Source organism: uncultured Dokdonia sp., assembly GCF_947492815.1.
Taxonomy (GTDB): Bacteria; Bacteroidota; Bacteroidia; order Flavobacteriales; family Flavobacteriaceae; genus Dokdonia.
On the sequence record NZ_CANLOB010000004.1, the window covers coordinates 1 to 216,858 of the forward strand.

A 216,858-nucleotide genomic window follows, 5' to 3' on the forward strand; every position below is an offset into this window, starting at 1 on the left:
ATGAACTCAGATGATTATTGGTTTAGAGTAAACTTTACAGAACCTGATGGACTAGGAACACAAAGAGAGTTTGTAGGTCACTTTACACTGAAAAGATAAAACACCAATAAAACTTATTGATATAAAAAAGCTCCTAGTCTATACACTAGGAGCTTTTTAGATTTTATTGTTATTATAATTTACGACAAACTAATACTACTTTTTTGTCATCTACTTGTGTAGTGAAAAATAAGTATATATCACCACCATCTTTGATTTTAAATTTCTTTCTAAGATCAATAACAGTTTCTTTAAAATTACGAGTAGTGATATGCGCTTTGGGAATAGTAAGTTCTTTTTTAAGTTGTTTATTATACGGAAGTATTCTCTCTATTTTAAAAGATCTTCCAGGAAACGGAATAGGCGTGTTACAGGTATACAACTGTGTGTGAATATGTAGTTTGTCTACTTGATACTGTTTACTAATCCAATTAAATCCTCCAGACTTTAACAAAGCACTATTAGGTTCGTATAAATAGTTTTTTGGAAGGTTGTAGTTGGCTTCTGCTGTAAAGACCTCTTCATAACTAAAAGAAGTCTGATCTATAGTATTTCCGATAATATTAGCAGTATGAATTATACAATTGTCTTTTACCTCTTGGTCAATACGCCAAAGTAGTTCTTTTACTTCATTTTTTACTGCGATAATATGGATTTCAGATACATTTTTAAGTTCTTTCAATCCAGCAGTAATATCAAGTAATGGCGCTGTTTTAATCCATAAACTTGTACATTTTGAAAGCAAGAGATCTATGTGTTCTGGAACGTTAGGCAAACAGTCTTTAAGCATAAATACCTTGCCTTTAGCATCAGTGCGTCTTCCGGGATCAACATACATGGTATCATATTTTACAGCGCTATTAGCTAAAAAATCAATAGCATTTCCTATGATATGAGTTACATTAGAAACCGCTAGCGTATCTAAGTTTGCTTTCGCGAAAGCGGACAAAGAAGCATTCATTTCAACATGTGTAACCTTGGAGGCTACTTTTGAAAAGTAATATGTATCTATGCCTAAACCGCCAGTTATATCTATTATAGTATCACTTTTTAGTAGACTGGCTTTGTACTTTGCAGTACGTTCAGAAGATGTTTGTTCTAAGTTTATTTTTGGAGGAAAAAGGATACCTTCAGTGGCATGCCAAAGCGGCAGTTTGTTTTTTACACGGCGTTTACCATCTAATTGCTGTGCTAATTCCTGTGGTGTAATATCTTGAAAAGGACTTCCTTTTAAAATAAATTGGGCAATAGGAGTATGCGCATGCGCTGCCAAATATTCTTGAACATCAGATCGTAATAAGGCTACATTCATTATAAGTCTTTCGTAAGCTTTTGTACAATTTTTATGTCAGGAATAAACTCCTTTGCAATCACCTTTAGTGCTGTATATACAGGAATAGCCACAATCATTCCTACTACTCCAAATAAGAGCCCCGCAATGATGATAATTAAAAAAATCTCTAATGGATGTGACTTTACACTGTTGCTAAATATAAAAGGCTGACTAATAAAATTATCAATAAGTTGCGCGACAAGATAACATACCATTACTTTAATAGTCGTAGGAAGTATAACGGTTTGAAAATCTGCTCCCAAATTACTAGACATAGATAACACCATCATGATTACACTACCTATGAGTGGTCCTACATAGGGAATTAAATTTAGTAAAGCACATAGGAAAGCAATGACAATAGCATTTTCAATATTAAATACGAGTAAGATAATTGTATAAAGTACAAATAGCACTAAAATTTGTAATAATAACCCCAAGAAATAACGAGATAATAAGTCTTTGATTTTATTGAAAGATTGCGTAGCACGATATTCATTTTGATCTTTTACAAATGTCATAATTCCTTGATGGAGTAGGGCACTATCTTTTAAGAAAAAAAAGGTGATAAAAATAACTGAAAACAATCCTATACTTAATGATCCTAAAGCCCCTAAAACACTATTTAGTAAATTGGGGATAGCTCCAAAACTAAATGTAGAGCCAAGATCCATGCTTTCTAATGTTTTGAATAAATCGATGTCTCTGTCTGAAAAATAGGTGTTAACTTGATTAAATAAAGATGATAAATCATTTTTTAGGCTGTCTAAATTTAATAGTGATAAGTTTTGACCTTGTTCAGCTATAAGCGGAATAAACATCGCCATAATACCAAATAATACTCCAAAAATAATCAACATTGTAAACCCAACGGCAAGTCCATTTTTAAATTTTAGACGTTTTCGTAAAAAGCGTATTATAGGTCTACCTATAAGTGAGATGACTGCTGCTATAACTATGTATGTCAATACACTACGTATGGCATATAAGAAGTATAACAATAAAAGGATACCTGCTAAAATACCAATAGCCCGTAAGATTCCGTAAGTAATTGTATTTGATTTCATTTCTATAAATATAGCAATTTGATTGATGTTATGAAGGTTTGACGTATCCTAGATTGATTTGTTACGATATGAATTTTCAATTGGTCACATATAATTTTAAATATAGATGCAATACAAACCAATTAGAAGGCTTGTTTTATTTATTTCGTATTGGTACTGACATAGGATTTAATATCCTCAAACATATCTTCTAGGTGGTTTATTATTATGATCGTAATGCATATAATGCAATGGCAGTTGCTTGGGCTACATTCATACTGCTATTATCTCCATACATAGGAATGTGAAGTGTATGATGTACCTTTTCTAAAACTGTAGCTGATACACCATAATTTTCATCACCTATTATAAGTGCAATTTTATGGAGTTTTGAAGTGTCAAATTGCTTTATATCAATACTTTTAGCAGTAATTTCAAGTGCAATACTCGTATAGGATGCTGTATGCAGTTTTTCAAGAGTAATTGCTAAGTTTTCGCTTTCGCGAAAGCGCACCATACGTTGTGTGTTTCTTGCAGTTTTTTTAAGTCGGTTGCTATTGATATCTATCGCTACGCCAGAAAAAATAATTTCTGATACTTGAAAAGCATCGCAAAGTCTAAAAATAGCACCGATATTGGCAGGTCCTTTTAGATGATCACAAATAAGTATAATCTCTGTTGCTACTACCTTAGTTGTATGATTATCGTGTGTAAGTTGATCGTTACCCATCAGAAACCATCACTTTATTGAAAGCACTTGCTTTTTTATCTTCTGCTTTCCAAGCTATAAATGGAATTCCAAAAACTGCTGGAACAGCAAACACAATGATGATTAAAGGTAAAGAGAACGTAATTATAAAAGTGATTACAATACCTATAAGACTGCCTATAATTAATAGCCACTTATTAGGCTTTGCGTGTACTCTATTGATGCGTCGTTTTACGACCGTTCCACAATTTTTACAACGTTCATTAATTTCATTTCCGCGTTCTTTTTGAAGTTCAAAACGATCTTTTGCTTTTGTTTTAAAACTATTTTCTTCTTGACACGAACTACAATAAAAATATAATTTCATCTTTAATTTTCAAAAGCATATTTAACAATATTAGCTCCCATTTGAAGTGCCTTTTGCCTTACAGATTCTGGATCATTATGAACTTCTGTATCTTCCCAACCATCACCTAAATCACTTTCTGTTGTGAATAAGACCACTAATCTATTATCTGAATATAAACCTAGTGCTTGAGGACGCTTACCGTCATGTTCATGTATTTTTGGTAATCCTTGTGGAAATTTAAATGCAGTACTAAAGATAGGGTGTGAGGCAGGAAGCTCTACTAACTCTTGATTTGGAAATATTTTTTTCAGTTCCTTAGGTAAGTACTCAGACATTCCATAATTATCATCTATATGTAAGAAGCCACCACTTTGTAAATAGTTACGTAAATTTTCAACTTCTTCATCTGAAAAAAAGACGTTACCATGACCAGTCATATGAATTAGTGGATATTGAAATACATCAATACTACCAGGATCTACAGTATCTGGTTTATCATTCATAGCAGTATTAATATTCTCATTACAAAAAGCAATCAGATTGGGTAGGGAAGTGGGATTAGAATACCAATCGCCGCCTCCTTTGTATTTTAAAACTGCAAGATTTTGAGCTTCTGTTATGGAGAAAGCAAAACACAGCATTAGAAATAATAAGAAATTCCTCATAGAACATATTTTCACTACTAAAATAGAAATTAGATTTTGATTAATTTAAAATAATACGATTTTTAGTACCCGTTGTGTATTTTGAATAGATTTCTTGATTTTCCCCCTCCCTGAAGGGTGAATCGAAGAAATCTTCATTACTTCCTTTAGGATTTGAGGTAAATAATGAAGATTGATAGGACAATATACTAGTTATTTTATCAAAACACACAACGGGTTTTTAGAATATTTTAATACGATTTATAATGTATATACTTTATCGTTTAGTTCCCTTTAAGGTTATGAATCTCACAAGTACGCTTTATCGCTTTGCTCTCCCGTTGGTCGTGAACCTCACAAGTTCGGTTTCGCGAAAGCGTACTCAGAAAACCTTCAAAACCGAAATACATAATATTTTACTATATTTACAACACCCAAATTATAAGTACCTACATTATGAAAAAAGTTATATTAGTAGTCATAGGCTGTCTAGCGTATGTTTCTGTTCAAGCACAAAGTGTTGCTTCTGCTGAGCAAGTAAAAAAAGTAATCGATACACAAATTCAAACAATTACATCCAAAGTTGAATTCTCTGACACACAGAAAGAGTTCTTAAATACATATGTTTCGTACACTGTAAAATCTAAGACAAGAGGATTTCAGGAAGAAGCATTGGTAGTGGAACTTAAAGATGTAAATATGGATACATTTTTTACAGAAGAGCAACGTACAGTTATTCGAGAGACACTTGCAAGTGTTTTAAATAATAATGTATCATTCAAAACGCCAAGCAATACATTAAGTACTGGAAATCCTAAATCACAGTTTTAAATAAAAAATATTCTTACAAACAAAAATACCTGACAACTGTCAGGTATTTTTGTTTGTAAGAACGTAAGGCATTTATAATTCTTAAGACTCATCTTAAAAAAGAACTATGATGCGTACTTCTCACAAACTCTTACTGCTCTTTACCCTTTTACTTCAAACTGCTTTATACGCTCAGAATATGCCTACTGTGATAGAATTATTTACATCACAAGGCTGCAGTAGTTGCCCTCCAGCAGACGCGTTATTAGAAGAAATCAAAAATGAATACGGAGACAATGTCATCGCACTTTCATACCATGTAGATTATTGGGATTATATAGGCTGGAAAGATCCCTTTGCAACCAAAGGATTTACACAAAAACAATATGCCTATGCAGAAAAATTTAGATCTCGTAGTGTATATACACCACAAGCAGTGATTAATGGACGTTCACATTACACAGGCTCTGATAAATCTGCTATTTACAAGGTACTCAATAGTGATCATAAAATAGCAAAACCTGTGTCGTTAACTATTTCTAAAACGACATTACAAGGAAATCTAATTGCTATAGATTATACTGTTGCAGATACAAATACTGCAAATGAACTCACTTTTGCAATTACAATACGTGAAAAAGTAACTCAAGTAAAACGAGGCGAAAACAGAAATAGAACATTAAAAAACACACATATTGTAGTAGCAGAGCAAACACTGAATCGTTATGCTACCAATGGTAAACTTTTATTACAATTACCTGATTGGATAAAAGAGAAAGACCAACTATCTATTGTTGCTTATGCCACAAAAGCTAATGTTGGTATTATAGATGCTGTAACCACTACGTTATAAGGTTATTTTGTGTATGGAAGGACAATTTTGATACTGACATTATTACGTGATTGCTCATCATACACTTTGATATTGTAATCATGTGTATTTATATGCGCAGTTCCAATTAGGTTATTTTCTTGTATGGTAAAATTCCAAATACAATTTTGAGTGATTCCTTTAATGGTAAGTTGTCCGCTTACGCGAAAACCACTATTGGTAGATGCTATTCGGTTGCTTTTAAAATACAGAAGAGGATGTGCTTTCGCCGAAAAATACTTCTTACTTCGTAAATGTCTATCACGAAACCAATTATCAGTATCCAACGTTTCTGTGGCTGCAGATCCAGATATCACAGCAGCCTCAATGGTATTTAAATCAATAGCACCAGTAAACTTAAAATCACTTAATTCTCCTTCTACATCTTGATCAGGAAAAGTGAAATAGATTTTTGTTTGATCTTCCTGAATCGTAATTTTTTGTGCGGCACTAGCTACAGAAAATAGAAAGGCAAAAGAAAGAAGAAGTAATTTCATATGAGTCATACTATTATTGAAATGATAAATGTACTACATTAGAGGGGTGAAATCATAATATTTAAAAATGAAAAAAATCTTTACGCTACTTTTTATCACAGTCATGATCTCTAGCTGTTCTAATCAAACCAATACAACTTCTATGCCTATTCCTGGTGACTTCGCACATACGGTTTATTTCTGGCTTAATAATCCAACAAATACAGAAGAAAGAAAAGCATTTGAAGCTTCATTAACCAATTTTATAAACCAATCTCCTTATATCACTACAAAACATATAGGTGTTCCAGCGGCTACAGACAGAGATGTTATTGATAATAGTTACACGTATAGTTTATTGCTCACATTTAAAGATAAGGCTGCACAAGATCAATATCAAGATGAACCTGCACACAAACAATTTATAGCAGAATCTTCCCATTTATGGTCTAAAGTATTGGTATATGATAGTGAAAATATGCTAGAATAATGTTGCTCAATGGATAAGCATACTCCAGCATATATTAAACAGTATCGTTATCAAAGCTGGCAAATAGAAATGCTTATTGCTGGAGGTATTTTATATGGTCTTTTTACAAGTGATAAAATACTACAAGCCTTTTTTGTAGATAATTACGCAATAACAGATCTAACTACCAATAAGATTATTTTACTCTTTGGCTCATTTACCATTACTAAGATTTTATTGATAGGATTTGCTGCAAATTTATTTCTCAGAGCTGTATGGTTAGGGTATTTAGGCATTTCCTTTTGGTTTCCCGATGATATTAATTATGACCGTCTTATTGGAACAAAAAATTATAAAGAAACATTAAAGACAAAACCCACAGCATCAGAACGTTTATTAACTCTTGAAAAATGGTGTAATCTCAGCTTTTCATTTGCTGTTTTACTAGGGTTTTTATCCATTAGTTTATTTATTACGGTTTCTGTAATTATATGGACATTAAGTCTGTTTTCAGATGATTATTCCTTCATTGATACGCCTACATTTATTTATATACTTTCATTTGTACTGATTCTTATTCAAATAGGTGTATTGGATAATTTTTTATTACGAAAAAAGAATGATAAATATCTATTCGTAACAAAAATTAAGAAAATCATTATACGCTTCTTTTCTATTATTACGCTATCTTATTTTATACAAAGAGAGTTTCTGGTATTACGTACCAATACAAATAAATGGCTTCTTAGTAGTTTTATTATTGGTTATCTTTCTATAGCTATTATTGCTGCTGCTAGCTCTATTGGGAGCTTTTATAATAGTGATGGAGCTTTTAACTTTTCCCTTTTTGATGATAGAGAAATGTATCATGTAGTGGCAGCTCCTAAAACCGCTTATGATAATTATACGAGTAATCTATCTAGTGGCGATAAGATATTATGGGGAGCTATTCAAAGTGAACTCATTACAGATGATTATCTTAAGCTATTTGTAGTATCCTGGAATGATTTTGATAATTATTTAAAAGATCGTTATGCACATTACGATGTAAAACAAAAGTATCCTTCATTACCGACTACAAAAGCTGTAGATTCTTTCGAATTAGTCAATGCGGCTAATTGGCAAAAATCTATGCGTGATTTATTTAAAGTCAAAATTGATACGGTGACCATCCCTGATCTCGAATGGGCTAGGTATAAACATCCAATAACAAAAGAAGAAGGATATATCACATATATTGATATTTCAGGGCTTCCAAATCAAAAACATGATTTAGAACTTATTATACGTCAAAAGTTTAATAATAATTTTGAACGTGACTGGCAGTGGTTTGATCTCTCTTTTTGGAAACAATAACCCTATAGTATGGAAAAGAAGCGACTTAAAAAACAATGGTGTTTGTATGGAAGCGTAGGTGCTTTGTTTTTGGGAAGCGGACTTTCATTAATTTCTGAAGCAGGGCATTGGAAACACCAAGGTACTAATATATTGTATTGGGTAGGAGGAGGGATACTAGGTTTAGCACTTGCTATAAGTGGTGTCGTATTTTTAATTAATGCAGGGATTCTTAAAGAACGTATTCGAAAGTTATAAACTAGACGTCGTAATACGTTTCTTTCCGTTCATATGTAGCACGGTTATAATTCCTATAGATATCGCTCCAGCTATAGAAAAACCTATAAAAAGTGGGAGGGAAGATGTCTTTACAAAACTCCCTATAAAAATACTTATTGGAACAGCCATCATAGTAGATATAAACCCAGTAATAGCAGCTGCCATACCTGCAATATGTCCTAATGGCTCCATCGCTAGCGCACGTATATTTCCAAATAAAAAACCAATAGCAATAAATTGTGCACAAAAGAAACCTATCAAAATACCCACAGGAGGATTCGCTCCTGATGAAAATAGGATAGTGTATAGCAGTGAAATTAGAAAAAAAGCAACGATGGCAATATTTACCAATCGTTTCATCCCAAACCGAATCACTAAAGTCCCATTAAGATAAATAGAGGTACCAATAGACAAAGCTGTTGCGGCAAATATATATGGGAACTCTTCCTTTAAACCATACTGTAGTTCAAAAATCTGTTGTGAGGCACTTAAATACACTAAAAAAGAACCTACAATACACCCAGATATTAAAGTATATGCCATGGTAGATTTTTGAAATAATACTTCTTTAAAACCATCTACAAATGATTTCTTTGAAAAAAGTACTTTATTGGAAGTTGTAAGCGTTTCTGGCTGTCGACGCCAAAACCAAATGCCGACAATCACACTAAAAATTACTTGCACATAAAAGATTCCTTGCCAATTATACTGTGTCATAATAAGCTTTCCAAGTGCAGGAGCAATTACGGGTACCAGAATAAACACAACGGTAATAAAAGACATAATACGCGCCATATAATCTCCACTATACATATCACGTATAATGGCAATACTAATCGTTCTAGGTGCTGCGAGTCCAATGCCTTGTAATACACGCCCTATCAACATCATCTCTAGACTCTGTGCACTTACACATATAAAACTTGCAACTATAAATAACCCAAACCCCATGTAAACGATAGGTTTACGTCCAATACTATCTGAATAAGGCCCGAAAAAAATCGGACCAACTCCTAGTCCTAAAAAAATGGCAATGACCAATAATTGATTATTGACACTATCTTTAATACCTATCACAGCCCCAATAGTATCTAACGCAGGGAGTAAAGCATCAAGTGCCAATGCCGCAATAGACATGAGTGATGCCATTAAGGTGACAAATTCAAATTGAGATTTCTTTTTCACTCGGCAAAAGTACAGTTATAAATAGTCTCTAAATACTCTTTTACACTCTTTATTTTGTGAAATTCACATAAGAAGAATATATACACTTCAACACGACCAATTATCGTAATAGAGTTCTGTACATGTGTGCTCTTTATTTAGAAGTCTATTATGTTCAATTTGATTTTTTTAAATCTGCTCTCAAAGAGTTTGATACCGCTTTAGAAAACTATACGAAGTAGTTTTTTTGTAGATATATATGCTTTACCGCTTCGCTCTCCCTATGGTTGTGAATCTCGCGAGCTCGATTTCGCGAAAGCGTATAATGAACAATTCAAATAGTGAATGTGACAGTTCAACTTTTTGGTGTAGAGTACCACATAACAAAATAGGTTATTTGTACTTTAGTAAGTAATAATCAATCAAATAATCATGAAATCAATCACACTCAAATTCATCGTAATTCCTATACTATTTTTTATCAGTACTGGAATTCTAAGAAGTCAAGAAGCAATAAGCACGGCACAATGGCAAGAAGACTTAATGTTTTTACAGAAAACAATACATGAGAACTATCCTTTTTTATTTAAAAAAATAGATCAAACTACTTGGGATGCAGCAGTAAAAGAGTTATACGATCAGATTCCTAGTCTAGAAGCTCATGAAATCAAAGTAGGGCTTACAAGAATGGTTTCGCTTTTTGAATATGGACACACACAAATCCCATTCAGTACACTCGCTAAGGAAGCCGTATTACCTATCAACCTGTATCATTTTGAAGACGGTATTTTTGTAGAAGGGATACAAAAAGAACATCAAAGCCTCTTAGGAGCTAAAGTCATAAAAATAGGAGGGATGCCTATTTTAGAAGCCTTAAAAGCAGTACGACCTGTTGTACCTGTAGAAAATGATAGTTATTTTAAAGCCTATGGTCTTCGCTTTCTCACCGTACCATCTATACTTCATTCGCAAGGAGTTGTTGCTACCTATTCAAAAGATATTTCCTTAACATTAGAAAAAGAGGGTAAAACCTTTGAATATACACTTACAGCGGTAACACTTAAAGAGCTTTCTAGAGACTATGGTTTTACAATTCCAACAGAATCATGGGTGAGTATGAGACAACAAGATACCACACCTTTATTTCTCAAAGATTTAAATGAAAAATTGTTCTTTTTTGAATATTTAGCAGATACCAAGACCATGTATGTACGTCAAAGCTCTGTTTTTAATGATGAAAAAGAAACCTTACAAGATTTCTATAAGCGCTTGTTTGCAGCTATTGATGCAAATGATGTAGAAAAACTTGTATATGATGTAAGATTAAACGGAGGCGGTAATAACTATAATAATAAAACCCTTATTAAAGGAATTATGGCGCGTCCAAGCATCAATAAAAAAGGATCATTTTTCTATATCATAGGCCGTAATACCTTTTCTGCTTGTCAGAATTTGACCAATGAAATAGAAAATTACACAGAAGCAATTCTAATAGGAGAGCCTACCGCCGAGAATAAGAATTTTTATGGAGATGCAAGACGTGTCACGTTACCAAATTCACGTATAAATGCCTATTTGTCTTACGCTTGGTGGCAAGATATGCCGCAATGGGAAAATAAAGATTGGACGATACCACATATTGCGGTCACGATGACTTCAAAGGATTATATACATAATGAAGACCCTGTGTTAAATGCAGCTTTAAACTATACAGATACAGGTTTTATTTTAAACCCTACACAACATTTAACACAACTGTTTACAGAAGGAAACATGGAGCAGTTTGAGAAGGATGCGTTAAAAATTGCAAAAGACACATCGTATAAATACGCAGATTTTGAAAAAGAATTCGGAGAAGCTGGCTATCGAATATTCTCACAAGGCGCTACCGATGAAGGATTATATATTATGGAACTTGTGACAAGAGCTTATCCAGAATCTTCAGGAGCTTGGTATAGTCTTGCCAGTGCACAAGAACAAGTAAAACAATTGGATAAAGCTACAGAAAATTATAAAAAGGTGTTAACCCTTGATCCAAGTAGCACCTTAGCGAGTACCGTTAAAAAACGACTGGCGAAATTATCTAAATAATATATTGCTTTTATACGCTTTCGCGAAAGCGTATAATGGAAAATACCCACTAAAAAGAGACGATCTAAACTGAATAGGTCGTCTCTTTTATATATTTTGTCGGTAATTACTATCTTTAATACCAACTCAGTAATGTGATATGAAGTTTTTTAATAAGCAACGTAGAGAATCGTTATCCTTTTAAAAAACAAGTAAATACCTCGCTTATGCAATTGGAGAGGTGATATTGGTAGTGATTGGTATTTTGATTGCTATTGTTTCAATTAGAAAATTTTCAAGAAGTATTTACAGAACATAAAAAAATTAAAAAACATATTTGCAACTAATTAATAAACAGTTAATTATCATATAAATTCTAAATGATGTCAAAACGATTTTACAGTATTATATTATTGTCTTTATTTGTTATAGTCGCTTGTAATGATGATCCAGATGTAACCGTAGGAGCAGAGGAAGAAATGATACCTGAGGTGGCAGCAGAAGATCGATTGCCACAGTTTCAGATACAAACTAATGGCGCAACGATTGTAGATGAACCCAAAATAGATGCCGAACTGGTGATCATAGAAGCAGGTGTAGAGACGCATAGAGGAGCTATAGGTATTGAAATTCGCGGTTCTTCTTCACAGCAATTTCCTAAAAAATCCTTTGGATTTGAAACACGAGACGAAGCCAATGAAGATATAGATGTCTCTTTACTAGAGTTTCCAGAAGAAGAAGATTGGATTTTATATGCACCATATAGTGATAAGTCATTAGTTCGTAATCATTTAATCTATGAATTGTCAAATGATATGGGACGTTATGCAAGTAGATCAAAACTAGCAGAAGTCTATATTAATGGGATTTATAACGGGATGTATGTTTTTATGGAAAAACTAAAACGTGATGACAACCGAATTGATATTAATAAATTAAAAGAAGATGAAAATACCGGAGAAGATCTGACGGGAGGCTACATTCTTAAACTAGATAAAGCCGATGGATTTAATGAAACACTGTATACAGATACCAATTCATTTCCTTCTCAAATAGATCCGCCGAATGCAACATTAGGACAGCAAATACACTTTTTGTATGATGATCCAGATTATGAAGATATAACACCAGAACAAAAAGACTATATTTCAACATATGTAACCAATTTTGAAATGGCTTTAAGTTCAGATACGTTTACAGATCCTGATATAGGCTATGCTGCATATATAGATACCGATAGCTTTATAGATTTCTTTTTATTGAATGAACTTTCTAATAATGTAGATGGATATCGTCTAAGTACTTGGATGACTAAAGATAAAAATGAAAAACTAAAAATGGGACCTATCTGGGATTTCAATTTAGCTTTTGGAAATGCAGATTATTGTGGAGGAGGAGCGACCAATGTTTGGGCATATCGTTTTAACGAACGCTGTTCTAATGATACATGGCAAATTCCATTTTGGTGGGAACGCCTCTTAGAAGATCCCGCTTTTGTAGCGCAGTTACAAGACCGCTGGACTAGTTTACGTACGAGTACATTTTCAGAAGATTATATACTTGGTAAAGTAAATGCATATGTATCAGAATTAGAAAGCAGTGGTGCGAGACAAGCCAATTTTTCCACTTGGCAAGTGATAGGTAGCTATGTATGGCCAAATAACTTTGTAGGAGCATCCTATGAATCTGAAGTCGACTATCTAGAGAATTGGATCAATCAGCGTTTAAGTTGGCTAGACACAGAAATTGGTAATTTGTAATATTTAGTTTTTTGGTTATCAATACTTTAATATGATGTTTTATAAATACGCTACTGCCAGTAGGCAGGCAGGTTCGCGAAATGATATGCTGCGTCTGTCGAAGTAGTAAACGCACAAAACGTTCATAAATTAATAGAAATATCATAGAGAAATCAAACAATTTGAGTTTAATAGTATATGAAAAAAGGAATTAAGAGTTTTTTATTATACGGAATACGAGAGATTGTCTTTGTTGTTATTGGGATATTAATAGCAGTGAGTATTAATAATGCCAATGAATCCAGAAAATCCAAGAAAAACCTAGAAGGCATCCTAACAACCTATACTGAAGATCTTAAAATAGACACCTTAACGATAGGGCAAGTATTGAAAGTCCTAGAGCAAAAAGAAGAACTATTCACACAATTCTTAAGTGATACTGTAACCATAGCTTCATATAAAGAAAAACCAATAGCATATGGATTGGTATTATCATATGCGCCATTTCAATTACAAAAAAAGGGAATCCGATCATTGGAAGGATATGAGAGCTCAAGTAAAAAATCTGATAGTTTAGTGATTCGTATTTTGGCAAACCATAGCATATTTGATCATTTACTCAATGAGACACATAATCGCATTGGGAAAGATATTGATGAGAATATGCAGTATTTAAAACTGAATCAACCTTGGATAGGAGATTTATTAATGGGTAAAATAAATACTCCAGAGATGCTAGAGTATTACATGAGTAAAACTTACAAAGCACGATTAGCGATACATTATAACTTGGTCTATAAAAACCTACAACCATATTTACAGCAATATCAGATAGTCGCTAAGAAAACACTAGAAGATTTGGATAAGCGATTACAGGAGGAATAGTGTAGGATTGTAAATATTCTATTTGACATAATATAAATTATAGTACATTTTGTAACAATTAGCATAATAGCGCTTTTGGGCGATATTTGACATAATTAATGATATAATGCCTTTAGGTTTATATCTAGTAATTATGTCACGCTAATTGTGACATGCTTAAAAACTATGATTATATTACTTATTCCAGCCACATCATCTCGCAGTTATATTAATTCCTCCACTGGAGCAATCAGTATAACTCGTGTAAAATATCCCACAATGTTCGGTCTTTTAAAGAAACTGTATTGCTGGGGTCATTAAACATTTGTATTGGGGTTTTTGCTTCTAAGAAACATTCTGCTAAGAATTTTGTATCTATAATTAGCCGTTATGTAAAATTGCCGCTGCCTATGCGCTCGATTGCTTTTTATAAATTAAACGCTTACTGGCGTTTATTTCTAAACACAATTTCCAACCGCATAGCCACCGCCATAAAAAAGCTAACCTTTTAGATTGATTCAAAATTCGCGTATATGATAATAATCCTGCAAGATTTTTTTCTACGACATTCTCGTTAGGTTTCCGCAAGAGTATAAAATTTCCCCGCCACATCATCCACACAAAAATTTCTATACACTTGCTCAATGTAGAACTCCGATTAAACATTTTTAGATTTGAGAGCTTTAAAAACTTTAGAACTGAATTTGAAAATTACGATTGTCAAGAACTCATAATATTTATCTTTTTTCCTTGATAAAAAAAGAAATCGACTTTAGGAGATTCACGAACTCAAATAAAATATAAACGCGTGAGCTAAACAAAAAAATCAAGGCTTCATAAAACTTTGGAAACACGGACGAGCGTTAAGAAAATGTCTGGGAGACATTTTTAGTGAGTAGCGAGCCTGTGGCGTTGGCATTGTTTGTTCTGCTCACAATTCCAGCCGCACTATCTCGCCGCCAAAAGCAATCATCCACAGGATAATCACTTTTGTCACGTGTTTTAACCAAAGTTTTCTGAGGCCGTTTTAACTACGATTAAACTCTTAGGAAATCTATAATTAAAGTAGACATTAGATATCTTCTTTTAATTTAAGGTCTTTACAGACTTGTTTGAATATTTCACAAGGATCTACGTCAATAGCTAAAGCAATTAGATATAATTCATCAGCTCTAAGCTTTGTACGCTCATTGTTTGCTAGTTCACTAAGTCTAGTTTTACTTATTCCCGTTTTTCTAGAAACATCGGAACGATTGACTGATTTTTTTGATAAGAATAAACCTAATTCGGTCATTATTGTCTGATTTTAAGAACATAAATTTACATAATAAGATAAATTATTCCGATTATGTGAACTTTAAATTTATACTTTATCCGTAATTATGTATATTTGTTCTGATAATCGGAATATTTAATCCTAAAACAAGAATAATGCCAACTCCAAGATATACAAAAGCAGATTTAGAACAGATTGTTTATACACAATTAGAGAACTTAAATGCTATTCACGACCTACTTAGGATTATGAAAATGCAAAATGAACTTATTGAGAATGCTAATAAGAAATTAAAGGATGAAGTATTGGATTTTAAGAAACGGGTTAATTATGGAACAAGGAAATTAAAATAAGTATATTAAGCAGACCCTAACTTGCTACCTTTATAAATAATAACGCATTCCCTAATTAAGTATGCTTCGCAAGAGCCATTGTCCACCATTTTATTTAAAATAAACATAAAATCTAATACTAGATTTTGGTCTTCTTTTATTCTGCTAATATGATTATTAAAAAGCATTTCAATTAATCTAACAGATGATTTAGTATTTAAATATGTTGTGTTTTCTGGGTTATCTTTAATAAATTTTACAATCCATTTTATACCATCTGGTAAAAACATTTTTTCCCCAAAAGTTGAAAAAACATTTATTATGCTTGATAAACTAGAATTGCCAAAATGATTTAACATATCTTCATAAAAAGATTTTTTACCTTCTAAAATCATCCAACTTCCAGATTTCACTGACCATTCTGAATCTAATAAAAGCTGTTTTCTAAAATATTGAGTTTGTGAACTAGTTACTTTTTGATAAAGGTGTTTCCACAATAACCAAAAATGGTTTCTATATTTCTCTTGAATAATTGGATCTTCATTTTCGATTATAACATCTTCAAACCTTGTAATCGTTGTATCAATAACTTTATTTATAAATTCATATAAATCTTTTTCATTATAATTAAACTCAAAATTATCTTCAAAATATAGATTTGTTAATTTATCAATAATTGTTTTTGAAAACTCTATTTCATTGTAAATGAGAACTTCATTTAGGTAGAACCTTAACTCTAACATTTGCCGCATATCAACTTTTCTGCTTTTTTCTGAACTACGGTAAGAAACACCTCTTTCTAGTTTTAAGTCATCTACTATAAGTTCTAACATTCTCAAAATAAAATCTTGATGTAAACTGTCAACACTATTAACAGGTATCATAAATACTGCTCTAACAAGAAAATGAGGCTCATATGTATCAAAAGTTATAGAATCAACTTTAACTTCTATTCTTTTATTTAGTGTTTCTTCTATAAAAGAAAATTCTTTTTCTCTAAATTTTAGTTCTTCTTCTTTACTTCTGTAATGAATTGCTCTATTGGTTTTAATGAATTCAGAATATTTGATTAAGAATAAAAATAGTTTCTTCGATATATTAGGAAGCGATTCACTAAATGTCTTTCTTAAATATTTTAAAAACTCCTTTTGTTCATAATCTGCTAAACCGCTAATCATCAAATATCCAATCATAATTTCAGATTCAAACAAATCATTTTTATCATTTATATTTTCAAATAATAAATGAGATGCCTCAAGAGTTGTTTGTTGTTCAAGACTGTTAAAACCAATTTCTTCTCCAAAATTATATCCTCTAGAGTTTATATGCCTTATTATATTTGATATAGTATTTACTAATGTTACGACGCACCATTCCTTTTGATTCTTTTTTAATTGCTTATTAAAATGTTTAAGGCCAATAGAAGACAAAGTTGCTGGCATATCAAACATTGAATTTTTAATCTCAACCGAAGAAAAATGATTATAAATATCCTCCCATACCTCTAGAGTTAACTCACTCAAATCCCCTTCGTTCGCTTTACTTATTATTCCAGAATACGATAAAGCCATATTTTCATCTTTCCTTTCATAAGTAAATCCCTCAACAGCTTTTTGAATTTCGTCAGTATATTTTACCTCAAGTTGTATAAGCCCCTTTTCTTTATCCAATACAGTTGCTTCATATTTTCTCACATCCATCTCATTAATTGCTTTTTCCCAGAAAAGATCTTCATTACAGGTTTCATAAAAATTATCAAAAATTTTGTGAATTTCCTTATTTAAATCAACATAATTAATTTGATATTGGAAAATTAAATCTCTCAATCCTCTAGCGTATTTATTCCGATGTGGTAGTCTATTAAATTCAGCTCTTTCCTTTTGAGCAAAACTAATTTGATCATCATAAATTGCCAAAGCAGAATGTTCTCTAGAAGCTCTATCTAAATCTAGTTCATAAAATTCTCTAATTTTTAAAATTGGAATTATTGATTTACCTACTGACTTTGGATATGCAATAAAAACACTAACAAGTACGCTAGTAATTGCAGCTGAATTACTATTCGACAAGCAATAATCTATTATATTTTTTAGAAATTTATTATCAAGAACCTCTTGTTTAGCTAAATTTAATAGGTATTTTTCAAGACTAAATAAGATACTTTCTAAAAGGTTATGTGTTACTGTAGTTCCTCTGTAAGCATTCCATAAAAAACCATTTATATATTGTGTGTTTTTTGTACCGTTATTTAGCTCTATGTCAATTATTTTTAAATCTTCTTTTTTACCATGTTTTGAATTAAAATATGATAATGTCATATAATTAGTAAAGTCAATAATAAACTTTATTGCTTTAAATGGATGTTGTGTTAAAAGGCTATAAACAAATGTTTTATATATTCCTGATGGAAAAAAATCAAATCTATATCTTATTATACCCCAAGAATCTTCTCTTTCATTAACAGATGGAATACTTAATCCAAAAGGTCCATTATCTTTAACACTTTCCTTTGGAGGAACATATTTCCAATGCTTATTGGCTAACTCTATTAATAAATCAGGGTGAACTTTTATTAAATTAGAATTTCTTAACCCCCCTAGAGCTTTTTTAACAATTAATTCATTAAAATCTCTCAATCTATTATAGTCATCATCATCACTACTATTACTAGCTCTCTTTAATATATCTTCTATTTCTTCAGTTGAGTATTCAGAAAAACCAAATAACATATTAACCAAGCTTTCTTTATGGTCAGTTTCATAACTCCCAAACCAAAATTCATTTTGGTTTTCCATTTCCTTTATATAGTACAAAACAATAATATTTGCGGCTACAATTTCTTTGTCAGTACAACTGTTTAAATAGAATATATATTTGAATTCCCAGTCTAATAATAATTCAGTAATTGAATTTCTAATAGAGGAAGTGTATTCAATATATAAAGCTATAAAGAATAAAATCTCTTGCCAACCAGATCCAATTGGAAATAAAATATCTTGTGAAGATTCTTTGCTAAAATTATATTCTTTACAAGTTGTTCTTATTATTAATATACATCTATTTAAAAATGAGTTGTTATTTTCAAGAAGTTTTTCTTTGAATTTAATAAAAAAGGGTTCACAATTATTTGATCTGAAAATTGCTGTTAAAATTTCATCAGTCCAATAATTTTCGACATCGTTATTATCCAAGGTTTTCTTAATTAAACCTACTACAGTATCGATATCACTTATTATTAATTCTTCAAGCCACAATCTAAAAGCTCTTCGCATAGATGGTTGATTACCAAGCTTTGCAAATAACTCTTCTTTATTTGTAAGATTTTTCTCAATACTAGAAATATGTCTAATTAGAGCCCAATCTTCAAGAATATCGTGAGAAGGAGAGAATTCATAAATATTTTTGTTTTTAATTATTACATTATCATTCAATAAAGCTTCTATTCCTTCATAATCAATATCGTCATCATTAGGTTCAAAAAAAAGTTGCATTGATTTCGCTCTACCAACAGCAATATGTAAAAAACTCTTTCCTCTTTTTCTGGGCAAACCACTACGAACAACAGTATTGTTTTCTATGATTTGTGACCAAAGTTTATCTTTAAAATCTGTTAAGCTAATCTCTGTACTTGATTTGAAATCATTTGTATCAATCGTATTAAGTCCAAATTCAAGATATTTAGGACTTCGCATAATTTCTTTAATCTCATTATTAGAAAATAATGTAGATAATTGAGGAAATACAACTTGTATTTCCTCTAATTCATCATCACTTAATTTTGGTATTTCAATTAAGTTAATTAACTCTTTTTTAATTCCAAATTTTTGAGTTATTACGTTTACAGCATATGAACGAGATGTTAGAATTAATTTTAAGTCACCTATTTCTTCAACTACTGCTAGTAATTGCTTAAAGGCGTTATCAGGATCACCTTCTAAAAGTTTTTCTGCACTATCGATTATAAGTATTTTGTCTTGAATTAGTGAGATTGTACTAAATAATTCTACTAGATTATAAGTTATATCAATTTCCCCAAAAACTTGAGCTAACGTCGATTTATTGAACTGATCGGCCTTAAAAATAAAAGGAGAAACGTTCTTTAATTCATCAAATAATAATTCCTTAACTATTGCTGACTTACCAACACCAGGAAAACCAGTAATAAAAGTAATAGGATAATTATTTATAGAATTTAAGACTGATGATTTAGTTGAAGTTCTTTCGATATGGTAATCTTGAATACTTGACTTTAAAGGTTTTAATATTAAACTACTATCATCTTTAAGTTTTTTTACAGCTTTATAGGCATCTTGAGTTAAAGCCAAATCAAAGTATTTATATAAGTCTATTGTTTTTAAATCTTTAAAAGTTAAGGTTCCTCCATTTCTATTATATTCACTAGCTTTAATTATAATTGAAGTCCATATTTCGAAAGATGTAGTGTCAATATTTTTAGACTTTGAAATTTTAATTAAATTGAGTGCATTAGTCTCGCTTATACTACTTTCACTAGTAAAATCAAATGCTAGTATTTGTAAGCATTTTAAAAACTTCCATAATTCTGTTTCTGATAAATCAACATTATTATTGGCTCGTTTCAGTAAATTATAAAATACAGTTAGTTTATCTTTCTTAACTTTTATTCTCTCAACTTCACTAAAAAAATCTTTTTCATCTTTATGTGTGGATGCCCAACTTAATAATACAAGTGTTTGATTTTTATCCTCATTTGTTAAGCTAGATTTAATTAAAAATAATTTATCATTCTGTTTATCAAAAATCTTATCATTATTAAAGTCTTTCCAAAATGCATTTATAACATCAAAAAAAGTTTCGTTCTTCTCTGTTATTGATATGTTATATTTTATTTGTGCTATTATTCGATGTTCATTTGTTCCAACTTTTATTTTTAGAAATAAATCATCAGTTTCATAACCTAATCTCTTGCATTGGAAACTTAACTCTCTTATTTTCCCATTAGGAAATACAGGAATACTTCCTTGAAGAATCATTGATAATAAAAAACCACCTTGTACGTAATGTTCATAATCATAACCTCCACCACTCATTTGAAATACACTTGCTTCTCCTGCCATTCTTTAATCGAAAATTTTAAGCTTAAATATACAAGAATTTAACAAGTAAAGATTTACGGAACTCCGTAAATAACTGAAAATTAGAGCGAATAATCCCATTTCATACACATTCCCACTTCGCTCCTATCGTCGCTTCGGGCAAAGCGTATTCCATTACAGTTGTAGAAGAAACTTTTAGAAAGAAAAAAATAAAGAAACTTTGCTTTGGAAAAAAGCTTTTTCCAAAGCAAAGTGACATAACGCAGAACATTATAGTACAAATGTATTGTTTAGTTAATAAGAGTGGTTTATCCATTTGTAAGCTATAATGTAGTATTATGTAAAATATCCCAGAAGCATTCGTTTTCATAAGAATAATTGGAACTTGGGTCATTAAACTAATAAGCGGTTTGCTTCGCAGAGTTTAAAAACATTTGTATCTATAATTAGCCGTTATGTAAAATAGCCGCATGCCAATGTGCTAGATTGCTTTTTAAAAATTTAAATGCCTTATATGGCATTTATTTTTAAACACAATTTCCAACCGCTTTGCCAACGCCAAAAAAAGCTAGCTTTTAGATGTTATTGAAATTTTAGCGTATTTGAATAATTGTGCATAATATTTTTTTCTACGTGATTCTCGTAAACTTGCCATAAGAGCTTAAATTTTAAGAAAAATAAAATTCTAAGCACTTATTCTATTCTCGTTACTATTTAAACTTTTTTTGATTCGAACTATTAACATTATGTAAAATAGAAATTTAAGTTTTGAACTAGTAAAGTTTTCATTATATCTTTTTTTTCTTGATAAAAAAAGAAACAAAAAAATCAAGACTGCATAAACTTTTGGAAACAATTACACTTCGTTACGCTATATTTTAGGAAACATTATAGCATATTAAGATTGCTTTGAAGTTCTTTTTAAAATTGAACTCTTAAGTAACTGTATTACTAGACCCCTAAAATATACACGCTCCACTCACCTATTGTTTTAGCCAAAATTTTATGAGGTCGATTGGCATTATGATTATGTTTTTATTTTTAAGTTTGGATTACCATATAAATGCATTGCTAATCTTCCTTCAGGAACAAAAAATGCATTCGATATATCATCCTTATATATAGCTAATTCTGCATTTGCTAAATGAACAGCAGTAGAAAGTTTGCAACCTTTTTTAAATTCATTAAAAAACACTTCTAGCCAATATGATGGAATAGATATTTCTAATCTCCAGAATGGTGCTATAACTGCTTTGTAACCAAGTTTTAAAATATCATAACATAAAGAAGTCACACTATTGGCAAAAATATCTTCGTTTGTTAAACCTGAATTACAAATAAATAGAATAGCAATTTCTCCTTTTCCAAATAAAGCATCTACATTTAAAATTGCACTTTCAGAACTATGATTAGTATATATTGCCTTGAAATTATTAAATCCAATTTCTCCATGTGCAAGAAAAATATTTATATCTGTATCAATATATTTACTAAGGTTTCTTGACTCAATTATTTTAGTACCATTACTATCTAAAATGGGTTTTAGTTTATTAAAACTAGAATTTATTGGAATATCACCATCTTCAATTGGTATCCAAGCAGTCGAGGAAAAATCTTTTTGTAAATAAAATTCATTCCCATTTTTAATAAGCCATTCAGCTGATATAACATTAGTCAATGGGACTTTAGAACTTATGAAGTCTTTTTTATTAATTATTAAGTTAGATGGAAATTGGGTTAAATCAATACTACTTGAAAACAATATTTCATCATAATCGACTTCAATATCTAAATCACAAAAAGAAAGGGTTTCTAAACTTTTTTGATAATCATCTTCTTGTTCACCAAGATCAAAATACTTTTTTGAATCAAAAAAGAAATTTTCTTTTTGCTTAATCCAAGCTCTCATTTTACTAAAATCCCAATTGGGAATCTCTTTAAAAGTTACTATATTTTCACTCGTTATGATAATTAAGTAAAATACTTCACTATGATAGAAAACCCATACGAAAACCTGATTATCAAGAAGTTTTAAATTCTTAGAAATATACTCATAATAGTTTTCTAATCTTTGTTTAATATCATCGTTAACTTCTATAGTTGCTCTTGCAATAGTATTTGATGAAAAATATTTTTCATCATAAGTCAAGGTGTTGTCATTAAGAACTATACCTGAAAGTAGAATGCTTTCAATATCATTTTGTTTTATTGCTTCTGTAAGCAATAATTTAACTGGTAGTTCTAAATGTTTTATTTCATATTCAAAATCTTTTGATGAATTTGTTTCAAAAACACCATTAAGTAAGTTTATTATATTTTTCTTGTTGTCTAATAAATTTCCAAAGTGTCTTTGCTTAATTGATTTATAACTTTCGGTCTTTAATTCATTTTCAAGGTTTTGTATAAAACCTTCAATTGGCTTATCAAACTCTTTAACTCCAGCGTCTTTATATCTTTTTAAATTATATAAATAATTTAACCAAGGCAAAATACCTGTTTCTTCAAAAGAAATAATTTGAGTTAAATTATTTTTTAAATAATTTAATGACTCATCAATAGTCTCAGGTTTATCATTTAAAGCTTGAAATCTTCCCAAATAGTAACTAAGCTTAAACTTTTGTTCGTCATATTTATTTAGTTTAATTTGAGTTAATATCTCGTTCACTGAGTCCATCATATTAGGCAAATGAAACTCCCTAAAGAATTTTAATGCATTATATAATGATTCCGTAATAACTGAATATTTGAAATCAGTAAACCTTATAAGAGAAGTAAAATATAATGCTCCATATATTACTGCCTCAAAATTATTCTTTTGATAAGTAAAGCACTTAAATAAAATTCCCCACCCATAATGATGTTTTTTCTCTTCTTTAGAGATTACTAAAACTTCTTCACTAAAGTTTCTTGCTCGTTGAAATTTACCATTGAAGTTTAATGAATCTACCATATTATTGCATACTGCAAAGAATTCATTATCTAATCCATATTTTCCCTTAAAAGCTTTGATAATAGCTAATTGCATAAACATACTTTCAAAATCACCATCCTCTAAACTTTTTGGACCAAGAACAGATAAAACACTCAATGCTGATGATATAAGTTTTTTTTCTTCAGTTTTGGTAAAAAGATTTTCGTCTATTTTAAAATCAAATAATCGAATTTCATTATGCCTTCCTTTAAATATTTTGTCTAATAATGGGAAAATTTCATCAAACTCAAAATCGACAAATTTGAATGATTTATCCTTCTTAACTTTTGTGTAGGAGACGTTTGAAAATGCATTGGTTAAGGCATAAATCATATGACTAAAACCTTCGAGTTTTGATTTTTTAATAATTCTATATAATTCGATTTTTGATTTTGATAATTCGTAATCTCCATAAGCTATGGACAAAAGGATATTACTCAATGAATATGAGATAGAATTATCATAAAGCTCATTTTTTCTTTTATCATGATCGTAATAAAATTTATTATTTAGAGCATTATCTAGGACTTTTAATCTGTTATATATATCATCACTATTCTCAATTTGGTCAATGGTATCTACAGTTATTTTTATATTAATGTCATCAGGAGTGACTTGTATCTCTTTCCATACCATTTTTTGAAAAATAGATACAATTGGTATTGGAGATGATAAGAAATTAATGAAATTATTATTAAATTCTTTTTCGTCTTTATAGTATTCAATTTTAGATATTTCTTTTTCTATCTTTTTATCTTTTTTGAATGCTACTTGAACGTTTCTAAATTCCCCTGTAAAAAAATAATTTTTGAATAATTGAAAATCAAAAACTGGTATATTATTAATATGTAGAGAACTAAGAGCATTATGATTTGATACAATCAGTGGAATTATTCCTTTCTCATTTAACTTAGAATCAAGAAATGTTACTTTATCAGCTACATCATAAGTCCTATTACCAATTATTTTTACTACATCATCGATTTCCTTTGGTTCTATTGGATGGTTGTAGCATATCGGTTCTATTAGAATATAATAATCATTTAATTCATAAAGCAAATTATTAGATAGGTCAATTGAATCACTTACAATTTTGTTTAAATCAATTTGGCTAAAAGAATATTTAATTCTTTCTGTGGATAACTCTTTCTCAATAAATGTTTTAAGTAAATTTTCGCTATCATTAGTTGAATAACCAGCATCATAAATCAATTCTTCAACTAATAACGAATAATTTGGAGCATTTAATGTTACTAAACAAAAATATAAGTTATTATCAATTTCATAAAAGGGTTTTCTCCATAAATAAGGTTTTTTGGCAGAAGAAGAAATTGCTGAAACTATTCTTTCTAAAGTTTTTCTTTCATAATCCGTGCATTCAATCAAAAATTTAATTAATTCTTTTTTATTAATTCTAGAAGGAGTATCATAAATAGATAATAAACCATTTCCTGTTTTGCTTAATTTTTCAGATATTAAATTTATAAAGCCTACTATTAAAATTAGGACTTCATTTATATCCATTAAAGTTAGATTGTTAAAGTGTTTTATTTTTTCTCTTTCAAAATGATAAAATCGTACAAATATATTTGCATCAGCAAATAATTTTATTCCAGTCTCTTTTACGACACCTTTAGTAATATTCAAAAAACCATTTTCAACTATTAAATATTCAGCTCCAAGCTTTTCTTTATATACTTCTTTGTAAAAACCACTTAAATAATATAAAGTTTCACTTAGATTACTGTGTGTTCTAATATCGGCTGTTTGCGTTAGTAGTTTGATCCATTTAAGATTAGTAGTAATTTTAAATTCATCAAAACTTGGATTTGATTCAATATCACCATTTTCAAAAATTAAAACTTCATATGACGATTTAATGTTTAATAAGATATTTGTATTATACCATATGTATGTAAAATATTTCCAAAGTTCTTCATCATCTAGATTAATAGATGGAAAAAATAAAATTTTAGAAAACTTCCATTCATTTATTAAAGAAATTAAGAAACTGAGAATATCTCCTCCTATCTCTATAATTTGTTGAACATTTATTTCACTTCCATTTTCTTGTTTGAATTTTGAAAATTCAATATTCCCGATACTAGAATCGTCATTTTCGTTAATATATTGAGATAAAACTTTAGGTTTAATGTCTATAAAATGCTTATTAATAGCTCTATGCAAGAAGTCTATTGTTTCAATTTTCGTTAGATTTAATCGGGTAAAAGAATCAATAATATTCTTTTTAACTTGAACATTATATTGATTACATATTGCTATAAATTTTAAAATTTCCTCCTCTTTATCTGTTACTTCATCACCAAATTCTTCTGCTATTTTTTTTAAATTAAAGCTTTCTGAAAATGGGTTAGAATAATCATTCAGTAAAATTGACATAATTCTATCCGAAATAGGTAATTCTTGCATGTTTATAAAGTAAATTAAGCGACTAAATAGATAATCTTTTAATAATTACAAGGTAAGTATTTTCAGTAATTATTTATTTAGGGAATACCGTAATTAAAAAAATGAGAATTAATAAATCCATTTCACACACATTCCACTTCTCTCCTATCGTTGCTTCGTAAAAAGAGTGTTCCATTAACATTGTAGAAGAAACTTTTTAGAATAAATTTTTTAAAGAAACTGTAGTAATAACTTTCGCTTTTAACCAAAGCTCAAGTTACATAACGCAGAACATTATAGTACATTTTTATAAATAGGTTTATCCTGTGGATGAAGCTATTTATAACAAAGATGGCGCGTTGGAGAAATTACGATGTTTAGTACTACACATTCATTTATAAAAAAAAATGCTAGCTATAATGTAATATTATGTAAAATATCCCAGAAGAATTCGTTTTCATAAGAATAATTGGAACTTGGGTCATTAAACTAATAAGCGGTTTGCTTCGCAGAGTTTTTTAAAACATTATGTATCTATAATTAGCCGTTATGTAAAATTGCCGCTGCCTATGCGCTCGATTGCTTTTTTAAAATAATTATGCTATCGCATTAATTTTCTAAAACACAATTCCCAACCGCATAGCCATCGCCATAAAAAAGCTAACCTTTTAGAGTTATTCAAAATTCTCGTATTTGAGGATGAATAGTTATTACCTAATAATAGTACTAGTACTAAATCAAGTAGCATAAATACTTCAAGATTCATGAAAATAGTACACAATTATTTTTCTGATATATAGATATTTGGATATATTTAGAACCTATAACAACGTTTCAACGTTTAGATACTATTTATTTTAAAAACAGCATGAAAAAAACAGTCATTTTAGTAATAGCTCTTATATCCGTTTTTACAACATTAGCTCAAGAAAGTACTACCGAGAAAAACCCAAGAAATAATATTCGACAAGGATTTGGCACACATAATTCTTTTGATTTAGGATTAGGGTTTGTGAATCCAAATTTTAGGACAGATGGCTCTGCATATTTTTTTGAAGATTGGGATACAGAAGGTGTGATTTATACAAAGGACCACGGAAGTTTTAAGATCAAGAAGATTAATATAAATCTATTTGATAATAAATTGGAAGCTATTTATGATGAAAGTTCGGTATATACATTTGATACTAAAAACTTAATGAAAATAGTCATCAATAATAAAGTCTTTCGAGTTTTTGAAATTGATGATGAATTAAAAATTTTCCAATTGGTTTTTAAAGATTCCTTTTCGGTATATAAATATTATCATGTAATTTTTTCTGAAGGTGCTGTAAATCCAATGCTTAATAGAAGTTCTAATAAGTATATTAAGAATGAAAGATATTTTCTATATCGTGATAAGAATTTAACGAAAATGAAACTTTCAAAAAAAGCATTTTCTAAACTCTTTCAATCTGACAACTTGGAACAACAAACTATTTCTGATTATATTCAAAAAAGTAAGTTATCACTAAAGAAAGAAGAAGATTTAATTAAAGCGTTACAATATATAACGCGATAACTGTTCCTTAGCTGTTTTTATATCTGTATCATTTTGGGATGCAGTGTAAATAGATTTCTAAAAAACAAACGCTAATTTTTATTTCAAAATAGCCTAAAAAACTATATTCGCGCCATGTGGATGTATTTGGGCTTATTAGCGGCACTTTTCTTAGGGTTACATAACTTATGTAAGAAGTATGCAGTACAAGGAAATGAAGTGTTTCCTGTGCTTTTAGGAACCGTTTCTAGTGGTTTTTTATTTATAGCTGTTTTTTATGTCATATCATTGTTTTATCCGAACTATGCGGTAGCTAACGGTTATGATTTTCAAGAAATTTCTTTACAAACGCACGGTTTTATTTTTATAAAATCTGTGATAATGGCAAGTTCTTGGATACTTGCATATCAAGCTTTAAAACATTTACCTATTACGATCGTAACTCCTATTCGCTCAGCAGGTCCTTTTTTTACGTTTATTGGGGCTATCGTTATTTATAAAGAAAGTCCTAACGGATACCAATGGATTGGTTTTTTCTTAATTATACTTTCAGTACTATTATATTCTAGAATTGGAAAAAAAGAAGGCATTCATTTTAAACGTAACAAATGGATATTTGCAATTATAGGGGCTACATTTTTAGGAGCTTCTAGCGGTTTGTATGATAAGTTTTTAATTCAGAGTTTAGCATTAAATCCGCAAACGTTACAATTTTGGTTTTGTCTATATACGATTCTTATCTTATTAATCATCTTAACCTTTACTTGGTTTCCGTATCCCCATAAACGATCAGCGTTTACATTTCGTTGGTCTATTATTGCTGTAGGGGTCTTATTACAGGCCGCAGATTATTTTTACTTTAAAGCTTTACAAGATCCTGAAGCACTTATAATGCTACTATCTGCAATTAAGCGCAGTCAGATTTTAATTGCTGTGGTTGTAGGTGGTTTACTTTTTAAAGAAAAAAATAAGCGAAAAAAACTAGTGCCACTCGCAGGTATTATGATAGGAGTATTTTTGATACTGTACTCATAAATATATTGGATTTGTGTCTTGGTACGCTTTATCATTTCATTCTCCCGTTGGTCGTGAATCTCGCAAGCTCGATTTCGCGAAAGCGAACTCATGAGACCAGTCTGTAGGGAGGCTAGTTCATAATCATTCCATCTTCTCATCTTCGGTTACTAATTCTTTAAAGCCCTTTTATTTGTTGTTTTAAGTAGAACTAAAGTAACAAGATTGGGTTTTTAACGTCTTCATTTTAAAGTATAAATATGGAAATTAAAAGTATACAGAAAATAGGCGGAATTTGTGCAATCCTTGAAGGACTCATCTATATTGTAGCTTTCATTATTTATGGAGGCGTGTTTGTATATCCAGGAACAGGCGCAACTGCCGCTGAAGAATTTAATTTCCTGTCCAATAATTATATGACATTATCTATACTAAACTTTACAAGTTATGTACTGTTTGGTATTTTATTAGCAGTTGTAGTAGTAGCAATACATGAACGCCTCAAAAAGAATGCTCCCAATGTTTCAAAATTGGCATTCATTTTTGGAGTCATTTGGGTAGGATTGGTTATGGCTAGTGGTATGATTAGTAACATCGGTCTTCATACTATTATTGGAAGTGCTGATCCTGAAGAAGCAATGCAAATTTGGTCTAGTGTAAGTATTGTTACTGAAGGTCTTGGAGGTGGAAACGAAATTGTAGGCGGGCTTTGGGTATTATTAATAAGTTGTATTTCGTTACAAGAAAAACTGTTTTCAAAACCTCTTATTTTTCTAGGAATGCTTGTAGGAATAGCAGGAATCTTAACCGTATATCCATTAGATATTTTTACAGAGATTTTTGGGAGTACTCAAATCATTTGGTTTGTATGGATTGGTGCGGTTATGATTCGTAAACCTGAAGTTCCTGTAAAAAACTAAGGAGTAATGCTTAAAAAAAACCATGGACTTTAATAAAGTCCATGGTGACATGTGATTGTTATTCCTTAGTCTGTTGGGCTTCCATACATATTTGAACAGATGTCTTGCCACTCGTTTTGATTATCATCATATTCTGAATCGGCCATGATAGCCCTAATAATACAGTTTTGATACTCAGTACGTGCCCCTCCTACACTCTTTAATAATGTAGCATCATTAATTTGGAATTTCTTAAGTTTTAAAAGATTTGATTTCATAATAAGCTATTTATGTGATTAATATGAATTAAAAGTAGTGGCTCTTATCAAGGGGGTCCGTAAACTCCGACAAGGCTTTCCTTAGTCTATCTTAAGTTTCATGAATTTGGTATTCCGTTAGTGAATTTAGTACGGTTCAAGTGTATTAATGAGTGTGATTGTTTCTAATTACGCTTTCGCGAAAGCGTATAATTAAATGTTTTTTTACTGCTCATTGTTTTTAATCAAATTCGCTAACCAAGCCACACTACGTACTCCAGTCCTTGGAAATGCTGTCTGATGATTTCCTTCAATGATTATAGGGAGTACTGATAACGTCTTATCATTCTTATTTTTTAATAGCGTAATAAATTTTTCTATATGCTCACTTGCCTCTACTTCTAAGTTTCCATAAGAAATAAAGACATTTGCATTCAGATGACTGTTTTTTTGTGCTGTTTTAGATGCTAGTTCTGTAAAATAAGGAATATCACCATTAAGTGCAGCACTACCAAGAATGTAGTTTTTAAAAGTCTCTGGTTGGGTTAACAACACATATGCGCCAAACACACCTCCTAGTGAATACCCAAAATACGTACGATTATTTGGATCGGTTCGATAATGGCTCTCTACATATGCTATCACATCATTGCGAATGAAATCTAGATGATTACTGGCTTGCCCAAATTGATATTTAGCTTTGATGCTCAGCATTACTAGACTTACTAACTGAGTAATCTCTATATCTACTTATGTGAAATCTTCCTGCTTTCTTAAATTCTTCGTCTATATCCTTTTGCCAAGAGATTCCAACCAAAATAGCTTCTTCTAGTATATATTCAGCAGTTCCTGATAATATCTCTACATGCGAACTTAAACGCACCAATTTAATTTAATACACAATTCATCCATAAAAAAGCGCAGTTCAGTACAATCATTTCTTTAAACAATACTGTTTTCATGACATTTGAATAACTGAAAACGGTTATTTATGATTCAAGTACAAAATTTATCTAAATCCTTTCAAGCTATAAAAGCGGTAGATGATATTAGTTTTACCATTAAAAAAGGAGAAATCTTTGGACTGTTAGGGCCTAATGGCGCAGGAAAATCTACTACCCTCAATATGATGAGTGCTATATTAAAAAGTGATGAAGGTACTATTCAAATGGACGGTAATACGATTAAAGGTCACTCAAAAGAATGTAAACACTTGATAGGTGTTGTTCCTCAAGAAATATCTTTATACGAAGATCTTTCTGCCTATAAAAACTTATTATTTTGGGGCAATTTATATGGAATTCCTTCTAAAGAGTTAAAAGATCGAATTCATACAACATTAGAACTGATTGGATTATTAGATCGTAAAAACGATTTAATCAAAACCTATTCTGGAGGAATGAAACGAAGAATCAATATAGCCGCTGCACTGTTACATCAGCCTAAAGTATTGTTTATGGATGAGCCTACAGTGGGTATCGATCCACAAAGTAGAAATCATATTTTTGAAGTTATCGAAACCTTGAATAAACAAGGAATGACCATTGTGTATACCACACATTATATGGAAGAAGTAGAACGTTTGTGTGATCGTATTGCTATTATAGACTCAGGTAAAATTATTGCGCAAGGTACACAAGCACAACTAAAAGAATTAGTCCCTACGAAAGAAAGCATTCAATTTGAATTTAGTTTCCTATCCGAAAGTAATGTAAATCAATTAAGGGAACGACTTCCTTATATCATGACACAAAATAAAAGTAAACTGATAGTACAAAGTACCGTAAAAGAACTTTCTAAAATTATCACAGTTTGTAATGAATTACAGTTAAATATCAAAGATATACAGCTGAATAAAGTAAACTTAGAAGCTATCTTTTTAAGTCTAACAGGAAAACAATTAAGAGATTAATAAACCTCATAGCGTTTCATTTATAAAATCAACTAGTATGATATTTACTATATTAAAAAAAGACCTGAGATTGTACTTCTCAGATAAAAAAGGAATTCTTGTTACCTTTTTATTGCCTATTATCATGATTACGCTATTTGCATTTGCATTTGGAGGTGTCGCAAAAAAGAAAAGTGCTCCCAAACCTTTAGGCGTTTTGGTAGTAGATAAAGATACTACAGTAACTTCCCAAGAGTTGATTGCAAAATTGAATAGTCTTCCAACCATTCGTTTAATTCCTTCAGAGGAAGAGAATGCACTGAATCTTGTTAGAAAAGGAGAAAATGTTGCAGCCTTGATTATTGAAAACGGATTTTCTGAGGCTATCAAAATTGAGGCAGACCTGCCTGTAGAATTAAAATACGATGCTGCTAGAGATTTACAGATGCGAATTGTTCATACCCTTTTAAAAGAAGGTTTTAAGTATCATTTAGGAAAAGGAGATGCCATAAGTGAAGTAAAACTTAAGACGACTTCTCTAATTAAAGAGAGCTTTACCAAGGCACATCCAGGTTTGGTACAAGCTGTTGGTGGCACAGCTATTATGATGTTATTATTTAGTATCGCAGCTATAGGAGGTGGATTGCTTGATGAAAAAGAAGCAGGAACTTTAAAGCGTTTATTAATTGCTCCTGTAAAGCCATTAGATATTTTATTAGCAAAAATGGGTACTGCAATGATCGTATCTATTTTACAATTAACAGTGATGTTTATATTCGCTTGGGTAGCATTTGGATTACCCATTTTTATGGATATCTCCTCATTAATCATATTGATTTTATGTATCTCTTTTGCAGTTTCAAGTTTTGGAGTTTTCTTAGTTTCTACTGTAAAAACGCGTCAGCAATTACAGGGAATGAGTACTATTATTATCATTTTAATGTCAGCCATTGGAGGAAGTATGATTCCTATTAGTATGATGCCAGCTTTTATGCAGGATATTGCAATTATTAGTGTGAATTATTGGGGAATCGAAGGGTTTTTTGATATTTTTTGGAGACAATTGCCTATGATAGATATTCTTCCTAAAATGGGAATCCTATTAGCTATTGGTATAGGAATGACATTGGTTTCTACTGTATTATTTAAAAAGAATATTATAGAGATAGCTTAATTTTATTTCCTTACTCTTTTCGTATTCATTTAATAATTCAAATTACGCTTTCGCGAAAGCGCAAAAACAATCCTAATATACTCATGCTAAATACAGTATATATATACCTGTAAAATTGTGAATATCTATTCTCACTTTGAATTTTTCACTTATATCGAAATCTTATATTTGGCACCTTTAAAACAACATAACTATGAGCGTAACTTGGTACGAGTGCAAAGTAAAATATAGAAAAATGGATGAAGCATCAGGGATGCAAAAGGTAAAGACAGAACCTTTCTTAGTAGATGCGATTTCTTATACAGAAGCTGAGAGTAGAATTACTCAGGAAATGTCTGTGTATTTAAGTGATAGTGACGAAATTAATATCACCAATATTAAAGTAGCTAATTATGCAGAAATACACCCGTTTGAAAATTCGGATAGATGGTTTAAATCTAAGGTTTCTTTAATTGCTTTTGATGAAGAAAGTGGTAAAGAGCGTAAAACAAATCAATATCTATTGGTACAGGCAAATGATGTAAAGGAAGCTTTTGAGAATACCACAAGTGTCATGAAAGATACTATGGGAGAATATACAATACCTGCGATTGCAGAGTCTCCTGTGATGGATGTATTTCCTTACTTTTCTGGAGAAGAAAGCGAGTTGGAACGTCTAGAGAAGTTTACAGCGTTAAAAAATTCAGTACCTGTCACTGACGAAGAGGAATAAACGTATTTATTATATCGCATATATAAAAGAGGCAATATACCTATGTGTATTGCCTCTTTTTTATGAGATAATTTTAGAGCTTCTTTCCATTCTTATATATTGTCATCTCTAACAAATCATAACTAGCTGCTATTTTTTTAGGATCTGAGTTCTCCTCTTTTTTTAAGTGCTTATCAAAAAATGAGCAAATAAGTTCATTAGTTATTTTAATGCCTTCTCTTGCATCAATAGTACCTGTTTGTGCTAGGCTTTTTACAGGTACCATCAAAGGAATATCCATAAAGTTTGGATGTGCCGCGGTCAATAGTTTGCTCTCATAAAAGTAGTCGGTACTTTTATGCTTATAAGTATGTGCATTAATATCATGATGAGCTGCTGGCCAATCAGAAGCTATGTATAAAAAGGGTTTGTGGTAGATCGTATCCATCATTTCTCCCCACTGTATCCCATCTATATTTACAGCGGCTTTTATTCGGTTATCTTTTATGGTGAGTTGCCCTGCTGCACCCCCTCCCCTAGAATGTCCAAATACACCAATTTTACTGAGGTCTAATCTGTTTTTTAGAAATCCATTTTTATTCCAATTGTCTAATTGATCTAAGGTATATATCATATCCTTTGTCCATCTTTTTACCATGTTAGATACATTATACTCTTTGGAGGCTTTTCTAATTATAGCATGTCGCTCATCATATGAATACTCATTTTCAAAGGCTTGCTTTATGGGTGTGATGTGTTGCATAGCATCTGCACCATCTACGGTTTGAAATTCATAATCAAAAAGCTTCTCAGAACCGTCAGGAAACATAGCGCCTAAACTTTCATAGGTGTGATTCATATTAATAATAATATACCCGTGACTCGCAATTTCGGTAAGTAACGCATAATAGCCAGATGCATTAGATCCATACCCATGAGAAAAAAGAAGAACAGGAAACGTATCTTCTACTATAGGTGCTTCCTGATATACATGCGTTTTTACTTGATCTAAATAATCCATAGACGCAGGAGGTAATAGGCCACCTCCATATTTCTGTATAAAACTAGTTCTATTAGTTTTATCTAAATATGGATCTTCTTTCGCGAAAGCGATAGTATTTGAAGGATACCAAACTTTGACCATCAATTCTCTCTTATCAGAAAGGTCTTTTGTAATAGGTTCATCCATAGCAGTTTTTAGATGTATGGAGTGTGTTCCTACTTGATAAACACCTGTAGGTTTAGGTATTGAAAATACTGGAAGTACATGAGGGATTATCCAACTTGGAAATAAAACCATGATGAGCATGACATACCCCAAAACTCTTATGAAAGTAAGTTTTATAGGCAGTATTCCTTTTACTGCATAAATTCTCCAAAGTAATATACATAACAAAATATACCCAGGAATCATTTGCCATCGCCAGCCTTCTATGATGAAATGAAACCCCAAGAGGCTTATGATTGCTATATAAAGGGGTCTCTTATGAATCTTTTTAAGAAGTGGTCGTTTTACAAAAGGCAAAATAGTGACTATAAGCAATAGTATAATTTCTAAAAATCTCATATGTTTATTATTGATGAATTATGATTCCTTCAAACATAGAATTTTAGAAGTGCATTGTCAATGTTAAAACAAGCTCTAAATCGGTTGTTTATAGGGTGAAAAGTGTTGTTCTTTGAAAACAAAAGAAATCATATTGAAATCAGTATGGTTTTATCGTTTTGCTCTCCGGTTGGTCTAGAACCTTACAAGTTCGGTTTTGCGAAAACGTATACAACAAGATTACTAAGAGTATAAAATCTTTATTTGAAATCAATGTATCTCCTAGTACAAAATCCTTTTTTGACACCCCGACATTCAGGCGTCATTTGCCTGCAATTGCTAGGTATACCTTCAAAAATGATATAGTTTTACCCTATCAATTAAATATATAGTATGAAAAAAACACAACGACGTTATGACTTAGATTGGTGGCGAGTCATCTCTATCTTTCTAGTTTTTTTACACCATATAGGTATGCCTTTTAATGGTGATGATTTTCATATTATGAATGGAACATCTAGTAAATTACTCGATGATAGTATGGTCTTTTTTGAACAATTTAGACTTCCTTTATTATTTATTATTTCTGGTGTAGGAACTGTATTTGCATTTTCAAAACGAAGTTGGTTACAATTTATAAAAGAACGTGCTTTGCGTTTACTGATTCCGTTGATTTTTGGTGTATTTATAATTGTACCACCACAAACATATATAGAGCAGATAAACACTTACGCATCCTATAGTACTTTTTACAAAGGAATTTTAGATCATATAGAAGTAAATCACCTTTGGTTTATTGAAAACCTATTTTACTTATCAGTAGCAAGTATTCCTCTTATTTTGTTTATAAGATCTAAATATGCGATACGATTTAAAAATATAATTACTGTTTTTACTTCCAAACCACTAGGAATGTTTTTGTTGGTACTCCCACTTATGATCATAAAAATTGTGTCCAAAAAATACTATCCCGATGATAGTTCTGATATAACCAATTTATCCACTACCCTATTTTATGGTTATTTCTTTATAGTGGGTATTATACTTGCTGGCACTCCTGCTGTTTGGGAATCATTAAAGAAGTATCGAAAAACAAATCTTTTATTAACCGTTATGGCAACCCTAGTGTTTTATGCGTATTATTTTATGCCAAATGATATAGCCAGTTCGTATTGGGAAGTCTCTACACGATGGCGTATTTGGTATGGCGTTAGTGCTTTGGTAAGTTGGACGGTTATTTGTACGTTATTAGGTTATGGTCAATTATGGTTGTCAAAACCTAGTACCTTACTTACAAAATGTAATGAAGCGATCTATCCTTTTTATATACTGCATCAGACCGTGCTTATTGTGATTGGGTATTATGTGATACAACAGTCTTGGAGTATTCCTGTAAAGCTTTTAATACTTGCGCTGAGTTCTTTTTTGATGATTGTTTGTATATATAGATATATTGTATATCCTTTTAAGATCATGCGTTTTCTGTTTGGAATGAAAAAAAAGTAGCGGTGATATGCTTTCGCGAAATCTAACTTGAGAGATTGATTATAACTTATACAGTATTTCCGATGTATTTTGTCATTTTCCATTTTTATTGAGATAACTTTTACATCTGTTGACACTTCTTTTGCATCCTTTTGACATTTTTGTAAATGACTGGGTTTAGTTTTACCTCAAAATTAAAACATTATGCAAAAACTATTCATCACTCTTATGATTCTTACTAGTACTGTAGTTACTAGTCAAGTACAAAACATTTCTGTAACCCATCCCTTAGATCATCAAAAAAGTGTTCTTCACTGGAAAGGTTCTTATACCTTTAATATAAGCGAACACAATGGTGTAGTTTATTTTAAACGAGGCGAACTCACTACAAAGGGCGATCAAATTACGGGAGGTTCTTTTGTGATAGATATGCTATCTATAGATAATGTGCCCAATAGTGATCATAAAGGTCCTATTGAGCATCTAAAAGATTCCGATTTTTTTGATGTCTACAAATTTCCTGTAGCCAAGCTTGTTTTGACTTCTGTTGAGTATTTCCCAAATACCAATACGCATGAAATATTTGCGGATCTCACTATTAAAGGGATTACACAAAATATCAAGTTTTATGCAGATATAGACGGTATTAAAAATACGATGAAAGCCCATTTTAAAATAGATCGTACACGATGGGGAATTACCTATAATAACAAAGCAAAGGATAAAGCAATCTCTGACGCTGTTGAATTTAAGGCAGAGTTATATTTTTAAAGTATTCATAGAAGCTGTTGTCATTTAGAGTTTATTGAATGATTTCTTTCTTTAACGTTAAAAATCAAAGAAAGAAATCATCATTCATTCATCTCTAGTTTATACCCCACTCCATGTACATTGGTAATTTTAATAGAGGTATCGTCTTTAAGTTTTTTACGAAGTTTTGAAATATACGTATCTAAGCTTCTTCCTACAATAACGCCATTATCCTCCCAAACTCTCTTGGTAAGTTCATCTCGTTTAACAACTTGATTCGGTTGGGAAACAAAAATGGCTAGCAATTCGCATTCTTTCTTTGAGAGTCCAATCTCTATAGCTTCTTTCACTAATTTATTTTGTTCTGGATAGAATTTAAAAATCCCAATAGCAGTATGTGTATTATTACTGGTATGATGTTGGTTAGGTACGCTTTCGCGAAAGCGTGTATATAAACGATCCCAATAAGCAAGTCCTATAAAAAGTACAAAGAGTATGCATAATAATAGCAAAACCTGCTGTTTATTTAACATCGGAGGTGGGCCTTGTATAAACTGTGCTTTGATTGTAAAACAATTCTCTGGTAATACTCTATTGCTACATGGTATAATATCTCTCTCTATATCATTTAAAATAGAATAACTATAAGCAACTTCTTGATCTTTGCACTGAATCACTTCTATAAGATATTGCCCAGGTAATGCCGCTCTGTGAAATGATTCCTTTACAATGGACACAATGTTATTTGGAGTTATGGATAAAGGACGCTCAAATGACAATTCATAATTTAGCTCATTAATTTCAATCACAGGAAGCACTAAAGATACCGTATCTTGATTTTCTAATAATAATTGATTACCAACATCTCGCAAAGATATTTTTACGCGTTCAGAGAAATGTACTTCTTTAGTATCTGGAGTAAAAAAAAGCCAAAGTATACTAATTAGTATAGCAAAAGCAATCCCGAGACATACATATTTTCTTCTTGTCATAATAGCTGCAAATAACTTGTAAATTCTTGACTTTATATAGTGATTGACATTTCTTTTACACTTTTTTGACACTTTTTATTTTCAAAAAATGACTGATTTCAAAAAGTACAATTTATAGAGATTTTTTTGTGCTAGTAGATATAACCTATGCTCGCATCTTTGCATTGTATTATTAAGTACTCAAATTATTATTAATAAAAAAACAAAAAAAGACATGAAATTTGTAACCAAAAGAATACACGCATTTTTAGATTATCCAGTGGCTATTGCATTAATAGTATTACCATTTTTATTGAGTTTAGGTAGTTCTAATCCTTTAGCCCTTCAACTTTCTGTAGCAACCGGAATTGCAGCATTCATTTTAACCTTATTAACAGACCACCATTTGGGAGCGTTTAAAGTAGTATCGTATAAGATGCACTTGATTGTAGATTTTGCAGTGGCAGTAGTATTTCTTCTAGCTCCTTTCGTTTTATCATTCGAAGGAATAGATATGTACTACTATTTAATTAATGGGGCAGCTGTACTTATTGTCGTGAGTTTGCATAAACCAGAAGTCGCTACATCTTGATGAGTACCAATATGTAGCAATTACAAAACTGGTTAAAGTATAGCGCTTTAGCCAGTTTTTCTTTTTAATAAACTACCGTAGCGTATGAAACCTTTTGATAGTGTCAATAAAAAAGCAAAGCCTATTTAAAGACTTTGCTTACCCCCGTTTTAGATATCTTATTTAGTTACTAATCAAAATATGAATCAAAATTAAGAGGACAGGGTAAATGTACATATAATATTTATTTCCATATAAACTATATATGACACCTGAACTTATTATGCTATGGTTAGTTATTGACTATTATAATGCATAGATAGACATCAAATTTTTTGACCCCTCCTATTACTTTTACAGTATATAATTAAAAGAGAAATATTCTTTATAAAATATAATAAGACTCATATGGATACCATCAAAGAACAAGAAATAAAAACGGTAATAGAGCATCTTATTAAAGCAGGAACTACGTATGATATAGTACAATTAGAGTTGGTATATCATGATGATTTAGAGGTTTTTATGTTTGCTGAAAATCGTAAAATTCAAACTTTTTCAAAAAAAGATTTTAAACAGTTATTTATCACAAAACGTGCAAATAATGAACCACCATTAAATAATTGGGCTTTGTTTAATGATATACAGGTAAAAGAAGATAAAGCGCATGTTTTAATCACTCGCAAAGTAAAACTACTAGATACTAATCAAAAGATACGATTAAGTATTGATCTTATTTTTGAGGACAATCGTTGGCAAGTCATTAGAGAGGTTATTTTCTCATAAAAGAGTAATCGTTTATTACCATTGTGTTAGTGAAATTCCTAATCCAAACGTAGTTTGTTTATGATTGTAATCTATTAAGTTTTCACCATAACCATGAAACACTTGTGTTTGTAATTGTAAATTATCTAATAATTGGAAAGAGTAATCAAGTTTAATACTTCCTCTATTTCTATTGCCTCCTCGTAAAGAATGGCGCGCAATCATACTTATATTATGTCTTCCTTTTGAAAAAACAGTAAGTACTTCTGTACGACCTACATAATCTTCTATGTCTGGGTTATTATCTTCTATAGCATCTTCTGGTAAGCGCCACCAAGGTCGTAGTATAATACTCCAAGAAGGACGTTCCCATCCAAATTGTAACACAACACGATTCCAACTTCTTGAAAACGGATTTGACCGTCCGTTGCTTTCATGGTTAATTCCAATACCACTTAACACGCCTTCAAACCCTAGTATTTGATATGGTGTATGAAAAACGAGCATGAGTTCAGGTTCGTAATTTGTTTCTCTAAAAGGTCTTGATATATTTGCACTATACAATTGCCAACGTGAAGATTGGGTATATCCAATCCATAAATCGCCTCCTATTTTATCTCCTAAAAGATTTTTTACTGCTCTAGATTTAAAACTCAACTGAAATTTAAGTTCTGTATTAGAAAATTCTGTACGAGATCTCACTGTATTGAGCGGATTATCACTTGCTGGGCTATTATTAATAGCCGTTGTATAATTGGCAAATAGTATATAAACAGGCTTATAGGGTATAATTTTAAAGAGTTTTGTACTATCATTATGAATAAGCCAACGCTCAGAAAGGCTTCCATTATTAGTTTGGAATAAAGACTGCCCTATACTTATACTTGAGCAGCTAAAAAAAAGTAATAAAAAGACAAAAATTCTCATGCGCGGTATTCAGATATCATTTTATGCAAAAATAATGGTATATGTGTTGTATACGCTTTCGCGAAAGCGGAAACTTTCAAAAAACTATTCAAGATTATTTTTGTTATAAAATACTGTTTAATAAATAATTACATTTTATATCTTACATGGGTTATTAACCATTTCAAAAAGACTTTATGAAAAAACATATAGATAATCTTGTAAATAGTGCTCCAGATGATCTTAAAATTATTTCAATAGGAGATCCATTATACCAGTATGCGCGTGTGATTTCTAATACTCGATTTGGTCATATGCCCATCAGTATTGCCTATTGTAGCAAAGCTAGTCATGTACAATTCTGTATTCAATTTTGTCGTGATTTTAAGCTACCATTTAGAGTACGTTCTGGAGGGCATCAACATGAAGGCATGAGTTCTGGTGATGGCGTGATTATTATTGATTTATCAGAAATGGATACTATCGAATATATAGATCATGATCATGCATGGATTCCTGTAGGCAAACAGTTAGGAAAAGTTTATGAGGAGTTAGAAAAACGAGGTCAAATTATACCAGGAGGAGGATGTCAGTCTGTAAATGTAGGCGGATTAACCCAAGGTGGTGGTTGGGGACTTTCTATTAGAAAATATGGAATGACTTGTGATTCAGTAGTAGAATGTGAACTCATACTGCCTGATGGTACGATTGCATATCCATCTCCAGATACGATGCCTGATTTGTTTTGGGCACTTAAAGGTGGTGGTGGTGGAAACTTTGGTGTAGTTACTCGTTTTCGATTTAAGTTATCTTCATTGGGTAATGTAACTACTTCATTTTCATTGTTATGGAAAAATGGTGTAGCTGCTGTCAAAGCTATGAAAATATGGACGGTATTGCATGCCGATCTTACTACATTAGATGCTAATTTATCTACAGCTTGTGGTATGATGGTAGCCGATCCTAAAGATGTTCATCTTCCTGAAGGACATGTAAGTGCAGTTCACGCTCGAATGGGAGGTCTTTTTTATGGTTCTAAAAAAGCATTACTAGCCTTATTACATACTCATTTTGGAGATCTTATTCCTAAAGAAGATGATTTTGTCTCTTTACAGGAAAAGCACCATACCCAACTCACAAAAAGAGCTGTAACTACACAAGAAAAGAATCAAGTATCACTCTCACGACATCAAAGTGTTATTTCTGAGTTTGTAAATCCTACAGTAGCTGTGAATACTGTTACTCACACTACTTGTGGTGATCGAGATTATCGTGTATTGCCTGATGCGCCTTCTTCTACTTGTGATAAACCACATCCTCATAAAGTCACTTCTGGGTTTCCAAAGGCAACGACAGCTACAGAACATCATCAACTTGTAGACGCGATTTATAATTATCTAGGACATACGTGTTTTTATGTAGATGTGAATAGATATATGAGTTTTCATTGTTTAGGAGGTGCCGTTACAAATCATCCAGAACAACGTGTTTTTGCTTTTTCGAATAAACCTTATTTATTACAAATTCAATGTTGGTGGGACGATGCAGGAAATGCGTTTACAAATGTAGCACGTAATGAAGCATATGTACAATGGGTGATAGATTTTAGAAAGAGTCTGTTGCCACATATAGCCCATGCATTTATTAATTTTATAGATAAAACGCTAGTGCCTGATCCTAGCACAACAGAAGGACGTAAGAAACTTCTAGCGATGTATTATGGTGATAATTTTCAACGATTATGTGAGATAAAAACGGCATACGATCCGACAAATCTATTTGATTTTGAAATGAGTATCCCGTTAGTAAAATGATTATATAAACTCTTTATACTTTGAAATCTTCATTGTTTCTCTCATACACAAAAGGAAATAATGAAGATTTCTGCCACTCACATGTATTTTGACAAGACTACTTTTAAAATGGTTATAAATTTTTAGAAAGTACTACAATCTACTTCATATGATAGTGAGATAGTGTCTTGTACTTGTGTGTTTATAATCTCTCTACGCTCGTGATAATTATTCTGAGTATTTGTATCGTTATAATTAAAAATAACGCTCATTTGTGTATGAGGTTTCCCATGTAAATACATTGTTGTAGCTATATTTTCTTCAGAGACTTTATAAGATGGAAATGAAAAGCGTCCCGTAAAATCATTATCATCAATGGTAACAACTCTTAGATCAGGAAATACATTATTAGAAACAGTTGCCTCTACTTTTAAGATTATAGGACGCCAACCTAAAAAGTCAATAGTATTTACTACTCCAGGTTCAATTCTTGGGAGTTCTTCTTCTTGGTCATAATAGGTATGTTGAGATGTACGAGTTACTGTATATCCTTTATCTACATCGTAATTGAACGTGAATTCATAGTTTCCATTACTATCAGTTACTGTTGTTGCAATAAGTTCATAACATTCTCCTGAAGTAAAACCCTGTCCGCAGATATAATTTGCAGATAGTACGATAGTATCATTACTATATACACTATTACGTTCTTGATCAATTGCTTGTCCTTTTACTGTAGTTTGAATAAACTGTGGCGTATCATCTGAAGTTTCACAGCTATAACCTATTGTAAATACAGCTAAAAGGATACTATAATACATTCTATTTTTCATATTTTTCTATTTAATTATAGATTAAATGTAGTGCTGTATTTATGAAAAGAGTCTCAGTTAATACTAGAATGATCTTTATTTTTTTGCAATTTTTACAAAAAATACATTTCTAAATATGGGTTTTATTGTTTTTTGCAATTTTAAAAGATATAAGTAGTTGTATACACTTAACCATTTTATTCTTCCTCTGGTTATATAACCTTTTTTTATACGCTTTCGCGAAAGCGTATACAGGATTCATTCCATTAAAATGTATATGTTATTATAAATACAAAAAATTAAATGTCTAACAATCAGTTTTTTGAAATATATATGACTATAAATATAGTTATACGACTATATTTATAGTCATAAAGTAAAAAAACACATATATTTGCAATATGAAAGAACTTACCAAGGCTGAAGAACAAGTCATGCAATATATATGGAAACTGGAAAAAGCGTTTCTAAAGGATATCGTTGATGCCTTTCCAGAACCTAGACCTGCATATACCACCATTTCTACAGTGGTACGTGTATTGGTCAAAAAAGAATTCCTGGCCTTTGAGACTTTTGGGAAAATTAGACAGTACTCCCCTACACTATCCAAAGATGCTTATTTTAAGAGGCATATCAAAGATGTGATAGGTAGTTTTTTTAGCGGATCTGTAAGCAAGTTTGCCTTATCTTTTACAGAAGGAGAAGATATGAACCTTACCGAATTAGAAAAAATGAAACGTATGATTGAAGAGAAAATAGAACGTTTAAAAGAAAATGATCAATAATTATGGTAGTATATCTTTTTCAAACAACGGTGGTTTTTTCTATACTCTATCTCGTTTATAAAATGATTTTTAGTAGATTAACGTTTCATTTTTTAAACAGATGGTTTTTAGTACTCATCATTCCGATTTCGCTCATACTCCCACTACTTATACAGATACTACCTCCTATAGAACAGCATCCTATCGAGGAAATTCCACAGTTATTTGAACATATAGCTATAGTAACAACTCCTGATTTGGTAACGGATAGTGTTTCTTCAAACGTCGATTATTCTTCATTAGATTATATGACTATCATCACTATTATATATTTAATAGGCATTGGAATTGGTTTGTTTCGTTTTTGCTTAAGTCTATATCGTTTGTATGCTATCAAAAAACAAAGTAGTATTATACAAAAAGATACATATAGTGTTTATGAAGCCCCTGTTGCTGATGTGTTTTCATACCTACATTGGATTTTTATTCCTAAAGGGAAAGTATATGACCCTTTAGTAATTACACATGAAAAAGCACATATTCAATTGAGACATACTTTAGATATCCTTCTTGTTGAAGTGTATATTGTATTTTTTTGGTGGAATCCTTTTGTATATCTGTATAGGAAATCCCTAAAATCTATTCATGAATATCAGGCAGATCATTATGTGCTTTCAAAGAATGTGAAAACTTCAGACTATTTACAATTGATTGCTCACCACTTAACCATCCCAAAGCGAAATCATCTTTATAGTTATTTTCATACGCCTATTCTCAAAAAACGAATTCAAATGATGACTAAAAAAACTTCTCATTATCGACTCAAAATTGTGTATGTACTACTAATTCCCATATGTGTTTTATGTATGGTTGCTTTTACCAAACCCACAACCAAAACCACAATTCTAAATGATGTACTAATGGTAAACACGTTTTCTGAGACTCCTACGGCTTCAGTGAATCCTACTTTTGTATTTCCCATAGAAGGAAGCTCTAAGGAGCAGATTACGGCTTTGTTTGATGTGACTATAAAAGACCCCAAGACAAGAAAAACCAAAGTACATACAGGAATAGATATTAGAGCGTCTATAGGAACGCCTATTATCGCAACAGCAGATGGTACTGTTTTGCTATCTAAAAAAGTAGGTGCATGGGGAAATTTATTAAAGCTCAAGCATGAAAATGGGTATGAAACTTGGTATGCGCATTTAAAAGATTTTGAGGCTCATTATGGACAATCTGTAAAAAAAGGAACTATTATTGGATATGTAGGAATGACAGGTAATACTACAGGCCCACATCTTCACTATGAATTACGATACAATAAAAAGTCATTAAATCCCCTTGACTATTTAAAAGAATAACATAATCTTTATTTATTTACGTTACGTATGTAGTTACGTTAAATAACACATATACCCACATCCCTATTTTAATTATTTTATGAAACGTTTCCTTTTTTTAATTGTTTGTTTAGTTACTTCTCAAGGATTTAGTCAAATTTTAGATGCAAGCATTGCCAGATTAGATGCTATTTCTTTTTCGGAACGACTTGATATAGTTATAAAAAAACATAAAAGTGATAGTCTATCACAAGTATATATGACCGAAAATTGGGATGCCACGACGTTTAATCCTTATAAAGAGTATAGACAAACCTTTCCTTTTCAAATTTCATTTTCAGACAGTGTATACATCTCTCCAATCACTCGTCAAAAAGTAGTGACTTCTCGGTATGGATGGCGTAACCGACGTGCACATAAAGGCATCGATATAGATTTGATTACAGGAGATGATGTACTGGCTATGTTTGATGGTAAAGTGCGTGCCGTACGTACATTTAGAGGTTTGGGGAAAACCGTTGTCATAAGACATAACAATGGTTTAGAGACTGTATATGCACATCTTTCCAAGCAATCAGTGAAGGAAAATGATACGATTACCAAAGGAACCATCATAGGTAAAGGAGGTAATACAGGAAATTCTAGAGGAAGTCATTTACATCTTATTGTAAGTTATAGAGGCATGTATATCAACCCTGAATATTTATTCGAATTTACAGAAGAAAATAAGATTCGTAGTCAAGAACTTTGGGTCACTAGAAGATGGGTAACGCCTTACTTACATAGTTCTAAAAGACAAAGCACTATTCTTATTGCTATTTCAGAAGAAGAAGCACTTCAAAATGAAGAAAAACAACAAAAAGTCTATATCGTCAAAAAAGGAGATACACTTTCTAAAATTGCTAATCGACATCATACGTCTATAACAGCCATTTGTAAAGAGAATTCAATTAAAAAGACGAGTACATTGCGTATAGGCCAACAATTGGTGGTGAATAAGTAATAAAGATGATGAGTATGCATTAACATAGGGTTCTCTTTTTGAGGTATGAATCTCACAAGTACGCTTTACCGTTTTGCTCTCCCTATGGTCGTGAACCTGCCTGTCGTTAGGCAAGTCTCGCAAGTTCAATTTCGCGAAAGCGTACTCCATCATTGTAATTACTCTTTTTGCACAGAAATTATATTATCATCCTCATTTTATCCATGGGTTTATTCATAGGGTCTACTCCTACCATATATGGTTCCTGAGCTACACTAATTTCCAGCGTTGTTTTTGTGTGGTAATTTGATGTTTATTAAGATATAATGATTCATTACTATCTTTTGCATAGACACCTATTTCAATCCAACCATTGATAGGGATTTCATTTTCTTTTCCTTCAGTGTCTTGGCGATACTTTGACGTTTCTATTTCTAAAGAGATTTGATATTGATGATCCGATAATGTATTATATGAAGCACTCACGGTTTTATTTTTATAAAAAGTTACGGTTTCAAATAAATCTGTGATGGTGTATTTTGAGGTATTTACGGTAACTAAAAATCATATAGAAAATATAGAAGGAAATCGTATTATCATACGAGGAACAATTATTCCTATTGGACAAACCTATAAGTCTAATATTCACTGACTATTATCATAAAAATATTTTCTTTATTTTTAACTACTAACTATTAAAACACCCCATTATGGCTACAAAAGATATGATCTTAGGCAAATTGCAAACCTTGATTACAGAAGACTTTAATGATCCAAAAGCAGCATTTTCATTTTTTGATAAGGACGGTGATGGTAAATTAAGTAGAAAAGAAATCGTTCGATTGCTTAAAAAAGCTGAAATATCAGGTTTAATACGTGGTTTTGTAGCTTCTAAACTCATAGATGGTTATAGTAAAGATGGCGATGCACAGGTGAGCTGGGATGAGTTTAAGGCTGCGTTAGATGAGATAAAAGAATAATATTAGCCGTTGTGCATTTTGAATACATTTCTTGATTTCCCCCTCTCAGAAGGGTGAATCAAAGAAATCTTCATTAGTTCCTTTAGGATTTGAAGTAAATAATGAAGATTGACAGGATAATATGCTCGTTGTTTTGTCAAGATGCACAACGGGTTAATATTTAATTTCTATACGGGATATATACGCTTTCGCGAAAGCGTATACAACAAACATTACATGGTATAGTGTCTTGTATAAAATCAAGATGCTATAGAATTAAATTAGTTTGAGATGATGGTCTTCTCGCTGAACGACTTCTTGTTCTGGTTGTTACAGATTCTGGTTGTATATCAATCTCATCTAATATTAATTCTTCAGGCGTATCCTCAATGAATAGCTCTTTTGCTTTTGCAAAACTCAGATTCCCAATATTCTCTATAAAAGATACGTGTACTTGGTACGTTGCAGCATCTTTAAAATTCTGAAAGAGATCTACCGATTCTAAAACGTCTCCTCTAAAACGTGGTTCTACAATATTACGTTGATATAATAGTCGTTTTTGACTTGTTAGAAATCCTGTTCTATACAATTCACCTTCCCGTATATAATAAATGATTTTAAAAAATAATGTAGGAATTTGAATGGTCTCCCCTTTTACTTTTGTGACAAACTTTGGATCTGTATCTAATAAAAGTGGCCCTGTTATTAACGAAATTTTAAGCGATTGTTTTACAACCTCATGATGTAAAATATAGTCTTCTATACGTTTCCAAACACCTCTATTTAAACGATCTACTTGTGGAGTGGCATTGGTGTAATAAAAAGTAGATCTAGCTGCTTTTTTAGCACTTCTTTTGCTTTTGCCCCATTGTACATCTTGTCGTTTTGTAAGGTGTCCCCTATCAAAATCACTACCATCAGCACCGTATAATTCGGCTCCTAATTGAAATTCTCTAGGAATTCGCTTATCCTTTTTCCATTGATCTCCACTAGAGAAAAGATCTTCTCTTTTAATAGCTCTAAATAATTTTCCGTCAATATTAGAAGCCGTATAATAAGGGAATTTCCTAAACGGATTCTGTAATACACTATAATTAGAATACTCTAAATAGAAATCTTCCACTTGAAATGGTTGATTCTTAAATTTTTCTATTTCAGCAGAGGCAATCTTAGGAATAGGTACTACATGTCCTTCAAGAAAATGGGGAACATATGCCATAATTATTTTATTGCTCTTTTAATTTATTGATTTCTTCTTTGATTTGTTTTAATTGCATTAATACCGTCTCATCTTTTGTATAGTGTTCTATAAAACTGATTTGTAAGATCTCTATATGTATATACCTTGGACTATATAATTGTTGGAATACATCTTTAAATTTATTGACAATATCAAGATTTTCATTTGCTACAAAATCATCTTTTAAAAGTGTTAATGCATATCCTAGTTCGGCAATTCCAATACGTACTTCTAAAGCTACATTTGAAGTGTCTTTTGTAAAGATGTCTTTATAAAGAGTTAAAATATGTATTTTGATTTCTTCGTCATCTGTAATTCCTTCAAAGGCTTCACATGTTTTGAGGTGATCAAATAATGTCCCTTCATCATATGACTCTAAGATGCGACCTATAAAAATCATATTGGTTGCAGCATCTAAACAGTCTGAATCATATAAATCATTAGAAATAGAAAAACTTTCTGCAAATCCACTAAACGCTTTACGTAGATAATAAACAGCATCTTTAGGAACTGTTTTTGTTTTTCTTTTGGATTTTGGTTTTACATCTAGTTTCATAGAAGCAAACTTATACGCATTTGCTATGATATTTATCCTTCCTGGATTTCTTCCAATAAGAGATAAAAATTCAATTTCTTGTAACTCTTCTTCTAGTGTTTCTTTTTCAAACTTTCGAGTTTTAATAATACAATATTGTTCTAATGCACCAATAGAGAAAGTTCCTTTGCCATATTTAAAGAGTTCTTTAAACTTTTGACATGCAATATCATATTCATCTAATTCATTATATATCAGCGCTTCTTTTTCTAGAACTAAGGCATCAAGCAGATTTGATTTTTCTGCTTTCTCCATGTATCGGTTTAATTTCTGCAAGGTCTCCTCTCTGTTATTTTTACGATCTCGAATAGCGTTTAACAGATTATCCATATCTGTATGTACCTGTGTCTCTATTACATAGTCTAACAAATCTTCTTTGCTGTATTTTCTATTACTAAATGTATAGAATTGATTTCCATAACATTGGTAAGCCCCCCAAGTATTTGTAGATCGGTGATTTTGAAAGCATGATAATCTTGCTTTTTGTACAGATGTACCAAAATTATATCCATCTAACATATTCTTATAAAAAGTTTCAGAAAAATCTTCTGCTGCAGCATCATCTACAGCCCATCCAGAAATAATAATTGCTTTTACACCCATTTCTATAAGCTGCGTACCTACATTGGCTGCCAGTCGATACCTCTCTCTGCTATAAGATTCATCACTAGCCTTCATAGCGCCAGAGTAACAGCAATTTATAAATACAAATTCAGGTACATATCCAATCTGTCTTAATTTCTGTGGATCAATAAAAATACCATCTCCTATCGCAATACCTACACTACCTTTCTCTATATCGTAGAGTCCATGTCCAGCAAAGTGCATGATTTTATATTGCTCATTATATAATTCGGTTGTAATTTTTAAAGACGATTCGTTGATACAAGTAAAAGTATCATATCCATTAGCACTTAATGTATTTGAAACTGATTCTGCTTCTATTTTTGCTGCAGGAAGTTGTGGCAATGTGTCATCATTATAGATAGGATCGCCTATAATAAGTACATTCTTATTATTATGGGTCACTTGATCAAAACGTTCTATATCTGCTGTAACTAATTGTCTTATAAATGTTGACCCAACAGCAATAGGGGTATCATCTTTCTTTGTGTGATGCAATAATTCCCATGGGATCTGTGCAGATTTTTTATCCACTTTGATAATCAGATTTCCTTGATTTCTAAACACATCTTTGAAGCCATTTGGAATTAGCATTTCAAACAATGTCTTAGACAAGCGTCTATCCCAATTAGAGGTATTTGCTTGTTGTAACAATAAATGTTCTATATCTTTAAAATCAATACCTATAAATTCCTCTTCTACTCTTGCTAATCCATTAGAAGCATAATATTTAAATCCATTTTTCACAATTCCTTGATCACCAGAAACACTCGTTTGTGTTATATGAAGGTTAAACCAAGAAGTGTATGTGTTTGTAGTAAACGTTTGTTTTTTCTTAGCACCTGTTCTACGTACAATACCTTTGTTTAATGTAAATGGAATGCGATGATCATCATATTTGATTTTGCTTAAAGAGAAATAGGCTTCACTCGCAATAGATTCATAATAGTTTATAATTTCAATATGCGTAATAGGTTTTAGACCTTGTTTTGCTCCTGTTTCTTTTAAGTATGCATTAGCCTTTGCAACTCCTAGTAAAATTCCTTTTAAAGACTCTTCGATAGGAAGTTTACCATATCCTATTCCCATTAATATAAAAGAAATTCCAGTTGCATACTTTTTAGCTTGCGGTAGCGTGTAATTATCACGCATAAACATCGCATACTTTAACACAGCATTTTTCACTGTTTTAGAAAGTAAAAATTGCGTCAATGTTTCTGTGGTACCTAAACCACAAATAATAGCTCCTTTAGGTTGTGTCTCTAAGTTAAAAAAGACTTCGCTCTCCCCTATTTTTCCGGGATAGTATCCAATACCCATACGATGTGACAAACGATGCTCTAAATAGCCATCTAATGCTTTTTCAGCACTTAAAATAAGATCCATAAAGAAATGCCCCACCATTACTGGATAATAAGATTCTTTTAAATCTCCATTAACAACGGTTATTTCAAATGTATCTGATGATATTTCTTTTGCTTTTTCAGTACCAAATACAGCATTCAATACAGCATCAGAATCTGCAAGAGGTTCAACATATTCGTGTACATCTGTGATCACCTCTCCACTTCTTGTATTGGAAGGGGGTTGTGTATCTAATTTGTTTGTTTTACCACGTTCTAAAAGCTCCATGACTCCATCAAACATAGATGGATCATTGGCTAATTCTCCATGTGTAGTATTCGTGTAATAGAGGTTATTACTCTTTAATAGCTGTTTTGGAATTCCTGTTTTCCAAGTAACACTACCATCCCCATGTGATGTCGCTTTGTATACTAGTTTTTTATGTTTGGATAAAAAACGATTCTTGTAGTCATAGTCACATACTGTTTTATCTGCCTTACCGCATACATAATAGATTTTATCAAAGAAATCACTTTTTTCCTCAGATTCTAAACTGCTTAAGAACGTAAGAATCTTTTGTCTAAAATCTTCAAATTGTAATAAAGAGTTTGTATAATCAGATGTTGGCGTATATTTCTTTTGCTGTTTTCTACTTTTTACTGCCTTTGCATAGTCATTTAGATCTAGATCAGGCATGCTTTCTAGATTTGCCTTTTTATGAACAGTATCCCAAAAAGAAGCAGTCCAAAACTCTCTTGTCGTAATTTCTTCAACAGGTAGTAATTCAAAAACACCTGGATATTTCCAGAAGATCTCTAGTAACTCTTCACGATCATTCCTAAAATCAATCATAGCGAGTTGTTTTACTCTTCTACTATGACCAGTGAGTACTTCCATGATGAGATATGAGCCTAGCCATGGTGTTCCTAACATCACAAATTTGTTCTTAGTAGGCTTCATAAAATGATCCCAAGTTTCTGGGAAATCAATCATAAACTGTCTTGCAAGTAATCCTCCCATAGAATGGGCTACAATATGTACATTTACATTTGCTTTGAGCATTCTTTTTACGAGTGCATCTAATCCAACAGCAGCTTCAGATACAGACTTTCGCCAGTCAAACTCATAAGAAACGACTTCATATTTGGAGGAAAAATGATCCCCAAATTGTCTGTAGAATTTCTCTACTATACCCGATGCTTTTACATTTTTTGCATCTACAGCAAGTTTATCAACAATAGCTCCCTTGTTAAGAGCACGCATCTGAATCCATTGATCTTTACCACTAGCACTTAATGTAGACCCCATAATTCCGGGGATTAAGATTAAAATATCTTTGGTAATCTTATTTAATTTAGGTTCTTCATACGTAACGCCAGATAATGATAACTTATCTAGAAGTATACCACGCTGTCCGTTTGCGTATACCTCTTTTTTATATAAATTTTGGATAGCTTGATCTGTAGGAGCTAAAACTTGTAGAATTGCATCACAGGAGTTTTTATTTTTAAAATAGTTAAAGTGATTTGTATCACTATCCTTAGATGTATAGGTATAGAACCCACTAGCCCGTTTTACTCCATGCGTCATACTACTGGTATCTACAACAAGATCATTTGCAGCTCTATAGAATAGATTTGCAAGAATCACTTTAATAGAATCAAAACTTACGCCTCCTACTTCTGAATCTCCAATAATGTTATATAAATCACTCTCAACAGTAGTGTCTGCAGCATTCAGCATTTTTTGAAACAACGATCCCGGAATCATACTATTTAACCCAGGTAATACATCTGGATCATCTTTTTGACTCACCAATTCTAATAAAAATGATTTGACAATTCCGTATAAAGGATTTTTAATACCAAATGCTAATGAGATGGTATTTAGCATAAGGTTAAAGAAATGATCAATACGTTGAGATAAAATAGTAGTTCCATTTGCAGGAGCTGCAACACGCACAATTTTGTTTATGGTAATTTGTTTCTGCAGGGCTATGTTATTAATTTTTTCTATAATATCATACTCCTGTGATTCTTCTATTTCCCCTTTAGCCTCTGCTTTTTCCTTTTTCTTTCGGAAAATATCTTGTTCATTTTTACTAAAACCAACGTCATGGTTTTCATTATTGTTATAATCACATTTTGCAAGAATATCAGCAACAAGCCCACCGCGTGAGTGACTCATAATATCTAAGCTACATTTCTCTGGACACGCGTTTAAAAAATCTAACGCATTTTGAAGCGGACTTATCGTTAATGTATAATGGTCAAGTGCCATTACATTATTTTTATACTTCCCTACGATTTTCTTCCAAGCATCGCTATCATTAAGTTGAGAAAATGCATCTATAGAAGTAGATGTTGTTCCATGTATCAATAATAAGTAATGATTATCTTCTTTATTTTCCTTAAAAGGGACTCGCTTAAAGTCATTGTCTATAGCATATAGGCCTGGTTTGGGTTGTACTTTTTGATCATATTTAAGTCCAAGTGCTTTCATCGTAGTAGCGTGTACATCGGCATTGGCACTAAAGACACTAAAAAGTTTTACAACGGCTTGTTTTATAACACCTCTGGTATCACCTGGTGATGATATTTGAGTATCAAAAATATAATCATCATCTGTAGTAGACCTCTTATTGAGAATACGCTCATCATAGATTTCTTGTATATCTTCTGGATGACCTATCCATTCAGTATTATCTGCAAATTGTATAGCAACTAAATCATTTTCTTCAAAATCTACTTTAATTTCTTTACTATCTGATCTTGTGGTAGAAAGTTCTATATGTTTCTTAAGCGTAAAGTTGGAAGTTACCTCTAAGGGTAATGACATACTAATCTCACTTACTTCCCTATTATTTCCATATAGTTTTGCCTTTTTAGTCATAATCTTACCTTTATTTAATATACACTACATAGTGAAAAAAATCAATAGCATACAACCATGAATAGTTTGCACTATGCACCATCAATGATATTTTTAATTATTAGAAAGGGGAATTTGTCTCAAAAGGGGAGTTTAAATATACAAAAAAGTTATATAGGTATATTGCTGTCTTTCAATTTTATACATCTTCTTACCTTTTCTATTCAATAATGTGATTTTCTTGATATCCAAACCATATACTATAATAGGAATGTTTTTAAGCACGCTTTAACGTTTCACTCTCCGTTTTGATTGTAAATCTGCCAGCCGGCAGGCAAGTCTCGAAAACTTAATTTCGCGAAAGCGTACTCAAGAAATAATAGTACATTTATCATATGCCTATTCCTACAGAAACATTATTTGATTTTATAGCCTCTAAAGTGCCCCTCTCTGAAGAAGATAAAGAAGCTATCACTTCAAGACTTTCTATAGAGACCTATGACAAATATGATCTTATTATAAAACAAGAACAAGTATGTACTACGTTACGTTTTGTAGTTTCAGGAGTTTATAGGGTGTATCGTATTGAAGATGGTAAAGAGATTACGAGTTACTTTAATTACGAAGCTAGAAATCCTTTTGTCGCTTCGTTTATAAGCCTTTTAAAAACAAGGCCTAGCAAAGAGATTATCGAGTGTATCATTCCAGGACAATTACTCGCTATTTCATACAAGGATTGGACTTCTTTTTATAGTAAAAGTGCCGCGTTAAATACTTTCGGAAGGCTTATGGCAGAATACAACTATGTACTTGCCATAGAGCGTATAGAATCGTTACAATACAAAACAGCTTCCGATAGGTATATTGCATTTTTAAAATTATATCCTATGCTATTAAATAGGATTCCTCATCACTATATTGCTTCCTACCTAGGGATTACTCCAGAGTCTTTAAGTCGTATACGTAAGCAATTGTAGTAATTGCGTTGAAATCTTATCATACATCAATGCATAGCATAGCTATAGTCAAGATCTTTGGACTATGGAAAATAACACTATATATCAAGAGTGGTTAGAATTAACACAACTCACGGAAACTACTCATACAAAAAACTGTTTTAAGGAAGTAGAAAAGCAGTATACACAAATAACTAGACATTATCATTCTTTAGATCATATACAGCAATTATTTGTGCATATAAAGAATGTTGTATTGTCTGATATAGAAAAAAGTATCCTAGCTCATGTAGCACTATTCCATGATGTGATTTATGAGAGTCATTCTAAGGAAAATGAGATAAAAAGTGCACAAATAGCTGTTACTTGGTTAGATAAACTTGCTATTCCGAATCCCGTACAATTACAAATAAAAGAGATTATTATAGGCACAGCAACACATACTTCTCATGATCCTTTAGCCCAACTTTTTTTTGATATGGACATCTCAATTTTAGGCGCTCCCAAAGAAGCATATATCAACTATTACCACGCTATTAAAAAAGAATATAACACTGTACCTGATCTTATTTATAAAATAGGTAGGAAACAATTTTTAAAACAGCTACTAGATCAAGACACGCTTTTTTACACTAAAAAATACCAAGAGATATACGAGTTACAAGCTCGTATGAATATTCAAGAAGAATTAAATACGTTATAAATGCCTTATTCCCTATCATACATACAAAAGTCTCCTATTGTTGAGATAGATCACTTCCTTACACCTTCTGAATGTGATGAACTTCTAACTTCTAGAATACATAAATTTCAAAAAGCAAAGAGTCATTACCCAGCATACTACAGAAATAACGATCGTTATGTTGAGGACTCCCCTACACTAGCCCAACAACTATTTTTAAAGCTAAAAGGTGTGGGGATTCAATCTAAAAATAAATTCTCAGACATGGTTTCGCTCAATGAATGTATTCGATTTTGTAGGTATCAAAAAGGACAATCTTTTTCTACACATCAGGATGGTGTGTACTATCCTAATACATCACAAGCTTCAAAGTATACTTTTTTAATCTACTTAAATGATACGTTTGATGGAGGTGTTACAGAGTTCTATAACAAAAAATCAGACTTAATTCCTACTCAAACGGTTATTCCTAAAAAGGGAAAACTTCTTGTATTTGCACATAACATTTGGCATAAAGGAAGTACCGTTATTCAAGGATCTAAATATATTTTACGTTCTGATATTATTGTAAATACTTCTTTAAATATTACACATCACCAAGGATATATTTGGAATTTACTACCTATTGATAATAAGCTATTTATGAGTTGTGGTCGTGATGGTTACATTAAGGTTTGGAATACGCATTTAGAATTACAACATGCATTTAAATTACATTCAAAATCAGTGATCAAAATGATTCGAATGGATGAAACACATTTCTTATCCTGTTCTAGAGATTTTAGACTTATAAAATGGACGTTGGATGGCCACGTAGTTGATGCTGTACGCTTTCGCGAAATGATTATTTCGTTACATACAAATGATGATGGTAGTATCATCGCTGGAGGAACTAGTGGAACCTTATATCATCTTTCAAATAGACTAACTGTTATTAATCGTATAGCAGTTCATACAGATTGGATATGGGACGTGATGGTGCTTTCTGACAGACGTATTATAAGTTGTAGTGAAAATGGTACGGTACAGATCACAAATCTATCATCTAAAACATCTTTATGTCTCTATAAACATACCTCTCCACTATTTTGCATGTACCTTCGTGAAAACATGCTGTATGTAGGAACTCAAGACGGTAAAATAGTGCAACTAAACATAGTTTCTAAAATGGCAACAGTACTTAACATACATCAGGACGCAGTAAGGGCTATTAAAGTTTATAATGAAACTCTAATTACATGCGGAGAAGATAATTGTGTTGTCACTACCCCATTAACTTCTATGAAGCCTACTACCCGTTTGAAAGCATCTAATTTTATACAAGATATGTTACCTATAGAAAATACAATGTATGCAGCTGGTTATAACGGAATTATTTATACAATAAAACTTTAATTCGAATCGTTTTAATACTCTAAAAAAAGCATATGAAAAATTTAAAGACAATACAGTTAACATCAATTATTGGAGGCCAAAGCTCAACAAACCGTGCTACAGATTGGGAAAATGTACTACTTAGAGATGCTACTTTAGAAAATGCATTATTAAGTAGCAATACTTTAGAGTAAGTATTTCTCATAAAAAGAACTATTTCTTTATATGCTTTAACGTTTCAGTCTTCCTTTTGGTTTTGAAGCTGCAGGCAGGCAGATCTCACAAGTTCGTTTTCGCGAAAGCGTAATTAATTATACGTTAATTTTCTATTTACTCATATAGAAGAGCGGTATCTTGCAACCCAATGAATACGACCCCAGAAGCTACCTTAGAAGTTGTACGAGCGCACCTCCATCAAATCTCTGAAATCACTGATACAGATTGGAATTCATTTTCTTCTAAACTGACAAGACGTGATATTCCTAAAAAAACAACATTCTTAGCATCTGGTAGTATCGAAAATCACATTTCTTTTATTATATCGGGTATTGTACGTTTATATATTCCAAAACCAGAGCCCTCAAAAGAAATTACATTTGGATTTAGTTTTAAAGAACAATTTATAAGCGCCTATGATTCATTCTTAACACGTAGACCATCACTTTATGAATTACAAACCCTTACGGATACTACGTTGTTAAGTATTACCTATGATGATTTACAAGAGGTATACAACACCACTAAAATAGGTAACCTTATAGGTAGACTTACTGCAGAACGTTTATTTTTAATCAAATCAAAAAGAGAGCAAACATTACTTAATTATACTGCTGAAGAACGTTATCTAGATGTTTTTAAAGCTAGACCTGAGGTTATTAAAGAAATACCTCTCAAATATATTAGCTCTTATATAGGTGTAACACCACAAGCATTAAGCCGCATCAGAAAACGTATTAGTTAACCTAGGTTCATTGTAATAGGCTTCTCTCAACTGTAACTTTGCAGAAAAAAGAGATGGTTATACTTATTTTAGTTGGTGTCTTATGGTATTCAAGTTTATTTTTTCAATCATTTTTTCTACATAGATATGCAGCTCATCAGACCTATACGATGTCTAAAACAACAGAAAAAATCACGTTTATCTTAACATGGATTTGCCAAGGTCCAAGCTATCTGAGTGCTTATGGGTATGGAATCATGCATCGTATGCACCATGCGTATACAGATACTGAGAAAGATCCTCATTCGCCCAAATATGATCATAGTCTTTTTGCTATGATGTGGAAAACAAAAAATATCTATCAAGATATTAATAATAAGCGCATCGCCGTACATCAAAAATTTACTAAAAACATTCCGCAATGGAAACGTTTCGATTCATTTGCTGGTTCAAGAGGTTCTAGAGTTTTTTGGATGGTTGTATATACCGTCTTATTTGCTTTTTTAACAACAGCTTGGTGGCAATGGTTATTATTACCTGTTCTATTTGCTATGGCTCCTATTCATGGAGTAATCATTAATTGGTTTGGACATATTTATGGCTATATTAATTTTAAAACAACAGATACTTCTAAAAATTTATTTCGATTTGATTTTTTAATGATGGGTGAAGGATATCATAACAATCATCACAAGCATAGTACAAGAGCCAACTTTGGAGGTGTACATTGGTATGAAATAGATATCACCTATTTGATCATGCGTATGCTACATAAAATAGGTGTTATTCAGATTAAAAGAAGTGCTTTAAAAGCTTAATTATCAGTTTTGTTAATTTTTAGTTACTATTCGCAATAGTTTTGCTACGTTCTCATCCTTAGGCATGTATGGTGTTTCAGAAGGGAGTATCAAGTTTTCTAATTTATTAGCCAACACGTGTTGGTATTGCTCATTTACATATTCAGAGATATCTTCAATTTCAAGGATATCTTCTTTAGCATATAAAGCAATTTCTTGATTTCTAATACCTATTTGAATCGCTCTTCGTTCCAATTTTGCGCCATACGGATCATGATCAGGATCCCATTGTAAACGTATATCGGAGCTTTTTACAGCTTCTTGCCAGCGCTCTCTAGATGCGTATATATCTTCTTGATAGTTTGAATATACTGCTTTAGATAGATAACGTTCAAATGCATCTCTCTTTAAATGTATTGCAAGCACAATCTCTTGTCCTTCTTTTGTACCCCATCCATTGCGATACATCATCCATAAGAAATTAGGTTTGATCCATGTCATTCTAGTAAGTTTGAAAGGACCTCCAAAAAATTGATTCCTATACGCAAAATTTCCAATGGCTGGTCTATAGGATTGATATACGATTACTTTTTTATCATCGTATTGTGCCATAATATGATGTCCTTCTTGAGGCCATTCTTTTAATTGTTCTTTATATGGTTTTAATCGTAGTTTCATGATTGTATTATTTTAGTAAACCGTGCGATTAAATCTTCAATCTTTTCATAGTTTACTAATTGATGTTTCCATTTTTTTGGGATCTTATGATTTCCATAATATAATCCCGCTAATCCGCCTGTAATTGCGGCAGTAGTATCTGTATCTTGACCAAGGTTTATTGCTGTAAGCACAGCCTCTTTATAGGTTGTTGTGTTTATAAAACACCAAAGAGAAGCTTTCAAAGAATTTACTACATAACCACTCCCAGAAATACGTTCTTTATCTGTTTTGTAAATATCTTCTTGAAGAATAGAATAATAAAAGTTTATTTCTTTAGTATTTATATCAGAGGTTTCTAAGAATTCATTTACGGTCAGTTGCATTGCCTTATATGCTTTTATTTTATCTGTTTTTTTAAGTAATTCTAAACAATACTCTACATATATAAAACAGGCAAGTACAGCTCTTATATGGGCATGTGTTAATGATGAAATATCCTTAGTTATCTGAAAACGCTTTTGTATGTCATTTTCATTTTGCAAATAGAATACAATGGGCAAAATGCGCATTAAGGAACCATTTCCATTAGAATATTCATCCATTCCTCCGCAGATTTCTGGAGTATGACCTTGCTTCATATAGAAAATCGCTTGTCTTGTTGTTACTCCAATATCAAATACATCTCCGTGAGGTGTCCAATAATTGTGATCACACCAATCTATAAATTTATTTGCTATCGTTTTGGTATTATACCCTTCTAATAAGCCTTCCATTAGACAAAACGTAAGCGAACTATCATCAGACCAAGTGCCTAATGGTTGATGATGGCTACCATACCCTACCATATTTGTAGCGGGGTTATCCTGCATCTGCTCTTTAGTTAAGAACTCAAATGGTACTCCCAAAGCATCGCCAACAGCTACTCCTATAATTCCTCCTTTTATTTTATCTGATATGTTCATTTTTTAGGTGATAGTGTCAATTATTTCTGCTATAATTTGATTGTTTGTTCCAGCATACTTTTCTCCTACATATTGTAATCCTTATGTTTTCAACAATATGAGCATTAAAGGTTTATAAATCTTTTAATCCTATTGAACGATATAGTGTTTTAGTTTTCATTTTCTTTTAAATTATCCCAAAATCTTTTTGGCAAACAAATATTTTCAACCTCTTTTGCCCTTGTAAAAAGAGGTGCAACTTCTTTAGGTTTTAATCCAGCTAATCCACAGCCAATCTCAGTTACTAAAAAAATGAATGCTGTGTGTCCTTTTGCAAAATCAATAAATGCATCTACATATATTTTAATCTCATGTATTTTCAATGTTTTTTTAATGCTTTTGTCCTTGGTTGGTATTGCATATGTTTTTCCTTGCAAACCTTCAGCCTGGCCGTAAATTGCTCCCCACTGAAGAGCTGTTCTTGCAGCGCCTTTTCCATGCCTTCCTGATTGATTACTACCAAAAACAAATATTTGGTTATTCTCAAGTTTAGTTATTTTCTCAGGCGTTATTCTCATTTATAAATTTCCTTATAATACGTTTATACTAAATCGTAGATTATCTTACTCCTATCTTTTTCTCAATAGCTTCGCTTAGCGGATATACATTTTCTTTAGGTAAAAATCGTTTAACGTCTTTATACTTTCCTGCTTTTCGTAATGCATTCATTTTTTTTACCAAAGGTGTTATATCAACAATCTCCGTTATCCAATCATTATTATATTCTTCTATTAAAAATCGACTAATGCCTACTTGGATTGTTCTTTCTTGTAACTTCCCTCCTTTTAAAGTTCTTTCTGGATCCCACTGTATATGAACTTTAGCTTCTTTAAATTGTTTTTCCCATGAATGTCCGCTAGCATACACTTCCTTGTCTGGATCAGTTAAAACTCCTAAGGATAAGGCTTTATTCCAACATGCTCTCTTTATCTTAATCTCTAAAATATAGTCTTGATTTGATTTATTTCCCCAATTACTTCGTTCCATTAACCAAAGAAATGAGGGTTTAATCCAAGTCATTCTATTAAATGAAAATGGTTTTTCAAATTTGTTATTTTTAATTGCGGGTAATGCAATATTCTTATTGTAGGCTTGATATACGGTAACTGTTTCCTGATCAAATTTGGCCCTTATTTCTTGATACTTCATTTATTGCCTATTTTGATTTGATAAAACGTGTATCGTGATATCTATTTGAATCTGTTTAAGTTTCATTTTTTAATAATCTTTCATAGCACATATAATCTTCCTTCTCAAAACAAACAAAGATCACTTCTTTTACAATCGCTTGATCCTTATATTTTGAAATGGTATCTATTGCTATGGTTGCAGCAAGTTCTTTAGGAAATCTATAGATCCCAGTGCTAATACATGGAAACGCTATTGTTTCAGATCGATACGTTATGGCAAGCTCCATTGCATTTTGATAACAATTTTGAAGTAAGTTTTCTTTCTCTTTACCGCCAGTATTCCAAACAGGACCTACTGTATGAATCACATAGGTTGCTGGTAGATTTCCTGCAGTGGTAACCACAGCCTCTCCTACTTCACACTTTCCTTGTTTTGCTCTTATTTTCTGACATGCTTCTAAAATAGCTGATCCACCTTTACGGTGAATCGCACCATCTACACCAGAGCCTCCTAACAAAGAAGAATTGGCTGCATTTACAATGATATCTGCACTTACGGTTGTAATATCTGCTTGTATATAGTTAATCTTCATGAGTCTGAATATTGTACATGACATCACTTCGCAATACATATTTTACACCATCTATAATAGGAGTACTTTCATGTTTTTGCTCGTGAATAAAAAATAAAGCCATCCCTTTATGAGGTTGTATTACAGCGTCATTAAAACGGGTTTCACCTCCCATATAGTCATCATTAAGATATATCATAAAGGTAATTCTACTTTCTTCATGTTCATTAGGCTTAAAACGACCGTCTATATGTCTTTTAAAGCGTTGTCCGCTATCATATCTATAAAATCGAAATCGTTCGTTTAATCCTAGAGGAGACATTTCGTCAACAACAAAAGAATTTATTGCTTCTGCAATTGCCCACAAATCCTGACTAAGTTTATGGTCTTCGTAAATTAAGCGATAATTATCTCTGACATTCTTCATCATTTTTGCTCCTGATTTTAAACCTACATCAGCTTCAGAATATCCTTTTTGTTCGCTAAATATGATTAAATCATCACATTCTCTATCCGATAGAAAATTATCTATAGTCCATATTTTATCAGTTATTGTATTTAAATTTCTCATAAAAAGATTTTTGTTTTATTCAAACTCCCTTTGAAAAGCTTCTATAAACTTTTTGTTTTTGGCATAAATAGCAAAGACTACTTTTTCAAATACACCTTCGTATGTAGTGGTGAGTAATTCAAAAAAGAGCTGTGCAATCATTGTTGGATCATTTTGAAACACACCGCATCCCCAAGCACCAAGAATTAAAACATGATGTTTTTGTGAAGCTGATAAGCACAATAGTTTGTCTATACGTTTCTTCATGAGTTCTTTAATTTCAGGAACTTTTTCTATTTCAAAACGCTTTACCACTCCAGTATTAACAGCTGCAGCAGTAATTATTGAACTTACTACAGGAGCGTCTAATACTTCCCCGTTATCTTTTCGAAGAATAGGAACTTTTGGACTGTAAATCATTCCGTCAGTATACACACATGACTTCATGGCTCTATGAGTTTCATAAAACTCAAATGCCGACATCTGACAAGGGTACAAACCTGATGATCTAGCAATACTTTCTTCTTGTGCCTGTGCTCCATTGAAAAAGCCACCTCCGGGATTTTTCGCGGAAGCGAAATTTAAACACATAGGATTTAAATACCCTTCAGATACCGTTCGTAAAATACTTTGTATCGTTGTCTCTTCTATGACCTCAAATTGAGTGGAGAATGTTTTATTTAACTCCGTAGTATCTATGATAGTGTTCAGATCTTCAGTTGTATAAAATCGTGTGCGTTCAACCGCTTGTTGTTGTATTGCTTTTATATCAACTTTTTCTTGATGTTTATTTATATAGAAACCCTGTTCTGTGTATTGTAGCGTTTCTTTTGCTGTTATTTTTCGTAATGACTTTTGCATTGTTATTTTAATTTCTCCCCTTTTCGTCTGGATATAGACTTGGCAGGGCATCACTTTGCCAGAATTCTTTAGTAGCTATATCCATAATGGTAAGTTTACCTTTAAAAGCAGCTCCGGTATCTACATTAAATACATTATGTGCTTTTATAGGGGTGTCTTGTTTATAATTTGTTGTGGGTGTATGCCCAATAAATATTTCTTTATAATGTGTAAAACGCTGTGGGGGTTCTTTTTTAAGAATCTCTGGCGCTATATGTTCTGCTAATAACGCAGCTTCCCACAAGGTTCTATCCCAGTAATAATTAGAATCATATTCTTCTTTTCCAACGCCATGCATAGAGGTAAATCCAGCATGAAGAAACAATCTGTTTTCTGAATCGATATGGTAATCTTCCAGTTTATTATAAAATGCTCGATGACGATCATCTGTCAATAGACCTGTTTGTATATAGCTTGCCATGGTTTCTTTACCGCCGTGTGCTAACCAAACTGGATTTGTAGCTCCTTTATCAAGCCATAAACCGCACCATACATCGTGATTTCCTCGTATAAATATGCATTTATTGGTTTCAGAAAGTTGGATTAATTTCTCTACAGTATGTGCAGATTCACTCCATCCATCTACATAATCTCCTAAAAAGATCAATGTATCGGTTGTTGTTACTGTTGCTCTGTCCAATACTTGAAGCAACGCTTTATATCCGCCGTGTATGTCTCCTATGACTAATGTTCGTTTCATTGTTTATATATTCTAATGATGCCAAATTAACCCATTTTCATTAAGTTCATATTGGAATCGTTGTGCATCTCCAAATTCTTTAAAAATTCGTTTTTTTCCTAAAATGATTTCTTCATAGGCTAAAAACATTTGTTTCGCAGCAATATGATATGGCATTCTTCCACACCCTGTACATAGCCCTGGAATACTCACAGATGCAATTTTAGCATGCTTTTTACAAGCAATTAAGATTGCTTTCATCGCTAAATAAGGGTTTACTGATGTTGCAATATTAAAATTCATAGGCACTCTCATTGTAGGGGCCGAAATTAAATAAGGAACTTCTGAATCTCCTGTCTCTAGAGTAATGGTTTGTCCTACTAGGAGTTCTCCTTCATCAGAATCATAAATTTGCTTTTGAAGATTCTCTTGAAGATGCCACCCAAAACGTTCGGATAATACATAATCTAAACTGCCATCCATAAATCCAAATGAATTTGCAGGACTCACAATAGCGTCACTTTTTTGCAATGTGATATCTCCTTTAATGATTTCTACATCTTTACAATCAGAAAAGTAGGTGTTCCATTCTTTTCCTAAAGTATCTTCTATATATACAAGTTTGACTTTCATTTTATTTGAAATTAATATATTCGACGGGAACATGATCTGTTAACCAAACCTCATTTTCTGATTTGTAAAATTCATGCCCATTTTGATGCATTGCTCCTGATCTGATAACAAGAATGGTTGGAACGCCTCTTCTTGCACCTACACGCATTGCAGTGGTTCTGTCTTCACTTAAATGTACGTGTAGTCTACTCATTTTTAGTAATCCTTTCTGTTGGATATCTCTCATAAACTTAGGAACTGTACCGTGATATAGAAATTTAGGAGGCGTAATTGCCTCATACTTCAAATCAACCGAAATTGAATGCCCTTGACTTGCTCTGATTTTGGTGAGATCTTCATTAAATGCAAATCGTTTTTTATCATTGGTAGCGACCACTTCTTTTAGACGTTCTAAATCTACCTTTTTCCCTTGTCTATTCATGTTCTGGAGCAATATATTTACATCTGTCCATCCTTGTGCGTCGAGTGTAATTCCAATCTTATCAGGATTGTGTCTAAGTACGAGACTTAGAAATTTACTTATATGTTTTGTATTCATTGTTTTATTTTTTAAACACGTTTAGTGTTTCTTTATACGCTTTATCGCTTTGTTCTTCCTATGGTTTTGATTCTCAGAAGTTCGCTTTCGCGAAAGCGAACCTAATCATTTTATATTTTTTTCAAACTCTTATCCAGATCTTTTAAAAAATCTTTTCCATAAGTCCCATTTTCAAGATCATTCATCAAGAAAAAAGGCAAATCATTTTCTATGGTATTATCCAAACTTGAAATAGCAAGTACTAATGATGCGACGGTATCTACATCACCTCCAAATGCAACACTAGCTTTTAACCTTTCTTTTAATGACATATCGGTTTTTAATAAAGACAACACTGCTTCTACAGTACTAATTCCTGACATATCAACTTCTCCTGTCCATTTTCCTGTCCATTCTCCTTTTTGTAAATCATTTATATATTCAATAATTGTATCTTTTTTGCCTTTACCATATATAAAATAATGGCTTATAAGCGCTATTGCATTTGCTGATACAATTGCACTTTTTGTTCCATGGGTACAATCAGCTTGGATACTACACTTTTCTATAACTTCTGATTCATCTGTAAATACGCCTATTACATATGCTCGCATAGCTGCTCCATTTCGATCACTTTTATTTATAATTTTATTTAAAAACTCTTGGCCATTTTTCACTTCTGATAAAAAAGAATAAAATCGTTTTGCATACCCTCTTCTAGAATCTCTCTTAAAAGTATTTACAAATGCATTTGCAATATTGATAGGAGTCCAGTCGTCACCAGAAATTATTAACTCTGCTAATGCAATTGACATCTGTGTGTCATCTGTGTATCTTCCTTTTATTTCAGGAAAAAGCTCATGAGTTTCATAGGTTGTAAGAGAATTGAAACAATCAATTTTATGCTTGTTTGCAAACTCAAATCCTGCTCCGTATGCATCTCCTATAGCTCCTTCAAGTATCATTGTTAGTGTTCTTTTATTAATTCATCTCTTACTTCCATCAATGCAAATCCTAAAAGATTTTCTCCTTTCCAAGTATTTGGATCTTCAATATTGGGTTTGTTTTGCGCTAAACCAATCCCCCAAATAGGATCAAATGGACTTGCTTCTACCAAGATTCTATTTCCTGTGTTTACTAAAAATTCTTTCAAATTAGAATGTTGAGAGAACTTATGATAGTTTCCTTCTTTTACAATCTGGTATTTATGTGCATCCCAAATCTCTGGATCAAAATTAGATACTTTACGACCTAACTTTTTTACTTGATGGGGGTGTGAGGCATTGATTATTTTTTCAAGAATAACAGTATCATTAAATAATTGAGCTTTCCCTGCCATCATCCAGTGTTCTGCAGTTTTATAAATGACTCCATTCACCTCAAAATCAAGTTCCCACCATTGACTAAAACAACTTTTAGTAGTATTTCCATTTTTGGAAGGTGTGTGTCCCCAAAAGAAGACATATTTTAGGAGTTCTTTTTGCGTACTATATTGAATCTTTATGGTTTCTATGGTGTATTTCATTTTACTACTCTTTTGTACGCTCCTACCTACCGGTAGGCAGGTTCACGAAAGCGTATATCGTATTTATACTTTTATATCACATTGTATTGCGTTACAAATGGATCATCTATATCTCTATAACTATTGGTGCAATACACATGATCAATACGTTGTTTTATTTCGTCAAATCCATAATTAAATTGTGCATGGGTAACATATAAAAATACCTTTGAAGCGCCTTGCTTTTTAAGTGCATCTGCCAATAATTTGAAGGTGCGTCCACCATCAGCTATGTCATCTACAATAAGACATTTTTTATCTTTTACATTACCTTGTACATTAATCATTGGATTCCCGTCTATACGTACTTTATTAGAAGGAATTAAATCTGCGTTTAATCGTTCTGCAATACGATGTGTTGTTTTATAAGCACCTGCATCGGGGCTTACCAGAACTGGATTTCCAATCGCATTATACGCTTTTTGAACATACTCAAAATGATCTATTTGTACTGCATTGGTAATCAATGCTAAGGATACATCACTATGTGGATGTAATATCCGTACACAATCAAACTCCATACTATTTATAAAGCCTGTGATGACTTTTAAATCAAAAGATGCGTTCTCATAAAAACGTCTATCTGATCGTTGCCCTATCAAACAATATATGGTAAGAGTAGACGTAACGGTTTTGTCTAAAGTATGATCTGCATCCCAAGCTTCTTTTATAGAAGCTATTGTAAATAGTTCTTCATAAGTATTACCTCTAAATGAAATGTTTAAATCTCCTTTGGTTTGTATACTAGCCGTTACTTGTCCGTCTTTAAATTGTTTTATAGTGTATGACATAGGGAGTCGTTTATATAAATTGGTTAATTCGGTTTCTAATTTCTTCTAAGGTTGTTACTCTTTTAAAAACACCATTTTCATAAATAGTTTTTAATACGCCTTCTTTTTCTTCTTGTTCTGTTACTTGATCTCTTAATTCATAGGTATCCCCTACTTTAATCACTTTTAATAGTCCTTTTGCTGATTTCTTAATACCATTATCGGTAATAGGGTCTTTAAATATCTCTCTGCGTTTTCCTGCTACCACCACCGAAGTAGCTTTCATTGCAAATCCAAAGGTATCTCTGGTTTTAAATTGATATGTAAAAGACCCTATTCCTAGCACCACACTAGTACTTGCAAATCCTTTATCGTGTAAACGTTTACAAATTTTTTCTGCTCTTTCTATCGTAATACTATCACCATAAATAGCTCCTATATGCGGATTTAAAACTTTAAATCCTTGCTTGTTTATGGTTCCGCCAAATACGTCCCAAAGCAATTCAATAACTCCTTTTTTTTGAGGAGTGTTACCCCCTAATTGTATGTTTTCTCCACAAATAATAGTTACGGGGTCCCCACTATCTGGTCGAATTACAAGTTTTCCATCTCTTTCTAAAATCTCATTTTTCAGGATAGGAAGATACTCTGTTACTACCTTCCATAAATCCCAAGTATCACTTACTATAGATAAGATCCCTGTTGGGTATGTGTTCATTAATGCTCTAAAAGTATTTATCTCATCATTTTTTGTTCCCGCACACATTACAGAATGTTCTGTTGCATTTACTGATCCTACTACAAATCCTTCAGCCTTGTAGTACGTTCGTAATTCTTTTATTACAGGCAACGTATCTGATCCTAAAAATACTGATGCATGTCCCATTCCTGATGCTAACGCACTTTGTAATCCTCCCATACCTCTCATCGAAAAATCATGACCTTGAACATCTATAAAATCAACATGTTCTTTATCAGTAAGCAATGCCCAATGTTTGAATATACGTTTATATTGTAATGCAATTGAAGCTGATGTCATAGGTTGCCATAACATCGTAGATATGATAGTTTCTAAAAAATTAGTAATCCAATAAAAATCTTTATGTGTATTTACAATCGTAATCATTGGAATGCGAATAGGCGCCTCTACTCCTTCAGGCAATGATTTTACTCGTATAGGTAAATATTGCAACTCGTGTAATTGTTCAAAATGCGTTACATCATAATCTGTTCCTAGGTATAATGACAGCTCTTCTTTAATTTCTTTGCAAACTTCTGATTTTGGTTTTGAAAAGAAATGATCTTGAAAATAATCATGTATCCATTGGAATACATATTGTTGTCCAAATGAAACAACTTTCTTACATCCATTTGGAGCATATGTATTGCTTCTTGGTGTCCAATTAGAATACACTTCTTCTGTTCCTACAGGATATTGTTGATGATGTCCTGTCTTGTACCCGTCTGTTATTAATATACTATTCATTTTGTTGTTATTTATACATCTATTTGTGTAAATATGACGCAAATATAAAATGAACAAAAAGAGCGTGCAAGTTTTATTTGCGTTATTTTGACACAAACATATTAACTTATTGATTTACAGTAATTAAATTTCAAAAATAATTCCTTCTTTTTTTAATTCGAAATACCGTTTTTGGTTAAATTGGAATAAATTGGCAGGTCTACCTGATCCTTTCGATACTTTTTCATCCAGTTCATCAAGTACATTTAAACTTAAAATTTTCTTTCTGAAATTACGTCTATCGATAGGTCTTCCTAAGAGGGTTGTATATAATTTTTCTAAGTCTGAAAAAGGAAATTTCTTGTCTAATAATTCAAAACCTATAGGTTCATAGGTGATCTTAGCTTGCAATCTAGCAATAGCCATGTCGAGAATCTTTTGATGGTCAAAAGAAAGTTCCGGAAGTTTATCTAGCGTAAACCATTGTACTTCTGCGGCGTCTGTAGAAGCAACTATTTTGAATGTATTTGGTCTGACTAGACCTACATATGCAACTGTTACTACCCTACCTCTAGGATCTCTTTCTACTGCGCCAAAAGTATATAGTTGTTCCAAATAATTAATTTTGACACCTGTTTCTTCTTGTAACTCACGTTCTACAGCAGTTTCAAGAGATTCATCATTTAAAACAAATCCACCAGGAATAGCCCATTTACCTTTAAAAGGATTGTATTTACGCTGAATAAGTAATGCAGAAATCACCCCTTCTTCATATCCAAAAACTACTGCATCTACAGAAAGCTTGATTTTTTGCTCAGTCATATTGTGTAATGTATACACAAATATAGAAATTTCTATGCGAATTATTCTTTATACACTTTACCGCTTCGCTCTCACTGCGTTCGTGAACCTGCCTGCCGGTGGGCAGGAAAGCGTACATAGAAACATAACTATTCTTTCTTGTAAAACGGATCTACATTTCTGTAGATAGACTTTATTTGATCATTTGTTAATAGATACAATTGTGCAATAGGAATTTTATTTTTGTCGTATCCATTTATTTTTGAAGTATTTGTTTTTATCCATTCTTCAGCGACTTCTACAATCATTGTATTTGCCATACCGCTTCCTGTAGTTCCTGTACCTGAAACCATATTTGCTAGTTCTAATTTTGGAGATTCGCTAAATACAATTTGTGACAAACGAGCTCTATATTCAATTGTAGCGGTTCCTAGTGCTGTATAAGCTTCTTGTAATACAATTCTATCTAAAGAGTGCCTACCTTCATGTGCAAACATGGTTGCATTATCTCTGTAGAGATCGTATTGCTCTATAAATTTTAATTGTAATGTAATCCCTGTATATCCTTCTTGAAGGAGTTCCTTATACAATTGGTCTAGAGCATCTAATTCTAATTTACTAGCAAGCCCTGCTAATACTGTATTTTTATCTGAAGATATTGATGACTCTAATAGTGTTTTACGTATTTTATTTTCAGCTTTTTTTCTTTTTACAGCGTCAGTAACACTTTCCCATGCACTAATTCCTAGGTATTTAAACATTTTTTTTACTCTTAGAAAGCCTCCTCGTATCGCAAAACCTCCTGCTCCCCTATCTTCCCAATACCAGCTTGGGTATCCATTAGAGACCATCATATCTAATTCTGTAAAATTAAACGCTGCACTGTGACCGTATTGTTCTACTTCACGAACACGTTCGTTTACAATTTGTCCCATAACCAATCCCATGATATTAGAACTACTTGTTCTTCCTATCATAGCGACTGTACCAAATTTAGATCTGATTAAACTCCTGAAGTTTTGCATGGAAAAAGTATCTTTTACAGTTTCAGTAGCGGTTAGTTTCTCATATAATTCTTCACTAGTATCCGTTATAAATGAAAGATACTTTTCTGTACTTCCTTTATCTAGTGTCATTTTTCTATAGTACTCATTTGTGTACTTTTTAACTTCTTCTAAATGATTTGCATAACCAATAATATGCTGTAAGTCAACATTATTTTTCAGGAACGTATTTCCTTTGCTAGTGAAGTTTATAGCCATCAATCTTGCATATGTATAAAAACGAGATTGCGCTAAAGCTTTTACCAATGCTATTTTATCATCATTATTTAATGCTTCTTTATTCCATTTTAAAAGAATCTTTTCAAGGGTTATTGCGGGTTCTTTTAAATAGTCGTACACACTAGATATGTCTGCAAACCTATAATATGCTAGCCAAGCTTTTAATGCTGTATCACCATCTTCAAGTAATAGTGAAATTCCTACTAAAACATTTGCAGCATTCACATTGGTTGGATTTACTGCTAATACCTCTTGAAGCATCATAGATGCTTCTTTAAGTGCTGTGGTATTAATAGTAGCATTTGCATCGTATTGTGTAATTGCCTGTGTAAGAACTATATTGCTATACTTATATTTTGCATATTGTTTATCTGCATTTGAGGTTGCAATTTGCTCAGATGTTTTTGCAGCATGAAGTGCTTTTTCATATTCTCCTGCTTCTTGCGCAATTCTACTTATTATAATCCACGTTTCAGATCTATAATCTCCAATACTATCTGCTACTATTAATCTTTTATAAGCAGTCTCTTTATCTTTATAAAATTTCCAATCTTGTATTGCCAAAGATCTAAGTGCTTTACATTTCTCTTCTTTTGTGGATTTGTCATTTACACTCACCTTTTCAAAAAGACTTTTTGAAGTTGTTAATTGTAATGATCCTTCTGCCCTGTAGGCCGCTTGTAATTGAGCACTTGGTTGTATTTCTTGTGCTAGTATACAACTAGAAAAAAAATACAATACTCCTAGGATTCCTATTTGTTTTATAAACATTATTTATTAGGCTTTTAATGACTTTAAAACAAATATAACTAAATAATTAGTTTAAACTAATTATTTAGTTGTAAGATGTCTAATAATAGTATTTGGGTAACAATTATAGATTAAATACTCTTCTATATGTAATCTTAAAAAATATATTATGTTAGAACAATTTAAAAACGAAAGAATTGATAACCTAAAAGTTATCTATGGAGGCAAAGACATTGTAATAGAGGATGATGTAGTTGGTAGAGCTATTATTATTGAAGATGAAATAGGTGGTTAAAACGATCCTCACTGAAGTCAATGGACTATATAGGAGATTTATCTTTTTAAACATAAAGATGTTTAAAAACACCTTTATGTTATCATACTGAGCCTGTTGAAATGTTAACCGATCTGAAAATAAAGATTCATTCAACAAGCTCAGGATGACAATAGGTTTATTTTATGGCTACATCTGGAGCTGTAAGTCTACCCCACATTTTTTCCATTGTTTTTATTTTATCTTTTTCACCCATCTGATGCAGAATATTATTTACTGCATTATATGCAGAGTCTAATGCTCCTACAATCCAACCATGGTGAACAGAACAGCACTCCCCTGCTATATTTAAGTGTCCATCAAATTCAGGAGTTAATAAGGTTTGATATAAGTTTGTAAACTGTCCTGGACCAAATAAAGCAAAGGCTCCTCCTCCAGCATGATTATCCCAAAACCATGTTTTAGTCGTTTCTTCTGGTTTGTAGCCTGCAAATGATCCATACACATCTGCCTCTGCTTCTGGATATAAATAGGCAATGCCTTTTAAACATTCATTCACGCGTTCTTCATCAGAAAGTGCTCCCATGCGTTCTGCATCTTGTGCCCAACAATATATTTGTAAAACCCCACCTTCTGCTTCATATCCATATGATGGGTATACAATTTGCCTATTAGATCTATCTGATGTGCCAACTCCAAGACCTTTACCTTGACGTTCTCCAAGTCTTGCCCAGAATTGGTCTTTAAAGGTAATAAATGCTTTAAATGATGGCATATAATTACATTCTCTTATAGCACGTGCTTTAGAGAAAGATAAATTATCAAAGAAGTTTGTTTTCAGTTCTCCACTCAAATATGCTCCGTTTGGAAGTGTACTAATTACATATGGATATTCTTTAGTAAGGGTTTCTTTTTTAGTTCCTTTTGCTGCATTTATTTTTAATCGTACTCCTCCATTGGTATCATATAGTGTTGGATCATATTCAACCTGCACTACTCTATGATTCATAAACACGCGTTGTTTTGGTTGGGATGGTTTTCCAGGAACTGGTTTTGGTGGATCTGCTGGAGGTACTGTTGATGGTGGTTGCGCATCTTCGGTTAAATTGGTAGGCGAATACCCTTTTTGTCCATCTTCTCCTTTCTTCATTCCAATTTCAACCTGAGCTCTATGACCATCTTCAGGAAGCACTCCTTCTTCTAAATTTAATACCGACCTACAGGCATCTGGAAAATGCTGCATCCCTTTATTCATAGTAATCATATAGATATTTGGATCACTGTGATCATAAGGGTTCATACTACCTTCCCAATCATATAAAGCCAATACCATTTCTACAAAAGAGACTGAATACATTCCAGTACCTACATTTAATGTTTCTAAGTAGCTCGCTACATTATATGGCAAATGATCTTTCTTTTTACCCATTTTCGGATCATAATACTCATCGAGGTCTTCTAACTTAAATACATTTGTTAAGTATCCCCACATGGAGTAATTATCAAACTTCATCAATTTTTCAAAAGCCTTGTCAAAATCTTCATCTCTAAAAGCATCCATAAATGGACCATTTACTTTTTCAAGAACCATATTAATAGGTAAATATGGCTCTCCTTTAGAATGTTTTGAAGTGGGTGTTACCCAAACTTCAGAAAGATCACCTCCTTTGTTTTTTCCAAAATTAAGATCATTTAATGCAGCATTTTGTTTAATAATAGGAGCTTCCATATTATTATAGCGTAGTCGTTGTACATCTGAATCATAATAAAACTTACGCCACTCTACCATTTTATCGACTAATTTGTTACGCTTAAGAACGGCATTAAGGGATAATCCTAAATGCTGAACTGGTAACATATCAGGTGAAAACTGCGGAATACGCATTCCTCCTACTTCTCCATATAAGCATGCTGTATCTGGATTTTTTGCATCATATTTTGTAGAATACCAAGTATCTATTCTTCCTCCTACACGGTCAGTACTTTCAAACACTTCACATTCTATTCCTAAAGATTGAAGGATGAGCCCTGAGTATAATCCTGCAAATCCGCCACCAACAATTCCAACTACGGGTGTATCTGTTGTTTTTTGACTGCCGCGTAATTTCGTAAGGCCGCTCTTTGTTTGCAAACGCTGTTTTGATAATTCAGAAGCATAATCATCTCCATGATTTTTGATAAGCCAATCAGAAAATGCTTTACGCATAGATCCCTTTGGTGCTTGACTTCTTTTTCTAGAGACTTCCTGTCTTCTATTTGGGTTATTAAACGATAGATAACTCATTGATATATTAGATTATAGGGTTATTTTAATTGTATGAATGTATGACAAACAATCGGTTATCTAACAAATCTAATTGAGAATTCTATTTTTAGTATAGGTAAAACTACGTATTTTTTAATAAGATTATGGTATATACATATATGGTTGATGTATACGCTTTCGTACTTCGGCAAGCTCAGTATAAACTTCTACGTCGTTTTACTCCTTGAAAGCGTACCTCTTATTTTTTAAATCGTATCGCGTCTTGTACTGTAAGCGTTTTGTCCCAAACAATAGCTACACCTATGCGATCTTTAGTTTCTTTGATATAATCATACATATCAGAAAGTCCTACTGTAGCTCGTAAATGGGATATTTTTTCTAAGTTTTCAATAGGCCAAACTGCACTTTGATTATTGGTATTTTCAAAAGTTTGTGTACCATAGCGTTGTGGTAATCCTGCATTCATTTGTAATCGATCAAACATTGTTGCAGCATCATCAGGATCTAGGTATCCTAAAGTAACCATCTCTTCTACTTTAGGGTAATACATACGCATTAAAGCATCATCACTGTGCTGCAATATGAGATAAATTGATGTGTGGGCTTCTTTACTCAATGCTTTAGGCCAATCACAATTTGTAAAAAGTGTTTTGATATATTCTTGATTGTATTGATCTTGTTGTTGCATTTTAGTGATCATGGCATAACGCTTTAGCTTTTTACTAATATCATTTTCAGGTATAGGATCTGCGAGCATTGGCATCAATTTCATACGAATTTCTTGTCCTTTATTTTTAAGAGTAACTAGTTCTTTGTTTAGTTTCTTAATAGAACAATCTATGACTTTAGGGGTATAAATTGTGGTAGAAAATGTACTAAATAATACAAGCATACGAGGTTTGGATATTTAAGTGTTACTATACAAAAGTGATGTGATTATATGTTTCATTAGTACAACACAATAGCGCATAATGTGGTGCTTTATACGCTATGTATTGTACATTGGTTTTGAGAATAGACATATTGAGTGTTTCTCAAAAAAAGCAGCTATTTAGTATAGTCTTTATAGGGTGCTATTTATAAATATGCTACTAAAAGAATATTTCCATTTCAAATAGTGTGTTATGCTATTTTTTATTTGCTAATTTTTTAAGTCTTTCTGATACAATTTGTGTTTTAAGTGCAATTAAGCCATCTACTGCCAGTGCAATATCTGGGTTATCGGTTTCTCCTTTAAACCATCTGTGAACTGTCGTCCTTTCAGTATCTGCTAGGGCTGCTATCTTTACAATATCACCATAACCAAGTTTGGATTTAAGCTCTTTACGTTCCTTTATTTTACTATCTATGTTATTATTCATTACTTTGTGCAACAGTTTGCTCTAGAGTACTCAAAGATAGAGCATTACTCTAATATTACAAAATAAAATAGAGTATTATTCTATTTTAAATGAGGTGTTTACGTATGAATGTCAATGATAGAGCTAAGTTATTTGTGAAATCTCAAGAGATCACTATGAAGACTTTTGAGAGATCAATTAATGCTTCTAATGGATATATGAATAATATTACAAGGAGTATTAGTCTTGAAAAAATAGCGCTTATCGTACAAAAATATCCCTTACTAAATATTGAATGGTTACTTACTGGCAAAGGCGATATGCTCAAATCACTAATAGATATTAATGAACCTGAATCTCAATATGTCAATGAAGACCTAACTACAAGAGCTTCTATTACTGCAAAAGCATTAGTTAAAATTGATGCTTCTGTCACGCACTTATTAAACGAAGTTTCTGAGATAAAAGAGCAACTTACAAAAAAGGGAAAGTAAAACTTATCTATAGTCGAACTTGCCTCTGCTGGTAAGCAGGCTAATCCTATTATTTACTGAACGCGTTTTAGTATCTAATGGTACCTTGGTTGAATAGCGTATTATTTATTGTATTTATTTTTTCTAAAAACCTGTTTTAAACTTTTATAGTTGATTTTAAAATAGTTATACATTTTTCAATAATGTGCTATAAAATGCTATTGTGTTACTTTTTATGTTATTATTTATTACTTTGTGCAACAGTTCGCAATACAAAGCAAAAAATAGAGCAACACTCTAATAATTAGATAAAAAAAAGATTATTACTCTATTTTGTATAGAATGTATATAGATATATGAGTATAAAGGATAGGACACGATTATTTGTAAAGTCTCAGCAGACAACAATAAAAGCTTTTGAACGATCAATCAATGCTTCTAATGGTTATATCAATAATATCACAAGAAGTATTAGTCTTGAAAAAATAGAGCTTATTGTAGAGAAATATCCTGTATTAAATATTGAATGGCTACTGACTGGTAAGGGTGATATGTTAAAGCCACTAACAGATTTAAATGAACCTGAACTACAGTATATTCATGAGGATGAAAAAACAAGAGCTTCGATGACTGCCAAAGCATTAGTAAAAATTGATGCTTCTGTTACCCACTTACTTCAAGAGGTTTCTGAAATAAAAGAACATCTTACTAAAAAGGAAAAATAGGATGTCTCGATAATAATTTCTAGATGAATGATCATTTAATTAAAAATTGTAAAATAGATTTTTTACTAAGATTTCTTGCTAGCCTATTCCTTGTGAGTTTATTGATATTATTATTCAATAAGATTAAACCTACCGAATGGTATATCTGGTTACTATATCTTATTTACCCTGTATACTCAACGTTTAATGAAGAAAAAATCATCCTTGAAGTATTAATGAATGATGAAAATGTGACTATTAAAAGTTATTCAATACTAAAAGGTAAGAAGGAAGTCACTATAGCTATCAAAGATATTATTAAAATAGATTTTTTTAATGGATTTTCAATTAAGTACAAAAATACTGTTGGTAAAACAAAAGACATTTTTAAGATAAATGCAGAACCCTGGAATACCCTTTATACACAGATAAAAACTTTAAAATTAGCACATCAAGATGAGCAACTTCAAAAAGCTAAAGATTTAACTATAGAAATGACTAAATAATCTATAGCTTCTTTGCTTCTTCCCAGAATACGTCCATTTCGGCAAGTGTCATATCACTTAACTTTTTATCTAAGGTAGCCGCTTTACTTTCTAAATACTGAAATCGTTTTATGAATTTCTTATTGGTACGTTCTAGAGCACTTTCTGGATCTACTTTTAAGAATCGCGCATAATTAATCATAGAGAAGAGTACATCGCCGAATTCGGCTTCAATTTTTTCTTGATTGTTGGCATTTATTTCTTCTTGCAACTCCCCTAGTTCTTCTTGAAGTTTTTCAAAAACTTGTTGTGGTTCTTCCCAATCAAACCCTACCCCAGCCACTTTATCTTGAATGCGACTCGCTTTTACCATCGCAGGTAGACTTTTAGGAACACCTTCTAACACAGACTTTTTCCCTTCTTTAAGTTTTAATTTTTCCCAGTTGCGTTGTACTTCTTCTTCGTCTGCTACTTCAACATCTCCATATATATGTGGATGACGGTCTACCAATTTATCTGAAATACTATGCGCCACATCGGCAATATCAAAATCTTTAGTTTCACTTCCAATTTTAGCATAAAACACGATATGTAACAACAAATCTCCGAGCTCTTTCTTAATTTCTTCTAGATCATTATCTAAAATTGCATCACCTAACTCATAGGTTTCTTCTATAGTCAAATGACGTAAACTCTGCATGGTTTGCTTCTTATCCCAAGGACATCCTACTCTGAGTTCATCCATTATGGTTAAGAGTCTATCAATGGCGTCTAGTTGTTGTTGTCTTGTGTTCATAGTTATATTTCATTTCCGTACTTCGACTACGCTCAGCATAAACTCCAGCGGAAATCTTATTTTAATTTATAAAAATCCAAATTACTATTTACAGAATCAATTACCTCAATTATAGTAGTAGATTTATTAACGAGTTCTATACCATTTAAAATTTCAATTTTAGAATCAGGATCAAAAACTTCTAAATACTCATTTTTTCCTATGATTATTTTAGCTTTTATTTCTTCAAGAGAAAATTCTTTTTCTTGCCTTATAGGAAACGAATAGCCAATTTTTAAGTCTTCATTATAACGATCATTATCAATTTTATAAATAACTCCGTTTGAATCGACAATGATTGCATTTAGTTGTGAATCATTCGGTGTAAGTCCTCCCCAATGAGAGTAAATAGATCTATCTACTAAACCTTCTAACGTATTAAAAACTTCAAACTCCCATGCTATATCATTATCAAAAAGTATAACAGGAAGTCTGAGATCTTCTTGATTTTCTGCTTTAACAACTTTGGTTAAAGTTTCAGACCACTTCTCTTTTGATAAAGGGTTTCGTTTATTAAATATCCATGACAAGAATTTCATTCTTCAATTAATTTAAAAATCCAACTCGTCTCTAATTATTTTATGTATGTCTTTGCGTTGTTTTTTAATTCTTAACGCTTTTTCTTTTGCGGTGTATTCATTTTTATCAGAATGAAACCATAATATATCTTCAGTAAGGCGAGACTCTTTTTTAATCATCACTCCATTATAAGGACATTCTTCATAACCACAATCATGTTTTGAGTAAACACCAATACTCCGATGTTTGATTTTCTTTTCTGATAAAATCTTCTGCTGATTGGTTCTAATATCTGACCAAATTTTTTGTTCATCAGCAATGGTTAATTCCATTCCTAATATAGTAAGATCAAAATATGTTTTAGGATCTTTAAGTTGATAAAAATTAAAGGTCTTTTTAAAAGTCATATGTGCATAATCTCGTATTTCTATACGATCATCCAGTGTTAGTTTCTCATTTTCGCATATAGATCGGTACATGCCTAAGGTATTGAAGTCTGTATACTTTTTATATTGATTGATGTAGTGAATGTATTCACTTTTGGTCAATTGATTAAACTTCTTCCCTATTTTCATTGGTTTGAATTATTTGCATTAATTACCTTTTTTAGACTTCCAAAAGTTAGATAATAATCATTTTCAGCTTTTAAATTATAATCGGCATTATATGAATTTCCATGACATAAAATCACACTGAAATTTGGTGAAGACTCATAGTTTAATTTATATATCTTTTTTCGAGTGTAATATACCTTTCGACATAGCTCAGCTACAAGTATTGTATCATTCTGGTATATCCCTTCTAAAATTTTCACCTTACTTACAGATGCAAAAGCCATTGTTCCACAATGAATGGAACTATTACAAGAATCAATAAGTTCTACTTTTAAGTTTGAATTCTTAATATATTTTTCCTTTGCAATATCTTCAGTAAATCGTGTGATAAAAGTACTGTCAAGTTCAATGTTTTTTAATTCTTTAGAATTTTGTGCTTTAATTAATGTAGAGGAAAATAATAAAATCACAAAAACAAAATACATACACTTTCTTTTCATAATTAATTTAGATTATTTACTAATTATTTTAAAATATCAGTTCTTGATCCCTAAATTTTCATTCCCCAACCCTAAAGGGTGTGAAAATTCAAAGTATGCTAATCTTCCTAGAATATATCCACCCTTTAGGGTTGGGGAAAAGATATATTCGGCTGTGAAATACTATCTAATAAGCATTCTAAAGTGATATCATGAGATCCCGATCTACATCGAGGGATTTGTACTTTCTATCAAACACTTCAATCTACGTGATATGAAAATTTTGAGAATATATATACTATATAAATATTGTGTAATTAATAGGGTAAGAAAGCAGTCTTACTTACTATTTTAAATTAATGAAAATCAGAATATCTAACTTCTTCATCATAGTCTAAATTTGAGTACTTCTTATCGTATTTATCATAAAGGACAATATTTAATCTTTTAAAAATTATATCAATAATATCTTTTTCATTATCAATATTGCAAGACATTTTAACAATATGTTCTTTTTCATCAGTGCTTTTTTCATTGTCAACACAGATTAGAGATACTATAAAACCTCCTACTCCATAGAGAGAAATGCCTACTGGTTTAAATCGGTTTTCATCTATATTAAAAACTTTAGCTAAACCTTCCATATCACCACCACCACCAGCTCCTAATCTATCTGAAATATCTGCCGAAGCTGTTCCTGTAAAATCATTATATTGTACATTTGCTTTCATAATTCTATAATTTTAATTTATAATACCACTAAACTAAAAAAGCCTTTACAATTAGATTGCAAAGGCTAGGTGCTTTTATAAAAAGTTATGCACTATTCTTCCTCGTCTGAAGTCACTTCAGCTTCAGAAAAGTCCATTAGATCATTCTTTTGTAAGATATTGTACCACTGTACTACTTTCTTAATATCACTAGGATACACACGATCTTCATCATAATCAGGTACTACATTAAAGAAAAACTCTTCAAGCTCATCTTTAGATACCTTATGATTTATAGTAGGACCTCCATTTTCTTTAGCTTTGATTTTTTCAAAAACCTCGCGTAATGGAATTTCTTCTGTAAGCGTGTATATTGCGATTTCTGAAAGAATACTCACATTATGGCGTAATCCCACAGAAATACGCTTTCCATCTAATAACGACTCTGCTACAAAACCACTGCGTGTCTGTGCTTTTAACTCGTAAATACCTGGTTTTCCAGAAATGGATAATATTTTGTCTAATCCCATATAATTTGTAATATCAAAATTGGTCGGCAAATATGCATTGCCCTAATGTAAAATCAAAATTTATTGTCAAAGAAAATGACATCTTTGTCATTAATTTAACACTTCATAACTATTCAACTATCTCTTTTTAGAAATACCTGGAAAACGCATACGATAATCAGCATCACATTTTCCTTTTGAGATATTTGATAATCTTCCTTTTAAGATACGCTTTTTAAGGCTTGATAGTTTATCTGTAAATAAAATACCTTCAATATGATCATATTCATGCTGAATCACACGTGCAATAATCCCATCATACGTTTCTGTATATTCCTTAAAGTTCTCGTCTTGGTATTTTATAGTAATCGTAGATTCTCTAAAAACATCTTCTGTAATACCAGGAATACTTAAACATCCTTCGTTAAAAGGCCATTCTTCTCCTGTACTTTCCAGAATTTCTGCATTGATAAATACCTTTTTAAAGTCCTTAAATACAGCCTGCTCCTCTTCTGTAAACTCCTTGTCATTTGCAAATGGAGACGTATCTACCAAAAACATTCTAATAGAAAGTCCAATTTGTGGAGCCGCAAGTCCTAATCCATTGGCGCCATACATCGTTTCAAACATATTATCTATAAGCTCTGAAAGCTTAGGATACTCTTTTGTTATAGCTTTTGCTTTTTTCTTTAAAACGGGATCTCCGTAGGCTACTATAGGTAAAATCATATACTTATTTATTATAGAGATAATCTTGTAATATTATGGTAGCACTTATCTGATCGACAAGGGCTTTGTTTTGTCTTTTCTTTTTTCCAATACCACTATCAATCATGGTTTGAAATGCCATTTTAGAGGTAAATCGTTCGTCTTGACGAATAATTCTTAGATCAGGAAAAGTTTTAAGTACGCTTTCGCGAAAGCGTATAATGTGTGCTTCTACATCTGAAGCTTCATTATTCATCCGTTTAGGCTCTCCAATCACCATGGCCTCTACCTGCTCCTTCTGAAAATAATCTTTTAAAAAAGACATTAAATTTTTGGTCTCTACCGTCGTTAAGCCAGAAGCAATCATCTGAAGTTCATCAGTAATTGCAATTCCTGTACGCTTTGTCCCATAATCTATCGCAATAATGCGTGCCATCTCTAAAATTTGGTGCAAAAATAAGCAAAACCTAAGTATAAGTAACTAAGCGCTTATACAATTATATAGACTTGTTAAATTATAGAAAATCTCCTCTTGGAAACGATTGTGAAGTTTTATCTTTGATTCTTAAAATTAAGAACTCCATAATGAAACTTCGTTATTTATCTGTTGTAAGCTTACTGCTACTGTTACTATGCGTAGCTTGTCATCAAACAACGACTGATAAATCACAACTAGATCTTAAGGATATCAATCTCATTATTAAATCTGGACCGAAAATAGATAGTGTTAGGATAGCAGATATCCAGTACAAAGAAAGTTATACACTTCCATATACCGATACCGTAAAAGTAGATTTTAAACGTAAAATCAATGACTTCTATGAGATCTCTATTTACAATAGAGGACAAAAATTTGGCCAGCGATTTTGGTTTGATGGAGAAAAACTACTTATAAATGCGGTATTAGATGGCACTAATTTTAATATTGAAAGTATAGATAGTTCATCGTTATATATGGCTTCTATGGCATATTCAACAAAACTACAGCAACTAAGAGAGTCCTTTGCAGATAGTGCTACCATTGATAAATTCCTTATTTCTGAAATACGCAATACAATTGACACTCCCCTTTCTCATGTTATCGTAGGAGAATATTTAGAGAGAAATCAAAACCACAGAGAGAAAATTGATCATGTATACCGAATTATGCGTATGCAAACAGACAGTATAAAAGAGCATTTATTTAATAAGACAGCGCGTATGTTACGTATTCTTGATGTAGAAGCCGTACAATTTGATCAATATGAATTAGGAGACATTAATGATCAAAAAACAGAAATAACTTTAGACGCTACTAAGTTGTATTTAGTAGACTTTTGGTTTGTAAGATGTCCGCCTTGTTTAGCAGATCATAAGCGTATTGCAAAAAACTATGCTATTTTTGAAGAAAATAATATCGAACTCATAGGAGTATCCAGAGATGATACATTCAACCTTTGGAAAAGATATCTAGATAAACACGACTATCCATGGGTAAACGTTCGGGAGCAAAAACCAGAAAAACGATTGACCTATGATCTATCTATTTGGGCATACCCAACCTATGCACTTATAGATCATAAAGGAAGTATACAAGCTCGGTTTAGGAGTTTTGCTGAATTTGAGAACTATATAAATAAAAAATAATAAGAAAAATTGAAATGAATCAGTTACAAAATCTAATTGAAAAAGCTTGGGACGATCGTTCCGAATTACAAAATCCTGTTACCATTAATGCCATACGCGAAGTAGTAGATATGCTTGACCGTGGTACATTACGTGTCGCCGAACCTACCGAAAATGGTTGGCAAGTAAATGAATGGATCAAAAAAGCAGTGGTTCTATATTTTCCTATTCAACAAATGGAAACATTAGAAGCAGGGATTTTTGAATATCATGATAAGATTCCACTTAAGAGGGATTTCCAAAACAGAGGTATTCGCGTGGTTCCTAATGCCGTAGCACGTCATGGAGCTTACATTTCTAGTGGTGTTATTTTAATGCCAAGTTATGTAAATATAGGTGCTTATGTAGATGAAGGAACCATGGTAGATACTTGGGCAACCGTAGGAAGTTGTGCTCAAATAGGTAAAAACGTACACTTAAGTGGTGGTGTTGGAATAGGTGGTGTATTAGAACCATTACAAGCATCTCCTGTGATTATAGAAGATGGTGCTTTTATAGGTAGTAGATGTATTGTAGTAGAAGGTGTTCACATAGAAAAAGAAGCTGTTTTAGGAGCAAATGTAGTATTAACTATGAGTACTAAAATTATAGACGTTACTGGTGATACTCCTGTTGAAATGAAAGGAAGAGTTCCTGCACGTTCTGTAGTGATTCCTGGTAGTTATACTAAGAAATTTGCTGCTGGCGAGTATAATGTGCCTTGTGCTTTAATCATAGGAAAACGTAAAGAAAGTACCAATAAAAAAACATCTCTTAATGATGCATTAAGAGAGTATGATGTTGCAGTATAGACATTCTATATGGATCAAAAAATATTAATTATACAACACAAAATGATAGGCGATGTTTTGACATCGTCTATTCTTTGTGAGGCTATAAAATATAAATATCCAAATGCAATTGTTCATTACTTGATTAACGAGCACACCTTACCTGTACTGGAAAACAATCCGTATATAGATCAAAAGGTTGTTTTTACTCCAGAAATGGTAAAAAGCAGGAAAGCAGCCAAACAATTTCGTTCACAGTTAGCTCCACATGCTTATGATATTGTCATCGATGTGTATTCAAAAATTGGGAGTGCCCGTATTACCAAAGCCACAAAAGCCAAACAGCGCATTGGCTATAAAAAATGGTACACAAAGACATTCTATACAAATCTATATACGTACCATTACATACCCGAAACTGAAGCGGGACTCGCGATTGAGAATCGTATGAAATTACTTCAGGCTATTGCTACCGATTTTCCAAAAGCATTAAAGCCTAAATTATATGTTACTGAAGAAGAGATCGCTTTCGCGAAAGCAAAATTAGCAGGTGTTAAAACATCTTCAGAACAAAAACTATATATGATAGGGATTCTAGGTAGTTCTCAAAACAAAACGTATCCACTCCCCTACCTAGCCACCCTATTAGATCATATTGTGGCAACTACACAAGCTCAATTACTCTTTAATTATATTCCCAAGCAAATAGATCAGGTAGAAACATTATATCAATTGTGTTCAGAAAAAACACAACAGCATATTCAAAAGGATATCTACGGAAAAAGTTTACGTGAGTTTATTGCATTAACCACACAGTGTGATGCGTTAATTGGAAATGAAGGCGGTGCGATTAATATGGCAAAAGCTATTGATATACCTACCTTTGCTATCTTTTCTCCTTGGATACGTAGAGCCGCTTGGGCATTGTATGAAAATGACCATAATCATGTCGTTCACTTACAAGATTATGAAGCTGCTCTATATACTTCTAAAAGTTTGAAGGATATTAAGAAGCGACATGAACATTATTATTCGCTATTAAAACCTGAAATGATTCTAGAGAAACTAGATGAATTTATAGCTATTACATAGTTTTTTTAACATTGTCCAAAAGATGTACTGCTCCGAGGCTTGTCTCGAAGTAATTTACTCAATTCATTTTTAAAAATTCATAACGTATAATTTTTTATTAATACATGGGTAACATTTTGAGTTATTACGAAACATAGGTTAAACGTTATAACACATTATGAAAAAAAACCTGATATTATTAATAACAATTCTAGCTTCAAACTTTGTTAAAGCTCAATTTATTAAAGAAAAATCAATCAATGCTCAAATTGGATATGGCGCTAGTGTTCCATATAACAGTTCAAATGAAACAGTAAATAATGGTTTTTTTGCACAAGGAGAGTTCGTATTTAAAGCTACTTCTTGGGTAGAATTTAGGCCATACGCAGGGTTAGTAATAACAAGTCCGGATGGAAAAGATTTAAATGGTAACCCGACTGATGAAAAATCGGAAACAAAAGCTTTTTTAATTGGTGGAAAAGCAAGAGTACGTGCACCAATTCCTTGGGTGGCACCATACATTGAAATTGGAATAGGAACTTCTATTGGAAAATTTGAAACATTAACAGTGTTTAATACTATTGAAAAAAGCGGAATTATATTTCACATCCCTTTCTCAATTGGACTAGAGCTTGGAAAAAACAATAATGTTGATATAGGTTTTTCGTATTACTTGCAACCTTCTGTTGAACAGCTTGTAGGAGCATTTGCAGTTGGAATTACGTTTCCTTTAAATGACTAATAACATTTAAGTACTCTGATCAGTTTGAATAATAGTAGAATTGTTTTATTAATCGTATAATCCTTTTTTAGGAGTTATTTTAATACCAAAATCATTGTTTTTTTCCTTCAACAAATTATAGAAGGTTAAGAATCTCACAGTTAGTTGACTACTTCTATTACCCCAAATATTTATTTCATAATCAGTATCTCGATAGGTATAAAAAGAAATATATCCCCCTTTTCTAATAAAATCAATTATTTCTTCTGAATATTCGGTTTTCCATGAATGATTCTTCTCCAACTCAGAGAATCTTTTATCTAGTATATTTTCTAAAAAATCTAAATATTTTTTTTCAGGTTTTACCCATATTTCTTTTCCAGAAAAGAATTGTTCAGATAACTCAGGGAATTCTTTTAAGAATATCATTAAATAATTAGTATCATCATCAATATCTAGCGTATCTCTTTGCCTAAACGTTTCGAATTTCAATATATCATACCCACAAATTTTAGAAAGTTTATTGTTAGTCATCATTTTAGTTATTCTTCTTTTCTTGTGTTCGTAAAGCGGCATGGTATGTATAAGTTAGTTTCTAACTTTGTAGATAACGTGTTGTAACCCATTTTATTCACCTGTTGAGATGAACTCAAGTGTTTTAGAACAAGCAACAGATTGATTTGTATATTTTAATATTTCTGAGTTCGTCCATTCAAATCTCCATTCTGTTATAATAAAAAATATTGCTGCAAAGAAAATTAAAACAACTGATGCTCCTATCCAACTAACATTCCACAGCTTCTTAAATAGTCCGTTTAGTTTTATTCTCTTTATTAATAGTATGAAAATTACCAAAACAATGCTATAAAAAAATACGTTTCCGAAATAACCTAGTATGTAGAAATCTCCACTAAGTGAGTTTACCCAAGGGATTTCAGTTCTATAGATTAAAGGCAGTCCATAGAAATCTGGGCCCATATCACCATTGAAGTCATATGAATGTCTAAACGTAACAATATCCAATAAAGGAAGCGCTAAGGATAGTAATGTTATAATTATGATTCTTGTTATTTTCATTAATAGGTTATAACATACATATAAAGTTACCTATTTAAAATAACCATTCATTAAAGAAATTTCTCTTGATACCAAGCAACTTGTGCTCGAAGTCCTTCTTCAAAATCAGTATGTGGCTTGTAATCTAGTAATTGTTTTGCTTTGTCTATAGTAGCAGATGTCTTTAATTGATCACCAGGACGTTTCCCAACTCTTTCTATAAGTGCCTTCTTTCCTATGATCTTCTCAATCAATGCAATACCTTGACCAGTTGTATATACTGCGGTACTTCCTAGATTAATAATTTCTCCATTACAAGAAGTACGATGTTCAATTATTTTTTCTAAACCATCTATGATATCACCTACATAGGTAAAACTACGCTCATGATGCTCACTACCCTCATATAATGGAAATGAGGTTCCTTCATAAATAGCTTTAATGAGTTTTGTATATAATTTTTCTGGACGTTCTCTAGGTCCGTAAACCGAAAACAGGCGAATAGAACACGCATTCAGTTTTCCAGAGCGTTGCGATGCTAACACTAACTGCTCTGCCGCCAGTTTTGTCACACCATAATCAGATACCGGCATTGGTGCTTCTTCTTCGGTAGATGTAGCATGTAATCCATATATAGAAGACGTAGCAATATTTACAAATAATTGGGTGTTTTTATTCTGATGTATAGCCCATTGTAATAAGTGCTGTGTTACTTGAACATTATTACGTTCGTAATCTGTAAAAGGTGTTGTTGCAGAAATACCAGGCTGTGCGGCAAAGTGATAAATAATATCAATATCATTAGGTAGCAAAGCGTTTAAATCATCTAATAGATCTGCTCTAAGTAACGTAACGCCAACATTTGTAATGTCTGTAGCATTAATTTCTTTTAATCTAGGATCATAGTACTCAGAAAAGTTATCTACTCCTATTACTTGATGTCCTTGAGAGACTAAACGTTCACAAAGGTGAGAGCCTATAAAACCTGCTGCTCCTGTAACTAATATTTTCATTCTTCTATATCATCGCCTTTTTTAATACCATAGTACGTATAGGCGTATCCTTTTTTACGTGTATTTCTTCTTATGGCAAGATTACGCTCTAAAGATTCTTTTGTTTTATATCCTCTAGGATGATCTAAATGCAAACATAATGCTCTATGACGAATTTGCTTGCCCTTAATTCCTGCATTTTCTAATCGCTCTCCTAATTCTCTATCAGGACCTCCATACTGCATACGTTCGTCATATCCATTGATACGAAGTAAATCTTCTAACCAAGCAGAAGAATTACAATTATTAAAGGATGCATTAGAAGGTGTAACAGCATCTAATAATTTTGCTACCGTCTCTCCGCTTGCAAGCTTTCTATATTGAGAAGATCCTAGCGATCCTTTTTCTTTTAACCATTCTACATTAAAACAATTACCCGATAAAATATCTTCTTTTGTGATGCCTTCACTTAAATCCATATCTAATTTACAGTACCCACCAGATAGAAACTTTCCTTTTTCGGCATAGTTGGCATGACGTTCTAGAAAATCTTCTTTAGGGATACAATCCCCATCTGTAAAAACAACATACTCATTATTAGCCTTAGTTAATGATATATTAAGTATGGTTTGTCTACGATAACCTTTATCTTCGTGCCAAATGTGTCGTAAAGGGACTGGATACTCTTTTTGAAAAGATTTTATAAGATCTTCAGTTTCCTTTCCAGAACCATCATCAGCTATAATAACTTCAAAATCCTTATAGGATTGTTTACTATAGCCATGCAGTACTTTTTCTAACCATTTTACATTATTATAGGTGGCTATGATCAACGTTATTTTAGGTAGTTGTTGCATTTGATTGGTTTACTGCAAAAATAAACTTTTAATTATAAAAAAGATTAGTAGTTTTGCTATCCTACTAAATTTATGGAAAAATTAACTGCGATAGTCCCTACTGGTAATGAAGAACACAATATTCGTGAAGTGCTCGAATCTGTGTCGTTTGCTGATGAGATAATGGTGGTAGACTCCATGAGTACTGATAATACAATCACTATTGCCAAAGAATATACCAATACGATCTTACGTCGTAAATATCAATATTCTGCTTCTCAAAAGAACTGGGCAATACCGCAAGCTTCTAATGAATGGATTCTCTTAGTAGATGCAGATGAGAGAGTTACTCCTGAGTTAAGAGATGAGATTATAGAAATTCTAAAAAACCCTCCTACCGATGGCACTGTAGCTTATTGGATATATCGTACCAACCATTTTATGGGAAAACGTGTACGTTATAGTGGATGGCAAAACGATAAAGTAATTCGTTTATTTCGTAAGAGCAAAAGTGCTTACGAAGATAAAATGGTGCATGCTGAGATCATAGCCGATGGGAAAGTTGGGTTCTTAAAGAATCGTTTTCATCATAATACATATATCACCTTAGACAGTCATATTAAAAAATTAAATCGATATGCTGCTTGGCAAGCAAGAGATTATGACAAAAAAACTGGGCGTCTTCATGTATATCATTTTGTCATTAAACCCTTTTGGGGATTTTTTAAACACTATATCGTTCAGATGGGCTTTAGAGATGGTGTTGTAGGACTTGTTATAAGCTATCTTCACTCCTATGCCATATGGATGCGTTATGCGAAATTATGGCTCTATAGACGCGGTTTAAAGTAATATATACTCTTTATACGCTTTCGCGAAAGCGTACCCATTCACTTTTCAAATAAAAAACAGTAACTAATACAATGATTAATTACTGCTTTGTCTTGAAATTTTAAACCACATGTACAGATGTAGTATCAGATGACTCGATTTGTGATTACTATAAATGATAATTATCCTTACTTCAGATAACATCAATAACCATCTCTTAGAGCGTTTCTATGTATTACGTTAAATGATATGGATTAAAAGTGCAACTTGCATACCATCCTAAACTTCCCCATGCATTTACCCATGCAGTAGCAGATGCTGAACTTTGATTTCCATAAAATGTATGACTAACTCCATCTTTCGTTCGGATGCATGCAAATGCATGATCTTCAGAAATAACTCCTCCATTCGTATTTTTTAATTGTACTTTATTTAATTGCTTAACTCCTTTAAGAAATAACATGTTTTTTAACATAACTTGATTGTTTTTAAGATTATAACTTAAAAATACTTACGATTAAAAAGTAGTACAATAGTGATTTCATATCTGCAATCAAAAAATGTATAAGTGTTGTTAATAGAAGTTTATACTCTTTATTAATGAAACATTATTTTGCAAAGACTATAAGGCGCATCTAAAATAGATAGTTGAATTTATTATGCTGTTTAAATAAACAGCGAGCTCTTGGTTTAATAGCTTTTATAAGCGCTATTGATCAATAAATGAATTAAAAAAAGGAGTATTAATACTCTGATTAATTACTCCTGTAAATTGAACAGTAAGATATTTATTACCTCTCTGATGTACGTAAACACAAAGTTTGCCACCCTAAACTAACCCAAGCTGTTGACCAACTTGAAGCTACTGCGTCACTACCTGTTGAAAAGGTTGCTGTTTGTCCATCTTTTTCTCTCACACAACTCCAACTTCCTCCGTCAGAAGTAAATCCTCCATCAACATTTTTAAGTTGTTCTTTTTTCAATTTTTTGACACCCTCTAATTGTAATATACTTTTTAACATAATTGTTATATTTTAAGATTAACTATGGTAAAACTATTAGAATGCATAGCTAATTACAATAGTAATTTCAAAAGTGCAAGGGTTAACTGTAAAAGCGATTATGAATATCTTAAAAACAAAAAAACCATTTGAGAGTCTACTCAAATGGTTTTGTAAAACGTTCTATAAACCTATAGAAGTAATATTGTTAGTTACTCCCTAAAATAAGCGGTAAACCACTATCCCCAGAACCAACGACAATCACTTTACTGTTAGGCGACTCAGAAAGTCTAAGTGTAGCTTCAATCCCTTTTTCTTTTAAGATTTGATCATTAAGAGAAGCACTTAGAATTCTGTTTGCATCTGCTTTTCCTTGCGCATCAATACGTGCTTTATCTGCTTCTTTTTGAGCCGTTACGAGTCTAAACTCATATTCTAATGATTCTTGCTCTTGCTTTAATTTACGTTCAATTGCTTGTTTAATGGTAGGAGGTAATGTCACATCTCTAATTAAAATCCTTTTCAGAATAATGTATTGATCATCAATAATCTTTTTAGTTTCTTCAAAGATTTCATTCTGAATAGCATCACGCTTACTTGAATATAATTGCTCTGGTGTATAACGTCCTACAACACTTCTTGCTGCACTACGAACTGCTGGTTGTAAAACACGAGTCAAATAGGTTTCTCCCTTTTCATTATGTAATTTTCCTAAATTATTGATATCAGGCATATACTGTACAGAGGCATCTAATATAATATCTAATCCATTTGAAGATAAAACAGACATTTTTTCTGGGACTTCTTGCTGTCTTACTTCATATACAATTACTTTATTCCAAGGTGCTATAATATTTAGTCCTTGCCCTAAAGCAGGTTCATCAGAGTCAACACCATTGCCTAGTGTATGTAATACACCTGCATATCCAGAATCTATAGTCACTGCAGATTTTGCTACAAGTACGAAGGCAATTATTAGTATGATGATAATAGGTAATCCAATTTTTGGTAATTTATCCATAATCTATTTTTTTAGTTAATCTTTAGTTTTAAGTAAGGCCATTGTATTTACGCATAAACCACTCTATTGCAAGCAATAATGCTAATACACCTAATAGCCATTTCCAGTCTATTAAAGGTACAACATTTTCTGTGCTTTTCTGAACAGGTTTATATCTAGTATCTTCTAATAATGAAGTTATTAATTGATCAATTTTTGAAATTGTATAAAGTGATCCATCAGTATTTTTAGCAACTTTTGCTAAGGCTACTTTATTGGCATTTAGAAATTGCTGTTCTACTTCAAATGGAACTATTGTAAAGGAACCTGATCTAGCTAATCCTTGATTTTGTACTGTAACTGTAAATGAATAATCACCAGGCGTAAGATTGCTTAGATCTATCTCATATGCATTACGTTGCAATAAAAAGGGAGCATCGTACACCGCTTCTGTTTCTTTGTTAACTACTTTAATTGTTAATGCAGCTCTATTATCAAATACATAGTTTTTATCAAAGTATTGTGCATAGAGTTTTACAGATCCATTTCCATAATAAAAAGAGTCATAGTCTAAATTAAGTCTACTCTTACGTTTATTGGAAGCGGCATATTGAATGAGATTATCTATAAAATTGTCAAAACTCTCAAAACTACGCGTATCTACATAACTTTGAGCTCTCCATTTCCATAGGCCTTCTCCAAAAATAAAGATCCCTCTTTTGCCATTTTGATCTGTAGTAACAAGCAAAGGCGCCTCTGTTTGAATGGTGCCTATTTTTTGATACAAAGCAATATCTGCTTCTGTTTTTAAGGTAATATCACCAAAATTTGTTTTCAGTGGAGGGAAATCAGAAAAATTAATATCATTTAAAACAAATGTCGAGAAGTTAGGATTACTTACACCTTGAATATCTTCTTCTTGATTAGTTACCTCATGATATACTTCTGACTGTAATTGATTTAAAATATTCCAATCTGTCTTTGGTCCTGTAATAGTAATACTATTTTTACCTAAAGTTTCTAGTTCTCGATATATGGGTTGAAAAAGACCATTAGGCTGGTATAAAACTATTAATTGGTAATCATTTAGTTTATTTATAGCAGCAGTAGGTTTAGAAAATGTAACCGTACGTAACCTATTGCTTTCAATACTCTTTTTAAGCATTCCAATATCTGGATGGGTAATATCAGAAATAATAAGCACATTGGTTTTCTGATCAATGACTTCTACTGCAAAGTTCTTACTATTATTCTTTTTATTTCTTTCATTTTCTATAGGTTGAAGACTCACAGAAAACTGACGCACACCTACATTATTTGCAGGAATGAGTGCAGTAATAATTTGTGATTTCTTCTGATCTGAAAAACGAATGTTTTGTTGATATACAATGCTATTTCCTGAACGTATCGTTAATCTTGAAGATACCTCTCTTGCACCATTGTAATTTGTAAATACTTCTACAGGAAATTTATTGTTGATATATGCATATCTATTTACATTCACCTGCCCTACAATAAGGTCGTCATATACAAGTGTGTCTCCTACAACAACAGGGTATACATTTTGAGCAAAGTTTTTACTTGTGTATTCAAATGCTTCTCCAAATGTTTGATTTCCATCAGATAAGAGCACTACGGGTGCTATATCATTTCTGTATAAAGAAGTAAGAGATGAAAAAACGGAAGCAATGTTTGTTTGCCTTTCGGAAAAATCTAACGAATCTAATGTGGTAAGCTCTGTTCCAAATCCGAAATACTGAATATCAAAGGCATCGTTTAAGTTTTTGCTTTCGCGAAAGCGTATGAAAGCATCTTTTACACGTTCATCATATTTTAGATGACGAATACTTGCCGAGTTATCTACGGCAATTGCTAAAGAAGGCTTTTCAGTATAAAGGGTTTGCTGTTTATATTTTGGATTAATGAGCAATAATAGTAATCCGAAAACAGTAAAAAAACGGAATAAGGCATATACTTTATTCCGTTTTGTTTTATAAGCTGCCTTATAAAAGTATTGAAACATAGCCACTGCTAAAGCAATAAGTATGGCTCCAATAATTAGTAATAAGGTGGTACTTGTCATATAAATTTAGTCGTATAAAGACTGTTAAGTTAGCATTCCTCCGTCTACATTAAGTACTTGTCCTGTAACATAAGCACTTAAATCACTTGCTAGAAAAACACATGCATTTGCAATATCTTCTGGCTTTCCTCCTCTTTTTAAAGGAATAGCATTACGCCAGCTATTTACGGTATCTTCATCTAGCTTGGCTGTCATTTCTGTTTCTATGAATCCAGGTGCAATTACATTGGTACGTATGTTACGTGATCCTAACTCTAATGCCATCGATTTTGAAAAACCTATCATACCTGCTTTTGAAGCAGCATAATTAGCTTGTCCTGCATTTCCTTTAACACCTACTACAGAACTCATATTAACAATACTACCATGACGTTGTTTAAGCATAGTACGTTGTACAGCTTTTGTCATATTAAAGATTGATTTAAGGTTTACTTCTATCACCTTGTCAAAATCTTCTTCAGACATACGCATCAAGAGATTATCTTTTGTAATTCCTGCGTTATTAATAAGAACGTCAATACCTCCAAAATCTTCTGCTACATCTTTTATAAGCTGTTGTGCTTGCTCAAAATCGGCAGCATTACTTTTATATCCTTTTGCCTTTACGCCTGCTGCATTCAGTGCTTCTTCTAGTGCGTTTGCAGCATCTACAGAAGAACTATATGTAAATGCTACATTTGCTCCATGCTGCGCAAAAACTTCTGCGATACCTTTACCAATACCACGACTAGCTCCTGTGATAATAGCTGTTTTTCCTTCAAGTAATTTCATATATGTTGGTTATTATAGAATCTGAAAAAAATATATTTAAAAAAATGAATCTTTTTATTAGATAAGAAAGTTTAACAAAATTGTAAAAAAATTTCACAAGCTATCTATTTATTATAGGATTTAATTAGGTCAAAAACTATTTACTACTAATGTCTTTTTTACTAAAAATATTAAATATTAGACCTAAACCAATTATAATAGAACAAATCCCCATAAAATATATTTTTTCATAAAGTTGAAATCCCCCAGATAAAACAACTAAAATCCCTAATACTCGTAGGAATGTATTTTTACTAATATTCATTTTAATTATTATTTTTTGTTGTATAAACAAGAATTTCAAATATAAGGAAATGCATAAGGGGATACACAAAAAAACCTCTTGAAAATTCAAGAGGTTTTTATATTTTTCAAGAATTAAAAAATGTGACTACATTTTAACTTCTTCGGGTTTTGTGTAATTAAATAGATAATCAATATCCATTTCTTGAACTTTACCTAATTTTTGTAACGTTTTAAAATCTATATCATTTTTATTACCAATAACCATCACATTATAATTCTCTCCTTTAATGTTAGTATCAAAAAACTGTCGTAAATCATCCATCGTCATATCCTTAATGGCATTGTACATCTGCTCTCTGTTATCATTATCTATACCTAATTTTTTTAGCCTTTCATAATTCCAAAACACATTTGACTTTGTAATACGTTGCGCTGCAAGCTTTTTTAATGTTGCTTCTTTAGCTGCATTAAATTGTTTTTCTGCTTCAGGCATGTTATTCATCAATTCCATCATAGCATCTATTGCTTCTGGCATTTTGTTAGCTTGCGTTCCCATATAAGCCATCACATAATTGCTATCTTCCTTTTTACTAGCCGTCGAATAACTAGAAAAAGCAGAATATGCTAATGATTTAGATTCTCTAATCTCTTGAAAAACAATAGATGATAATCCACTGCCAAAATACGTATTAAATAATGATGATGCAGCCATATTTTCGGCTTTGAAAGGATTTCCTTTTGCTAAGAATAGCATTTCAGATTGCACCATATCAAAATCAACAAAATATACATTCCCTCCGGTTTCTTTTTCTAAATACACCATGGCTTCTGGATATGATTTTAATTCTTCAGAAACCTTGTGATTTGTATTTAAAGCGGTTACAGCAGCATCTATATCCTTTCCATAGTAAAAAACACGTTGCTCAAAATTTTTCATTCCTTTGATAATGTCAACTAGTTTCGTAGGACTCATGTTACTAAGTTCGTCTGCTTGAAAAATATTTCTTAAACGTGAGTTGTCGCCATATTTTCCATAATTCATTAATCCATTCCAAAGAATATTTCTTTTTTGAGATTTACCATCAGATCTACCTTTTATAATAGATGCTACATATTTATTATAAGCTTCTTGATCTGGCACTGCATTATTCCAAAGATGTTCTAAAAGCTCTAATCCTTTTGGTAAGTTTTCTTTTAATCCATTTAATCCAACATAAGTTGTCTCAGCTCCTGCACTTACATAATAGTTAACACCTAACTTATAAAATTCTTTTTTCAATTCTTCAGCAGAATATTTATCAGTACCTAAATACTCCATATATCCAGCTGCGAGACCTAACTGCTTATCATTATCACTTCCCATATCAAAAATGATATTCATATCAAACAAATCATTATTTTCATTATTGATATAAGCAATTTTAATCCCATTATCCATTTTAGTTTCTTTGATTTCCTTTTTGTAATCAATGAATTTAGGTTTTAATGGGAGTGATTCTATTTTATTAAAATTCAATAAAAAAGGAGAACTCATCTCTCTATTTACATGAACAGGTGTAATTCCTGGGTTTTCAACTTTTACAATTGATGCATCTTCACCTTGACGCTTATACGTAACTACATAATTATCATTATAGAAAGTGTTTGCAAAATCAACTAATTCTTGTTTTGAAATTTTCTTCAAATCATCTAAAAACTGTATTTTATTTTTCCAACTCTCATCTTTAATAAACGCATCTACATACATATTTGCCAATGCAGAGTTATTTTCATATTGTTGGGTTTGACTCAGTTTAAGATCATTAATAACAGCCTCCATCATCCACTCATCAAACTCTCCATTTTTCAATTTTTCGATTTGAGCGAGAAGTAATGATTTAACATCGTCTAATGTTTGTCCTTCTTTAGGTCCTCCACTAAATATATGGTATCCATACTCCTTTAAGAATGTTGTGTTACATCCAGCATATTGTACCAATTGTTTTTGATTTAAATTTAAATCTATTAATCCTGCACTACCATTTGCAAGAATCATATCTGCCATAGTAACAAGTTTTTCTTGTTTTGTGCCAGCACTATTCGTTCTAAAAGCAATAGAGATACTTTCAGCTGTTGGGCCAAAAACTTCTTTTACTACAGTGGTAGTAATTGGTTGTTCTTTAGGTAAAACAGGATGTGTAAGTTCTTTCTTTTCAAATTTGCCAAAAACATCATTAATATTCTTGATTGTTGTATCAAAATCAATATCTCCAACCAGTATCATTGCCATATTATTTGGCACATAATATTTGTCAAAATAATTATTAATATCAACCATTGATGGGTTTTTCAAATGTTTAGCAGTACCAATTGTTGTCTGTTGACCATAAGGATGATTAGGAAATAAACCCTCTAACATTGCAGCATAACGTTTACGACCATCATTATCTTGGCCTCTATTAAATTCTTCAAAAACGGCTTCTAATTCTGTATGAAATAAACGCAATACTAATTGGCTAAAGCGTTCTCCTTCTAGATGCAGCCATTTTTCTAATTCATTTGCTGGTATTTTATTTGTGTAAACAGTTTGTTCAAACCAAGTATATGCATTAGTTCCTGTAGCTCCAAGTGAAGCCATCATCTTATCATATTCATTAGCAATACTATGATTTGAAGCTTCAAGAGATACTTCATCTATTTTCTTATATAATGCTAACTTTTTTTCAGGATCTTTTTCTGATCTATGTTGTTCATACAATTTAGAAATCTCATCTAAGTATGTTTTCTCCTTTTCCCAATCGGCAGTTCCAATTTGATCTGTACCCTTAAAAACCATATGTTCAAGGTAATGAGCTAAACCAGTAGATTCTTTAGGATCATAATTAGACCCAGCTCTAACAGCTATATATGTTTGAATTTTAGGTTCCTCTTCATTTTTACTTAAGTATACTTTTAATCCATTATCTAAAGTGTATAGACGTAAACCTGTAGGATCGTTAGTTACAGCTTCATAAGCAAATCCATTAGTATCTGTATTCGAAGCTACTGCATATGATACATCCTTGTTTTTATTTTCTGTTTGACAGCTATAAGTCAGAAAGACTATACAAAATATTAATAGTAGTTTTATATGTTTCATGTATCTTAATTTGATTAAAAAAATCCGTTATCTATTGCTAGATAACGGATTTGTCTTATTTTTATTTTGATATAAAATATCTAATTATCCTAAAACTTCAGCAATCTTTTTGCCAATTTCTGCTGGGCTATCAACAACGTGAATACCACATTCTCTCATAATTGCTTTCTTAGCTTGAGCTGTATCATCACTTCCACCTACAATAGCACCTGCATGTCCCATTGTACGGCCTGCTGGAGCAGTTTCTCCTGCGATAAATCCAACTACAGGCTTAGTGCTTCCGCTATTTTTATACCAATTTGCAGCATCTGCTTCAAGTTGACCTCCAATTTCTCCAATCATAACAACAGCTTCTGTTTCAGAATCATTGATTAATAATTCTACAGCTTCTTTTGTAGTAGTTCCAATAATTGGATCTCCACCTATTCCGATAGCAGTTGTAATTCCAAGACCTTGTTTTACTACTTGATCTGCTGCTTCGTAGGTAAGTGTTCCAGATTTTGATACAATTCCTACACGTCCTTTCTTAAATACAAATCCTGGCATGATTCCTACTTTAGCTTCTCCGGGAGTAATTACTCCAGGGCAGTTAGGTCCTACTAAACGACATGCTTTGTCTTTGATATAATCTGAAGCTTTAATCATATCGGCAACAGGAATACCTTCTGTGATTGTAATAATAACTTTAATACCCGCATCTGCAGCTTCCATAATTGCATCTGCTGCAAAAGCTGGGGGAACAAAAATGATTGTTGTATCAGCTCCTAATTTCTGAACTGCTTCTTCTACAGTATTATAAACAGGACGATCAAGGTGTGTTTGTCCTCCTTTACCTGGAGTAACACCACCTACTACATTTGTTCCGTATTCAATCATTTGGCTAGCGTGAAATGTACCTTCACTACCTGTAAATCCTTGAACAATAATTTTCGAATCTTTATTTACTAAAACGCTCATTGTTTGTTTTTAAGTTTTCTATTGCAAAAATAGTTTTTTGTGGGCTTTTGTCGAAGGTATTTTTACAAATTTACACCTCGGTATGAAATCATAGCTTCTTGATCTTCTTCTGCAGGTTGACTCATTTGATATCCTTTATACATCAAACCGTCTTTTATCTCCCAAATCGCTACAAAATGGGCTACAGGAACTTCTTCACTTGGATTTTCTATAGTACTAACAAAAAAAGTAAATCGTATCGTAACATTAGTACCTTCTTCTAATAAGTGTGTGATTTCACAACGTACACTTTCAAAAGATTTTGAGGCTTCTGAAGTAACTTCAGAAATATCTTCTATACGCATGTGTGAATATCCAGTTCTTGCATTCCAGAAAAGTTCCATTTCTGGATGAAGGTGTTTTTTTACATTTGCATTTTCATTAAAAAAATCTGATGTGTAAAAATCACTTACAATACTTTTACCACTTGTACTCATTTCTTATTCTTTATTAGTTCTATTAATTCTGGCACCATTCTAAGATTGGCGATCTCTTTATATTTTTCTCTAAAATCTCCTGCGGGTGTTCCAAAATAACTCTTTTTACCTTCTAGAGATTTACTCACACCACTTTGTGCAGAAATAACAGCTTTCTCCCCTATTGTAATACCGCTAGTAACTCCTACTTGACCCCAAAGCGTAACTTCATCTTCAATAATAACACATCCAGCAATACCTGTTTGCGATGCTATTAATACTTTTTTGCCTATTGATGTATCATGACCAATATGCACTTGATTGTCAATTTTTGTTCCTTCTCCTATCGTGGTATCACCGGTCACTCCTTTGTCTATGGTACAGGCAGCACCTATATCTACATGATCTTTTACCACAACTCTTCCTCCAGATTTTAATTTATCAAATCCTTCCGGGCGTTTTTTATAATAAAAAGCATCAGCTCCTAATACGGTTCCTGCATGAATGGTAACATGATCTCCAATCACTGTATGATCATAGATACTGACATTAGAGTGAATCAAACAGTTTTTGCCTATAGTGACATGATTGCCAACAAATGTATTGGGCTGTATCACAGTGCCTTTCCCTATAATAGCCGTGTCTGCTATTGTTTTGGAAGCACTCATGAACGCTTTAAAATAGTCTGTAAGTTTATTAAAATCTCTAAATGGATCATCAGAAATTAATAATGCTTTTCCTTCTGGGCAGTCTACTTCTTTATTTATAAGTACAATCGTTGCTGCACTTTCTAATGCTTTTGAGTAGTATTTTGGATGATCTACAAATACAATATCGCCAGGTGTTACCACATGAATTTCGTTCATGCCTAATACAGGAAAGTTAGCATCTCCAATTGGCGTTGCTTGAATAATAGTAGCAATTTGTTGTAAAGTATGTGCTTGAGGAAATTTCACGCTAAGGTTTTTTTTAAAGAATTACTCTTTAATTCTTTCTTTATATGTCCCTTTTGCTGTTTCAATTTTTATTTTATCACCTTCATTAATAAATAAAGGCACATTTACTCTAGCACCTGTTTCTACAGTAGCAGGTTTTGTAGCATTTGTAGCAGTATTTCCTTTTACTCCAGGTTCTGTATGTGTTACTTCTAAGATAACACTAGCAGGCATATCTACAGATAAAGGTGCTTGGTCTTCAGAATTAATCAATACAGTTACTACATTACCTTCTTTTAGGAATTCGGCAGCATCTATTGTTTCTTTTTGCAGCGTTATCTGATTATAATCTTCTACATTCATAAAGTGATATGTATCTCCTTCTGGATATAAAAATTGAAATTTATGTGTTTCAACACGTACTTCTTCTATTTTATGACCTGCAGAAAAGGTATTATCAATTACTTTTCCTGTTGTAACACTTTTCATTTTAGTACGTACAAAAGCTGGTCCTTTTCCAGGTTTTACGTGTAAGAATTCAATGATTTTATAAATATCATGATTATAATGAATACATAATCCGTTACGAATGTCTGATGTTGTTGCCATATGTTCGGTGCGTATAGTATATGAAATGAACTATACTGCTATTTTTAAGTTAAACGTTTATTGTCTGATCTTGTGATCTTGTTCTATATGCTTTCGCGAAAGCGTATACAGAATTTTTATATTAATTATTACTGAAATATCCTTTCATAATACCACGCTGAGAGTTTCTAATAAATTGTAATATTTCATCTCTCTCAGGAGTAGCTTCCATTTCTGCTTCTATAATTTCTACAGCTTGTGTATTGTTATAGTTTTTTTGATATAGAATTCTAAAAATATTTTGAATCTCACGTATTTTTTCTGTGGTAAAACCGCGACGGCGAAGTCCAATAGAATTGATACCTACATAGCTTAATGGCTCTCTACCTGCTTTTACAAAAGGAGGCACATCTTTTCTCACAAGAGATCCTCCCGTGACAAATGCATGACTTCCTATGGTACAAAATTGTTGCACGGCTGCCATTCCAGCTAAAACTACATGTTCTCCTACAGTAATGTGTCCCGCAAGGGTACTATTATTAGAAAAAATACAATTATCACCTACAATACAATCATGTGCTATATGGCAATAGGCCATAATCCAGCAATTCTTGCCCACTTCTGTTTTCATACGATCGGAAGTACCTCTATTAATAGTCACACACTCTCTAATGGTGGTGTTGTCTCCTATTATAGTCACAGTATCTTCATCATTGAATTTTTTGTCTTGAGGAATTGCAGAAATAACAGCTCCAGGAAAAATACTAACATTTTTACCTATTCGAGCGCCTTCCATGATCGTTACATTGGATCCTATCCAACTCCCTTCTCCTATCACAACATTATTATGTATAGTGCTAAAAGGTTCTATAACTACATTTTTTGCAATTTTAGCACCAGGATGCACATATGCCAGCGGTTGGTTCATTTATATGAATGTTAGTTGTTTTTTACTTTAACGATTTGAGCCATAATTTCGGCTTCTGATACGAGTCTCCCATTTGCATAGGCTCTCGCTTGCATTTGACATATTCCTCTTCGTATAGGAGACATCAAATCTAGCTTAAAAATAAGCGTATCTCCAGGAACTACTTGTTGTTTATAACGTACATTATCTATTTTTAATAAGTACGTTAAGTAATTTTCTGGATCAGGAACTGTACTAAGTACTAATATCCCTCCAGTTTGCGCCATAGCTTCTATCTGTAAAACACCAGGCATTACTGGTGCTCCTGGGAAATGACCTACAAAAAATGGTTCGTTCATCGTCACATTTTTCATTCCTATTACATAGGTATCTGTCAATTCTAATATTTTATCGACTAGTAAAAACGGAGGGCGATGTGGTAACATCTCCATAATTTGATTTACATCTTTTACTGGAGGTGCATGTAAATCTACATCAGGAACATGGTTACGACGTTCTGTTTTAATAATTTTTTGAAGCTTTTTTGCAAACTGTGTATTTACATAGTGCCCTGGCTTATTAGCGATTACTTTTCCTTTGACACGTGTTCCTATTAAAGCCAAATCTCCAATAACATCTAACAGTTTGTGACGTGCAGCTTCATTAGGATGGTGTAAGGTAAGGTTATCTAGAATACCGTTAGGTTTTACAGCAATATGCTCTTTATTAAATGCGACACGTAGTTTTTCCATTGTTTTAGGAGATAATTCCTTGTCTACATAGACAATGGCATTATTAAGATCACCTCCTTTTATTAAACCATGCTCTAAGAGCATTTCTATTTCATGTAAAAAGCTAAATGTACGACTATCAGAGATTTCTTTTTTAAATTCTGAAAGGTGTTTTATACTTGCATTTTGAGTGCCTAATACTTTAGTCCCAAAATCAACCATAGTCGTAACTTGATATTCATCTGCAGGCATTAAAATAATTTCGCTTCCAGATTCTTCATCTACATAAGAAATTACTTCTTTTACTACATATTCATTACGACATTCTTCTTGTTCTTGTATTCCTGCTTTTTCTAATGCTTCTACAAAGAATTTTGAAGAACCATCCATGATAGGGGGTTCTGATGCATTAAGTTCTATTAGGATGTTATCTATTTCTAGTCCTACACAAGCGGCAAGGACATGTTCTGTAGTTTGAATAGTAACGCCATTTTTTTCAAGATTTGTTCCTCTTTGTGTATTGGTTACTAATGATGCATCTGCATTAATAATAGGACTACCCTCTAGATCCACACGTTGAAATTTATATCCGTGATTTTCTTTAGCGGGTTTAAAAGTCATCGTCACATTATCTCCGGTATGTAATCCTACACCAGTAAGCGTAACTTCTTTGGCTATTGTACATTGTTGAGTTCTAGCTTCACTCATTGATTTATCTTTTTTTCGAGTTGATTAACCGTTTGAACTATTTTAGGTAAGTTTTTAAAATGCACATATGATCGGTTCCAATCTGCATATCCAAATGACGGAGATCCTTGGAGTACTTCATCATCTTTTATATTACGTCCAATTCCTGACTGCGCTTGAATACGAACACGATCCCCTATTGTGATATGGCCAGCAATTCCTACTTGTCCACCAATCAGACAATTTTTACCAATTTTTGTAGAACCTGCAACTCCTGTCTGTGCAGCAATCGCTGTATGAGCTCCTATTTCTACATTATGAGCAATCTGTATTTGATTATCTAATTTTACACCTTCTCTAATCACTGTAGATCCTAGTGTAGCTCTGTCAATAGTGGTTCCAGCTCCAATATCTACATAATCTTCTATAATAACATTACCTGTTTGCGGTACTTTGCTATACTCTCCTTTTTCATTTGGTGTAAAACCAAATCCATCTGCTCCAACAATAGCACCACTATGTATATATACAGAATCGCCTATAACACAATCAGAATATACTTTTGCTCCTGAGAATAATACGCAATTATCACCTATAACCACATTGTCTCCGACATATGCATTAGGATAAATTTTTACATTATTTCCAATTTTTACGTTATCACCTAAATATGAAAATGCCCCTAAATAAAGGCCATCACCATAAGTAGCAGATTCAGAAATATAACTTGGTTGCTCTATTCCTGATTTATTAAGTTTTACTTGATTGTAATATTCTAACAACTTTGAGAATGACTTATAAGCATCTTCTACTCTTATGAGTGTAGTGTCTATTTCATTTTCAAGTTCAAAATCTGTATTAACAATGGCAATAGATGCTTTTGTCGTATATAAGTAAGGTGTATATTTAGGATTTGCTAGAAATGTAAGAGATCCAGATGTTCCTTCTTCTATTTTTGCAAGTTTAGAAACTTGTACTTCGGGATTACCTTCAACTGTACCTTCTAATATTCCTGCTATTTGGGCTGCTGTAAATTTCATGTGTGGCAAAAATAACAAAAAACTTAGTCTTTAGGTTTGGGGTAGCACATATAGTTTTTAACGACTTCTTTAGTTAGCGATTTTAAACTTAATTGATCACTAGCTTTTACTACATCTACAATCTTACCATTTGGTAATACAATATTAATTCCTCCTTGTGTATAATTATACCCTTGATTTGATATTTTGCCTGTAAAAACAAAATAAGAAGCCTCGTATGGAGTGATGTCATACTGCTGTGTTAATGTATCTATATGTTTTTGTTTTTTCTCTTCAGAAAAGGGCTTTTTACGAATCTTTACTTTTAATAAATCTCTATTTATGATAGACTTGGATAACTCACTAAGTACAAAATCATCTGTATAACACCATTCTTTCATAGCTGATATAATGTCATAATCATCTAATTTTGAAAACGTATCGAGTGCATCTTTAAAATTATCTTGATCAATCTTATTTTTTAAAAAATAGGATAATGCTGTACTTGCAGGAAGATCAACGCCATTATGAGAAACTTCTTTTGCACGTTTTAATACACGTGTAATTAATTGTTCTGCAACGACTCCCGTTTTATGTAAGTACACTTGCCAATACATAAGACGCCTAGCTACTAAGAATTTTTCTACCGTGTATACGCCTTTTTCTTCAACGACTAATTGGTCTTCAAAAACATTAAGCATTGCTATAATACGATCTGTATTAATATTTCCTTCAGCCATTCCTGTATAGAAACTATCTCGTTTTAAATAGTCTGTACGATCCATGTCTAATTGGCCAGAAACAAGCTGATTTAAAAACTTACGGGTATATGTTCCTTGAAATATTTGGAGTGCTAGCGTTAAACTTCCGTTAAACTCTCTGTTTAAAGCTTCCATAAAAGCAATAGATATCTGCTCATGATGTACGTTTTCAATGATACTTTCCTCCATTGCATGTGAAAATGGACCATGTCCAATATCATGCAATAGTATAGCTATGAGCGTGGCTTCTTCTTCTTCTTTAGAAATAACAACGCCTTTGTTTTTAAGGGTTGTCAATGCTTTCTGCATAATATGCAAACATCCTATCGCATGGTGAAAACGTGTATGATGTGCTCCTGGATATACCAAATATGAAAGTCCCATTTGAGTAATACGACGTAAACGTTGGAAATACGGATGCTGAATCAATTTAAAAATAACGCCATTAGGTATGGTAATAAAACCATAAATGGGATCGTTAATTATAGTAACTTTGGTAGCCTGTTTTATCACAGAGTAATTTAAAGAGTTTAAACAAATATACCACTAATCATACTAGCTTTTATGAGAGTTCTTATTTGCTTTCGCGAAAGCGTATAAACACACCACACAATATATGAGTACAATCAACATTCTATGGGTAGATGATGAAATTGATTTATTAAAACCACATATACTTTTTTTAGAGAAAAAAAACTATGCTGTTACTAAATGTACAAGTGGTACCGAGGCAATAGAAATTATAGATGAACAAAATTTTGATATTGTTTTTCTTGATGAAAACATGCCAGGTCTCACAGGACTTGAAACACTTAATGAAATCAAAAATAAACGAGAAAACGTACCCGTTGTAATGATTACAAAAAGTGAAGAAGAATATATTATGGAGGAAGCCATAGGTTCTAAAATTGCCGATTATTTAATCAAACCTGTCAATCCTAATCAAATCTTACTCAGTTTAAAGAAAAATTTAGATCACAGTCGTTTAGTCTCTCAAAAAACAGCTTCCTCATATCAGCAAGAATTTAGGAAAATCGCCATGGACCTCTCTATGGTAAATTCTTATGAAGAGTGGTCTGAATTGTATCAAAAATTGATCTACTGGGAAATGGAATTAGAAACCATAGAGGATCCTAGTATGTTTGAAATCTTGGAATCTCAAAAAACAGAAGCTAATCATCAGTTTTGCAAGTTTGTAGATAGAAATTACCCAGATTGGTTTGGATCTCATGATGGACCTATCATGTCTCATACCTTGTTTAAAGAAAAAGTTGCTCCTGAAATAAAAAAAGGAGAACCTACCCTATTTGTTGTTATTGACAATTTGAGATATGATCAATGGAAAGCTTTTGAACCACATCTTTCTTCATATTACAAAAAGAAAGATGAAGCTGCTTATTATAGTATTCTTCCAACAGCAACTCAATATGCACGTAATGCTATTTTCTCAGGTTTAATGCCTAGCGAAATGAAAAAAAGGCATCCTAATTACTGGTTAGATGATACTGATGAGGGAGGGAAAAACATGCATGAAGCAGATTTTTTAAGAGAACAACTAAAGCGACTACATATAGATATTAATTGGGAATATCATAAAATCACCAATTTAAAGAATGGCAAAAAGTTAGCTGATAACTTTAAGTCTCAGAAGAATAATGATCTTACTGTTGTTGTATATAACTTTGTCGATATGCTTTCTCATTCTAAAACAGAAATGGAAGTTATTAAAGAACTTGCTAGTACTGATAAGTCCTATAGGTCACTTACAGAAAGCTGGTTTAAAAACTCTCCGTTATTAGATATGATACAACAAGCACAGCAAATGGGCTTTAAGTTAATTATCACAACAGATCATGGAACCATTAATGTAAAGAACCCTTCAAAAGTAATTGGAGATAAGAATACGAGTTTAAATTTACGTTATAAAACTGGCCGTAGTCTTACGTATGAGGATAAAGATGTACTCGCAGCAAAAGACCCTAGAACCATACATCTTCCTTCTATCAATATGAGTAGTTCCTTTATTTTTGCTAAAAGTGATTTGTTTTTTGCATATCCAAACAACTATAATCACTATGTGAGCTATTATAGAAATACCTACCAGCATGGAGGCGTTTCTTTAGAAGAAATGATTATTCCAATAGCAATATTGGAACCTAGATAATAAAAAAGGTAATCTTGATACGATTTTCTCTGGAAATCAATCAATGACCTTTTTTGTGTCAAATTATGGTATATAAACTACTTCGGAAAGCTTTGGAGTATTAAAATTCTTTGGCGATACCAGTAAAAATAGAGTGCTACTCTAAATTAGAGTAGTACTCTATTTTGTTTTAAACAATATCTCGACTGCGCTCGATTTGACAAACAAGTGTCAGCATCTATAAAACGTCATTCCGAATTTATTTCAACATCTCAATAAAACATAGAGTTGATTATATCCAGGAAAATCTGAAACAAGTTCAAATTGACGAAAAAGCTGCTTCTCCTTTCGGGAGAAGGTTAGGACAAAGGAAGCTTCTTCATAAAATAAGACACTGTAATTCCAGTAACTCTTTTAAAATGATTGGTAAAAGATCGTGTATTGGAAAAACCTACTTCACTTGCGATAGCTTCTATGGTATAAGATCGAAACTTTTTGTCTCCTTGTAGTTTCTGTATTGCGTAATGAATACGTAAATCACTGATATAAGTAGTAAAGTTAGCTTCTTTTACCCCATTGATATATTTAGATAAGTAAGTAGAATTGGTTTCTAATGTTTTTGATAATGATTTTAAGCTAATAGCATTTTCTAAATATCCATGTGATTTTTCAAACTGAGTTAATCCTTTTGAAATTAATGCGAGTTGTTTTTCTTCAAGATCAACACTTATTTTTTCTTTTTCAGGAATTGTTTTTTTGGTTTCAATAGAGATCTTTTGTTCTTTATATCTTTCATGGAATACTTTAAATCGTTTTTTATTGAGATAGTTCTTTCGCATATAATAGACAACGACTAGTAGCGACATTCCCAACACACCAATAATTAAGTACTTATTTCGTTGTTCTGAACTTTTTTCTTTATGAAGTTTTAAGATCACTTCATCTTTTGCAGCTAATAATTGGGGCATTGTATATTCTTGTTCTATACGATTACCAATTTCAATATAATTAGAAGAAATTTTCCGATCAAATCCTATGAGTTTATTGAGATATATTAATTGACTCTCTGTATCGTTGATCTCTTTATAATAATTGATTAACAATTGATACCCCTCTCCTAGCTCTTCAAATTCATCATCGGTAATTTGATAGAGACTATCAGCTTTTTTGATGGATTGTACAGCTTCTTTTTTACGATTGAGTTTCCACAATATGAGGCCTTTCATATTTAAGGAACTACTAGTTCCATAAATATCATCTGGTTCGTTTTCTTCTAGATACTGATTTGTGTGTTGTAAAGCTTCTTGATATTGACCTTCTCTATATAAAATACCCCCTTTGAGCCCGTAATAATTGAGTTTATACCCATCTATATTATTTTGAAATCCGTATCGATGTAAAGAATCTAAATAGATCGAAGCATTTTTGTAATCTTTTACTTCATAATATAGCTTTGTTAAAAGATATTGTGCTGAAAAATATTCATTTCTTTTTCTATTATTAGAATAGTTGAAAAATATTGAATCATATTTTGAAGAACCCATAAAAGCTAGATACTTTTTAAAAATGAGTATAGATTTTTTTTTATTTCCCCAATCTGATTTAAGCAAAATAATATTGTATTCTAATTCATAAAATAATTTAAGATTCTCTCTCTCTCTTGCATACTGAAGGGCTTTTAATAACATATTATTTGCTTCTTTATAATTACCACTATAGTAATGATTGACAAATTTTAAACTGTATGCAAGTGCAGGTTGAATGTTATCATCATAGTTTTTTGTATAAGTAATAGCTTTATCCAAATAATCGAGCCTATAGCCTTCTAGTAATCCTAAAAAACCATAGGCTTTACCCATATGTAAAGTATCTCTTAATTTATTTGCCGTCCATAAATATGTCATTGCTACTTCATGTGCAAAAAGGCTATCAGGTTCTTTATCATAACCTGGCGCTGTTCTATTAAAATGATTTACATATACTTTATAATCTCTATTTTTTAAAGAATCTATAGGGGTATAACCATCTAATATGGGTTCTTGAGAGTACATCGTACTTTGGGACAAAAAACATATAAAAGCAAAAACAAAAATCGATGTAAGTTTCATAAAATGAGATCTATATATGATCATTGATGATTGGAATATTTATAAAAATGACTTGAATATTTATAAATGTTCTTGTATTTAACTTGTTGACTAAGAAGATTAATAGCAATTTTGGGATATCAAAAATACGAAGCCCTTAGGCTTTAAAATAATTAATTATTGATGAAAGTGAAAAAATGATACAATCCCAGTTTTAAATCTTTTGTGTGGTGCAGAATCCTAAAACTGGGACCTGTATTTAATAGCATACTTTCTCTTATAGCGGTTATTTATGTTTTTCAAGTTTAATTACAGTTAAAAGGGTTTTCAATTTATGATTAGAACCTTTTTATCACATTTTCCCTATATTTAAGATCCCAAGTTGAATTATATAAAATGGAAATAACCTATATACTATCACAAATAGATAGTATTTCTATGCGTATTATTGAGGCCGCAAAAAGTAATGTATTACTTTTTTATGGCGAAATGGGTGTTGGAAAAACAACACTTATCACTTCTTTAGCAAAACACTTAGGCGTAACTGATAATGTCTCAAGTCCTACTTTTTCAATAGTTAACGAGTATAAGACCGAAAGTAATAAAACTATTTATCACTTTGATGCCTATAGAATTGAGCAAGAAGAAGAAATACTAGATATTGGTTTTGAAGAATATATTGATCAAGGTGATTGGATATTTATCGAATGGCCAGAAAAAATACGTAGTTTTATACCAAACAATAGTCAAAAAATACACATTTCAATGAATGAAATTGGCGAAAGATTAATAAAATTGATGTAGATATGTTAAAGTAATGTTAAATTTCACATCAATAGGTAGGAATATTTTGTAGGTGATTTCTTATTTTTTTTTTATTTAAAGCGATGAAAAACAAATTAGAAATCTCTTCAACGAAAAAAATGTTTTTTAAAGATACTAATTAAACTAAGTGAATATAATAGGTAATTCGTTATTTTTTAAAAAAAACGCGCGAATATACAAAAAAAATAGAATAGCGTAACTTTTAGAGTGATTAATCATTTTTGCAGTAACAAATCATTAATATTAAACACTCACGATTATGAAAGTTAAAGCTTTACTATTAGCACTGCTTATAGCAGGTGCTACCGCACTTATGTACACTGCAACCAACGAAACTAATGCAACCCAAGCAATCGACAAAACAAAAATTAAAGCTCCTGGACAAGGCAACAACAACGCATAAGGAAGCCATATCTTACAAGAAAAAAGGGTTGTTTTATGGTAGTTTAATAGCTTTAGTCATTATAATATCACCTTATTTCTTTTATTTATATGAAGGAATCCCAGACATAGATGTTTGGGATTCTCCATTTGGTACTATACATAGCAATTATTATGGTAGTGTTCAGGTGTTCATTTGGACTTTATTTAATCAAATTGTCCCACTATTTTTATTATTAATCTGGTTTTTCACCTGTAAACATTGGTGGTATCACGCTATTCTAGTCCCTATTTGTATGATTATTGTTCAAATTTATACTATTTTGAATGATGAAATTAATATTCCTGATTCCAAAGTGCTATATATACTAGGACCTATTATTTTTTTAATGCTTATTTTTTCTTACACTATTAGAACAAAAATATTTGATAAAATCTATGGTATTGACTTAAGTGAATTAAGTCGTGTAAGTTGGAAAGGAGAGATTCAAAAAAAAGAAGATAGTAAGGATCTTAACAATGACAATGAGGAAGATGAAGATCCTATGTATATGAGTAATGAGTAGTCTTCTAAATCAGATGTCTTAAAATTACTTTTTAAATCCGTATTTTTGGGTAACAACCTTATATAAACCTATGAATACACCAAATAGTCCTTTTACAAGAGCACAATTACTCCCTCAAGAAGAAACCCTTGAAATTGCTAAGAAAAAAGGAGACTTATTTATAGGAATTCCCAAAGAAGCTCATTTTCAAGAAAGACGTGTATGCCTTACACCAGATGCTGTAGCTGCACTTACTGCAAATGGACATCGTGTACTTATAGAGTCCAAAGCTGGGAAAGGAGCTCGTTACTCTGATAAGGATTATAGTGAAGCTGGCGCAGAAGTCACCAATGATACCGCCAAGGTTTTTTCATGTCCAATGATTCTTAAAGTAGAGCCACCATCTATTGAGGAGTTAGACATGGTAAATCCACAAACCGTATTAATTTCTGCTTTACAACTAAAAACACAAACCAAAGAGTATTTTGAAAAATTAGCAAGTAAACGAATTACCGCTATTGCTTTTGAATTTATAAAAGATGATGATGGCACCTACCCTGCTGTTAGAACGTTATCCGAAATAGCTGGTACTGCAGCTGTTCAAGTAGCTGCAGAACTAATGAGTAGTGCAGATCTCGGAACAGGAATGTTATTAGGAAATATAAGTGGAGTTCCTCCAGCTGAAGTGGTAATTATTGGAGCTGGTACTGTAGGTGAATTTGCCGCTAGGTCTGCTATAGGCTTAGGTGCAAACGTAAAAATATTTGACAATTCTATTACCAAGTTACGTTGCATACAAACAAACATAGGGAGACCTATGTATACCTCTACCCTTCAACCTAAAAATTTAGTCAAAGCATTAAAAAGATGTGATGTTGCTATAGGAGCTGTTCGGGGAGCAAATAGATCTCCAGTTATTGTTACTGAACCCATGATACAAGGAATGAAATCTGGTGCTGTGATTATTGATGTAAGCATTGATATGGGCGGATGCTTTGAAACTAGCGATGTTACTTCTCATGATCAACCCACATTTATAAAACATGGCGTCACTCATTATTGTGTGCCAAATATACCTGCACGCTTCGCTAGAACTGCCTCTATATCACTAAGTAATATTTTCACACCCTATCTTCTAGATATAGGCGAAGAAGGAGGTATAGAAAATAAACTAAGATTTGACAAAGGATTGAAAAACGGTTTGTATTTTTACCACGGCGTTTTAACCAACAAGTCGGTAGCAAATTGGTTTAATTTGCATTATCGAGATATCAATCTTCTTATATTTTAACATATGCGTTTATTACATCGAATAGGATACTATTTAGGTGGCTTTTCTTTAGGTTTAATTGTATTAGCTTTTTTCTTTAGCGGAAAAAAAACAAGTTGTGCCTACTTTCCAGAAGCACGAGTTTTAAAAAATATCAATACAAAGTCGTATACGCTTTCGCGAAAAGCGCAAGAGTCTTTAACCCAATTACAATTAGATACTGTCGCTATTAATCGCGTATTAAAACTAGGTGATGTTGACTTTGGACAAAGCCAACCAAGAAAAGAGCCTTGTGCAGAGTATATGGTATATGGCGAAGCTAAAGAAGGGCAAGAGCTTAAGCTAATTCTCGAAAATTGTGAGGACAACGTACATATCAAAGAAGTGAGTCCTTTGGAATAAAATTAGTTTTACCAAAAAGGTATCTCTTATATTTTTCGGCGTTTACGTTCTGATTTGATAAGTTCTAATTCGCGATTTGTTTGTCCTGCAACAGATGTATTCTCTTCTGCTCTTCTAATTAAGTATGGCATCACATCTTTTACTGGCCCAAACGGCATGTACTTAGCTACATTATATCCCTCTGATGCAAGATTAAAACTTATATGATCACTCATTCCATATAACTGTCCAAACCAAACACGCTTATCATGTATTGCTATTGATTTTTCTTTCATAATTTCCATAGCTAACAAACAACTAGCTTCATTATGTGTTCCTAGAAATACTGAAACATCCTCTAGGTGGTCAAAAATATATTTTAGTGTATTATTAAAGTTATCATCTGTATCACTTTTACTCGCACATATAGGTGTTTCATACTTCATTTCTTCCGCGCGCTCATTTTCTTTTTCCATATAAGCGCCTCTTACTATCTTCACTCCTATTTTAAAACCTTTTACTCTTGCATCTACATGCAGTTTTTTAAGATAATCTAATCGATCCCATCTATAACACTGTAATGTATTAAATACGATTGCTTTTTCAGTATTGTATTTAGCCATCATTTCAGCTACTAAATCATCTGCTGCATCTTGCATCCAACTTTCTTCTGCATCTATTAAAACAGCAACATCAGTCTCTTTAGCTTTTTTGCATATTTGATCAAACCTATCTACTATTTTATCCCATTCTTCCTGTTCTTCTGAAGTAAATACTTCTCCTGTTGTCTTTTTTTGCCATATATCAAAACGACCAACCCCAGTAGGTTTAAATACAGAAATTGGCATTGCCTCTTTTTCTTCTGCAAAATCAGTAAGCTCTACCACTTTGGTCAAACATGCATCAAATTGCTTTTCATCCTCTTTCCCTTCTACAGAGTAGTCTAATACTGAACAAACTCCAGCTTCAAATAACTTATCCATCACAGGAATACAGTCATCTTCACTTACACCACCGCAAAAATGATCAAATACCGTAGAACGAATAAGTCCTTCTACAGGGAGTTTTGCGCTCAATGCAAACTTTGTCATGGCAGTACCTATACGCACAAGTGGTTCTTTAGAAATCATTTTAAACAGAAAATAAGCGCGTTCAAGTTCGCTATCTGATTTTAGCACAAAGGCACGTTCTGTATTGTCAAAAATTGAAGAAGACATAGTAGTTTATTTTGTGTTACAAATATAATTCAAACTGAATGTGAATTACACAAAAAGATGTAATTTGGCACCCTAAAATAAAATCTATGCAACCTATCAAAGCTTCTAGCTATGAAATTGTTTTTAATACCCCTGGTTATGAAGCGCTAAATAACCTTTTACAGACAGCTGTGTACTCAAAAATATTTGTGATTGTTGATAGCAATACTCATGAACACTGTCTAGCAACATTTTTAAGTTTACTACAAACTGACGTATCAATAGAAGTTATAGAAATTACTCCTGGAGAGGAAAATAAAACGATAGAAACATGTTCTGGAGTATGGGATGCATTAGCAAATCTTGATGCAGATCGAAAAGGGTTAATTATCAATTTAGGAGGTGGTGTTGTTACTGATTTGGGAGGATTTGTAGCTAGTACTTTTAAAAGAGGCATGCATTTTATTAATATCCCCACAACCCTACTCTCCATGGTAGATGCCTCTGTGGGAGGTAAAACCGGTGTAGACCTAGGAAGTTTGAAAAACTTAATTGGAGTTATCAATAATCCAGAGTTAGTGCTTATTGATACTGGATTTTTAGCAACTCTCTCTAAAAACGAAATGCGCTCAGGTCTAGCTGAAATGTATAAGCACGGTCTCATTGCATCTGAAACCTATTGGCAACAGTTATCAGACTTAACATCTATGACTACTGAAGATCTTAATTCACTTATCTATGATAGCGTAGTTATAAAAAATGAAGTCGTACTAAAGGATCCTACAGAAAAAAACCTTCGAAAAACACTAAACTACGGCCATACGTTAGGACATGCTATAGAATCGTATTGTTTGAGTCACTCTAAATTAACTACTTTATTACACGGTGAAGCAATTGCAATAGGTATGATTTTAGAAAGTTATATTTCTACTAAATTAACTGCTTTACCACAACAGCAGTTCAAGCATATACACAAGGTCTTTTCAGAAATGTACGACACGGTCTCTTTCTCAAAAGACGATATACATCACATCATTGAGTTATTAAAACACGATAAGAAAAACACAAATGGTAAAGTTAATTTTGTGCTATTAGAATCTATAGGAAAAGGTGTGATTGATCAGGAAGTTTCAAACGAATTGATTTATGAAGCCTTTGATTTTTATGCTACAAACTCATGATACATTAAGAGTTTTTATAGATAACGTTCTTTAATAAGTGATACATGATGCTTCTCATGACCTACAGTTATAAAGCCTAATGCTCTTACTGACATCTTACTACCACTTCCTGTGCCTATTTCTTTTAGCATTGTATCATCAAAATTTTTAAAAAGTACGATTGTTGCGTTTCTGACAGCTTCATATTCTTCTAGTAACGATTCAATAGTTCGAGAATCAGCTTTGGAGGGAGGTATAAAATTATTTTGATCAAAACCTAAGAGATCTACGGTGTCTTTTCTTGCAAACCGCAGTGCTCTGTAAGCAAAAATACGCTCTGTATCTATAATATGCATTAAAACCTCCTTAGGAGTCCATTTACCCACATCATATCGATAGCTTAGCTTTTCTGCAGGTATGTCTTTAAAAAAAGAAAGCACATCATTTCTACTTTCAATAAGGATATCCACCAGCGCAACTTCTTTTTCTAATATTGCTATAAAAGGTTCGTAATATGGGTTGTATTCAGAAGCATTTAAATCAGTTGTATACATAGTTTTTTTTACGTAAAGGTACTAAAAAACCCTCCTAGAATACTAGAAGGGTAATGATACTATGATTAAAAATATACTGTTATATTAAATCCTGAAATATAGAATGCATTAATCGTTTTTTGTCATTGATACTCTCTTCTAGAGATATCATGGTCTCTGTTCTATATACACCTTCGATATCATCTAATTGAAAAATAACATTTTTTGCATGGTTTGTATCTCTAGCTCTGATTTTACAGAAAATATTAAATTTCCCAGTAGTAACATGTGCTACCGTTACAAATGGAATTTGAGCGATACGTTCTAGTACAAATGTAGTTTGTGAGGTTTTGTTCAAAAATACACCTACATAAGCAATAAAAGAGTATCCTAATTTCCCATAGTCAAGACTGAGTGAAGAACCGGTTATGATTCCTGCTTCTTCCATTTTCTTAACACGTACATGTACAGTTCCTGCTGAAATGAGTAATTTTTTAGCTATATCAGTAAAAGGGATTCTGGTATTCTCTATGAGCATATCCAGTATTTGGTGATCAACTTCGTCAAGTTTGAATTTTGCCATTATTGTATGATTCATTGAATTTAATTCAAAATTAAATCATTTTTATTGAATAATATGCAATTAGTTGCGGGAATTTAATACTATAACGTTATAGTACGTCCATCATCTAAAGTTAAATGTCTTATATCGGGTTTTCCTATTAACTTTTCGCTCAAAAGTTTTTTAATTTCTACACCAGAAGCATCTATAACTCGGTGACCAAACATTGAAGAAGTAGTTTCTTCTGAAGAAAATTCTGGAACAAATTCAATATTATTTCTAGTCAATTTTTCTACAAACTGAATTCCAACATCACCATCTAATGAGTTTTTAAATAAGATATCACAATAACATTTTTGATGTACAGGAATACTTAAATATAACTGTTCATCAATAGAAGATGTGGTACTCATTGTATTTTCTAAAGCAGCCACTATTGCCATAAATACATATTGTCTTGTTATTTCTCTATCATAATCATTTGGAAAATGTCCTGCCTCAAAAAGTATCGTAGGTGTTTTATTTGCTTGAAATGTATCCCCAGTACAATGGATATTAAAACCATCATCATACAAGCCTATATTCTCAGATAAATATGGCGAAAGTTCCTTGTGTATATGTGCTATAACTTGCATAGACCGCTTTCGCGAAAGCGTAATACTTCTCTCTGCATCTGCCGAAGGAGCTAAAAACGATAGAATAGATGGTGTCCCGGTATCTTCAAAACCAAAAATAGTGCGTTGCCCATGAAGGTTAAAACAAAAATTAGGTGCAAACTCTTTATAAATCTCCCAAAGTAAAACACTTTCAGGTTGTGATTTATGCTGTGCATCCCTATTTAAATCTATACTATTTGCATTTACACGTGTGTAAGCAGCAGCTCCATCAGGATTTAAAATAGGTATAATACACAATGTACAAGATGACAAAATATCCTTAAAAATAGAAAGTTCACTAGAATTCTGAAAAGCTTTAAAGAGATCAAATAATGCTTTAGTGGTTGTACTTTCATTTCCGTGCATTTGTGACCAAAGTAATATTTTCGTTTTTCCAGTGCCGATTGTCACAGAATGTATAGGTCTTTTTTCTACAGAAAATCCACGCTGTATTACTTCAAATTCTGGAGGTAAATTTTCTAACAATTTAAGAATTAATGACACATGAATATAACGACCAAAGAGTTGTTTTTCATAATTTATTTTATGCCAATTTAAAAGCGTTTCCAATGATGTTTCTTTTTTTGTGTTTACAAAGTTAAACTTTATAAAATTTACATTTGTAAATAACACATATGGCACATAAGTATTCATTTGTAAACAAATAACCTCTCTATTATTCATGCAATCTTGGAAAAAATCCAATAGTAGAGAGTAAATTAAATAAACAATTATCAATCAATATTATATGTAAATTACATGAAGTTTAAGTTTAATTATTTAAAAGATTTAACAGTATTCTTGTTGTGAGAAAAACATCAAAAATTTACATTTGTAACGTATATATAAGGAATACGTTAATTTACAATGGTAAACAATAAAAACTTCTCACAAAGACTTGATGAAATCCTTAAAGAATATGAATTATCTGCAGCTATGTTTGCTGATAGAATTCATGTTGGAAGAGCTACTATTTCACATATTTTATCTGGTAGAAATAAACCCAGTTTAGATTTTGTTATGAAGATTGTAAAGACATTTCCTCAGGTAGATTTATATTGGCTATTAGAAGGAAAAGGTTCTTTTCCTAAAACAGAAGAAATCACTTCCCCACCTCCTACTTTAAATACAAATACAGAAAAGGAAGCTATCAATACAATTATTTCAAATACATCACAAAACACATCAAGTAAAAAAATAAAACGCATTATTATCTTTATGGACGATGGTACTTTTGAAAGTTATGAAACGACATAGCCCTATCATTTTTGTATTTTAGCAGTATGGGGAAACACATCACATTTACATTTCTTTCACTTCTTTTTATAATAGCCTGTAAAACACCTCAAAGAGATTGCGCTAGCTTTAAAACTGGCGAATTCAGTTACGAAGAGCTTATTGAAGGTGCGCTCGTAACAACACGTTTTACACGCAATGACACCCTTGAAGTTGCTTATTTTAACAACAAAGTAGATTCTTCTAGTGTTCGTTGGATTAACGATTGTGAGTGGATTGTAAAAAAAATAAACCCTAAGAGTATGAGTGAAGAAAAAGCCGTTCATATGAAGATTTTATATACTGAAGGAGAATTTTATACCTTTGAGTACTCACTTGTTGGAAAAACTAAAAAACAAAGAGGAACCGCCAAAAAACTAAACTAATGTTCGAAATCTTTTCTTCATCAGATGCATGGGTTGCATTACTGACGCTTACTTTCTTAGAGGTTATACTTGGAATAGACAATATTATTTTTATCACATTAGCTTCAGACAAGCTTCCTGAAAAAAATAGAAAAAAGGCTACTAATATAGGCCTATTTTTGGCTATGATTATGCGTATAGCCCTACTCTTTGGCATTTCATACCTTATTGCCTTAAGCGTACCTTTCTGGCATATTAACGCTTCTTGGATAACTGCCGGAATAAGCTGGCAAGCTATTATTCTTTTTGCAGGAGGAATTTTTCTTTTATGGAAAAGTGTACACGAAATACATGAAAAAGTAGATGAGGCTGGTGTAGAAGAACAAGAAATTAAAGATAAGAGCTCTTCATCTCTAACAAAAGCAATTGTTCAAATTGCTGTTATTAATATTGTCTTTTCATTTGATTCTATTCTTACTGCAGTAGGAATGACTAGTGGACTTTCCCCCAACCCAGATGATGTCCTTATTATTATGATCATAGCAGTAGTTGTCTCTATCCTTATTATGATGCTATTTGCAAATCCTGTAGGAGAATTTATAAATAAGCACCCTTCTTTACAGATATTAGGTCTCTCATTTTTGATACTTATTGGCTTTATGCTTATTGCAGAAGCTGCTCATTTATCACACTTGAAAATATTTGGATCAGAGATAGGGAGTATTCCAAAAGGGTACCTATACTTTACCATTGCATTTTCTTTACTTGTTGAGTTTCTTAACTTTCAATTTAGAAAAAAGTCTATATCTAAGTAGGTCTAGAGGTATTAAACTAAACCATTCATTAGTAGTCATAAATAAGTAAAAAACATAAAATTCTTAAAAGCGATTATGAATTCATAGTCGCTTTTTTTTATAAAGTAAATCAACATTTTGCATAAAAGTCTAAAAATCAGATATTTAAATTTTTGGCACGTAACTTGTTATGTAGATAGTGTGTTCATCAATCAAACACACAGTTATGAATCTAAAAACTCGTATTATGAAAAAGTTTGCTTTATTACTCATCGGTCTACTTACTATAGGATCTACTACATATGTTGCAGCAGAAACTACAAACACCGTTCGTCGCGGTACTGTTTATGACGGCAGCAAATATATTTTTGTAGAAAACGGAATTGAATTTTCAGTATTTCCTGATGGAGAATTTGATTTTTATATCCCTCAATACACAGATGGACTTGCTGTAAATGTTAATGCAGGACCTGTAGGTATAAGTTTTAATACAGGTTTTGATTATGATCCATATATACAGTATGATGATTATGGTGCTGTTATTCAAATTGAAGGTACTCCATTATATTATGATTACTATGGACGTTTGACACAGGCTGGAGATGTACGTATCAATTATAGAAATAATAGATTAGTACAAGTAGGTGGATTATATGTACATTATAACAGATTTGGAGTGTATTCTCATTATACAGGATTTATAAACCCTTTTAATAGATACTATGTATACAGCCCATTTCATGCATATTTTTACAGACCTGTATTCAATAGATGTTTAGTATACACATCACCATATAGAAGATATTATACACCTGTACGTTATAGCTACACTTACCACAGAAATAACTATTACAGGGGGTATGCAAATGGATATCACAATTCAAGACGTGACTTTAGACGCCCTTCTACAGGTCGTGTAGCACATAACAATGGGCGTCGTGATAATGTAGATCGTAATAATGCTCGTTTTAGAAGTGCAGCTACTACATCTAGAAATAATTCAAGAGGTATCGCAAGTAGAAATGATAGAAATACGTCTAGAGATAATTCAAGAGGTATTGCAAGTAGAAGTGACAGAAACACATCAAATGGAAACTCAAGAGGTATTGCAAGTAGAAGTGATAGAAACACATCAAATGGAAACTCAAGAGGAGTTGCAAGTAGAAGTGATAGAAATGTATCGAAAGGAAACTCAAGAGGAGTTGCAAGTAGAAGCGATAGAAATGTATCGAAAGGAAACTCAAGAGGAACCACGCGTAGCGCTTCAAAATCGACATCTAGAAGTGGAAATTCAAGAGGTGTAGCATCTCGATCTACAAAAAGATCAAGCAGTGCTTCAAGACCATCTTCTAGCAATCGCGCAAAAAGCTCAAGAACGCAACGTTCTAGTGCTCCTAAAGCAACAAGAAGTAGTTCTTCTAAAAGATCAAGTAGTGCTTCAAGAAGCAGTAGCAAAAGCCGCTCTAGTTCTTCAAAAGGAAGAGCATCTTCAAGCAGATCTCGTAGAGGATAAAAAAATATAGATTTTTGGTTGGTTAGTTTGGGAAGTCCCCAGGTGCAAAATAGCACTGGGGACTTCCTCTTTATACGCTTTCGCGAAAGCGTATATCTACATATTTAAAACAGCAACATAAGCAGTTATAATATTTACCCACATTATGTATCTTTAGACATCAAAATTCAGAAACTCACTATGAACAAATCAATCATCCTCATTACCATTCTGATACTATCTATTTCTTGTAAAGAAAATACCACAGAACAACCAGAAGGAACAACCCCTATGACAGAAGCAGCAATACTTGCCAAAGCAAAAGAAATACACAAAAATGTAATGACATTGGATACTCACTGTGATATCAATGTAAAAAACTTTACCGACTCTATTAATTACACACAAAAATTAACCTCTCAGGTAAACCTTCCAAAAATGCAAGAAGGAGGATTAGATGTGCCTTGGTTTATTGTATATACAGGTCAGGATTCTTTAAATGCTAATGGATATAAAGCTGCTTATGAAAATGCCATGTCTAAATTTGAAGCTATTCATAAACTTTGTGAAGAAATAGCTCCTGATCAAATCCAACTAGCAACTACTTCAGATGAAGCGAGACGTATTTGGAAGTCTGGTAAAAAAGTAGCTATGATTGGTATAGAAAATGGATACCCAGTAGGTGAAGACATTAGTAATGTAGAAAAGTTTTATAACCTTGGAGGGCGTTATATGTCTCTAGCGCATAACGGACATAGTCAATTAAGTGATAGTAATACTGGAGAAGCAGATAGTATTTGGTTACATAATGGATTAAGTGCTTTAGGGAAAGAAGTGATTGCCGAGATGAATCGCGTAGGTATGATGATAGATGTATCTCACCCTAGTAAAGAGGCGATGCGCCAAATGATTGAGCTTACCAAAGCTCCTATTATCGCTTCACATTCTTCTGCACGTGCTTTATGTAATCATAGCCGCAATCTAGATGATGAACAATTACAATGGATGAAAGAAAATGGTGGTGTTGTACAAACCGTTGCTTTTAAAAGTTATTTAAATACCGAAAAATTTGAAAAAAGAGTAACTTATGAAGTAGAAATTGCTAAAAAAATTGCAGACTCTATGGGAGTTACTTGGTTAGACGGTAGAGCAGCCGTAATGGCATTAGATAATGATGCAAGGGAAAAATACTTTGATTTCTTAGGAACCATGGCGGCTATACGTCGTGAGAAAATGAAAACAATGGATAACCTCCCTCCTGCTGTAGATGTTTCTGATTTTGTAGATCATATTGATTATCTAGTTGAAAAAATGGGATTAGAACATGTAGGCATCTCTTCAGATTTTGATGGTGGCGGAGGTATTGAAGGATGGGAAGACGCTTCAGAAACCATGAATGTAACGATAGAACTTGTACGCCGCGGTTATACGGAAGCTCAAATAGAAAAACTGTGGAGTGGAAATCTTTTACGTGTTCTTGATGAAGTGCAAGCCATTGCACAAGAAATACAAAAAAGCTAATTACATGTTATTTTGACAGAAGAAGAACTAAAAAACAAAGAAAAACGTAAACACGAACCTCTTACTAAGAAAGAATCACTTACGTTTTTCTTTATCCCTTTCAACGGTATAGCAAATGGGTTGAATTATTCTGAGCAAAAACGTTTTGAAAAACATGGATATCAAAAAAAAATAGAACAAATGAATCATCTTCAAGGATTAGGAAGACTCTTTTATGTTCTATTAATCTTTATTATATATGTAATTAGAAAAAAAATATTGTGATGTAATCACATATCTCTTTCTGTGCAAATCTGATTGATTCGAAGGCGTAATTTACGTTCGTAATCTTCTTGTAACCAATCTCTATAATTTTGCGTAGTATTCATAATACTATAGGAGTACTGTCGTACACGATAGGCAATGTCTTCTTTCAATTTTCTAGCAAGTATACGTGCATCAAACATATCTTCACTATTATCAACTACCATAAGCGCATGTTACTCTACTGCATTATCTAATGGCATTTTTTGATTTTTATCTTCTTCTATACTCTTAAATCATTTAAAACATTAATTTTTAATGCTTTATAAATTTATCCCTAGAAAAAAGTAATCCGTCCCATATATACTTTATAATAGTTTACAAATAATTAATTCTATTACACATTTCATTCTATTTCATCACATTTTATTGGGATGAATTAAATTTAGAAATAATCTACTATAAGTTTGTGTAACGTTTTGATTTAATAGTTTTTAAATAGGAGAAAATGAATTATTCAAAATGTGTTTCTAACGCGTAAGAAATTAGTTAAACTTCATGTCTTAATGTTAATGAAATATTTAGGCATATCCTTAAAATCAAATAATATATTAAAAATTATGTTTAAAAAAATCATATATGGGCTAGCTATAAGTAGTGTGCTTTTTGCTTGTCAGGATGAATCTAATACAATTGAATTACAAGAAAGCTTAGATCAAGAATTGATCACTAGTCATCTTATGTCATTTAATTCTCAAGATGATTATAAAAAAATCTTTGAAGACCCGACTATTATTGAAAATAAAACTAACGAACTCAATTTTGTCTCATTAAAATCAAAGATGCCTGACTTAGATCTAACAGAGACTGACACTCGTAATACGAATAATTTAAAAAACACAGCTGATTTTATATATGATGATTATGGTATTTTACCTAAAATTCTTAATGAAGATAAAATTGTAAAAATTGATTCATATTTGATCAAAGTTGATCTACACAATGAAAGAGTATTGGTACTAGAAGATCAATATCAAGAAGAATATGATGATCTTGTTTTTGATAATTTGAAAAATAATAACATTATGGTTTTTAGTACTGAAGATGAAATACTTCAATTACTTAACCAAGGATCAAGAGGAACTATAAATGCTCAAAGGGCTTGTGATTCTGGCGCTAATCATCGTACAATAGATCGTCAATGGAAGTCTTCAAGAAGAAAAAGAGGAAATGGAAAAGTAGCTTTTCAAAAAGCAGGTATTTATTTTAGTCTAGTTGCAGATATACACGCTCAAAAAAGAAGTCTAGGTATTTGGTTTAGAGATGGTGGAGCAAGTACGAGTATAACTTATAATGTCTGGTGGCAAGGTAGATGTGATGGCCATTCTGATGGAGCTGAAAATGGATCTGTATCTAATTCTGGAGGCAGAACAGTATATAGACCTTATGAATCATTCGATGGATTACATTTATACAGATATGAAGCAGACCTTTATTCTTCCAACGGTAGTGGCGGTATTGTAATTGAAGATGTAACCCCTTAAAATAAATTCAGGGTAAATAATTAAAAATAGGTTTCTACTGTTGTTTTCTTACACATTAAAAACCTTATTTTCATCAAAAAGGAATCTTTGATTTTATACGTATCAAAGATTCCTTTTTCATCATTACTTAATAAGATCACATATCCCTTTCTGTGCAAATCTGATTGATTCGAAGGCGTAATTTACGTTCGTAATCTTCTTGTAACCAATCTCTATAATTTTGCGTATTATTCATAATACTATAGGAGTACTGTCGTACACGATAGGCAATGTCTTCTTTCAATTTTCTAGCAAGTATACGTGCATCAAACACATCTTCACTATTATCAACTACCATAAGCGCATGTTGCTCTACTGCATTATCTAGTGCAGTTTTTGCTTTTTTACCTTCTGCTACTACTTTTTTGTACTCTTTTTTAATATCAAAATATACTTTTTCAGTGTTGGCAAACTCTTTACGTAAGTCTGGAGGCATTACATATGCAAAATTGCGTTCAATTTCTTCATCCCCTATTAAGTTTTCTAAATAGAAATCTGGGAACTGGAAAATTTCTTTCCAATCTATAGGTGCTTCCCACAAACCAAAACGAGCAGCATTATTCCCTAAATCTAAGACTTTAAAGTCTTTTTTGTTAGGTAAAATACGTGAGCCACGCCCAATCATTTGAAAATATAAGGTTAATGACTTTGTTGCTCTATTTAAAATAATGGTATCTACTGTAGGTTCATCAAATCCTGTTGTAAGAATACTTACAGAAGTAAGAATAGCATTAGGAGTATGCTTAAACCACTCTAAAATCTCCTTACGCTCTTTTGCGCTATTTGTATTATCTAAATGGCGTATGGCATATCCTGCTTCCAAAAAAGTCTCTTGCACATATCTGGACGTATTAATACCATTATTAAAAATAAGTGTTTTCTTCCCTTTTGATTGATCTTCATAAGCTGCAAGTAATTTTTCTTGCATAGAAGTATCTGTATATAAGATATCTGAAGACTTTACTGTATAATCTCCATTAATTCCTAATTTCAGAGATGATAACCCTACATTATAAGAGATCGTTTTTGCTTGTGCGAGAAATCCTCTTTCAATGAGTGCAGGAATACTTTCACCTATTAAAAGCTCATCATAGTTATCCTTCATAGGTAACTTGATATTAGAACTTAAGGGCGTTGCAGTCACACCTAAGATAAATGACTTATGGAAGTAGCTAAATAACTTTCTAAAAGAATTATAATGTGCTTCATCTATAATCACTAGTCCTACATCTTCAAAACTAATTTGTTCTTCTTGCAGTCGGTTAGTAAGTGTTTCTACCATCGCTACATAACACATATAATCTTTTGCACCATCTAAAGACTTTACATCGCTAGAGATAACCATATTTGGCACCTTAAACTCTGTAAGCATACGTGATGTTTGTACAGAAAGCTCTATTCTATGTGTAAGAATTACAACTTTTTTATTATTCCTTTCTATATACCTTCTCACAATTTCTGAGAAAATAACTGTCTTTCCTCCTCCTGTTGGAAGTTGGTATAACAAGTTATAATCTTCATTACATCGATCCATGCAACCAAAGATGGCATCAAGGTCTTTTAATTGATAGTCGTATAATTCTTTCTGTGGCGCTTTATTTTTTTGTAAAATCTGACTCAAAAATTCAGTTTTTTATATGATTAAACGGGATTCTTGCAAAACTAAGTGATTTTTACGCTTTCGCGAAAGCATAATTCATAAATCTCACGACGGCTATCAACAATTAATCAACAAAATCATTAGCAACATCATCAAAAAGGCCTGAATTGGGCCAATTTTGAGATTCTGATTGGTCTACAACACCCTCTATTCTGTTGCTAAACTCCTCTTTGAGTTGATGATAACTAATATATTGCATCACATCTTTAAAAGAAACAAGCATACTTTTGAAAAACGCATCAGGCATTTTTACAACAGACGCACTATATGTTTGTGCAATTTCAATATTAAAAAACATAAGGTCTCCTAATAGTTTTGGATCTACTCCAAGTAATTTAAATTGTTTGATATATTTTTGAGCAACAGATCTCCTTTTACGCGCTCTCTTCCTTTTTGTTGGGAAATATTCATTACTAATTTTAATTTTAGCATCTTCAATAAGCGCCTCCTCTTTAGGGTTAAAAACAAAATCATAAAAAGTCTTTACTTGCGGGATGCGATCATACAAATCTATAACTTGCTCCTTCAGTGCTTCTTGGCTCAACTCATCTAAATATTTTTTAAGTGCTCGCTTACTCATAAACTAATATTGAAATACAAACGAATTTATAACAAATTTTACTGGCAAAAAGCGATACAAAAACTTAAATTTGCAAACCACTAAATACAAAAAGCTACTCATCATATGAAAACACTTCAAAATTCTAAAGCCGTAAAATTGATAAAAAAACTCATTGATGATGTTAATCAGAATGGAATTATCACAAATACAGTGGTAGAAGATCTTAAGGCTTTACGTCCATATACAATAGAGGAGCAATTACCATTACTGGCAAAAGCTACACGCCTTTCTGCAGAGCATATTGAAGAACATGAAACGTTTGCAATTCCTATTCCTCAAGATGAACCTATAGAAGAAGGTGAAGAAATTCAAGCATCTGAAAGTGATCCAAAAGAAAGTTTACATTATTTCTTTTGTTTAATACGTGATATTGATAAGAAAGTAAACGAAGAAGAATTAAGAGAATATGTAAAAGCACTTAACGAGTACTAAGCATATTTTATATACTATTATAGTAAAGCCAATTATCAAAAATGATAATTGGCTTTTTTTATACACCGTAATTTTAATATGGTATACCCGTAAAATACCCCCTTTCGGGTATTTTGTAGAGTTTCTAAAAAAGGTACGTTTACAACATCAATTATAAACCTCTTTAAGAAGATGAATACCATGAAAAGAAACCTATGTATTATTTGTTGTCTAGCAATGACATTAACCAATTGTTCTGTAGATGAAGATACTACCACGACTCTTACAGAAGATGTGATTACAACAATAGAAAACCAAATCGTACCAGACACTCCGAATCCAGAAAATGATTATTCTAGACGCGGACTTTACCAAGGGACTATTGTAACTGAAGACCTTAGTTTTCATGAAAAAATCACCTTAAATTTAGGTGATAACGGGCAATATAATGCTCAAATAATCACTTCAAATGAAGAAAGATATTTATTTAAAAGTCAAAATACTATAAATTCTGAATTTTTATATTTTGAAGGAGATCAAGGAACATTTACTGTTCAGTTTCTTGAAGATGATACGGTACAACTTTCCAATATAATCATTAATGAGAAAGAAGCTGTTGCAACTGTATTTAAAGATCAAAGTTTTCAGAGAATGATGCCTTCTTTAGGGACGTTCTCTAGTAGTGACAATACTATTTCAGGAACATGGGATTTTGCATTTACTGTATCTGGAGGATTAGGATATTCCATCACGACCACTACGATATTTATCAATCAAAATAGCGAAACATTTGTACTTAATACCTCTGGTGATTATCAGCGTTTATGTAGCGCACCAGGAACTCCAGTACCGATTGGTGTTGTAAATTCTAGTTTTTTTAATATTCAAAGCGTAAACAACGTGCCTTTAGGAAATAGTGAACTGAGTTTTATATTTGTTGCTAATAGATTAGAAGCTACCAATGCAGGCTGCAGAATAACCCCTAGTGCTCCTCTTGATGTTACTTCTACTTCATGGACTTGGAACGGATTACAGGGTACAGCTACTGTAGATACCTCTAGCCTACCCGACTTTAGTGGTTTTTAGAAAGATGTATATATAATAAACTATCTCAAAGTATATCAAACTCTTTGACAGCGAACATAAAAACCCTCTCTATACAAATTATAGAGAGGGTTTTATATATTTAGGAATTGGCTGTTTTACTTGGTCTTACTTCTATTTTACTAGGTAATGTTCTAGGGTGCATTTGGAGTAAATCTACTACCATTTGTCCTAAATCTTCTGGCTGTATACGCCAATCTTTACCATCTTCTGGTGAGCGTCCTCCAAAGTGACTGCTTACAGAGCCTGGCATTATAGTAGTCACTTTTACATCATCGTTACGCACATCAAGCATTAAGGCTTGTGTAAAGCCTGTTAATCCAAATTTACTCGCATTATACGCTGTCCCATTTGCAAAAAAATTGGTTCCGGCAAGACTAGAGATCGTGATGATATATCCTTTTGTTTTTTTGATAGCGGCTAAACTTGCTTTTACAGAGTGAAATACGCCCGTAAGGTTGACTCCTATAGTTTCTTTCCACTGATCTAGCGTCAATTCGCTGATAGGCGCAAAATGCCCAACACCCGCATTGGCAATAAGTACATCTATCTGTCCATATGTTTTTAAAACTTCAGCTACGACTTCTTGCATTGCCTTATAATCACGCACATCTGCTACCAATGGTAAAACTTTACCACCATTTGGAGTAAGGTTATAAGCTGCTTTAAATGTTTGATCCTTATTGCGTCCTGTAATAACGATTTGCATACCAACACTTAATAAAGCTTCTGCAATACCGTATCCAATTCCTTTAGTACCTCCAGTAATTAAAGCTACTTTTCCTTTAAGTTCATTCATTGTATTCCGTTTTGAGGTAAAGTTACGATTGCTTTCGTACTTCAACAAGCGATTGGTAAAGCGTTTACTACCTGTATATCATTTTATTTTTTGGTATACGCTTTCGCGAAAGCGTATAAAGAAGCATCAAATTTAACATCTTAAGAAATCCCTAATAGATTGCTTATTCTTCTACCCGATAGTATCTTTGCAAAAAAATAAAACAATGCTCAAATCATTCCGAATTTTAAGTTTTTTAGAAGGTGTTTCTTATCTCTTGATCTTATTTGTAACCATGCCACTCAAGTATATATGGAATAACGGAGATCCAAATAAAGTAATAGGAATGGCGCATGGCTTTCTGTTTTTAGCATATATCGTCATGGCGATACTTATGAAGTCAGAACGAAAATGGGACAACAAAACACTAGCCATTGTATTACTATGTTCTGTCATCCCATTTGGAACTTTCTGGATGGATAAAAAATATTTAAGAGATTCCTAACTAAAGAAAGGAATACTGATATAGTAGTTTGGCTTTTCGCCATTATTAGCTTTTACTGCATTTATAATAGGTAATACTAGTGCTAGTATCGCTACAGCTATAAGCCCAAGTACACCTAGTCCAAAAAGGAATATCGCTGGGATGCATAGTATTGCATAAATAAAGATACTTATCTGGAAATTGATGATAGATTTCCCATGCTCATCCATAGCTATCACCCTATCTTTATTAACTAGCCATAACACGAGCGGTACAATAAATCCCCCAAATCCTGTTACATAATCTAGTAATTGAGACAAATGTGTAAGAACTAATAATTGTCTATCTTCTCTAAGTACTGTTTCGTGATGTACTAATTCCATGTTGATTTTTTTTGATTTTTTGATTGATTAACAATATATCAGTAGCACTTTTCTATAAAATGTTACAGGTTTACGTAATTTTGTAATAATGAACACACAAGACACTATTGTTGCACTTGCCAGTCCCGCTGGAGCTGGAGCTATCGCAGTGATACGCGTATCTGGACCAGATGCCGTATCTATATGTACTCCTTTATTTAAGTCTAAACGAGGTAAAGATTTGTCCAAACAAAAAACGCATACCATACATCTTGGACATATTATAGATGAGCAACGCGTGCTTGATGAAGTATTGGTTTCTTTATTTAAAGGAACTAATTCATATACAGGAGAACCTACGGTAGAGATTTCCTGTCATGGTTCTAGCTATATACAACAAGAAATTATACAATTATTACTTCGCAAAGGCTGTCGTGCGGCACAGGCAGGAGAATTTACGTTACGTTCGTTTATTAATGGAAAAATGGACCTCTCACAAGCAGAAGCAGTTGCAGATCTAATTGCAAGTGATAATGAAGCAAGTCATCAGATTGCCATGCAACAGATGCGTGGTGGTTTTTCTAATGAAATTGCACAATTACGTCAAGAACTCCTCAATTTTGCATCGCTTATTGAATTGGAACTTGATTTTTCTGAAGAAGATGTCGAGTTTGCAGATCGTACACAGTTTAAAGAACTCGTAGCCCGTATTACCAAGGTACTTAAACGCCTTATAGACTCATTTGCGACAGGAAATGTGATTAAAAACGGAATTCCTGTGGCAATTGTAGGCGAACCCAATGTGGGGAAGTCCACCCTACTCAATGCGTTGTTAAATGAAGAAAGAGCCATCGTATCTGATATTGCAGGTACCACGCGTGACACCATAGAAGATGAGCTTACGATAGGTGGTATTGGGTTTCGATTTATAGATACCGCTGGAATTCGCGAAACAAAAGATGTCATAGAAGGTCTTGGTATTCAAAAAACCTTTGAAAAAATAGGACAGGCGCAAGTGGTGGTATATCTTTTTGATGCTTCCCTATCTGCTTTAAATCCCTCTATTCCTTCGGCATCTCTCCCAAAGGAAGAGACATATAAAGCGATTACTATAGAGATTGAGAAGATAAAAAATCAGTTTCCTTTAAAGCCTTTGGTTATTGTTGCCAATAAAACAGATCAATTGCAAGAAGCAGAAATCGCTACTTTGCAATCATCTATTCCAAATCTTCATATGCTTTCTGCAAAAAAAGGCATGGGTGTCGATGCGCTTAAAGCGAAATTGTTAGACTTTGTAAACACAGGCGCATTGCGTAATGACGAAACCATCGTTACCAACTCTAGACATTACGATGCTTTATTAAAAGCACTCGAAGAGATTGAAAAAGTACAATACGGCCTTGACACAAATCTTTCTGGAGATCTCATGGCAATAGACATTCGTCAAGCCTTATATCACTTTGGAGAAATCACAGGACAAGTCACCAATGATGAACTACTTGGAAATATCTTTGCTAATTTTTGTATTGGGAAGTAGATGTATATATAGCATTGATAATTAATTAACCACAATTTAGATTGTAGTACTCTACAATACGCTCTATGTCTTTCTTTCTCTTAACTATTTTCTAAGAAAAGAAAAATACTTTGTTCCCCTCTGTTATTATAAGGCGAAGCAGTTTTTTTATTACACTTTTGCACACGTAAATTTTAGAAATAACATATGAAATCATCTTTTAGATTTTTGAAGGTACTAAAGAAAAAGTAATGATATCATATAAATTTATCTAACGATGGCATATCAATAGAATAAATGTGTTCTATAGAATTAGTATAAATCAGATTATTAAAATGATTGACTTCATTTTCTTTAACATGTTTTATACCTTCACTCTGCTCATTAAGAATAATTGCTTTTTTTGTAGAAATAGGATAATAAAATTCAAAACCTTTAGGATCATCTAAACTATTAGGATTACTTTTTAAATGGAGATATTCAAATTTTCGATCTATATGGAAAAATTGTTTCTACAAAAAGAAATAGTACCACTAACAATGAAATTAATATTTCAAACTTATCACAAGGTGTGTACTTCTTAAAATTTGAGAACGGAAGCATTCATAAGTTTATAAAAAAGTAATTACCACTTAAACTATATTTTAAAAGGCTTTCTTCTTTATAGAGGGAATCTTTTTTTATAGAACTAAGTATCTCTTATATATTAGTTTACATAAGTACGCTTTCGCGAAAGCGTATAAAGGTATTGGGCTGTTTATACGCCCTTATTATCGCTTGTATAAAGCATAAAAGAATTTTAAAAAAATAATTCCTCAGGCAACTATTATCAAAATGTGTGCGTCTCAATAAATAGAGACATTATTCATTAATCATTATAAATCATCAAAACTATGCACACATTATTAAAAACCACTATAAAAGCACTTGTACTCGTACTCTTTACGATACAACTTCAGGCACAATCTACAACATTTCAACTCGTAGAAACAGAAACGGGACTTCCTATACCATTTGCAGCCATAGAATATGGAGAAAATACTGGAACCATCACGAATGAAGAAGGGTATTTCTCAATTCCGAAGGAACAGATGGCACTTAAAAATACGATTCACATTTCTTCGTTAGGGTATGATCCTATAACCTTAAATTATGATGAGTACGCTTTCGCGAAAGCGCCCATTGCCTTATCCCCTTCTGTAAATACATTAAATACTGTATATCTAAATAACAAGCGAATCTCTGTAGACACGATTATGAATAGAATGTTTCGTAATAGAGGTAAAAACTACACCTACACTAGTAAAAAACAACGTGTATTTAGTAGAAAAAGTGGTAAATCAACATCTAAAGGATTAGAAATAAAATATAAAAAAGACACCAATCTATCGAGAAAAGAGTTAGACAGAATCAATAAAAAACTAGCAGAAACAGACCTAAGTGTAAATGCAAACTACTCAGAAGTTCTAGCAGACTATTATACTAATGATATCTCACAAACAAAACTTGATATTATCAAAGCTACAGAACTTTCAGATGGAAAAAATAAAGGTGATGTAAGTGACAAAGCAATGGCAACCATACGTAATATTCTAGAAGATAGTACTAAAACTTATAAGGTAAAAACAGGATGGATTAAAGTAGAAGATTCTCTTTCTTTTAGAGATATGGTAGGAAAACAAGATAGTCTTGCAGACAAAATTGAAACCAAATTTTCAAAAAAAGACATTGATTACCTTGTACATAGCAACAACTTCTTTAGTCAATTTTCCAATTTTGATTTTATCACGACACAAAATCGATACAAGTACATTCTAGAAGAAGTTTGGGACACCGAAGATGATCGTATATATAAAATACGATTTGAGCCAAAAAAGCGTAAAGGGAAATACGCAGGGACTATACTGATTAATGATTCCGACTATGCTGTTCTTAAAATTAATTACACCTATGCTGATGGTAAAAGAGGTCGTAATTTAAATTTTAAATGGTTACTTGGTTTTAAATATACCGAGACAGGATATCAAGGTACATTAACTACCCGAAAAACAAATGATGGCACGTATGTAACTAGTTATATTAAAGAAGAACAAGAACGAGAAATCTATGTAAACCGTCCTCTAAAACTAGTTGAAAATAAAACAAAGCACAAAATGAAATTCAATGTTAAAACGACACAAGTTTTACTTCAAAAAACAGAGTTGTTCTTTATTTCAGATACACCGCTTACAGATACAGATTATACAACGATTTCCGAAAAACAATATGTTCCTATTGAGAAACTTACCGAGTATAATGATACTACTTGGAAAAACTATGAGATTCTAGAACCTTTAAACGAAATGAAACATTATAATTAGTATTAAAAAATAGAATGGTCACAGATTTTGATATCATCATACACTGTGGCCTTTTATCTTCTATTAATATTGATTAATGAAACACTATTTTGTAAAGTTTGTAAGACATATCTAAAATAGATAGTAGAACTGATCCCGCTGTTTACTGAACTCGTTTTAGTATCTAGCGGGATCTTGGTTTAATACTTTATACTTCATCTAACTGAGTATTTAAGTATGTACTCACATCCATTCATCATTTTTTATAATAAGAATAGTTATTCTTGAAATGAGCATGTCTGTCTATATGGAATGATATCAAAGATTCACTTATGCAAACGTAAGACTTTATAGGGCAGCTAGTTAGTTTATCGTTATTCATGAAAATCGAAGTGCGTTTCTTTGGAATTACTACCAATGAGTATACTTTTAAGTTGTACAAAATTAGTTTGTTAGACAGAAATTCTGAATGTCTTTAATAGATCAGAATATGTATAATTTTAAAATTCATTAGTATGTTAAAAAGGATTTCGAATGTAAAAGGTGCTCAAAACTTAAGCCTTATTGAACAAAAGGAAATAGCTGGAGGAAGACCTCCAAGAAATACGTGTCACTCAGATGCAGAATGTACATATCCTCAAACGTGTGTTGCTTGTATTTGTACTGCACCAGGTGACCCTGTGTAGTATAACTGCTAGGAATCGCAGCAAAAATCAAGGAAGAGACTGACTAAAAAGTAATTTAATACGTCAACTTGAAACAAGTTCAGTTTGTCAATAATTCTATCATTTTAGATAGTCTCTTTTTGTTTTGAATACTTAAGGAATTAATTCTACATAAGAAAAGCCTCCCATTTCTAGAAGACCTTTTCTCACTAACTCTCAAATATAAATATTATTTCTACGAAGCGTTCTTATTTTAACAAAACTCTATAAAATAAGTAGTTATGTATATAAAGCATTATTTATAGATTCTATAAATGTATTTTATAAGATAAATTTGCTAAATCAAAAATGTTTAATTAATTTTATTCAACATTAAACAAATAAGATATGGACATTTTACAAGAAGCTTCTAATTTTGAAAATGCAAAAATGAGTCACATGTCAACGAGTGATCGTGTCGTTGCTTCTAGAGAAGCAAAACGTCTTATTCTTGCTATTAATGAGGTATATAAGAAAACAAAAGATTCAGAACTTATGGATATTATGAAACGTCTTACCGCCAAGAAAAAGAAAATTGAAGTACGACTAAAAGGTAGACCAGATTCAGGTATATAAAGGAATTATCCTTTTTTACATATATAAATTGTTATGAAAGCTCGAAACACTTCTATGTTAGACATAGAGGTGTTTTTTGCTTTATAAAGCTTCTATAACTCCTAGTGCAGCGGCTTCTCCTGATAACATTGCCGCATTTAAAGATCCATTAAGTTGTGTGTCACCAGCTAAAAATATTGTCGAATCATATTGTGTATCTGAAGGAGCTATATCATATTTGATATTTTGCAATTGAGGTAATGCTTTATTGATTTTATAGTTTTTAATGAAACGTATGGAATCGATCCCAAAATATTGTTTTAACTCTGCTTCTACCCTATTAATGAGTTCTTCATCAGAAAGTACATGATCTTTAGTGACGGTTACTGATAATAACTCTTTGTTAGCTTTTTTACTTGTCGCGATACTTGTGTGATAAAAAATATTGTTAACTATTGTTGTATTGTGATCAGGTAGTAACCCAATTAATGGTTTTGCTATCTTTCTATTGATGGTTTCAAAATATAAGGTATCACATGATTTCCAAAATACTGTATTACCTTTAAAATCTTTAAGTAAATAACTAGGATCTGTAGCAATAATCACCATGTCTGTTGCTATTTTATCTCCATTTCTTAATACAATTTCTTTAGCTGTTACAGAAGAAACAGCTGTATTATACTGTATTTTACTATGCTTTAGTTTTTGTAAAAGTTGTTTAGGAATAGCTTCAATTCCAGCTTTAGGTAAAGCGGCATGCCCATTTCCAAACATTTTATAGACAAACTCAAACATTCTACTAGAGGTTTCTAATTCAGGCTCTAAGAAAATACCACTAAAAAAGGGTTTGAAAAAAGTATCGATCATTTGAGAAGAAAAACCAAACTCCTGTAAATACATCATTGTACTAATCTCCTTTGTTTCAAATATTTCAGATAATTGTTTGTTTTTCAATTTCGCGTTAAGTGAAAGCACTTTTAACTTATCTTTTATGGAACCTATTCCCGAAAATAATGTTGGTAAAAGCAATGATATATTTCGTAATGGATCTCCAAGCGTCACTTGATTTCCTTTTTTAAAGATAGCCGCTCCTGGTAAAAATCGCTGTAATTCTAAAGCATCAAAATCTAAATATTTTCTAGCAGCTGGATAAGACGTAAGCAATACTTGAAAACCATGATCTAATTGATAATTTTCGACAATATCAGTTTTTAAACGTCCACCTACTCTATCTGTTGCCTCTAATATAATAGGAGTGTATCCGTTTTTTTCTAATACCTGAGCAGCGATCAAACCGCTTACTCCTGCTCCTATGATATGTATATTTTTAGCTGATTTTTTCATAAAAAGACTACCTATTTAATGCTGTATTTCTTGTAAAAATAATAGTTTTAATTTTTGTTTAACAAAATAATTTAAAAATTAAACAAAAATTACAATACCTTTAACAAGTCTTAAAACTGATTATTTAATTATATGAATAAAACGGCTATTGTTCGTTGTGAACATTTTAATGCAGCACACAGGCTTCATAATAAAAATTGGAGTGATGCAAAAAACAAAGAAGTTTTCGGGAAATGTAATAATCCCAATTATCACGGTCATAACTATGACCTAGAAGTAAAAGTAATAGGCATTTGCGATCCAGAAACTGGTTACGTAATCGATACTAAAATTCTATCTACCCTTATAAAAGAGAAGGTCTTAAATAGATTTGATCATAAGAACTTAAATCTTGATACAAAAGAATTTAAAGATCTAAATCCTACCGCAGAAAACATTGCTATGGTTATTTATGATCTTTTACAACCTGAGCTTGCATCAGGTCTTGAATTAAAAATAAAATTATATGAAACACCAAGAAACTATGTTGAATACCCTTATTAAAGAAAGTGGCCTTAATGGCTTCTCTGAAGAAGAAATAGGAGATGATCATATATATACTGGTTTAGAAACTCCTATGCGACCAGATGCTTTTGAGATATCTGATCAAGAAAAGAAAGAAAAAATAGCAGATCTATTTGGTCAAATTATGGATGTCATGGGGCTTGATCGCACAGATGACTCTTTAAAAGGGACACCCAATAGAGTAGCAAAAATGTATATAGAAGAAATATTTTCAGGGCTTAACCCAGCAAACAAACCAAAAGTTGCTTTATTTGATAATAAATACCAATACAATCAGATGTTGGTAGAAAAAAATATTACTTTTTACTCTAATTGTGAACATCACTTTGTGCCTATTATAGGTAAAGCGCATGTTGCCTATATCTCTTCAGGTAAAGTAATAGGACTTTCAAAACTTAATAGAATTGTACAATACTATGCAAAACGACCTCAAGTACAGGAGCGTTTAACAAATCAGATTGCTGAAGAATTGAAATCTATTTTAAATACAGAAGATGTAGCTGTAATTATAGATGCAAAACATCTTTGTGTATCTTCGAGAGGTATTAAAGATGATACATCTGCCACAGTAACTTCTTATTATGGTGGTATTTTTAATACAAATTCTAAAATTACCGAATTACAAAACTATTTAAATCAATAAGAATTGATATGAATCTGATAAATAAAGCCAAAACAGCTACTTCTAAACAACAACATACCACCCCATCATTATATGATATTACTATTAATGGTTTGGATGGCAAACCAATTGACCTTTCGGCGTTTAAAGGTAAAAAACTATTATTTGTAAATGTAGCATCTGAGTGTGGTTTTACTAAGCAATATAAAGATCTTCAAAAACTAAGTGATACCTATCCTACAGAACTTGTAGTGATAGGATCACCTTGTAATCAATTTGGAAAACAAGAACCTGGAAACGCAGAAGAAATACAAACGTTTTGTGAGCGTAATTTCGGGGTTACTTTTCTACTTACTGAGAAAATAGACGTTAAAGGAAGCAAACAACATCCGCTATATAAATGGCTTACCTCTAAAGAGTTGAATGGAAAGAAAAGTTCTAGTGTTAAATGGAATTTTCAAAAGTATTTAGTAGATACATCTGGAAAATTGATTGATTACTACTACTCTATTACCAACCCTGGAAGTAGCAAAATCACCAAGCATTTGTAGACATTTGCGCCTAGTAGTAGCGTAACTGAATGCATTGGTAATGATTATTTATACGCTTTCGCGAAAGCGAACTTGTGAGATTCACAAACGTAGTGAAAGCGAAGCAACGGTAAAGTGAACACCACCATACACAACTACTTAAAAGCTGTATAAATATGTACATCTGCACGTTTACCACGTAGCTGAATATTGCCTAATAACTCAAATTCAATTCCTGTAGGATTAAGTTTATTTTTTAAGCTTTCAGATAGTAATAATTCTTGCTGAAATTCATTACATTTCCCTTGTATCCTTGCAGCAGTATTGATGGTATCACCGTGATATGCAATTTCCTTTTTATACTTACCAACCTCGGTAGCAACTACAACACCATCATTAAGTCCAGCCTTGAAGAAAGGAACTACATTGTATTTTTCTTTATAATAGGCTTCTTTTTTAAGAAGTTGCTTCTTAAAGTTAAAAAAGGCGTTGATGCAATTTTGATTTCGTAATCCATCTCTTAATTTCCACGTTAAAATAGCTTCATCTCCTACATATTGATAAATCTCTGCTTCATTTTCTATAACAACACCCAAATCATTAAAACAATCTCTTATAAGCATACTGTATTCAATATGTCCTAAGCGTTCTGCATACTCTGTAGATGATTGTAAATCTAGAAACATAAAAATTCTATTCTCCTCATGTGGGATATAAAATCTACCTCGTAAAATTTTCCACAAATTATTTCCTCCTAGCATTAAATTAATTTGGGATAAGGCTCCCATAAAAACATCTACACAAAAAACATAGAAATAAATAGGAAAACTTCCTTCATCAATTATAAATTCTAAGAAACTAATTTCCACATTAAAGCTTAATGGTATGATAAGATAGGAAGCTATTATCAATATAAAGATAAAGGCTAGTGATAGTAAAACTCTTATAAATAGTAATTTACGAGCAGAAGCACGTTTATAAATACGTTCGAAGATATAAATTTGAGCAAATCCAGAAATAGCACCAAAGAACGGTCCAATCATAAAGGAATACAGGAGACTTTCATTAAAAGTAAGATCAAAAGCTCCATCTTCTGTAGCGCCTATACCTCTTACAATACTTAGAAATATAAATGCAAGTGTCCAACCTATACAATAGGTAAGTATAATAGACCATCGATGCTTATTTCTAAAGTTCATGTATAGGCTAAAAATTAGTGTTTTATCATAACCAAAGTTATACAAATAATCTTCCGAGAATTTAAAATTTATCTAAAAGTTACAGATAAAGCTATTTTATATAAATAACTGTATTTCAAAATATTATAACCTGTTTCTAATAATACCTGTAATTATATAAGAGAATTCTTACAATAATTGATTTTTTAAAACCAAAACCCTACTAATATACTAGGGATTATAACTGATTTTAAAAACACGTATTTATAACTGTTTGGTTATCAGTTAATTTTATCTACATTTAAACTCTCCCCCCTTATTATAATTATTAATAAAAATCAATTTTTATGATTCGTAAACTATTCTACGGAGTATTTCTCCTATGTGTACTTTCTACGCATGCTCAAACTAACAAAAGGGTAAAAATTTCAAACATTACACAACAACAAATACTGCAGTTAAGCAATGCTGGTATTGATATGCATTGTGGTGTGTATCAAGATGGTAATGATCTTATATTGGAACTCACACCCTATGAACAAGGTATTATAACGTCTTTAGCGTTTAATTCTGAAACACTGATAGAAAACCTTTCTGTATTTTATGCAGAGAGAGCCATGTCAGATATGGAGACAGCTACGACAACACTTAATGCCATGAAATCTAGGCAACCAGAAGCTTACCAACAACGATCTAGTGTTGTTTCAGAAAACATCAGTAACATTGGCCAGTATACGGGTGATAATGAGATAAATTGGACAGTACCGCAAAACTTTAATTTAGGAAGTTATGCAGGTTCATTGACGCTAGATGAAGCATTAGCAGAATTGGATGCCATGCATGCGCAGTATCCTAATCTTATTACGGCACGATTAGCCGCTGCATCAGAAACTACCATCGAAGGACGGACAGTATATTATGTCAAAATATCTGATAATCCGGATATTGATGAAGATGAACCAGAAACACTTTATAATTCATTAATTCATGCTAGAGAAATTTCTAGCCTTATGAATCAGTTGTATTATATGTGGTATTTATTAGAAAATTATGATACCGACCCAAGTATTAAAAACTTAATTGATCATCATGAACTGTATTTTATTCCCATTTTAAATCCAGATGGATATCAATTTAATATTGATAATAACCCAAATGGCGGAGGTTTACAACGCAAAAACAGAAGGGTTACAGCTAATTGTGGTGGCGATAATGATGGTGTTGATCTGAATCGTAATAGTGGTTATTTTTGGAATAATGGAGGTGCATCTTCCAATCCTTGTGCACAAGATTTTAGAGGTACAGGTCCTTTCTCTGAACCAGAATCTCGTATTATACGTGATTTTGTATTATCTCGAGATTTTAAAGTAGCATTAGATCATCATGCGTTTAGCAATATCCTATATCATTCCTACTCAAGCATTGGTAGTTCTACGGGGAGAGAAGACGAATTTGCACAATATGGACATGATATGAGTTATTATAATAGATATGGATATGGTGCCGTGACAGAAACGGGACCGCCTGTAGCAAGTGGTAGTCATATTGATTGGTTACTAGGTGGTACCATACCTGACGGAACGGGATCTACTGGGTCTGGAAAAAATATTATTGCATTCAGTCCTGAAAATGGTAGTAGTGCAGAAGGTGGCTTCTACCCTTCTCCTTCAAATATTCTTCCTATCGCACAACGTGCCATGCGTGTAAATTTGTTGGCAGCTTATTATAGTGGTAAATATGCTAAGTATAAAGACTTAACGCCTTCTAATCTTTCTGCAATTACGGGACAATTGCAAATAGGAATAGAATATCTAGGACAAACAGCATCTCCCATTACTGTAACGGTTACACCTATCTCTAGTAATATAAATGCTATAGGTACTTCGCAGACGGTAAATCTTGCAAAATTAGAACAAACAACGCTTAATTTCTCATACGAATTAGACACTAATATACAGCCTGGTGACAGGATTCAGTATGAGGTCACTGTTGCTAATGAAGATTTTACATTATATCAGGCTACTATAGAAAAGCAATACACTCCTACTACTCTATTTGTAGATACTACTGATACCAATGGTCTTTCAAATTGGACCAATAACGGTTGGGAGTTAACAACCGATACCTTTACAGGGACTAACGCAATTACAAATACGACTTCTAGTTATGGGAATAATACATTTGAAACCTTAACACTAGCAAATTCAATCGATTTATCAACATCACAACAAACCGTGATTCAGTTTTTTGCAAAATGGGATATAGAACGAGATTTTGATTATGCGCAATTAGAAGGGTCTATAGATGGAGGCGCCTCATGGACACCATTAGTCGGAAAATATACAAAGCCAGGAAGTCCTTCAGACACCAATCCATATAGCCAAAAATCAAACGCTGATGAAGCACATCAACCCGATGGACAGCCTTTATACGATGGAGATACCCAAGATAAATGGTCTCTAGAAGAGATTGTGATAGATGCTACTACGAATAGTTTTATGCAAGGTGCTTCCAATGTATTGGTTCGTTTTGTATTTGACTCTGACAGTTCAAATCTTACTAGTGGATATACCACTACTTTTGAAGGATTTACCTTTGATGATTTCCAAGTACTCAATAGTATTCCTGCACCTCTTAGTTCACAATCTATTACATTTCCTGTAATCACAGATCAGATTACTACAGCTGGACCTATTACTTTAAATGCTTCGGCGAGTTCTGGACTTCCTGTTAGTTATAGTGTCATAGCTGGTCCTGCAACTATATCTGGTAACGTATTGGTACTAGATGGAACTGTGGGTACCGTTACTGTAGAAGCCACACAGGATGGTAACACTTCATTTGAGGCTGCTACACCCGTATCTGTTTCATTTGTGGTAACTCTTCCTGCATGTGATTCAGAAGTGCCTCAAAATGTTTCTGTAAGTGCTATTACAGCAACTACTGCGATGGTACAATGGGATACAACCAATGGTGTTTCATACGAAGTACGCTTTCGCGAAAGCGGAAACAGTATATTTCAAACATTAACAACAACAGCTTTACAAATAGATCTACTAAATCTCACAGGAGCTACCAACTATGAAGTTGAAGTGAATAGTAGTTGTTCTGACGGTTCTACATCTGCTTACAGCACTGTTGTCTCATTTACTACACTCTCTCCTCCTGTTACTTATTGTGATGCTTCTAGTAATAATGCAACTGAGGAATTTATAAGTAGATTTGAACTTAATACGATTAATAATAGTTCAGGAGGTCAGAATTACAGCGATTTTACTAATATATCTACTACGCTTGAAACGAACGTATCATATCCAATAACTATTGAACCTACTTGGACTGGTAGTGTATTTCCTGAAGCTTATGCCATATGGATAGATTATAATCAAGATGGAGTTTTTAATAATACTACAGAACGTGTTTTCACACAAACACCTACCACAAACCCATCTATTACTGGAGCCTTTTCTGTGCCTAGTGATGCGCTTACAGGGTCTACTCGATTGCGAGTAGTAATGCGTTATAATACAATTCCATCAAGCTGTGGCGGTTATGATTTTGGCGAAGTAGAAGATTATACAGTGATTATCTCTCAAGGAGTTACCGATACAGAAGCACCTTCTACTCCTACTAATCTCATTGCATTTAATATTACACAAATTGCTGCTACTCTATCTTGGGAAGCAGCTACAGATAATATAGGGGTTACTGATTATACGGTGTTTCAAGATGGACAACCTATTGCAACAACTATAGGCACTACGTATACTGCTTTAGGGTTATTACCAGACACTACCTATTCCTTTTTTGTTGTGGCTAATGATTTTGCGGGTAATACTTCCAATCAAAGTAATAGTATTCAACTAAGAACACTTGAACTTTCAAATGGATGTGTAGAAGGAATTACTGCGTTGCCTTATTTCTTAGGTTTTGAAAATGGTATTGATAATTGGACACAAAATACCGACGATGATATTGATTGGATTATAGATGCCAATGGCACACCATCAAATGGAACAGGTCCTAGTAGTGCTATAGAAGGTCAAAATTACATTTATACAGAAGCATCTGGAAACAATGTAGGTTTTCCTAATAAACAAGCAATTATAACGTCTCCTTGTATAGATTTAACTAATTCTATAAATGCTTATATAAGTTTTAAATATCATATGTATGGTACTAGTAATAATTTAGGGTCGATAGATTTAGAAGTAAGTATTAATGGCGGTGCTACTTGGTTTTCCATATGGAATGAAATCCAAAACAAAGGAAATCAATGGAATACTAGAAATATAAGCTTAGATGCTTACATAGGCTTTCCTATACAATTACGATACAATAGGGTTACTGGAAGTGATTTTAGAGGTGATGTAGCCTTAGATGATATACAAATTATCCAAGGAGAAATCCCTCCTGTAGCATCGTGTAATGCAACAGAAATTGGATATCCGTATCAAGTAAGTTTTGAGACTAATTTTAATAATTGGTCACAAAGTACTAATGATGATCTTAATTGGATAAGAAATGGAGGTGGAACACCATCGGCTAATACGGGACCTAACAATGCAAATGATGGTGTTACATATCTTTATGTAGAAGCCTCGGGTAATGGTACAGGTTTCCCTAACAAACAAGCCATTTTGAATTCTCCTTGTTTTGATTTATCTATTGTAAATGGAAGTACATTTACGTTTGACTATCATATGTTTGGGAGTTCTGATTTTGGGAGTATTGCATTAGAAGCGAGTATAGATGATGGTACTACTTGGCAAGAACTATGGTCTCTTACTGGAAATCAAGGTCCGCAATGGAATACACAAGTAATTGACTTGACTTCTTATGATGGAGGTAGCGTGCAATTACGTTTTAATAGAATTACGGGGGGTACTTGGCAAGCAGATTTTGCATTGGATAATATAAGGCTTACCGGTGCAATACCATCTTTTACTAATGAGACAAACAAGTCATTATTAGGTACTAATGCGACTACTTTAGCTAGTACAAATACAATTAGATTATATCCTAACCCAACTACTCAAGGTTCTTTTATTAAAATTCAAGCAACTATTCCTGTAGACTTTGAAGTATATACCACTCTTGGAAAACGAATCTATAAAGGAACAGATCAAGAACAGTTTATACCCACAGAAAATCTTAGTTCTGGAGTTTACTTTGTTCATTTTAAACAAAATAATAAGACGATTACTACAAAACGTTTTATTATAAAATAATGTATAGTAAATAGAAACACATGAAGAGGCTATCTATATATAGGTAGCCTCTTTTATTGGTTTTATGCAATCATACGCTTTCGCGAAAGCGTATACAGTACCCCATAATTTTTGATTGATATTTTAATGTTTTTTAAATATCTACTCTTTTAAATTTGGTTTATTTTTGTGGTATGCTAAATTTTTTTAAAAAGAAAACCTCATTTATAGATATTTGGAGTGGTACCCCTGAAATACACTGTCATGTATTACCGGGAATAGATGATGGGGCAAAAAATATAGAGACCAGTCTTATACTTATTAATAAATATAAAGAACTGGGTTGCCCATCTATTATTGCGACACCACATACGATGTATGGCATATATGATAATACGCCTACTACTATTGAATCTTCATATGCAAGTATTAAAGATCAAGTAAACGATATACAACTTAAGTACTCCTCTGAATATATGATAGATGATAATTTTGGAGAATTACTTAATGATAAAAATATTATACCACTATATGAAAATTATGTACTTATAGAGATGTCATATTTTCAACCTCCAGAAAATTTTAAGGATATTATTTTTAAAATGGGAACCTTAGGATATATTCCTGTATTAGCACATCCAGAGCGATATGCATATTATCACAATAAGCCAGAAATACTCACTGATTTTAAAGCTAGAGGATGCCTTTTACAATTAAATGCGCTCTCTCTTTCTGAGCATTATGGAGAGTCTTGTCAAAAGATGGCTTTTAAGCTATTAAAAGATGGCTTGTATGATTTTATAGGAATAGATACACATAAAATTGAACATCTACAGAAAATAGAACACATGAAATTTTCTAGTGCTTATGCAGAGTCTTTGAAAGCTGTATGCAAAAACACGAGTACTACTTTTAATTAGAAGTAGTTATCATTAAAAAGCCCTGTATAAAATAAAATATACAGGGCTTTTTAATATCATAAATTCTTTTACTTCTTGAGTCTTAAGACTCTTTTTAAACGCGCATATACGCTTGGTTTTTCTTGACCATATCCATATCCATATCCGTATTTACTACCATAACCAAAGTTGGTTAATTTAATACCATTAATAGCAAATGCGATATTTTTAATTTTACCTTCTTCGTATAATTCTTTTGGATATTGTAATAATTTCTTGTCTGTATATTCAGCGCGACATACATATACTGTTGCATCAGCTAATTGACTAATGAGTAATGTATCTGTTACTAATAAGGTTGGAGCAGTATCCACAATTACATAATCGTATTGTTCTCGTGCTTCATCTATTATCTGCTCGAAACGATCACTCATTAATAACTCTGCAGGGTTAGGAGGTATTCTACCTGAGAGTATTACATTAAAGTAATTAGTTTCTGTTTTTGTTTGGTCAGGAGAAGCAGATTCGATTTCTATTTTATTTGTAATGGAGTCCATTTCTACCGAAGAATCAAATAAATATTCTGATAGTCCGATAGTCCATTCGTTTTTATCAATATATCTATGAATCTGAGGATTACGAATATCACCTCCTATTAAAAGTACCGATTTCCCTGTACTTGCAAGTGTAATAGCAAGGTTATAAGAGACAAATGTTTTTCCTTCTCCTTTTATTGTAGAGGTCACAAAAATGACATTTCCATTTTGCTTTCCTTTTATAAAATACCCTAGATTGGTTCTTAATATTCTAAAAGATTCTGCAAGAACAGATCTATCATTATCTTTTATAACATCACTTTCTTTGTCATCAATACTAGGTACTTCTCCTAAAATTGATAACATAGGTACTTGTTTCTCTACATCTACTCTATTATGAATTTTTGTATCAAACAATAATTTAAGGAATACAATTGCAAACGGTATTAAAAATCCTATTACAAATGCTGCTAAGTATACAATTTTTGGTCTTGGAGATACTGGATTCTTAGCACTATACGCTCTGTCTACTATTTTAGCTTTAGGCGTTGTTACAGCTAATGAAATTGCTGTTTCTTCTCTTTTTTGTAGTAAATATAAATAAAGAGATTCCTTTATAGTTTGTTGTCTTTCTATATCTCTAGAAGATTTTGCTATACTTGGAATTTGAGATATTTTACCTCCTATTCTACTTTGTTGTTTTCTTAAGTCTTTATCTTCTATATCTAATGCAAGGATAACAGTATTAAGATTTTCTTCAACGTTTGTTTTGAGTTGTGTAATTTGACTAGAAATCTCAACAACTACTGGATTGGCTTCTGTAGAACTCTGTAATAAACGTTGTCTTCTAAGAATAAGACCATTATATTCTTCTACTGCTTGTGCTATACTTGCGCTCTCAACTCCTAAATTAGAGGGTAGTAAAGAATATTGATCACTTGACTGAAGGTACTGATTCATAGAGCGTAAAAGCTCTTTTTGAGTAGAAACAGCTATTTGTTTCTTATTTAATTCACTAGCATTTTCTAAAAAAAGTTGTCCCTCTGCTCGTATATCAGTGAGGTTATTCTTTTCTTTGAAAAGTACTTTATCAGATTCTACGGTGTCTAATTCTTTAGTAATAATATCTAATCTATTAACGATAAAATCTGCAGTATTCTTGGATACTAAGTTTCTATCATCAATAGCATCTTTATTGTAAGCATCAATTAATGCATTAAGAGTAACTTCTGCTTTTCTTTTTTGAGGTGTTACTAATGTAAGTTTAAGAATACTACTATTCTTACTAACAGATTGGATTTGAATATTTCTTCGTAGACTATTAACGACATTTTCAACACTTGTAATGTTAACAATATAGTTTCCTTTTATTTCTGTAACTTTAGTATTAGTTGTTTTTAAAACTATTGTACCGAGTCCGACTGAAAAAGGTTCTCCAAATGCATGAGTACTTATAGGTCCATCTTCTCCATCTTGTATTTCAAATGTTGTATCTGAAATTACTTTTATAAGGAAATTACCTGAAGGGGTTACAGTAGTCTCAGCGCCATTTAAAATCTCTAACACAAAAGGAGTGCTTTCATATAACTCAGAAGTTTTGATACTTCCTTCTTTATAATAACTTATGTTAGATTTTAAATTTTCAACAACTCCAGTTAATAGTCGCCTAGATCTTAATAGTTCGATCTCATTTTCAAACTGAGACTTATTTAAAGCAGATCCTGTTAATCCTAGATCTTCAAATATAGCTATTTCAGAAAGTGAAGCATTTTTGTCATCTTTTATGAGTATTGTTGCTTCTGAAACATAATTATATGTGCTGTATCTTAAATTTAGATACGCTAAAGATACACATACTATAAGTGATAGAATAAACCAAGGCCAATACTGTAAATATTGTCTTATTTGATCTTTTATACTAATATCCTCTTGATGAGGTAAGCTACCATTTTCTTTCATGAGAAACTAAAATTAGTTACGAGTTAATACACTTATTACTGATATAATAATACCTGCAATAGATATAAATACACTAGTATTTCTATTGAAACTCGAACTTTGTATTTGAGCCTGATTAGGGGAAACGATGACAACATCGTTTTGTTGTAAATAATAAAAAGGTGAATCTATAATAGACGATGAGGTAAAATCTAGTTCTCCATAGGTTTTAACTCCGTCAATCTCTCTAATAATTTTCACGTTTTTACGGTCACCAAAAATTGTCATATCACCTGATAATCCTAATGCTTCTAAAACAGTAATACGCTCATCGTTTATAGTGAAAGTTCCTGGACGTTGTACTTCTCCTAATACAGAAACTTTAAAATTGAGTATTCTAATATTGACAATAGGATTTTTGACATATTTAGAAATTAACTCTTTTACTTTTTCTGTAGCTTCAGTACGAGTAAGTCCTGACAGTGCTATAGTTCCTACCATAGGAAATTCAATAGTTCCATCTACACTCACTAAATATGTTTGTAATTGTTGAGCTGTCTGAACGATTCCATCAATAGAAGTTCTACCTACTAATGGTTGATTAAATGGCGCAACAGCTTCAGGATTTAAAGCTGAAACATTGATTGTAAGTAAATCGTTAGCACGTATACTAATGTTGTAATTAGTATTTGCTGGGTTATCAGCAATTTGTTCTATATCTTGAAGATAGAGGACTTTTTTCTTGGAAACACAAGAAGTTGTTAGGGTCGAGATTGCTAGCAGAAGGATGCTAAATTTTATGTATATTTTCAAAATTTTTTTTCTAAAAAATGAATGTGCAAAAGTAATCTTTAAAAGGTATATAAAGCAACCTTTTATTGCCATCTTTACAAAACTATTTTTGTTTTTCGACTTGAATGTCTAAAATCTCAAATTCAGAGTTATTACTCTTAAATTCAGGGATTAGTTGTTTAAGTTTTGCGACAGTTTTAGTATTCATATTCTCTTTTGCAGCGAGCACTATCGCTTTTATGGACTCGTTTACGAGATGATATTCTTTTGTTTCATCTTCACTAATCATGATTTTATCATGGTGTGTAGGCAGTGTCTTGCTTTTATCACTTAACAATTCTTCATATAGTTTTTCTCCTGGTCGTAAGCCTGTAATTTTAATATCAACATCTTCATTAGGCACATGACCTGCTAGCTTAATCATTTTTTCTGCTAAATCCATGATTTTAACAGGCTCTCCCATATCAAAAATAAAAATCTCCCCTCCTTTCCCCATAGCCCCAGCTTCAAGTACAAGCTGACATGCTTCTGGAATTGTCATAAAATAACGTATTATGTCTGGATGCGTAATTGTTACGGGACCACCAGCTTCTATCTGTTTTTTGAATAAAGGAACTACGGATCCATTAGAACCTAAAACATTACCAAAGCGTGTTGTGATGAATTTAGTAATTATCTTTTCATCAGCGACTAATTCTTTTTGTTCAAAATAAAGTGATTGTACATACATCTCTGCCGCTCTTTTTGAGGCTCCCATAACATTACTTGGGTTAACAGCTTTATCTGTACTTACCATCACAAAATGACCTACACTAAACTCAGCAGCAAGGTCTGCTATTAGTTTGGTTCCAAATATGTTAGTTTGTATAGCTTCTGATGGGTTATCTTCCATTAAAGGGACATGCTTATAAGCTGCAGCATGATAAATAACATCTATTTTATACGTTTCAAAAAGAACTCTAAGGCGTTTTTTATTAACGACATCACAAATAACATAAGATACTGTGAGGTCTGGAAATTTATCTTTAAGTTCAATATGCAATGCATGTAATGGAGATTCTGCCTGATCAAGAATAATAAGTCTTTTAGGACTATACGTAGCTACTTGTCTAACAATCTCGCTTCCTATAGAACCTGCTCCTCCAGTAACCAAAATATTTTTATTACTTATTTGAGCTGTTTTATTTTTAGCATTTAAAACAATAGGTTCTCTATTCAGTAAATCTTCAATCTGCAATGATTTTAATTGATCTGTTACTGTTGTATTTTCAGACCAATTAATTACCAATGGTGAATTATAAACTTTTATATCATTCTCTAGACAATTTTTAACTAAAGCATAACGCTCTTCTGCATTTAAGGTATTTCCAGAAAATATAATAGCTTGTGCGTCTAGTTTATGTGCTAGATTACTAATAGAATCATTCATTTCTAGCACTGGCTTTCCTAATATACGTAAGCTTTTATTTTGTCTACTTGAAGCAAATCCCTGTATTTTAAATCTTTGTGGGTGTTCTATATCCAAAGCTGCAGCAATAGATATTGCTCCATCATCTACACCTACAATAACTGCTTTTATGAGTTCTTCTTCTTGTTGAGCTACTTTGAAATATTCATATAATTGTTTAACAGATAATCTAAACACAAATAATGCAGAAAAACTAATAAACAAAAACAGTACAAGTCCTGTAGTAATAAAAATTTTATCTCCAATGATAGCTAGACTAACAATGTTAATTATAAGTAATGTCGTAAATGTAGAAACTGATGCAAAAAAGAGTTTTAACGCATCCATATATGACGAATGCCTAATCAAGCCTGCATATGTTTTAAATAAAAGTAGAAATATAAAGTTGATACCTACAACAAGACCCACTTGTTGAGAAATCTTTAATGCTTTTAAAGGTATTATATTAAGATCCTTTAGAAGATAATAGGTGAGAAATAAACTAGCAGTAACGAGTATAGTGTCTATAAATAATACTGCCCATCTTGGAAGATATCTAATATTCCTAATATCTAATTTATTATCTTCTGAAAATAAATTCTCAATTGCGGTCTGTAATTTACTCTTCATAAATGTTGATTAATCTACTTCCTTAGATAATATTGCAAAGATAATCTTTTCTATTCTTTGCCTTTCTTGTTTGGTTAAATTAGAACCCGAAGGTAAGCATAATCCTTTTTTAAATCGATGAAATGCCACATTTCCTCCATAAAAAGTACAGTTTTCAAACAAAGGTTGCATATGCATCGGTTTCCAAGTAAAACGACTTTCTATATTTTCTTTATGAAAAGCGTTCTGTAATTCTTCAATAATTGTTGGCTTATATACGTTTAAATCAACACTTAAAATTGATAGCCAAAAATTACTTTGATATGCTTCTGAGGGTTCTTGTGTTATAAAAGTGCCCTTTATTGAATTAAAAATATTCTGATAAAACATTTTAATTTCTTTTCTTTTTTCTATGTTTTCATCAATTAGATCAACTTGACTTAAGCCAAATACAGCAGAGGAAATAGCCATTCTATAATTATATCCTATTCTTTTATGTTCGTAGTATGGCTTGTCTTCACGTGCATGTGTTGCTAGATAATGACACATATCATACGCTTCATCAGAAGCTACTACTAGTGCTCCCCCTCCTAAAGTTGTAAAAATTTTATTCGTGTTAAAAGATAAAACACCTATGTCTCCTAGATTACCACAGTATACATCATCAAATTTTGCTCCTAAAGCTTCTGCTGCATCTTCTATGATAGGAATATTATACTTAAGAGCAATTTTGTTTACTTTTTCAGCATTGTATGGCATTCCATATAGATCAACTACGATAATAGCTTTGGGTTTCACTCCTTTATGTATTCTATCTAAAATGGCTATTTCAAGTTGCTCTGGGCAAATATTACCTGTTTCTTTTTCACTGTCTACAAAAATGGGTGTTGCATTCTGATATATTATAGGAACTGCTGTTGCTATATACGTGGCCGTTTGACATATTACTTCATCACCACCTTTTATATTAAGCAATTCTAATGCTAAATGTATTGCCGAAGTTCCGGAATTAAGAGCATATACTCTTTTGCCTTTAAAAAAACGAGTTTCTAAGAATTTCTCAAAATCAAGTATTGATTCAAATGTAAAGTCATTAACATCAAAATTAACAGCAGATTTTGTAGCTTCAGATAAAGGAATTCTAGTTAGCAATTTTTTAGGAGTTTTAAATTTCATTCTTATTTCCTGTCTTTGCAGATATCAGAAAATATAAAATTACAAATAATAACAATATTACTACAGTAACTATCCATTGAGAGTATATAGGCAAAGAATATAATGTAATAGTAATACAAATCAAAACCGCTTGAATAATAGCATAGATAGCTGCCACTTTCATATGGGAATACTTTACATTATCTACTAGTTTTTGATATAGGTGATGTCTATGAGCTTCAGATAATTTTTCTTTAAGACGCTTTCTTACGAAAATTGTCATTAAAGTATCTACTCCATAAACTGCCAAAAACAAAAGTACTAATGGAGATTGAGTAGTCTTATAAAACATAAAAGCAGTGTACAATATGACCATCGCCAATGTTATACTTCCTATATCACCTGCAAAGAATTTTGCTTTTTTTCTAAAATTATAAAATCCAAAAACAGCTAATGCTATTAAGGTATAATACAATAGTTTTTCATTTATAAAATCTACAATAAATGCATCATAATAAAGAAACCCAGCTATAATTACGATACTATAAAACCCAGTAATAGCATTTATACCATCCATAAAATTAAAGGCATTAATAAAAGCTACCCCAGCGATACCTAAGAAAAAAATTATAAATATTGGTAAGTCAAAATTAATTTGAACTAAACATAGTGCTACAGCCAAAATCTGAACTGGAAATCGTAACGCTGGAGATAAAGGGTGTATATCATCTACAAAACTAAGAAGACCTATAATACTTGTTCCAATAACAAAATAGGTTTCGTTTAGTCCTGAAAAAAAATAGTAAAGTAGCAATGCTATAAAAAATAAAATGCCTCCACCACGAATCGTTGATTTTGTATGAGAACTTCTGTGATTAGGTTTATCAACTATATTGAAATGTTCAGCTATTTTAATATAACAAATAGACGCTATTATTAACAATATACTGACAAGGTATAAACTCATAATTACATTTTTAAAACTTAGGCTTCGTTATTTACTACCTGAAGCAATATTTAAAATTGAAGAGACCATTTCACGATTTATACTTTCTCTACTAAATTTTGCTACAAACGCATCTCTTGAAACTTCTTTATATGTATAGTTCTCTAATTTAGTGACAAAATCATCAACATCTGTAGGTTTAAATGTTATAGAATTTGAAACTTCTTCCTTAATAAAATCTAAAGCATATCCTCCTACACCTGCTATCATTGGTTTATTAAAGGCTCCATATTCAAAAAGTTTAGAAGGTAATACTCTTTCAAAAGCTTTATATGTATTTAAATGAAGAAATAAGAAATCTGCTTCGTTATAAATGGTAAGAAGCTCATCTCTTTTTACAGGGTCTCTAAGTTCTACATTTGTAATATTCTCAATTTCTAATGCTTCTTTCAGTAATGGTTTTGTTCCTCCATCACCTATGATAACAAACTTATAATCAGGTAATCGCTTTGCTGCCTTCGGAATTACTTTATCCAAACCTTGCCCCTGTCCTATATTACCAGCATATACAATCGTTTTTTTATCAGAAGTTGATTGTTTTTGATTACTAGTATCTTTATTATTAATAAAAATACTATCAATTCCGTTCGTGAAAAATGACTGAGAAGCATTCGTATATTTTTCAAAATAAGGGCCAAATCCTTTTGAAACTAAATTAATATGTGTTGCTCTCTTGAAGGTATAATTTTCTATAGGTCTTAACCCTACACCCAATCCTATTTTAAGAAATGGAGATTTAAATATTTCCGTTATCCCTTCTCTAAAAATATCTCTTATATCTAAATATAATTTACACTTAAACTTTCTTGCTAAAACGGATGCTAAAAACGCAGTGAATAATCTTCCAGAAGACGCATATACTAAATCATACTCTTTCCCTTTAGTAAGACGTTTTACTTCTCCATAAAATTTTCTATAAGCAACAATTTGTCCTTTAAAATTATTTTGAGTTTTAGGTAGTAGAACCCTATGTATATTTACATTAGGAGCTAATTCTTCATCTTGTTGAGTATCTGCATTAAAACTCTTATATCTATTAGGAAATGTACTAATCACATCTACACTAGTATCTTCCTTTTTTTGAACTATTAGTTCTTTTAACAAGGACGTATTTCTAAAAGAACCTGCGCTTAAATCTGGTTCAAAATAATAAGATAAAAATAAAATTTTCATAAAGATATTACGCTGTTAAGATGGTTGGCAAAAGTAACTATAATTTTTGATGAGCTAATAATATCATTATACTCATAAGCAAATCCGTATTCTTCTATACGCAGTGCTATAGCATCTCCTTCAAAGTTGATGGTACTATCATTAATTCTAACACTAGATTCAGATATTTTAGAGACAATAACATCTGGATGTAAATGAAATGATGCAGTCCCTTTATTATCTTTAGATGTAACTACATCTTTAATAGATATATGTGTATCGTCCCAAGTATATGTTCTATGATGAATACTAGATTTAAAATGCTTTAATTGTGCAATGATGTGACTATCATTTTCTTCCTTAATTGTTACTTTAGAGCGCTTGGCAACTCTAAAACCTCCCCATACTTGATATTGATTACCGTCTGTTGTTTCAACGGTATTATGAGAACTAGTGGATCTTTCCTTAGTTCTTAAAGGGGTTTTATCATATGTAGAAACTCCTGTATCTACAAAAACAGGAGAATTCTTATAATTCAATAAAAATTGCAATGCATCAGCGTGTAAATGTCCTGGTTGATAAGTCGCTGCAATGGTCCCTATATCTAGAAATAGTTCATAAGATGGTTTACGTATCATTCTATAACCGGAGTCATTTAAAGTAACAGTACTCCAATCTATTTTTAGTAATCTAGCAAACTTGAATAATTCTTCACTAGAAAATGTAATTCCTTTTGCAGAGTCATTTACATATGGAATCTCTCCATTATTAAATGTGATTTCAGATAGCCATGAAAGCATTTTACTAGCTGTAGTACGCAATGTATCTTTTAATGTATCTTTCTCCCAATCATTTTGAGTCCCTAAATAAATGCAATCTAACACCCTACTCAATATAATTTTATGATACATGGGAGATTGCTCAAAATGAGCACCATCTTTTAATGTTTGTTCTTGAAGTTCTTTTGTTAAAATTGTTGTTGCAATTTTAAGCCATTTTTCATTTTTAAAATGATAAGAAGCAAAATATAAAGCAAATCCATTTTCTAACAAATGATTTCCTAAAATATGATATTCAAGATGTTTTAAAAGAACGCGTGTATACCAGTCTAAAGATGTATTAATATCTAAATTTTCTATCTCATGTTGTCCTATAAATTTTATCCAATTTATAACACGTAATGATATAGGATATGGCTCTAAACCATCTTTTAAAGAGTTTTCATTGGTAATGTAATTCCTTATTAGATGAAGTCCTGTATCTTTAGATATATCTTCTTGAGATAAAAAATCGAAATAATTTAAATTATAGGTCCATAACTTACCGTAATCAGCATAATTCCACTGAATACCATTTGTGATAGATAACTTCTTATTTAGAAATGCAAAAGAATCATTTTCAACATAAGAAGGAGCACAATATAATATTGGGCTCCAAATTAATGCTTGTTCTGGATTTTTTACAGCTATCCTTTTAGGATGTTTATAGACAAAAGACCTTAGCATATAGTATATTCTATATGAAAATTGTACTATAGTAAGATGTCTTATTGTATGATATAATGTCTTTAGTTTACTAAGACCCATGAACCTGATTTTAAACTTTCTATCGCTGCAAAAGAAGCTTTGGTTGTATTTACAATATCATCAAAAGGAATCAGTGCTTCTCCTCCTTCGTTTACTTGATTTGCAAGAAGTTTAAATTGATTTTTATGTCCTTTATCCATTTTAGATTTCATTTTCTTAAATCCTCTAAAACCGTATCCTGTAAGCTTTCTCCAGTTATCTAGTATAAGTGTTCTTTCTTGAGAATATACTTCTACTCTTTCCTTTGAATAGGTCTTACTTCCGTTTGAGAAGTAATTAATGACTCCACTAGATCCATTTTCATATTTTAAAAGAATCGTTGCATTATCTGTAGTTTCTTTCGGATCAACTCCCATAGCATTCATACATACAGATGTAACTTTACTGCCTACTAAGTAGGTGATTAAATCTATAAAGTGACATGCTTCTCCAATGATACGTCCTCCCCCAATTTTAAGGTCATGTACCCAAACATCTGGTGGTATATCTCCTGCATTCATTGTGGCAATTACTTGCATAGGACTACTTCCTACAAGGTCTTTCATTTTTGTTGCAAAAGGAGAGAAACGTCTATTAAAACCTACAGTCAATGTATTATCCGCTTTCGCGAAAGCGGTACAGATATTATCTAACTCTTCTTGATTAAGAGCTAATGGCTTTTCTACAAAAACATTTTTATTGTTTTCTAATGCCTTAATAACCATAGGAGCATGTAAGTTGTGTCTCGTTGTAATAAGCACGGTATTTACATCGTCTTTCTCTAAGACAGCATCATAATCTGTAGAACTATTTGGTATATTAAACTTCTTAGCTAGTGAAGTTCCAGTTACTCCTCCTGAACTAATGATATAATTAATATTTGCTTGTATCCCTTTAAAAACAGGCATTACTGTCATTTTAGAGAAGTTACCTGCTCCTACAACGGCGATACCATCATTTTTTAATGTGTTTTTTCTAGGTGTCTCTTTATCATAATTGACAATATTACCATATACTGCATCCTTATAACTTAAAATAGAAGCTATTGATTTTGATGATCCTATTTCATCATAAATCTTTCCGTATTCTTCAAGAGGAATCACCTCTGTTATAAGAGATTCCACATCGATACTATCTGAGCTAATTGCATGCAAAACTGTAGCAAAATTTCGTTGCTGAGTCCATCTTACAAATGGCAATGGATAATCTTGACCTTTTGCTTCGTAGTTATCATCATATCGACCTGGTCCATATGAACAAGATACTTGGAAGGTTAATTCTTTTTCATAAAAATCAGCTCTACTGATATTTAAACCTATCACACCTACCAAGATAATTCTTCCACGTTTACGTGACATTTGAGCCGCTTGTGAAATAACATCATTTGTTTTTGCAGAAGCTGTAATTATAACACCATCAGCTCCAACATTATCAGTAAGATCTAATACTGTTTTGACAGGATCATCACCTTTTGCTGGATTCACAGTTTCTATTCCCCATTTCTTAGCCATATCAAGCTTAGATTGATCAAAGTCTATTCCTATAACTTTACAACCATTTGCTTTTAGCAATTGCGCGGTAACAAGTCCTATAAGTCCTAAACCTGTCACGACAATAGTTTCTCCTATAGTAGGGTTACATAATCGTATTCCTTGAAGTCCGATACTACCTATAACAGTAAAAGAAGCTTCTTCATCACTTACATTATCAGGAATCTTTGCTACTAAATTTTTAGGAACATTTACAAATTCTGCATGGCCTCCATTGGAAGCTACTCTATCTCCTATTTGGAGATCTGAAACACCTTCACCTAATCCTATAACCTCTCCTACATTACAATATCCTAATGGTAATGGTTCTCCTAGTTTATTAAAAACAGCTTCTAATGTAGGCATTAGGCCTTCTGTTTTCATTTTAGCTAGCACTTGCTTTACTTTATCAGGTTGTTGTCTAGCTTTTGCTATCAAATTTGATTTACCAAACTCTACAAGCATACGCTCAGTACCTAAAGACACTAAAGATTTTGATGTTCTTATTAATACGTGTCCTCTTTTTACTTTTGGTGCTGGGACTTCTTCTAGTATGGTTTCGCCTGTTTTAAAGGATTGTATAATCTGTTTCAAAATATTATTTCTTTATTAAAAATTTGATAAGTATTAATGGAGACAATGTTATTAGAAATCTTGCTAAAAAACCTAAAAATTCACCATACATAAATACCGTTGAAAAAACGATTAATGTATATTGAATAATGATAAGATTAATAGGATTTGTAGACTGTATTAAAAATACACTCATTTTACTCAGCATTATGCCGTATAAAATAGATCCTAATAGCATTCCTATAATTCCAAAGTTCATTTGAAGTTCATTAAACAATCCTGTTGTTAATGATGAGTTTCCTCTTCTTCCTACTACATAAGAACCAGGATAAATTGTATTTTTTAATATTGGTCCAGCACCTAGAGGCTTATTAGGCCATATAGATCTAGGGACAAAATTAGTAATTCCTGCCGAATATGTTACACCATAATGAAGCTTTGTTTTATCGCTATTTTCTAATAACCAAACAATGTTTTCGTGATTACCGAACGCACCATTTAAAGCTTCTATAACTGAGTAATCTGCTGTGTTATCTTTTAAAGCTCCCTGTTTTCTGTTCTTACCTAATTGAAAAAACAGAAAGAGTAATACTACCGCAAATACGCCAATTTTTGCTATAGAACCAAAGTTAGATTTTTTTCTCTTTTTTTGTTTTTTAAATGCAAAATATAATACTGTTAAGTTAACAAGTAATATAAAAATAGAGTTTCTGTTTGAATTAAATCCATAATACGCAATAACAGTAACAACCGATACTAAGAACATTAGAAAGATTAATCGCTTAAACCTTTTTGTAAGATCTTTTCCAGTCAGTACTAAAAAGAAAAACAGAATTGCAGATATATACATCCAGTGTGCAAGGTTTACTTGTAATCCCCTACCTTTCCCAAGGCTAATTCTATCTGACAAATATTCTTCCTGACCAAGTAATGAAATCAAAGAGAAGTTTTGATAGGCAAAATATCCACCTATAAAAAAGACTAATACTCCAACAGCAAATACTTTTTTATAGTTGATACTTGCTGTGTTTATTATTTTATATTGTGGATCATCATTAATAATAATCTGACGTCTGCGTTTATTAAAATGTGTATAGGAAATATAGACTATTATATAAGCAATCATTACATAAAAAAGAGAATAGATATAATAGGTTTCATCATACCCCGTTTCATATCTAAAAAAGTTTATCTTCCACTGAAAGTATGGAAGAAGTAAATGCATAATACAAAAGAAAGCTCCAAATAAAATAAAAGGACTCGTCAGGATTGACTGAAATGACAGCCTCCTAACTACAAAGTAGTTAACTATAAGAAAGATGATAATAAAAGAAAAGAAAAATATATCAATCATCTAGAGACGGGTCATAATTATAACTATCTACAAATTTACTTAAATATACACGAGAGTCACCTATCACTGCTCCAGGACTACCAGCGTATATAGAGAAATCAGGGACTCTACCTCTCACAACAGTTCCTGCTGCAATGATAGATCCTTTACCAATATGACAACCAGGCATTAATATAGTACCTGTTCCTACAAATGCATAATCTTCTATAGTAACTCCTTTTATTCTACCAATAGGTTTATCCTGAGGAATATCAAATGCTTTTGCTACTGTATGAAGTGCCCAGTCATGTGTTAATACTCTAATATAACTAGACATTGTCACTTCATTACCAATAGATATAATAGAATAATCTGTACCGTCAAACCAAATTTTGGAAGAGATATAATTAGGTTTCCCATTAAATTTCATTCCCCATCTCTTAAAAAAGAAATATAAAATATTAGTAGCCCATCTAGCTCTAAAATTTGATACTAGTCCTACTAAAATACGACATATAATTTTTTCAATTTTTCTAGTTTTCATAAAGAAGCTTTTCTAGTTGTTCTTCAAAATAACCAAATTCCTCAGAAATATTTTTTGAATTCTTTTTAATTTCTTCAATTTTAGAAGGATCTGATATATATTCAGAAATAGATGATGATAAATCTACCACATTATCATAAGGAAACGATACCGAAGCTCCTGCTTCGTGTAAATAATTTGCTGTAATCACCTCATTATTGACAATCACTCCTATACCTGTTTTAATAGCATCTCCCCATTTATTTGAAGCTGCTAGTGTATTTATAATAGAAGACGGGTTGTAATACGTAAATACAAAATCAGAAGCTAAATAAGAAGATAACGCATCTGCATTTGAAACTTCACCGAGATATTGCACATTGTCTTTTTGAGCTAATTCTTTTGCTTCTGGACAATCTAATTTTCCAACTAAAATAAACGCAATATCTTTTCCTTCTAATGTATTACATACATCTAATGCTGTTTTCATCCCTCTACCAGCACCTAACCATCCATTAATGTTTATAACAACCGATGCTTTTATCCAATCTTTGGTTTTTGTAATTTCTTTTGCTTTCTCTATCTCTGAAGCACTTGGTGTATTTTGTAAAATATAGAACTTACTAGAGTTAAAATCATAACGTTCTTGTACAGGAATAACATGCTTATAAACATTCCTAGATGTTACTTTTTCACAAAACTGCATTAATAGTTTTGCTGGTTTTGGAAAATTAAATAGCATAGAAAAACGATCTGCATCATCAAAGTATAATTTAAACCCCTTAATCTTACTTGCCAACAATAAAGGAAAAGCACTTTCAAATCCTAAAGCCCATACTGTTTGACCTTCCTTAAAAGAAAAGCTTTTAAAAAATAATTTGATCATCCAAGTGAAATACATCAACTTGATTTTAGACCCTCCATAACCTCCTCCTGTTTGGACTATTTTTTTCCCAATTACAAATGGTAATTCTGTTTCTTTACGCTCTCCTTCTATACGCTCCCAACCTACATGTTCTATAGACTTTACTCCATTTTCATATAAAAAAATAGCTAATTTATATAACCTAGTCCTTTTTGATACCGAAGATAACGGTGCCACTATTGAAAATCTAGAAGTAGTATTTAAATCGTTACGAGACAACATGGATTTCTTTCAGTATTTTGGTTGTATAAATATTTGATACTATAAGTCTAAAAAGCCAGTTTGATACAGACAATATAGATATAATTTGTGCAGCTTTAATTCCAGAAGTCACATTTAAAGTAATAAAAACTCCTATTATATATAATCCAGCAGATATCCAAAAGAGGATCGCTACTGATTTTAATCTTTTCTTATCTGAAAAAATTCCTAAACATACAGATGTTGCAATATAAATCCCTCTAATGATACATAGTATAGAAAGTGATGTGATAATCATCCAATCCAATGCACCAACTTGTGTTTTTGAAAAGTACGTCATATAAATGTATCCTAATACGACAGAAAGCATTGTAATAAGCACGGCAAAGATGGATATTTTAATAGAAAATGTTTTAAACTTTTCGATAGACATTTTTTGTTGCCTTCTAATTTTAGGACCAAAATAAAATCCTAAAAACCCATTAACACTCAAAGCAATAGGAGTAAATACAGCAAAGTATTTAAATAAATGTGCAGATGCTTTTGTATCTCCACTAAGGTTTATCAAAAACTGCTCTCCATATACAGCTAATATGAGCGTTAAATTCGTAAAGAGAAATGTAGTTGCAATAGCTCTAGAATCAGCATCAGACAGGTTTTCAAAAATAGAGCGATCTTCTTTTGTTTTATACCCTCCAAAAATTAAAGCACTCACCAATGTTAATACAATGGGAATGATAAAAAAGTATGACTGCTCTTCAAAAACACCAAAAAATAAGAATACTAATAAAAGTATTTTCCAAAAATTTGTAGAAAATTGCGCTTTCCAGAGATTAAAACATGCTCTTAAAGAAGCAGATGAATAATTTACAAATCCAAACAGCAAAACTCCTAGAAATAAATATAGCCCTTTTAAAAAGGTGTAATTTTTAAACACAGCAATCAAGACAACACTTAGTGTGGCTATAATTAATGCTTGAACAATAAACCTTTTAAAAAAACGAGTAACAAGACTCGGGTCTCTTACAAAAACCTGATCATAACCTAGTAAAACAATAGAACCAAGAATGATAATGGTAGATTTATAAAAAGCCCACTCTGCGATATTTTCTTGACTGAAGTTTTCAGAAACAAATATATCCGCAAGAAGAAAACTTAAAAGCCCTAATCCATAAAGCCCAAAGGATATTACTATATCAATCTTCTTCTTCATGAATCCTTCTTGTTGTTATTTTTTTTGCAGGATTACCTGCATAAACACCATAAGGCTCAGTACTCTTTGTAAGAATTGCTCCAGCAGCTATAATAGATCCTTCTCCAATCACTTCTACTGAAGGCAAGATAATAGAACCTGCTCCTATCCAAGCGTAATCTTCTATAACTAGTTTTGAAAATTTTATAGGGTTGCGTTTCCAATTCTTATATCCATCATGAATCCCGTGGTTGTGTGTAAATATTTTAACACCCTCAGATATTGCTATACTTTTTCCTAAATCAACTCCTCCAGAGTAATCAATATAGGTATCTGCACCTATATTTACTTCTCCTTTACATTTAAAAAAAGCATCTTTATTTGCGTGAGCAGTAGATATAATTACCTTCTCATCTACATAGAGTAAAGGAGAATTAAAAAATTTCCTGTATAACCCCCATCTAAACCTTCTTAGTCCGTAAACACTAAACAAAGGGGAGTTTCTGAAAATTAAGATTAGTAATTTTAATATTTTCTTCACGACTACTTATTTACACCTGCAAAATCTAAGATTGTTTTATTAGAATCCTTAGGTAAGTTCTTAAACTCATCATGAGCAACAAGATATACTACGATATCCGCTTTCGCGAAAGCGTCCTCATAACTAGTTAATTTAAATACTTTATGCTCTTCAATATTTGGCTCTACGATGTAAAACTCTTCGTCATTAGCATTTTGCAGCACTTTTTGAGCAATATATTTTGCTGGAGATTCTCTTAAATCATCAATATTCGGTTTAAAAGCAAGTCCCATTAAGGCAATTTTTGGCTTTCTACCATGATCTAATTGAAATTGAAGCTTTGCATTCTTCACTTGTTCTGCACACCAGAAAGACTTGTAATTATTAATCTCTCTAGCTTTACCAATAATTTGTGATTCCATAGGGAAATCTGCAACGATAAAATAAGGATCTACTGCGATACAGTGTCCTCCTACACCACAACCAGGTTGTAAAATATTAACACGTGGGTGTTTATTTGCAAGATTAATAAGGTCCCATACATTTATATCTGCTTTTGCACAGATAAGAGAAAGCTCATTTGCAAATGCTATTTGCACATCTCTTGAAGAGTTTTCAACTAGCTTACACATTTCTGCAGTTCTTGCATTTGTAGGGTGTAATTCTCCCTTTACATAACTACTATAAAAAGCAATTGCTTTTTCAGTACTAGCCTCATCTACACCTCCAATCACTCGATCATTGTGTACTAATTCATACATAACGTTACCAGGTAAAACACGCTCTGGACAATATGCAATATATAATGAATCTTTTAACTCTGGACGCTCTGAATAGATTAGGTCCATCATTTTTTCTGTAGTTCCTACTGGAGAAGTAGACTCTATAATATATAAATCTCCTTTTTTTAATAAAGGTAATATTCCTCTAGTAGCCGCTTCTACAAAAGAAATGTCTGGTTCATTTTTATCTTTAAAAGGTGTAGGCACTACAATTAAATAATTATTTGCTTCTACCGCTTTTACGTCTGCTTTAAGAAAACCACCTTTTACAGCTTTAGCAACAGCTTCATCTAGTTCTGGCTCAACAATATGTATTTCTCCTCTATTAATCGTCTCTACAACTTTTGGATTAATATCTACGCCATGAACGTTAACTCCGTTTGAAGCGATTAAGGCTGCTGTTGGAAGGCCTATGTATCCTAGACCAATCATTACTACTTCTGGTTGCATGTAATTATTTTTGATTTTTAATAAATTCAACGACACGTTCACAAGCTTTACCATCTCCATACGGATTATGTAATTTGCTCATTTCAGTAAATCGTTCTGGATTATTTAGTAAGTCTAATGTTTCTGAAACAATTAAATCTTTATCTGTTCCTACTAATATGACAGTTCCTGCTTCTACAGCTTCTGGTCTTTCGGTAGTATCTCTCATAACAAGTACAGGTTTCCCTAAACTTGGTGCCTCTTCTTGTACTCCCCCACTATCTGTGATAATAAGTTTTGATCTATTCATTAACCAAATAAAATCTTGGTATGCTAATGGATCAATTAGCATGATATTAGATACGTTTGCCAGTATTCGTTTTACAGGCTCTTGTACTTTAGGATTCAGGTGTACAGGATAAATAATAAGATGTTCTGGCTTTTGTGTAGCTATTTCTTTTAATGCTTCACAAATTCTCACAAAACCATCACCATGATTTTCTCTACGATGCCCTGTTACAAGCAAAACATCTTTTTGCCCTATCGTAGTATCTAAATCTTTAATAAGATCACTTGGGTCACTATTTACCTTATTAACACTATCCAATAAGGCGTCTATAACGGTATTTCCTGTTACCACTATTTGATGTGAAGGTATATTTTCTTTCAGCAAATTACTTTCAGATGTAACTGTAGGTGCAAAATGAAAATCTGCAATTCTACCCGTTACTTGTCTATTAATTTCCTCAGGAAATGGAGACCATTTATCATTTGTACGAAGTCCTGCTTCTATATGACACACTTTAGATTGGTTATAAAAACCAGCGATACTGGTCGCCATAGTCGTAGATGTATCTCCATGTACAAAAACATAATCTGGATTAAAAGATTCCAGAACAGGTTTCATTCCTACAATAATATCTGCTGTTAATGAATACAAGTTTTGACCAGGTTTCATTAAGTTTAAATCAAAATCTGGAGTTATTTCAAAAAACTCTAAAACTTGATCTAGCATTTCTCTATGCTGAGCAGTTACACATACTTTAGTGTCAAATACAGTAGGATGTTTTTGAAATGCTTTTACAAGTGGTGCCATTTTTATGGCTTCAGGTCTTGTGCCAAAAACTATTAGAACTTTTTTCAAATCAGTCAAAATTGGTTATTTATAAGGTAAATTAAGGGCGTGCAAATATAGTTAGTTTCCTTGTTATAAACTAATTTAATTACCGACCCGATTTAAACTTTACAAAAGCATAAAATTAAGTATATATCAATGTATTTTACAAAAAGAAATAAAAAGTAAAAAAAGATATGCAGTCATTAAAAAATAATCCCATAAGCTATTATTTTCTCACTTTTTTAACTAAAGTCTATGAAAGTTTATCTTCCCAATGAGGTCTGCTAACACCAAAATTCTCAATGATTTTTGTGCAATTTAAAATACTATACATAGGTCGTTTAGCTGCTGTTGGGTATTCATTTGTGCTAATAGGGTTTACTTTTATGTCAATTTTGGAATGTTTAAATATCGCTTTCGCGAAAGCGTACCAAGTTGTAATACCCGTATTACTGTAATGATATACTCCCCTATTTGAATGTTCTAATTGAGGAATCATTTTAAAAATAGCTTTAGCTAAATCATCGGCTAATGTAGGAATCCCATGTTGATCATTCACCACAGAAATCTCATCCCTTTCTGTTCCAAGCCGTACCATCGTCTTATAAAAATTTTGACCATAATCACTATAAAGCCATGAAGTTCTTATAATAGCATATGTCAAATCATCAATATCCTGAATAGCAAGCTCTCCTGCTAGTTTAGACTTCCCGTATACCGTTTGAGGATTAGGAGTAATCTCTTCTACATAAGGGATGGTAGATGTCCCATCAAAAACATAATCTGTAGAAATATGGATAAGTGCAATCTTATAAGAAGCACATAAAGTAGCTAATAAACGAACCCCCTCTTGATTAAGACGATACGCATCAACCTCATGAGTTTCTGCTGCATCTACAGCCGTATATGCAGCAGTATTTACTATAATATCAGGCTGATGAGCTTGAATAGCATTTTCAATAGATATGGGAGATGTGACATCTAATACTTCTTTAGAAGCAAACACACATTCAAATGCTGTATAATGAGATTGCGCCACTTTAAAAGCAGTGCCTAACTGACCATTTGCACCAGTTATAAGAATTTTTTTATGTGAGTTTGCAAGACGCATTGTCTTATACTAATTGTTTCAGCGTATGAAAATCCAAATTATGCTGATCTTTTTCTGATAATATCAACTCTTGTTCATCTAAACGCCAATCTATACCTAAAAATGGATCATTATATTTTAGACCTCTCTCACTTTCTTTATGATAATAGTTATCACATTTATAAAAGAAAGTAGCTTTCTGACTCAATACTAAAAAACCATGAGCAAAGCCTCTAGGAATGAATAACTGCTTTTTATTATCTGCAGAAAGTACGATAGAAAATGATTGCCCAAATGTAGGCTCATCTTTACGCATATCAACAACAACATCCAGCACCTCTCCTTCTAAGACACGTACTAGTTTTGCTTGTGCCATTTCTCCAATCTGAAAATGTAACCCTCTTAAAACACCGTAAGTAGATTGAGATTGGTTATCTTGAACAAAATTAGGAGACAATCCTGTCTTTTCTTGAAATATGCTTTCTTTATACGACTCATAAAAATATCCTCTTTCATCGTTAAAAACAGAAGGTGTACAAATAATCAAATCTTTAAAAGGAGTAGTCTCTATATGCATCTACAATGTATTAATATAAGTCGCGTAACTTCCTTTTCCATAGCGCACTGCACTACCTTTAAGCATATCATATGTAATCCAAGACATTTTATATGCAATTTCTTCTAGACAGCTTATCATTGTACTCTGATTACGTTGCAACACACGTATAAACTCTGTTGCGTCATCTAGCGCATCTACGGTACCTGTATCAAACCAAGACATACCACGACTCATGACTACAACTTCTAATCTACCCTGAGAAAGGTACACTTGATTAATCGCTGTAATTTCTTTTTCTCCTCTTGCAGACGGAGTAATTGATTTTGCGATTTCTACAACATCATTATCATAAAAATACAATCCAGGCACTGCATAATTGGATTGTGGAGACTCAGGTTTTTCTTCGATGCTTGTTGCTTTGTTATTTTCATCAAAAGTGACAACACCAAACCGTTCAGGATCCCTTACTGGATAAGCAAATATAGCCCCACCATCAATACTAGTCTTACTTTGCAATAATTTACTAAGACCATTTCCATAAAAGATATTATCCCCCAATACAAGCGCTACTTTATCATCTCCTATAAACTTTTCTCCTATAATAAATGCTTCTGCCAATCCATTAGGTGCGGCTTGAATTTCATATTGAAATTCACAACCTAAAGCAGTGCCATCTCCTAATAGTTTTTTAAAAGAATCTTGATCTTCTGGAGTTGTAATGATAAGTATTTGACGTATCCCAGCAAGCATAAGCACTGAAATAGGGTAATAAATCATGGGCTTATCATATACTGGTAGCAATTGTTTACTCACGGCTATGGTAAGTGGATATAATCTAGTACCGGCTCCTCCTGCTAATACGATTCCTTTCATGATGTGTACATTTTTGAGTAATAATCTTTATAGTCGCCAGAAGTAACTTGTGCTAACCAAGTTTTATTATTTAAATACCAATCTACAGTTGCTTTTAATCCTTCTTCAAAAGTTACTGTAGGCTTCCATCCTAATTCTGTATTAATTTTAGAGGCATCGATGGCATATCTTTTGTCATGACCAGGGCGATCTTTGACGTATGTAATCAATGATGCTGACGTTCCACGCTTTCGCGAAAGCGTATCATCCATTAATTCACAAAGTAAATGAACAAGATCTATGTTTTTCCACTCATTAAAACCGCCTATGTTATAGGTTTCACCAGTTTTTCCATTATGCAAGATAGTATCAATAGCAATAGCATGATCTATTACATATAACCAATCTCTTGTGTAATTACCATCACCATATACAGGTAGTGGTCTCATTTCTATAATATTATTAATAAATAAAGGAATGAGTTTTTCTGGAAAATGATTTGGGCCATAATTATTTGAGCAATTTGAAATAATATAGGGAAGATCATACGTTTCTCCATATGCTCTAACAAAGTGATCAGAGCTCGCTTTAGAGGCAGCATAAGGAGAATTAGGACTATAGGAATTATCTTCTGTAAAAAGGCCATCTATCCCGAGAGATCCATAAACTTCATCTGTACTAATATGGTAGAATAAATGATCTTGCATCTCTCCTTTCCATATAGATTTACAAGCATTTAATAAGTTCATAGTGCCCATAATATTTGTTTTCACAAAAGCCAGTGGGTCTTCTATTGAACGATCTACATGAGATTCTGCAGCAAGATGAATTACTTTATCAAATGCATGAGTTTCAAAAAGCTCTTGAATGTGCGAGGCATCTGTAATATCTGCTTTTATAAACGTATAATTAGGAGATGTATCTATATCTTTTAAGTTTTCTAAATTACCTGCATATGTGAGTGCATCTAGATTATAAATTTGATATTCCGGATACATAGTTACGAGTCTTCGCACTACATGCGAGCCTATAAACCCTGCTCCTCCAGTAACTAATACCTTCATTATAATTTTCCGTTTACAGATTCTAAAACTCCTTTTACATCATAAATAATGGCATTTTCTTTTTTAAATGATGCCATATTGATATCCGAAAACTTTTTATGAGCTACTGCATGAATAATAGCATCAAATGTTGCTTCTGGCGCTATTGTGATTGCATCGAGATTATACTCGTGTTTTACCTCTTCTGGATCCACCCAAGGATCAAATACAGTAACATGTACACCATATTCTTTTAAATCTCTAATAACGTCTACTACTTTCGTATTACGTACATCAGGACAATTTTCTTTAAATGTGATTCCAAGCACTAAAACATGGGCTCCATTTACTTTAATATCATTTTGCAACATTAATTTAACAACCTCTGATGCAACATAAGCGCCCATGCTGTCATTAAGTCTTCTTCCTGCAAGAATAATCTCTGGGTGATACCCTAATTCTTGTGCTTTTTGTGCTAGGTAATAAGGATCTACACCAATACAATGACCTCCTACTAAACCTGGTTTAAATGGTAAAAAGTTCCATTTTGTACCCGCTGCAGCCAATACATCTTGTGTATCTACTCCCATAAGGTTAAAGATTTTTGCCAACTCATTTACAAAAGCAATATTGATATCACGTTGAGAGTTTTCTATTACTTTAGCAGCTTCTGCTACTTTAATAGTAGGCGCTAAATGCGTTCCTGCTGTAATCACAGAGGCATATAGTGCATCTACTTTTTTTCCTATTTCAGGAGTACTTCCAGAAGTAACTTTTAATATTTTATCGACCGTATGCAATTTATCACCTGGATTAATACGCTCTGGAGAATAGCCTACATAAAAGTCTTTGTTAAATATTAAACCACTTACTTTTTCTAATACAGGCACACATTCTTCTTCCGTGACTCCAGGATATACCGTGCTTTCATAAATAACAATATCACCTTTTTTAAGCACAGAACCTATAGCTTCACTACTCTTATACAAAGGAGTAAGTACAGGTCTATTATTCTTATCTATAGGAGTTGGTACAGTAATGATATAATAATTACAGTCCTTCAAATCTTCTAATGAACTTGTACAATAAAGTCCATTACCTGTTTCTTGCCCATCATGTAAGACCGACTTTAATTCTGTTTCTGTTACTTCTAACGTAGCATCAATTCCTTGATTCAATTCTTTGATACGTTCTTCTTTTATATCAAATCCAACTACATTATATGAAGTCGCAAATAGGCGAGCTAATGGTAATCCTACATACCCTAGTCCAATAATTCCTATTTTAATGTCAGTCATAAAGTTTTTATTTTAAATGTTCCCAATACCAACTCATCGCCTCTTGAATTCCTTTTTCCAGGTCATATTTTGGCGCATATCCTACTAGAGAACTTGCTTTTTGTATAGATGCAAGAGAATGCGGAACATCTCCTACTCTTTCTGGACCGTGTGTTATAGAAACTTCTTTTATAGCGGTATCGTATTGAGATAATGTGTTTTTTAATAGCTCTATTAATTGCTTAAGTGTTGTGCGTTCTCCGTAAGCTACATTATATACTGTGTTTAAAGCATCTGGGTTTTCTGTTAGTATTGACTTTACATTCATTTCAATTACATTATCGATATATGTAAAATCTCTTGAAAAAGACCCGTCACCATTTATTACTGGAGATTCATGATTTATAAACTGTTTTACAAACTTAGGAATAACAGCAGCATATGCTCCATTAGGATCTTGCCTTCTTCCAAAAACATTAAAATAACGTAAACCAATAGTATCTATACCATATGTCTTATGAAATACATCTGCATATAATTCATTTACATATTTTGTAATCGCATAAGGAGATAATGGTTTTCCAATAACAGCCTCTTCTTTAGGTAAAGTTACAGAGTCTCCGTAGGTAGATGAGCTAGCAGCATATACAAAACGTTTTACATGCTCATCTCTTGCCGCCGTAAGCATATTTAAAAACCCTCCTACATTTACGTCATTTGTAGTAATAGGATCATTAATAGATCTAGGTACAGAACCTAGTGCTGCTTGATGCAATACATATTCCATAGAAGCAACCGCCAATTTACAATCTTCAAGGTTCCGAATATCACCTGTAAATAATGTAAAATTAGGGTGATCAATAAAAGCGCTTAGATTCTTTTTATGACCGGTAGCAAAATTGTCTAAACAGTGAACAATAGCGCCTTTATCTAGTAAATACTCGCATAAATTAGAACCTATAAAACCTGCTCCTCCTGTTACAAGGATTCTAGCATTTTTTAATTTTTCTACGGAATGATCAATCATATATATAATATTCAAGCAGTGCAAATATAAGACTTCTTAAGATGTAGAACGCATCATAAATAGTACGTAATGATGATTCTTTTTTATATTAAAAAATGTCAGTTACAGTAAGGTTTTACAAAAAAATGATCTAAACACTATAGACATTATATACCTTTACGAATATTATACATTGATATAAAACATATGAAGTTTTTTTCCATAATAGCTATTCTCTTATTTACAACCATTCAATGTCAACCACAAGATTATGGAGTATTAGAATATTATATGACACTTCCCGATTTACTAGAAGAAAACTCAGGAATAGCTATATCTCAGAACAAAAAATATTTATATGCTATCAATGATTCAGGAGGAACTGCCACTATATTTTCAATTCACCTCGATCACAAAGAGATAGAACAAGACATTAGCATTTCAAATGCACAAAATGTAGACTGGGAAGACCTTGCCAGTTTTGAAAACGACCTATTTGTAGGTGATTTTGGAAATAATGATAATAAAAGAAAAGATCAAACGATATACTGGGTAGAAAATGTAGACCAAATCACTCCTGGTTCTTTTTCTGCTTTCGCGAAAACTACCACATTCACTTTTGAAGATCAAAAAGAATATCCTCCTAAAAAAGGAAATCAAAATTTTGATGTAGAGTCTTTTTTCGTACACAACACTAATTTCTACCTCTTTACACGTAACAGAGAAAGTCACAAGAAATTTGATGGAATTACCAAAGTATATAAAATACCCATGAAAGAAGGCGCACAAAAAGCTATTCTTATAGATGAATTTGAAACGTGTTCAGATCGTGATGATTGTCAAGTAACAAGTGCTGCCATACATCATGAAACAGGTAAGATTGCTTTATTAACCTATAATAAAGTTTGGATATTTGACAACTATTATGATGATCAATTCTTTTCTGGATCTGTTACTAAAATCAAATTAGGACATAACTCTCAAAAAGAAAGCGTCACTTTTAAAGATGCTCATACGCTATTTATTTCGGAAGAAGCCTCTTCAAAAACACAAGGAAACGTTTACACCCTAGATTTAAAAAAATTCTAACCCTATTGTTAGTATTGTTTTTTAATGCCGACTTATATTTCTAAATCAATCATTATGAAAACATATCTTTCCATTGTAGTACTATTATTTTCAAGCATTGTAGCACAAGCACAAATGACTAATGAAAAATTAGAAAAAATTCTTACAGAAGAGGTAGATAGCATAGGAGGATTTACTGGAAGATGGCAGATGAAATTAAAAGATTTGCCTCTTATTGTTCTTACCGATGAAACAAACGATCGTATGCGTATTATCGCCCCAATCATTGAAGCATCAAGGCTTGACGAAGAACTTTTATTAGATTGTATGACCGCAAATTTTCACTCAGCATTAGATGTTAAATATGCCATTTCTGATGGTATCTTATGGTCTGTTTATATTCATCCATTAAGTCCGTTAAATGACGGGCAAGTGAGAGACGCTGTAAAGCAAGTATTTTCTGCAGCAGCCACTTTTGGAACTAGTTTTTCAAGTACGCCGTTATTATTTGGAGGAAATCAATCTGAACAAAATGTTCCTGCTAAAAAAGATTCTTTGGTTTTTAAGAAAACCTGATTCCGCTCTAAATTTAAATTATTTATTAGGTGTAAAACTATATTCGGGTACTTTTCCTATGGCACCTTCAAAAAACTCATGTATCATAGCCATATCTTGCTCTAAATGACCAGAAGGGTATAAAGGTTTTGAAATACGATGTTCTTTCTTGGCAAAATCAAAAGTCACCATAATGATAGGTACCTTGGCTTCCATTGCGATATAATAAAACCCCGTTTTAAGTTTATCAACTTTTTTACGAGTGCCTTCAGGAGCTAGCGTAAGTCTGAATTCTTCTTTACGTTCAAATACTTGTGCTATAGATTTTACCTTATCTTGTCCTGATGTTCTATCTATAGGAGCCCCCCCCATCGCTCTAAAGAAGTAACCAAAGGGCCATTTGAACAATTCTTTTTTTCCTACAAAGCCTATTTTAACTCCTAAAGTAGCACGTAGTAAAACGCCCATATAGAAATCATGCCAACTTGTATGTGGTACAGCGATAACAATACACTTCTTGACAGTATCTTCAGAGAAATTACCAATAGCCTTCCATCCTAATACCTTTTTGTAGATCCACTTTGATACTCCCATACGTTTTTATTTCGCTATAAGTTGACGTGCTTTTTCTAAATCTTCTGGAGTGTCTATACCTATAGCTAGGTTATGAGAACGTACCATTTTTATTTTTTTTCCGTATTCTAAAAACCGAATACATTCTATTTTTTCAGCAGCTTCTAGAGAACGCATTTCTAAGAGAGAAAAATCTATAATTGCCTGTTTTCTAAACGCATAAATACCCTTATGTTTATACACAGTTAAAGCCACTTCTGGATCTCTTACATATGGTAATGGAGATCTAGAAAAATAAAGTGCATAATCCATCGCATCAACGATAACCTTTACATTATTAGGGTTTTGAATTTCTTCTTCAGTTTCTAAAGGCGTCATGACACTTGCAAGATCTATTTGTGCAGCGTCATCACCATAAAAAACCTGTAATACAGGAGCTAGATCTTCTCTGGTAGTAAAAGGCTCATCCCCTTGTACATTAACCACGACATCACAATCTATGCCTGCTACAGCTTCTGCAATACGATCGCTTCCACATTCATGATCATCACGACTCATGAGTGCTTTTCCTCCAGCAGCTATCATTGCATCATAAATCACAGGACTGTCTGTTACCACATAAACGTCATCAAAAAGGTGTGTTGCAACAGTACTTTCGTACGTTCTAACAATCACAGGTTTTCCTGCTAAATCTTTCATCATTTTACCAGGGAAACGAGACGCTGCATAACGCGCAGGGATCATTGCAATAATTTTTAAAGGTGTGCTCATTGTTGTATACGCTTTCGCGAAAGCGTAAAATTTAATATTAAAATAGGATTACAAACATAGGTAAATTCATTCCGAATCAAGAACGTCTTAGCTTTTTAATAAATCTCCAAATACCGCCTACTAATAATAACACAACAATAAGCGCAATAAATGGGGAAAAAACACTTGCTACAGAGATAGTAGTTGCTGCTCCTGCTTCTGCTGTGGCAACCACAGGATTTGCAATACCACCTGTTGTTGCAGTAGAAGTGAGTCTTGTCATTCCTGTCGCACCAGAAATAGCAGCCGCAGCTCCTCCGCCAGCAACAATAGCTAGTGCCCATGTAAATGCCGGGTTGACATCTCCCATCGTTGCTACCATTAAAAGAGTTCCTGCTATTCCTGCTAAAGGAACAGAAACAGTATCTAATAAGTTATCTAACCAAGGTATGAAGTATGCAAATGTTTCAACGACAGCTGCAATACCTAACAACCATAATGCGGCACTACTTCCTACCCATAGCCAATTTTCATCTACTGGAAACCATCCATAATGAGCTGATAAACTCATTATTAATAATGGAATAAAAATCCTAAATCCCGCAGCAGCCGCTAGAGAGAAACCTAATACAATACTTACAATTAATTCAAAATTCATATATTAAAGATCATAGTACCTTGTTAAGATACAGTAATTTATTTTTATTCTTCTACAAACATATCTCCTTTAAACCCTATGAGATATACTTTAGATTTTGCTCTAGTTACAGCGGTATACAACCATCTTAAATAATCTCTATTCATTCCATCTGGAAGATATGGTTGTTCAATAAATACACGGTCCCACTGACCACCTTGAGATTTATGACAGGTAATTGCATATGAAAATTTTACTTGAAGAGCATTAAAAAACTTGTTGTTTTTAATCTTTAAAAAACGCTTGTAATTTGCTTTTTCATCTGCATAATCTTTTTGTACTTCTTGATACAATCTATTGGAATCTTCATACGGTAAAGAAGGGGTTTCCATAGATAATACGTCTAGCATCACAACAGTATCAAAGGGTTTCATATTTGGGTAATCAATCATTTGCACTTTTACTTCTGCAAATCTGAAGCCATATAATTCTTTAATAGCATAAATTTCTAAAATTTTAATAATATCACCATTAGCAATAAAACCCGCATCGCTTTTTGCATCTATCCAGAAGTAATTATTTTTTACGACCATAAGGTGATCTCCAGCAGAAATCTCTTCTTCCTGAAAAAGAATACGTGATCGTATTTGCTGATTATACAGATTTGCTCTTTTATTAGATCGTACTATGAATGCGGTATCTTCATTTCCTACTTGATCATAAGAATCCTGTATTGCCTCCATAATTTCATGACCGTCTATAAGTCTGACTATATCGTTAAAGCCTTGTAGGTCGAATTTAAAATCTTCAAAAAAACCATCGGCTAAATGCTCTCGTATAGTTGTTGCATTTGAGAGAATACCACTATTCTCTCCTTGACGCATCACTTCATCTAGCTGTAATTCATCTATTTCTTTATTATACTGCATAGACAGTACATTTCTATCTAAAGCAGGAGAAAGGTCTAATTTTACTGGAGGTAGCTGTGCATCATCTCCTATTAAAATAAGTTTACATTTATGACCGCTGTATACATATTGCATCATATCATCCAGTAACGAACCGTTTTCAAACAATTTAGATTCGCTGGCCCTATCAGAAATCATAGAAGCTTCATCGACAATAAAAACACAATTACGATGCTTATTGGGCTGTAATGTAAAAGAAACACCTCCCCCACTATCTTTTTTGGGAAAATAAATTTTTCTGTGAATCGTAAATGCTTGTCGTTTGCTATAATTACTGATCACTTTAGCAGCCCTACCTGTAGGTGCCATAAGCACTGAAGACATTTTTGCTTTCCATAAATTTTTAACTAAAGTTCCAATAATTGTTGTTTTTCCTGTTCCAGCATACCCTTTTAATAAAAAAACGGTATCATATTTGGTGTCTAAAAGGAAATTTGAAAGCTTTTGTAAAAGTATATCTTGCTTTACTGTAGGGGTATACGGAAAGTCTGATTGCAGTAGTTTATAAAAAGACGAAGGGTCTGTAGACATAAAAGGATATTAGTTGGGTTAAATATAACGAAGGAAAATATCTTAATATGTTTTTACGAATAAAAAAAAATTGTAGATTTGCGAGTATACGTAATCTAATATAAAAACTCTACGAATGAAAATTGTTTTACAAGTTGTACTTTGGGTAATCATAGGTGTATTATCATATTTACTTTTTAATGCCATCTATGGAGAAGTAAAGTTTAATGAGATAAAAGAGAAAAGGTACAAAATGGCTATTGAAAATTTACGTGACTTACGTATCTCACAGATAGCGCATAAAACAGTGACTGGAACGTATGAAGCTAAATTTGATAAATTAGTTCGTTTTATAGATACTGCTCAATTTACGCTAACGCAGCGTAGAGATAGTACCATTCTTGATGTAGAAGCTACAGAAAGATTCGGAGTAGATCAATATAAAGAGATTACATTGATTGATACTCTAGGGTATAAATCTGTAAAAGATTCTTTATTTGGATCTTCAGATCGTTATAAAACAATGATCAATGTCCCTATTGAAGGAGCAAATGCTAAATTTAAAATGGCAACAGGAACAATTACTAAAAGTAATATTGAATTCCCTGTTTTTGAAATAAGAGTACTTAAAGAGACACTACTATTTGATCAACCAAAAGATTTTCTTACCAAAGAAAAGCAGGTTGTTTCTGTAGATGGTGTAAACGGAGATGCCCTTACAGTAGGATCTCTTAGTAAAATTGATACAAACGGAAACTGGCCGAAGAGTTACGGTGCAAATGACGAATAATAATCAATCACATACCATATCAAAGAAATTGTCCATCCAAGTATGCTTAGATGGACTTTCTTTTTTCACCCAAGATATAGCTTCAAAAGAAGTTATAATGTATAAAGCAATTACATTTGAACAAAAAGTAGATCCAGCGGCATTATTAGGAGAAGTTACTACTATTTTTAATACACACTCAGCATTACAAGAGTCCTATGCAAAAGTAGAAGTCATTTATACAAATCATTTATTTACACTAGTACCTAAGGACGTATTTGATCCTACAAAACTAACAGACTACTTAAAGTTTAATACTAAAATCTTAGCAACTGATTTTATTGCATATGACAGTATAGAAACACAAGATATTGTTATTGTATATATTCCATATACAAACATAAACAACTTCTTTTTTGACACTTTTGGGGCCTTTGATTATTATCATGGCATATCACTCTTTATCAAAGAAACATTAGAAAAAGAACCTCTTTCTGAGGATCCTAAAGTTCATATTCATGTTCATAAAAACAGCTTTGACCTGATCGTTACTCAGAAAAAGAAGCTTATTCTAGCAAATACATTTGATTTCTATTCAAAAGAAGATTTTATGTATTATACCTTGTTTACCTTAGAGCAACTAGAATTGAACCCTGATACTATACAGGTGTTTCTCACTGGAGACATCCAAAAAGACAGTCCGTTATTTGAATTAGCATACACCTATATTCGTCATCTAAATATTAAAGAAAACCCAGCTAGTGTTATTCCCACTACAGATTATATTTTAAGCTCTCTTTTATGACACGTATCATTTCTGGAAAATACAAAGGACGCCGTATACAAGCTCCTAAAAAATTACCTGTACGTCCTACTACAGATATGGCTAAAGAAGCCTTATTTAACATTATACGTAGTCAGTTTCATATTAGTTCGTTACGAGTATTAGACCTTTTTGCAGGTACAGGAAACATAAGCTATGAGTTTGCTTCCAGAGGATCACAACAGATTGTTTCTGTAGATGCTAATTATCATTGTATAAAGTTTATAAACCAAACCGCTGCAGAATTTGAATTTGATGCGATACAAACCATTAAAAGTGATGTATTCAAATACTTAGAAAGAGCTTCAGGTTCTTATGATATTGTTTTTGCAGATCCACCATATGATATCTCTCTCGAAGAATTTGAAAAAATAGCAATACTCGTTTTTCAAAATCAATTGCTAGATCAAGATGGTACACTTATCATAGAGCATAGCAAACATACCAAAATGGATCAAGTAGAAAATTACGTAGAAACGAGACATTATGGTGGTAATGCGTTTAGCTTTTTTGTCTGGCCAGAAAGTGATGAAGAGGAATAATATTTTTTTCTTTTCGCTTAAAGCGAAAAAATATACCGCTACAATACCATATACCTGAAGAATCTACTATTGCAATAGATTCTTTTTCTTTTGTAATACAATTAAAAATAGCTGATATAAAAAAAGGACAGCATATAAAATACTGTCCTTTACCCAACCCAAAGCGGTTTTTAACTTTCCTCCTCGCCTACTGTTTCTGTTTGCGTTGTAACAGATCCTGTAGAAGAATTTCCATAAACTGGTGTTTCATTTCTTAAAATATCGATGACGCGTGCAAAATTTTCTGCATTCATGTAAGGTGTTTCCTCTCTATTACCCTGAAATGTGGTAAAATAAAACTTCCCTAAATCGATTTTTGGATCCCAAAGTGCTTGATAGCTATTTAACTTTGTCCATCCTGTAGTTCCTTGTGCATGATGTGGCATAATTCTTAATTGTTTTAGTGAGATAAAATTGTTTGTGTTACAATTCTGATGCAAATCTAAGACGAGAGTTTCTTTTAACTATAAGGTAAATGCCCCTTTTCATAAAGGTCTTCAACTTAAAATAGCAAAACACCTTATACATTGCTCATGATGTAGTATAAATTGATACATTGTAAATCATTATAATTAAATGATTACTTTATAATATGTCTATTCCTAAAAAAGGCGCTCGAAAAATTCAGGTAGATGCGATTTCTTATCGTTGGTTTATTAGAAGGAAATATGTATCTGCAGACGATCAACTTGTTGTGGTTATTGAAAAAGAAGAAGATGGAGAATGTGTACTTTATGTAATTACAGGGTTTTTAAGACCCGATGGTGCTTTTGAAAAAATTGGAACAAGTACACAAGGGATTGTAACACCAAAAGATGTAGAAACCTATATCAAAACTGCTATTGCAAAAGGGTGGCAACCAGAAACAAAAGGAAGCGCATTTGAATTACGTATATAATTATAAGAAATAGGGGTTTATAAAGCAAATGTTATAAATCTCATTCTAAAATTATAGTTGCAATTAATGAAATCACTCATTTTTCTTTTATTGTTATATAAATTAACTATTTTAAGAGTACACTGATTAGGAAAGAGAATACTATAACAATAAGAACATAATTAGATGAAAAAATCAATATTAAATAATATCAAACAAATATTCTTAATTGTTTTTAGTGTCGTTTTAGGCTTATTTCTAAATGAAAGAATTGAAGAATCAAAAAACGAAAAGGAGGCTGGAAAACTATTATCAAAAATAAAATCTGAAGTAAAAGATAATAAAAAGCTAATTGAATATTGGTTACCCTATCATAAAAAAATAGCAAAAAAATTAGATAGCCTTAACGATAATGAAAGTTTTATAGAAGGTTTTATAGAAGACGAATCCATTCTTTACAAGAAAGTACTCACTAGCGGGACTTTCATGAGCGATATGCCTAGTGAAGATGCCTGGGATATTGCAAAATCACATCCTCTGATCGTAAATTTTGATTATGAAGAATTACTGATCTTATCAAGGGTTTATACACAACAGAAAATGACATTTGATCCTGTTTCTAAAATATCTGAGATATTCTTATCTCCTGATATAAACTCCACCGAAAATGCAAGAAAGAACCTACATATTTTCAAAAATCAGATGCGAGAAATTGTTAGTAGAGAATCACAATTGCTAGAATACTATACTAAAGCAGCAGAAATTCTTAAACTCTGAAATATTTAAAAAAGCAGGTCTATAAGCCGGATTCTGTATTACATATGTAACCCTTATCATTTATCTGGAATGTTTATTACTAAACATTTCTATCTGCCTACCCTCCCACAACGTGCGAGTAACACTTAACTGCGGGTATACTTGACATTGCACCGCATAGAGTTTACCTGGTTGCACTACAGCATTACCTGTACATTCTTTCTGTTGCACTTGTCCTACGCTGAAACTAGTTCAGTGCGACGGCTGTTAGCCGCTATGCTACTCTACGGTGTCCGGACTTTCCTATCACAAAGTGATCGATAAGGCGACCTGCTACCGCAAAGGTACAATATAAATTAGGCTATCATAGGTATTTTGAAAGGTAGTTTTTTAACGTTCTTCATCAGTTTCCATAAACTCTCTAAGTTTTCGTTCTTCCCATTTAATAAAGGGTTTAAAACGACCTAAGGCAACAAGACCATGCATCAAAACACCGATTCCCCAAGGGATAAATCCAAGAAGATTCAACAAATGATTATCAGAGAAACAAAAGAAACAAATTGTAAAGTTTAAAAATGGACCTACTACTGCTACAAGTACTACAAAAATATAAACTCCTAGGTGTGTATAGAATCCTCTTATACGTTTTACTGCATCTTTTGCACGTAAGTATCTTATATCATTTTCATCTTTCATGAGTCTTTAGGTATTATCTTCTTTATCTATATATTCCTTAATCTTACGTTCTTCCCAATCTCGTCCAAACAATGCTGTTTTATGAAAGAGTTTATATGCTTTAAAAATGAGTCCTATACCCCAGCCTAAAGCTGGCCATAAAAACCACATATAGCGCCAATTATTAAAATAGTAGTTAATACCTGCAAGCACAGCCATAAACAAAAAGTAACTCATGACTTCTCCATAAAACTTTTTCAAGTCTGCTACGCGTTCTTTTACACGTTCATATTTATCTCGTTTTTCTTCTGGTGTCATTACTAATGTAGTATATACAATTCTTTAAAAATCTTCATCATTCATAAGCTCGTCAATCTTTTTAGCTTCCCAAGCTTTATTAAAGATAGGATTCCAACCAAACGTTTCTGCCGCATGTCCTATCACTCCCCAGCCCCAGCCTCCTATCGGGAAAATGGCCCAAGGGAATGAGCCTGAACGTGCATTTAAAAAGATAAAAACAGGTACCATGATTAAGTAAATAGCAAAATGAATATAAAAGCCTTTTAACTTCTCTACCTTCTCCTTAGCACGCTTATAGCGCTTATCTTCTATATACTCTTTCTGTTTAGGTACAAATGCTTTTTGTTGTAAAAGCATCGGAATCGCAATTTCAAACGTACTACCGTCATTTTTAACACGAACTTCAGAATCCGTTAATAAATGATAACGCTGTTTAATATTATGTAAACCAACACCACTACTCTTTTTGACTACTTGTTTCGCCTGAATATTATTTTTAACCACTAGCCTATTTCCATCCTCATAAATCTGAATATGCAACTTCTTGCTTGGCGTTACCATATTATGTTTTACAGCATTTTCTAGTAGTAATTGTAAGGATAATGGTACTACTTTCAATTCAGAATTTGAAACATGATCTGGAATATCTACAATAATACTATCTTCAAAACGCATTTTTATTAAGTTCATATACGTACGTGCAAAGGCAAGTTCTTCATCTACAGGAACCAATTCTTTATTTTTTTGTTCCAAAACATAGCGATATACTTTAGAAAGTGATGTTGTAAACTTCTGTGCCTGTTTTGGATTTTCTTCTATAAGACTCGCTAATACATTTAAACTATTAAATAAGAAATGCGGATCTAATTGATTTTTGAGTGCATCAAATTTCGCGGAAGCGGTTCTGGCAATAATTTTAGACTGCTTAACCTTACGATCCTGTATGTTTTTCCAATAATAAAAACCATAAAAAAGTCCCGTAGAAACTAATGCGATAATAGTAGACAAGAAATAGTCATCGAGACGTTCATTTTCTAAGAAGACTTCTAATGACTGTCCAGCTCTTATCACCTGTAAAAAAAGACGTAATAGAAATACGGTTACAAAAGTCGCCATCACTCCGCTAAGTAACCCAATAGTCACATTACGCATTTTCCAAAACTCATTATTGTAACGATCTAAAAATGCTCTAAAAACAAACACATTGACCATATACAATACGACAGAGTATAATTGATTCTGGAAAAAGAACTCAAAAGCATCTCCACCATACCAAGGGTTTCCTATAAGGTATAGGATAATCCCATGTACTATAAAGAAGACTAGTCCAAATACAAATGCTTTACCAAACTCTTTTAGTATATCTTTCATTAGTTGTTTTCTTCTTATTTAGTACACGCTGCATACGCTTCTTGCGCACGTTCTAATCCATAACTAGGATGAAACTCTGTAGCTGGTTTAAAGGTAGCAAAAAGATCTATGGCGCGTTTTATTTCATTACAATATGGTGTGGTATCACTTCCAAAATAACGTGCAGCACCTATATCCCACTCTGCTTTATTAAAAATAAATACTGGGTTTTCAGGCTCTGCCGCTTGTGCTTGGCTATATAATTCAGCTACTTTCCCAGAATACTTCATTCCATATTTAGCGCCATCATGAGCCACCCAAACCGTATATAATTGCGCTTGCATTTGTTTTGCATATGGGTTCTCTTTGTCTATGGCCAAGATATTATTAATATGTTCTTGTGCTTTATCTAAATTTACTTTTAAAGTTGCTTCGTTTCGGTCTTCCCAAGTACTCCAGCATTTTAGTATGTGGATTTGAGCTATATAATAATCGGGAAGCCATTGTTCTTTTTCAGCAGCGGCAATACGTGCATAAAGATTTGAAGCTTCCTCCATTTTATTGGCTCCCCAAAGTTCAGAAGCTTTACGCATTCCTTTTTCATAAGGAGTTTGCGCTGTTCCCAACGTAGTTATAAAAAGTAGTGCAAAAGTGATTATCGTTTTCATCTGTATTGTTTTTTGATGATGTAAAAATGTGGATTTATACGCTTTCGCGAAAGCAAAACCAACCCAACTGTCATTTTTAGCGACCGAATTGTTATTAGCGAAACTCAATTTTATAAAGTCTTAAAGACGTACTCAAAATTGTAAGCTGAACTAATCCCGTTGAAAAGCGGGATCTTAGCTAATACTTTCATTGTAAGTTTTAAATTCTGAATATTCAATCAGAGCAATCTTAAAGAAGCAATCCTAGGGTCTTTTCGCGAAAGCGAAAAGAAAATTAATGTGTTAAAAACTGCTAAAAAACAATGAATCTGTAAGCAATTTTAACATATAAAGACTTAATCCAAAAAAGAATTGCTATGAAAAAGAATCATTATACACTTATTGGAATTTTAGCACTCTGTTTTTCGTTTGCATCCAGTACTGCACAAGAACGTACTAATCCGTTACAACAGGATCAAGAACTGGGAAAAGTGAGTTGGTATCGTGATTATGATGTAGCAACTTCGTTATCAAAAAAAGAAAACAAACCTGTATTAATTCTTTTTCAAGAAGTACCAGGTTGTACTACATGCCGTAATTATGGAGATAACGTATTAAGTAATCCATTACTTGTAGAAGCCATTGAAGATTTATTTATTCCATTGGTGATTCATAATAATAAAGGAGGAAAAGATCGAGCAATTTTAAATCAGTTTAATGAACCTAGTTGGAATAATCCAGTAGTGCGTATTGTAGATGCTACAGGAGCTGGTCTTGCGCCTAGAGTTGCTGGAAATTATTCGGCAAAAGGATTATATACAGCAATGCGTACTGCGTTAGCTAAAACATATGCAGAGATTCCTGAATATATGAATCTATTAGGCAAAGAATTAAGTGCGGTACATAGTACAAAAGAAAAATACTACTCTATGTATTGCTTTTGGACAGGTGAAAAACAATTAGGCGCTACCGAAGGAGTTCTTAATACCGAAGCTGGTTTTATGAAAGGTCGCGAAGTGGTAAAAGTAACCTATGATGATCGTAAAGTAGATATAAAAGCACTAGATACGTATGCAAAACGTAACAACTTCACTCCTATTACAGAAGACAATTCCTACCGACCAGCCAGCAATGATGAAGATTATTACTTACGCCATACACCCTATAAATATCTACCCTTAAGTAATTTACAAAAGACAAAAATCAATAGCGCTTTAGGCAAACGTAAAGATGCAACAGTGTATCTGAGTCCGCGGCAACAAAAATGGTTACAAGATATCAAAACAAATAAGTCAAAACGTGAAGTTTTATTTGACAAATCATTTGCTACCGCTTGGAAACGCAAACTGGCTTTAAGTCAAGGATAGATCGTTTATAATATGATATTTACAATACACTACTGAGTACTATATAATAAATAGCATTTACACCTAGAGAAACCCTCAGTTTAGTGTTAAAAGGTAATCGTTTGTCTAGCGGTTACCTTTTTCTTTGAGTCTAGGTTAGATGTGTAAACAGCAAAACGATCTATAAAACTACATGGTAATTTGAAGATTAGTAGCCGTACCTGCAAGTATAAACTTAGCATCCTTCCATTTGGGCGCACTCATAAATCCTTTGGCATTATTAGAGCAACCTGTATCTTCTTTAGGAATCCCCATAAAGTTAGTATCTAATTTTTGATTACTATTTTCATCGTGAAAAACAGAGACTGCATAGGTTCCTTCTGGAATATCTTTAAAAATCACCACCACTTTCCCATCTTTAATTTTGCTTCTTGTTCCTTTATAACGCTTGCTTAGAAATGTAGTTTCACTATTATACAATCCTACATAAAGCATACCCTCATCACTCGCTATATCAGTAATGGTTACCTGAATATCTTGTAAACTAGCCGCTGTATCTTGTTGTGCATAGATGGTGGTTGTGCCAAGAATAAGTGCAATTATAAATTTGATGATGGTATTCATAACGATTTGTTTTTAGATTGATGCCTCAAAAGTCAGAGAAGTATGGCTCTTTTTAAAAGAGAAACTACTGAATTGTCGAAATGAGTGAGTGAATTGTTTTTTTGCTCCTGTCTATCGCAGACAGGTTCTCGAAAATAGACTCAGAATATAACCGACTCTGTGACTTCGGTACAATTTCTCATACTTCGAAATCACTCAACCACCTAACTGTGAGAAGTGAAAAACTATATGTCAGGTGATTCAGGTTTTTTGCTATAAGCGAAAATGTATCGAAATCACCGACATATGAATCCTACAAAAAGTGCTGTCCAAAATCTTGAAGTGTATCTAAATCCAACCATTTTGCCATTTTATTGTATCCTTTGGCAATATTCTTGACCATTTTAGCTCCATTTTTTATTCCCTTAATGGTTTTATTTATCGTAGACTTACTATCGCCTAGTTCTTCAAAAAAACGTCCAATACGCTTAGGAATATTATTCTTTTTGAGTTTCTTTTTGACGACCTCTTTATCTTTCTCATCTTCTAGTTCTTCAAGGACTTTAGCTGTTTTCTTTAAATCTTCTAACTCCTCTTGGTGTTTTTTAGTTTTAGAAAGTTTTTCAATAAGATCGTTCAACTCACCTTGTAATTCAAAGTTACAGTTCTGGAAGTTGAAGTTGGTAGTAGTGATATCACCGACATTTCCTCCAGTAACAACGGTTTGATTGTCTCTAATAATATTAGGCTGATTATTAATCGTTATACTTAAATTTATATTATAGTCTTTAGCTACCTTGTCTAAAAGAATATCAAGATTGGCTATAGGATCATAAAATGGTCTATTATTTCTTAAATGACTAACAATAGATTGCTCTTCTAAAAAACGTTCATGATTTGTCGGAAGTTCAGAATCGATAACTTTATAAGACAGCTCTGGTTGTAAACTCTTATAAGATTCAAAAATATCATTTAAGGTTTCTCTTATTGTAGAAATGTATTCAGTTTTATCTTTTCCCTGTACAGATACGCTAATGGTACGTTCTCGTTGGCTTTCTTTTATGAGTGCAGTGGTACTTTCTTTATAGCCAAGAAAAACACCATATCTCCATACAGATTGTTTTTTATTGAGAATTTTAATCTCTTTATTATGTCTTACTATAAACCGAGAAATGGTATTTGGTGGTAAAGGTTGGTTAGCTTCATATTTTAAAGATAATGTTGACTTTTCTGAAAAAACAGGCAATGTTTCAGGTTGGTCTTCTTTTAATAAATGTGGTATGACTAATCGTGTACCTCTTAACGTATAGGCTAATTCATACTTAATCATCAAATCAAATAAGAATTTGTGTTTCTCTATAGGAAAACGCTGTGCTTCTTCTTTAAATATTTTAGGAAACTCGCTTAATAATATCGTATGGGTATCGTGATCATTTATCCAATTAATAATTTTATAGACCCCATCACTGATCCATTCAGGGTTTAAAATTAAGGTGTTATATTCTCCTAATTCTGGATACCACAAACTAATCCCTAACGCATGTAATGATTTTAATAAAGTCTCTGCATTATCAATTTGATACTTGTCTGCTATTTCTAAAAACTGTTCCTTTTGGATAAATTCATTTTCTTTGGCTATATTTTTAGCAAATAGTTTTTCTAATTCATTTTTAACTTGGTAATAACTTTTAGAGATCTGTTGTTTTTCCCAAGAAGGGTTATGAATAATATAGTTAGAAACAACTTCTCTAAAATCTTGTAATTTCTTTGTATCTGACTTAATATTAAACGTATATAAGCCTTCAATTGGATATTCAGATTTTAATGTGTTAATAGGGATATCTACGGTATGTTTATCTTGTTCATTAACCAATATAATGGCCCTAGAATTCGTACCACCATAGTTTTTGACATGATCCAACCAATAGCGTAGACGATTTCGTTCTTCACTACGCCCATCATACACTAAAATATACAGACTCCGTTCTGATAAGAAGAATTGATGTGCCGCATGCGTCACTGTATGCCCTGCAAAATCCCAAATACGCACATTAATAGGCTCAGTTTTTGTAGGAAGTTTCCATAAGGTGGTATCTACTCCTGGCGTACTTTCACCTTTCTTTGTCATAGAGGCTTTAGGATTGCGTAATCTACGTGCGATACATGTTTTCCCCACTCCTTTATCTCCTAAAATAATGACACGTGCTTCATTGAGACGTTCACTTCCTTCACGAAGGATACGTTCCATTTCTGCTCCCACCGCAGCAGCCCCTTGAGCTTTTATTTCTTCTGGAAGATTAACTCTTTTTTTAACTTCGTAAATATCAAACTCAAAATTATTTTTAAAGAGTTGTTCATACCATTTAAACCAATAAATACATTTATTTTTCTTTAATGCTAAATGAAAACCATACCAAACATCTCCATATCTATCTATGTTTATTTCTGGTTTTCTACCATCTAAGATTCCTAATAGGTCTGTTAATATATCTTTTTTTAAATTTATTATAGAAATTTCAGATATACTTATTATTGATTTAGATATGTCTTCAGTAATTTTATGATTTTCACTTTCTCCTATGTGATAATAAGTAGAAACAAAATATGCATAATACGGTAAATCAATTAAAAATTGAATAGATTTTCTAATAGTATTTGAATTTTTTTTTCTGTTAGAAAAATAATTATTGTGATATTCTTCATTAGCATTACTATAAATATCATAAGCAAATTCCGAATACGATCTGTTTTTAAAGCTTTGTAAATCAAAACTATAAGAAGAGACATCTAATAAATTAAAAATATTGTATATTTTTAATTGAATTTCAGATTTAATCCAAAATTTTAAATTTCCTTCAACAAATATGAATGGAAGTACCCTAAGACCACATCTCCAAATAAAAACTATTTGTTGTTGCCATGATAGTTTTTCTATTTCTATTTTTAATTGTTCTTCGAATGTCATAAAATCCCCTTACTTTTAATACAAAAGGAAAACTACAAATAAATCTCTTACCATCAATATGTTATCCCATAATCTTAATACATTTTTATTAAATAACCTTATCTTTACGCTATGCATAAGCAACAACATTTTATACACAAACTAGTATCACTATGGTTGTTCATAGGGATTTCGCTGGCGTTTGGGTATGAAACACAGGAACAAACTACAGCTGTAGTTCCTGTGGAGTTGGTGGAGACCTATACTTCAGTCAGGAAACCGCATACGGTATCTTATACGAAGGTGGTTAAAGCTATACATGCAGCAGGGTATACATCGGCGTATGCTATATTTTCATTTACACGCTTCTTAGAGGTACAACAGCATATCATCTTCCATCAAATGACAGTACAGCAAGAAGCTTTTTTAAATACAAAACCTTCCTTCATAGTACGTTTACCACAACGTACTCCTCTATCTGATGATACAGATCGTAGTCAGCATTTGTCTTAATTTCTAGACAACTTCAACGTACACATCTATTGTATCATCTTACGCTATGCCTAGCGTACCAACATTAATTTAATGAAATTTAAACGTTTTCTGCGCTTAGTAGCGCTTATACTAATGGTGGCTGTAGCCGCCGCTATTCCGATACCTATGAAATTTGCATACAAAGACAATCTTCCAAAAAACCTACAAGAACAGGTAGATACGAAAGAAGAAGATGACGAAGAGGATGAGCAAGAATATATTATGTAATCAGGTGACTTCGATACAATTTCTCATGCTTCGAAATCACTCAGTCACTAACTGTGAAAAGTGAAAAACTATATGTCAGGTGATTGAATGTTTTCGCGATAGGCGAAAATGTATCGAAATTACCGTATCTAAAAACTAAGAAAATAGCGTACTAGTCTATTATATTTGGGGTTCTCAAAAAAATGCTGTGTTATATGCTCCTTTACACGCTTTCGCGAAAGCGTACATAGAAACAGTAAAATAGCATCGAAAACGCTATCGTAAAAACAAATCCTTGCATTAGGGCATGGTGGAAGAATACTATATCTTTGCAGGCTTAAAATTGGAAGATGATACAACGCATATTTAAAAATTTCACATTCAATCCTAAAGATGATATTCTTTCTGGACTTACCGTAGCATTAGCATTGGTGCCAGAAGCAGTGGCATTTGCCTTTGTGGCTGAAATTCCGCCATTAGTAGGTCTTTACGGTGCGTTTATGATGGGAATTATCACGGCACTTTTTGGAGGGCGTCCAGGAATGATTTCTGGGGCTACAGGTGCCATGGCAGTTGTAATGGTGCATATGATCCAAAAAGGAAATGAAGTGGGTGATGCATTAGCAACTCCTATTGAAAACTTAGGATTGCAATGGTTATTTATTACGCTACTCTTTGTGGGAGCTATTCAAATAACAGCTGGAATTTTTAGACTTGGTAAGTTTGTTCGTTTGATTCCACATCCTGTGATGATGGGGTTTGTAAATGGGCTTGCGATTGTTATCTTCCTTTCACAATTAAAATTATTTCCAAGTTTAGGTACTGAAAATATTTCATTTACAGGAGCTACTGGGGATTGGTTTTCTGCCTTATTTTCTAATGGTACGTTTTGGATCATGTTAGGCTTTGTGGCATTAACCATGGCAATTATGTATTTCTTACCTAAAATCACAAAAGCAGTACCTGCGGCACTTGTTGCAATTGTAGTCGTTGCGGCTATTGTTATTTTTGGAGATTTAGATATGAGTACTGTTGGATCTTTTATTCGAGAAGGGAGCTCTGATGGTGCAGGATTAGAAGGTGGTTTACCTACTTTTCAATTTCAAATCTTTGATTCGGTTGTATTAGATACCATTATCGCTAATAAATGGCTCATTCTTTCTACCGCTTCTATATTGGCGGCTGTAGGATTGATAGAGTCCTTAATGACACTCAACCTAATTGATGATATGACAGAAACACGTGGTAGCGGAAATCGCGAATGTGTAGCACAAGGAAGTGCCAATATCTTAAACGGTCTCTTTGGAGGAATGGGTGGTTGTGCTATGATTGGTCAATCTATTATCAATGTAAACTCTGGCGGACGTGGTCGTCTTTCTGGAGCTGTTGCCGCTGTTGCTCTTTTATGTTTTATCTTATTTGGAGCGCCTCTTATCGAGCAAATTCCAATTGCAGCATTGGTAGGTGTTATGTTTATGGTAGTGATAGGAACTTTTGCATGGTCAAGTTTTAGAATCCTAAATAAAATTCCACTGGCAGATGCCTTTGTGCTTATAGCTGTATCTGCCATTACTGTGTGGCAAGATCTAGCGGTTGCTGTTATTGCAGGGGTTATCATGAGTGCTTTAGTATTTGCATGGAAAAATGCAACGATGATTCGTGCACGTAAGCGTACTAAAGAAGATGGAACGAAAGTATATGAAATCTGGGGACCGCTCTTCTTTGGGTCCATTCAAAACTTCAATTCAAAATTTGATGTAAAAAATGATCCTGATAAAATAGAAATCGATTTTATCGAATCACGTGTTAATGACCATTCTGGAATAGAAGCCTTACGTGGCATTGCAAATAAATACTTAGATGCTGGAAAGCAAGTAAAGCTTACACACTTGAGTCCAGAATGTAAAGCATTACTTTTAAAAGCAAATCCAAAATTTGATGAAGTCATAGAAACCGCTGTCGACGATCCTCGTTATCATGTGGTCACTGATTTATTAGACACAGAAGTATAAATATAAGCTATTGTGCATTTTGAGTAATTTCATCGATTTTTTCCTGATACTAAAGGGAATATCGACGATTTTTTTAGTTCTTCATTTAGGATTGAGATAAAACTAAAAATTTTACTAGATAATTAGAGTCATAAAAATTATTAAACCAAGATCTCGTTGAAAAAGCGGGATTAGCCTGTCTGCTGACAGAGGCAGGTTCAACTATCTATTTTGTATGCGTCTTACAGACTTTACAAAATAGTATGTTACTACTAAGTATTTATCTCCATTTTTTTTGTTACGTAAAAACCATAATTAGTAAAAGATTTTTCTTGCTACTTGTAAATAGTAAGCATATTGTATTGACAACTAATTAGTTGTCTTGAAATTCCCATAAATAAAGGGTTTAAAGCTACCTCAAGTAATATTCTAAGAACGCTTAGAAAAATTGACATACGAAAAATCTTACAAATATATCCATAACACACACAGAGTCATTATAATTTACTATTTGTAGGTAATTTACATACAGGGGCAAATGCCCCTATTTTATATTAAAAGTACAAGTAAAAGTTTTTTTTATGTAGATTTGCATATAATATCTCACTAAAACAAATATTAATTATGAAAAAAATTACTTTCAAAAGTGTAGCTTTTGCTGCGGTTTTAACAAGTTTCGTAGGTTTCGGTCAAGGAACAGGTACTACAGAAAATTCAAATGATTTACCGGTAGGAATTCAAAACAACCATGGGGTTGAAGATACACGTGGCGCAGAAGTACCTTCTGTATTAGTTGCTGCAGCTCCTGGAAATGCTGATTGGATTGATGATGTAGAAGCAAAACTAGACGGAACTGGTCTTGTTGCTGCCGATACTTTTTTAACAGGTGCTGGAACACCTACACTTGCAGAACTTCAATCGTATGACGCTGTATTAATTTTTACAGATGCTGGCGTTTCAGATCCTATGGGATTTGGAGACGTTTTAGCACAATATATTGATGGAGGTGGTGCTGTAGTAGATGCTACATTTACACCTAACGTTTCTATTACTGGAGGGTTTACTGCTTATGAACTATACTCTGCTTCTGGACAATCTAATGGTGCAAATTTAGGTATAGGAACTATTAATGAGCCTAGCCATCCTATTTTAGAAGGTGTATCTTCTTTTGATGGAGGAACGGCTTCTTTCCATAATACTGGAGGAACTATTGCTGCAGATGCTACTGTCATTGCAGAGTACACAACTACTGATCCTTTTATCATCATTCAAGAAAATGTAGGTCCTGCAAGTGCAAGACGTACTTTCCTTAATTTTTATCCACCATCTATCGATGCACGTGATGATTTCTGGAATACAACTTCTGATGGTGCTTTAATTATGGCAAATGCGTTACGTTGGACTTCTTTTTTCAATGATGGTCCATCTGTACTTGTTGTTGCTTCTCCTGGTAATCCAGATTGGATTTTTGACGTAAGAGCCAAATTAGAAGAAACAGGTACATTAAATGTAGATACATTCCAAAGTGGTAGCGGTACGCCTACACTTACACAACTTCAAAACTATGACGCTGTATTCTTATTTACAGATGCAGGTGCTGCAGATCCTGCAGCTTTAGGAGATGTTCTTGAAGATTATATTGATTCTGGAAAACCTGTTGTAGATGCTACCTTTACACCTAATGTTTCTGTTACCGGTGGATTTACGCAGTATGAGTTATACTCAAATTCAGGACAATCTGGAGGAACTAACTTAGGGTTTGGTACTATTTTAGAGCCAGGAGATCCTATCCTTACAGAAGTATCTACTTTTGATGGAGGGACTTCTTCTTTCCACAATACTGGTGGAACTATCGCAAGTGGAGCTACTGTTATTGCAGAATATACAGATGGTTCTCCTTTATTAATTAGAGCTAGTAATGTAGGTCCTGCAAATACAAGACGTGTTTTTATTAATTTCTATCCACCATCTATCGATGCACGTGATGATTTTTGGAATACAACTTCTGATGGAGCTCGTATCATGCGTAATTCTTTAATATGGGCTATTAACGGAGAAGTACTTAGTACAGATGATAATGAATTAGGAATTGATCTTTCTATCTATCCTAATCCTGCTCAAAATGAGTTAAATATTACGAACACATCTGGTGTTTCTATAGAAAAAACACAAATTATTGATATGGTAGGTAGAATTGTTACTACGATGGACCCAAGTAACGCTGTCAATAGAACTATTGATATTTCAAACTTAACTACAGGTATTTACTTCTTACGTTTAGAGAGTACAGATGCTAGTAGTGTGATCAAGTTTATTAAGAAATAAGCATGATCTAGTTTCTAATATATATTTATGATTATAATAGTAAACCTCGCCTCTGGCGGGGTTTATTATTATATCCTTTTTTAGTTGGAACTAACTAGTAGTTAAAAATAGAAAGATGTTTTAAATAGAAGTATGGATGAATATATACTTTTTAGTAACTTTATATGCTCAACCCCAAAAAATTAAAACATGTCAAAGAATACAGATTTAGGTTTATTAATACTACGTGTAGGTGTTTCAGGATTAATGCTCACACATGGTCTTCCAAAATTATTAAACTTACTTCAAGGAAACTTTGATTTTCCTGATCCAATAGGACTAGGAAGTATGATCTCCCTTATTTTAATTGTAATTGCTGAAGCAATTTGTCCTGTACTTATTTTGGTAGGAATAAAAACCCGTATCGCTACCATCCCTCCTATTATTGCAATGGCTGTTGCAGCTTTTATGGTACATGGAGCGGATCCTATAGGCACAAAAGAAAAAGCGTTACTCTATTTAGTTGCCTTTATAGCCATAGGTCTTATGGGAGCTGGAAAATTATCTTTAGATAGGAAATAAAATTTACACGTAGTATATAATACTGATATACTAAAACTTCAGTTATCTTATATTTCAATTTTCAATAGCAGTCAAATGATATAAATCGATTGTTATGACGTAAAGTATGATACTTATTAATAATTTTTATATTTGAGAAAATATAAAATACATATCTATCGTTATGAAAAAAAAGAATAGTCTCAGTAAATTAACTTTGAATAAAGAAATGATTTCGAAATTAGAATCATTACAAATGAAAAGAGTCTATGGCGGAAGTGTTGAAGGTCTAGGGCTATGTAACTCTCCTAATACTAGAATGATTGGGTGTACCGTAGAAACTATAAATTGTTAATGCTAACTTGGGAGGGTAAAATTGGATGCATATTAAAGAGAAAGCATACTCCTTTTTACAAATTTAAAATAGAGATATTTGCCTAACAATAAATAAAAAAACCTCGTCGCCAAACGAGGTTTTTATTGTTTACATTCTAAAATATACAGATATCTAATATCTGATCATATGATTTATTGCTGATTAAAAACATCCATTACTCCATCAAATTGAGATACATCAATATCTCCTGCTTGGATGGTCTTGGCAAGATTTGCCATATCTGCAATATTCATATCATTACCTAATAAACGAGCTAATACAAACCCTTTTTCATCTTGTGAGGCAAACACAATTACTTCATCTATTGCATCTTCTTCTCCTCTAAAGTAAAGTTTCATGTTTCCCATTTCTGAATTAACTTTCATTAATTCTTCATAATCATCACTAGCCAATATCGTTGATACTTTTGCTACTTCAGTTTCAAAAGAGGCTCCCGTGTCTTCTTTCATAGGGTACGCCATGATATTAATCTTACGTACTGTTTTAAGAACTCTTTTTTGCTCTTCATCTAAAGCTTTTGTATCCTGACTTATTAAACTGGTAGGTACATCAACTAAAATAAAATCTGAGTTTTCTTGATTTGCAACGTAATACTCCTGTAGTGTTTCGCCATTATTACAACTTGTAAGGCTTATACCAGCAAATAAAACGATGGTTATTATTTTTACTATTCCTTTCATAATTTATCCTTTTTTTGCTTTGTCTACATCTTTAAGAGCTTCACTTCCTTTAAAGTTTAACTCTTGTGCCAACTTTGATATTTGTTTTAAATCTATGTTTCCTGTTACTTGGAAAAATACCGTACGATCTTCTCCATCTATATCTCCATTAAGAAACATCACAAACTCTTTTACAAAATCATCATTACTTCCTGGTTTGTAATAGAATTTCACATTCTTACCATCATCTGTAGCTCTTAAAAGTTCTTCAAGATTAGCAGAAGAGATATAACTCTTCATAGTGCTATTCATCTGTGATGCTAAGTTTTCTTTTGTAGTCGTAAACATTTTTACGTTTTCCAGGTTGTTTACCAGCTCTATGTATGATTGCATTTCTGGATCTGATGAGTTTAGATCTACTTTACTTAATAGTTTAAACATTTTTTGATTCATCACCATAGATGAAACTCCTTTCATAGATTCAAATTTATCAAATTGATTTTGTGCAACCATCGTCATAGACGATACTAATAGTACTACTGCGATAATTATTTTTTTCATTTTTATATTTTTTATTGTTTAAAAAAGTTGCTGGTAGTTGTATTAAATTCATTTACTGCACCCAGCTGTGCAGTGCTTTCACTAAACATTTTCCCCATTAATCCTAATGCTTGTTTGGTTTTTAGGACCCCTACTTCTTGAGGTACGTTTCCTACATAAATTCCAGCATCAGAATTATCAGGTTCAATTATTTGAGTTGTAATTCCTATAGTTAGTATTACAACGGCTGCCACTCCAGAAATCCAACGAAGCACAGGCTTCTTTTGTTTTGGTAAATGTATAGGGATATCATATGTTTCTTGCGATGCAAAGGCAAAGGCCGTAAACATATCTCTATAACTTTCCAAATGAGGTGCTACATGATCACTTGTAAAATACATACGTAATTGCTTTTCTTGCGCAAGTGTAGTTGCTCCCTCAAAATAGGCTTCCAGTAACTGCTCAACTTTATTGGATTCCATAGTTTTGTTTTTTAATTAATGCTTCTCTTATGGTTTTTCTAGCACGTGATAATGCAACACGAACTGCTGTTTCATTCATTTCTAACATAGCTGCAATTTCTGAATTATCAAATTGCTCTACATCTCTTAACTGCAGAATTAACTGCTGTTGTTCGGGTAAATTTTTCATTAACTTATATACCCATTCTACTTCGTTTGAAGCTTCGATTTGTCTTCCGGTATTACGAGAATGATCTTCATAATTACTGTGTACTATTCTAAGGTTATTATTTCGTTTTGCCTTTAATGAGTCGTAACAATAATTTTTGGTCATAGTCATCGCAAATGCTTCAACACTTCTATATTGCTTCATTTTAGATCTACGCGTCCACAAACGCAACAAAATTTCTTGAGTTGCATCTTGTGCTTCGTCTTCAGAGATAAGTAATCGTTTGGCCACACGATATATTTTATCTTTAAAGGGATTTACAAGTTGTATGAATGCAGTTTGATCCATGTATTTAATTTCGGTTAGTTATAAGGGAGACGAGTACCTTTATATTTTGTTACAACAAATTTTATTTTTTTTGTGAAAAAGTAAAATTTTAAAAATTCATTGTCAAAAATAAGTATGTTTATTATAGATAATAGTTTTATGTTTAACTCGTGGTGAATTTATATATTCAGTACTCTAATTTTCTAGTATTTTTTTATTTTTTACTTCAATCTTAAAAGGAAGAATCAAAAATTTCATCGATATTCACTTTGGGCTTAGGAAAAAATTGATGGAATTACTCAATATACACAACAGATTATTCAATATATAAATATTAGTATACGCTTTCGCGAAAGCGTACCAAGCACCTTTTTCCTGTAACAACTTAATATATTCTAACACTAATAAGCAAAACAATATATATGATCATAACCACAACTAATAGTATAGACGGAAAAGAAGTGACTAATTACTTAGGAATCATAGTAGGGACCACGTATACGTCAAATCATGGAACAAAAGGAATGACTTTTAAAGACATCTTTAATAGCAAGAAGTATTATGAAAATTATGAAAGCGGACTCGATAAAGCTAAAGAGGAAGCCTTTGAAAAGTTAAAAGCAAAAGCTTCAGAAAAACAAGCCAACGCAATTATTGGAGTGTCCATAGATATTGAAATGATGAGCACTACAGGAATTACAATGGTATCTGTAGTAGGAACAGCTGTAAGAGTACAATAATTATCATCTATGATTTGTAAAAGAACCACCTCTCAGCATTCTGACTTTATAGAATTAGTACATCTCTTAGACGCTGAATTAACTGAAAGAGATGGTGATGAGCATACTTTTTATCATCAGTTTAATAGTATTGACTCATTACAGCATTGTATCGTTTTATACCATGTATCTGACGCGGTAGGATGTGGCGCTATAAAAAACTATGATGATGCGACTGTAGAAGTAAAACGAATGTATGTTACAAATACACATAGAGGTAAAGGTGTAGCAACACGCATCTTAATACATTTAGAAATGTGGGCAAAAGAACTAGATTTTCAACGATGTGTACTAGAAACCGGTATCAGGCAGCCAGAAGCCATTGCGTTATATAAAAAAAATGGATATCATCAAATTCCTAATTACGGTCAATATATAGGCGTAGAAAACAGTGTCTGTTTTGAAAAGCTTTTATAGATTTGAACTATGAAAAAGAAAGTCATCATTATTGGCGCTGGATTAACAGGGCTTTTACTTGCATATCGTCTTAAAAAACGAGAAATTCCTTTCATAATATTAGAAGCGAGAGATCGTATAGGAGGACGCATTCACACCTTTCTTTCTGCAAAAGAAACCCCTATAGAAATGGGAGCTACTTGGTTAGGACAGCAACATACTGCATTGGTTCGTTTGCTAAAAGAATTAGACATTCCTATATATCCTCAATATACAGAAGGCACTGCTTGGTATGAACCTGTACCCATGCAAGCAGCACAAGAAGTACAACTACCTCCCAATGAAAGCCCTAGTTACAGAATACAAGGCGGAAGTAGTGCATTAATACATACACTAGCAAAAGATTTAGTAAAAGAAGATATTCATCTACATACAATCGTCACTACTATAAAAGCTACTCCAGATGCCATAGAAGTACACACAAAAGACAACGTATATACCGCATCAAAAGTAGTGAGTACCTTACCTCCTAACCTATTAGCTACCTCCATACAATGTTCACCTAAACTCCCTGAGAACATCACAGCAATTGCAAAGAAAACACATACTTGGATGGGGGAATCTATTAAGTTTGGAATTTCCTATACGTCCCCATTCTGGAAAGAACACCATTGGTCAGGAACGCTATTTAGTAACATAGGGCCTATTACAGAAATGTATGACCACAGTACATTAGAAACCAATAAGTATGCGTTAAAAGGCTTTTTAAATAGTAATTTATCTACGATTACTAAGAAGCAACGTCAAGAAAAAGTATGTACACAACTTAAACGAACCTTTGGAGAAAAAGCATTGGAGTATATTGCCTACGAAGAAACCGTATGGCAAAAACAGCCATTTACCTATGCTCCCTATGAAAATTATGTCTTGCCCCATCAGAACAATGGGCAAGCATGTTATCAAGAAACACATTATGAGAATCGATTCTATATTGCCGGATCAGAAACAGCCACTTATTATGGCGGTTATATGGAAGGTGCTGTGCAAAGTGCACAACAATGTTATGAACATATGTTCAAAGAAGTGAGCCTTTAGTACTTTTGGGTTGTGTATAAAACATAACTATATGTTCATATCTGGATGCAATAATCGGTGTATCTTTGCACTATGCGCACTTATCAACTTATCTTAAGTGCTTGTTTAGTATTATGCACGTATACTACTCAAGCACAAATTGTTATTAATGAATTAGATTCAGACACTCCAAGTACAGATACCATGGAGTTTATAGAATTAAAATCAGATACTCCAGAAATGTCCTTAGATGGTTTTGTTCTTGTGCTATTCAATGGATCTACCAGTGGAAACGATTCTAGTTATTTTTCTTTAGATCTCGATGGATTTACCACAGATATTAATGGAATATTCCTAATGTCTAATAACGATGTTTCGCCTATAGGAGATTTTATCTTATTTGACAGTACGATACAAAATGGCGCAGATGCTGTTGCTATTTATCAAGGAAATGCCTCCGATTTTCCTGATGGAACACTTGCTACAACAACAAATCTAGTAGATGCATTAGCACATGATACAAATGATGCAGATGATACGGTTTTGTTAGGGCTATTAGGACTCACAGAGCAAATCAACGAAGGAGAAAATGGAAATCAAACAACAGAATCAATACAGCGTGATAATGACGGAACGTATTTTGTAGCCACTCCTACCCCTGGAGTTTTAAATGATGGGTCTGGTGAATTTATAAATGGAATTGGATTTACAACCTCAAGTGATCAATATGAAGAAGGAGATAGCTTTGATATTGTATTTACCACACAAGAAAACGTTACAGAAACACTTAGCTTTGACATCTCCCTTTCTAATGGAACCTTTAACACATCTGATTTTACAGGTGTTACCATGATTACAATTCCTAATGGAGAAAATACAGCCACAACAACCATTCAGCTTATAGACGATACTGATGATGAAGGCGATGAAATATTACAAATCACTTTTGGTGAACTTCCAGATACTTTTAGCCGATTAAATGATAACAACCAAATACGAGTAATCGATAATGATTTTACAGTTGCTCCTTGGGGAACACCATTAAACCCAACTTTTGATCAAGTAGAAAGTACACAACCCGAAGGATACTATGATAGTATTGATGGACTTGCAGGCGACGAACTTGTACAAGCCATTCAAGATATTATTGCAGATCCTGATATTGTAAGAGCACAAACCTATACAGATGTCATTGATATTTTAAACGAAGCAGATCAAAGTCCACTAAATAGTAACCAAGTATGGTTATTATACACCGAACAACAACGTCCTAAATTAGACTTTCAAACCTCTGGTGGAAGTAATGTAGGGCTTTGGAATAGAGAACATACCTACCCTAGGTCTCGTGGAGGGTTTGATGATATAGACTTAGATGAAATTGCAGACGGTATCGATATCTTTTTTACTACCGAAGCAGATTCTTTACGTCATGCTAATAGTGATGCACATGGTTTACGAGCAACAGATGGCCCTGAAAATAGTGCACGTGGAAACTCAGATTACGGAGAATATAGCGGGCCTGAAAATACTCAAGGTAGTTGGCAAGGAGATGTGGCAAGAGGAATCTTCTTTTTAACCATACGTTATAATGGTTTAGAAGTCATTGCTGGAAATCCAGATAATAGTACCGTGGGAGCATTAGGTGATTTAGACATCTTATTAGATTGGTATCGTAACGATCCTGCTGATGACTATGAGCTGAATAGGAATAATGTAGTATATACGTGGCAATTCAACCGTAATCCATTTATAGATCTTCCAGATCTTGCAGAATTTATTTGGGGAGAAAATGCTGGTGAAGTATATAATTTACCATTAAGTACAGAATCATTTACAACGTCCAATATTCGTATGTATCCAAACCCTGCGAAAGATATACTCACGCTAGAAACGCCTAATCTTTCTGGGGAAGTTAATATCTATACACTTACAGGACAAAAAGTACATACAGCTCTTATTGATAACACAACTCGGATTCCGCTTACATTATCAACGGGGATCTATTTGGTACAAGTAACAACCCAAGAAGGTATTCAGACATTGCGCTTGGTGGTAGAATAGTTTTATGATTATATACGCTTTCGCGAAAGCGAACCTGTGAGATTCACGACCAACAGGAGAATGAAATGATAAAGCGAATCAGTGAGACCTTCCAGCCGGCAGACAGATTCACAACCTTGAGGGGCGTATATCAGTATATATTACAAATTATTTATGTACATTTCTTTTAAAATTTAACTACATGTGTACACCAGGCAACACCTATCTATTTTGTTCATGTACAGGCATAAACAGACGTCCTAAAAACACAAGGGAAATGCCAGTTGATTATACTTGGAAATTAACAAAATATCTTGGTCAGAGAGAACGATTTTTAATGGGTAAGATCTTACCTCCAGTAACTGATTTAGATAATGGAATTACTGTGGAAGCCATTTTACATCAGTTAAATACAAGCATGACTACTTTTGATTTTGAATATATACCATCAGAAAGAGATTGTTTAAACATCAGCATTCCTCATCCTACAGAAAGAATACGGTACTTCAGTCTTATATATCAAGATGGTGTATGGAGAAAAGGACAAAATGATGCTTTTAATGCAAAAAATGAGATTATTGCTAAAGGAAAAATAAGAAAGCATCATACAAATTAATAATAAGCCGTGGTGCATTTAGATGTTGATTATTCTAGTTTTCTAGTGAAATTTTCAGTTTTTCACTTCCATCCTAAAGGAAGAATTAAAAATTTCATCGATATTCCCTTTAGAGTTAGGGGAAAATCGATGAAACTACTCAAAATGCACAACAAATTAATACTATAACTATAGCATACGCTTTCGCGAAATCTAGCTTGTGAGATTCACGACCAACGGGAGAATGAAATGATAAAGCGAACCTGAAAAATTCACAACCTTAAGCAGAACATAGCGATAAAGCGTATACCATATCAGAATCATAACGAAAACGTTATCGATGAAATTGATACTAAAAACGGTTATAAAACCCCGTATTCTGTATCTTTATGAAATGAGAAACTTCATACTACTACTAGCCATTTTAACGTTTGTAAGCTCTTGTAAAGAAGCCTTACCTAAATACACAACAACAAAAGCAAATGCCATCCGACTTAATCAAGTTGGATATTATCCACAGGCTTCAAAAAAGGCTGTTATTACAGATACAACACAAGCAACTACGTTCTATCTCGTTGATCAGCAAACACATGAATCTATATTTGAAGGAACCCTTTCTGAAAAATATACTTGGGAACTTGCTGGCGAAACCGTTCGCATTGCTGATTTCTCTACTTTTACTAGCCCTGGAAATTATAGTGTATATATCGAAAACATAGGCTACTCCTACCCTTTCGAAATAAAAGAACAGGTACTATCTGATGCCTTTACAGCAAGTGTCAAATCTTTGTATTACCAACGAGCAAGTACTGCTTTAGAAGCAAAGCATGCTGGTATTTGGGCTCGAAATGCAGGACATCCAGATATAGGAGTGACATTTCATCCTTCCACAGGTCGTGAAGGGACGAAAGATGCTCCTGGTGGTTGGTATGATGCTGGTGATTTTGGAAAGTATGTGATTAATGGAGCATTTCCATTAGGGCAAATGATGACATTATATGAACAGTACCCAACGGTACTTCCTGATGCAAGTCTAAATATCCCTGAAAGTGGTAATGATACTCCTGATATTCTAGACGAGTTTAAGTATGAACTCGATTGGTTATTAACGATGCAAGATGATGATGGTGGTGTATTCTTTAAATTGACAACCAAGCGTTTTACAGGTATGACATTGCCCGAAAAAGGACAAGAAGAACGTTTTATTATAGGAAAAGGAACTGCGCCAAGTCTTGATTTTGCTGCTGTAGCTGCAAAAGGATATCGACTTTTTAAAGAAATCAATCCTGCATATGCAAATAAGTGTCTCGCTTCCGCGAAAAAAGCTTGGGAATGGTCTAAATCAAATCCTGCGATTGCGTTTTCAAATCCTGAAGATATCGTCACTGGAGAATACGGAGATGGCAACTTTTCTGAAGAATGGTTCTGGGCAGCTACCGAGTTATCTCTAAGTACGGGAGAAGAAGAATACGAAACGTATTTTAAACAAAACCCTATCAAACTCAACCGATATACTGGCGGAAGCTGGACAAACTATATGAAATATATTGGTGCTTTTGCTCTGATAGATCAATCTAAAGATGTTGAATTTGTGAATATTCTAAAAAACAATATTGTGCAAGCGGCAGATCAGTTAGTTGCTATCACAGCTACGAATGACTATTTCCAACCCGTTACTGTATTTAACTGGGGTTCTAATAGTGATGTCCTAAATGCTGCTATGATTATCGCACAAGCGTATCGCATCACTAAAAAACCAGAATACTTAGTTGCTGTTCAGGAAATTACAGATTATGTGCTTGGTAAAAATGCCATTGGATATAGTTTTATCACGGGACATGGTGATAAAACACCTCTTCATATTCATCATAGACAAAGTGCTGGAGATGGTATAGAAACCCCTGTTCCTGGTTTTATTTCTGGTGGACCTAATTACTCAAAACAAGATCGTAACGATGTTACCTATCCTGAACAGACATTTCCTATGAATTCATGGGTAGATCAAACACCAAGCTATGCGAGTAATGAGATTTGCTTAAATTGGAACTCGGCTGCGGTGTATGTTTTAGGGTTTCTAGAGCAAGAAAGTAAATAAGTATCTCATGGATAAGGATCAAGAAACCTATGAAACTTGGAATCGTGTTGCAAAACAGTATGAAGAAGTTTTTATGGATCTTGATATATACAATGAGTCCTATGATCAGTTTTGTGAGTTTATAGGTAGGAAAGATGCTTCTATACTTGAAATAGGTTGTGGGCCAGGAAATATAACTAGATATCTATCTAAACAACAACCTAGCTATAAGATACTTGTTACAGATATAGCACCTAACATGATAGCTTTGGCTCAGAAAAATGTACCCAGCGCTACGTTTCAATTATTAGATATAAGACAACTAGATACTCTAGAAGGCTACTTTCATGGAATTATTATAGGTTTTACACTTCCTTATATATCAAAAGAAGAAACGAAAAAGATTTTTCAAGATACATACCTAAAACTTCATACAAATGGGACTTTATATGTTAGCTTCGTCGCTGGTGATGATAAAGATTCAGGATTTATAACAGGTAGTTCTGGAGATCGCGCTTATTTTTACTACCACAATATAGATGATATTAAAAAAGTAGTATCATCACAAAAGTTTAAAATCAAAAGGCATCTTGAAGCATCTTACAAAAAGAAAAATGATACTACCGAAATACATACCATACTTATCCTTCAAAAGTAATTCTAATAAATATGATTGCTGAAACAATAATTAAACAATGAGTATTTTTAAAAATTTATTTGGTAAAAAAAATCAAACTCCTAAAATTGAATGTCCAAGATGTTTGGGGAAAGGACATGTAGATGAAGCCGATATCATTCGATTAGAAAAACAATTATATTGGGCTCCTGGAGCCTGTGCATATTGTAAAAAAACGGGTAAGGTAGTTCCTTCACAAATATCAAAAGTAAACGTAGATGCGTTTTATCTTACTGAGAATCTTACCAATAGACAACGCAACAAGATCATTAATAACGATAAAAAAACGATAGCTAAAGCACAAAAACATAAACAACATATAGATGCGTATGTAACATATATAGCCATGCTGTATACCGAAGAAAAAGCTACCGTAGAAGAAATTGTAGAAATACTCATAAAAAATAAACCATATGGTATTATAGTATATAGTCCAGAAAATTCTAAGGCATCTAAAAAAGAAGCATATACCAAGTATGTGAAAAAAGTAATAATATCAAAACAATTATAATTCTAAGATTAGAACATTGTTAGAAAACTAGAATTTAACATTTCTTTTAGGTTTGGCTTAATTATTGGTGCGTGTGATATAACATCACTATAACCATCACTTTATGAAGTCAATTATTACTTTACTACTGTTTACCAGTACCATTTTACCATCTACACAAACAACTACCTATTCAGGAGAATACACTAAAAAAACGAAAACAAAAAAAGGAGAAATCCTTGAATGGACTCTTTCGTTGAGAGACGATGGTACATTTTTATATCATTTTTATAGAGATTTGAATTGTCATCAATGCGTAGAGGAACATTTTTACGGTAAAGGAACATGGACAGCGTCTAAAAAAGTAATAATATTCAATACAAGAGAGACTGATATTGATATAAATCATACCATCAATTTAAATAAGTCTAAGGCACGAGTTTATATAAAGTCATTAAAGAATAAATCAAAAAAAGATCATACCCCATCGATTCGATTTTATACTTCAGAAACCTCTTCTATTAAAGGATTACAGTTATATCTAGAGGAGTAATTTCAAGTATATTTAATCCTATTCTTTATCGAAATAATAAGGAATTTATCCCTTGTGTCATACCTAATATGTAGCGTAAACTAATAGGCATAATATTCCTCCAATAACGTTTTTATTTACAACAAACGCAACCCTTCATATAATTTAAAGTCTTCTTAATGTATATACGCTAACATTAACAAAGACACATAATTATATGATACAACAACTCAAAAAACTAGTATTTTTCGTCTTCATTATTACAGCGATAGCCTGTGAAAGGGATGATACTATTATAGATCCTGAAGTAATATCACCAACCATTGATACACCTTCTCTTGAAGGCTTTTCAGATAACTTTGGAGCAGAAATCACACGTTCTTTTATAGGAACAATTATAAACAGTAATCGACAACCTATTGATGGGGTTCAAATTACCATAGGTAGCAGCGCTACGACAACTGACAGCAACGGAGTTTTCATTCTTAATGATGTCACAGTTAATGAGCGGTTTGCGTATGTAAAAACATTTAAAAATGGGTATATACATGGTTCTCGTTCATTAGTTCCAACTGAAGGTATAAATAAAGTGACCATTATGTTACTTGAAGAGACGATAGCGGGTACAACTAGTAGCGGTACTTCTGAAACTATAAGTCTAAGTAATGGTGCTTCGGTGACGCTAAACGGTGATTATGTGAAAGAAGACGGAAGTCCTTACCAAGGAACTGTTGATGTGATTTTACATCATTTAGACCCAACAAATCCAGAAGTAAATGAGCAGATGCCCGGTATGTTGTATGCTGCCAATGCCAATGGAGAAGAACGCTTGCTACAAACATTAGGAATGCTCGCTGTAGAATTAAGAGGCGCAAATGGAGAAGATTTAAATCTAGCCGATGGCACTTCAGCAGAGATTAGAGTACCTGTAGATGCTTCTTTGTTAAGTACAGCTCCTAGCACTATCCCTCTTTGGTATTTTGATGAAGATGGTGGATACTGGATAGAAGACGGTGAAGCAACATTGATAGGATCAGAATATGTAGGAACAGTCACTCATTTCTCTTTCTGGAATTGTGATATCCCTGCAGAATCCGTAATCTTATGTGTCTATTTAACTACTGAGACAGCTGAACCCATATCAAATATTTTATTAGAGGTTACAAGCCAAAACTTTGGCACACAAAATGGAGTCACAAATTCACTAGGAGTTGCATGCGGTTTTGTTCCAAGTAATGAAGCACTACTACTAAGTGGACAATTCTATTGTAGTGGAGAACTTATTTCATTTTCGGAAAATATACCTCCTCTAACAGAAAATACTACCATAAATATTACACCAACATATAATAATGTTGAAACTGTTACTGGGACATTTACGACCTGTAATGGCGACCCTATAACAAATGGATATGTGCTATTAACTTATGATGACGAAACGTATATAGATGCCGTTACAGATGGAACATACACCATTAGTTTTATAAGCTGTGAGAATGAAGCTATGTTTACCATAGAAGCTATAGATTCTAATGCTATGCAAACAAGTGGTGAGATCAATTATACAACAACTTCACCAGTTACAAATCTTGCAAATATAATATCGTGTAATGATATCACTGAATTTATTACCTATCAAATTGATAACAACCCACCTATATTACATGCAAGTAATGTTACATATGAAGTATCCTTATTTAATATTCTAGTGAATGCAAGTAGTCAAAATGGTTCTATTGCTTTTATTTTAGATAGTAGTGTTACTGTTAATACACCTATAGAGCAAATTATATTAAATGATATAAATGGAGATGAAATCAATCAAAATGATCCTATTAATATTACGTATACTATAACCGCATTTGGAGGTGTAGGAGAATATATAGATGCAAATTTTTCAGGAATTTATCTAGATGAACAGAATGTTACACATACTATAGATGGTGCTGTACATATGATACGAGATTTTTAAAATAACATATTGCTATGAAAAAGATAAAGCCTACTTGATATAAGTAGGCTTTATCTTTTATCACTAGATGAATGTATGAATTACTTTTCTTGTTCTTTTACTGTTTTAGCAACAGCTGTAAGACCGCTACGTCCTAAAATATACCCTGAAATACCTCCTATAAGTGCTGAAATTTCTTTTCCTCCTAATATTTCTGTGATACCAAATAAAATAATTGCAATAATAATAGAGAAGATTGTAATGAATTGCAGTCCTGTATCTCCTGTAAAAATAGATTTACGTATTTGATCATCTCTATATGCAATGATAAAAAAGCCTACAATCACAATACCTACTAAAAAAGCAAAAGACCAACTGATTTGTTTTTTAAAATTCTGACTTACGTACGAAGTATTGTTAAGCTCTGTCACCTTTGCTCCTACTCCAGATAATTGATCTGTTTTTTTAAGGACATCTTGTACCTTACTTTCAATAACACGCCTAAATCCTTCAGAAACACTCATAGATTCTAAATCTGAAAGACTTACTCCGGCTGCATTATGAAGCTCTGGAAGAATAATCTGTGTTTTAATCTCTTCAAGACGTTTTAAATGTAATTGATAGTCGGTTGAAAGTGTTTCTGTTTCATTTCCAGCATCATGTAACTCTTCATAATTTTTTAATAATTGCTCTAAGCTTTCTGATCGTTCTAGTTCTGTAAAAAGACTACTAATCTCATACATCATTCCATACATGTTTGAAATAAGTTCGAGACGTTCTATTTCTAACTCATGTAGATCATTAGAAAGCGCTATAGTAGCTTGTTGTGCCATACCTGTGTTAATCTGACTAAATACGGGTATACAAAGAATAAATAATACTAAAAAAGAGCATATGCTTTTCATAATTAGGGTAGTTTGAGGTTAGAAAATCAATCTAACCACTATCGTATACAAATAAACAGGTATAAATACCTGTTTATTTGTATACTAGTTATGGATGCTATTTGTTCTTTTTAAATACGTAATATAGGTTATAAACGTAATCCAAAACCAAAGTTAATACGAAGGCCATCGTCAGAATTAAAGGCTCCAAACTGACCAGAAATCATATCGACAGCATTCACCCAGAAACCACCTCCTAAGGAAGTATGCCAAGTATCACTTATTTCTCCATCAAGCCATACTCGACCTAAATCTCCTCCTCCAAAAACACCAATTTGTATGGGAAGCAATCCTGTTTTAAATTGATTAAAACTATATCTTACATCAGCACTTCCAGCTAAGGCAGATTCTCCTGTAAAACGCTCATTCCTAAAACCACGTAATCCATTACGAGCGCCAAGCGTTGCACCTTGATAGAATTCAAAGGAATCACCAATATTAAATTGTCCTTGAACTAATGTTTTAAGTACCAGTTTTTTATTTCGCGAAAGCGAGTTATAAAATCCTAGCTTAGGAGAGATATATCCATAAATACGATCCGTATCTTCAAGATTCACTTTAGAACCTACTTTTAATAAAAACTCCATTCCCTTGGAAGGATTTGCAGGATTATTTGCACTTAAAAACTGATAAGAAGCTTCTGCTCCAGCAAAATATTGAGCATCAAAAATTGCGGTATCTTCATCAAAAGCTTGCGTAATAAAACGTCCATCTGTATCTTCTATTTCGATACGCTCTACTTTTGCTGTAGCACTTAATCTACTTCCATAATTATTATCCTTTACAACGCCAATATGTACTTCATTAATACTTGTTTTAACACGGTTAAAATCAAGATCTAAATCATCATCAAAATTTTCAGTTTCATTTCCAAATCCAAAAAAGTTCAACGCAAAATTTTCACTCGTAAATCGAGCACCAATCTTAAGATTCCACTCACCTATTGAGTTTGCAAACTCTCCATCATAGCTTAAGTCAAATCCACTTGTTGCAAAGAAATATCCAGCTTTAAAAATATGTTTTCTATGGTAAGGGTCATTTTTAAATCCGCTTACGGTATACGTATCTTGCAAGCCTATACTAATGCCATCATCAGGGTTAAAACCTACAGAAGGAAGAATGCTATTTACATGCGTTATTGTTTTATTAAAATCATACGTATTATTGGTATAAATATTTGATCTTTTGAAGTTTGCTCCTCCACGTTTAATAACTGTATTCGGTTTTGTTTTATGATCGTACACTTTAAGACGTCTACCATCATCTATGGTATAACTATCATTGTTTTGCCCTCCGATAATACGCATGAAAATTGGTTTTTTTCCTTTTCCACTTACGTGGAATGTATCGTCATCATCAAGACCATATACCCATATTTCTTTAGTCTCTTTAGAAGTTATTAATCGATCAATAAAAGGAGGCATCACTTCTCCCTTTTTTATACGTGATACTTGAATACGTGTACCATTATTTTCTCTTGTAATTTCAAAGTGATCATCCTTATCAGTCCCTTTGATAACAACCAGCTTAGAAAGCTGATTAAAATATTCATTTGCGATATCAACAAGATTCCCTCTGCGTAACTTAAGAGATTTTTTTACTTCTTCAAGGACTTCATCTTGGACTTCTACTGGAAATTTTGTGAAAGCATTATCTATTGCCTCATCGGTAAGGTGTTTTTGAATAAAAGTAGCTTGTGCAATCCAATCGTTTTTGGTTGAATTAGGAAGTAATGCATGATCTAACTTACTTCCTGCGATGTTCATCCATTCAATATTTTTAAGCGCTGGTCCATATGTTTGAAATTGTCTTGCCGGCGGTATTAAAGCTTTTGCTAACGAAAGCAAAGTGCCATCATAATTAGAGAATACCTGATCTCTGTCCCTTGGAATAGGTTTATACACTTTCTTGTTTTCAGAATCAAAACGTGCCCAACGCCATTGATCTGCATGACGATCCCAGTCTCCAATAAGCATATCAAAAAGACGCGCTCTGATGTAAGAAGCCTCATCTACTCTATACTCTTCATCATCACGTAAGTTTTCTAACAAATCTGACGTACTCTCTATTTTATCTGGTTTCCCAAAAGAGGCAACATCTAGAAAACCATCATCTGGACGCTCTTCAATAACATATAATTCATCACCATAGGTCTGATTATACTTTCCTAATGTTGGATGCTTAGGCATCCATACCAATTGCGGATTGGTATGATATACATCAATAGCATCGGCAAGTGTTCCTACTGCAAGTGTTGCATAGGGATGACTAGAGGTATAAAAATCAAGAATCACCTCTTCTGTAAACGTATCTCTAAACTCTTCTTGTACAAAATTGTCTTTAAATACTACCGATTGTAAAAATTGCACTGCGCTCTTTTTAACAGCACGTAGAGCAAAATTTCTTCCGTCTTTATCTACTAATCGCAGTGATCTAGTTTGGTGTCCGCCTCCTTTACGATCTATAGTGATGCCGCCTTTTAGCGTATCTAGAGTAAGCACAGGAACTCTTACTGGTGTTCCATACACATTTCTATAATGATTCCCCCATAATTTCTTATAACCATCACTCTTATTAACATCTTCTTGTGAATATATAGCGGCTTCTTTATAAGGTTCAAAAGAAGACGGAAGACCACTAGTATCGTATTCTATATCCTTATCAAATAATTTTGTTTGAAAAAGCAATGCTGGATTTCCTCCAATAGCTGAGTAATAACGTACTTCTGAAGCTCTATCATCATACACATCAAGAACAGCAAACCCTTGACCTCCGTATGCAAACAATCCATCATTACGAAGACGCGCTGCAGATTTTTTTGCTCCCGATCCACTTACTATTTGTTTAATTCCATCATGTTCTATATACTGTAAACTATGCTCATGACCAGAAACAAAGATCACTTTATTGGTATCATAAGAGAGTGTAGCAAGCCTATCCATAAGTTCTGTATATCGCTTATTAACTCTGTCCTGTATGGAAACACCTCCTTGACCACGTACTTGCGTTAGTAAACTCGCAATACCGGGCAACGGTATTTTTGCTTGAAAAGGAAATAAATGCTTTTCGATAGCAAATGTACCCCCATGTATCCCATTGGTATACATAGGATGGTGCATTGCTACAAGAATCGTTTTTTCATTATTTTTTTTGAATTCACTTTCAATTTCTAGAAAAAAATCAGCACGTGTGCGTATCTCGCATTCATCGTTCATCGTTGGATTTCTATCCCAATTTTCTATGTACCATTGTGAATCAATAATAATTAGTTCTATTTCTTCTGAAATAGATATAGATTCTATAGGACACCCGTTTTCTGGTTGAAAAGCTTCATTATCATTAAGTGCCTCTTCTATAAATTCTTCTTGGCGCTTTAAACCTTTAAGCCCATCGTTATACCAATCATGATTTCCAGGAATAAAAACAACATCCCCTTTAAAATTACTAACGGCATCTACTTGAGCTTGCAATCTATAAGCAGCTAATTCTCTATCTTCAGTCCCTTTAGCAGGTAATCCATCAGGATAAATATTATCTCCTAGAAAAATGGTATAATCATTTTTAGTGTCTGAAGTATCAATTATTTTCTTTAATGCAGTTAGTGCATCGGTGCTTTTACCTTGCTTTGCTCCTCCTGCATCACCGATAAGGTAAAAGGAAGTTGCCTTTTTACGCTTTCGCGAAAGCGTACTTTGCTTATTATCCTTTGCATATTGAGGAGCATACGTTGCGCATCCAAACATAAAAATGAGAATAAAACTAGAAACAAAAAGGTATTTTATCTTCATATGTAATTTTTAGTGTAATTTTAGGTCTAAGAAAATAAAATTCTACGTATGACATCTTTGGTTGAAAAAACGGATGCTTTTGTTGCTGATCTTTTAGAAAAAAAACTCCCAAAAACATGTATTTATCATAATTATGTACACGCAAAACGCGTGTATAAAAGTACTAAAGAAATTATAGAAAAAAGCGATCTATCTCAAGAAGAAAAGGAAGATATCTTAATTGCTGCACTTTTACACGATACAGGATATATACACGGAAGAGATGAGCATGAAGGGAATTCTGTAAAAATAGCAGAAGATTTTCTAGCAAAAGAAGCACATCCTAAAGATAGAATAACGCGTATAGGTCAAGCCATTATGGCGACAAAAATGGATAATACTCCTGTCACTGACCTTGATAAGATATTAAGAGATGCAGATGCCTCTCATTTTGCAAAAAGTTATTTTGAAGAAGCGAGTGAATATTTACGACAAGAACTACGTATACAAGGTATTGCCGAGCATTCTCTAGAAGCTTGGCGAAAATGTAATATAGAAATGTTTACAACTGCTCATCATTACTATACACCGTATGCTATAGAATATTGGAAACCCAAAAAAGATGCAAATCTTATGAAAATGCTCAAAGAGCAAAAGAAACTAAAGAAAGCTAAGAAAAAAGAAAAGCTTAAAGCAAAGCTTAAAGATGAAAGTCCTGAAAAAGGAGTACAATCAATGTTTCGTATTACACTACGTAATCACATCAAATTAAGTGATATTGCAGATACAAAGGCTAACATCTTATTGTCAGTAAACGCCATTATCTTGTCTATGGCATTATCAAATTTAATCCCAAAATTAGATAATCCATCAAACTCTTATCTTATTGTTCCTACAGTTGTTTTCATAGTATTTAGTATCATCTCAATGATCTTATCTGTACTAGCGACACGCCCTAATGTAACGATGGGAAAATTTACGAGAGAAGATGTAGAACAAAAGAAAGTAAACTTATTATTCTTTGGTAATTTTCATAAAATGAGCCTCACCGATTTTGAATGGGCTATTAATGAAATGATGCAAGACAAAGATTATATCTATTCTGCGCTTACAAAAGATTTATATTTTTTAGGGATCGTATTAGATAGAAAATACCGTATTCTTAGAATAACATATACTGTATTTATTATAGGAATTATTGCTTCTGTAATAGCATTTGCTATCTTCTTTAAGATGCAAGAAGCACCAATAGTATTGACATAATCACTATTACATATACAAAAATAGCCTAGCAAAATTGCTAGGCTATTTTTATTTAAGATCTAATCTCTTCTATAAGATCATCATAAGTATAATATTGTTTCATTTCGTTTTTAGTAGGAATCTTGTATAATACCTCTACACGAATTGCTTTTAAACCAGTTACTGCTTGTAAGTCTTGTAGCTCTACAATTTCAACAGTATCTCCTAAGTATTGTTTTGCTTGTAAAAACTTGATATAACGCATGTACTCACGTTCATCTTCTTTTTGACTATATACAATCGCTATTTTACCAGGTTGCGTTACGCGTTCACTAGTTCCTTTTATATACGCTTTGTCCACACGTTTTTTTACAACTTCATAACGAGCATTATAAGTTCCATCTACATCAAAACGTTTTTCATCCATTCTAAAACGAACAGACAAAGAGGTGTTAAAGACTAGAATCATCGAAGCAACATCTAATGGATGGGGTAACTCTTTTGAAAGTTCATAATGTGCATTTTCCATTTCGCACATTGCTTGTAATTGCCATAATCTAAGATTATAGAGATAAATTTTATTAAAACTATTTTCTCTGGTAATGGATTCCCCTATGTACATATTATGCTCTACTCCATCTGTTTTAAAACGCTCAAAAAAGTGAGGATACATACGTTGCGCTTCTTCCTGTTTTTTATCTAATACAGCCGCCATGCGCTTATTAATAAGCATTACAGATTCATCATAATCCTTTCTGTTTTTATAAATAAGCTCCATCGCATCTTCTAAAGAATCATTATATTCTTTAATAAGCGAAGCCAATATACCTTCTTTCTTTTTTAAATGATCAAATAAAGGGTGTACATCATGATTTAAAAAATTAAGAATTCCTCGTTCACTATCTACTTGCAGCCCTTCTTCTAAATCTTGCGTAAATGATACTATTCTATACAAAAACTCCTCATAAACCGGTAATTGTTGATCTTTATTTGCAAACTCAATAATGTTTTTAACTTCATTAAGTTGTAATAATAAATCTTTTTGTACTGCAGTATTCCTTGCATTAGATGACCCTTTAATATCTACTTGACCAAATAATGGATACACTTCTTTAAAAATGATATCTCTAAATGAAACAGAAGCTTCTCCATCTATCTGAGCTGTCATCACTCTTTTTGCTTCTTTTCTAAATTTCCAATAAACACTAGGATGAATAGAAGTACATTCTTTTTGAATAATCACCTCTTGTTCATTTTCCATTTGTTCCCTAGAACGTTTTACAGAATCAAGGAGATATGGCATTACATCTAATAGCTTATTAGCATTGATACTATTAAGTTCACCTTTGTTAGGAGATACTATTTCTAAAAGTCCTAAAAAATTATCTCCATCTGAAATAGGCGCAAAAATGGCACTCTTTATATTCTGATCTAATAGATTTTTATAAAAATGTTCTGAAGGATCTGAACTCAAATAACGTTCTACATCAGAAACTGCAAAGAATTGCTTTTGTGTAAATATGGTATAAAAAGAGCCACTACACAAAGCACTTTTACACGCTCTCTTTTGCTCTGCATTTAAAACAAAGCTTTCTACATTATTATAAGGAACTCGCTCTAAGGTTTCTTCTTCTTCATTATAATTTGAAAACCCTACCTTAATTTCAGGAAGATTAAATATCGCTTGAAATATATTGTGAAAACCATCGATAAAATCTACATCACTTTTATCGTATTTTAAAAGACTTGTTTTAAATTCAGATAATGACACATCTGAAGTTGCATCATATAAATTTGCCAATACAAACCCTTTAAAATACCAACTACGAGGTGGAAATTTTTTCTTCCACAGATCGATATTATCAAAATTATCTAGTAATTCCTCGACATCACTATCTGTAATATCAAGAGCGTCTGGTCCTTTTTCGATATTGATATAATCGGCATTATAAAGCATTCTATAATACCTCATAATACCATCTGCATCAGGAATATCATAAAAGAATGGCCTTCTAAAATCAATCTTATAACCAGACATCTTTAAGATTATCGAGCATCCCATGATATACATGTGATCTTTATCAAAATTACTAATCTCTACTTGATAATCATCTCCTGCTTCTTTTATTATTTTCTCATATCGTCTAGAAGACTTGATGATAAACTCATTAAAAGGAAGACACGCTATTTTAATTTCATTTTGCTGTAAAATATCAGAAAATAAATCTGCTAAAAGTAAATCTATTTGTGGCTGTAAGTTTCTTACTTGCTGTGCATTAGTAAGACCATTAATTAATTCAGGATACTCTTCTGCAATAGCAATTACGCGATGCGCACGTTTTACATGAAGTTCATCACTGTCATCAGTCAAGTATGTCTTATAAGATTCTACTAGCTTCTCAAAGCTAACGTGAATCTGCATCGGAAAATCTTCTTCTAAAAAAGCCATGAGTTTGTTGGGTGTATTATTTTCTTACGACTATGTTATACTTATAAAACAAAGTATGATCATAGTATATTAGACGGATAATAATTACTTTTGTTACTCAAATTTACGCATTTTATGAGAAGAATATTTATAGTAGCTCTAGGTCTTTTGGTTTTTGCTTGCGCGAAAAAAGAAAATTACAGTATCAAAGGGACTGCATCTGGTATTCCAGATGGTACAGAAATCTATCTTCAAGAGTTAGGTGAAAACAACAAACGTATAGCCATAGATACTGCTATAGTAACAGCAGAAAGCTTCACATTTACGAAGCCTCGTGCTAAAGGCAAAGGTTTGCAAATAATTACCAACTCTTTAAACAGACAACAATTATTACTGGTAAAAGATCAAGCGCCACTTACCATCACATTATATAAAGATAGTATAGCTTCTTCTGTTGTAACGGGTAGTAAAGAAAATGAACTATTTAATACGTATACTAACAATAGTCGTTCATTAAATAAGAAAAAAGCACAACTCAGGCAAAAACTTAATCAAGCAAAAAGAGAGACCGATGGTATTATGGTTACAGAATACACATCACAAATTCAAGCACTTGATGATAAATTTATCTCTTCAAAAAAAGATGTTTTAACTGAAAATTCAGGCAGTATGGTTGCTATTATGGCACTATCTGATCTAATCAATGCCAAAGTACTTGATGTAAAAGAAACTGAAAATTATTACAATGGATTAGCATCAGATATACGTACTTCTACTCTTGGTACGAGTATCAAAGAATATATTGCTGTTCTTAAATCTCAACGTGCTGCTTCAAATTTAGCTAGTGTAGGTAATAAAGCACCTGAATTTAGTGCAGCAACACCAGAAGGAAAAGAACTCGCCTTATCTGAGACTTTAGGCAAATATACTATTGTTGACTTTTGGGCTTCATGGTGTAAACCATGCCGTATGGAGAACCCAAATGTAGTACGCGTATATAATAAGTACCACGATAAAGGATTAAACATTATAAGTGTATCACTAGATAGACCAGGTCAAAAAAATCGTTGGATCAAAGCTATTGAGAAAGATCAAATGGATTGGTACCATGTTTCAAACCTTCAATTTTGGCAAGACCCAATTCCAAAATCGTATGGTGTACGTGCTATCCCTGCAACCTTCTTATTAGATGAAGAAGGAACTATTATTGCAAAGAACCTAAGAGGTCAAGCCTTAGAGAATAAGATTGCTGAATTATTAGGAGATAGCTAATCTCTTTACTTCATTATAAACAAAATGCCCAAGTAAGTGATTTACTTGGGCATTTTGTTATTGAAAAGAGCCTAAAGGAACTAATTATCACCTTGAGCATGTTGAAAGTACTTTTAGACAACCTTAATTTCAATGTCTTTAAGCATCTTTTTTAGTTACTCTTCTTGCTGAATCCTAGACTTAAGTTCTAAAGCTTGTTTTTTCGTTTTTTCACCATTAGCTTCTGTAGATTCACCAAAAGAGATAATCTCATCCTTATAAGGAGACAATACCTTTTTATTCATTTTTGATAAGGTGATAATCGAATTATAGACCCCATCTTTATTAGATAGATGTGAGTTTCCGTAAGCTACAATTTCTTTGACCATCTCTGAGTCATTTTTCCATCCAGATATAATATCATTATAAGCATTAATTCTTTCTATTTTAGTATCACTGAATAACTGTTGGACTAACTCCTCACGTTTTGTATCTAATGTTTCTTTAGCAAATGATTTGATCTCTGTGGTATTATCAGATTCTTGCACAATCTTTACTAATTCAGGTCCATCTTCTTTCAATGCAATAAGTACGGCTTTAATAGCTAATTTTTTACGAACAGGTTCGTCACTTAACAAAGCATCAAAGAAATTAGCGACAAGACCTACCTGCCCTACTTTGGAATTAATATTTGAAATCTGTTTTTGATATTCAAATTGTTGTTCATTGAATCTACTTTCAGCAGCAATTTGCGATGAAGAAAATGTCTGTCCAATATATACAATCGCTAAAGGCAATAATACTCCAGTAATTATTTTGACTTTATCCCACGTATCTTTTTTTCCTATAGCATCTACTTTTCTTTTTAATTCAGCAAATTCTTCTCTAAGATCATCCATGACAAATGTGTTATTTCCTATAAAGTAACCAAATTAAAACAAGAATAACAACCAATAAATCAATGAGTTAATCCCTTCTAACTATCAAAGGGAGAACTTTGCTTCTTTTAATAAGTTAGTATCATTTCGAAAGAGGTACGGAAAAAATCGTGTCATCCAATACAAAATATGTGGGATTTCTCCTATCATCGAAATGACTATACAAACAATAATCTATATTATTATGTTCATTTATGAAACCTAAGTATCTATTAGAGAGTTGATCATATCTCCTCTCTCTCTGGGAGAGGATGAAGGTGAAGGATATTAATGTAAAACATTAAAAAATAAAGCGATAATAAGTGCTCAAAACAAAACGAGTAACGGAAAGTTTCATTTTTCTTGCACACCAAAAAGTTGCAAAAAAAGTGAAACAACCACCCCTTACATTAAGAGAAATCAAGGATATAGTAAATCCCCTATAACACGGTAGTCAATACTATTATCTTCATTGACAAAGTACTCAAAACAAAACGAGTAACGGAAAGTTTCATTTTTTTGCACACCAAGAAGTTGCAAAAAAAGTGAAACAACCACCCCTTACATTAAGAGAAATCAAGGATATAGTAAATCCCCTATAACACGGT

At 32.5% G+C, this 216,858-nt stretch carries 209 protein-coding genes and 1 other RNA gene; 92 read left to right on the forward strand and 118 right to left on the reverse strand.

Annotation, left to right across the window (positions count from 1 at the left end):
• Positions 1–172 precede the first annotated feature (172 nt).
• The 5 genes from Q1A01_RS05820 to Q1A01_RS05840 all read right to left on the reverse strand — a co-directional run bounded on the left by Q1A01_RS05820 (position 173) and on the right by Q1A01_RS05840 (position 4,141).
• Positions 173–1,351, reverse strand: coding sequence for an rRNA adenine N-6-methyltransferase family protein (locus Q1A01_RS05820; protein WP_299677381.1), 1,179 nt, complete (start codon positions 1,349–1,351; stop codon positions 173–175).
• On the reverse strand, positions 1,351–2,439 hold the full coding sequence (locus Q1A01_RS05825; protein WP_299677383.1) for an AI-2E family transporter: 1,089 nt from the start codon (positions 2,437–2,439) through the stop codon (positions 1,351–1,353). Before Q1A01_RS05825 ends, Q1A01_RS05820 begins: the two co-directional genes overlap by 1 nt.
• A 205-nt stretch (positions 2,440–2,644) precedes the next feature.
• Positions 2,645–3,148 (reverse strand): TrmH family RNA methyltransferase, encoded by a 504-nt coding sequence (locus tag Q1A01_RS05830; RefSeq protein ID WP_299677385.1) that lies wholly within the window; start codon positions 3,146–3,148, stop codon positions 2,645–2,647.
• Complete coding sequence (locus tag Q1A01_RS05835; protein WP_299677387.1) at positions 3,141–3,494, reverse strand: hypothetical protein; 354 nt, start codon at positions 3,492–3,494, stop codon at positions 3,141–3,143. The genes Q1A01_RS05830 and Q1A01_RS05835 overlap by 8 nt, the downstream gene beginning before the upstream one ends.
• Before the next feature lie 2 nt (positions 3,495–3,496).
• Complete coding sequence (locus tag Q1A01_RS05840) at positions 3,497–4,141, reverse strand: DUF4159 domain-containing protein (RefSeq protein WP_299677389.1); 645 nt, start codon at positions 4,139–4,141, stop codon at positions 3,497–3,499.
• Positions 4,142–4,576: 435 nt separating this feature from the next.
• On the opposite strand from Q1A01_RS05840, the gene Q1A01_RS05845 reads away from it, so the two are divergent.
• A complete protein-coding gene (locus Q1A01_RS05845; RefSeq protein WP_299677391.1) occupies positions 4,577–4,951 on the forward strand; it encodes a hypothetical protein in 375 nt (124 codons plus the stop codon).
• Positions 4,952–5,057: 106 nt separating this feature from the next.
• Positions 5,058–5,783, forward strand: coding sequence for a thioredoxin family protein (locus Q1A01_RS05850; RefSeq protein ID WP_299677393.1), 726 nt, complete (start codon positions 5,058–5,060; stop codon positions 5,781–5,783).
• Positions 5,784–5,785: 2 nt separating this feature from the next.
• Here the strand turns inward: Q1A01_RS05850 and Q1A01_RS05855 are convergent, their stop codons facing one another.
• Positions 5,786–6,298, reverse strand: a complete 513-nt coding sequence (locus Q1A01_RS05855; protein ID WP_299677395.1) for a YceI family protein — start codon at positions 6,296–6,298, stop codon at positions 5,786–5,788.
• 67 nt (positions 6,299–6,365) lie between these two features.
• On the opposite strand from Q1A01_RS05855, the gene Q1A01_RS05860 reads away from it, so the two are divergent.
• The 3 genes from Q1A01_RS05860 to Q1A01_RS05870 are packed head-to-tail and all read left to right on the forward strand — an operon-like array spanning position 6,366 to position 8,339.
• Complete coding sequence (locus Q1A01_RS05860) at positions 6,366–6,767, forward strand: Dabb family protein (protein WP_299677397.1); 402 nt, start codon at positions 6,366–6,368, stop codon at positions 6,765–6,767.
• A gap of 9 nt (positions 6,768–6,776) precedes the next feature.
• Entirely contained in the window at positions 6,777–8,102 is a 1,326-nt protein-coding gene (locus Q1A01_RS05865; RefSeq protein WP_299677399.1) for a hypothetical protein, read from the forward strand.
• Positions 8,103–8,111: 9 nt separating this feature from the next.
• A complete protein-coding gene (locus Q1A01_RS05870; protein WP_299677401.1) occupies positions 8,112–8,339 on the forward strand; it encodes a hypothetical protein in 228 nt (75 codons plus the stop codon).
• Here the strand turns inward: Q1A01_RS05870 and Q1A01_RS05875 are convergent.
• Positions 8,334–9,509, reverse strand: coding sequence for a multidrug effflux MFS transporter (locus tag Q1A01_RS05875; protein WP_299677966.1), 1,176 nt, complete (start codon positions 9,507–9,509; stop codon positions 8,334–8,336). The genes Q1A01_RS05870 and Q1A01_RS05875 overlap by 6 nt on opposite strands.
• A 447-nt stretch (positions 9,510–9,956) precedes the next feature.
• Between Q1A01_RS05875 and Q1A01_RS05880 the strand changes: the two genes are divergently transcribed.
• The 3 genes from Q1A01_RS05880 (at position 9,957) to Q1A01_RS05890 (ending at position 14,218) form a co-directional block, all read left to right on the forward strand.
• Positions 9,957–11,615, forward strand: a complete 1,659-nt coding sequence (locus Q1A01_RS05880) for a tetratricopeptide repeat protein (RefSeq protein WP_299677403.1) — start codon at positions 9,957–9,959, stop codon at positions 11,613–11,615.
• A gap of 359 nt (positions 11,616–11,974) precedes the next feature.
• On the forward strand, positions 11,975–13,354 hold the full coding sequence (locus Q1A01_RS05885; RefSeq protein WP_299677405.1) for a CotH kinase family protein: 1,380 nt from the start codon (positions 11,975–11,977) through the stop codon (positions 13,352–13,354).
• Positions 13,355–13,531: 177 nt separating this feature from the next.
• Complete coding sequence (locus tag Q1A01_RS05890; protein ID WP_299677407.1) at positions 13,532–14,218, forward strand: DUF6090 family protein; 687 nt, start codon at positions 13,532–13,534, stop codon at positions 14,216–14,218.
• A 1,051-nt stretch (positions 14,219–15,269) separates the two neighbouring features.
• On the opposite strand, the gene Q1A01_RS05895 is transcribed toward Q1A01_RS05890, so the two are convergent.
• Entirely contained in the window at positions 15,270–15,491 is a 222-nt protein-coding gene (locus tag Q1A01_RS05895) for a helix-turn-helix transcriptional regulator (RefSeq protein WP_299677409.1), read from the reverse strand.
• A gap of 137 nt (positions 15,492–15,628) precedes the next feature.
• On the opposite strand from Q1A01_RS05895, the gene Q1A01_RS05900 reads away from it, so the two are divergent.
• Positions 15,629–15,826, forward strand: a complete 198-nt coding sequence (locus Q1A01_RS05900) for a hypothetical protein (RefSeq protein ID WP_299677411.1) — start codon at positions 15,629–15,631, stop codon at positions 15,824–15,826.
• Positions 15,827–15,831: 5 nt separating this feature from the next.
• On the opposite strand, the gene Q1A01_RS05905 is transcribed toward Q1A01_RS05900, so the two are convergent.
• Together Q1A01_RS05905 and Q1A01_RS05910 are read right to left on the reverse strand one after the other, a co-directional pair.
• Positions 15,832–20,901: an ATP-binding protein gene (locus tag Q1A01_RS05905; protein WP_299677414.1), complete on the reverse strand. Its 5,070-nt coding sequence runs from the start codon at positions 20,899–20,901 to the stop codon at positions 15,832–15,834.
• A gap of 1,006 nt (positions 20,902–21,907) precedes the next feature.
• A complete protein-coding gene (locus tag Q1A01_RS05910; protein WP_299677417.1) occupies positions 21,908–26,281 on the reverse strand; it encodes a hypothetical protein in 4,374 nt (1,457 codons plus the stop codon).
• An 847-nt stretch (positions 26,282–27,128) separates the two neighbouring features.
• On the opposite strand from Q1A01_RS05910, the gene Q1A01_RS05915 reads away from it, so the two are divergent.
• From Q1A01_RS05915 to Q1A01_RS05925, 3 genes are all read left to right on the forward strand, one after another.
• Positions 27,129–27,821: a hypothetical protein gene (locus tag Q1A01_RS05915; protein WP_299677420.1), complete on the forward strand. Its 693-nt coding sequence runs from the start codon at positions 27,129–27,131 to the stop codon at positions 27,819–27,821.
• A gap of 114 nt (positions 27,822–27,935) precedes the next feature.
• Positions 27,936–28,835 (forward strand): DMT family transporter, encoded by a 900-nt coding sequence (locus Q1A01_RS05920; protein WP_299677423.1) that lies wholly within the window; start codon positions 27,936–27,938, stop codon positions 28,833–28,835.
• A 239-nt stretch (positions 28,836–29,074) separates the two neighbouring features.
• A complete protein-coding gene (locus tag Q1A01_RS05925; RefSeq protein WP_299677426.1) occupies positions 29,075–29,734 on the forward strand; it encodes a DUF4386 family protein in 660 nt (219 codons plus the stop codon).
• Positions 29,735–29,799: 65 nt separating this feature from the next.
• Here the strand turns inward: Q1A01_RS05925 and Q1A01_RS05930 are convergent, their stop codons facing one another.
• From Q1A01_RS05930 to Q1A01_RS05940, 3 genes are all read right to left on the reverse strand, one after another.
• A complete protein-coding gene (locus tag Q1A01_RS05930) occupies positions 29,800–29,991 on the reverse strand; it encodes a hypothetical protein (protein WP_299677429.1) in 192 nt (63 codons plus the stop codon).
• A 204-nt stretch (positions 29,992–30,195) separates the two neighbouring features.
• A complete protein-coding gene (locus Q1A01_RS05935; protein ID WP_299677432.1) occupies positions 30,196–30,684 on the reverse strand; it encodes an alpha/beta hydrolase-fold protein in 489 nt (162 codons plus the stop codon).
• Positions 30,665–30,853 (reverse strand): hypothetical protein, encoded by a 189-nt coding sequence (locus tag Q1A01_RS05940; protein WP_299677435.1) that lies wholly within the window; start codon positions 30,851–30,853, stop codon positions 30,665–30,667. Before Q1A01_RS05940 ends, Q1A01_RS05935 begins: the two co-directional genes overlap by 20 nt.
• 108 nt (positions 30,854–30,961) lie before the next feature.
• On the opposite strand from Q1A01_RS05940, the gene Q1A01_RS05945 reads away from it, so the two are divergent.
• The 3 genes from Q1A01_RS05945 to Q1A01_RS05955 all read left to right on the forward strand — a co-directional run bounded on the left by Q1A01_RS05945 (position 30,962) and on the right by Q1A01_RS05955 (position 33,747).
• A complete protein-coding gene (locus Q1A01_RS05945) occupies positions 30,962–31,882 on the forward strand; it encodes an ABC transporter ATP-binding protein (protein WP_299677438.1) in 921 nt (306 codons plus the stop codon).
• 37 nt (positions 31,883–31,919) lie between these two features.
• Positions 31,920–33,035, forward strand: coding sequence for an ABC transporter permease (locus Q1A01_RS05950; protein ID WP_299677441.1), 1,116 nt, complete (start codon positions 31,920–31,922; stop codon positions 33,033–33,035).
• Positions 33,036–33,228: 193 nt separating this feature from the next.
• Positions 33,229–33,747 carry a DUF4494 domain-containing protein gene (locus Q1A01_RS05955; protein WP_299677444.1) on the forward strand — a complete coding sequence of 173 codons (519 nt, stop codon included), beginning with the start codon at positions 33,229–33,231 and terminating at the stop codon, positions 33,745–33,747.
• A 73-nt stretch (positions 33,748–33,820) separates the two neighbouring features.
• Here Q1A01_RS05955 and Q1A01_RS05960 read toward each other — a convergent pair whose 3' ends face one another.
• Positions 33,821–35,293: a hypothetical protein gene (locus Q1A01_RS05960; RefSeq protein ID WP_299677447.1), complete on the reverse strand. Its 1,473-nt coding sequence runs from the start codon at positions 35,291–35,293 to the stop codon at positions 33,821–33,823.
• Between the two features lie 372 nt (positions 35,294–35,665).
• Here Q1A01_RS05960 and Q1A01_RS05965 point away from each other — a divergent pair, with 372 nt between their 5' ends.
• Together Q1A01_RS05965 and Q1A01_RS05970 are read left to right on the forward strand one after the other, a co-directional pair.
• Positions 35,666–36,778: an acyltransferase family protein gene (locus Q1A01_RS05965; RefSeq protein WP_299677450.1), complete on the forward strand. Its 1,113-nt coding sequence runs from the start codon at positions 35,666–35,668 to the stop codon at positions 36,776–36,778.
• Between the two features lie 183 nt (positions 36,779–36,961).
• A complete protein-coding gene (locus Q1A01_RS05970) occupies positions 36,962–37,528 on the forward strand; it encodes a YceI family protein (RefSeq protein ID WP_299677453.1) in 567 nt (188 codons plus the stop codon).
• A gap of 80 nt (positions 37,529–37,608) precedes the next feature.
• Here Q1A01_RS05970 and Q1A01_RS05975 read toward each other — a convergent pair whose 3' ends face one another.
• A complete protein-coding gene (locus Q1A01_RS05975; protein WP_299677456.1) occupies positions 37,609–38,499 on the reverse strand; it encodes a winged helix-turn-helix domain-containing protein in 891 nt (296 codons plus the stop codon).
• A 214-nt stretch (positions 38,500–38,713) separates the two neighbouring features.
• Between Q1A01_RS05975 and Q1A01_RS05980 the strand changes: the two genes are divergently transcribed.
• Both Q1A01_RS05980 and Q1A01_RS05985 read left to right on the forward strand, forming a co-directional pair.
• The gene (locus Q1A01_RS05980; protein ID WP_299677459.1) at positions 38,714–39,070 is read left to right on the forward strand and encodes a hypothetical protein; all 357 of its coding nucleotides are present in this window, start codon (positions 38,714–38,716) and stop codon (positions 39,068–39,070) included.
• 387 nt (positions 39,071–39,457) lie between these two features.
• Positions 39,458–39,835: a hypothetical protein gene (locus Q1A01_RS05985; protein ID WP_299677461.1), complete on the forward strand. Its 378-nt coding sequence runs from the start codon at positions 39,458–39,460 to the stop codon at positions 39,833–39,835.
• Positions 39,836–39,850: 15 nt separating this feature from the next.
• Here Q1A01_RS05985 and Q1A01_RS05990 read toward each other — a convergent pair whose 3' ends face one another.
• Positions 39,851–40,741: a phospholipase A gene (locus tag Q1A01_RS05990; RefSeq protein ID WP_299677463.1), complete on the reverse strand. Its 891-nt coding sequence runs from the start codon at positions 40,739–40,741 to the stop codon at positions 39,851–39,853.
• Positions 40,742–40,917: 176 nt separating this feature from the next.
• Between Q1A01_RS05990 and Q1A01_RS05995 the strand changes: the two genes are divergently transcribed.
• Positions 40,918–42,534 (forward strand): FAD-binding protein, encoded by a 1,617-nt coding sequence (locus Q1A01_RS05995; RefSeq protein WP_299677465.1) that lies wholly within the window; start codon positions 40,918–40,920, stop codon positions 42,532–42,534.
• A gap of 122 nt (positions 42,535–42,656) precedes the next feature.
• Here the strand turns inward: Q1A01_RS05995 and Q1A01_RS06000 are convergent, their stop codons facing one another.
• Entirely contained in the window at positions 42,657–43,346 is a 690-nt protein-coding gene (locus Q1A01_RS06000; protein ID WP_299677468.1) for a hypothetical protein, read from the reverse strand.
• A gap of 380 nt (positions 43,347–43,726) precedes the next feature.
• Here Q1A01_RS06000 and Q1A01_RS06005 point away from each other — a divergent pair, with 380 nt between their 5' ends.
• The 3 genes from Q1A01_RS06005 (at position 43,727) to Q1A01_RS06015 (ending at position 46,435) form a co-directional block, all read left to right on the forward strand.
• The gene (locus Q1A01_RS06005; protein ID WP_299677471.1) at positions 43,727–44,110 is read left to right on the forward strand and encodes a BlaI/MecI/CopY family transcriptional regulator; all 384 of its coding nucleotides are present in this window, start codon (positions 43,727–43,729) and stop codon (positions 44,108–44,110) included.
• 2 nt (positions 44,111–44,112) lie between these two features.
• Positions 44,113–45,453 (forward strand): M23/M56 family metallopeptidase, encoded by a 1,341-nt coding sequence (locus Q1A01_RS06010; protein WP_299677473.1) that lies wholly within the window; start codon positions 44,113–44,115, stop codon positions 45,451–45,453.
• Positions 45,454–45,532: 79 nt separating this feature from the next.
• Positions 45,533–46,435, forward strand: coding sequence for a M23 family metallopeptidase (locus tag Q1A01_RS06015; protein ID WP_299677476.1), 903 nt, complete (start codon positions 45,533–45,535; stop codon positions 46,433–46,435).
• A 249-nt stretch (positions 46,436–46,684) separates the two neighbouring features.
• On the opposite strand, the gene Q1A01_RS06020 is transcribed toward Q1A01_RS06015, so the two are convergent.
• Entirely contained in the window at positions 46,685–46,900 is a 216-nt protein-coding gene (locus Q1A01_RS06020) for a hypothetical protein (RefSeq protein WP_299677479.1), read from the reverse strand.
• 40 nt (positions 46,901–46,940) lie between these two features.
• Between Q1A01_RS06020 and Q1A01_RS06025 the strand changes: the two genes are divergently transcribed.
• Positions 46,941–47,066: a hypothetical protein gene (locus Q1A01_RS06025; RefSeq protein ID WP_299677482.1), complete on the forward strand. Its 126-nt coding sequence runs from the start codon at positions 46,941–46,943 to the stop codon at positions 47,064–47,066.
• Positions 47,067–47,124: 58 nt separating this feature from the next.
• Positions 47,125–47,394, forward strand: coding sequence for an EF-hand domain-containing protein (locus Q1A01_RS06030; protein WP_299677484.1), 270 nt, complete (start codon positions 47,125–47,127; stop codon positions 47,392–47,394).
• A gap of 247 nt (positions 47,395–47,641) precedes the next feature.
• Here the strand turns inward: Q1A01_RS06030 and Q1A01_RS06035 are convergent, their stop codons facing one another.
• Positions 47,642–48,592, reverse strand: coding sequence for a DNA/RNA non-specific endonuclease (locus tag Q1A01_RS06035; protein WP_299677487.1), 951 nt, complete (start codon positions 48,590–48,592; stop codon positions 47,642–47,644).
• A 7-nt stretch (positions 48,593–48,599) separates the two neighbouring features.
• Positions 48,600–54,068 (reverse strand): CHAT domain-containing protein, encoded by a 5,469-nt coding sequence (locus Q1A01_RS06040; protein ID WP_299677490.1) that lies wholly within the window; start codon positions 54,066–54,068, stop codon positions 48,600–48,602.
• A 374-nt stretch (positions 54,069–54,442) separates the two neighbouring features.
• Here Q1A01_RS06040 and Q1A01_RS06045 point away from each other — a divergent pair, with 374 nt between their 5' ends.
• From Q1A01_RS06045 to Q1A01_RS06070, 6 genes are all read left to right on the forward strand, one after another.
• Entirely contained in the window at positions 54,443–55,024 is a 582-nt protein-coding gene (locus tag Q1A01_RS06045) for a Crp/Fnr family transcriptional regulator (RefSeq protein ID WP_299677493.1), read from the forward strand.
• A gap of 64 nt (positions 55,025–55,088) precedes the next feature.
• On the forward strand, positions 55,089–55,706 hold the full coding sequence (locus Q1A01_RS06050) for a hypothetical protein (protein ID WP_299677496.1): 618 nt from the start codon (positions 55,089–55,091) through the stop codon (positions 55,704–55,706).
• The gene (locus tag Q1A01_RS06055) at positions 55,707–57,080 is read left to right on the forward strand and encodes a 2OG-Fe(II) oxygenase (protein ID WP_299677499.1); all 1,374 of its coding nucleotides are present in this window, start codon (positions 55,707–55,709) and stop codon (positions 57,078–57,080) included.
• Positions 57,081–57,112: 32 nt separating this feature from the next.
• Entirely contained in the window at positions 57,113–57,253 is a 141-nt protein-coding gene (locus Q1A01_RS06060) for a hypothetical protein (RefSeq protein WP_299677502.1), read from the forward strand.
• A 170-nt stretch (positions 57,254–57,423) separates the two neighbouring features.
• On the forward strand, positions 57,424–58,020 hold the full coding sequence (locus Q1A01_RS06065; protein WP_299677505.1) for a cyclic nucleotide-binding domain-containing protein: 597 nt from the start codon (positions 57,424–57,426) through the stop codon (positions 58,018–58,020).
• Positions 58,021–58,073: 53 nt separating this feature from the next.
• A complete protein-coding gene (locus tag Q1A01_RS06070; protein WP_299677508.1) occupies positions 58,074–58,817 on the forward strand; it encodes an acyl-CoA desaturase in 744 nt (247 codons plus the stop codon).
• Positions 58,818–58,829: 12 nt separating this feature from the next.
• Here Q1A01_RS06070 and Q1A01_RS06075 read toward each other — a convergent pair whose 3' ends face one another.
• The 16 genes from Q1A01_RS06075 to Q1A01_RS06150 form a co-directional block, all read right to left on the reverse strand.
• Entirely contained in the window at positions 58,830–59,474 is a 645-nt protein-coding gene (locus Q1A01_RS06075) for a DUF4291 domain-containing protein (RefSeq protein ID WP_299677511.1), read from the reverse strand.
• Positions 59,471–60,418, reverse strand: a complete 948-nt coding sequence (locus tag Q1A01_RS06080; protein WP_299677515.1) for an ADP-ribosylglycohydrolase family protein — start codon at positions 60,416–60,418, stop codon at positions 59,471–59,473. Before Q1A01_RS06080 ends, Q1A01_RS06075 begins: the two co-directional genes overlap by 4 nt.
• Positions 60,419–60,567: 149 nt before the next feature.
• Positions 60,568–60,975 (reverse strand): hypothetical protein, encoded by a 408-nt coding sequence (locus tag Q1A01_RS06085; RefSeq protein ID WP_299677518.1) that lies wholly within the window; start codon positions 60,973–60,975, stop codon positions 60,568–60,570.
• Positions 60,976–61,015: 40 nt separating this feature from the next.
• The gene (locus tag Q1A01_RS06090; protein ID WP_299677521.1) at positions 61,016–61,606 is read right to left on the reverse strand and encodes a DUF4291 domain-containing protein; all 591 of its coding nucleotides are present in this window, start codon (positions 61,604–61,606) and stop codon (positions 61,016–61,018) included.
• Between the two features lie 55 nt (positions 61,607–61,661).
• Positions 61,662–62,180 carry an O-acetyl-ADP-ribose deacetylase gene (locus Q1A01_RS06095; protein ID WP_299677524.1) on the reverse strand — a complete coding sequence of 173 codons (519 nt, stop codon included), beginning with the start codon at positions 62,178–62,180 and terminating at the stop codon, positions 61,662–61,664.
• The gene (locus tag Q1A01_RS06100) at positions 62,170–62,730 is read right to left on the reverse strand and encodes a 2OG-Fe(II) oxygenase (RefSeq protein ID WP_299677527.1); all 561 of its coding nucleotides are present in this window, start codon (positions 62,728–62,730) and stop codon (positions 62,170–62,172) included. The genes Q1A01_RS06095 and Q1A01_RS06100 overlap by 11 nt, the downstream gene beginning before the upstream one ends.
• A 15-nt stretch (positions 62,731–62,745) precedes the next feature.
• Complete coding sequence (locus Q1A01_RS06105; RefSeq protein WP_299677530.1) at positions 62,746–63,570, reverse strand: TIGR02452 family protein; 825 nt, start codon at positions 63,568–63,570, stop codon at positions 62,746–62,748.
• Between the two features lie 7 nt (positions 63,571–63,577).
• The gene (locus Q1A01_RS06110; RefSeq protein ID WP_299677533.1) at positions 63,578–64,309 is read right to left on the reverse strand and encodes a metallophosphoesterase; all 732 of its coding nucleotides are present in this window, start codon (positions 64,307–64,309) and stop codon (positions 63,578–63,580) included.
• Positions 64,310–64,321: 12 nt separating this feature from the next.
• Positions 64,322–64,921 carry a macro domain-containing protein gene (locus Q1A01_RS06115; protein ID WP_299677536.1) on the reverse strand — a complete coding sequence of 200 codons (600 nt, stop codon included), beginning with the start codon at positions 64,919–64,921 and terminating at the stop codon, positions 64,322–64,324.
• A 1-nt stretch (position 64,922) separates the two neighbouring features.
• On the reverse strand, positions 64,923–65,459 hold the full coding sequence (locus Q1A01_RS06120) for an RNA 2'-phosphotransferase (RefSeq protein ID WP_299677538.1): 537 nt from the start codon (positions 65,457–65,459) through the stop codon (positions 64,923–64,925).
• A gap of 110 nt (positions 65,460–65,569) precedes the next feature.
• Positions 65,570–66,403: an ADP-ribosylglycohydrolase family protein gene (locus Q1A01_RS06125; RefSeq protein WP_299677541.1), complete on the reverse strand. Its 834-nt coding sequence runs from the start codon at positions 66,401–66,403 to the stop codon at positions 65,570–65,572.
• A gap of 2 nt (positions 66,404–66,405) precedes the next feature.
• Positions 66,406–66,963, reverse strand: coding sequence for an NADAR family protein (locus Q1A01_RS06130; protein ID WP_299677544.1), 558 nt, complete (start codon positions 66,961–66,963; stop codon positions 66,406–66,408).
• 71 nt (positions 66,964–67,034) lie between these two features.
• The gene (locus Q1A01_RS06135; protein ID WP_299677546.1) at positions 67,035–67,793 is read right to left on the reverse strand and encodes a phosphoribosyltransferase family protein; all 759 of its coding nucleotides are present in this window, start codon (positions 67,791–67,793) and stop codon (positions 67,035–67,037) included.
• A 10-nt stretch (positions 67,794–67,803) separates the two neighbouring features.
• Positions 67,804–69,258, reverse strand: a complete 1,455-nt coding sequence (locus Q1A01_RS06140; protein WP_299677549.1) for a nicotinate phosphoribosyltransferase — start codon at positions 69,256–69,258, stop codon at positions 67,804–67,806.
• 123 nt (positions 69,259–69,381) lie between these two features.
• A complete protein-coding gene (locus Q1A01_RS06145) occupies positions 69,382–70,059 on the reverse strand; it encodes an NUDIX domain-containing protein (RefSeq protein ID WP_299677552.1) in 678 nt (225 codons plus the stop codon).
• Between the two features lie 128 nt (positions 70,060–70,187).
• On the reverse strand, positions 70,188–72,092 hold the full coding sequence (locus tag Q1A01_RS06150; RefSeq protein WP_299677554.1) for a hypothetical protein: 1,905 nt from the start codon (positions 72,090–72,092) through the stop codon (positions 70,188–70,190).
• 148 nt (positions 72,093–72,240) lie between these two features.
• On the opposite strand from Q1A01_RS06150, the gene Q1A01_RS06155 reads away from it, so the two are divergent.
• The gene (locus tag Q1A01_RS06155) at positions 72,241–72,366 is read left to right on the forward strand and encodes a hypothetical protein (protein ID WP_299677557.1); all 126 of its coding nucleotides are present in this window, start codon (positions 72,241–72,243) and stop codon (positions 72,364–72,366) included.
• Between the two features lie 157 nt (positions 72,367–72,523).
• Here Q1A01_RS06155 and Q1A01_RS06160 read toward each other — a convergent pair whose 3' ends face one another.
• From Q1A01_RS06160 to Q1A01_RS06170, 3 genes are all read right to left on the reverse strand, one after another.
• Positions 72,524–74,629 (reverse strand): FAD-dependent oxidoreductase, encoded by a 2,106-nt coding sequence (locus Q1A01_RS06160; RefSeq protein ID WP_299677560.1) that lies wholly within the window; start codon positions 74,627–74,629, stop codon positions 72,524–72,526.
• A 220-nt stretch (positions 74,630–74,849) separates the two neighbouring features.
• Positions 74,850–75,503, reverse strand: a complete 654-nt coding sequence (locus Q1A01_RS06165) for a DUF6624 domain-containing protein (protein WP_299677563.1) — start codon at positions 75,501–75,503, stop codon at positions 74,850–74,852.
• A 235-nt stretch (positions 75,504–75,738) separates the two neighbouring features.
• Entirely contained in the window at positions 75,739–75,972 is a 234-nt protein-coding gene (locus Q1A01_RS06170) for a hypothetical protein (protein ID WP_299677566.1), read from the reverse strand.
• Positions 75,973–76,076: 104 nt separating this feature from the next.
• Between Q1A01_RS06170 and Q1A01_RS06175 the strand changes: the two genes are divergently transcribed.
• The 3 genes from Q1A01_RS06175 (at position 76,077) to Q1A01_RS06185 (ending at position 77,634) form a co-directional block, all read left to right on the forward strand.
• Positions 76,077–76,445: a hypothetical protein gene (locus Q1A01_RS06175; protein ID WP_299677569.1), complete on the forward strand. Its 369-nt coding sequence runs from the start codon at positions 76,077–76,079 to the stop codon at positions 76,443–76,445.
• Positions 76,446–76,780: 335 nt separating this feature from the next.
• A complete protein-coding gene (locus Q1A01_RS06180; protein WP_299677572.1) occupies positions 76,781–77,149 on the forward strand; it encodes a hypothetical protein in 369 nt (122 codons plus the stop codon).
• Between the two features lie 23 nt (positions 77,150–77,172).
• Positions 77,173–77,634, forward strand: a complete 462-nt coding sequence (locus Q1A01_RS06185; protein WP_299677575.1) for a hypothetical protein — start codon at positions 77,173–77,175, stop codon at positions 77,632–77,634.
• Between the two features lies 1 nt (position 77,635).
• Here the strand turns inward: Q1A01_RS06185 and mazG are convergent, their stop codons facing one another.
• The 8 genes from mazG to ruvX form a co-directional block, all read right to left on the reverse strand.
• On the reverse strand, positions 77,636–78,409 hold the full coding sequence (gene mazG, locus Q1A01_RS06190) for a nucleoside triphosphate pyrophosphohydrolase (RefSeq protein ID WP_299677578.1): 774 nt from the start codon (positions 78,407–78,409) through the stop codon (positions 77,636–77,638).
• Positions 78,410–78,465: 56 nt separating this feature from the next.
• Complete coding sequence (locus Q1A01_RS06195; RefSeq protein WP_299677581.1) at positions 78,466–78,987, reverse strand: hypothetical protein; 522 nt, start codon at positions 78,985–78,987, stop codon at positions 78,466–78,468.
• A gap of 12 nt (positions 78,988–78,999) precedes the next feature.
• Positions 79,000–79,542: a hypothetical protein gene (locus tag Q1A01_RS06200; RefSeq protein WP_299677584.1), complete on the reverse strand. Its 543-nt coding sequence runs from the start codon at positions 79,540–79,542 to the stop codon at positions 79,000–79,002.
• Entirely contained in the window at positions 79,539–80,021 is a 483-nt protein-coding gene (locus Q1A01_RS06205) for a hypothetical protein (RefSeq protein ID WP_299677587.1), read from the reverse strand. Before Q1A01_RS06205 ends, Q1A01_RS06200 begins: the two co-directional genes overlap by 4 nt.
• Before the next feature lie 335 nt (positions 80,022–80,356).
• Positions 80,357–80,731, reverse strand: coding sequence for a hypothetical protein (locus Q1A01_RS06210; RefSeq protein WP_299677590.1), 375 nt, complete (start codon positions 80,729–80,731; stop codon positions 80,357–80,359).
• Positions 80,732–80,823: 92 nt separating this feature from the next.
• Positions 80,824–81,240, reverse strand: a complete 417-nt coding sequence (locus Q1A01_RS06215) for a DUF5606 domain-containing protein (RefSeq protein ID WP_299677593.1) — start codon at positions 81,238–81,240, stop codon at positions 80,824–80,826.
• Between the two features lie 117 nt (positions 81,241–81,357).
• Positions 81,358–81,948, reverse strand: coding sequence for a peptide deformylase (gene def, locus Q1A01_RS06220; protein WP_299677596.1), 591 nt, complete (start codon positions 81,946–81,948; stop codon positions 81,358–81,360).
• A 4-nt stretch (positions 81,949–81,952) separates the two neighbouring features.
• Entirely contained in the window at positions 81,953–82,363 is a 411-nt protein-coding gene (gene ruvX / locus Q1A01_RS06225) for a Holliday junction resolvase RuvX (protein ID WP_299677599.1), read from the reverse strand.
• 149 nt (positions 82,364–82,512) lie between these two features.
• On the opposite strand from ruvX, the gene Q1A01_RS06230 reads away from it, so the two are divergent.
• The 4 genes from Q1A01_RS06230 to Q1A01_RS06245 all read left to right on the forward strand — a co-directional run bounded on the left by Q1A01_RS06230 (position 82,513) and on the right by Q1A01_RS06245 (position 86,175).
• Entirely contained in the window at positions 82,513–83,553 is a 1,041-nt protein-coding gene (locus Q1A01_RS06230; protein ID WP_299677602.1) for a TlpA disulfide reductase family protein, read from the forward strand.
• A 14-nt stretch (positions 83,554–83,567) separates the two neighbouring features.
• Complete coding sequence (locus tag Q1A01_RS06235) at positions 83,568–84,383, forward strand: 2,3,4,5-tetrahydropyridine-2,6-dicarboxylate N-succinyltransferase (RefSeq protein WP_299677605.1); 816 nt, start codon at positions 83,568–83,570, stop codon at positions 84,381–84,383.
• Between the two features lie 9 nt (positions 84,384–84,392).
• Positions 84,393–85,454 (forward strand): glycosyltransferase family 9 protein, encoded by a 1,062-nt coding sequence (locus tag Q1A01_RS06240; protein ID WP_299677608.1) that lies wholly within the window; start codon positions 84,393–84,395, stop codon positions 85,452–85,454.
• Positions 85,455–85,611: 157 nt separating this feature from the next.
• Positions 85,612–86,175 (forward strand): hypothetical protein, encoded by a 564-nt coding sequence (locus tag Q1A01_RS06245; protein WP_299677613.1) that lies wholly within the window; start codon positions 85,612–85,614, stop codon positions 86,173–86,175.
• A 48-nt stretch (positions 86,176–86,223) separates the two neighbouring features.
• On the opposite strand, the gene Q1A01_RS06250 is transcribed toward Q1A01_RS06245, so the two are convergent.
• The 4 genes from Q1A01_RS06250 to Q1A01_RS06265 all read right to left on the reverse strand — a co-directional run bounded on the left by Q1A01_RS06250 (position 86,224) and on the right by Q1A01_RS06265 (position 89,059).
• The gene (locus Q1A01_RS06250; RefSeq protein ID WP_299677616.1) at positions 86,224–86,691 is read right to left on the reverse strand and encodes a hypothetical protein; all 468 of its coding nucleotides are present in this window, start codon (positions 86,689–86,691) and stop codon (positions 86,224–86,226) included.
• Between the two features lie 90 nt (positions 86,692–86,781).
• Positions 86,782–87,231: a hypothetical protein gene (locus Q1A01_RS06255; protein ID WP_299677619.1), complete on the reverse strand. Its 450-nt coding sequence runs from the start codon at positions 87,229–87,231 to the stop codon at positions 86,782–86,784.
• Positions 87,232–87,281: 50 nt separating this feature from the next.
• Positions 87,282–88,223 (reverse strand): NAD-dependent epimerase/dehydratase family protein, encoded by a 942-nt coding sequence (locus tag Q1A01_RS06260; protein ID WP_299677622.1) that lies wholly within the window; start codon positions 88,221–88,223, stop codon positions 87,282–87,284.
• Positions 88,220–89,059: a glycosyltransferase family 2 protein gene (locus Q1A01_RS06265; protein WP_299677625.1), complete on the reverse strand. Its 840-nt coding sequence runs from the start codon at positions 89,057–89,059 to the stop codon at positions 88,220–88,222. Before Q1A01_RS06265 ends, Q1A01_RS06260 begins: the two co-directional genes overlap by 4 nt.
• A gap of 72 nt (positions 89,060–89,131) precedes the next feature.
• Between Q1A01_RS06265 and Q1A01_RS06270 the strand changes: the two genes are divergently transcribed.
• Positions 89,132–89,890 carry a glycosyltransferase family 2 protein gene (locus Q1A01_RS06270; RefSeq protein WP_299677628.1) on the forward strand — a complete coding sequence of 253 codons (759 nt, stop codon included), beginning with the start codon at positions 89,132–89,134 and terminating at the stop codon, positions 89,888–89,890.
• Between the two features lie 214 nt (positions 89,891–90,104).
• Here Q1A01_RS06270 and Q1A01_RS06275 read toward each other — a convergent pair whose 3' ends face one another.
• The 14 genes from Q1A01_RS06275 to Q1A01_RS06340 form a co-directional block, all read right to left on the reverse strand.
• Positions 90,105–90,344 carry a hypothetical protein gene (locus Q1A01_RS06275; RefSeq protein WP_299677631.1) on the reverse strand — a complete coding sequence of 80 codons (240 nt, stop codon included), beginning with the start codon at positions 90,342–90,344 and terminating at the stop codon, positions 90,105–90,107.
• Between the two features lie 316 nt (positions 90,345–90,660).
• A complete protein-coding gene (locus Q1A01_RS06280) occupies positions 90,661–90,891 on the reverse strand; it encodes a hypothetical protein (protein WP_299677634.1) in 231 nt (76 codons plus the stop codon).
• Positions 90,892–91,078: 187 nt separating this feature from the next.
• The gene (locus tag Q1A01_RS06285; protein ID WP_299677636.1) at positions 91,079–91,891 is read right to left on the reverse strand and encodes a prohibitin family protein; all 813 of its coding nucleotides are present in this window, start codon (positions 91,889–91,891) and stop codon (positions 91,079–91,081) included.
• Positions 91,892–91,919: 28 nt separating this feature from the next.
• Entirely contained in the window at positions 91,920–93,953 is a 2,034-nt protein-coding gene (locus Q1A01_RS06290; RefSeq protein ID WP_299677639.1) for a VWA domain-containing protein, read from the reverse strand.
• A 24-nt stretch (positions 93,954–93,977) separates the two neighbouring features.
• Positions 93,978–94,724 (reverse strand): 3-oxoacyl-[acyl-carrier-protein] reductase, encoded by a 747-nt coding sequence (fabG, locus tag Q1A01_RS06295; RefSeq protein WP_299677642.1) that lies wholly within the window; start codon positions 94,722–94,724, stop codon positions 93,978–93,980.
• A gap of 430 nt (positions 94,725–95,154) precedes the next feature.
• Positions 95,155–98,127, reverse strand: a complete 2,973-nt coding sequence (locus Q1A01_RS06300) for a M16 family metallopeptidase (RefSeq protein WP_299677645.1) — start codon at positions 98,125–98,127, stop codon at positions 95,155–95,157.
• 84 nt (positions 98,128–98,211) lie between these two features.
• On the reverse strand, positions 98,212–99,084 hold the full coding sequence (sucD, locus tag Q1A01_RS06305) for a succinate--CoA ligase subunit alpha (protein ID WP_299677647.1): 873 nt from the start codon (positions 99,082–99,084) through the stop codon (positions 98,212–98,214).
• A 62-nt stretch (positions 99,085–99,146) separates the two neighbouring features.
• A complete protein-coding gene (locus Q1A01_RS06310) occupies positions 99,147–99,560 on the reverse strand; it encodes a nuclear transport factor 2 family protein (RefSeq protein WP_299677650.1) in 414 nt (137 codons plus the stop codon).
• Positions 99,557–100,495 carry a UDP-3-O-(3-hydroxymyristoyl)glucosamine N-acyltransferase gene (locus Q1A01_RS06315; RefSeq protein ID WP_299677653.1) on the reverse strand — a complete coding sequence of 313 codons (939 nt, stop codon included), beginning with the start codon at positions 100,493–100,495 and terminating at the stop codon, positions 99,557–99,559. Before Q1A01_RS06315 ends, Q1A01_RS06310 begins: the two co-directional genes overlap by 4 nt.
• A gap of 21 nt (positions 100,496–100,516) precedes the next feature.
• Positions 100,517–101,083: an elongation factor P gene (gene efp, locus Q1A01_RS06320; protein ID WP_299677656.1), complete on the reverse strand. Its 567-nt coding sequence runs from the start codon at positions 101,081–101,083 to the stop codon at positions 100,517–100,519.
• 121 nt (positions 101,084–101,204) lie between these two features.
• Positions 101,205–101,990, reverse strand: a complete 786-nt coding sequence (gene lpxA, locus Q1A01_RS06325; RefSeq protein WP_089370911.1) for an acyl-ACP--UDP-N-acetylglucosamine O-acyltransferase — start codon at positions 101,988–101,990, stop codon at positions 101,205–101,207.
• Positions 101,991–102,001: 11 nt separating this feature from the next.
• Complete coding sequence (locus Q1A01_RS06330) at positions 102,002–103,408, reverse strand: bifunctional UDP-3-O-[3-hydroxymyristoyl] N-acetylglucosamine deacetylase/3-hydroxyacyl-ACP dehydratase (RefSeq protein WP_299677663.1); 1,407 nt, start codon at positions 103,406–103,408, stop codon at positions 102,002–102,004.
• A complete protein-coding gene (lpxD, locus tag Q1A01_RS06335; RefSeq protein ID WP_299677666.1) occupies positions 103,405–104,427 on the reverse strand; it encodes a UDP-3-O-(3-hydroxymyristoyl)glucosamine N-acyltransferase in 1,023 nt (340 codons plus the stop codon). Before lpxD ends, Q1A01_RS06330 begins: the two co-directional genes overlap by 4 nt.
• 23 nt (positions 104,428–104,450) lie before the next feature.
• The gene (locus tag Q1A01_RS06340; protein WP_299677969.1) at positions 104,451–105,677 is read right to left on the reverse strand and encodes an HD domain-containing protein; all 1,227 of its coding nucleotides are present in this window, start codon (positions 105,675–105,677) and stop codon (positions 104,451–104,453) included.
• 106 nt (positions 105,678–105,783) lie between these two features.
• Here Q1A01_RS06340 and Q1A01_RS06345 point away from each other — a divergent pair, with 106 nt between their 5' ends.
• Positions 105,784–107,331 (forward strand): bifunctional response regulator/alkaline phosphatase family protein, encoded by a 1,548-nt coding sequence (locus tag Q1A01_RS06345; RefSeq protein ID WP_299677669.1) that lies wholly within the window; start codon positions 105,784–105,786, stop codon positions 107,329–107,331.
• Between the two features lie 338 nt (positions 107,332–107,669).
• On the opposite strand, the gene Q1A01_RS06350 is transcribed toward Q1A01_RS06345, so the two are convergent.
• Complete coding sequence (locus Q1A01_RS06350) at positions 107,670–109,418, reverse strand: AraC family transcriptional regulator (RefSeq protein WP_299677671.1); 1,749 nt, start codon at positions 109,416–109,418, stop codon at positions 107,670–107,672.
• 375 nt (positions 109,419–109,793) lie between these two features.
• Between Q1A01_RS06350 and tsaE the strand changes: the two genes are divergently transcribed.
• From tsaE to Q1A01_RS06370, 4 genes are all read left to right on the forward strand, one after another.
• The gene (gene tsaE, locus Q1A01_RS06355) at positions 109,794–110,201 is read left to right on the forward strand and encodes a tRNA (adenosine(37)-N6)-threonylcarbamoyltransferase complex ATPase subunit type 1 TsaE (protein WP_299677673.1); all 408 of its coding nucleotides are present in this window, start codon (positions 109,794–109,796) and stop codon (positions 110,199–110,201) included.
• A 359-nt stretch (positions 110,202–110,560) separates the two neighbouring features.
• A complete protein-coding gene (locus tag Q1A01_RS06360) occupies positions 110,561–111,169 on the forward strand; it encodes a hypothetical protein (RefSeq protein ID WP_299677675.1) in 609 nt (202 codons plus the stop codon).
• A gap of 70 nt (positions 111,170–111,239) precedes the next feature.
• On the forward strand, positions 111,240–112,439 hold the full coding sequence (locus tag Q1A01_RS06365) for an alanine dehydrogenase (protein WP_299677678.1): 1,200 nt from the start codon (positions 111,240–111,242) through the stop codon (positions 112,437–112,439).
• A 3-nt stretch (positions 112,440–112,442) separates the two neighbouring features.
• On the forward strand, positions 112,443–112,820 hold the full coding sequence (locus Q1A01_RS06370; protein ID WP_299677681.1) for a DUF4258 domain-containing protein: 378 nt from the start codon (positions 112,443–112,445) through the stop codon (positions 112,818–112,820).
• Between the two features lie 26 nt (positions 112,821–112,846).
• On the opposite strand, the gene Q1A01_RS06375 is transcribed toward Q1A01_RS06370, so the two are convergent.
• Positions 112,847–114,016 carry a proline dehydrogenase family protein gene (locus tag Q1A01_RS06375; protein ID WP_299677684.1) on the reverse strand — a complete coding sequence of 390 codons (1,170 nt, stop codon included), beginning with the start codon at positions 114,014–114,016 and terminating at the stop codon, positions 112,847–112,849.
• A gap of 86 nt (positions 114,017–114,102) precedes the next feature.
• Between Q1A01_RS06375 and aroB the strand changes: the two genes are divergently transcribed.
• Entirely contained in the window at positions 114,103–115,176 is a 1,074-nt protein-coding gene (gene aroB / locus Q1A01_RS06380) for a 3-dehydroquinate synthase (RefSeq protein WP_299677687.1), read from the forward strand.
• A gap of 14 nt (positions 115,177–115,190) precedes the next feature.
• Here the strand turns inward: aroB and Q1A01_RS06385 are convergent, their stop codons facing one another.
• The 3 genes from Q1A01_RS06385 to Q1A01_RS06395 all read right to left on the reverse strand — a co-directional run bounded on the left by Q1A01_RS06385 (position 115,191) and on the right by Q1A01_RS06395 (position 117,590).
• Entirely contained in the window at positions 115,191–115,709 is a 519-nt protein-coding gene (locus Q1A01_RS06385) for a DinB family protein (RefSeq protein ID WP_299677690.1), read from the reverse strand.
• 79 nt (positions 115,710–115,788) lie between these two features.
• A complete protein-coding gene (locus Q1A01_RS06390; RefSeq protein WP_299677693.1) occupies positions 115,789–116,271 on the reverse strand; it encodes a winged helix-turn-helix transcriptional regulator in 483 nt (160 codons plus the stop codon).
• 80 nt (positions 116,272–116,351) lie between these two features.
• The gene (locus Q1A01_RS06395; RefSeq protein ID WP_299677696.1) at positions 116,352–117,590 is read right to left on the reverse strand and encodes a M14 family zinc carboxypeptidase; all 1,239 of its coding nucleotides are present in this window, start codon (positions 117,588–117,590) and stop codon (positions 116,352–116,354) included.
• A gap of 183 nt (positions 117,591–117,773) precedes the next feature.
• On the opposite strand from Q1A01_RS06395, the gene Q1A01_RS06400 reads away from it, so the two are divergent.
• The 6 genes from Q1A01_RS06400 (at position 117,774) to Q1A01_RS06425 (ending at position 122,617) form a co-directional block, all read left to right on the forward strand.
• Positions 117,774–118,163, forward strand: coding sequence for a helix-turn-helix transcriptional regulator (locus Q1A01_RS06400; RefSeq protein ID WP_299677699.1), 390 nt, complete (start codon positions 117,774–117,776; stop codon positions 118,161–118,163).
• Between the two features lie 26 nt (positions 118,164–118,189).
• Complete coding sequence (locus Q1A01_RS06405; RefSeq protein WP_299677702.1) at positions 118,190–118,567, forward strand: DNA topoisomerase IV; 378 nt, start codon at positions 118,190–118,192, stop codon at positions 118,565–118,567.
• Positions 118,567–119,361, forward strand: coding sequence for a TerC family protein (locus Q1A01_RS06410; protein ID WP_299677705.1), 795 nt, complete (start codon positions 118,567–118,569; stop codon positions 119,359–119,361). Before Q1A01_RS06405 ends, Q1A01_RS06410 begins: the two co-directional genes overlap by 1 nt.
• A gap of 226 nt (positions 119,362–119,587) precedes the next feature.
• Complete coding sequence (locus tag Q1A01_RS06415; protein ID WP_299677708.1) at positions 119,588–120,853, forward strand: hypothetical protein; 1,266 nt, start codon at positions 119,588–119,590, stop codon at positions 120,851–120,853.
• A gap of 180 nt (positions 120,854–121,033) precedes the next feature.
• Entirely contained in the window at positions 121,034–122,353 is a 1,320-nt protein-coding gene (locus Q1A01_RS06420; RefSeq protein ID WP_299677711.1) for a dipeptidase, read from the forward strand.
• A gap of 12 nt (positions 122,354–122,365) precedes the next feature.
• Positions 122,366–122,617, forward strand: a complete 252-nt coding sequence (locus Q1A01_RS06425) for a hypothetical protein (RefSeq protein ID WP_299677714.1) — start codon at positions 122,366–122,368, stop codon at positions 122,615–122,617.
• 5 nt (positions 122,618–122,622) lie between these two features.
• Here the strand turns inward: Q1A01_RS06425 and Q1A01_RS06430 are convergent, their stop codons facing one another.
• The gene (locus tag Q1A01_RS06430; RefSeq protein ID WP_366520086.1) at positions 122,623–122,823 is read right to left on the reverse strand and encodes a hypothetical protein; all 201 of its coding nucleotides are present in this window, start codon (positions 122,821–122,823) and stop codon (positions 122,623–122,625) included.
• A gap of 393 nt (positions 122,824–123,216) precedes the next feature.
• Here Q1A01_RS06430 and Q1A01_RS06435 point away from each other — a divergent pair, with 393 nt between their 5' ends.
• A complete protein-coding gene (locus tag Q1A01_RS06435; RefSeq protein WP_299677717.1) occupies positions 123,217–124,140 on the forward strand; it encodes a hypothetical protein in 924 nt (307 codons plus the stop codon).
• A 136-nt stretch (positions 124,141–124,276) separates the two neighbouring features.
• Here Q1A01_RS06435 and Q1A01_RS06440 read toward each other — a convergent pair whose 3' ends face one another.
• Both Q1A01_RS06440 and Q1A01_RS06445 read right to left on the reverse strand, forming a co-directional pair.
• The gene (locus tag Q1A01_RS06440) at positions 124,277–125,800 is read right to left on the reverse strand and encodes a DEAD/DEAH box helicase family protein (protein WP_299677720.1); all 1,524 of its coding nucleotides are present in this window, start codon (positions 125,798–125,800) and stop codon (positions 124,277–124,279) included.
• A gap of 103 nt (positions 125,801–125,903) precedes the next feature.
• Positions 125,904–126,419 (reverse strand): DUF6155 family protein, encoded by a 516-nt coding sequence (locus Q1A01_RS06445; protein ID WP_299677723.1) that lies wholly within the window; start codon positions 126,417–126,419, stop codon positions 125,904–125,906.
• A 105-nt stretch (positions 126,420–126,524) separates the two neighbouring features.
• Between Q1A01_RS06445 and Q1A01_RS06450 the strand changes: the two genes are divergently transcribed.
• A complete protein-coding gene (locus tag Q1A01_RS06450; protein ID WP_299677726.1) occupies positions 126,525–126,893 on the forward strand; it encodes a hypothetical protein in 369 nt (122 codons plus the stop codon).
• Between the two features lie 180 nt (positions 126,894–127,073).
• The gene (locus tag Q1A01_RS06455) at positions 127,074–127,958 is read left to right on the forward strand and encodes a hypothetical protein (RefSeq protein WP_299677728.1); all 885 of its coding nucleotides are present in this window, start codon (positions 127,074–127,076) and stop codon (positions 127,956–127,958) included.
• Positions 127,959–128,058: 100 nt separating this feature from the next.
• Here Q1A01_RS06455 and Q1A01_RS06460 read toward each other — a convergent pair whose 3' ends face one another.
• Positions 128,059–128,775: an SDR family oxidoreductase gene (locus Q1A01_RS06460; protein WP_299677731.1), complete on the reverse strand. Its 717-nt coding sequence runs from the start codon at positions 128,773–128,775 to the stop codon at positions 128,059–128,061.
• Between the two features lie 205 nt (positions 128,776–128,980).
• Between Q1A01_RS06460 and Q1A01_RS06465 the strand changes: the two genes are divergently transcribed.
• Entirely contained in the window at positions 128,981–129,259 is a 279-nt protein-coding gene (locus Q1A01_RS06465; RefSeq protein ID WP_299677734.1) for a DUF3817 domain-containing protein, read from the forward strand.
• Here Q1A01_RS06465 and Q1A01_RS06470 read toward each other — a convergent pair.
• Positions 129,256–129,621, reverse strand: coding sequence for a DUF4870 domain-containing protein (locus Q1A01_RS06470; protein ID WP_299677737.1), 366 nt, complete (start codon positions 129,619–129,621; stop codon positions 129,256–129,258). The two genes, Q1A01_RS06465 and Q1A01_RS06470, sit on opposite strands and share 4 nt — an antisense overlap.
• Before the next feature lie 88 nt (positions 129,622–129,709).
• Between Q1A01_RS06470 and mnmE the strand changes: the two genes are divergently transcribed.
• The 5 genes from mnmE (at position 129,710) to Q1A01_RS06495 (ending at position 134,735) form a co-directional block, all read left to right on the forward strand.
• Complete coding sequence (gene mnmE / locus Q1A01_RS06475) at positions 129,710–131,137, forward strand: tRNA uridine-5-carboxymethylaminomethyl(34) synthesis GTPase MnmE (RefSeq protein WP_299677740.1); 1,428 nt, start codon at positions 129,710–129,712, stop codon at positions 131,135–131,137.
• A 457-nt stretch (positions 131,138–131,594) separates the two neighbouring features.
• A complete protein-coding gene (locus tag Q1A01_RS06480) occupies positions 131,595–131,741 on the forward strand; it encodes a T9SS type A sorting domain-containing protein (RefSeq protein ID WP_299677972.1) in 147 nt (48 codons plus the stop codon).
• 268 nt (positions 131,742–132,009) lie between these two features.
• Positions 132,010–133,476 carry a hypothetical protein gene (locus Q1A01_RS06485; protein ID WP_299677743.1) on the forward strand — a complete coding sequence of 489 codons (1,467 nt, stop codon included), beginning with the start codon at positions 132,010–132,012 and terminating at the stop codon, positions 133,474–133,476.
• A gap of 494 nt (positions 133,477–133,970) precedes the next feature.
• Positions 133,971–134,141: a hypothetical protein gene (locus Q1A01_RS06490; protein WP_299677746.1), complete on the forward strand. Its 171-nt coding sequence runs from the start codon at positions 133,971–133,973 to the stop codon at positions 134,139–134,141.
• A 366-nt stretch (positions 134,142–134,507) separates the two neighbouring features.
• Positions 134,508–134,735 (forward strand): hypothetical protein, encoded by a 228-nt coding sequence (locus Q1A01_RS06495; protein ID WP_299677749.1) that lies wholly within the window; start codon positions 134,508–134,510, stop codon positions 134,733–134,735.
• An 81-nt stretch (positions 134,736–134,816) separates the two neighbouring features.
• Here the strand turns inward: Q1A01_RS06495 and Q1A01_RS06500 are convergent, their stop codons facing one another.
• On the reverse strand, positions 134,817–136,058 hold the full coding sequence (locus Q1A01_RS06500; RefSeq protein WP_299677752.1) for an NAD(P)/FAD-dependent oxidoreductase: 1,242 nt from the start codon (positions 136,056–136,058) through the stop codon (positions 134,817–134,819).
• Between the two features lie 132 nt (positions 136,059–136,190).
• On the opposite strand from Q1A01_RS06500, the gene Q1A01_RS06505 reads away from it, so the two are divergent.
• Genes Q1A01_RS06505 through Q1A01_RS06515 form a run of 3 tightly spaced genes read left to right on the forward strand, consistent with a single transcriptional unit; the run spans position 136,191 to position 137,795 of the window.
• The gene (locus Q1A01_RS06505) at positions 136,191–136,601 is read left to right on the forward strand and encodes a 6-carboxytetrahydropterin synthase (protein WP_299677755.1); all 411 of its coding nucleotides are present in this window, start codon (positions 136,191–136,193) and stop codon (positions 136,599–136,601) included.
• Positions 136,564–137,265, forward strand: a complete 702-nt coding sequence (gene folE / locus Q1A01_RS06510; protein WP_299677758.1) for a GTP cyclohydrolase I FolE — start codon at positions 136,564–136,566, stop codon at positions 137,263–137,265. Before Q1A01_RS06505 ends, folE begins: the two co-directional genes overlap by 38 nt.
• An 8-nt stretch (positions 137,266–137,273) precedes the next feature.
• Positions 137,274–137,795, forward strand: coding sequence for a glutathione peroxidase (locus Q1A01_RS06515; protein ID WP_299677761.1), 522 nt, complete (start codon positions 137,274–137,276; stop codon positions 137,793–137,795).
• Positions 137,796–137,929: 134 nt separating this feature from the next.
• Here the strand turns inward: Q1A01_RS06515 and Q1A01_RS06520 are convergent, their stop codons facing one another.
• A complete protein-coding gene (locus Q1A01_RS06520; protein ID WP_299677764.1) occupies positions 137,930–138,973 on the reverse strand; it encodes an adenylate/guanylate cyclase domain-containing protein in 1,044 nt (347 codons plus the stop codon).
• 326 nt (positions 138,974–139,299) lie between these two features.
• Here Q1A01_RS06520 and Q1A01_RS06525 point away from each other — a divergent pair, with 326 nt between their 5' ends.
• Positions 139,300–144,183, forward strand: coding sequence for a M14 family zinc carboxypeptidase (locus Q1A01_RS06525; protein ID WP_299677767.1), 4,884 nt, complete (start codon positions 139,300–139,302; stop codon positions 144,181–144,183).
• A 173-nt stretch (positions 144,184–144,356) separates the two neighbouring features.
• The gene (locus Q1A01_RS06530) at positions 144,357–145,082 is read left to right on the forward strand and encodes a CpsB/CapC family capsule biosynthesis tyrosine phosphatase (protein WP_299677770.1); all 726 of its coding nucleotides are present in this window, start codon (positions 144,357–144,359) and stop codon (positions 145,080–145,082) included.
• A gap of 68 nt (positions 145,083–145,150) precedes the next feature.
• Here Q1A01_RS06530 and Q1A01_RS06535 read toward each other — a convergent pair whose 3' ends face one another.
• From Q1A01_RS06535 to Q1A01_RS06635, 21 genes are all read right to left on the reverse strand, one after another.
• Positions 145,151–147,556, reverse strand: a complete 2,406-nt coding sequence (locus tag Q1A01_RS06535; protein WP_299677773.1) for a polysaccharide biosynthesis tyrosine autokinase — start codon at positions 147,554–147,556, stop codon at positions 145,151–145,153.
• Between the two features lie 12 nt (positions 147,557–147,568).
• On the reverse strand, positions 147,569–148,348 hold the full coding sequence (locus Q1A01_RS06540) for a polysaccharide biosynthesis/export family protein (protein ID WP_299677776.1): 780 nt from the start codon (positions 148,346–148,348) through the stop codon (positions 147,569–147,571).
• Between the two features lie 82 nt (positions 148,349–148,430).
• Positions 148,431–150,404 (reverse strand): nucleoside-diphosphate sugar epimerase/dehydratase, encoded by a 1,974-nt coding sequence (locus tag Q1A01_RS06545; protein ID WP_299677779.1) that lies wholly within the window; start codon positions 150,402–150,404, stop codon positions 148,431–148,433.
• 9 nt (positions 150,405–150,413) lie between these two features.
• A complete protein-coding gene (locus tag Q1A01_RS06550; protein WP_299677781.1) occupies positions 150,414–151,559 on the reverse strand; it encodes a DegT/DnrJ/EryC1/StrS family aminotransferase in 1,146 nt (381 codons plus the stop codon).
• Complete coding sequence (locus Q1A01_RS06555) at positions 151,549–152,505, reverse strand: glycosyltransferase family 4 protein (RefSeq protein ID WP_299677784.1); 957 nt, start codon at positions 152,503–152,505, stop codon at positions 151,549–151,551. The genes Q1A01_RS06550 and Q1A01_RS06555 overlap by 11 nt, the downstream gene beginning before the upstream one ends.
• 27 nt (positions 152,506–152,532) lie before the next feature.
• Positions 152,533–153,717 carry a glycosyltransferase family 4 protein gene (locus Q1A01_RS06560; RefSeq protein ID WP_299677787.1) on the reverse strand — a complete coding sequence of 395 codons (1,185 nt, stop codon included), beginning with the start codon at positions 153,715–153,717 and terminating at the stop codon, positions 152,533–152,535.
• Positions 153,714–155,201, reverse strand: a complete 1,488-nt coding sequence (locus tag Q1A01_RS06565) for an alginate lyase family protein (protein WP_299677790.1) — start codon at positions 155,199–155,201, stop codon at positions 153,714–153,716. Before Q1A01_RS06565 ends, Q1A01_RS06560 begins: the two co-directional genes overlap by 4 nt.
• 62 nt (positions 155,202–155,263) lie before the next feature.
• Positions 155,264–157,384 (reverse strand): bi-domain-containing oxidoreductase, encoded by a 2,121-nt coding sequence (locus Q1A01_RS06570; RefSeq protein WP_299677793.1) that lies wholly within the window; start codon positions 157,382–157,384, stop codon positions 155,264–155,266.
• A gap of 4 nt (positions 157,385–157,388) precedes the next feature.
• Entirely contained in the window at positions 157,389–158,717 is a 1,329-nt protein-coding gene (locus tag Q1A01_RS06575) for an O-antigen polymerase (protein ID WP_299677796.1), read from the reverse strand.
• Positions 158,710–159,240 (reverse strand): acyltransferase, encoded by a 531-nt coding sequence (locus tag Q1A01_RS06580; protein WP_299677799.1) that lies wholly within the window; start codon positions 159,238–159,240, stop codon positions 158,710–158,712. Before Q1A01_RS06580 ends, Q1A01_RS06575 begins: the two co-directional genes overlap by 8 nt.
• Complete coding sequence (locus tag Q1A01_RS06585) at positions 159,230–160,366, reverse strand: hypothetical protein (protein WP_299677802.1); 1,137 nt, start codon at positions 160,364–160,366, stop codon at positions 159,230–159,232. Before Q1A01_RS06585 ends, Q1A01_RS06580 begins: the two co-directional genes overlap by 11 nt.
• The gene (locus tag Q1A01_RS06590) at positions 160,353–161,558 is read right to left on the reverse strand and encodes a hypothetical protein (protein WP_299677805.1); all 1,206 of its coding nucleotides are present in this window, start codon (positions 161,556–161,558) and stop codon (positions 160,353–160,355) included. The genes Q1A01_RS06585 and Q1A01_RS06590 overlap by 14 nt, the downstream gene beginning before the upstream one ends.
• Positions 161,542–162,078 carry an acyltransferase gene (locus Q1A01_RS06595; protein WP_299677808.1) on the reverse strand — a complete coding sequence of 179 codons (537 nt, stop codon included), beginning with the start codon at positions 162,076–162,078 and terminating at the stop codon, positions 161,542–161,544. The genes Q1A01_RS06590 and Q1A01_RS06595 overlap by 17 nt, the downstream gene beginning before the upstream one ends.
• 2 nt (positions 162,079–162,080) lie before the next feature.
• Positions 162,081–163,289 (reverse strand): UDP-N-acetyl-D-mannosamine dehydrogenase, encoded by a 1,209-nt coding sequence (gene wecC / locus Q1A01_RS06600; protein WP_299677811.1) that lies wholly within the window; start codon positions 163,287–163,289, stop codon positions 162,081–162,083.
• Positions 163,290–163,293: 4 nt separating this feature from the next.
• Complete coding sequence (gene wecB / locus Q1A01_RS06605) at positions 163,294–164,412, reverse strand: UDP-N-acetylglucosamine 2-epimerase (non-hydrolyzing) (protein WP_299677814.1); 1,119 nt, start codon at positions 164,410–164,412, stop codon at positions 163,294–163,296.
• 226 nt (positions 164,413–164,638) lie between these two features.
• Positions 164,639–165,496, reverse strand: a complete 858-nt coding sequence (gene rfbD / locus Q1A01_RS06610; RefSeq protein ID WP_299677817.1) for a dTDP-4-dehydrorhamnose reductase — start codon at positions 165,494–165,496, stop codon at positions 164,639–164,641.
• A 4-nt stretch (positions 165,497–165,500) separates the two neighbouring features.
• On the reverse strand, positions 165,501–166,052 hold the full coding sequence (gene rfbC, locus Q1A01_RS06615) for a dTDP-4-dehydrorhamnose 3,5-epimerase (RefSeq protein ID WP_299677820.1): 552 nt from the start codon (positions 166,050–166,052) through the stop codon (positions 165,501–165,503).
• Positions 166,053–166,907 (reverse strand): glucose-1-phosphate thymidylyltransferase RfbA, encoded by an 855-nt coding sequence (gene rfbA, locus Q1A01_RS06620; protein ID WP_299677823.1) that lies wholly within the window; start codon positions 166,905–166,907, stop codon positions 166,053–166,055.
• Positions 166,904–167,950 carry a dTDP-glucose 4,6-dehydratase gene (gene rfbB / locus Q1A01_RS06625; RefSeq protein ID WP_299677826.1) on the reverse strand — a complete coding sequence of 349 codons (1,047 nt, stop codon included), beginning with the start codon at positions 167,948–167,950 and terminating at the stop codon, positions 166,904–166,906. Before rfbB ends, rfbA begins: the two co-directional genes overlap by 4 nt.
• Positions 167,950–169,227: a nucleotide sugar dehydrogenase gene (locus Q1A01_RS06630; RefSeq protein ID WP_299677829.1), complete on the reverse strand. Its 1,278-nt coding sequence runs from the start codon at positions 169,225–169,227 to the stop codon at positions 167,950–167,952. Before Q1A01_RS06630 ends, rfbB begins: the two co-directional genes overlap by 1 nt.
• 7 nt (positions 169,228–169,234) lie before the next feature.
• On the reverse strand, positions 169,235–170,233 hold the full coding sequence (locus Q1A01_RS06635) for an SDR family oxidoreductase (protein WP_299677832.1): 999 nt from the start codon (positions 170,231–170,233) through the stop codon (positions 169,235–169,237).
• Positions 170,234–170,419: 186 nt separating this feature from the next.
• Here Q1A01_RS06635 and Q1A01_RS06640 point away from each other — a divergent pair, with 186 nt between their 5' ends.
• Both Q1A01_RS06640 and Q1A01_RS06645 read left to right on the forward strand, forming a co-directional pair.
• Complete coding sequence (locus Q1A01_RS06640; RefSeq protein WP_299677835.1) at positions 170,420–171,301, forward strand: hypothetical protein; 882 nt, start codon at positions 170,420–170,422, stop codon at positions 171,299–171,301.
• 54 nt (positions 171,302–171,355) lie between these two features.
• Entirely contained in the window at positions 171,356–171,856 is a 501-nt protein-coding gene (locus tag Q1A01_RS06645; protein WP_299677838.1) for a hypothetical protein, read from the forward strand.
• 18 nt (positions 171,857–171,874) lie between these two features.
• On the opposite strand, the gene Q1A01_RS06650 is transcribed toward Q1A01_RS06645, so the two are convergent.
• From Q1A01_RS06650 to Q1A01_RS06665, 4 genes are all read right to left on the reverse strand, one after another.
• Positions 171,875–172,429 (reverse strand): 1-acyl-sn-glycerol-3-phosphate acyltransferase, encoded by a 555-nt coding sequence (locus Q1A01_RS06650; protein ID WP_299677841.1) that lies wholly within the window; start codon positions 172,427–172,429, stop codon positions 171,875–171,877.
• Between the two features lie 6 nt (positions 172,430–172,435).
• The gene (kdsB, locus tag Q1A01_RS06655; protein ID WP_299677844.1) at positions 172,436–173,179 is read right to left on the reverse strand and encodes a 3-deoxy-manno-octulosonate cytidylyltransferase; all 744 of its coding nucleotides are present in this window, start codon (positions 173,177–173,179) and stop codon (positions 172,436–172,438) included.
• Positions 173,180–173,255: 76 nt separating this feature from the next.
• Positions 173,256–173,816 (reverse strand): DUF4126 domain-containing protein, encoded by a 561-nt coding sequence (locus Q1A01_RS06660; RefSeq protein ID WP_299677846.1) that lies wholly within the window; start codon positions 173,814–173,816, stop codon positions 173,256–173,258.
• 44 nt (positions 173,817–173,860) lie between these two features.
• The gene (locus Q1A01_RS06665; protein ID WP_299677849.1) at positions 173,861–175,294 is read right to left on the reverse strand and encodes an ATP-binding domain-containing protein; all 1,434 of its coding nucleotides are present in this window, start codon (positions 175,292–175,294) and stop codon (positions 173,861–173,863) included.
• Positions 175,295–175,409: 115 nt separating this feature from the next.
• Between Q1A01_RS06665 and Q1A01_RS06670 the strand changes: the two genes are divergently transcribed.
• Genes Q1A01_RS06670 through rsmD form a run of 3 tightly spaced genes read left to right on the forward strand, consistent with a single transcriptional unit; the run spans position 175,410 to position 177,407 of the window.
• A complete protein-coding gene (locus tag Q1A01_RS06670) occupies positions 175,410–176,063 on the forward strand; it encodes a hypothetical protein (protein WP_299677852.1) in 654 nt (217 codons plus the stop codon).
• A complete protein-coding gene (locus Q1A01_RS06675; protein WP_299677855.1) occupies positions 176,053–176,847 on the forward strand; it encodes a DUF3822 family protein in 795 nt (264 codons plus the stop codon). The genes Q1A01_RS06670 and Q1A01_RS06675 overlap by 11 nt, the downstream gene beginning before the upstream one ends.
• Positions 176,844–177,407, forward strand: coding sequence for a 16S rRNA (guanine(966)-N(2))-methyltransferase RsmD (gene rsmD, locus Q1A01_RS06680; protein WP_299677858.1), 564 nt, complete (start codon positions 176,844–176,846; stop codon positions 177,405–177,407). The genes Q1A01_RS06675 and rsmD overlap by 4 nt, the downstream gene beginning before the upstream one ends.
• Positions 177,408–177,577: 170 nt before the next feature.
• Here the strand turns inward: rsmD and Q1A01_RS06685 are convergent, their stop codons facing one another.
• Positions 177,578–177,832, reverse strand: a complete 255-nt coding sequence (locus Q1A01_RS06685) for a hypothetical protein (RefSeq protein WP_299677861.1) — start codon at positions 177,830–177,832, stop codon at positions 177,578–177,580.
• A 206-nt stretch (positions 177,833–178,038) separates the two neighbouring features.
• On the opposite strand from Q1A01_RS06685, the gene Q1A01_RS06690 reads away from it, so the two are divergent.
• Entirely contained in the window at positions 178,039–178,344 is a 306-nt protein-coding gene (locus tag Q1A01_RS06690) for a hypothetical protein (RefSeq protein WP_299677864.1), read from the forward strand.
• Positions 178,345–178,509: 165 nt separating this feature from the next.
• Positions 178,510–179,100: a hypothetical protein gene (locus Q1A01_RS06695; protein ID WP_299677867.1), complete on the forward strand. Its 591-nt coding sequence runs from the start codon at positions 178,510–178,512 to the stop codon at positions 179,098–179,100.
• A gap of 6 nt (positions 179,101–179,106) precedes the next feature.
• Here Q1A01_RS06695 and rnpB read toward each other — a convergent pair.
• The 5 genes from rnpB to Q1A01_RS06720 all read right to left on the reverse strand — a co-directional run bounded on the left by rnpB (position 179,107) and on the right by Q1A01_RS06720 (position 182,072).
• An RNA gene (gene rnpB / locus Q1A01_RS06700) (RNase P RNA component class A) lies at positions 179,107–179,416 on the reverse strand.
• Between the two features lie 53 nt (positions 179,417–179,469).
• The gene (locus Q1A01_RS06705; protein ID WP_299677871.1) at positions 179,470–179,775 is read right to left on the reverse strand and encodes a 2TM domain-containing protein; all 306 of its coding nucleotides are present in this window, start codon (positions 179,773–179,775) and stop codon (positions 179,470–179,472) included.
• Positions 179,776–179,781: 6 nt separating this feature from the next.
• Positions 179,782–180,072, reverse strand: a complete 291-nt coding sequence (locus Q1A01_RS06710) for a 2TM domain-containing protein (protein WP_299677874.1) — start codon at positions 180,070–180,072, stop codon at positions 179,782–179,784.
• 24 nt (positions 180,073–180,096) lie between these two features.
• The gene (locus Q1A01_RS06715; protein WP_299677877.1) at positions 180,097–181,425 is read right to left on the reverse strand and encodes a histidine kinase; all 1,329 of its coding nucleotides are present in this window, start codon (positions 181,423–181,425) and stop codon (positions 180,097–180,099) included.
• A gap of 14 nt (positions 181,426–181,439) precedes the next feature.
• Positions 181,440–182,072 carry a hypothetical protein gene (locus tag Q1A01_RS06720; RefSeq protein ID WP_299677880.1) on the reverse strand — a complete coding sequence of 211 codons (633 nt, stop codon included), beginning with the start codon at positions 182,070–182,072 and terminating at the stop codon, positions 181,440–181,442.
• Between the two features lie 356 nt (positions 182,073–182,428).
• On the opposite strand from Q1A01_RS06720, the gene Q1A01_RS06725 reads away from it, so the two are divergent.
• On the forward strand, positions 182,429–183,418 hold the full coding sequence (locus Q1A01_RS06725) for a VPGUxxT family thioredoxin-like (seleno)protein, type 2 (RefSeq protein ID WP_299677883.1): 990 nt from the start codon (positions 182,429–182,431) through the stop codon (positions 183,416–183,418).
• A 168-nt stretch (positions 183,419–183,586) separates the two neighbouring features.
• On the opposite strand, the gene Q1A01_RS06730 is transcribed toward Q1A01_RS06725, so the two are convergent.
• Together Q1A01_RS06730 and Q1A01_RS06735 are read right to left on the reverse strand one after the other, a co-directional pair.
• Positions 183,587–184,021 carry a DUF2141 domain-containing protein gene (locus tag Q1A01_RS06730; protein WP_299677886.1) on the reverse strand — a complete coding sequence of 145 codons (435 nt, stop codon included), beginning with the start codon at positions 184,019–184,021 and terminating at the stop codon, positions 183,587–183,589.
• Positions 184,022–184,313: 292 nt separating this feature from the next.
• Entirely contained in the window at positions 184,314–186,965 is a 2,652-nt protein-coding gene (locus Q1A01_RS06735) for a COR domain-containing protein (RefSeq protein ID WP_299677889.1), read from the reverse strand.
• Between the two features lie 111 nt (positions 186,966–187,076).
• Here Q1A01_RS06735 and Q1A01_RS06740 point away from each other — a divergent pair, with 111 nt between their 5' ends.
• The 6 genes from Q1A01_RS06740 to Q1A01_RS23885 all read left to right on the forward strand — a co-directional run bounded on the left by Q1A01_RS06740 (position 187,077) and on the right by Q1A01_RS23885 (position 192,896).
• Positions 187,077–187,457, forward strand: coding sequence for a hypothetical protein (locus Q1A01_RS06740; RefSeq protein ID WP_299677892.1), 381 nt, complete (start codon positions 187,077–187,079; stop codon positions 187,455–187,457).
• A 72-nt stretch (positions 187,458–187,529) separates the two neighbouring features.
• Positions 187,530–187,706 carry a hypothetical protein gene (locus Q1A01_RS06745; protein WP_299677895.1) on the forward strand — a complete coding sequence of 59 codons (177 nt, stop codon included), beginning with the start codon at positions 187,530–187,532 and terminating at the stop codon, positions 187,704–187,706.
• Between the two features lie 329 nt (positions 187,707–188,035).
• A complete protein-coding gene (locus Q1A01_RS06750; RefSeq protein ID WP_299677898.1) occupies positions 188,036–189,697 on the forward strand; it encodes a SulP family inorganic anion transporter in 1,662 nt (553 codons plus the stop codon).
• A gap of 603 nt (positions 189,698–190,300) precedes the next feature.
• Complete coding sequence (locus Q1A01_RS06755; RefSeq protein ID WP_299677901.1) at positions 190,301–192,001, forward strand: T9SS type A sorting domain-containing protein; 1,701 nt, start codon at positions 190,301–190,303, stop codon at positions 191,999–192,001.
• A gap of 189 nt (positions 192,002–192,190) precedes the next feature.
• Complete coding sequence (locus tag Q1A01_RS06760; RefSeq protein ID WP_299677903.1) at positions 192,191–192,562, forward strand: DoxX family protein; 372 nt, start codon at positions 192,191–192,193, stop codon at positions 192,560–192,562.
• A gap of 163 nt (positions 192,563–192,725) precedes the next feature.
• Entirely contained in the window at positions 192,726–192,896 is a 171-nt protein-coding gene (locus Q1A01_RS23885; RefSeq protein ID WP_366520087.1) for a class I lanthipeptide, read from the forward strand.
• Between the two features lie 173 nt (positions 192,897–193,069).
• Here the strand turns inward: Q1A01_RS23885 and Q1A01_RS06765 are convergent, their stop codons facing one another.
• From Q1A01_RS06765 to Q1A01_RS06780, 4 genes are read right to left on the reverse strand one after another with little or no spacing between them, the layout of a single operon-like run.
• Entirely contained in the window at positions 193,070–193,618 is a 549-nt protein-coding gene (locus Q1A01_RS06765) for a DUF4252 domain-containing protein (RefSeq protein WP_299677906.1), read from the reverse strand.
• 3 nt (positions 193,619–193,621) lie between these two features.
• Complete coding sequence (locus tag Q1A01_RS06770) at positions 193,622–194,158, reverse strand: DUF4252 domain-containing protein (protein WP_299677909.1); 537 nt, start codon at positions 194,156–194,158, stop codon at positions 193,622–193,624.
• A gap of 11 nt (positions 194,159–194,169) precedes the next feature.
• Positions 194,170–194,619, reverse strand: coding sequence for a hypothetical protein (locus tag Q1A01_RS06775; protein ID WP_299677912.1), 450 nt, complete (start codon positions 194,617–194,619; stop codon positions 194,170–194,172).
• The gene (locus Q1A01_RS06780; protein ID WP_299677915.1) at positions 194,606–195,115 is read right to left on the reverse strand and encodes a sigma-70 family RNA polymerase sigma factor; all 510 of its coding nucleotides are present in this window, start codon (positions 195,113–195,115) and stop codon (positions 194,606–194,608) included. The genes Q1A01_RS06775 and Q1A01_RS06780 overlap by 14 nt, the downstream gene beginning before the upstream one ends.
• Positions 195,116–195,516: 401 nt before the next feature.
• Between Q1A01_RS06780 and Q1A01_RS06785 the strand changes: the two genes are divergently transcribed.
• From Q1A01_RS06785 to Q1A01_RS06830, 10 genes are all read left to right on the forward strand, one after another.
• The gene (locus Q1A01_RS06785) at positions 195,517–195,834 is read left to right on the forward strand and encodes a heavy metal-binding domain-containing protein (RefSeq protein WP_299677918.1); all 318 of its coding nucleotides are present in this window, start codon (positions 195,517–195,519) and stop codon (positions 195,832–195,834) included.
• Positions 195,835–195,843: 9 nt separating this feature from the next.
• Complete coding sequence (locus Q1A01_RS06790) at positions 195,844–196,290, forward strand: GNAT family N-acetyltransferase (protein ID WP_299677921.1); 447 nt, start codon at positions 195,844–195,846, stop codon at positions 196,288–196,290.
• Between the two features lie 9 nt (positions 196,291–196,299).
• A complete protein-coding gene (locus Q1A01_RS06795) occupies positions 196,300–197,364 on the forward strand; it encodes an NAD(P)/FAD-dependent oxidoreductase (protein ID WP_299677924.1) in 1,065 nt (354 codons plus the stop codon).
• A gap of 72 nt (positions 197,365–197,436) precedes the next feature.
• Positions 197,437–199,404 (forward strand): endonuclease, encoded by a 1,968-nt coding sequence (locus Q1A01_RS06800; RefSeq protein WP_299677927.1) that lies wholly within the window; start codon positions 197,437–197,439, stop codon positions 199,402–199,404.
• Positions 199,405–199,585: 181 nt separating this feature from the next.
• Positions 199,586–199,999: a hypothetical protein gene (locus Q1A01_RS06805; protein ID WP_299677930.1), complete on the forward strand. Its 414-nt coding sequence runs from the start codon at positions 199,586–199,588 to the stop codon at positions 199,997–199,999.
• A 319-nt stretch (positions 200,000–200,318) separates the two neighbouring features.
• On the forward strand, positions 200,319–202,073 hold the full coding sequence (locus Q1A01_RS06810; protein ID WP_299677933.1) for a glycoside hydrolase family 9 protein: 1,755 nt from the start codon (positions 200,319–200,321) through the stop codon (positions 202,071–202,073).
• A gap of 7 nt (positions 202,074–202,080) precedes the next feature.
• Positions 202,081–202,710, forward strand: a complete 630-nt coding sequence (locus tag Q1A01_RS06815; protein ID WP_299677936.1) for a class I SAM-dependent methyltransferase — start codon at positions 202,081–202,083, stop codon at positions 202,708–202,710.
• Positions 202,711–202,747: 37 nt separating this feature from the next.
• Entirely contained in the window at positions 202,748–203,239 is a 492-nt protein-coding gene (locus tag Q1A01_RS06820; protein WP_299677939.1) for a hypothetical protein, read from the forward strand.
• A gap of 103 nt (positions 203,240–203,342) precedes the next feature.
• Positions 203,343–203,771 (forward strand): hypothetical protein, encoded by a 429-nt coding sequence (locus tag Q1A01_RS06825; RefSeq protein ID WP_299677942.1) that lies wholly within the window; start codon positions 203,343–203,345, stop codon positions 203,769–203,771.
• Positions 203,772–203,967: 196 nt separating this feature from the next.
• Complete coding sequence (locus Q1A01_RS06830; RefSeq protein ID WP_299677945.1) at positions 203,968–205,722, forward strand: hypothetical protein; 1,755 nt, start codon at positions 203,968–203,970, stop codon at positions 205,720–205,722.
• Positions 205,723–205,802: 80 nt separating this feature from the next.
• Here Q1A01_RS06830 and Q1A01_RS06835 read toward each other — a convergent pair whose 3' ends face one another.
• On the reverse strand, positions 205,803–206,606 hold the full coding sequence (locus tag Q1A01_RS06835) for a hypothetical protein (RefSeq protein WP_299677948.1): 804 nt from the start codon (positions 206,604–206,606) through the stop codon (positions 205,803–205,805).
• Between the two features lie 128 nt (positions 206,607–206,734).
• On the reverse strand, positions 206,735–210,433 hold the full coding sequence (locus tag Q1A01_RS06840; RefSeq protein ID WP_299677951.1) for a metallophosphoesterase: 3,699 nt from the start codon (positions 210,431–210,433) through the stop codon (positions 206,735–206,737).
• 48 nt (positions 210,434–210,481) lie between these two features.
• Between Q1A01_RS06840 and Q1A01_RS06845 the strand changes: the two genes are divergently transcribed.
• Complete coding sequence (locus Q1A01_RS06845; protein ID WP_299677954.1) at positions 210,482–211,675, forward strand: Pycsar system effector family protein; 1,194 nt, start codon at positions 210,482–210,484, stop codon at positions 211,673–211,675.
• Positions 211,676–211,727: 52 nt separating this feature from the next.
• Here the strand turns inward: Q1A01_RS06845 and Q1A01_RS06850 are convergent, their stop codons facing one another.
• Positions 211,728–214,103, reverse strand: coding sequence for a GAF domain-containing protein (locus Q1A01_RS06850; protein ID WP_299677957.1), 2,376 nt, complete (start codon positions 214,101–214,103; stop codon positions 211,728–211,730).
• Positions 214,104–214,217: 114 nt separating this feature from the next.
• Here Q1A01_RS06850 and Q1A01_RS06855 point away from each other — a divergent pair, with 114 nt between their 5' ends.
• Positions 214,218–215,354, forward strand: coding sequence for a TlpA disulfide reductase family protein (locus Q1A01_RS06855; protein WP_299677960.1), 1,137 nt, complete (start codon positions 214,218–214,220; stop codon positions 215,352–215,354).
• Between the two features lie 155 nt (positions 215,355–215,509).
• On the opposite strand, the gene Q1A01_RS06860 is transcribed toward Q1A01_RS06855, so the two are convergent.
• On the reverse strand, positions 215,510–216,232 hold the full coding sequence (locus Q1A01_RS06860; RefSeq protein WP_299677963.1) for a hypothetical protein: 723 nt from the start codon (positions 216,230–216,232) through the stop codon (positions 215,510–215,512).
• Between the last annotated feature and the right edge of the window lie 626 nt (positions 216,233–216,858).

Bases quoted from the DNA above. Each gene is read 5' to 3' on its own strand.
- Q1A01_RS06790 (WP_299677921.1), top strand. From the start codon at position 195,844: ATGATTTGTAAAAGAACCACCTCTCAGCATTCTGACTTTATAGAATTA.
- Q1A01_RS06245 (WP_299677613.1), top strand. From the start codon at position 85,612: ATGAAAAAAAACCTGATATTATTAATAACAATTCTAGCTTCAAACTTT.
- Q1A01_RS06235 (WP_299677605.1), top strand. From the start codon at position 83,568: ATGAATCAGTTACAAAATCTAATTGAAAAAGCTTGGGACGATCGTTCC.
- Q1A01_RS05820 (WP_299677381.1), bottom strand. From the start codon at position 1,351: ATGAATGTAGCCTTATTACGATCTGATGTTCAAGAATATTTGGCAGCG.
- Q1A01_RS06695 (WP_299677867.1), top strand. From the start codon at position 178,510: ATGAAAAAATCAATATTAAATAATATCAAACAAATATTCTTAATTGTT.
- Q1A01_RS06660 (WP_299677846.1), bottom strand. From the start codon at position 173,816: ATGAATTTTGAATTAATTGTAAGTATTGTATTAGGTTTCTCTCTAGCG.
- Q1A01_RS06080 (WP_299677515.1), bottom strand. From the start codon at position 60,418: ATGAACATATCAGATAAAATAAAAGGAGGAATTATAGGAGTAGCTGTT.
- Q1A01_RS06780 (WP_299677915.1), bottom strand. From the start codon at position 195,115: ATGGATCAAACTGCATTCATACAACTTGTAAATCCCTTTAAAGATAAA.
- Q1A01_RS06035 (WP_299677487.1), bottom strand. From the start codon at position 48,592: ATGGCATATGTTCCCCATTTTCTTGAAGGACATGTAGTACCTATTCCT.
- Q1A01_RS05910 (WP_299677417.1), bottom strand. From the start codon at position 26,281: ATGCAAGAATTACCTATTTCGGATAGAATTATGTCAATTTTACTGAAT.
- Q1A01_RS06560 (WP_299677787.1), bottom strand. From the start codon at position 153,717: ATGAAAATTTTATTTTTATCTTATTATTTTGAACCAGATTTAAGCGCA.
- Q1A01_RS05930 (WP_299677429.1), bottom strand. From the start codon at position 29,991: ATGAAATCAAATCTTTTAAAACTTAAGAAATTCCAAATTAATGATGCT.
- Q1A01_RS06760 (WP_299677903.1), top strand. From the start codon at position 192,191: ATGTCAAAGAATACAGATTTAGGTTTATTAATACTACGTGTAGGTGTT.
- def (WP_299677596.1), bottom strand. From the start codon at position 81,948: ATGATTTTACCTATAGTAGCCTACGGAGATCCCGTTTTAAAGAAAAAA.
- Q1A01_RS06485 (WP_299677743.1), top strand. From the start codon at position 132,010: ATGCACACATTATTAAAAACCACTATAAAAGCACTTGTACTCGTACTC.
- Q1A01_RS06275 (WP_299677631.1), bottom strand. From the start codon at position 90,344: ATGTTAAAAAACATGTTATTTCTTAAAGGAGTTAAGCAATTAAATAAA.
- wecC (WP_299677811.1), bottom strand. From the start codon at position 163,289: ATGCAACCAGAAGTAGTAATGATTGGTCTAGGATACATAGGCCTTCCA.
- Q1A01_RS06535 (WP_299677773.1), bottom strand. From the start codon at position 147,556: ATGAAAGAAAATGGTAGCTTACCTCATCAAGAGGATATTAGTATAAAA.
- Q1A01_RS05975 (WP_299677456.1), bottom strand. From the start codon at position 38,499: ATGACAAGAAGAAAATATGTATGTCTCGGGATTGCTTTTGCTATACTA.
- Q1A01_RS06140 (WP_299677549.1), bottom strand. From the start codon at position 69,258: ATGAATAGTATATTAATAACAGACGGGTACAAGACAGGACATCATCAA.
- Q1A01_RS06685 (WP_299677861.1), bottom strand. From the start codon at position 177,832: ATGCCACATCATGCACAAGGAACTACAGGATGGACAAAGTTAAATAGC.
- Q1A01_RS06350 (WP_299677671.1), bottom strand. From the start codon at position 109,418: ATGAAACTTACATCGATTTTTGTTTTTGCTTTTATATGTTTTTTGTCC.
- rsmD (WP_299677858.1), top strand. From the start codon at position 176,844: ATGACACGTATCATTTCTGGAAAATACAAAGGACGCCGTATACAAGCT.
- Q1A01_RS06135 (WP_299677546.1), bottom strand. From the start codon at position 67,793: ATGTCATACACTATAAAACAATTTAAAGACGGACAAGTAACGGCTAGT.
- Q1A01_RS06670 (WP_299677852.1), top strand. From the start codon at position 175,410: ATGAAAATTGTTTTACAAGTTGTACTTTGGGTAATCATAGGTGTATTA.
- Q1A01_RS06470 (WP_299677737.1), bottom strand. From the start codon at position 129,621: ATGGAATTAGTACATCACGAAACAGTACTTAGAGAAGATAGACAATTA.
- Q1A01_RS06745 (WP_299677895.1), top strand. From the start codon at position 187,530: ATGAAATTTAAACGTTTTCTGCGCTTAGTAGCGCTTATACTAATGGTG.
- Q1A01_RS06730 (WP_299677886.1), bottom strand. From the start codon at position 184,021: ATGAATACCATCATCAAATTTATAATTGCACTTATTCTTGGCACAACC.
- Q1A01_RS06705 (WP_299677871.1), bottom strand. From the start codon at position 179,775: ATGAAAGATGAAAATGATATAAGATACTTACGTGCAAAAGATGCAGTA.
- Q1A01_RS06330 (WP_299677663.1), bottom strand. From the start codon at position 103,408: ATGAGTGAAGCTAGAACTCAACAATGTACAATAGCCAAAGAAGTTACG.
- Q1A01_RS06250 (WP_299677616.1), bottom strand. From the start codon at position 86,691: ATGATGACTAACAATAAACTTTCTAAAATTTGTGGGTATGATATATTG.
- Q1A01_RS06055 (WP_299677499.1), top strand. From the start codon at position 55,707: ATGCCTTATTCCCTATCATACATACAAAAGTCTCCTATTGTTGAGATA.
- Q1A01_RS06290 (WP_299677639.1), bottom strand. From the start codon at position 93,953: ATGACAAGTACCACCTTATTACTAATTATTGGAGCCATACTTATTGCT.
- Q1A01_RS06005 (WP_299677471.1), top strand. From the start codon at position 43,727: ATGAAAGAACTTACCAAGGCTGAAGAACAAGTCATGCAATATATATGG.
- Q1A01_RS06185 (WP_299677575.1), top strand. From the start codon at position 77,173: ATGAATGATCATTTAATTAAAAATTGTAAAATAGATTTTTTACTAAGA.
- Q1A01_RS06785 (WP_299677918.1), top strand. From the start codon at position 195,517: ATGATCATAACCACAACTAATAGTATAGACGGAAAAGAAGTGACTAAT.
- Q1A01_RS06205 (WP_299677587.1), bottom strand. From the start codon at position 80,021: ATGAAAAGAAAGTGTATGTATTTTGTTTTTGTGATTTTATTATTTTCC.
- Q1A01_RS06360 (WP_299677675.1), top strand. From the start codon at position 110,561: ATGCAACCCAAGCAATCGACAAAACAAAAATTAAAGCTCCTGGACAAG.
- Q1A01_RS06100 (WP_299677527.1), bottom strand. From the start codon at position 62,730: ATGAGAAATTTAAATACAATAACTGATAAAATATGGACTATAGATAAT.
- Q1A01_RS06145 (WP_299677552.1), bottom strand. From the start codon at position 70,059: ATGACTGAGCAAAAAATCAAGCTTTCTGTAGATGCAGTAGTTTTTGGA.
- Q1A01_RS06165 (WP_299677563.1), bottom strand. From the start codon at position 75,503: ATGCTTGTATTATTTAGTACATTTTCTACCACAATTTATACCCCTAAA.
- Q1A01_RS06795 (WP_299677924.1), top strand. From the start codon at position 196,300: ATGAAAAAGAAAGTCATCATTATTGGCGCTGGATTAACAGGGCTTTTA.
- Q1A01_RS06495 (WP_299677749.1), top strand. From the start codon at position 134,508: ATGGACATTTTACAAGAAGCTTCTAATTTTGAAAATGCAAAAATGAGT.
- Q1A01_RS06375 (WP_299677684.1), bottom strand. From the start codon at position 114,016: ATGTCTTCTTCAATTTTTGACAATACAGAACGTGCCTTTGTGCTAAAA.
- Q1A01_RS06520 (WP_299677764.1), bottom strand. From the start codon at position 138,973: ATGAACTTTAGAAATAAGCATCGATGGTCTATTATACTTACCTATTGT.
- fabG (WP_299677642.1), bottom strand. From the start codon at position 94,724: ATGAAATTACTTGAAGGAAAAACAGCTATTATCACAGGAGCTAGTCGT.
- Q1A01_RS06385 (WP_299677690.1), bottom strand. From the start codon at position 115,709: ATGTATACAACTGATTTAAATGCTTCTGAATACAACCCATATTACGAA.
- Q1A01_RS05830 (WP_299677385.1), bottom strand. From the start codon at position 3,148: ATGGGTAACGATCAACTTACACACGATAATCATACAACTAAGGTAGTA.
- folE (WP_299677758.1), top strand. From the start codon at position 136,564: ATGAAACACCAAGAAACTATGTTGAATACCCTTATTAAAGAAAGTGGC.
- Q1A01_RS06640 (WP_299677835.1), top strand. From the start codon at position 170,420: ATGAAGTTTTTTTCCATAATAGCTATTCTCTTATTTACAACCATTCAA.
- rfbA (WP_299677823.1), bottom strand. From the start codon at position 166,907: ATGAAAGGAATCGTATTAGCAGGAGGAGCCGGTACTAGATTATATCCA.
- Q1A01_RS06445 (WP_299677723.1), bottom strand. From the start codon at position 126,419: ATGAGTAAGCGAGCACTTAAAAAATATTTAGATGAGTTGAGCCAAGAA.
- Q1A01_RS06835 (WP_299677948.1), bottom strand. From the start codon at position 206,606: ATGAAAAGCATATGCTCTTTTTTAGTATTATTTATTCTTTGTATACCC.
- Q1A01_RS06715 (WP_299677877.1), bottom strand. From the start codon at position 181,425: ATGAAAGATATACTAAAAGAGTTTGGTAAAGCATTTGTATTTGGACTA.
- Q1A01_RS06215 (WP_299677593.1), bottom strand. From the start codon at position 81,240: ATGGGATTAGACAAAATATTATCCATTTCTGGAAAACCAGGTATTTAC.
- Q1A01_RS06255 (WP_299677619.1), bottom strand. From the start codon at position 87,231: ATGAAAATAACAAGAATCATAATTATAACATTACTATCCTTAGCGCTT.
- Q1A01_RS06430 (WP_366520086.1), bottom strand. From the start codon at position 122,823: ATGGTAGTTGATAATAGTGAAGATATGTTTGATGCACGTATACTTGCT.
- aroB (WP_299677687.1), top strand. From the start codon at position 114,103: ATGCAACCTATCAAAGCTTCTAGCTATGAAATTGTTTTTAATACCCCT.
- Q1A01_RS05955 (WP_299677444.1), top strand. From the start codon at position 33,229: ATGAGCGTAACTTGGTACGAGTGCAAAGTAAAATATAGAAAAATGGAT.
- Q1A01_RS06400 (WP_299677699.1), top strand. From the start codon at position 117,774: ATGGTAAACAATAAAAACTTCTCACAAAGACTTGATGAAATCCTTAAA.
- Q1A01_RS06420 (WP_299677711.1), top strand. From the start codon at position 121,034: ATGAACAAATCAATCATCCTCATTACCATTCTGATACTATCTATTTCT.
- Q1A01_RS05840 (WP_299677389.1), bottom strand. From the start codon at position 4,141: ATGAGGAATTTCTTATTATTTCTAATGCTGTGTTTTGCTTTCTCCATA.
- Q1A01_RS06820 (WP_299677939.1), top strand. From the start codon at position 202,748: ATGAGTATTTTTAAAAATTTATTTGGTAAAAAAAATCAAACTCCTAAA.
- Q1A01_RS05905 (WP_299677414.1), bottom strand. From the start codon at position 20,901: ATGGCAGGAGAAGCAAGTGTATTTCAAATGAGTGGTGGAGGTTATGAT.
- Q1A01_RS05980 (WP_299677459.1), top strand. From the start codon at position 38,714: ATGAAATTTGTAACCAAAAGAATACACGCATTTTTAGATTATCCAGTG.
- Q1A01_RS06545 (WP_299677779.1), bottom strand. From the start codon at position 150,404: ATGAAGAGTAAATTACAGACCGCAATTGAGAATTTATTTTCAGAAGAT.
- Q1A01_RS06040 (WP_299677490.1), bottom strand. From the start codon at position 54,068: ATGACTAAAAAGGCAAAACTATATGGAAATAATAGGGAAGTAAGTGAG.
- Q1A01_RS06565 (WP_299677790.1), bottom strand. From the start codon at position 155,201: ATGCTAAGGTCTTTTGTCTATAAACATCCTAAAAGGATAGCTGTAAAA.
- Q1A01_RS06045 (WP_299677493.1), top strand. From the start codon at position 54,443: ATGCCTATTCCTACAGAAACATTATTTGATTTTATAGCCTCTAAAGTG.
- Q1A01_RS06500 (WP_299677752.1), bottom strand. From the start codon at position 136,058: ATGAAAAAATCAGCTAAAAATATACATATCATAGGAGCAGGAGTAAGC.
- Q1A01_RS06575 (WP_299677796.1), bottom strand. From the start codon at position 158,717: ATGATTGATATATTTTTCTTTTCTTTTATTATCATCTTTCTTATAGTT.
- Q1A01_RS06125 (WP_299677541.1), bottom strand. From the start codon at position 66,403: ATGATACTTGAAGGAGCTATAGGAGATGCATACGGAGCAGGATTTGAG.
- Q1A01_RS05850 (WP_299677393.1), top strand. From the start codon at position 5,058: ATGATGCGTACTTCTCACAAACTCTTACTGCTCTTTACCCTTTTACTT.
- Q1A01_RS05925 (WP_299677426.1), top strand. From the start codon at position 29,075: ATGGAAATTAAAAGTATACAGAAAATAGGCGGAATTTGTGCAATCCTT.
- Q1A01_RS06370 (WP_299677681.1), top strand. From the start codon at position 112,443: ATGCGTTTATTACATCGAATAGGATACTATTTAGGTGGCTTTTCTTTA.
- rfbB (WP_299677826.1), bottom strand. From the start codon at position 167,950: ATGAAGGTATTAGTTACTGGAGGAGCAGGGTTTATAGGCTCGCATGTA.
- Q1A01_RS06415 (WP_299677708.1), top strand. From the start codon at position 119,588: ATGAAAAAGTTTGCTTTATTACTCATCGGTCTACTTACTATAGGATCT.
- kdsB (WP_299677844.1), bottom strand. From the start codon at position 173,179: ATGAGCACACCTTTAAAAATTATTGCAATGATCCCTGCGCGTTATGCA.
- Q1A01_RS05855 (WP_299677395.1), bottom strand. From the start codon at position 6,298: ATGAAATTACTTCTTCTTTCTTTTGCCTTTCTATTTTCTGTAGCTAGT.
- Q1A01_RS06090 (WP_299677521.1), bottom strand. From the start codon at position 61,606: ATGAAGTATCAAGAAATAAGGGCCAAATTTGATCAGGAAACAGTTACC.
- Q1A01_RS06740 (WP_299677892.1), top strand. From the start codon at position 187,077: ATGCATAAGCAACAACATTTTATACACAAACTAGTATCACTATGGTTG.
- mnmE (WP_299677740.1), top strand. From the start codon at position 129,710: ATGAACACACAAGACACTATTGTTGCACTTGCCAGTCCCGCTGGAGCT.
- Q1A01_RS06395 (WP_299677696.1), bottom strand. From the start codon at position 117,590: ATGAATAATAGAGAGGTTATTTGTTTACAAATGAATACTTATGTGCCA.
- Q1A01_RS06050 (WP_299677496.1), top strand. From the start codon at position 55,089: ATGGAAAATAACACTATATATCAAGAGTGGTTAGAATTAACACAACTC.
- Q1A01_RS06200 (WP_299677584.1), bottom strand. From the start codon at position 79,542: ATGAAAATAGGGAAGAAGTTTAATCAATTGACCAAAAGTGAATACATT.
- Q1A01_RS06285 (WP_299677636.1), bottom strand. From the start codon at position 91,891: ATGGATAAATTACCAAAAATTGGATTACCTATTATCATCATACTAATA.
- Q1A01_RS05950 (WP_299677441.1), top strand. From the start codon at position 31,920: ATGATATTTACTATATTAAAAAAAGACCTGAGATTGTACTTCTCAGAT.
- Q1A01_RS06170 (WP_299677566.1), bottom strand. From the start codon at position 75,972: ATGAATAATAACATAGATAGTAAAATAAAGGAACGTAAAGAGCTTAAA.
- Q1A01_RS06405 (WP_299677702.1), top strand. From the start codon at position 118,190: ATGGGGAAACACATCACATTTACATTTCTTTCACTTCTTTTTATAATA.
- Q1A01_RS06800 (WP_299677927.1), top strand. From the start codon at position 197,437: ATGCGCACTTATCAACTTATCTTAAGTGCTTGTTTAGTATTATGCACG.
- tsaE (WP_299677673.1), top strand. From the start codon at position 109,794: ATGGAAATAACCTATATACTATCACAAATAGATAGTATTTCTATGCGT.
- Q1A01_RS06735 (WP_299677889.1), bottom strand. From the start codon at position 186,965: ATGACATTCGAAGAACAATTAAAAATAGAAATAGAAAAACTATCATGG.
- Q1A01_RS06490 (WP_299677746.1), top strand. From the start codon at position 133,971: ATGTTAAAAAGGATTTCGAATGTAAAAGGTGCTCAAAACTTAAGCCTT.
- Q1A01_RS06345 (WP_299677669.1), top strand. From the start codon at position 105,784: ATGAGTACAATCAACATTCTATGGGTAGATGATGAAATTGATTTATTA.
- Q1A01_RS06155 (WP_299677557.1), top strand. From the start codon at position 72,241: ATGTTAGAACAATTTAAAAACGAAAGAATTGATAACCTAAAAGTTATC.
- Q1A01_RS05885 (WP_299677405.1), top strand. From the start codon at position 11,975: ATGATGTCAAAACGATTTTACAGTATTATATTATTGTCTTTATTTGTT.
- Q1A01_RS06280 (WP_299677634.1), bottom strand. From the start codon at position 90,891: ATGTTAAAAAGTATATTACAATTAGAGGGTGTCAAAAAATTGAAAAAA.
- efp (WP_299677656.1), bottom strand. From the start codon at position 101,083: ATGGCAACAACATCAGACATTCGTAACGGATTATGTATTCATTATAAT.
- Q1A01_RS06230 (WP_299677602.1), top strand. From the start codon at position 82,513: ATGAAACTTCGTTATTTATCTGTTGTAAGCTTACTGCTACTGTTACTA.
- Q1A01_RS06840 (WP_299677951.1), bottom strand. From the start codon at position 210,433: ATGAAGATAAAATACCTTTTTGTTTCTAGTTTTATTCTCATTTTTATG.
- Q1A01_RS06130 (WP_299677544.1), bottom strand. From the start codon at position 66,963: ATGAAATACACCATAGAAACCATAAAGATTCAATATAGTACGCAAAAA.
- Q1A01_RS06410 (WP_299677705.1), top strand. From the start codon at position 118,567: ATGTTCGAAATCTTTTCTTCATCAGATGCATGGGTTGCATTACTGACG.
- Q1A01_RS06310 (WP_299677650.1), bottom strand. From the start codon at position 99,560: ATGAGTACAAGTGGTAAAAGTATTGTAAGTGATTTTTACACATCAGAT.
- Q1A01_RS05845 (WP_299677391.1), top strand. From the start codon at position 4,577: ATGAAAAAAGTTATATTAGTAGTCATAGGCTGTCTAGCGTATGTTTCT.
- Q1A01_RS06525 (WP_299677767.1), top strand. From the start codon at position 139,300: ATGATTCGTAAACTATTCTACGGAGTATTTCTCCTATGTGTACTTTCT.
- Q1A01_RS06180 (WP_299677572.1), top strand. From the start codon at position 76,781: ATGAGTATAAAGGATAGGACACGATTATTTGTAAAGTCTCAGCAGACA.
- Q1A01_RS06550 (WP_299677781.1), bottom strand. From the start codon at position 151,559: ATGAAATTTAAAACTCCTAAAAAATTGCTAACTAGAATTCCTTTATCT.
- Q1A01_RS06630 (WP_299677829.1), bottom strand. From the start codon at position 169,227: ATGACTGACATTAAAATAGGAATTATTGGACTAGGGTATGTAGGATTA.
- Q1A01_RS05895 (WP_299677409.1), bottom strand. From the start codon at position 15,491: ATGACCGAATTAGGTTTATTCTTATCAAAAAAATCAGTCAATCGTTCC.
- ruvX (WP_299677599.1), bottom strand. From the start codon at position 82,363: ATGGCACGCATTATTGCGATAGATTATGGGACAAAGCGTACAGGAATT.
- Q1A01_RS06830 (WP_299677945.1), top strand. From the start codon at position 203,968: ATGATACAACAACTCAAAAAACTAGTATTTTTCGTCTTCATTATTACA.
- Q1A01_RS06770 (WP_299677909.1), bottom strand. From the start codon at position 194,158: ATGAAAAAAATAATTATCGCAGTAGTACTATTAGTATCGTCTATGACG.
- Q1A01_RS06240 (WP_299677608.1), top strand. From the start codon at position 84,393: ATGGATCAAAAAATATTAATTATACAACACAAAATGATAGGCGATGTT.
- Q1A01_RS06710 (WP_299677874.1), bottom strand. From the start codon at position 180,072: ATGACACCAGAAGAAAAACGAGATAAATATGAACGTGTAAAAGAACGC.
- Q1A01_RS06085 (WP_299677518.1), bottom strand. From the start codon at position 60,975: ATGAGAATAACGCCTGAGAAAATAACTAAACTTGAGAATAACCAAATA.
- Q1A01_RS06815 (WP_299677936.1), top strand. From the start codon at position 202,081: ATGGATAAGGATCAAGAAACCTATGAAACTTGGAATCGTGTTGCAAAA.
- Q1A01_RS06720 (WP_299677880.1), bottom strand. From the start codon at position 182,072: ATGAAAACGATAATCACTTTTGCACTACTTTTTATAACTACGTTGGGA.
- Q1A01_RS05880 (WP_299677403.1), top strand. From the start codon at position 9,957: ATGAAATCAATCACACTCAAATTCATCGTAATTCCTATACTATTTTTT.
- Q1A01_RS05835 (WP_299677387.1), bottom strand. From the start codon at position 3,494: ATGAAATTATATTTTTATTGTAGTTCGTGTCAAGAAGAAAATAGTTTT.
- Q1A01_RS06265 (WP_299677625.1), bottom strand. From the start codon at position 89,059: ATGCAACAACTACCTAAAATAACGTTGATCATAGCCACCTATAATAAT.
- Q1A01_RS05870 (WP_299677401.1), top strand. From the start codon at position 8,112: ATGGAAAAGAAGCGACTTAAAAAACAATGGTGTTTGTATGGAAGCGTA.
- Q1A01_RS06635 (WP_299677832.1), bottom strand. From the start codon at position 170,233: ATGATTGATCATTCCGTAGAAAAATTAAAAAATGCTAGAATCCTTGTA.
- Q1A01_RS06070 (WP_299677508.1), top strand. From the start codon at position 58,074: ATGGTTATACTTATTTTAGTTGGTGTCTTATGGTATTCAAGTTTATTT.
- Q1A01_RS06030 (WP_299677484.1), top strand. From the start codon at position 47,125: ATGGCTACAAAAGATATGATCTTAGGCAAATTGCAAACCTTGATTACA.
- Q1A01_RS05965 (WP_299677450.1), top strand. From the start codon at position 35,666: ATGAAAAAAACACAACGACGTTATGACTTAGATTGGTGGCGAGTCATC.
- Q1A01_RS06115 (WP_299677536.1), bottom strand. From the start codon at position 64,921: ATGAAAGTCAAACTTGTATATATAGAAGATACTTTAGGAAAAGAATGG.
- Q1A01_RS06465 (WP_299677734.1), top strand. From the start codon at position 128,981: ATGCTCAAATCATTCCGAATTTTAAGTTTTTTAGAAGGTGTTTCTTAT.
- Q1A01_RS06775 (WP_299677912.1), bottom strand. From the start codon at position 194,619: ATGGAATCCAATAAAGTTGAGCAGTTACTGGAAGCCTATTTTGAGGGA.
- Q1A01_RS06750 (WP_299677898.1), top strand. From the start codon at position 188,036: ATGATACAACGCATATTTAAAAATTTCACATTCAATCCTAAAGATGAT.
- Q1A01_RS06765 (WP_299677906.1), bottom strand. From the start codon at position 193,618: ATGAAAGGAATAGTAAAAATAATAACCATCGTTTTATTTGCTGGTATA.
- Q1A01_RS05995 (WP_299677465.1), top strand. From the start codon at position 40,918: ATGAAAAAACATATAGATAATCTTGTAAATAGTGCTCCAGATGATCTT.
- Q1A01_RS06000 (WP_299677468.1), bottom strand. From the start codon at position 43,346: ATGAAAAATAGAATGTATTATAGTATCCTTTTAGCTGTATTTACAATA.
- Q1A01_RS23885 (WP_366520087.1), top strand. From the start codon at position 192,726: ATGAAAAAAAAGAATAGTCTCAGTAAATTAACTTTGAATAAAGAAATG.
- Q1A01_RS06390 (WP_299677693.1), bottom strand. From the start codon at position 116,271: ATGGCAAAATTCAAACTTGACGAAGTTGATCACCAAATACTGGATATG.
- Q1A01_RS06065 (WP_299677505.1), top strand. From the start codon at position 57,424: ATGAATACGACCCCAGAAGCTACCTTAGAAGTTGTACGAGCGCACCTC.
- Q1A01_RS05825 (WP_299677383.1), bottom strand. From the start codon at position 2,439: ATGAAATCAAATACAATTACTTACGGAATCTTACGGGCTATTGGTATT.
- Q1A01_RS05915 (WP_299677420.1), top strand. From the start codon at position 27,129: ATGAAAAAAACAGTCATTTTAGTAATAGCTCTTATATCCGTTTTTACA.
- Q1A01_RS06150 (WP_299677554.1), bottom strand. From the start codon at position 72,092: ATGTTTATAAAACAAATAGGAATCCTAGGAGTATTGTATTTTTTTTCT.
- rfbC (WP_299677820.1), bottom strand. From the start codon at position 166,052: ATGCATATAGAGACTACTCCTTTTAAAGATTTGATTATTTGTACACCT.
- Q1A01_RS06855 (WP_299677960.1), top strand. From the start codon at position 214,218: ATGAGAAGAATATTTATAGTAGCTCTAGGTCTTTTGGTTTTTGCTTGC.
- Q1A01_RS05890 (WP_299677407.1), top strand. From the start codon at position 13,532: ATGAAAAAAGGAATTAAGAGTTTTTTATTATACGGAATACGAGAGATT.
- Q1A01_RS05985 (WP_299677461.1), top strand. From the start codon at position 39,458: ATGGATACCATCAAAGAACAAGAAATAAAAACGGTAATAGAGCATCTT.
- Q1A01_RS06755 (WP_299677901.1), top strand. From the start codon at position 190,301: ATGAAAAAAATTACTTTCAAAAGTGTAGCTTTTGCTGCGGTTTTAACA.
- Q1A01_RS06505 (WP_299677755.1), top strand. From the start codon at position 136,191: ATGAATAAAACGGCTATTGTTCGTTGTGAACATTTTAATGCAGCACAC.
- Q1A01_RS05860 (WP_299677397.1), top strand. From the start codon at position 6,366: ATGAAAAAAATCTTTACGCTACTTTTTATCACAGTCATGATCTCTAGC.
- Q1A01_RS06555 (WP_299677784.1), bottom strand. From the start codon at position 152,505: ATGAGTTTATACCTTGTCAGTATATTGTTAATAATAGCGTCTATTTGT.
- Q1A01_RS06850 (WP_299677957.1), bottom strand. From the start codon at position 214,103: ATGGCTTTTTTAGAAGAAGATTTTCCGATGCAGATTCACGTTAGCTTT.
- Q1A01_RS06105 (WP_299677530.1), bottom strand. From the start codon at position 63,570: ATGCAAAAGTCATTACGAAAAATAACAGCAAAAGAAACGCTACAATAC.
- Q1A01_RS06075 (WP_299677511.1), bottom strand. From the start codon at position 59,474: ATGAAACTACGATTAAAACCATATAAAGAACAATTAAAAGAATGGCCT.
- Q1A01_RS06300 (WP_299677645.1), bottom strand. From the start codon at position 98,127: ATGAAACATATAAAACTACTATTAATATTTTGTATAGTCTTTCTGACT.
- Q1A01_RS06210 (WP_299677590.1), bottom strand. From the start codon at position 80,731: ATGAAAGCAAATGTACAATATAATGATTTTACAGGAACAGCTTCGGCA.
- Q1A01_RS06460 (WP_299677731.1), bottom strand. From the start codon at position 128,775: ATGAATGAACTTAAAGGAAAAGTAGCTTTAATTACTGGAGGTACTAAA.
- Q1A01_RS05960 (WP_299677447.1), bottom strand. From the start codon at position 35,293: ATGAGATTTTTAGAAATTATACTATTGCTTATAGTCACTATTTTGCCT.
- Q1A01_RS06515 (WP_299677761.1), top strand. From the start codon at position 137,274: ATGAATCTGATAAATAAAGCCAAAACAGCTACTTCTAAACAACAACAT.
- Q1A01_RS06260 (WP_299677622.1), bottom strand. From the start codon at position 88,223: ATGAAAATATTAGTTACAGGAGCAGCAGGTTTTATAGGCTCTCACCTT.
- Q1A01_RS06590 (WP_299677805.1), bottom strand. From the start codon at position 161,558: ATGAAGAAGAAGATTGATATAGTAATATCCTTTGGGCTTTATGGATTA.
- Q1A01_RS06530 (WP_299677770.1), top strand. From the start codon at position 144,357: ATGCTAAATTTTTTTAAAAAGAAAACCTCATTTATAGATATTTGGAGT.
- Q1A01_RS06195 (WP_299677581.1), bottom strand. From the start codon at position 78,987: ATGAAATTCTTGTCATGGATATTTAATAAACGAAACCCTTTATCAAAA.
- rfbD (WP_299677817.1), bottom strand. From the start codon at position 165,496: ATGCGTCTTGCAAACTCACATAAAAAAATTCTTATAACTGGTGCAAAT.
- Q1A01_RS05945 (WP_299677438.1), top strand. From the start codon at position 30,962: ATGATTCAAGTACAAAATTTATCTAAATCCTTTCAAGCTATAAAAGCG.
- Q1A01_RS05970 (WP_299677453.1), top strand. From the start codon at position 36,962: ATGCAAAAACTATTCATCACTCTTATGATTCTTACTAGTACTGTAGTT.
- Q1A01_RS06805 (WP_299677930.1), top strand. From the start codon at position 199,586: ATGTGTACACCAGGCAACACCTATCTATTTTGTTCATGTACAGGCATA.
- Q1A01_RS06690 (WP_299677864.1), top strand. From the start codon at position 178,039: ATGTCTATTCCTAAAAAAGGCGCTCGAAAAATTCAGGTAGATGCGATT.
- Q1A01_RS05990 (WP_299677463.1), bottom strand. From the start codon at position 40,741: ATGAGAATTTTTGTCTTTTTATTACTTTTTTTTAGCTGCTCAAGTATA.
- Q1A01_RS06825 (WP_299677942.1), top strand. From the start codon at position 203,343: ATGAAGTCAATTATTACTTTACTACTGTTTACCAGTACCATTTTACCA.
- Q1A01_RS06645 (WP_299677838.1), top strand. From the start codon at position 171,356: ATGAAAACATATCTTTCCATTGTAGTACTATTATTTTCAAGCATTGTA.
- lpxA (WP_089370911.1), bottom strand. From the start codon at position 101,990: ATGAACCAACCGCTGGCATATGTGCATCCTGGTGCTAAAATTGCAAAA.
- Q1A01_RS05920 (WP_299677423.1), top strand. From the start codon at position 27,936: ATGTGGATGTATTTGGGCTTATTAGCGGCACTTTTCTTAGGGTTACAT.
- Q1A01_RS05865 (WP_299677399.1), top strand. From the start codon at position 6,777: ATGGATAAGCATACTCCAGCATATATTAAACAGTATCGTTATCAAAGC.
- Q1A01_RS06175 (WP_299677569.1), top strand. From the start codon at position 76,077: ATGAATGTCAATGATAGAGCTAAGTTATTTGTGAAATCTCAAGAGATC.
- Q1A01_RS06455 (WP_299677728.1), top strand. From the start codon at position 127,074: ATGAAAAGAAACCTATGTATTATTTGTTGTCTAGCAATGACATTAACC.
- Q1A01_RS06270 (WP_299677628.1), top strand. From the start codon at position 89,132: ATGGAAAAATTAACTGCGATAGTCCCTACTGGTAATGAAGAACACAAT.
- Q1A01_RS06845 (WP_299677954.1), top strand. From the start codon at position 210,482: ATGACATCTTTGGTTGAAAAAACGGATGCTTTTGTTGCTGATCTTTTA.
- lpxD (WP_299677666.1), bottom strand. From the start codon at position 104,427: ATGAAATTTACAGCAGCCCAAATAGCAGGAATATTAGAAGGTACAGTT.
- Q1A01_RS06580 (WP_299677799.1), bottom strand. From the start codon at position 159,240: ATGAAAACTAGAAAAATTGAAAAAATTATATGTCGTATTTTAGTAGGA.
- Q1A01_RS06015 (WP_299677476.1), top strand. From the start codon at position 45,533: ATGAAACGTTTCCTTTTTTTAATTGTTTGTTTAGTTACTTCTCAAGGA.
- Q1A01_RS05935 (WP_299677432.1), bottom strand. From the start codon at position 30,684: ATGCTGAGCATCAAAGCTAAATATCAATTTGGGCAAGCCAGTAATCAT.
- Q1A01_RS06060 (WP_299677502.1), top strand. From the start codon at position 57,113: ATGAAAAATTTAAAGACAATACAGTTAACATCAATTATTGGAGGCCAA.
- Q1A01_RS06160 (WP_299677560.1), bottom strand. From the start codon at position 74,629: ATGAGTTATCTATCGTTTAATAACCCAAATAGAAGACAGGAAGTCTCT.
- Q1A01_RS06365 (WP_299677678.1), top strand. From the start codon at position 111,240: ATGAATACACCAAATAGTCCTTTTACAAGAGCACAATTACTCCCTCAA.
- Q1A01_RS06860 (WP_299677963.1), bottom strand. From the start codon at position 216,232: ATGGATGATCTTAGAGAAGAATTTGCTGAATTAAAAAGAAAAGTAGAT.
- Q1A01_RS06725 (WP_299677883.1), top strand. From the start codon at position 182,429: ATGAAAAAGAATCATTATACACTTATTGGAATTTTAGCACTCTGTTTT.
- mazG (WP_299677578.1), bottom strand. From the start codon at position 78,409: ATGAACACAAGACAACAACAACTAGACGCCATTGATAGACTCTTAACC.
- Q1A01_RS06435 (WP_299677717.1), top strand. From the start codon at position 123,217: ATGTTTAAAAAAATCATATATGGGCTAGCTATAAGTAGTGTGCTTTTT.
- Q1A01_RS06120 (WP_299677538.1), bottom strand. From the start codon at position 65,459: ATGAATACAAAACATATAAGTAAATTTCTAAGTCTCGTACTTAGACAC.
- Q1A01_RS06650 (WP_299677841.1), bottom strand. From the start codon at position 172,429: ATGGGAGTATCAAAGTGGATCTACAAAAAGGTATTAGGATGGAAGGCT.
- Q1A01_RS05900 (WP_299677411.1), top strand. From the start codon at position 15,629: ATGCCAACTCCAAGATATACAAAAGCAGATTTAGAACAGATTGTTTAT.
- Q1A01_RS05875 (WP_299677966.1), bottom strand. From the start codon at position 9,509: ATGGCATCACTCATGTCTATTGCGGCATTGGCACTTGATGCTTTACTC.
- Q1A01_RS06665 (WP_299677849.1), bottom strand. From the start codon at position 175,294: ATGTCTACAGACCCTTCGTCTTTTTATAAACTACTGCAATCAGACTTT.
- Q1A01_RS06810 (WP_299677933.1), top strand. From the start codon at position 200,319: ATGAAATTGATACTAAAAACGGTTATAAAACCCCGTATTCTGTATCTT.
- Q1A01_RS06010 (WP_299677473.1), top strand. From the start codon at position 44,113: ATGGTAGTATATCTTTTTCAAACAACGGTGGTTTTTTCTATACTCTAT.
- Q1A01_RS06110 (WP_299677533.1), bottom strand. From the start codon at position 64,309: ATGAAACGAACATTAGTCATAGGAGACATACACGGCGGATATAAAGCG.
- Q1A01_RS06450 (WP_299677726.1), top strand. From the start codon at position 126,525: ATGAAAACACTTCAAAATTCTAAAGCCGTAAAATTGATAAAAAAACTC.
- Q1A01_RS06675 (WP_299677855.1), top strand. From the start codon at position 176,053: ATGACGAATAATAATCAATCACATACCATATCAAAGAAATTGTCCATC.
- sucD (WP_299677647.1), bottom strand. From the start codon at position 99,084: ATGAGCGTTTTAGTAAATAAAGATTCGAAAATTATTGTTCAAGGATTT.
- Q1A01_RS06095 (WP_299677524.1), bottom strand. From the start codon at position 62,180: ATGAAGATTAACTATATACAAGCAGATATTACAACCGTAAGTGCAGAT.
- Q1A01_RS06585 (WP_299677802.1), bottom strand. From the start codon at position 160,366: ATGTTGTCTCGTAACGATTTAAATACTACTTCTAGATTTTCAATAGTG.